The organism is Terrimesophilobacter mesophilus (assembly GCF_014200375.1).
GTDB lineage: Bacteria > Actinomycetota > Actinomycetes > Actinomycetales > Microbacteriaceae > Terrimesophilobacter > Terrimesophilobacter mesophilus.
Genome location: NZ_JACHBP010000001.1, coordinates 1190038 through 1416949 on the forward strand (window position 1 = coordinate 1190038; position 226912 = coordinate 1416949).

236 protein-coding genes, 6 tRNA genes and 2 pseudogenes (2 of these 244 running past the window's edge) are annotated in these 226912 nt (G+C 65.5%); 105 read left to right on the forward strand and 139 right to left on the reverse strand.

The annotated features are described in order from the left end of the window. The 20 genes from fusA to BKA04_RS05980 form a co-directional block, all read right to left on the reverse strand. A protein-coding gene (gene fusA, locus BKA04_RS05885) for an elongation factor G (protein ID WP_104095574.1) crosses the window boundary here: on the reverse strand, positions 1-87 show its 5' end (the start). The gene continues 2028 nt to the left of window position 1, outside the view; only the first 87 of its 2115 coding nucleotides appear in the window; it begins with the start codon at positions 85-87; its stop codon lies off the left edge, out of view. A 116-nt stretch (positions 88-203) separates the two neighbouring features. Then, on the reverse strand, positions 204-674 hold the full coding sequence (gene rpsG, locus BKA04_RS05890; RefSeq protein ID WP_104095575.1) for a 30S ribosomal protein S7: 471 nt from the start codon (positions 672-674) through the stop codon (positions 204-206). Next, a complete protein-coding gene (rpsL, locus tag BKA04_RS05895) occupies positions 674-1048 on the reverse strand; it encodes a 30S ribosomal protein S12 (protein WP_104095576.1) in 375 nt (124 codons plus the stop codon). Before rpsL ends, rpsG begins: the two co-directional genes overlap by 1 nt. 296 nt (positions 1049-1344) lie before the next feature. Next, positions 1345-1824, reverse strand: a complete 480-nt coding sequence (locus tag BKA04_RS05900; RefSeq protein ID WP_104095577.1) for a DUF6121 family protein — start codon at positions 1822-1824, stop codon at positions 1345-1347. Continuing rightward, the gene (locus BKA04_RS05905) at positions 1802-2578 is read right to left on the reverse strand and encodes a hypothetical protein (RefSeq protein WP_104095578.1); all 777 of its coding nucleotides are present in this window, start codon (positions 2576-2578) and stop codon (positions 1802-1804) included. Before BKA04_RS05905 ends, BKA04_RS05900 begins: the two co-directional genes overlap by 23 nt. An 81-nt stretch (positions 2579-2659) precedes the next feature. Beyond that, the gene (locus BKA04_RS05910) at positions 2660-3355 is read right to left on the reverse strand and encodes a type IV pilus inner membrane component PilO (RefSeq protein WP_104095579.1); all 696 of its coding nucleotides are present in this window, start codon (positions 3353-3355) and stop codon (positions 2660-2662) included. A gap of 2 nt (positions 3356-3357) precedes the next feature. Further along, the gene (locus tag BKA04_RS05915; protein WP_134542246.1) at positions 3358-4125 is read right to left on the reverse strand and encodes a hypothetical protein; all 768 of its coding nucleotides are present in this window, start codon (positions 4123-4125) and stop codon (positions 3358-3360) included. Further along, on the reverse strand, positions 4122-5168 hold the full coding sequence (pilM, locus tag BKA04_RS05920; protein ID WP_104095581.1) for a type IV pilus assembly protein PilM: 1047 nt from the start codon (positions 5166-5168) through the stop codon (positions 4122-4124). Before pilM ends, BKA04_RS05915 begins: the two co-directional genes overlap by 4 nt. Positions 5169-5176: 8 nt before the next feature. Beyond that, positions 5177-6016 carry a prepilin peptidase gene (locus BKA04_RS05925; protein ID WP_104095582.1) on the reverse strand — a complete coding sequence of 280 codons (840 nt, stop codon included), beginning with the start codon at positions 6014-6016 and terminating at the stop codon, positions 5177-5179. Then, positions 6006-7427 carry a hypothetical protein gene (locus tag BKA04_RS05930; RefSeq protein WP_104095583.1) on the reverse strand — a complete coding sequence of 474 codons (1422 nt, stop codon included), beginning with the start codon at positions 7425-7427 and terminating at the stop codon, positions 6006-6008. The genes BKA04_RS05925 and BKA04_RS05930 overlap by 11 nt, the downstream gene beginning before the upstream one ends. After that, positions 7418-8029, reverse strand: a complete 612-nt coding sequence (locus BKA04_RS05935; RefSeq protein WP_104095584.1) for a prepilin-type N-terminal cleavage/methylation domain-containing protein — start codon at positions 8027-8029, stop codon at positions 7418-7420. The genes BKA04_RS05930 and BKA04_RS05935 overlap by 10 nt, the downstream gene beginning before the upstream one ends. A gap of 1 nt (position 8030) precedes the next feature. Beyond that, a complete protein-coding gene (locus tag BKA04_RS05940; RefSeq protein WP_104095585.1) occupies positions 8031-8465 on the reverse strand; it encodes a type IV pilus modification PilV family protein in 435 nt (144 codons plus the stop codon). A 126-nt stretch (positions 8466-8591) separates the two neighbouring features. Then, positions 8592-9050, reverse strand: coding sequence for a type II secretion system protein (locus tag BKA04_RS05945; RefSeq protein ID WP_104095586.1), 459 nt, complete (start codon positions 9048-9050; stop codon positions 8592-8594). A 193-nt stretch (positions 9051-9243) separates the two neighbouring features. Beyond that, positions 9244-10476, reverse strand: a complete 1233-nt coding sequence (locus BKA04_RS05950; RefSeq protein ID WP_104095587.1) for a type II secretion system F family protein — start codon at positions 10474-10476, stop codon at positions 9244-9246. 1 nt (position 10477) lies between these two features. Then, a complete protein-coding gene (locus BKA04_RS05955; protein WP_269902553.1) occupies positions 10478-12163 on the reverse strand; it encodes a type IV pilus twitching motility protein PilT in 1686 nt (561 codons plus the stop codon). Positions 12164-12197: 34 nt separating this feature from the next. After that, on the reverse strand, positions 12198-13829 hold the full coding sequence (locus tag BKA04_RS05960) for a GspE/PulE family protein (protein ID WP_174719818.1): 1632 nt from the start codon (positions 13827-13829) through the stop codon (positions 12198-12200). A 334-nt stretch (positions 13830-14163) separates the two neighbouring features. After that, on the reverse strand, positions 14164-18042 hold the full coding sequence (locus BKA04_RS05965; RefSeq protein WP_104095589.1) for a DNA-directed RNA polymerase subunit beta': 3879 nt from the start codon (positions 18040-18042) through the stop codon (positions 14164-14166). 46 nt (positions 18043-18088) lie between these two features. After that, positions 18089-21595 carry a DNA-directed RNA polymerase subunit beta gene (gene rpoB, locus BKA04_RS05970; RefSeq protein WP_104095590.1) on the reverse strand — a complete coding sequence of 1169 codons (3507 nt, stop codon included), beginning with the start codon at positions 21593-21595 and terminating at the stop codon, positions 18089-18091. A gap of 235 nt (positions 21596-21830) precedes the next feature. Beyond that, positions 21831-22847, reverse strand: a complete 1017-nt coding sequence (gene speB, locus BKA04_RS05975) for an agmatinase (protein WP_104095591.1) — start codon at positions 22845-22847, stop codon at positions 21831-21833. Positions 22848-22880: 33 nt separating this feature from the next. Beyond that, positions 22881-23093: a hypothetical protein gene (locus BKA04_RS05980; RefSeq protein ID WP_104095592.1), complete on the reverse strand. Its 213-nt coding sequence runs from the start codon at positions 23091-23093 to the stop codon at positions 22881-22883. A gap of 134 nt (positions 23094-23227) precedes the next feature. Here BKA04_RS05980 and BKA04_RS05985 point away from each other — a divergent pair, with 134 nt between their 5' ends. From BKA04_RS05985 to BKA04_RS06010, 6 genes are all read left to right on the forward strand, one after another. Then, entirely contained in the window at positions 23228-24082 is an 855-nt protein-coding gene (locus BKA04_RS05985; protein ID WP_104095593.1) for a spermidine synthase, read from the forward strand. Between the two features lie 61 nt (positions 24083-24143). Next, complete coding sequence (locus BKA04_RS05990; protein ID WP_104095594.1) at positions 24144-25271, forward strand: PQQ-dependent sugar dehydrogenase; 1128 nt, start codon at positions 24144-24146, stop codon at positions 25269-25271. A 93-nt stretch (positions 25272-25364) separates the two neighbouring features. After that, complete coding sequence (locus BKA04_RS05995; RefSeq protein ID WP_104095595.1) at positions 25365-25853, forward strand: SprT-like domain-containing protein; 489 nt, start codon at positions 25365-25367, stop codon at positions 25851-25853. A gap of 147 nt (positions 25854-26000) precedes the next feature. Continuing rightward, positions 26001-26474, forward strand: a complete 474-nt coding sequence (locus BKA04_RS06000) for a fluoride efflux transporter FluC (protein WP_167309683.1) — start codon at positions 26001-26003, stop codon at positions 26472-26474. Then, complete coding sequence (locus BKA04_RS06005; RefSeq protein WP_104095597.1) at positions 26471-26845, forward strand: fluoride efflux transporter FluC; 375 nt, start codon at positions 26471-26473, stop codon at positions 26843-26845. Before BKA04_RS06000 ends, BKA04_RS06005 begins: the two co-directional genes overlap by 4 nt. Positions 26846-26923: 78 nt before the next feature. Beyond that, entirely contained in the window at positions 26924-27514 is a 591-nt protein-coding gene (locus tag BKA04_RS06010; RefSeq protein ID WP_104095598.1) for a CGNR zinc finger domain-containing protein, read from the forward strand. Positions 27515-27521: 7 nt separating this feature from the next. On the opposite strand, the gene BKA04_RS06015 is transcribed toward BKA04_RS06010, so the two are convergent. The 17 genes and pseudogenes from BKA04_RS06015 to BKA04_RS06095 form a co-directional block, all read right to left on the reverse strand. Next, positions 27522-27827 carry a hypothetical protein gene (locus BKA04_RS06015; protein WP_104095599.1) on the reverse strand — a complete coding sequence of 102 codons (306 nt, stop codon included), beginning with the start codon at positions 27825-27827 and terminating at the stop codon, positions 27522-27524. 1 nt (position 27828) lies between these two features. Further along, positions 27829-28689 (reverse strand): hypothetical protein, encoded by an 861-nt coding sequence (locus tag BKA04_RS06020; RefSeq protein ID WP_104095600.1) that lies wholly within the window; start codon positions 28687-28689, stop codon positions 27829-27831. A 64-nt stretch (positions 28690-28753) separates the two neighbouring features. Next, a complete protein-coding gene (locus tag BKA04_RS06025) occupies positions 28754-29056 on the reverse strand; it encodes a DUF427 domain-containing protein (RefSeq protein WP_104095601.1) in 303 nt (100 codons plus the stop codon). Between the two features lie 30 nt (positions 29057-29086). After that, on the reverse strand, positions 29087-29662 hold the full coding sequence (locus BKA04_RS06030) for a 2-phosphosulfolactate phosphatase (protein ID WP_104095602.1): 576 nt from the start codon (positions 29660-29662) through the stop codon (positions 29087-29089). A 39-nt stretch (positions 29663-29701) separates the two neighbouring features. Continuing rightward, positions 29702-31189 (reverse strand): aldehyde dehydrogenase (NADP(+)), encoded by a 1488-nt coding sequence (locus tag BKA04_RS06035; protein ID WP_104095603.1) that lies wholly within the window; start codon positions 31187-31189, stop codon positions 29702-29704. Between the two features lie 18 nt (positions 31190-31207). Continuing rightward, positions 31208-32209, reverse strand: coding sequence for a proline racemase family protein (locus tag BKA04_RS06040; protein WP_104095604.1), 1002 nt, complete (start codon positions 32207-32209; stop codon positions 31208-31210). A 2-nt stretch (positions 32210-32211) separates the two neighbouring features. Next, positions 32212-33135, reverse strand: a complete 924-nt coding sequence (locus BKA04_RS06045; protein WP_104095605.1) for a dihydrodipicolinate synthase family protein — start codon at positions 33133-33135, stop codon at positions 32212-32214. Further along, on the reverse strand, positions 33132-34559 hold the full coding sequence (locus BKA04_RS06050) for an NAD(P)/FAD-dependent oxidoreductase (RefSeq protein WP_104095606.1): 1428 nt from the start codon (positions 34557-34559) through the stop codon (positions 33132-33134). Before BKA04_RS06050 ends, BKA04_RS06045 begins: the two co-directional genes overlap by 4 nt. Next, positions 34556-34885: a (2Fe-2S)-binding protein gene (locus BKA04_RS06055; protein ID WP_232841983.1), complete on the reverse strand. Its 330-nt coding sequence runs from the start codon at positions 34883-34885 to the stop codon at positions 34556-34558. The genes BKA04_RS06050 and BKA04_RS06055 overlap by 4 nt, the downstream gene beginning before the upstream one ends. Next, entirely contained in the window at positions 34885-36069 is a 1185-nt protein-coding gene (locus BKA04_RS06060; protein WP_104095607.1) for an NAD(P)/FAD-dependent oxidoreductase, read from the reverse strand. Before BKA04_RS06060 ends, BKA04_RS06055 begins: the two co-directional genes overlap by 1 nt. Positions 36070-36146: 77 nt before the next feature. Then, positions 36147-36857, reverse strand: a complete 711-nt coding sequence (locus tag BKA04_RS06065; RefSeq protein WP_104095608.1) for an ABC transporter ATP-binding protein — start codon at positions 36855-36857, stop codon at positions 36147-36149. Then, positions 36844-37653 (reverse strand): ABC transporter ATP-binding protein, encoded by an 810-nt coding sequence (locus BKA04_RS06070; RefSeq protein ID WP_232841984.1) that lies wholly within the window; start codon positions 37651-37653, stop codon positions 36844-36846. Before BKA04_RS06070 ends, BKA04_RS06065 begins: the two co-directional genes overlap by 14 nt. Further along, a complete protein-coding gene (locus BKA04_RS06075; RefSeq protein ID WP_104095609.1) occupies positions 37650-38708 on the reverse strand; it encodes a branched-chain amino acid ABC transporter permease in 1059 nt (352 codons plus the stop codon). Before BKA04_RS06075 ends, BKA04_RS06070 begins: the two co-directional genes overlap by 4 nt. Positions 38709-38818: 110 nt before the next feature. Beyond that, a pseudogene (locus tag BKA04_RS06080) lies at positions 38819-39688 on the reverse strand (branched-chain amino acid ABC transporter permease); the annotation flags it as partial. A 12-nt stretch (positions 39689-39700) separates the two neighbouring features. Further along, positions 39701-40870: a branched-chain amino acid ABC transporter substrate-binding protein gene (locus BKA04_RS06085; RefSeq protein WP_232841985.1), complete on the reverse strand. Its 1170-nt coding sequence runs from the start codon at positions 40868-40870 to the stop codon at positions 39701-39703. 92 nt (positions 40871-40962) lie between these two features. Further along, on the reverse strand, positions 40963-41643 hold the full coding sequence (locus tag BKA04_RS06090) for a GntR family transcriptional regulator (protein ID WP_104095611.1): 681 nt from the start codon (positions 41641-41643) through the stop codon (positions 40963-40965). Positions 41644-41713: 70 nt separating this feature from the next. Beyond that, positions 41714-42835, reverse strand: coding sequence for a mandelate racemase/muconate lactonizing enzyme family protein (locus BKA04_RS06095; RefSeq protein WP_104095612.1), 1122 nt, complete (start codon positions 42833-42835; stop codon positions 41714-41716). Positions 42836-42893: 58 nt separating this feature from the next. On the opposite strand from BKA04_RS06095, the gene BKA04_RS06100 reads away from it, so the two are divergent. The 6 genes from BKA04_RS06100 (at position 42894) to BKA04_RS06125 (ending at position 47894) form a co-directional block, all read left to right on the forward strand. Further along, a complete protein-coding gene (locus BKA04_RS06100) occupies positions 42894-43907 on the forward strand; it encodes a proline racemase family protein (RefSeq protein WP_104095613.1) in 1014 nt (337 codons plus the stop codon). Continuing rightward, positions 43904-44830: an ornithine cyclodeaminase family protein gene (locus tag BKA04_RS06105; RefSeq protein WP_104095614.1), complete on the forward strand. Its 927-nt coding sequence runs from the start codon at positions 43904-43906 to the stop codon at positions 44828-44830. Before BKA04_RS06100 ends, BKA04_RS06105 begins: the two co-directional genes overlap by 4 nt. A gap of 153 nt (positions 44831-44983) precedes the next feature. Beyond that, on the forward strand, positions 44984-46540 hold the full coding sequence (locus tag BKA04_RS06110) for a DEAD/DEAH box helicase (protein WP_104095615.1): 1557 nt from the start codon (positions 44984-44986) through the stop codon (positions 46538-46540). Between the two features lie 79 nt (positions 46541-46619). Beyond that, positions 46620-47102 (forward strand): GNAT family N-acetyltransferase, encoded by a 483-nt coding sequence (locus BKA04_RS12150; RefSeq protein WP_167309684.1) that lies wholly within the window; start codon positions 46620-46622, stop codon positions 47100-47102. Positions 47103-47265: 163 nt separating this feature from the next. Further along, positions 47266-47508 (forward strand): AbrB/MazE/SpoVT family DNA-binding domain-containing protein, encoded by a 243-nt coding sequence (locus BKA04_RS06120; RefSeq protein ID WP_104095617.1) that lies wholly within the window; start codon positions 47266-47268, stop codon positions 47506-47508. Beyond that, on the forward strand, positions 47508-47894 hold the full coding sequence (locus BKA04_RS06125) for a PIN domain-containing protein (RefSeq protein ID WP_104095618.1): 387 nt from the start codon (positions 47508-47510) through the stop codon (positions 47892-47894). The genes BKA04_RS06120 and BKA04_RS06125 overlap by 1 nt, the downstream gene beginning before the upstream one ends. A 25-nt stretch (positions 47895-47919) precedes the next feature. Here BKA04_RS06125 and BKA04_RS06130 read toward each other — a convergent pair whose 3' ends face one another. Continuing rightward, on the reverse strand, positions 47920-48462 hold the full coding sequence (locus BKA04_RS06130) for an NUDIX hydrolase family protein (protein WP_104095619.1): 543 nt from the start codon (positions 48460-48462) through the stop codon (positions 47920-47922). Positions 48463-48522: 60 nt separating this feature from the next. Here BKA04_RS06130 and BKA04_RS06135 point away from each other — a divergent pair, with 60 nt between their 5' ends. After that, positions 48523-49143, forward strand: a complete 621-nt coding sequence (locus tag BKA04_RS06135; protein ID WP_104095620.1) for an alpha/beta hydrolase — start codon at positions 48523-48525, stop codon at positions 49141-49143. A gap of 6 nt (positions 49144-49149) precedes the next feature. Here the strand turns inward: BKA04_RS06135 and BKA04_RS06140 are convergent, their stop codons facing one another. Then, positions 49150-49650, reverse strand: coding sequence for a hypothetical protein (locus BKA04_RS06140; RefSeq protein WP_104095621.1), 501 nt, complete (start codon positions 49648-49650; stop codon positions 49150-49152). 60 nt (positions 49651-49710) lie between these two features. Here BKA04_RS06140 and BKA04_RS06145 point away from each other — a divergent pair, with 60 nt between their 5' ends. Together BKA04_RS06145 and BKA04_RS06150 are read left to right on the forward strand one after the other, a co-directional pair. After that, positions 49711-50268 (forward strand): thermonuclease family protein, encoded by a 558-nt coding sequence (locus tag BKA04_RS06145; protein WP_104095622.1) that lies wholly within the window; start codon positions 49711-49713, stop codon positions 50266-50268. A gap of 129 nt (positions 50269-50397) precedes the next feature. Then, complete coding sequence (locus tag BKA04_RS06150) at positions 50398-51147, forward strand: hypothetical protein (protein ID WP_104095623.1); 750 nt, start codon at positions 50398-50400, stop codon at positions 51145-51147. A 164-nt stretch (positions 51148-51311) separates the two neighbouring features. On the opposite strand, the gene BKA04_RS06155 is transcribed toward BKA04_RS06150, so the two are convergent. The 5 genes from BKA04_RS06155 to serS form a co-directional block, all read right to left on the reverse strand. Beyond that, a tRNA-Ser gene (locus tag BKA04_RS06155) sits at positions 51312-51403 on the reverse strand. A gap of 44 nt (positions 51404-51447) precedes the next feature. Then, positions 51448-52683, reverse strand: a complete 1236-nt coding sequence (locus BKA04_RS06160) for an LCP family protein (protein WP_104095624.1) — start codon at positions 52681-52683, stop codon at positions 51448-51450. Positions 52684-52719: 36 nt separating this feature from the next. After that, positions 52720-52804: transfer RNA gene (locus BKA04_RS06165), tRNA-Ser, on the reverse strand. Between the two features lie 25 nt (positions 52805-52829). Continuing rightward, positions 52830-53702 carry an HAD family hydrolase gene (locus tag BKA04_RS06170; RefSeq protein ID WP_232841986.1) on the reverse strand — a complete coding sequence of 291 codons (873 nt, stop codon included), beginning with the start codon at positions 53700-53702 and terminating at the stop codon, positions 52830-52832. Continuing rightward, a complete protein-coding gene (gene serS, locus BKA04_RS06175) occupies positions 53699-54964 on the reverse strand; it encodes a serine--tRNA ligase (protein WP_104095626.1) in 1266 nt (421 codons plus the stop codon). The genes BKA04_RS06170 and serS overlap by 4 nt, the downstream gene beginning before the upstream one ends. Positions 54965-55006: 42 nt before the next feature. Here serS and BKA04_RS12250 point away from each other — a divergent pair, with 42 nt between their 5' ends. After that, the gene (locus BKA04_RS12250) at positions 55007-56005 is read left to right on the forward strand and encodes a diacylglycerol/lipid kinase family protein (protein WP_104095627.1); all 999 of its coding nucleotides are present in this window, start codon (positions 55007-55009) and stop codon (positions 56003-56005) included. On the opposite strand, the gene BKA04_RS06185 is transcribed toward BKA04_RS12250, so the two are convergent. From BKA04_RS06185 to pheA, 3 genes are read right to left on the reverse strand one after another with little or no spacing between them, the layout of a single operon-like run. Next, entirely contained in the window at positions 56002-56256 is a 255-nt protein-coding gene (locus tag BKA04_RS06185) for a hypothetical protein (protein ID WP_104095628.1), read from the reverse strand. The two genes, BKA04_RS12250 and BKA04_RS06185, sit on opposite strands and share 4 nt — an antisense overlap. Continuing rightward, on the reverse strand, positions 56253-56759 hold the full coding sequence (locus BKA04_RS06190) for a hypothetical protein (protein ID WP_167309685.1): 507 nt from the start codon (positions 56757-56759) through the stop codon (positions 56253-56255). Before BKA04_RS06190 ends, BKA04_RS06185 begins: the two co-directional genes overlap by 4 nt. Then, complete coding sequence (gene pheA / locus BKA04_RS06195) at positions 56752-57708, reverse strand: prephenate dehydratase (protein WP_104095630.1); 957 nt, start codon at positions 57706-57708, stop codon at positions 56752-56754. The genes BKA04_RS06190 and pheA overlap by 8 nt, the downstream gene beginning before the upstream one ends. Before the next feature lie 34 nt (positions 57709-57742). Here pheA and pgm point away from each other — a divergent pair, with 34 nt between their 5' ends. Next, the gene (pgm, locus tag BKA04_RS06200) at positions 57743-59380 is read left to right on the forward strand and encodes a phosphoglucomutase (alpha-D-glucose-1,6-bisphosphate-dependent) (RefSeq protein WP_104095631.1); all 1638 of its coding nucleotides are present in this window, start codon (positions 57743-57745) and stop codon (positions 59378-59380) included. Between the two features lie 17 nt (positions 59381-59397). Here pgm and BKA04_RS06205 read toward each other — a convergent pair whose 3' ends face one another. Continuing rightward, positions 59398-60174: a M15 family metallopeptidase gene (locus tag BKA04_RS06205; protein WP_104095632.1), complete on the reverse strand. Its 777-nt coding sequence runs from the start codon at positions 60172-60174 to the stop codon at positions 59398-59400. Between the two features lie 185 nt (positions 60175-60359). On the opposite strand from BKA04_RS06205, the gene BKA04_RS06210 reads away from it, so the two are divergent. The 5 genes from BKA04_RS06210 (at position 60360) to BKA04_RS06230 (ending at position 66110) form a co-directional block, all read left to right on the forward strand. Next, the gene (locus BKA04_RS06210) at positions 60360-61676 is read left to right on the forward strand and encodes an ABC transporter substrate-binding protein (protein ID WP_104095633.1); all 1317 of its coding nucleotides are present in this window, start codon (positions 60360-60362) and stop codon (positions 61674-61676) included. A 92-nt stretch (positions 61677-61768) separates the two neighbouring features. Then, positions 61769-62770 (forward strand): carbohydrate ABC transporter permease, encoded by a 1002-nt coding sequence (locus BKA04_RS06215; protein ID WP_104095634.1) that lies wholly within the window; start codon positions 61769-61771, stop codon positions 62768-62770. Continuing rightward, entirely contained in the window at positions 62767-63618 is an 852-nt protein-coding gene (locus tag BKA04_RS06220; protein WP_104095635.1) for a carbohydrate ABC transporter permease, read from the forward strand. The genes BKA04_RS06215 and BKA04_RS06220 overlap by 4 nt, the downstream gene beginning before the upstream one ends. A gap of 8 nt (positions 63619-63626) precedes the next feature. Beyond that, positions 63627-65051 carry a GH1 family beta-glucosidase gene (locus BKA04_RS06225; RefSeq protein ID WP_104095636.1) on the forward strand — a complete coding sequence of 475 codons (1425 nt, stop codon included), beginning with the start codon at positions 63627-63629 and terminating at the stop codon, positions 65049-65051. A gap of 39 nt (positions 65052-65090) precedes the next feature. Next, entirely contained in the window at positions 65091-66110 is a 1020-nt protein-coding gene (locus BKA04_RS06230; protein WP_104095637.1) for a LacI family DNA-binding transcriptional regulator, read from the forward strand. On the opposite strand, the gene BKA04_RS06235 is transcribed toward BKA04_RS06230, so the two are convergent. The 4 genes from BKA04_RS06235 to BKA04_RS06250 all read right to left on the reverse strand — a co-directional run bounded on the left by BKA04_RS06235 (position 66107) and on the right by BKA04_RS06250 (position 69495). Continuing rightward, positions 66107-66982 carry a DNA-methyltransferase gene (locus BKA04_RS06235; protein ID WP_104095638.1) on the reverse strand — a complete coding sequence of 292 codons (876 nt, stop codon included), beginning with the start codon at positions 66980-66982 and terminating at the stop codon, positions 66107-66109. The genes BKA04_RS06230 and BKA04_RS06235 overlap by 4 nt on opposite strands. An 84-nt stretch (positions 66983-67066) precedes the next feature. After that, positions 67067-68116 (reverse strand): lipoate--protein ligase family protein, encoded by a 1050-nt coding sequence (locus BKA04_RS06240; RefSeq protein ID WP_104096665.1) that lies wholly within the window; start codon positions 68114-68116, stop codon positions 67067-67069. A 32-nt stretch (positions 68117-68148) separates the two neighbouring features. Further along, positions 68149-68580 carry an HIT family protein gene (locus BKA04_RS06245; protein WP_104095639.1) on the reverse strand — a complete coding sequence of 144 codons (432 nt, stop codon included), beginning with the start codon at positions 68578-68580 and terminating at the stop codon, positions 68149-68151. A 51-nt stretch (positions 68581-68631) separates the two neighbouring features. After that, the gene (locus BKA04_RS06250) at positions 68632-69495 is read right to left on the reverse strand and encodes an alpha/beta hydrolase (protein WP_104095640.1); all 864 of its coding nucleotides are present in this window, start codon (positions 69493-69495) and stop codon (positions 68632-68634) included. 133 nt (positions 69496-69628) lie between these two features. Between BKA04_RS06250 and BKA04_RS06255 the strand changes: the two genes are divergently transcribed. Both BKA04_RS06255 and BKA04_RS06260 read left to right on the forward strand, forming a co-directional pair. Next, positions 69629-70045, forward strand: a complete 417-nt coding sequence (locus BKA04_RS06255) for a MarR family winged helix-turn-helix transcriptional regulator (protein ID WP_104095641.1) — start codon at positions 69629-69631, stop codon at positions 70043-70045. Next, complete coding sequence (locus BKA04_RS06260) at positions 70042-71364, forward strand: MFS transporter (protein WP_104095642.1); 1323 nt, start codon at positions 70042-70044, stop codon at positions 71362-71364. Before BKA04_RS06255 ends, BKA04_RS06260 begins: the two co-directional genes overlap by 4 nt. A 22-nt stretch (positions 71365-71386) precedes the next feature. Here BKA04_RS06260 and BKA04_RS06265 read toward each other — a convergent pair whose 3' ends face one another. Genes BKA04_RS06265 through BKA04_RS06275 form a run of 3 tightly spaced genes read right to left on the reverse strand, consistent with a single transcriptional unit; the run spans position 71387 to position 74300 of the window. After that, complete coding sequence (locus tag BKA04_RS06265; RefSeq protein ID WP_221234331.1) at positions 71387-72712, reverse strand: MFS transporter; 1326 nt, start codon at positions 72710-72712, stop codon at positions 71387-71389. Next, positions 72709-73713, reverse strand: coding sequence for a Gfo/Idh/MocA family protein (locus tag BKA04_RS06270; RefSeq protein WP_104095644.1), 1005 nt, complete (start codon positions 73711-73713; stop codon positions 72709-72711). The genes BKA04_RS06265 and BKA04_RS06270 overlap by 4 nt, the downstream gene beginning before the upstream one ends. Continuing rightward, positions 73710-74300 carry a GNAT family N-acetyltransferase gene (locus BKA04_RS06275; protein ID WP_104095645.1) on the reverse strand — a complete coding sequence of 197 codons (591 nt, stop codon included), beginning with the start codon at positions 74298-74300 and terminating at the stop codon, positions 73710-73712. The genes BKA04_RS06270 and BKA04_RS06275 overlap by 4 nt, the downstream gene beginning before the upstream one ends. A gap of 211 nt (positions 74301-74511) precedes the next feature. Between BKA04_RS06275 and BKA04_RS06280 the strand changes: the two genes are divergently transcribed. The 8 genes from BKA04_RS06280 to BKA04_RS06315 all read left to right on the forward strand — a co-directional run bounded on the left by BKA04_RS06280 (position 74512) and on the right by BKA04_RS06315 (position 82753). Beyond that, positions 74512-75255 (forward strand): GntR family transcriptional regulator, encoded by a 744-nt coding sequence (locus BKA04_RS06280; RefSeq protein WP_232841987.1) that lies wholly within the window; start codon positions 74512-74514, stop codon positions 75253-75255. Then, complete coding sequence (locus tag BKA04_RS06285) at positions 75252-76181, forward strand: N-acetylglucosamine kinase (RefSeq protein ID WP_104095647.1); 930 nt, start codon at positions 75252-75254, stop codon at positions 76179-76181. Before BKA04_RS06280 ends, BKA04_RS06285 begins: the two co-directional genes overlap by 4 nt. Next, the gene (locus BKA04_RS06290; protein WP_104095648.1) at positions 76178-76918 is read left to right on the forward strand and encodes a sugar isomerase domain-containing protein; all 741 of its coding nucleotides are present in this window, start codon (positions 76178-76180) and stop codon (positions 76916-76918) included. The genes BKA04_RS06285 and BKA04_RS06290 overlap by 4 nt, the downstream gene beginning before the upstream one ends. Continuing rightward, complete coding sequence (locus BKA04_RS06295; protein WP_104095649.1) at positions 76915-78252, forward strand: protein O-GlcNAcase; 1338 nt, start codon at positions 76915-76917, stop codon at positions 78250-78252. The genes BKA04_RS06290 and BKA04_RS06295 overlap by 4 nt, the downstream gene beginning before the upstream one ends. Continuing rightward, entirely contained in the window at positions 78249-79535 is a 1287-nt protein-coding gene (locus tag BKA04_RS06300) for a hypothetical protein (RefSeq protein WP_104095650.1), read from the forward strand. The genes BKA04_RS06295 and BKA04_RS06300 overlap by 4 nt, the downstream gene beginning before the upstream one ends. A 41-nt stretch (positions 79536-79576) precedes the next feature. Then, entirely contained in the window at positions 79577-80911 is a 1335-nt protein-coding gene (locus BKA04_RS06305) for an ABC transporter substrate-binding protein (protein WP_134542247.1), read from the forward strand. Between the two features lie 112 nt (positions 80912-81023). Next, positions 81024-81914, forward strand: a complete 891-nt coding sequence (locus BKA04_RS06310; protein WP_104095652.1) for a carbohydrate ABC transporter permease — start codon at positions 81024-81026, stop codon at positions 81912-81914. Beyond that, complete coding sequence (locus tag BKA04_RS06315; protein ID WP_104095653.1) at positions 81911-82753, forward strand: carbohydrate ABC transporter permease; 843 nt, start codon at positions 81911-81913, stop codon at positions 82751-82753. The genes BKA04_RS06310 and BKA04_RS06315 overlap by 4 nt, the downstream gene beginning before the upstream one ends. 47 nt (positions 82754-82800) lie before the next feature. On the opposite strand, the gene BKA04_RS06320 is transcribed toward BKA04_RS06315, so the two are convergent. The 5 genes from BKA04_RS06320 to ddaH all read right to left on the reverse strand — a co-directional run bounded on the left by BKA04_RS06320 (position 82801) and on the right by ddaH (position 86536). Continuing rightward, positions 82801-83187 (reverse strand): nitroreductase/quinone reductase family protein, encoded by a 387-nt coding sequence (locus BKA04_RS06320; RefSeq protein ID WP_104095654.1) that lies wholly within the window; start codon positions 83185-83187, stop codon positions 82801-82803. A 64-nt stretch (positions 83188-83251) separates the two neighbouring features. Then, a complete protein-coding gene (locus tag BKA04_RS06325; protein WP_104095655.1) occupies positions 83252-83668 on the reverse strand; it encodes a type II toxin-antitoxin system VapC family toxin in 417 nt (138 codons plus the stop codon). After that, positions 83669-83944: a ribbon-helix-helix domain-containing protein gene (locus BKA04_RS06330; protein ID WP_134542248.1), complete on the reverse strand. Its 276-nt coding sequence runs from the start codon at positions 83942-83944 to the stop codon at positions 83669-83671. A 62-nt stretch (positions 83945-84006) separates the two neighbouring features. Then, positions 84007-85611, reverse strand: coding sequence for an acyl-CoA dehydrogenase family protein (locus BKA04_RS06335; protein WP_104095657.1), 1605 nt, complete (start codon positions 85609-85611; stop codon positions 84007-84009). 61 nt (positions 85612-85672) lie between these two features. Further along, positions 85673-86536, reverse strand: a complete 864-nt coding sequence (gene ddaH / locus BKA04_RS06340; protein WP_104096666.1) for a dimethylargininase — start codon at positions 86534-86536, stop codon at positions 85673-85675. Between the two features lie 162 nt (positions 86537-86698). Between ddaH and BKA04_RS06345 the strand changes: the two genes are divergently transcribed. Next, the gene (locus BKA04_RS06345) at positions 86699-87136 is read left to right on the forward strand and encodes an Lrp/AsnC family transcriptional regulator (RefSeq protein ID WP_104095658.1); all 438 of its coding nucleotides are present in this window, start codon (positions 86699-86701) and stop codon (positions 87134-87136) included. Between the two features lie 3 nt (positions 87137-87139). Here the strand turns inward: BKA04_RS06345 and BKA04_RS06350 are convergent, their stop codons facing one another. Then, positions 87140-87721 carry an NADPH-dependent FMN reductase gene (locus tag BKA04_RS06350; RefSeq protein WP_104095659.1) on the reverse strand — a complete coding sequence of 194 codons (582 nt, stop codon included), beginning with the start codon at positions 87719-87721 and terminating at the stop codon, positions 87140-87142. 103 nt (positions 87722-87824) lie between these two features. On the opposite strand from BKA04_RS06350, the gene BKA04_RS06355 reads away from it, so the two are divergent. Further along, positions 87825-88301: a MarR family winged helix-turn-helix transcriptional regulator gene (locus BKA04_RS06355; protein WP_104095660.1), complete on the forward strand. Its 477-nt coding sequence runs from the start codon at positions 87825-87827 to the stop codon at positions 88299-88301. Positions 88302-88311: 10 nt separating this feature from the next. Here the strand turns inward: BKA04_RS06355 and aceB are convergent, their stop codons facing one another. Together aceB and aceA are read right to left on the reverse strand one after the other, a co-directional pair. Further along, positions 88312-89928, reverse strand: coding sequence for a malate synthase A (gene aceB, locus BKA04_RS06360; RefSeq protein WP_104095661.1), 1617 nt, complete (start codon positions 89926-89928; stop codon positions 88312-88314). 20 nt (positions 89929-89948) lie between these two features. After that, on the reverse strand, positions 89949-91265 hold the full coding sequence (gene aceA / locus BKA04_RS06365) for an isocitrate lyase (RefSeq protein ID WP_104095662.1): 1317 nt from the start codon (positions 91263-91265) through the stop codon (positions 89949-89951). Positions 91266-91417: 152 nt separating this feature from the next. Here aceA and BKA04_RS06370 point away from each other — a divergent pair, with 152 nt between their 5' ends. After that, a complete protein-coding gene (locus BKA04_RS06370) occupies positions 91418-92881 on the forward strand; it encodes a helix-turn-helix transcriptional regulator (protein WP_104095663.1) in 1464 nt (487 codons plus the stop codon). A gap of 22 nt (positions 92882-92903) precedes the next feature. On the opposite strand, the gene BKA04_RS06375 is transcribed toward BKA04_RS06370, so the two are convergent. After that, positions 92904-93449, reverse strand: a complete 546-nt coding sequence (locus BKA04_RS06375; protein WP_232841988.1) for an acyl-CoA thioesterase — start codon at positions 93447-93449, stop codon at positions 92904-92906. A gap of 199 nt (positions 93450-93648) precedes the next feature. Between BKA04_RS06375 and BKA04_RS06380 the strand changes: the two genes are divergently transcribed. From BKA04_RS06380 to BKA04_RS06400, 5 genes are read left to right on the forward strand one after another with little or no spacing between them, the layout of a single operon-like run. Further along, complete coding sequence (locus tag BKA04_RS06380; RefSeq protein ID WP_104096667.1) at positions 93649-94830, forward strand: ABC transporter ATP-binding protein; 1182 nt, start codon at positions 93649-93651, stop codon at positions 94828-94830. Then, a complete protein-coding gene (locus BKA04_RS06385; RefSeq protein ID WP_174719820.1) occupies positions 94827-96011 on the forward strand; it encodes a polyamine ABC transporter substrate-binding protein in 1185 nt (394 codons plus the stop codon). Before BKA04_RS06380 ends, BKA04_RS06385 begins: the two co-directional genes overlap by 4 nt. Beyond that, the gene (locus BKA04_RS06390) at positions 96004-96897 is read left to right on the forward strand and encodes an ABC transporter permease (RefSeq protein ID WP_104095666.1); all 894 of its coding nucleotides are present in this window, start codon (positions 96004-96006) and stop codon (positions 96895-96897) included. The genes BKA04_RS06385 and BKA04_RS06390 overlap by 8 nt, the downstream gene beginning before the upstream one ends. Beyond that, on the forward strand, positions 96894-97811 hold the full coding sequence (locus BKA04_RS06395; protein ID WP_325052429.1) for an ABC transporter permease: 918 nt from the start codon (positions 96894-96896) through the stop codon (positions 97809-97811). The genes BKA04_RS06390 and BKA04_RS06395 overlap by 4 nt, the downstream gene beginning before the upstream one ends. Before the next feature lie 27 nt (positions 97812-97838). Then, positions 97839-99482 carry an amidohydrolase gene (locus BKA04_RS06400; protein ID WP_104095667.1) on the forward strand — a complete coding sequence of 548 codons (1644 nt, stop codon included), beginning with the start codon at positions 97839-97841 and terminating at the stop codon, positions 99480-99482. Between the two features lie 18 nt (positions 99483-99500). On the opposite strand, the gene BKA04_RS06405 is transcribed toward BKA04_RS06400, so the two are convergent. Next, positions 99501-99929 carry a hypothetical protein gene (locus BKA04_RS06405; protein WP_104095668.1) on the reverse strand — a complete coding sequence of 143 codons (429 nt, stop codon included), beginning with the start codon at positions 99927-99929 and terminating at the stop codon, positions 99501-99503. A gap of 202 nt (positions 99930-100131) precedes the next feature. Between BKA04_RS06405 and BKA04_RS06410 the strand changes: the two genes are divergently transcribed. Then, positions 100132-100500, forward strand: a complete 369-nt coding sequence (locus tag BKA04_RS06410; protein WP_104095669.1) for a GntR family transcriptional regulator — start codon at positions 100132-100134, stop codon at positions 100498-100500. Here BKA04_RS06410 and BKA04_RS06415 read toward each other — a convergent pair. Both BKA04_RS06415 and pyrE read right to left on the reverse strand, forming a co-directional pair. Continuing rightward, complete coding sequence (locus tag BKA04_RS06415; protein ID WP_104095670.1) at positions 100497-101531, reverse strand: hypothetical protein; 1035 nt, start codon at positions 101529-101531, stop codon at positions 100497-100499. The two genes, BKA04_RS06410 and BKA04_RS06415, sit on opposite strands and share 4 nt — an antisense overlap. Beyond that, the gene (gene pyrE / locus BKA04_RS06420) at positions 101528-102109 is read right to left on the reverse strand and encodes an orotate phosphoribosyltransferase (RefSeq protein ID WP_198413299.1); all 582 of its coding nucleotides are present in this window, start codon (positions 102107-102109) and stop codon (positions 101528-101530) included. The genes BKA04_RS06415 and pyrE overlap by 4 nt, the downstream gene beginning before the upstream one ends. Positions 102110-102168: 59 nt before the next feature. Between pyrE and BKA04_RS06425 the strand changes: the two genes are divergently transcribed. The 7 genes from BKA04_RS06425 to BKA04_RS06455 all read left to right on the forward strand — a co-directional run bounded on the left by BKA04_RS06425 (position 102169) and on the right by BKA04_RS06455 (position 109150). After that, on the forward strand, positions 102169-103008 hold the full coding sequence (locus tag BKA04_RS06425) for an exodeoxyribonuclease III (protein WP_104095672.1): 840 nt from the start codon (positions 102169-102171) through the stop codon (positions 103006-103008). Between the two features lie 33 nt (positions 103009-103041). Beyond that, positions 103042-103722, forward strand: coding sequence for a GntR family transcriptional regulator (locus BKA04_RS06430; protein WP_104095673.1), 681 nt, complete (start codon positions 103042-103044; stop codon positions 103720-103722). 9 nt (positions 103723-103731) lie between these two features. Beyond that, positions 103732-104547: an alpha/beta fold hydrolase gene (locus tag BKA04_RS06435; protein WP_104095674.1), complete on the forward strand. Its 816-nt coding sequence runs from the start codon at positions 103732-103734 to the stop codon at positions 104545-104547. 113 nt (positions 104548-104660) lie between these two features. After that, on the forward strand, positions 104661-106049 hold the full coding sequence (locus BKA04_RS06440; protein WP_104095675.1) for a DUF6421 family protein: 1389 nt from the start codon (positions 104661-104663) through the stop codon (positions 106047-106049). Positions 106050-106090: 41 nt separating this feature from the next. Beyond that, a complete protein-coding gene (locus tag BKA04_RS06445; protein WP_104095676.1) occupies positions 106091-106972 on the forward strand; it encodes an ABC transporter ATP-binding protein in 882 nt (293 codons plus the stop codon). A 62-nt stretch (positions 106973-107034) separates the two neighbouring features. Then, on the forward strand, positions 107035-108060 hold the full coding sequence (locus BKA04_RS06450; RefSeq protein ID WP_104096669.1) for an ABC transporter permease: 1026 nt from the start codon (positions 107035-107037) through the stop codon (positions 108058-108060). A gap of 22 nt (positions 108061-108082) precedes the next feature. Continuing rightward, positions 108083-109150: a threonine aldolase family protein gene (locus tag BKA04_RS06455; RefSeq protein WP_104095677.1), complete on the forward strand. Its 1068-nt coding sequence runs from the start codon at positions 108083-108085 to the stop codon at positions 109148-109150. A gap of 123 nt (positions 109151-109273) precedes the next feature. Here the strand turns inward: BKA04_RS06455 and BKA04_RS06460 are convergent, their stop codons facing one another. The 6 genes from BKA04_RS06460 to dnaK are packed head-to-tail and all read right to left on the reverse strand — an operon-like array spanning position 109274 to position 117419. Then, positions 109274-111322: an acyltransferase family protein gene (locus tag BKA04_RS06460; protein ID WP_104095678.1), complete on the reverse strand. Its 2049-nt coding sequence runs from the start codon at positions 111320-111322 to the stop codon at positions 109274-109276. Positions 111323-111336: 14 nt separating this feature from the next. Then, complete coding sequence (locus tag BKA04_RS06465) at positions 111337-113484, reverse strand: ATP-dependent Clp protease ATP-binding subunit (protein WP_104095679.1); 2148 nt, start codon at positions 113482-113484, stop codon at positions 111337-111339. Between the two features lie 59 nt (positions 113485-113543). Further along, the gene (locus BKA04_RS06470) at positions 113544-113957 is read right to left on the reverse strand and encodes a heat shock protein transcriptional repressor HspR (protein ID WP_104096670.1); all 414 of its coding nucleotides are present in this window, start codon (positions 113955-113957) and stop codon (positions 113544-113546) included. Continuing rightward, the gene (locus BKA04_RS06475) at positions 113957-114931 is read right to left on the reverse strand and encodes a DnaJ C-terminal domain-containing protein (RefSeq protein ID WP_104095680.1); all 975 of its coding nucleotides are present in this window, start codon (positions 114929-114931) and stop codon (positions 113957-113959) included. Before BKA04_RS06475 ends, BKA04_RS06470 begins: the two co-directional genes overlap by 1 nt. Before the next feature lie 2 nt (positions 114932-114933). Then, positions 114934-115551, reverse strand: coding sequence for a nucleotide exchange factor GrpE (locus BKA04_RS06480; RefSeq protein WP_104095681.1), 618 nt, complete (start codon positions 115549-115551; stop codon positions 114934-114936). Positions 115552-115553: 2 nt separating this feature from the next. Next, positions 115554-117419 (reverse strand): molecular chaperone DnaK, encoded by a 1866-nt coding sequence (gene dnaK / locus BKA04_RS06485; RefSeq protein ID WP_104095682.1) that lies wholly within the window; start codon positions 117417-117419, stop codon positions 115554-115556. 167 nt (positions 117420-117586) lie between these two features. Here dnaK and BKA04_RS06490 point away from each other — a divergent pair, with 167 nt between their 5' ends. From BKA04_RS06490 to idi, 3 genes are read left to right on the forward strand one after another with little or no spacing between them, the layout of a single operon-like run. After that, positions 117587-118996 carry an MFS transporter gene (locus BKA04_RS06490; RefSeq protein WP_104095683.1) on the forward strand — a complete coding sequence of 470 codons (1410 nt, stop codon included), beginning with the start codon at positions 117587-117589 and terminating at the stop codon, positions 118994-118996. Continuing rightward, entirely contained in the window at positions 118993-119781 is a 789-nt protein-coding gene (locus BKA04_RS06495) for an isocitrate lyase/PEP mutase family protein (RefSeq protein ID WP_104095684.1), read from the forward strand. Before BKA04_RS06490 ends, BKA04_RS06495 begins: the two co-directional genes overlap by 4 nt. Positions 119782-119800: 19 nt before the next feature. Beyond that, a complete protein-coding gene (gene idi, locus BKA04_RS06500; protein WP_104095685.1) occupies positions 119801-120322 on the forward strand; it encodes an isopentenyl-diphosphate Delta-isomerase in 522 nt (173 codons plus the stop codon). A gap of 3 nt (positions 120323-120325) precedes the next feature. On the opposite strand, the gene BKA04_RS06505 is transcribed toward idi, so the two are convergent. Next, positions 120326-120967 carry a TetR/AcrR family transcriptional regulator gene (locus BKA04_RS06505; protein WP_104095686.1) on the reverse strand — a complete coding sequence of 214 codons (642 nt, stop codon included), beginning with the start codon at positions 120965-120967 and terminating at the stop codon, positions 120326-120328. 62 nt (positions 120968-121029) lie between these two features. Here BKA04_RS06505 and BKA04_RS06510 point away from each other — a divergent pair, with 62 nt between their 5' ends. Then, positions 121030-121899, forward strand: coding sequence for an alpha/beta fold hydrolase (locus BKA04_RS06510; protein ID WP_104095687.1), 870 nt, complete (start codon positions 121030-121032; stop codon positions 121897-121899). 8 nt (positions 121900-121907) lie between these two features. On the opposite strand, the gene dcd is transcribed toward BKA04_RS06510, so the two are convergent. Next, a complete protein-coding gene (gene dcd / locus BKA04_RS06515; protein ID WP_104095688.1) occupies positions 121908-122492 on the reverse strand; it encodes a dCTP deaminase in 585 nt (194 codons plus the stop codon). Between the two features lie 69 nt (positions 122493-122561). Further along, on the reverse strand, positions 122562-124055 hold the full coding sequence (locus BKA04_RS06520; protein ID WP_104095689.1) for an APC family permease: 1494 nt from the start codon (positions 124053-124055) through the stop codon (positions 122562-122564). A gap of 220 nt (positions 124056-124275) precedes the next feature. Between BKA04_RS06520 and BKA04_RS06525 the strand changes: the two genes are divergently transcribed. After that, positions 124276-124349: transfer RNA gene (locus BKA04_RS06525), tRNA-Gly, on the forward strand. 127 nt (positions 124350-124476) lie between these two features. Here BKA04_RS06525 and BKA04_RS06530 read toward each other — a convergent pair. Together BKA04_RS06530 and BKA04_RS06535 are read right to left on the reverse strand one after the other, a co-directional pair. After that, complete coding sequence (locus tag BKA04_RS06530; RefSeq protein WP_104095690.1) at positions 124477-125001, reverse strand: MarR family winged helix-turn-helix transcriptional regulator; 525 nt, start codon at positions 124999-125001, stop codon at positions 124477-124479. Positions 125002-125068: 67 nt separating this feature from the next. Then, positions 125069-126349: a D-alanyl-D-alanine carboxypeptidase family protein gene (locus BKA04_RS06535; protein ID WP_167309686.1), complete on the reverse strand. Its 1281-nt coding sequence runs from the start codon at positions 126347-126349 to the stop codon at positions 125069-125071. Positions 126350-126410: 61 nt separating this feature from the next. On the opposite strand from BKA04_RS06535, the gene BKA04_RS06540 reads away from it, so the two are divergent. Beyond that, on the forward strand, positions 126411-127406 hold the full coding sequence (locus tag BKA04_RS06540) for an isopenicillin N synthase family dioxygenase (protein WP_104095692.1): 996 nt from the start codon (positions 126411-126413) through the stop codon (positions 127404-127406). Positions 127407-127413: 7 nt separating this feature from the next. Here BKA04_RS06540 and BKA04_RS06545 read toward each other — a convergent pair whose 3' ends face one another. Next, on the reverse strand, positions 127414-127704 hold the full coding sequence (locus tag BKA04_RS06545; protein WP_183320695.1) for a hypothetical protein: 291 nt from the start codon (positions 127702-127704) through the stop codon (positions 127414-127416). Between the two features lie 95 nt (positions 127705-127799). On the opposite strand from BKA04_RS06545, the gene BKA04_RS06550 reads away from it, so the two are divergent. From BKA04_RS06550 to BKA04_RS06560, 3 genes are all read left to right on the forward strand, one after another. After that, complete coding sequence (locus BKA04_RS06550; RefSeq protein WP_104095694.1) at positions 127800-128555, forward strand: maleylpyruvate isomerase family mycothiol-dependent enzyme; 756 nt, start codon at positions 127800-127802, stop codon at positions 128553-128555. A gap of 18 nt (positions 128556-128573) precedes the next feature. After that, entirely contained in the window at positions 128574-128870 is a 297-nt protein-coding gene (locus BKA04_RS06555) for a DUF2470 domain-containing protein (protein WP_104096671.1), read from the forward strand. 98 nt (positions 128871-128968) lie between these two features. Next, positions 128969-129613, forward strand: coding sequence for a biliverdin-producing heme oxygenase (locus BKA04_RS06560; protein WP_104096672.1), 645 nt, complete (start codon positions 128969-128971; stop codon positions 129611-129613). Between the two features lie 21 nt (positions 129614-129634). Here BKA04_RS06560 and BKA04_RS06565 read toward each other — a convergent pair whose 3' ends face one another. Next, complete coding sequence (locus BKA04_RS06565; RefSeq protein ID WP_104095695.1) at positions 129635-130924, reverse strand: ATP-dependent DNA helicase; 1290 nt, start codon at positions 130922-130924, stop codon at positions 129635-129637. A gap of 116 nt (positions 130925-131040) precedes the next feature. On the opposite strand from BKA04_RS06565, the gene BKA04_RS06570 reads away from it, so the two are divergent. Then, entirely contained in the window at positions 131041-132039 is a 999-nt protein-coding gene (locus BKA04_RS06570) for a hypothetical protein (protein ID WP_104095696.1), read from the forward strand. A 321-nt stretch (positions 132040-132360) separates the two neighbouring features. On the opposite strand, the gene BKA04_RS06575 is transcribed toward BKA04_RS06570, so the two are convergent. From BKA04_RS06575 to rpmB, 10 genes and pseudogenes are all read right to left on the reverse strand, one after another. Beyond that, positions 132361-132912, reverse strand: a complete 552-nt coding sequence (locus BKA04_RS06575) for a HEAT repeat domain-containing protein (protein WP_167309687.1) — start codon at positions 132910-132912, stop codon at positions 132361-132363. Between the two features lie 127 nt (positions 132913-133039). Then, positions 133040-133126, reverse strand: a pseudogene (locus BKA04_RS12340) (putative toxin); the annotation flags it as partial. A gap of 437 nt (positions 133127-133563) precedes the next feature. Further along, the gene (locus BKA04_RS06580; RefSeq protein ID WP_104095698.1) at positions 133564-133839 is read right to left on the reverse strand and encodes a hypothetical protein; all 276 of its coding nucleotides are present in this window, start codon (positions 133837-133839) and stop codon (positions 133564-133566) included. A gap of 171 nt (positions 133840-134010) precedes the next feature. Beyond that, on the reverse strand, positions 134011-134241 hold the full coding sequence (locus BKA04_RS06585; protein WP_198413300.1) for a hypothetical protein: 231 nt from the start codon (positions 134239-134241) through the stop codon (positions 134011-134013). Beyond that, a complete protein-coding gene (locus BKA04_RS06590) occupies positions 134234-135724 on the reverse strand; it encodes a colicin D domain-containing protein (protein ID WP_104095700.1) in 1491 nt (496 codons plus the stop codon). Before BKA04_RS06590 ends, BKA04_RS06585 begins: the two co-directional genes overlap by 8 nt. 75 nt (positions 135725-135799) lie before the next feature. Next, entirely contained in the window at positions 135800-137764 is a 1965-nt protein-coding gene (locus tag BKA04_RS06595; protein WP_198413301.1) for a bifunctional copper resistance protein CopD/cytochrome c oxidase assembly protein, read from the reverse strand. A gap of 88 nt (positions 137765-137852) precedes the next feature. Next, positions 137853-138143 (reverse strand): HU family DNA-binding protein, encoded by a 291-nt coding sequence (locus BKA04_RS06600; protein ID WP_104095701.1) that lies wholly within the window; start codon positions 138141-138143, stop codon positions 137853-137855. A 42-nt stretch (positions 138144-138185) separates the two neighbouring features. Next, positions 138186-138491, reverse strand: coding sequence for a 30S ribosomal protein S14 (rpsN, locus tag BKA04_RS06605; protein WP_104095702.1), 306 nt, complete (start codon positions 138489-138491; stop codon positions 138186-138188). Between the two features lie 3 nt (positions 138492-138494). After that, positions 138495-138662, reverse strand: a complete 168-nt coding sequence (rpmG, locus tag BKA04_RS06610) for a 50S ribosomal protein L33 (RefSeq protein ID WP_104095703.1) — start codon at positions 138660-138662, stop codon at positions 138495-138497. Further along, positions 138662-138898, reverse strand: coding sequence for a 50S ribosomal protein L28 (rpmB, locus tag BKA04_RS06615; protein ID WP_018188988.1), 237 nt, complete (start codon positions 138896-138898; stop codon positions 138662-138664). Before rpmB ends, rpmG begins: the two co-directional genes overlap by 1 nt. Before the next feature lie 182 nt (positions 138899-139080). Here rpmB and BKA04_RS06620 point away from each other — a divergent pair, with 182 nt between their 5' ends. Next, positions 139081-140193, forward strand: coding sequence for an LLM class F420-dependent oxidoreductase (locus BKA04_RS06620; protein WP_104095704.1), 1113 nt, complete (start codon positions 139081-139083; stop codon positions 140191-140193). 39 nt (positions 140194-140232) lie between these two features. On the opposite strand, the gene BKA04_RS06625 is transcribed toward BKA04_RS06620, so the two are convergent. From BKA04_RS06625 to BKA04_RS06645, 5 genes are all read right to left on the reverse strand, one after another. Beyond that, positions 140233-140625 (reverse strand): Fur family transcriptional regulator, encoded by a 393-nt coding sequence (locus BKA04_RS06625; RefSeq protein WP_104095705.1) that lies wholly within the window; start codon positions 140623-140625, stop codon positions 140233-140235. A 9-nt stretch (positions 140626-140634) separates the two neighbouring features. Then, on the reverse strand, positions 140635-141516 hold the full coding sequence (locus BKA04_RS06630; protein ID WP_174719821.1) for a metal ABC transporter permease: 882 nt from the start codon (positions 141514-141516) through the stop codon (positions 140635-140637). Next, positions 141516-142355, reverse strand: a complete 840-nt coding sequence (locus BKA04_RS06635; protein WP_104095707.1) for a metal ABC transporter ATP-binding protein — start codon at positions 142353-142355, stop codon at positions 141516-141518. Before BKA04_RS06635 ends, BKA04_RS06630 begins: the two co-directional genes overlap by 1 nt. Then, positions 142352-143281, reverse strand: a complete 930-nt coding sequence (locus BKA04_RS06640) for a metal ABC transporter solute-binding protein, Zn/Mn family (RefSeq protein ID WP_198413302.1) — start codon at positions 143279-143281, stop codon at positions 142352-142354. Before BKA04_RS06640 ends, BKA04_RS06635 begins: the two co-directional genes overlap by 4 nt. A gap of 149 nt (positions 143282-143430) precedes the next feature. Continuing rightward, a complete protein-coding gene (locus tag BKA04_RS06645) occupies positions 143431-144525 on the reverse strand; it encodes a histidinol-phosphate transaminase (protein ID WP_104095708.1) in 1095 nt (364 codons plus the stop codon). Between the two features lie 81 nt (positions 144526-144606). On the opposite strand from BKA04_RS06645, the gene BKA04_RS06650 reads away from it, so the two are divergent. Next, positions 144607-145005, forward strand: coding sequence for a phage holin family protein (locus BKA04_RS06650; protein WP_104095709.1), 399 nt, complete (start codon positions 144607-144609; stop codon positions 145003-145005). A gap of 7 nt (positions 145006-145012) precedes the next feature. Here the strand turns inward: BKA04_RS06650 and BKA04_RS06655 are convergent, their stop codons facing one another. Further along, positions 145013-146437 carry a hypothetical protein gene (locus BKA04_RS06655; RefSeq protein ID WP_104095710.1) on the reverse strand — a complete coding sequence of 475 codons (1425 nt, stop codon included), beginning with the start codon at positions 146435-146437 and terminating at the stop codon, positions 145013-145015. Beyond that, positions 146427-146702, reverse strand: coding sequence for a hypothetical protein (locus BKA04_RS06660; protein WP_104095711.1), 276 nt, complete (start codon positions 146700-146702; stop codon positions 146427-146429). Before BKA04_RS06660 ends, BKA04_RS06655 begins: the two co-directional genes overlap by 11 nt. 167 nt (positions 146703-146869) lie before the next feature. On the opposite strand from BKA04_RS06660, the gene BKA04_RS06665 reads away from it, so the two are divergent. Then, complete coding sequence (locus tag BKA04_RS06665; RefSeq protein WP_104095712.1) at positions 146870-147394, forward strand: low molecular weight protein-tyrosine-phosphatase; 525 nt, start codon at positions 146870-146872, stop codon at positions 147392-147394. Next, positions 147391-148773 carry an adenylosuccinate lyase gene (gene purB, locus BKA04_RS06670; protein WP_104095713.1) on the forward strand — a complete coding sequence of 461 codons (1383 nt, stop codon included), beginning with the start codon at positions 147391-147393 and terminating at the stop codon, positions 148771-148773. The genes BKA04_RS06665 and purB overlap by 4 nt, the downstream gene beginning before the upstream one ends. A 10-nt stretch (positions 148774-148783) precedes the next feature. Here the strand turns inward: purB and BKA04_RS06675 are convergent, their stop codons facing one another. From BKA04_RS06675 to rpsF, 9 genes are all read right to left on the reverse strand, one after another. Further along, a complete protein-coding gene (locus tag BKA04_RS06675; protein WP_104095714.1) occupies positions 148784-149026 on the reverse strand; it encodes a hypothetical protein in 243 nt (80 codons plus the stop codon). A gap of 2 nt (positions 149027-149028) precedes the next feature. Then, positions 149029-149661, reverse strand: coding sequence for a hypothetical protein (locus BKA04_RS06680; protein WP_104095715.1), 633 nt, complete (start codon positions 149659-149661; stop codon positions 149029-149031). A 33-nt stretch (positions 149662-149694) separates the two neighbouring features. Beyond that, on the reverse strand, positions 149695-150312 hold the full coding sequence (locus tag BKA04_RS06685) for a TetR/AcrR family transcriptional regulator (protein WP_104095716.1): 618 nt from the start codon (positions 150310-150312) through the stop codon (positions 149695-149697). Between the two features lie 4 nt (positions 150313-150316). Then, positions 150317-151501: an FAD-binding domain gene (locus tag BKA04_RS06690; RefSeq protein WP_104095717.1), complete on the reverse strand. Its 1185-nt coding sequence runs from the start codon at positions 151499-151501 to the stop codon at positions 150317-150319. A gap of 63 nt (positions 151502-151564) precedes the next feature. Continuing rightward, on the reverse strand, positions 151565-152941 hold the full coding sequence (gene dnaB, locus BKA04_RS06695; RefSeq protein WP_104095718.1) for a replicative DNA helicase: 1377 nt from the start codon (positions 152939-152941) through the stop codon (positions 151565-151567). A gap of 508 nt (positions 152942-153449) precedes the next feature. Then, the gene (rplI, locus tag BKA04_RS06700; RefSeq protein ID WP_104095719.1) at positions 153450-153902 is read right to left on the reverse strand and encodes a 50S ribosomal protein L9; all 453 of its coding nucleotides are present in this window, start codon (positions 153900-153902) and stop codon (positions 153450-153452) included. Positions 153903-153913: 11 nt separating this feature from the next. After that, positions 153914-154177, reverse strand: a complete 264-nt coding sequence (gene rpsR, locus BKA04_RS06705) for a 30S ribosomal protein S18 (protein ID WP_104095720.1) — start codon at positions 154175-154177, stop codon at positions 153914-153916. Between the two features lie 33 nt (positions 154178-154210). After that, entirely contained in the window at positions 154211-154708 is a 498-nt protein-coding gene (locus BKA04_RS06710) for a single-stranded DNA-binding protein (RefSeq protein WP_104095721.1), read from the reverse strand. A 3-nt stretch (positions 154709-154711) separates the two neighbouring features. Continuing rightward, entirely contained in the window at positions 154712-155146 is a 435-nt protein-coding gene (rpsF, locus tag BKA04_RS06715; protein ID WP_104095722.1) for a 30S ribosomal protein S6, read from the reverse strand. Positions 155147-155291: 145 nt separating this feature from the next. On the opposite strand from rpsF, the gene BKA04_RS06720 reads away from it, so the two are divergent. Next, positions 155292-156362 (forward strand): inositol-3-phosphate synthase, encoded by a 1071-nt coding sequence (locus BKA04_RS06720; RefSeq protein ID WP_104095723.1) that lies wholly within the window; start codon positions 155292-155294, stop codon positions 156360-156362. On the opposite strand, the gene BKA04_RS06725 is transcribed toward BKA04_RS06720, so the two are convergent. Further along, a complete protein-coding gene (locus tag BKA04_RS06725; protein WP_104095724.1) occupies positions 156359-157783 on the reverse strand; it encodes a CCA tRNA nucleotidyltransferase in 1425 nt (474 codons plus the stop codon). The genes BKA04_RS06720 and BKA04_RS06725 overlap by 4 nt on opposite strands. Before the next feature lie 78 nt (positions 157784-157861). Here BKA04_RS06725 and BKA04_RS06730 point away from each other — a divergent pair, with 78 nt between their 5' ends. The 5 genes from BKA04_RS06730 to BKA04_RS06750 are packed head-to-tail and all read left to right on the forward strand — an operon-like array spanning position 157862 to position 164261. After that, the gene (locus BKA04_RS06730; RefSeq protein ID WP_104095725.1) at positions 157862-159919 is read left to right on the forward strand and encodes a DUF6049 family protein; all 2058 of its coding nucleotides are present in this window, start codon (positions 157862-157864) and stop codon (positions 159917-159919) included. Continuing rightward, a complete protein-coding gene (gene murJ / locus BKA04_RS06735) occupies positions 159916-161580 on the forward strand; it encodes a murein biosynthesis integral membrane protein MurJ (protein ID WP_104095726.1) in 1665 nt (554 codons plus the stop codon). The genes BKA04_RS06730 and murJ overlap by 4 nt, the downstream gene beginning before the upstream one ends. A gap of 53 nt (positions 161581-161633) precedes the next feature. Continuing rightward, positions 161634-162602 carry a thioredoxin-disulfide reductase gene (gene trxB / locus BKA04_RS06740; protein ID WP_104095727.1) on the forward strand — a complete coding sequence of 323 codons (969 nt, stop codon included), beginning with the start codon at positions 161634-161636 and terminating at the stop codon, positions 162600-162602. 33 nt (positions 162603-162635) lie between these two features. Then, a complete protein-coding gene (trxA, locus tag BKA04_RS06745; protein ID WP_104095728.1) occupies positions 162636-162962 on the forward strand; it encodes a thioredoxin in 327 nt (108 codons plus the stop codon). Positions 162963-163019: 57 nt separating this feature from the next. Next, positions 163020-164261, forward strand: a complete 1242-nt coding sequence (locus BKA04_RS06750; RefSeq protein WP_104095729.1) for an aminotransferase-like domain-containing protein — start codon at positions 163020-163022, stop codon at positions 164259-164261. A gap of 6 nt (positions 164262-164267) precedes the next feature. On the opposite strand, the gene BKA04_RS06755 is transcribed toward BKA04_RS06750, so the two are convergent. The 8 genes from BKA04_RS06755 to rpmH all read right to left on the reverse strand — a co-directional run bounded on the left by BKA04_RS06755 (position 164268) and on the right by rpmH (position 169332). Further along, a complete protein-coding gene (locus BKA04_RS06755; protein ID WP_104095730.1) occupies positions 164268-165224 on the reverse strand; it encodes a ParB/RepB/Spo0J family partition protein in 957 nt (318 codons plus the stop codon). After that, positions 165224-166144, reverse strand: a complete 921-nt coding sequence (locus tag BKA04_RS06760; RefSeq protein WP_104095731.1) for a ParA family protein — start codon at positions 166142-166144, stop codon at positions 165224-165226. The genes BKA04_RS06755 and BKA04_RS06760 overlap by 1 nt, the downstream gene beginning before the upstream one ends. Positions 166145-166219: 75 nt before the next feature. Continuing rightward, a complete protein-coding gene (gene rsmG, locus BKA04_RS06765; RefSeq protein ID WP_104095732.1) occupies positions 166220-166852 on the reverse strand; it encodes a 16S rRNA (guanine(527)-N(7))-methyltransferase RsmG in 633 nt (210 codons plus the stop codon). A gap of 121 nt (positions 166853-166973) precedes the next feature. Continuing rightward, positions 166974-167429, reverse strand: coding sequence for a Jag family protein (locus BKA04_RS06770; RefSeq protein ID WP_232842067.1), 456 nt, complete (start codon positions 167427-167429; stop codon positions 166974-166976). A 153-nt stretch (positions 167430-167582) separates the two neighbouring features. Next, complete coding sequence (gene yidC / locus BKA04_RS06775; protein WP_104095733.1) at positions 167583-168536, reverse strand: membrane protein insertase YidC; 954 nt, start codon at positions 168534-168536, stop codon at positions 167583-167585. Between the two features lie 7 nt (positions 168537-168543). Further along, positions 168544-168852, reverse strand: coding sequence for a membrane protein insertion efficiency factor YidD (yidD, locus tag BKA04_RS06780; RefSeq protein ID WP_104095734.1), 309 nt, complete (start codon positions 168850-168852; stop codon positions 168544-168546). Beyond that, positions 168849-169187: a ribonuclease P protein component gene (gene rnpA / locus BKA04_RS06785; protein ID WP_104095735.1), complete on the reverse strand. Its 339-nt coding sequence runs from the start codon at positions 169185-169187 to the stop codon at positions 168849-168851. Before rnpA ends, yidD begins: the two co-directional genes overlap by 4 nt. 7 nt (positions 169188-169194) lie before the next feature. Continuing rightward, the gene (gene rpmH, locus BKA04_RS06790; protein ID WP_098483823.1) at positions 169195-169332 is read right to left on the reverse strand and encodes a 50S ribosomal protein L34; all 138 of its coding nucleotides are present in this window, start codon (positions 169330-169332) and stop codon (positions 169195-169197) included. A 271-nt stretch (positions 169333-169603) separates the two neighbouring features. Here rpmH and dnaA point away from each other — a divergent pair, with 271 nt between their 5' ends. The 10 genes from dnaA (at position 169604) to BKA04_RS06840 (ending at position 180562) form a co-directional block, all read left to right on the forward strand. Then, entirely contained in the window at positions 169604-171013 is a 1410-nt protein-coding gene (gene dnaA / locus BKA04_RS06795; protein ID WP_104095736.1) for a chromosomal replication initiator protein DnaA, read from the forward strand. Positions 171014-171337: 324 nt separating this feature from the next. After that, complete coding sequence (gene dnaN / locus BKA04_RS06800) at positions 171338-172486, forward strand: DNA polymerase III subunit beta (protein ID WP_104096676.1); 1149 nt, start codon at positions 171338-171340, stop codon at positions 172484-172486. A gap of 39 nt (positions 172487-172525) precedes the next feature. Then, complete coding sequence (gnd, locus tag BKA04_RS06805; protein WP_104095737.1) at positions 172526-173416, forward strand: phosphogluconate dehydrogenase (NAD(+)-dependent, decarboxylating); 891 nt, start codon at positions 172526-172528, stop codon at positions 173414-173416. 30 nt (positions 173417-173446) lie between these two features. Next, the gene (gene recF / locus BKA04_RS06810) at positions 173447-174664 is read left to right on the forward strand and encodes a DNA replication/repair protein RecF (protein WP_104095738.1); all 1218 of its coding nucleotides are present in this window, start codon (positions 173447-173449) and stop codon (positions 174662-174664) included. After that, entirely contained in the window at positions 174651-175151 is a 501-nt protein-coding gene (locus tag BKA04_RS06815; RefSeq protein WP_104095739.1) for a DciA family protein, read from the forward strand. The genes recF and BKA04_RS06815 overlap by 14 nt, the downstream gene beginning before the upstream one ends. A gap of 157 nt (positions 175152-175308) precedes the next feature. After that, entirely contained in the window at positions 175309-177282 is a 1974-nt protein-coding gene (gyrB, locus tag BKA04_RS06820; protein ID WP_104095740.1) for a DNA topoisomerase (ATP-hydrolyzing) subunit B, read from the forward strand. A 67-nt stretch (positions 177283-177349) separates the two neighbouring features. Then, the gene (gene gyrA, locus BKA04_RS06825) at positions 177350-179953 is read left to right on the forward strand and encodes a DNA gyrase subunit A (RefSeq protein WP_104095741.1); all 2604 of its coding nucleotides are present in this window, start codon (positions 177350-177352) and stop codon (positions 179951-179953) included. Next, complete coding sequence (locus tag BKA04_RS06830) at positions 179946-180353, forward strand: DUF3566 domain-containing protein (RefSeq protein WP_104095742.1); 408 nt, start codon at positions 179946-179948, stop codon at positions 180351-180353. The genes gyrA and BKA04_RS06830 overlap by 8 nt, the downstream gene beginning before the upstream one ends. 51 nt (positions 180354-180404) lie before the next feature. Next, a tRNA-Ile gene (locus tag BKA04_RS06835) sits at positions 180405-180478 on the forward strand. 11 nt (positions 180479-180489) lie between these two features. Beyond that, positions 180490-180562 (forward strand) — tRNA-Ala (locus BKA04_RS06840). 223 nt (positions 180563-180785) lie between these two features. Here BKA04_RS06840 and BKA04_RS06845 read toward each other — a convergent pair. Both BKA04_RS06845 and BKA04_RS06850 read right to left on the reverse strand, forming a co-directional pair. Beyond that, positions 180786-182618: a hypothetical protein gene (locus BKA04_RS06845; RefSeq protein ID WP_104095743.1), complete on the reverse strand. Its 1833-nt coding sequence runs from the start codon at positions 182616-182618 to the stop codon at positions 180786-180788. After that, entirely contained in the window at positions 182615-183481 is an 867-nt protein-coding gene (locus BKA04_RS06850; protein ID WP_167309689.1) for a tyrosine-type recombinase/integrase, read from the reverse strand. Before BKA04_RS06850 ends, BKA04_RS06845 begins: the two co-directional genes overlap by 4 nt. A gap of 137 nt (positions 183482-183618) precedes the next feature. On the opposite strand from BKA04_RS06850, the gene BKA04_RS06855 reads away from it, so the two are divergent. Further along, positions 183619-183897, forward strand: a complete 279-nt coding sequence (locus BKA04_RS06855) for a helix-turn-helix domain-containing protein (protein ID WP_104095745.1) — start codon at positions 183619-183621, stop codon at positions 183895-183897. A 97-nt stretch (positions 183898-183994) separates the two neighbouring features. Next, entirely contained in the window at positions 183995-184342 is a 348-nt protein-coding gene (locus BKA04_RS06860; RefSeq protein WP_104095746.1) for a hypothetical protein, read from the forward strand. Here BKA04_RS06860 and BKA04_RS06865 read toward each other — a convergent pair. Continuing rightward, complete coding sequence (locus BKA04_RS06865; protein WP_134542249.1) at positions 184339-185286, reverse strand: site-specific integrase; 948 nt, start codon at positions 185284-185286, stop codon at positions 184339-184341. The two genes, BKA04_RS06860 and BKA04_RS06865, sit on opposite strands and share 4 nt — an antisense overlap. Here BKA04_RS06865 and BKA04_RS06870 point away from each other — a divergent pair. Genes BKA04_RS06870 through BKA04_RS06880 form a run of 3 tightly spaced genes read left to right on the forward strand, consistent with a single transcriptional unit; the run spans position 185270 to position 187081 of the window. After that, complete coding sequence (locus BKA04_RS06870) at positions 185270-185617, forward strand: hypothetical protein (RefSeq protein WP_167309690.1); 348 nt, start codon at positions 185270-185272, stop codon at positions 185615-185617. The genes BKA04_RS06865 and BKA04_RS06870 overlap by 17 nt on opposite strands. Continuing rightward, complete coding sequence (locus BKA04_RS06875; RefSeq protein ID WP_104095749.1) at positions 185614-186765, forward strand: metallophosphoesterase; 1152 nt, start codon at positions 185614-185616, stop codon at positions 186763-186765. Before BKA04_RS06870 ends, BKA04_RS06875 begins: the two co-directional genes overlap by 4 nt. Beyond that, positions 186758-187081 carry a hypothetical protein gene (locus BKA04_RS06880; protein WP_134542251.1) on the forward strand — a complete coding sequence of 108 codons (324 nt, stop codon included), beginning with the start codon at positions 186758-186760 and terminating at the stop codon, positions 187079-187081. The genes BKA04_RS06875 and BKA04_RS06880 overlap by 8 nt, the downstream gene beginning before the upstream one ends. A 354-nt stretch (positions 187082-187435) precedes the next feature. On the opposite strand, the gene BKA04_RS06885 is transcribed toward BKA04_RS06880, so the two are convergent. Continuing rightward, positions 187436-187984, reverse strand: coding sequence for a hypothetical protein (locus BKA04_RS06885; protein ID WP_134542252.1), 549 nt, complete (start codon positions 187982-187984; stop codon positions 187436-187438). 1133 nt (positions 187985-189117) lie between these two features. On the opposite strand from BKA04_RS06885, the gene BKA04_RS06890 reads away from it, so the two are divergent. The 4 genes from BKA04_RS06890 to BKA04_RS06905 are packed head-to-tail and all read left to right on the forward strand — an operon-like array spanning position 189118 to position 192452. Then, positions 189118-189672: a hypothetical protein gene (locus BKA04_RS06890; RefSeq protein WP_104095752.1), complete on the forward strand. Its 555-nt coding sequence runs from the start codon at positions 189118-189120 to the stop codon at positions 189670-189672. Positions 189673-189698: 26 nt separating this feature from the next. Beyond that, positions 189699-190718: a peptidoglycan-binding domain-containing protein gene (locus BKA04_RS06895; RefSeq protein ID WP_134542253.1), complete on the forward strand. Its 1020-nt coding sequence runs from the start codon at positions 189699-189701 to the stop codon at positions 190716-190718. Then, positions 190715-191365, forward strand: coding sequence for an ABC transporter ATP-binding protein (locus BKA04_RS06900; protein ID WP_232841989.1), 651 nt, complete (start codon positions 190715-190717; stop codon positions 191363-191365). The genes BKA04_RS06895 and BKA04_RS06900 overlap by 4 nt, the downstream gene beginning before the upstream one ends. Beyond that, positions 191301-192452: an FtsX-like permease family protein gene (locus BKA04_RS06905; RefSeq protein WP_104095755.1), complete on the forward strand. Its 1152-nt coding sequence runs from the start codon at positions 191301-191303 to the stop codon at positions 192450-192452. The genes BKA04_RS06900 and BKA04_RS06905 overlap by 65 nt, the downstream gene beginning before the upstream one ends. A 244-nt stretch (positions 192453-192696) precedes the next feature. Here BKA04_RS06905 and BKA04_RS06910 read toward each other — a convergent pair whose 3' ends face one another. The 4 genes from BKA04_RS06910 to BKA04_RS06925 form a co-directional block, all read right to left on the reverse strand. Next, positions 192697-192924: a hypothetical protein gene (locus BKA04_RS06910; protein WP_104095756.1), complete on the reverse strand. Its 228-nt coding sequence runs from the start codon at positions 192922-192924 to the stop codon at positions 192697-192699. A gap of 296 nt (positions 192925-193220) precedes the next feature. Further along, complete coding sequence (locus tag BKA04_RS06915; RefSeq protein WP_134542254.1) at positions 193221-193685, reverse strand: hypothetical protein; 465 nt, start codon at positions 193683-193685, stop codon at positions 193221-193223. A 445-nt stretch (positions 193686-194130) separates the two neighbouring features. Beyond that, positions 194131-195261: an ImmA/IrrE family metallo-endopeptidase gene (locus BKA04_RS12255; protein WP_104095758.1), complete on the reverse strand. Its 1131-nt coding sequence runs from the start codon at positions 195259-195261 to the stop codon at positions 194131-194133. Beyond that, positions 195258-195635, reverse strand: coding sequence for a hypothetical protein (locus BKA04_RS06925; protein WP_104095759.1), 378 nt, complete (start codon positions 195633-195635; stop codon positions 195258-195260). Before BKA04_RS06925 ends, BKA04_RS12255 begins: the two co-directional genes overlap by 4 nt. Positions 195636-195746: 111 nt before the next feature. On the opposite strand from BKA04_RS06925, the gene BKA04_RS06930 reads away from it, so the two are divergent. Further along, positions 195747-196010 carry a hypothetical protein gene (locus tag BKA04_RS06930; protein ID WP_104095760.1) on the forward strand — a complete coding sequence of 88 codons (264 nt, stop codon included), beginning with the start codon at positions 195747-195749 and terminating at the stop codon, positions 196008-196010. 391 nt (positions 196011-196401) lie between these two features. After that, positions 196402-197859, forward strand: a complete 1458-nt coding sequence (locus tag BKA04_RS06935; protein ID WP_167309691.1) for a ThiF family adenylyltransferase — start codon at positions 196402-196404, stop codon at positions 197857-197859. A gap of 675 nt (positions 197860-198534) precedes the next feature. Here BKA04_RS06935 and BKA04_RS06940 read toward each other — a convergent pair. The 5 genes from BKA04_RS06940 to BKA04_RS12345 all read right to left on the reverse strand — a co-directional run bounded on the left by BKA04_RS06940 (position 198535) and on the right by BKA04_RS12345 (position 203412). After that, positions 198535-199023: a helix-turn-helix domain-containing protein gene (locus tag BKA04_RS06940; protein ID WP_104095762.1), complete on the reverse strand. Its 489-nt coding sequence runs from the start codon at positions 199021-199023 to the stop codon at positions 198535-198537. A gap of 178 nt (positions 199024-199201) precedes the next feature. Further along, positions 199202-201130, reverse strand: a complete 1929-nt coding sequence (locus BKA04_RS06945) for an ABC transporter ATP-binding protein/permease (protein ID WP_104095763.1) — start codon at positions 201128-201130, stop codon at positions 199202-199204. Then, positions 201127-202167: an efflux RND transporter periplasmic adaptor subunit gene (locus BKA04_RS06950; RefSeq protein WP_134542256.1), complete on the reverse strand. Its 1041-nt coding sequence runs from the start codon at positions 202165-202167 to the stop codon at positions 201127-201129. Before BKA04_RS06950 ends, BKA04_RS06945 begins: the two co-directional genes overlap by 4 nt. A 61-nt stretch (positions 202168-202228) precedes the next feature. After that, positions 202229-203038, reverse strand: coding sequence for a hypothetical protein (locus BKA04_RS06955; protein WP_167309692.1), 810 nt, complete (start codon positions 203036-203038; stop codon positions 202229-202231). A 23-nt stretch (positions 203039-203061) separates the two neighbouring features. Then, entirely contained in the window at positions 203062-203412 is a 351-nt protein-coding gene (locus BKA04_RS12345) for a peptidase inhibitor family I36 protein (RefSeq protein WP_104095765.1), read from the reverse strand. A 386-nt stretch (positions 203413-203798) separates the two neighbouring features. Here BKA04_RS12345 and BKA04_RS06965 point away from each other — a divergent pair, with 386 nt between their 5' ends. Beyond that, entirely contained in the window at positions 203799-204404 is a 606-nt protein-coding gene (locus BKA04_RS06965) for a TetR/AcrR family transcriptional regulator (RefSeq protein ID WP_104095766.1), read from the forward strand. Then, positions 204401-205498, forward strand: coding sequence for a glycosyltransferase (locus tag BKA04_RS06970; protein ID WP_104095767.1), 1098 nt, complete (start codon positions 204401-204403; stop codon positions 205496-205498). Before BKA04_RS06965 ends, BKA04_RS06970 begins: the two co-directional genes overlap by 4 nt. A gap of 33 nt (positions 205499-205531) precedes the next feature. Here BKA04_RS06970 and BKA04_RS06975 read toward each other — a convergent pair whose 3' ends face one another. Beyond that, complete coding sequence (locus BKA04_RS06975; RefSeq protein ID WP_104095768.1) at positions 205532-205828, reverse strand: hypothetical protein; 297 nt, start codon at positions 205826-205828, stop codon at positions 205532-205534. Positions 205829-205901: 73 nt separating this feature from the next. Here BKA04_RS06975 and BKA04_RS06980 point away from each other — a divergent pair, with 73 nt between their 5' ends. Then, entirely contained in the window at positions 205902-206363 is a 462-nt protein-coding gene (locus BKA04_RS06980; protein ID WP_104095769.1) for a hypothetical protein, read from the forward strand. 10 nt (positions 206364-206373) lie between these two features. Here BKA04_RS06980 and BKA04_RS06985 read toward each other — a convergent pair whose 3' ends face one another. After that, positions 206374-206910 (reverse strand): hypothetical protein, encoded by a 537-nt coding sequence (locus BKA04_RS06985; RefSeq protein WP_104095770.1) that lies wholly within the window; start codon positions 206908-206910, stop codon positions 206374-206376. 123 nt (positions 206911-207033) lie between these two features. Here BKA04_RS06985 and BKA04_RS06990 point away from each other — a divergent pair, with 123 nt between their 5' ends. Next, complete coding sequence (locus BKA04_RS06990; protein WP_104095771.1) at positions 207034-207573, forward strand: peptidylprolyl isomerase; 540 nt, start codon at positions 207034-207036, stop codon at positions 207571-207573. Between the two features lie 2 nt (positions 207574-207575). Continuing rightward, positions 207576-208421, forward strand: coding sequence for a rhomboid family intramembrane serine protease (locus BKA04_RS06995; RefSeq protein WP_104095772.1), 846 nt, complete (start codon positions 207576-207578; stop codon positions 208419-208421). Between the two features lie 113 nt (positions 208422-208534). Here BKA04_RS06995 and BKA04_RS07000 read toward each other — a convergent pair whose 3' ends face one another. After that, complete coding sequence (locus tag BKA04_RS07000) at positions 208535-208777, reverse strand: cell division protein CrgA (protein WP_104095773.1); 243 nt, start codon at positions 208775-208777, stop codon at positions 208535-208537. 81 nt (positions 208778-208858) lie between these two features. On the opposite strand from BKA04_RS07000, the gene BKA04_RS07005 reads away from it, so the two are divergent. From BKA04_RS07005 to BKA04_RS07015, 3 genes are read left to right on the forward strand one after another with little or no spacing between them, the layout of a single operon-like run. After that, positions 208859-209641, forward strand: coding sequence for a class E sortase (locus BKA04_RS07005; RefSeq protein ID WP_104095774.1), 783 nt, complete (start codon positions 208859-208861; stop codon positions 209639-209641). A gap of 3 nt (positions 209642-209644) precedes the next feature. Further along, entirely contained in the window at positions 209645-209803 is a 159-nt protein-coding gene (locus tag BKA04_RS07010; protein ID WP_167309693.1) for a hypothetical protein, read from the forward strand. Continuing rightward, positions 209800-210438: an anthranilate synthase component II gene (locus tag BKA04_RS07015; RefSeq protein ID WP_104095775.1), complete on the forward strand. Its 639-nt coding sequence runs from the start codon at positions 209800-209802 to the stop codon at positions 210436-210438. The genes BKA04_RS07010 and BKA04_RS07015 overlap by 4 nt, the downstream gene beginning before the upstream one ends. Here the strand turns inward: BKA04_RS07015 and pknB are convergent. From pknB to BKA04_RS07050, 7 genes are read right to left on the reverse strand one after another with little or no spacing between them, the layout of a single operon-like run. Further along, complete coding sequence (pknB, locus tag BKA04_RS07020; protein ID WP_104095776.1) at positions 210425-212131, reverse strand: Stk1 family PASTA domain-containing Ser/Thr kinase; 1707 nt, start codon at positions 212129-212131, stop codon at positions 210425-210427. The genes BKA04_RS07015 and pknB overlap by 14 nt on opposite strands. 60 nt (positions 212132-212191) lie before the next feature. Continuing rightward, entirely contained in the window at positions 212192-213820 is a 1629-nt protein-coding gene (locus BKA04_RS07025; protein WP_104095777.1) for a protein kinase domain-containing protein, read from the reverse strand. Then, complete coding sequence (locus BKA04_RS07030) at positions 213817-215256, reverse strand: peptidoglycan D,D-transpeptidase FtsI family protein (RefSeq protein WP_104095778.1); 1440 nt, start codon at positions 215254-215256, stop codon at positions 213817-213819. Before BKA04_RS07030 ends, BKA04_RS07025 begins: the two co-directional genes overlap by 4 nt. Next, complete coding sequence (locus tag BKA04_RS07035; protein ID WP_104095779.1) at positions 215253-216674, reverse strand: FtsW/RodA/SpoVE family cell cycle protein; 1422 nt, start codon at positions 216672-216674, stop codon at positions 215253-215255. Before BKA04_RS07035 ends, BKA04_RS07030 begins: the two co-directional genes overlap by 4 nt. Continuing rightward, a complete protein-coding gene (locus tag BKA04_RS07040; RefSeq protein WP_104095780.1) occupies positions 216667-217911 on the reverse strand; it encodes a PP2C family protein-serine/threonine phosphatase in 1245 nt (414 codons plus the stop codon). The genes BKA04_RS07035 and BKA04_RS07040 overlap by 8 nt, the downstream gene beginning before the upstream one ends. 4 nt (positions 217912-217915) lie before the next feature. Further along, a complete protein-coding gene (locus tag BKA04_RS07045; RefSeq protein WP_104095781.1) occupies positions 217916-218419 on the reverse strand; it encodes an FHA domain-containing protein FhaB/FipA in 504 nt (167 codons plus the stop codon). Next, positions 218416-219144, reverse strand: coding sequence for an FhaA domain-containing protein (locus tag BKA04_RS07050; protein WP_104095782.1), 729 nt, complete (start codon positions 219142-219144; stop codon positions 218416-218418). The genes BKA04_RS07045 and BKA04_RS07050 overlap by 4 nt, the downstream gene beginning before the upstream one ends. A 132-nt stretch (positions 219145-219276) precedes the next feature. Here BKA04_RS07050 and BKA04_RS07055 point away from each other — a divergent pair. The 8 genes from BKA04_RS07055 (at position 219277) to BKA04_RS07090 (ending at position 226879) form a co-directional block, all read left to right on the forward strand. Next, a tRNA-Leu gene (locus tag BKA04_RS07055) sits at positions 219277-219360 on the forward strand. A gap of 66 nt (positions 219361-219426) precedes the next feature. Continuing rightward, positions 219427-220347 carry an ABC transporter ATP-binding protein gene (locus tag BKA04_RS07060; protein ID WP_104095783.1) on the forward strand — a complete coding sequence of 307 codons (921 nt, stop codon included), beginning with the start codon at positions 219427-219429 and terminating at the stop codon, positions 220345-220347. 113 nt (positions 220348-220460) lie between these two features. After that, complete coding sequence (locus BKA04_RS07065) at positions 220461-222047, forward strand: hypothetical protein (RefSeq protein ID WP_134542258.1); 1587 nt, start codon at positions 220461-220463, stop codon at positions 222045-222047. Between the two features lie 82 nt (positions 222048-222129). Then, positions 222130-222915: an ABC transporter ATP-binding protein gene (locus BKA04_RS07070; RefSeq protein ID WP_104095785.1), complete on the forward strand. Its 786-nt coding sequence runs from the start codon at positions 222130-222132 to the stop codon at positions 222913-222915. Then, the gene (locus BKA04_RS07075; RefSeq protein WP_104095786.1) at positions 222908-223666 is read left to right on the forward strand and encodes an ABC transporter permease; all 759 of its coding nucleotides are present in this window, start codon (positions 222908-222910) and stop codon (positions 223664-223666) included. The genes BKA04_RS07070 and BKA04_RS07075 overlap by 8 nt, the downstream gene beginning before the upstream one ends. 19 nt (positions 223667-223685) lie before the next feature. Next, positions 223686-224258 (forward strand): NADPH-dependent FMN reductase, encoded by a 573-nt coding sequence (locus BKA04_RS07080; protein WP_104095787.1) that lies wholly within the window; start codon positions 223686-223688, stop codon positions 224256-224258. A 114-nt stretch (positions 224259-224372) separates the two neighbouring features. Next, positions 224373-224597, forward strand: a complete 225-nt coding sequence (locus tag BKA04_RS07085; RefSeq protein WP_104095788.1) for a heavy-metal-associated domain-containing protein — start codon at positions 224373-224375, stop codon at positions 224595-224597. A gap of 80 nt (positions 224598-224677) precedes the next feature. Next, positions 224678-226879, forward strand: coding sequence for a heavy metal translocating P-type ATPase (locus BKA04_RS07090; RefSeq protein WP_104096677.1), 2202 nt, complete (start codon positions 224678-224680; stop codon positions 226877-226879). On the opposite strand, the gene BKA04_RS07095 is transcribed toward BKA04_RS07090, so the two are convergent. Then, a protein-coding gene (locus BKA04_RS07095; RefSeq protein ID WP_104095789.1) for an RNA-binding S4 domain-containing protein crosses the window boundary here: on the reverse strand, positions 226876-226912 show its final stretch. The gene runs 353 nt beyond the window's last position; only the last 37 of its 390 coding nucleotides appear in the window; its start codon lies off the right edge, out of view; the stop codon is at positions 226876-226878. The two genes, BKA04_RS07090 and BKA04_RS07095, sit on opposite strands and share 4 nt — an antisense overlap.

Consider the following 226912-nt stretch of genomic DNA (forward strand, 5'->3'; position numbering starts at 1 on the left):
GGTCGTCGTCGTCTTACCGGCATCGATGTGCGCCATGATGCCGATGTTCCGGACCTTGTTCAGGTCGGTGAGCACTTCCTGTGCCACTTGGTTTCCTATCTATTCGAAGTCATGAGTGTTGACCGAGGCCCGAGACGGACCTCGGCGCCGGCGTCGCGGCGCGAGCGCGAAAGCGCTCTCGCTCTCAGCTACAGCGCGCCGCGCTACCACCGATAGTGCGCGAAGGCGCGGTTCGACTCGGCCATCTTGTGAGTGTCCTCGCGACGCTTCACCGCGGCGCCGAGACCGTTGGATGCATCCAGGATCTCGTTGGTGAGACGCTCGGTCATGGTCTTCTCGCGGCGAGCCTTCGCGTAAGTCGTGAGCCAGCGCAGCGCGAGAGTGTTCGCACGGTGCGGCTTGACCTCGACGGGCACCTGGTACGTCGATCCACCGACGCGGCGGCTCTTGACCTCGATCGTGGGACGGACGTTGTCGAGCGCCTTCTTGAGCGTGACGACGGCATCCGCACCGTTCTTCGAGGAGACGCCGGCGAGGGCGTCGTAGACGATGCGCTCGGCGAGAGCCTTCTTGCCGTCAAGAAGAATCTTGTTGACGAGCTGGCTGACGATCGGGGCGCCGTAGACGGGGTCGTTGACCACGGGGCGCTTGGGTGCTGGTCCTTTGCGAGGCATTACTTCTTGTCCATCTTCGCTCCATAGCGGCTGCGAGCCTGCTTGCGGTTCTTCACGGCCTGGGTGTCCAGTGCGCCGCGGACGATCTTGTACCGAACGCCGGGGAGGTCCTTGACACGACCACCGCGCACGAGCACCATCGAGTGCTCCTGCAGGTTGTGGCCCTCGCCCGGGATGTAGGCGGTGACCTCCGTGCCGTTGGAAAGCTTGACGCGGGCGACCTTGCGCAGAGCCGAGTTCGGCTTCTTCGGTGTGGTCGTGTAGACGCGGGTGCACACACCGCGCTGCTGGGGGTTGGCCTTGAGCGCGGGCGTCTTGGTCTTGGCGACCTTCGGCGTCCGGCCCTTACGGACCAACTGCTGAATGGTTGGCACTGATGTAACTCCTTGAATTGACTGCACGGTGACAGTTGGTGCTTTTTCTGTCATCCAGCACGTTGAAATCCGCTGTGCCGAGTGACGTGACCCACCGCGGAACATCAGTTCCTGGCGTGGTTGGTGGGTATGCCGTGGGGGCGCTGGGCGAGTGATGAAACCCGTCCGTCGAGCCCAATTCTTTATGGTGACTCAGTGCTCGTCCCCCTGGTGTTTTGGGCACAGGACGACGCGCGGCAAAGCGCACACCTCAGAAATAGTAGTCGCTCGGCACTTCCCCGGTCAAATGAGTTCGCTCAGCGCGCACGCGACCTGGCGAGGGAGATCGCAGGCAGCAGCAATACCGTCACGAGCGCAAGCACCGCGGCGCCGATCACGAACGGACTCGTCAGGCAGCTCCCGTAGAAGACGGCCGCCGTCGCCGCATTGCCCCTGCCGAGCACGAACACGATCGCGCCGGCGAGGGGGCTCAGTGCGTAGACGAGGATGGCAGCCGTGAGCGCACGTCCGACGGGGACGCGGGGCGGTCCGGATGTCGGACGGAGCCCGCCGAGCACGGCCATGAACACGATCGCGAGCGCCGCGACGGCCATGACCGGTCCGACGAGCGGCCCGGCATCCGCTTCGGAGATGACGTCCCGGTCCGCGAGCAGGCTCACGAAGCCGTCGACGGCCAGCAGGATCGCGCCGTACAGGACCGCCACCATGACGGCGACGAGCAGTGCTCGCGAGAACGAGCCGCGAGCGGCAGGATCAGGCGGCCGCGACTCCGCCAAGGTCTGCTCTCTTCTGCGCCTCGTCGCGTTCGAACTGCTGCCACGCCTCGTAGTTGCGTTCGCGAACCCTGCGGCCCCGCTTGGCGATGGCCGCCCCGAACCAGATGGCGCACTCGCGCGCGACGAGTGCTGCGGCGATCAGAGCCGGGTTGATGGCGGATGCCACGAAGGCGGCGGCCGCCTCGCTCCCGGTGAGACCGAATCCACCCTGCAGGAGAATCCAGATCCCAATGGACACGAAGTAGGTCAGTACGGCGATCACGAACGAACCGATCACCCAGGACCACCAGCTGGCGCGGTTGGCGAGGAGCGCCCAGAGGACCATGAGCACCAGGAACACCAGCGCCGGGACGTAGAACTGCGGGCCGGAGATGAACTGCCCGATCGCGCCCGAGAACTGGTCGGGGCTCATGATCAGGATGAGCGCGGCCACCACCCCGGCATAGACAGCGGCGAACACGATCGCCGCGACCACGGCGAGCATGGTCCCCATGCCCCGGTTGCCTTTCGGCCTCGGAGGAGTCGGTGCCGTGACATACACCGTCTGCACCGGAGCCGCTGCGACTTCGCCGGTCGACGATCGGTCTCCGGACATGTCTGCCGTCGCCTCAGTGGCGGGAGTCACCTCGCCCGTTCCGGCGGGCTCGACGGCGTCGGCGGGCGTCTCGACGACGTCCACGGTTTCGGGAGTCTCCTCCGGGCTCGCCGCATCCTCCCGCGCGTTCTCGTCGGGTGTTGCTACCTGGGCGTTCATCCGTACCTCCACATGCCCGAACCGTGTGGTCCGGTCAGGGTCACTCTAGCAACGGATGCCGTGGTCGCGACAGGTGAATGCCTACGGTGCCGGGCTCGGGCTCGGAGTTGTATTGAGGGAGCCGACGGGCGTCGGAGTGGGCGGCGGAGCCGATGGATCCACGAGCACGTACACGAATCCGGAGATGTTTCCCTCATACACACTCTTATCCGGCGTGGTGGCCGAGCCGGGGTCTGTCGTCCCGGGGTCGGTGGCGACCGCCTTCTTCGACTCCGCCACCGAGAGCTTGATGACCAGGAAGAGCCGCTTGCCGTACTGCAGGTCGCTGAGGAAATCGATGACCTGGGGGCGCGTGCCCTGCACGGCCAGGTTGATCGGAATCGCGATGAAGTTGTCCGCCGTGATGAGCGGATCCGTGGTCTCCCCAGGCGCCGCGACATAGTTCATGCCGTCTCCGGCGCTGAAACTCGTGAGCACCACCCCGCTCGACCCTTCCAGGGCGTGGAGCTCCCCCAGGAAGGTCGAAAGGTCGTCTCCCGGTGGCAGCGACGCCTGAGCCCCCACCAGTTGCTCCTTGAGCGTGTCGAGTTGCGCGAACTCCGCCTTGAGGGAGTCCAGCTTCTTCTGGTGCAGGACGTTCTGGGCGTCGACGGAGGCCTTTTGTTCGTTCGACGCACTCATCTCGTCGAGTTTCGGCGAGATGCCGAGGAACCAGCCAAGGGCGAGAACGGCGATACCGGCGATACCGGCGATGACCATCCACAGTTTGTTGTTCATCGTCACTTGCCCCCATCCGTGCTCGAGTCGGAGTCTCCTGAGTCGGCGTCGGCCGCATCCTGTGCCGCCTGCGCCTTGTCCGCCAGCGCCTTGTCACGCTCGGCGGCCGCAGCCTCGTCGAAACGAAGCAGGAGTGCGTACTTGTTCACGTGCATGGTGATGGTGACCTCGTAGGTCTTGGCCTTGTCGTTGAGCGTGACGGAGCCCGGAGACGCATCGACGAATCCGTCGAGGGTTGCGAGCGCGTCCAGCCACTTCTGAACATTGGGAAGCGAGGTGCTCGTCGCCGTGAAGCGGAGCTCGCCGATGCGGTCCCCCTGAAGCGGGACGGATGGCGGCGCGAACGCGGTGACGGGCGTCGCCGTCTCCGCGACGACGTTCGTGACGAGCGTACCGGTCGGAAGGCTCTTCTGGATGGCCGTGAGATAGGCCTTCCAGTCGATCTCGGTCGACGTTCCGACCCGCTGGGCGACCGTCGCCTTCTCGAGCATCGAGGTGACCTGCTTGACTTCGGAGTACTTGCCCTGCTCGGTGAGCAGCTCGTGGGTTTTGGCATTCGAGGCGTCGAGTTGTGCCTGAGCCCCCGCTGCCAGGAACGACACGCCAGCGTAGGCCGCCACGACGATGAGAATCGCGAGCACGATGAGCGCGACCGCGTTGCGACGCAGAACCCGGCCTCTCGCGGCGATGCCCACCTCGGGTGGGAGGAGGTTGGCTTTCGGTGGGCCCCCGAGGATGAGGCTCCCACCTTCCCTGCTGGTGGTTTTCATGCTGCAGCTCCCCCTAATGCCAGCCCGAGCGCCACGTTCAGGCCGAGTTGGCTCTGGCCGCCCTTGGATGCGTCTTTTGCGACGTCGATGCTCCCGAACGTGTCACCCATGACGACCGGAATCCTGGTCATCTCCGAGAGCGCGTCGGCGAGACCGAGCAGTTGGGCGCCGCCTCCGGTGAGCACGATGCCAGAGTACGGCTCGTTCTGCCGCGTGTTCGCGAAGTAGCTGAGGGTGTTCCGCAGGCTGGCCAGCAGGGTGCCGGTGACCTCCCGCACGATGGCGACCGTCGGCGCCTCCTCGGCGGTCACGTTGACTCCGCCCAGCCCGATCGATCGTTTCAGGTTCTCCGCCTCGATGCCGGAGATGTCGAGCCGGTCGGCGAGGGCAGAGGTGAGATCCTGTCCACCATTCGCGAGGATGCGCACGAAGTGCGGAACCCCGGCGATCGTGACGATGACGTTGGTGGTCCGTGCGCCGATGTCGATGTGGGCGACGTTGCCCATCATCCTGGCCGGGGAGGTGAGCCTCGTGAGGGCGAACGGGATGAGATCGACACCGACGGGAGTGAGCCCCGCCAGTTGCACAGCCCTGACGTTCGTCAGCACAGCATCCTTGATCGCCGCGACGAGGAGACCGCTGACCACCGGCCCGGTCTCCGATGCTGCTTCGGCCACCGGGTAGAAGTCGAGGAGCGCGTCGACCACGGGGACCGGAAGCATCTCCTGCACGTGCGTCGGCAGCGACTCCCGGATCTCCCGATGGCTCAACTTGGGCACCGTGAGATCGCGCACGAGCACTTTCGCGTTGCCGACGCCCAGCACGACCTCTTTGGAGCTGAACTTCGCTGCAGCCCACAACTGCCGCAATGCGGCGGCAACGGTGTTCACCTCGAGGACTTCGCCGTTCTTCACGGCGCCTTCCGGCAACGGCATGGAGAAGAATCGCACGACCGACGGCCGTTTCGTTCCCACCCCGGTCACCTCTACCGCTCGAATGGTGCCGGACCCGATATCGACTCCGACGATCTGCGTGCTGGCCATCACATCCCCTAACTGATTCCGAACAGGCCGAGATACGTGCTCATGATGTCATTTCCGAACAGGATTCCGAGCCAGGCGCCCAGAAGCATCCACGGTCCGAATGGCACGGCGGTCTTGCGCGACGCCCGTCGTAACGCCACGAGCACGAGCGAGAAGACCCCGCCGAGCAGGAACGCGCCGAAGGCTCCGACGACGATCGATTGCCAGCCCACGAACCCGAGGAACAGGCCGAGCACGCCGGCGAGTTTGACGTCCCCCATCCCCATGCCCCGAGGGTAGGCGATGACGAGCAGGAAGTAGAACAGGAACAGTGCCGCTGCGCCGATGGCGGCGGTCGCCAACGCGGCGAAGTCTCCCGCGAGGAGACCCGACACTCCGAGAAGCACCGCGCCGACCAGGTACGCGGGGAGCACGATCCGGTTGGGAAGTGTGTGGGTGTCGATGTCGATGAGGGCGAGTGCGATGGAGATCGCCGCGAGGTAGAGATAGGCGACGAGCGCCAGAGCAGAGGCGGCGGTGTCGGAGGCGCTTGGCGACGACCCGCCGGGGAGCTGGGTGAGGAAGAACCACAGTGCGACCCCGGCGAAGGCCACGCCCGTTCCGAACTCGACGAGCGGATACCGGATGGAGATCGGGGCCTTGCAATCGCGGCACTTCCCCCTCAAGACGATCCAGGACACCACCGGGATGTTATCGCCGGGACGGATCGGCGCGCCGCAGTGCGGACACGCGCTGGGAGGCGACACGATCGACCGCTTCGCCGGGACCCGGTAGACCACGACATTGAGAAAGGATCCGATAAGCAGTCCGAATACACCGACCAGCGGAACGACGACGCTAGCCAGCATTCCGGTCTCTCATGGAGAGCAGGCTGCCCGGCTGCGGCTTGGAGATGACCGGGGTCACAATGGCGTTGTCGAAGTCCACGCCTGCCGCACCGACGGGCACGAACGAGAAGCTCGGGTTGTTCTTCGCGTAACTCTCGCCTCCGGCATAGATCTGCCCGTTCCAGGCGAACCCGTTCTTACCGTCGAACGAGCATGGCGTATAGAGCAGGGACGAGATGGGCTCCTGGATCGCAAAGCTGTTATTGACGCTGAAGGAGCCCTGGTTCGCCGCACAGGTCGGCGCCTTGTCGTCGGCGGGGCCATTGTCCGGCGTGATGAACCACAGTCGATGCGCAGCAGTCGTCGAGGACTTGAATGTCAGAGAGTTGGTCGCGGCGAAGTTGAACATGTTGCCGAAGACGACCACGTCACTCGTGAGGCTCACGGTCGTGTTGTTGTTCGCGGTGATCCCGCTCGGGCACGTACTCAGCGCATTCAGGATAAGCGGGAAGCCCGCGACGGTCCCGCCGAGATTGCCCGAGCTGAACTTGCAGGACACGGGGAAGGTCTGCACTTCGAAGGGGGTGCCGTCGCTCGTCACCCAGTCACTCGGCTTGTAGGTCAGATTCGTCCAGTCCGGTGCAGAGGGAACGACGGAGCTCTGCGTGTAGGTACCACCGACGTGTACCCCGGGTGGATTCGGGTCGACCGAACCCGCGATGAGGTCCCCGTCGACTCGACCGGATGACATGGTGGCAAGGTCCTCCACCTGCGCGCTCCCGCTCACGGTGCACTTGTTGGCGAATGTCATGTTGCCCAGGACCACGATGCTGCCGTTGATGACCGTGTTGTTCTTGGAGCACAGCAGGTCGCCATTCTTGACGATGAGCCCCGTCGAACCGCCCTCAGACAGATCCAGCGCAGAGTTCGCTTCGATCTCGAGCCCGTCGTAGACGTAGAGTGCGACGCCGGTCGGGTTGATACCGGGTACGAGGAACTGGAACACAGCCTCGACCGTGCTCGTGTCGCCCGCCGAGATCCCGGCGACCGCCGGCGACTCCGCCGTGCCCAACGAGGTGATGCGCACCTGTGAGGTGGACGCGGTGGGGCATCCGGCCACCCAGCCGGCTCCGTCGTTGTGTTCGACGACGGCGCGGTACTGGGGCGATCCGGCGGAGACGTACACTCCCGACGTGGGCTGACTCGTGCAATTGCCCGGCTGATAGAGACCGGCTCGTGCCGCGACGATGCCGGCATCAGCAGCGGCGTGCGATTGGACCGAGGCCCGAGAGTAGGTGCTCCAGCCCAATCCGTGGACCACTGCGGCGGCGATGAGCGTGGTCAGAATGATGCCGATGGCGAACACTCCGATAACGGCGACCAGTGCGGAGCCGCGGTCCGACGGTGTGGGAACGAGCTTCTTCAGAAACATGTCAGACTCCCTGATGCTCCCGCCCGGCTGGTTGCCGAGGTCGTGATGTCTGTCGGTGGATGCAGGCCGTCCAGGCCGTGAATGGAGAGAGACAGCCGCTCATTGAGCGCGCTGAAGATTCCCGTCCCCGAGACCGGCGTGACGCCGGTGGCAAGCAGTGTCCAGGTGGAGAGCTCCGCGGGCGTCGGTGCCGTGATCGGCAAGGCCGAGGACTTGAACCGAATCGATCCGCCGTCGGCATCCGTGTAGTACCACGCCGTGCAGATCCAGCTCAGGGTTGCTCCGGAACTCGCCCTTCTGGCGACGAGGAGCTGGTCGTTGCCCACCGGATTGGACAGCCTGAAGTCCGAGGAGTTCCGGATGCCGGTCACCACGGACTTGGCCACGAGCTGGGCCGAGGTGGAAGTCTCGGTCGTGTTGACGACGGACCTTGCCGCCGTGACGGAGCTGAAGATCATGCCCCCGACGATCATGATGACGAGCGAGAGGAGCAGAGAGTAGACGAGCAGTTCGATGAGGGTGAAGCCGCGTTCGGACGCCTGCGGCCTGCCCGAGCCGAGATGGGCCGCATCCGTACTGCGCTCGATCATGGAGTCGATCATGTCACGACCCCGTGATGAAGAGGTAGGTCGTGGTCGACGTGACGGTGACGCCGGTGTCGTGCCGTGTCACGGTGACCGTGATCGGGACCGAGGCCGGGTTCTCCGGAGTGGCGGTGCACGAGCTCACCGTGGTGGCGACCGTGAGCACGACCCCTCTGGCGTCCGTGACGTTGACGGTCGCCGGAGTCAGTTCGCTGCACGTGGTCCAGGTTCGCACGTGCTCGAGCTCGTCGTTCGCGAGCTGGGTCGCCGTGGCCAGGGTGGCGTTCGACGCCGCCTGCTTGAGGCCCTGCACCAGGACGGGGACGAGGGCGGTGGCGAGAATCGCCAGGAGCATCATGGAGATCACGATCTCGATCAGCCCGACACCCGCCTCGTTGCGGGTCGGGTTCGACTCGGACGATCGAGCGGCGAGCCGCCTGCGATTGGTGTTCACGTTCCCTCCCCCCAAGGTTTCGTGATGGAGTGTTCGCTACGACACCGTCGGGTGGTCGGTATCGGAGTTAACTGCTGACGATGGGGCGCCACCCGCATGGCAGCGCCCCATCATCACTGGTTCTTCTTAGCAGCCACCGTCCTGGACGCCATCGGCGTCAGTGACGTGGAAGCTCGTTCCCGGGTCGCTCACCTTCGGCGCCTGGATGCAGAAGGCCGGCCAGGTAGCCGTAGTTCCGTACGTCAGTGTGGTTGCGCCACCGTTGTCGGTGAACTCGCTCTGGGTGAAGCCGTAGTTCGTTCCCGCCGCAGTGCCACCGAGCGTCGCCTTGTCGAGCGTCGGCGCGGTCGCGCTTGCCGGGTTGTCCGTGGCCCAGGCGATGACGGCGATCTTCGCGTTCGCGAGGTCGGTCTTCACCGCACTGTCCTTGGAGCTGTTCTGAACCCCGATGTAGATCGGGATCGCGATCGCGGCGAGAATGCCGATGATGATGACGACGACGAGCAGCTCGATGAGGGTGAAGCCCTCTTCGCGCTTGATACCTTTGCGCCGGTCGTTCAGCGCCTTGTTAGCTTTGAGCAACATTTTTTCATTTCCTGTCTTGTTTAAGGAACATGGACAGGGCCCCCAAATGACCCCCACCACTCATGCTGGCCCCGGTTCCCGCCGCATGTAATCCCACAAAGGGGGGACATCCGGCATTTCCACACCCCCAGTGGTGGGGGCAACGAGGCCCGGTATTCAGTTGTATTCTCGGGAACCGCCCCGCTCGACGGCGTTATTTGTTGAGCAGGGTGAAGATGTTGAAGATCGGCAGGTAGAGCGCCACGATCATGCCACCGACGACGACGCCGAGGAACGCGATCATGAGCGGCTCGATGCTCGCCGTGAGCGACTCCGTCGCCGACTGCACCTCTTCGTCGTAGAAGTCGGCGACTTTCGCGAGCATCTGCTCGAGGGCGCCGGCATCCTCACCGACCGAGATCATCTGCGTGACCATGGGCGGGAACACCTTCTCCTGGCTGAGCGGCTCCGCCACGGTCTTGCCCTGGCGCACAGACTCCGCGACCTTGCGCAGGGCCTCCTCCATGACCCAGTTCCCCGACGTCTCGCCCACGATGTTGAGCACCTGCAGGATCGGGACGCCGGCCGCCATCATGGCCGAGAAGTTGCGACTGAAGCGCGCGATCGCGATCTTCTTGAACAGGTTGCCGAAGACCGGAAGCTTCAGCTTGATCGGATCGACGACCTTGCGCACCGCGATGGTGTTCTTGTTCTTCTGCCACCAGACCGAGAACACGAGAATGGCGACGATGAGCAGCGGCAGGAACCACCACATGATGCTCGACAGCCAGACGAGAATCTGCGTGGGGAGCGGAAGCTGACCGCCGAACCCCTCGAACAGGTTCTTGAACACCGGCACGATGAACACGAGCATCGCGATCACCGCGAGGATCGCCATGAAGAACACGATCACCGGGTAGGTCATGGCCGACTTGATCGTGCCGCGCAGCTTGACCTCGGACTCGAAGTTCTTCGCCACCGAGAGCAGCGCGTTGTCGAGGAACCCGCCGGTCTCACCCGCGCGGATGAGGCTGATCATGATCGGCGGGAACACCCGGCTGTGGCGTGCGGTCGCATCGGAGAGAGACGAACCCGACTCGACCTCGCGGGTGATCGAGGTCAGGATCTTCTTGAGTTCCTTGTTCTCCGTCTGATCGGTGATGATCGTGAGCGTACGCAGGAGCGAGAGACCCGAGGTGATCATGGTCGCCATCTGACGGCTCATGACGGCGAGATCCTTGAGCTTGACCTTCGCGCCGAAGGACCCCAGGTTGATCTCCATCTGGAGACCGCTTCCTCCCGAGGCCTCCTGGATCGACAGTGGTGAGATGCCCATGGTGCGCAGGCGGTTCGCCACCGCGCCCTCGGTCGCGGCATCGATGCGGCCCTTCACCATCTTGCCCTCGGTGTCGCGGCCCTTATAGGCGAAGGTGGCTACGGAGGCCATGTCAGTTGGCCTTCCGCGCGAATCCGTCGCCGAAGTTGGACGCCGCCGAGGCCATCTGCTGCGCGATGTCCCCGCCGCCAGGGTCAGCGCGGTGGATGAGCGCCTTCAGCCCTTCGATGTCGTGCGCCTTCTCGATCGCGGCGGCGTGCGTGATCTTTCCCTTGTCGACGAGCTCGGCGAGGTGCTGGTCCATCGTGAACATGCCCAGTTCGCGACCGGCTTGCAGTGCGGTCTGGATCTGGTACGTCTTGCCCTCGCGGATGAGGTTCGCGATGGCCGGAGTGATGACCATGACCTCGGTGGCGACGACGCGTCCCTTGCCGCTCGCGACCTTGACCAGGGTCTGGCAGACGACACCCTGGAGCGTCGCGGCGAGCTGCGCACGCACCTGCTCCTGGGCGTGAGGTGGGAACACGTCGATGACGCGGTCGATCGTCTGCGCGGCATCCTGCGTGTGCAGCGTCGCGAAGACGAGGTGCCCGGTCTCCGCCGCCGTGAGCGCGACGGAAATCGTCTCGAGGTCTCGAAGCTCACCGATGAGGATGACGTCGGGGTCCTGGCGCAGAACGTGCTTGAGCGCCTGGGCGAAGCTGTGGGTGTCACTGCCCACCTCGCGCTGGTTGATGAGCGAACGCTTGTTGCCGTGCATGAACTCGATCGGGTCCTCGACCGTCACGATGTGGTCCGTGCGGGTGCGGTTCACCAGGTCGATGAGCGCGGCGAGCGTCGTCGACTTACCAGAACCGGTAGGGCCGGTCACGAGCACGAGGCCGCGAGCGAGCTCGGCGAACCGCGCCACCGTATCCGGAACACCCAACTGCTCCAGCGGCTTGATCTCCGTCGGGATGAGACGGAACGCCCCGCCGACGGAATCCCGCTGCTGGTAGAAGTTGACCCGGAACCGAGCGTTCTCCGATACCGCGAACGCGAAGTCGAGTTCCAGCTCCTGCTCGAACGTCTCCCTCTGGGCCTTGGTCAGGATGCTGTGGAGCGCATCGGTCACGCGCTCGCGACCCCATACGTCCGCCCCCTCGACCGGGGTCAGCGAACCATCGACGCGGAGCATGGGTGGCGCGTTGGATGTGACGTGAAGGTCGGATGCCGTGAGCCGGACGACCTCCTGAAGTGCCGCGATGAGGTCCGGGTCGGCACCGGGGTGCGGACTGAAGCCGGTCTCGACGCGCCCAAGAGGATCGATGTCCTCGAGCAGCGTGTCCATGACCGGAGGAGCCAGGGCCGAAACGGATGCGGGTACCGGTGCCGCGGGCGGCGCGGACTGGGCGGCGGGTGCCGGCACAGCGGCCTGGCCTGCGGGTACCGGCACAGGGGCCTGGCCCGCCGGCGGCTGCTGCTGCGCCATGACTGGCGCGGCAGGCGGAACGACCGGCGGAGCCAAGGTGACGGGAAGTGCTGCGGACTGCGGTACGACCTGCGGCGGAGCCATGGGAGGCAACGGCGCCGACACCGGTGGAGGCATGATCGGCGGACCCGCCTGCTGCGGTGCCGCCGGCTGAACCACCTGCGGGCTCGGCATACCCGGCATCGCCGGAGGCGGCGCCGTCTGGTACGGACTCGGCGCAACCGGTGGAGTGACGGCGGGCACGGAGTTCGGCTGCGCCGCGTGGGTGCGCGGGCGCAGCCCGTCGTTATCGTCGTAAACCGGAATCTCGTGAATCTGCTTGCTCATCAGGTACCCCCCTAAGGTCCTTTTACGCCCGAACTCAGGCGACGACTCTCAAAATCTCTTCGACCGAGGTGAGACCCATCTGGGCCTTCATCCAGCCATCCATCCGCAGCGGGATCATCCCCTGCGACCGCGCGGTGCGTGCAATGTCGGCGGCGGAGGCGCGGTCGACGGCGAGACGTTCGATCTCCTCCGTCACCAGCATGACCTCGTGCACGGCGATGCGGCCACGATAACCGGTCCCGGAGCACGTCTGGCATCCGACCGGACGGAACAGCGTGGGAAGCGGCTGGGTCGGCTCGAACCCAACCCGCAGGTTCACCAACTCGTTCGGATTCGGCTGGTAGGCCTCCTTGCACCTGTCGCACAGGCGGCGCGCAAGACGCTGGGCCACGACGCAGTCGAGTGCGGAGCCGACGAGGAACGGTTCGATCTCCATCTCCGTGAGCCTCGTCACGGCGCTCGGGGCGTCGTTGGTGTGCAGCGTGGAGAGCACGAGGTGGCCGGTGAGGGCTGCCTCGATGGCGATCTGGGCGGTCTCGTGGTCGCGGATCTCACCGAGGAGCACGACATCCGGGTCGGAACGCAGGATGCTGCGCAGCGCGCTCGCGAACGTCAGCCCCGCCTTCGGGTTCACCTGCACCTGGTTGATGCCGGGCATCCGGTACTCCACCGGGTCCTCGACGGTGATGACGTTGATCTCCGGACGAGCCACCGCATGCAGCGTCGTGTACAGGGTCGTCGACTTACCGGAACCGGTCGGGCCGGTCACCAGGATCATGCCGTACGGCTTCGTGAACGATGACCGGTAGGCCGTCATGTTCTCGTCGAGCATCGCCAGGTCGTTGAGCGACATCGTCGACTCTGCGTTGTCGAGAATACGCATGACGACCTTCTCACCCCACACGGTCGGCAGGGTTGCGACGCGGAGGTCGATCTTGCGGCCGCCATGGCTGACCGACATGCGGCCGTCCTGCGGCTTGCGGCGCTCCGCGATGTCGATGTCGCTCATGATCTTCAGACGGGAGATGACACCGTTCTGGATGGACTTCGGAGCCTGCTGCATCTCATGCAGCACGCCGTCGATGCGGTAGCGGACGTTCAGTTGGCGCTCGGCGGGTTCGATGTGGATGTCGGACGCACGGTCCTGGATGGCCTGGCTGATGAGCAGGTTCACGAAGCGCACGATCGGCGCGTCGTCCTGCTGGGCCTCCTGTTGGCCGGCGAGCGCAAGATCAGTGCCGGCGCTCTCCTCCTCGAGCTCGGTCGTCAGATCGCTGAGCTCACCGTCGGCACGATGGAAACGGTCGATCGCACTGATCAGGTCGTTGCGTTCCGCGACGACAAGATGGATCTGAAGCCGAGTCGCCGCGCGCACGTCATCAATGGCGAAGACATTCCCGGGGTCTACCATGGCGAGAGTTAGGGAGTCCTCACTCATGGCGATCGGCAACACTTCGTGACGACGGCACAGCGAAGCTGCGACGAGAGATACTGCAGTGCGATCGACCGGGTATTCCAGCAGCTCCACGAAAGGCAGGCCCGCCTGGGCCGCACGCGCGGAAGCCACCTGGGCTTCAGTGAGCACACCCTGTTCGACGAGGGCGCGAACGGAAAGTTCTTCCTCGCCCCAACCGCCAGGAATGCTGTCGAGACTCTCAATCGGCATAACGCCACGAAGAATCAGAATCTCAGTCAACGAAGCCACGGAACTCTCCCCTAAAATTGTTCCCCCGAAGACGAGGACCTCGCATCGGGTGGTGCGAAGATACCTCGTCGAATAGCAAATCTAACTCGACCGTGTCGTTGCACGCCATACCCGCTATCGGGGGGTATACGCGGCTGCGCAGCATTGCGGGTGTCAATTCGTGGTGTCGCGTCGCGGATGGGATAGTCGATCCTCCGCTCAAACAGTGAAGGCCTGGTCCAACCCTTTCCGGGTCAGGCCAGGCCTTCACAACTCGCTCGCAGATCGACTATCCCATCCGCGCCACTCCAGTGATCTAGGAGTAAGTGCCGGGCGTGAAGTCGTCGCTGCTGAACGTGTCGAAGTCGACGAACGACAGGTCGGACTCGGTGAACGATGACTCGTCGGAGTAGATCCGGTTCGGATACCGCTCCGCCTTCGCCTCCTCCGTCGCGTCCACGGAGATGTTCCGGTACACCGGCAGTCCTGTCCCCGCGGGGATGAGCTTTCCGATGATGACGTTCTCCTTGAGTCCCATGAGCGGATCCGACTTGCCCTCCATGGCGGCCTGCGTGAGAACACGCGTGGTCTCCTGGAACGACGCTGCGGACAGCCACGACTCCGTCGCGAGGCTCGCCTTGGTGATGCCCATGACCTCCTGGCGGGCGGATGCCGTCTTCTTGCCCTCGGTGAGCGCGGCACGGTTCAACTCGTTGTACCGCGAACGGTCGACGAGCTCGCCGGGCAGAAGGCCAGTGTCGCCGTGGTCGACGACCGTGACCTTGCGGAGCATCTGGCGGACGATGACCTCGATGTGCTTGTCGTGGATCGGAACACCCTGCGACCGGTAGACGCCCTGGACGCCACCGACGAGGTGCTCCTGCACCGCACGCACACCGCGAACCCGCAGAACCTCCTTGGGGTCGACCGCGCCGACGTGCAGCTGCTGGCCGAGCTCGACGTGCTCGCCGTCCTCGACGAGGAGCGTCGCGCGCTTGAGCACGGGGTACGCGATCTCCTCGTCGCCGTTGTCCGGCGTGAGGATCAGCTTGCGGCTGCGGTCGGTGTCCTCGATCGTGATACGACCGGCGGCCTCCGCGATCGGGCTCGCGCCCTTCGGGGTGCGGGCCTCGAACAGCTCGGTCACACGGGGAAGACCCTGCGTGATGTCATCCGCCGACGCAACACCACCGGTGTGGAAGGTACGCATCGTGAGCTGCGTTCCGGGCTCACCGATCGACTGGGCGGCGATGATGCCCACCGCTTCGCCGATGTCGACGAGCTTGCCGGTGGCGAGCGACCGTCCGTAGCACGCGGCGCACACACCGACAGCCGACTCGCAGGTCAGCACGGAGCGGACCTTCGCGTGGGTGATCCCCGCTGCGATGAGCTTGGCGATGAGCACGTCGCCGACGTCGTCTCCGGCCTCGGCCACCACGTTGCCCTTGGCATCCGTCGCATCCTCGGCGAGGCTGCGCGCGTAGAGCGAGTTCTCGATGTTCGGGTCTGCGACGAGCACACCCTCCGAGTTCACCGATGCGACGAGCAGGTCGAGACCCTTCGTCGTGCCGCAGTCGTCCTCGCGGATGATGACATCCTGGGAGACGTCGACGAGACGACGCGTGAGGTAGCCCGAGTCGGCCGTGCGCAGCGCCGTGTCCGCCAGTCCCTTGCGGGCACCGTGCGTGGCGATGAAGTACTCGGCGACCGAGAGGCCCTCACGGTAGCTCGAGATGATCGGACGCGGGATGATCTCACCCTTCGGGTTCGACACGAGACCGCGCATACCGGCGATCTGGCGGACCTGCATCCAGTTACCACGAGCACCGGAGGTGACCATCCGGTTGATGGTGTTGTCATCCGGCATGTTGTCTTCCATCGCCTTCGCGACTTCAGCGGTTGCCTTGTTCCAGATCTCGATGAGTTCCTGGCGACGCTCGGCGTCGGTCGTGAGACCCTTCTCGAACTGGGACTGGACCTTCGAGGCCTGCTTCTCGTAGCCCTCGATGATCTGCCGCTTGTTCGGCGGCGTGAGGATGTCGGACAGCGCGACGGTGACGCCCGAGCGGGTCGCCCAGTGGAATCCGGCATCCTTCACACGGTCGAGAGTCGCGGCGACCTCCACCTTGGGGTAGCGCTCCGCGAGATCGTTGACGATCCCGGAGAGTGCGCCCTTGTCGGCGACGGCTTCGACGTACGGGTAGTCCGCGGGAAGCGTCTCATTGAAGAGCGCGCGACCGAGGGTCGTCTCCTTGAGCACCGGCCCGCCCGTGTAGCCCTCGGGGGTCTGCCCGGCGGGGAACACGACATCCGTGAGGCGGATGCGGACCTTCGCGTTGAGGTCGAGCGTGCCCTGGTCCATCGCGAGCACGGCCTCCGCGACGCTCGAGAATGCGCGGCCTTCGCCGACGACACCCTCCTTGAGCGTTGTCAGGTGGTGCAGGCCGATGATCATGTCCTGCGTGGGCAGGGTCACTGGACGGCCATCCGACGGCTTCAGGATGTTGCTCGACGCGAGCATCAGGATGCGCGCCTCGGCCTGAGCCTCGACCGACAGCGGCAGATGAACCGCCATCTGGTCGCCGTCGAAGTCGGCGTTGAACGCGGCGCACACGAGCGGGTGGAGCTGAATGGCCTTGCCCTCCACGAGCTGCGGCTCGAACGCCTGGATACCCAGACGGTGAAGGGTCGGTGCGCGGTTCAGCAGCACGGGGCGCTCGCGGATGATCTCCTCGAGCACGTCCCACACCTGCGGGCGGCTCCGCTCGACCATGCGCTTCGCGCTCTTGATGTTCTGCGCGTGGCTCAGGTCGATGAGGCGCTTGATGACGAACGGCTTGAACAGCTCGAGCGCCATCTGCTTCGGAAGACCGCACTGGTGAAGCTTGAGCTGCGGGCCGACGACGATGACCGAACGACCGGAGTAGTCGACGCGCTTGCCGAGCAGGTTCTGGCGGAACCGGCCCTGCTTGCCCTTGAGCATGTCGCTCAGGGACTTGAGCGCACGGTTGCCGGTGCCCGTGACCGGGCGGCCACGGCGGCCGTTGTCGAACAGGGCGTCGACGGCCTCCTGCAGCATCCGCTTTTCGTTGTTCACGATGATCTCCGGTGCGCCGAGGTCGAGCAGGCGGCGGAGGCGGTTGTTGCGGTTGATCACACGGCGGTACAGGTCGTTGAGGTCGGAGGTCGCGAAACGGCCACCGTCGAGCTGCACCATGGGGCGGAGCTCCGGCGGGATGACCGGGACGACCTCGAGCACCATGGCGGCCGGCGAGTTGCCGGTCTGCAGGAACGAGTTGACGACGCGCAGACGCTTGATCGCGCGGATCTTCTTCTGGCCCTTGCCGTTGGCGATCTCGTCGTGGAGGTTGTCGGACTCGGCCCGGAGGTCGAACGCCTGCAGGCGCTTCTGGATGGCCTCGGCGCCCATGAACGCCTCGAAGTAGATGCCGAACCGATCCTGGAGTTCGTGGAAGACGGAATCCTCCGGCTTCAGGTCGCCGACCTTCAGGTTGCGGAAGTCCTCCCACACGCGCTCGAGCTGGTTGATCTGCTCGTCGAAGGACTTACGGGTCTGGCCCATCTCCTTCTCGGCAGCATCCTTCGTGCGGCGCTTCTGGTCGGCCTTGGCGCCCTCTTCCTCCAGGGCGGCGAGGTCGGTCTCCAGGCGCTGGAGGCGATCGGCGACGCGGGCGTCGCGCTGGTTCTCCAGCTCCTTCATCTCGAGGCGGATCTCGTTCTCGAGACCGGGCAGGTCGGCGTGACGGCCTTCCTCATCCACCGAGATGACCATGTATGCGGCGAAGTAGATGACCTTCTCGAGGTCCTTCGGCGCCATGTCGAGCAGGTAACCGAGACGGCTCGGGACGCCCTTGAAGTACCAGATGTGGGTGACCGGTGCTGCGAGCTCGATGTGGCCCATGCGCTCGCGGCGCACGCTGGACTTGGTGACCTCCACCCCACAGCGCTCGCACACGATGCCCTTGAAGCGCACGCGCTTGTACTTGCCGCACGAGCACTCCCAGTCGCGGCTCGGACCGAAGATCTGCTCGCCGAACAGGCCGTCCTTCTCCGGCTTGAGCGTGCGGTAGTTGATCGTTTCCGGCTTCTTCACCTCGCCGTGGGACCACTTGCGGATGTCCTCCGCCGTAGCGAGTCCGATACGAAGCTCATCAAACGTAGTGACGTCGAGCAATGTTTCTCCTAATGCCTAATTCGTTGAGAAGTTGATGGGCCGCGGGCTAGATCTCGTCGATCGACGAGTTCTCGAACCGGGCGGAGATGTTGATGCCGAGCTCCTCAGCAGCACGGAAGACCTCGTCATCCGTGTCCTTGAGGCTCACCGCCGTGCCGTCCGCCGAAAGCACTTCGACGTTGAGGCACAGCGACTGCATCTCCTTGATGAGCACCTTGAAGCTCTCGGGGATACCCGGCTCCTGGATGTTCTCGCCCTTGACGATCGCCTCGTACACCTTGACGCGGCCGAGGATGTCGTCGGACTTGATCGTGAGCAGCTCCTGCAGCGCATATGCGGCGCCGTAGGCCTCGAGCGCCCACACCTCCATCTCGCCGAAGCGCTGGCCGCCGAACTGGGCCTTACCGCCGAGCGGCTGCTGGGTGATCATCGAGTACGGACCCGTCGAGCGTGCGTGGATCTTGTCGTCGACAAGGTGGTGCAGCTTCAGGATGTACATGTATCCGACCGACACCGGCTCCGGGAACGGCTCGCCGCTACGACCATCGAACAACCGGGTCTTACCGGTCGAGTCGATGAGGCGGTCTCCGTCGCGCGTCTTCGTCGTGGAGTCGAGCAGACCCTCGATCTCGGACTCGAGCGCACCGTCGAACACCGGCGTCGCGACCTTGGTGCCCGGCGCAGCCTTGTACGCGGACTCCGGGATCTTCGCGGCCCACTTCGGCTTGCCCTCGATCTCCCAGCCCTGCTTCGCCACCCATCCGAGGTGGGTCTCGAGCACCTGGCCGAAGTTCATCCGGCCGGGGATGCCGAGCGGGTTCAGGATGATGTCCACCGGGGTTCCGTCGGCGAGGAACGGCATGTCCTCCACCGGCAGGATCTTCGAGATGACGCCCTTGTTGCCGTGGCGGCCGGCGAGCTTGTCGCCCTCGGTGATCTTGCGCTTCTGGGCGATGAACACGACCACGCGCTGGTTGACGCCGGAGCCGAGCTCGTCATCGCCATCCGTCGCGTCGAAGACCTTGACGCCGATGATCGTTCCCTCCTCACCGTGCGGAACCTTGAGGCTCGTGTCACGGACCTCGCGGCTCTTCTCGTTGAAGATCGCGCGCAGCAGGCGCTCCTCCGCGGAGAGCTCGGTCTCGCCCTTCGGCGTGACCTTTCCGACGAGGATGTCGCCCGGGCGGACCTCGGCGCCGATGCGGATGATGCCGCGCTCGTCGAGATCGGCCAGCAGCTCCGGGCTGACATTGGGGAGGTCACGGGTGATCTCCTCCTTGCCGAGCTTCGTGTCGCGGGCGTCGACCTCGTACTCCTCGATGTGGATCGAGGAGAGCACGTCGTCCTTCACGAGGTTCTGGCTGAGGATGATGGCGTCCTCGAAGTTGTGGCCCTCCCACGGCATGAACGCGACGAGGAGGTTCTTGCCGAGCGCGAGCTCGCCCTTCTCGGTCGCGGGGCCGTCGGCGATGACCTCGCCGGCCTCGACGCGGTCGCCCGCGTTCACGATCACACGGTGGTTGTAGCTCGTGCCCTGGTTGGAGCGGTCGAACTTGCGCAGGTAGTAGTCCTGCGTTCCGCCCGCGTCCAGCTGCACCGTCACGACATCCGCGGAGACCTCGGCGACGACACCGGCGGCATCCGCCGTGAGAACGTCTCCGGCGTCGATGGCCGCATAGCCCTCCATGCCGGTACCGACGAGGGGGCTCTCACTCATGAGGAGCGGAACGGCCTGGCGCTGCATGTTCGCGCCCATGAGGGCGCGGTTCGCATCGTCGTGCTCGAGGAACGGGATGAGGGAGGTCGCGACCGACACCATCTGGCGCGGGGAGACATCCATGTAGCCGATCTCCTCCACCGGGAAGAGGTCGACCTCTCCGCCCTTCGAGCGGGCGAGGACGCGGTCCTCGGCGAAGCGCGAGTCGCTCGTGAGCGGCGCGTTGGCCTGAGCGACGACGAACTCGTCTTCCTCACTCGCGGTGAGATAGTCGATCGTCTCGGTGACCTTGCCCTTGACCACGCGGCGGTACGGGGTCTCGATGAACCCGAACGAGTTGATCCGGGCGAACGATGCGAGAGATCCGATCAGGCCGATGTTCGGGCCTTCGGGAGTCTCGATCGGGCACATGCGGCCGTAGTGGGACGGGTGGACGTCACGGACCTCGACGCCGGCGCGCTCACGGGAGAGGCCGCCGGGGCCGAGCGCGGACAGGCGGCGCTTGTGGGTCAGGCCCGCGAGCGGGTTGTTCTGGTCCATGAACTGCGAGAGCTGGGACGTTCCGAAGAACTCCTTGATCGCGGCGACGACAGGGCGCACGTTGATCAGGGTCTGCGGGGTGATCGCCTCGATGTCCTGCGTCGTCATCCGCTCGCGCACGACGCGCTCCATGCGGGACAGACCCGTGCGCACCTGGTTCTGAATGAGCTCGCCGACCGCGCGGATGCGGCGGTTGCCGAAGTGGTCGATGTCGTCCACGTCGAGGCGGATGTCCACCTTCTTGCCCTCGCGCGTGCCGGGGATCGTCTTCTGCTCTTCGTGCAGCGCGACAAGATACTTGATCGTCGCGATGATGTCTTCCTGGCTCAGCACCGAGTTGGACAGCGGAGCCTCGAGGCCCAGCTTGCGGTTGATCTTGTAGCGGCCGACCTTCGCGAGGTCGTAGCGCTTCGAGTTGAAGTAGAAGTTGTCGAGGAGTGCGCGAGCGGCCTCCGCGGCCACCTGCTCGCCCGGGCGCAGCTTGCGGTAGATGTCCTTGAGCGCCTCCTCCTTCGTGAGGATGGTGTCCTTCTCGAGTGTCGCCTCGATCGACGCGTATCCCTTGAAGGCTTCGAGGATCTCCTCGCTCGTCATGCCGAGCGCCTTGAGGAAGACCGTCACGGACTGCTTGCGCTTGCGGTCGATGCGCACGCCGACCTGGTCGCGCTTGTCGATCTCGAACTCGAGCCATGCGCCACGGCTCGGGATGATGCGGGCGGAGTAGATGTCCTTGTCCGACGTCTTCTCCTGCACTCGGTCGAAGTAGACGCCGGGCGACCGGACCAGCTGGGAGACGACGACGCGCTCCGTGCCGTTGATGACGAAGGTGCCCTTCGGGGTCATGAGCGGGAAGTCGCCCATGAAGACCGTCTGCGTCTTGATCTCACCGGTGAGGTGGTTCATGAACTCGGCCTCGACGTAGAGCGGAGCGGAGTAGGTCTTGCCCTTCTCCTTGCACTCGTCGATCGTGTACTTCTTCTCCTCGAGGAACGGGTTCGTGAAGGAGAGCTGCATCGTCTCACCGAGGTCCTCGATGGGCGAGATCTCTTCGAAGATCTCCTCGAGCCCGGTGAGCGACGGGAGGTCCTGGCGACCGGCGGCCTTCGCCGCGGCAGCGCGTTCCTTCCACAGGTCGTTGCCCACGAGCCAATCGAAGCTCTCGGTCTGCAGAGCCAGAAGGTCGGGGACCGTCAGGGTGTCAGTGATCTTCGCGAACGAGAGACGCTCTGCAGAGCGACCGTTCTTGAGGGACTTCTTGGATGAATTCGAGGTGGATGCGTTGCGCGCAGCAGCCAAGGAAATAACCTCCGGTGGCCTTCATGGGCCGGTTACAGTCGGTGATGTGTGGGCTTCACGACTCGCCAGATCCCATTGGCCGGAGCCCATGGGAATATGCCGCTGGGCTGAACTGTCCGGGCATGCGCGGCCGACCGCAATATGAAGGCAGAGATTATCTGGGAGCGCAAGGAACAACTATAGGCCGGATTTTCCGGCGTGTCCAGTTAAATCTTGACCGGCTCTGAAATCTGCGCTATAAGGCGCCCTTGTTCTTGTATGCCATGGCGGCGAGGGCCTCCCAGATGAGTCCGTGCGCGTTGTTGATCGTGATGTCGGCGTGGTCGTAGGCGGGGGCGACCTCCATGACATCCATCGCCACGACGTTCGTGTCGAGCACGATCTGACGCACGATGCGCAGCAGGTCGATGGGCGCGAAGCCGCCGGGCGCCGGCGTGCCGGTCGCGGGTGCGAAGCCGGGGTCGAGGACATCGATGTCGATCGAGAGGTAGATCGCGTCGGTTCCGTCGAGCGCCTCGGCGATGACATCCTTCATGACGTCCTTCGCTCCGCGCTCCCAGACCTCCTGCATGGGGTGGTGCCGCAGGCCGTTGTCGCGCATCCACTTCTGGTCCTCTTCGCCCGGCCAGTACCCGCGCAGGCCGACCTGGATGAAGTTGTGCCCGGGGATCGCGCCGGACTCGATGAGCCGGCGCATGGGAGAGCCGTGGCTCGCCAGGTTTCCGTCGATGTGCTCAGCGGTGTCGGCGTGTGCATCGAAGTGGATCATGCCCACGTTGCCGAACCCGTGATGCTCCGCGACGGCGGTGGCTGCGGGCCAGGTGATCGAATGGTCGCCGCCGAGAATGATGGGGATGATGCCGCGACTGGCGATCTCCCCGACCCGCTGGTGGATGGCCTCCTTCGACGGCTCCCACATGCCGTGGCTCATGATGGCGTCGCCGTAGTCGATGACCTCGAGGTGGTCGAACATCTCGACCTGCAGGTCGAGGTGGTAGGTGCCGGGGTCGTAGGCGTTCGCGCGCATGGCCCTCGGTCCGAAACGGGCACCGGGCCGGTTCGTGGTGTTGTCGTCCCACGGCGCGCCGACGATCGCGACATCCGGTTGCCACTCATCGAGCTGCTCCGGCTCGGTGAGCAGCGGGCGCATGCCGAAGGTCGCCGGCCCCTGGAACGAGGACGCGTCGAGCTGGGTGCGCATCCCCGGCGGCAGGACGCGCTTCGGTTCGGGCTTCTGTGCTGCGAGGCTCATGGCCTCGACACTAGCGCCCTTCGCAGGCTTCGATCACTCGCGATCAATGCCGAACTCCCGGCGCATGAGCAGTTGGACGTCGCGACCGATGCCGTCGATCTTGCCCCCGAGTTCACCACGCAAGCCACTGACCTCGCTGCGCACGACCCGCACGAAGAGCGTCGAGACCGTTGTGAGCATGCCGAACATGAGGGCCGTGAAGACGCCGATCATCGTCCACACCTGCGGTTCGGTCAACGGGATCACTCTCCTATTCTCGCCTTGCCTTCCCGAGAATGCCAGCGGTTGCCGGGGTACCCCTCACGCCGGCGGCAACGGCGAGCAACTCCGGCATCCGGATCCTGCGAGGGAGAGGTCCCGCCGTGTGCGAAGGTGAAGGAGTGAAGGCGAATCCGTCGGTGGTCCTGCAGCTGAGCGGATTCCGCGCGGTCATCGAGCCCGACCGCTGGGTGCCGGGCTCGTACACGCTCGTCGTCGACGGGACGCCCCAATCGCACGTGAACATCGAGGACCCGTCGCAGCTCTTCTTCGAGTACATCCAGCGGATGGGCCACGTCATCGATCTGCTGAAACTGCCGGGAGCGCCCATCACCGCGGTGCACCTCGGGGCCGGCGCGCTCACACTGCCTCGCTACATCGAGGCGACCCGCCCCGGATCGCGCCAGCAGGTCATCGAGCTCGAGCCGGACCTCGTCGACCTTGTCCGGCGGGTGATTCCGTGGTCGAAGCAGGCATCCATCAGGGTGCGCTACGGCGATGCGCGCGAGGTCATCGGTCGGTTGCCGGAGGGACTTCGCGGCCAGGTCGATCTGCTCATCGTGGATGTGTTCGGCGGGGCCCGCACGCCGGCCCACGTGACGAGCGCGGAGTTCTACCGTGACGCGGTGAGCCTGCTCGCGCCGGACGGAATCGTGCTCGTGAACGTGGCGGATGGGCCCGGGCTCGCCTTCGCGCGCGGGCAGGCCGCCACGCTGTCGTCGACGATCGGGCACGTTGCGGCACTCGCCGAGCCGCAGATCCTCAAGGGACGCCGGTTCGGCAACGTCGTGCTCGCCGGCTCGGCTCGGCCGCTCCCCCTCGAGTGGATGCCGCGCCTGCTCGCCGGCGGACCGCATCCCGCGAAGGTCGTCACCGGCCGCGAACTCACCGACTGGATCGCCGGGGCGCTCGTCGTGACGGATACGACGGCGATCGCCTCCCCGCTGCCCTCGGCGAGCATCTTCCGCCAGCGCTGACGCGCGCACGGTTGGATAACGTTCTCCCCACCGGTTCCGTCGACTCCTGAATGATGGAAGCATGCGCAGGAGGATATTGAACGGAGTGGTCGCAGGGGCCATCGCCCTGCTGCTGGTGGGTTGTACGCCGCCGACATCCGAGTCGCCGAGTCCGCGTGCACCGTCGGTGTCGCCGGGGCCCTCGGGGTCACGCGGCCCGGGGGTGTCACCGGCGGGCACGCCCACCGTGCTCGCGACCGGGCTGTCCGCCCCCTGGTCGATCGTTCGGCTCTCGAGCGGGTCCGCGCTCATCAGCGAGCGCGACTCCGGAAGGGTGCTCGAGTACACCGCAGACGGCACGGTTCGCACCGTCGGAACGGTCGCCGGTGTGGACCATGGCGGTGAAGGCGGCCTGCTGGGTCTCGCCGCGCTCACCATCGACGGGACGTTCAATCTCTATGCCTATTACACGAGCGCAACCGACAACCGGATCGTGCGGATGCCTCTTCTCGGCGCGGCGGGCGCATACGCGCTGGGTGACCAGCAGCCGATTCTGACCGGCCTCGCGAAGGCGGGCAACCACAACGGCGGACGCATCGCGATCGGACCGGATGGCCTGCTCTACGCGACAGTCGGCGACGCGGGGCAGCCCGGTCGCGCACAGGATGAGAACTCGCTCAACGGCAAGATCCTGCGCATGAACCTCGACGGAAGCGTGCCCGGCGACAACCCGTTCCCCGGCTCTCTCGTGTACTCGATGGGGCACCGCAACCCGCAGGGTCTCGCGTGGGATGCGAGCGGACAGCTGTGGTCATCCGAGTTCGGGCAGAACACCTGGGATGAGTTCAACCGGATCGAACCGGGGAAGAACTACGGCTGGCCGATCGTGGAGGGCAAGGGCGGCAGGGCCGGCTTCGTCGACCCGGTACTCCAGTGGCCGACCTCCGATGCGAGCCCGAGCGGCCTGGCCTTCGTCGACAACACGTTCTTCATGGCGTCGTTGCGCGGCCAGCGGCTGTGGGCGGTCTACCCGCTCGTACCGGACGCGACGGCGTGGTTCACCGGCGAATACGGACGGCTGCGGGATGTCGTGCCCGGTCCGGACGGGTCGCTGTGGATCCTCACCAACAACACGGACGGTCGCGGATCACCCCGGTCCGGGGACGACAAGCTCCTCCAGGTGCGGCTCGTGCCGCTCACGGAAGGGTGACCGGCTCCCCTCCACAGGCCACCGCAGTGAGGAGTTCCGGACAGGCTCGATCGCGGTCCGCGTTTCGACGGACGTTCGGGTTATCGTCGAACCGTGGCGGATCTGGTGCGGGTAAGGCGATGGGCGGATGCCCTCATCGCCCTGCACCTCGACCCCGCGGAGTGGTCGTTCGGCTTCGACTCCGCCAAGACGCGGGCCGGCCTGTGCGATTACCGGGCGAAGCGGATCACGGTGTCCCGCTATCTCGCCACGCGCTTCGACGACGACGAGATCCACCAGGTGCTGCTGCACGAGACGGCCCACGCGCTGGCCGGCAAGCACGCCGGCCATGGGCCCCTCTGGCGATCGACCGCCCGGGAACTCGGCTATGTCGGCAAGCGCACGCACGATGGGACGGTCGCCGACGAACTCGCACCCTGGCGCGGCATCTGCCCTGCCGGTCATGAACTGTACCGCTACCGACGCCCGACTCGGCCCATGTCGTGCGGGAGGTGCTCGAAGCGGTTCGACGAGCGCAACCTCATCTCCTGGTCGCACCGGATCGTGACGGCGGCGGCCAGGCGGCGGGCCGCCGCGGGTTAGAGCGCGGGCCTCGCTGGTGCGCGGCACTGCATGTGCGGCGAACGGGGCGATAATCGACCGGTGGGCGAACCTGAGAAATCGGCATCCGAACCATCGGGCTGGCGCCGCATGAATCGGCTGTGGCGCCGCTCCCGCAACAGGCTCCCGATGAACAGCGACATCGAGGTTGCGCGCACGATCGTCGGCGTACCGATCGCCGTGCGCATCCGACCGGGCTATCTCGGCATGGCCCTGCTCGGCGGAGCGTTCGGGACGCTCGTCCGCTTCGGACTGACCCTCGTGGCACCGACCTGGGCGACATTGAACACGGGAACGATGCTCGTGAACCTCCTCGGGCCGTTCCTGCTGGGGGCGCTCCTGCAGTCGCTGTCGGTCGGTACGGAGACGAGCCGCAGGCGTGCGCTCCGGATCGTGGTCGGGGTCGGGTTCCTCGGTGCGCTCACGAGTTACGCGGAGCTCGCTCTGGACATCGTGAACGTCGCCGAGCGCGGCGAGGTGGTTCTGGCTGTGACATACGGGGTGGCCACGATCGCGCTCGGAGCGCTCGCGACGTGGCTGGGCATCTTCGCCGCCGCGCGCTGGCAGCGCCACGCGGAACGTCATCCCGAGGTGCCGGAATGACCCTGTTCCCGCTCCTGGTCGCCGCGGCCGGCGGGATCGGCGCTGCGCTCCGACTCGCGCTCAACGGGGTCATTCACCGGCGGGTGAGACCCGAGTACCCGATCGCCATGACGATCATCAACGTCAGCGGATCTTTTGCGCTCGGATTCCTCACCGGCCTCCTCGAAGGGCGGATGCTGCCCCAGCCGTGGGCGATCGCCCTCGGCGCGGGACTCGTGGGCGGGTTCACCGCCTTCAGCACGACGAGCTTTCACACGCTCCGACTCGTGCAGGAGAAGCGCTGGTGGGCCGCTGTAGCGAACTCGTTCGGGATGCTCGCCCTCGCGGTCATCGTCGCCGGGCTCGGACTCTGGCTCGGATGGATGCTGTGACGGGGTTCGGCGCGCTCGGCCCGTGAGGCGCGCGGCCGGCCTCCCCGCGCGATGGCGGTAACTGTCGATACTGGTTACATGGAGACCGCGACCGGCCAGTGGCTCGAGCCGGTGGACGGCGTGCGCTGGTGGTTCGATGCCGGAGCGCTCGCGCTCGACTTCGCCTGGACGGGCGCCGTCAACGGCGAGCATCGCGAAACCCTGTACGCCCCAGCCGACCTCGGCGCCTGGCTGCTCGAGCGGTTTCCGCGCGCCGACTCGTCCATCGGCGAGCGCGAACTGAGCGACGCCCTCATGCTGCGCGCGGCGATCGTCGGGCTCGCGTCCGGAGCGATCGCCGGCGAACAGGCCGCGGCATCCGACGTCGACATCGTCAACCTGTTCGCGGCGACGCCCGACATCCCGCCCGTGCTGGCTCGCGGTTCACGCCAGGCCGGTGCCGGTGCCGTGCGGGCGACCCAGGCGCTGTCGGCGATCGCGCGCGACGCCGTGCGGATCTTCGCAGCGGAAGCCGGCGGGCGCATCCGGGAGTGCGCCGCCGAGGACTGCCGCTACCTCTATCTCGACACCTCGCGCAGCGGCAACCGCCGGTGGTGCTCGATGCAGCGCTGCGGCAACCGGGCGAAGGTGCGCGCGCACCGGTCCAGGACCGCTACGCGCACCGCCTGAACGGCTGTCAGCGGTTGCGGTCACTCTCTGCGCGCTGGCGCCACAGGTCGACGGTTCCCTGCTCGATCGCGAGTTTCGCCGCGTCGACCTCTGCCGGGGTGACCAGCCCGTCGGCGACCGCTGCATCGATATCCGACGTCCTCAGAAGTATCGCCGCCAACACGACGTTCTGAGCCGAGACGTCCGCCGGCAATGGACCGCTGAGGATGGCCGATTCTGATGCCGGGACCGGGGTGCACCCGGTCACTCCGACCCCGATCAGAACACCGGAGAGCAGCGCGAGAGCGACCGCGACCGCCGGCCCGCGCCTCACGTCACTTGCCAGAGTTGCCGCGCTGCGAGTTGCCGCGGTCGGACTTGTTGTGTCCCTTGTTGCCGCGCTGGTCGTCCGACTTGGGACCGTGGGTCTTGTCCCCGGTCTGCCTCTCCAGCAGGGCAGCCGCCTTCTCGAGTCGCTGTGCGGCCCTCTCACCCTGAGCCTCGAAGATGGCCATCGCCTTCTCACGTTGCCCGTCAGGCAACGCGGCGATCCTGGCGAGCTTGGCGTCATGCCGTGCCTGCCACGCTTCGAGGTGATTGAGTTGCATCGCGTAGCGGAACTCGTGTGCGCACTCGGATACGCCGTGCGTCACCGTGCTGTCGTCGGTCGTGTCACCCTCGGTCGTGTCACCCTCGGTGGTGTCACCCTCGGTGGTGTCACCCTCGGTGGTGTCACCCTCAGTCGTGTCACCCTCGGTGGCGCCGTCCTTCGTCGCTGCGCGGCACTCCGCGAAGTCGGCCTTGATCTCATCGAAGGCCGTGTGCCAGGCGAGGGCGATGTCCTGCCAGACACCCGTCTGCTCCTCGAGTTCGCCGTCGAGAGTGCCATCGACGTCCTCGTCACTGACCGAGTCAGGGTCCTCGACGGCCTGCTCCGCAAGATCCTCGACCGTGGTCGTGATCAGCCCGGAGTCGACGGCGGACTGCACGGCGCCTCGAAGAGCTTCGGAGAGCGCAGGGTCCGCCACGGTGACACCGAGCCGATCCAGCGTGGCATCCGTGATCCACGACGCGACGTCGTCGACGCCGGCGGCCTGCGCCGATGCTGCGCCGATGCCCACCGTGCCGACTGCCGTCACAACGGCAACCGTCGCCGCGAGGGCAAGCCTCTGAAGTTTCCCCGTGATCTTCATCATTCCCCCCGGAAGTTATTGATCACTTCACTTTATACACGCGGAAACGGGCACTCCGCAACGGGCATCAGTCGACGACCTGGACCTCTTTCCAGAACGCGACGTAGTTGCTGTAGTCCTGACCGACTCGCTCGAAGGAACTCGGCATCGGGTTCGGGTAGCTCCAGGCGCGATCCTGCAGGGACACCGTGCCATCGGAGACGGTGAAGTACTGGCACACGCCCTTCCATGGACAGGTGTAGGGGGTCGGGCTCTCAGTGAGGTGCCCCGGCTTCACGCTCGACGGTGGGAAATACCAGTTGCCCTCGATGGAGACGAGGTCGTCCTTCGACGCCTCAGCGATCACTGTGCCGTTCAATACTGCCTTCATGGTGACTCCTCAGGTTCACCTGAAGCAACGTCATCCACCGAAGGCGTATTCCTTCAGTACCGGCACCGCCGTCGAGGAATCGACCTCCGAGGCGCGTTCGATGTCTACCGCGAACCCCTGCTCGATCAACTCTTTGCCGCTCGCCGAAGCGCTCACGAGGTGACCGATCGCGCCGCGCAGACCGGTGAAGGCCGCGCACGCGGCCGCCGCCTCTGGGGAGCAGTAGTCGATCCCCACTGCGGCAAGCGCGTCGATGATCGCGCCGGCGGCGAGCTGGTCTTCGACGGCGAAACGGACGCTGCCATCCGCGCGCGCCTCACCGGATGCGATGATCGCCACCGCAAACCGGTCTCCCTTCTCCGACTGCCGCGCGAGCACCCATTCGGCCACCGCCGTGCGGTTCCGCAGCGACCCGGCGACGATGGCGGCGCCCGGTGCCGCCGGCTTCTGAGCCGGCCGTGACCCGAGTGCCACGCCGGAGCCCGACGGGGACGACAGCACGTCGACCACGACGATCACGTCCACACCCGCGGCGACCGTCTCAGCGCCGGCCAAGCCCCAGTCGAAACGGACCTGGTACTGGCTCTGGTCGTGCGGATGGTTCATGCTGCAATGCTATGGCGACGCGGGGCGCCGGCCCCGGGATTACGCCAGATCTCCCCACGCCGACGATTCGCCGGCCGGGGCGCGGTGCTGCGGCACGCCCCACGGATTGTCGTCGCGGAGCGGCTCGGGCAGCATCGCCTGCGGTGCGTTCTGGAAGGCGACCGGGCGGGTGAATCGCGCGATCGCGGCGGTTCCCACCGAGGTGCTCGAGTCGTTCGTCGTCGCAGGCCACGGGCCACCGTGCTGCATGGCAGGGGTGACGGCGACGCCGGTCGGCCATCCGCCGAAGAGGACGCGCCCGGTGCTGCGGGTGAGCCAGGCGACCAGGGCGTGGAGGGCCGGCGTGTCCTCGCCCTTCGCCGCGTGCACCGTACCGGTGAGGTTCCCCTCGAACAGGTCTTCCGCGATCGAGGCGAGCTCGTCGACGCTGTCGTACTCTGCGATGACCGAGAGCGGCCCGAAGGACTCCTCGAGAAGCTCCGCCCGGTTGCCCTCGAGCACGCTCACCGGGGCGGAGACGATCGTCGGTGTCGCCCATCCCTGGCCGTCCTCGTCGATCCGAAGGCTGCCCTCTGCGAGAACCCTCACACCCGGCGTGCCGAGGACGGCGTCGCGCCGAGCCCGGTATCCGGCCGTGATGGCGGGGTTCAGGAGTCGATGCTCTGGGATCCCCGCGGTGCGCGAGGCGATCCCCTCGCCGATCGTGTTCCCCGCAGGAGCGAACAGGAACCCGGGCTTCGTGCACAGTTGACCGGCCGATCCGGACACACTCGTGATGAAACCGTCGAGGATGCCGTCGGCGTTCTCCGCGAGCGCGGCGCCCGTGACGAACACCGGGTTCACGCTCCCGAGTTCCCCATAGAAGGGGATGGGAGTCGGCCGGGCCGCCGCGATGTCGGCGAGCATCCGCCCCACCCGGATCGAACCGGTGAAGCTGCCCGCCTTGATGCGCGGATCCTTGAGCATGTCGACGCCGGCCTGCTGGCCGGAGATCAACTGGAACACGCCCGTCGGAGCGCCCTCGGACTTGAGCGCAGCGGACACGATCTCCGCTGTCTGCACGGAGAGCCTCGGATGCCCGGAGTGGGCCTTGACGATGACCGGGCACCCCGCCGCCAGAGCAGCCGCGGAGTCGCCACCGGCGACGGAGAACGCGAACGGGAAGTTGCTCGCGGCGAAGTTGAGCACCGGCCCGACCGCAACACGGTACCGGCGCACGTCAGGCCGCACCCCGAGCACGAAGTCGGGATCCGCATCGTCGATGCGCACGTCGAGATAGCCGCCGTCGACGACGACATCCGCAAAGAGTTTGAGCTGCACCGCCGTGCGCTTCAGTTCTCCGGATAGCCGGGCCTCGGAGAGCCCGGTCTCCTCCATCGCCGTCGCGACGAGTTCGGCCTGCGCGGCGAGCAGGGCATCGGCCGCCGCCACGAGCGCCTTCGCGCGCTGTCGCGGAGGGGTGGCGGCCCACAGCGGTGCGGCTTCGGCCGCCCGCGCGGCGATGGCGTCGAGATCCTGCGTGGTCATGGTCGTGTGTCTCCTGGGTCAGAACTGGAAGCCGGTGGGGAACGGATCGCTCGGGTCGAGAAGGTACTGCCCGATGCCGGTGACCCATGCCCGGCCGGTGATCGTCGGGATGACAGCCGGCATCCCCGCGACGGTGGTCTCCGAGATGAGTCGGCCGGTGAAGCAGGAGCCGATGAACGACTCGTTGAGGAAGTCCTGGTTCAATCCGAGCTGACCCCGCGAGTACAACTCGGCCATGCGGGCCGACGTTCCGGTGCCGCAAGGGGAGCGATCGAACCACCCGGGGTAGATCGCCATCGCGTGCCGCGAGTGCTTCGCATCCGAACCCGGCGCGATGAACTCCACGTGGTGGCAGTGATCGACTCCCTCGATCTCCGGATGGCTCGGCGGGTCGGTCTCGTTGATCGCGGTCATGATCGCGAGGCCGGCCGCCATGATCTCCTCCTGGTCGGCGCGATCGAACTCGAGTCCGACCGCATCGAGGTCGACCATGGCGTAGAAGTTGCCGCCGAAGGCGAGGCTGTACGGCACTGTCCCGTATCCGGGAACCTCCACCGTGGCATCCAGCCGCACGGTGTAGGAGGGAACGTTCTCGATCGTCACGGAATCCGCGTGCCCGTCGCTCACATCCACCCTCGCGATGACGAGTCCGGCGGGGGTGTCGAGCCGGATGGTCGTCACGGGCTCCGTGACCTCCACCATGCCCGTCTCCACGAGCACCGTCGCGACGCCGATCGTGCCATGGCCGCACATGGGCAGGCATCCGGAGACCTCGATGTAGACGACGCCCCAGTCGGCGTCCGGCCGGGTCGGGGCCTGGAGGATCGCACCGCTCATCGCCGAATGCCCGCGCGGCTCGTTCATGAGGAGCAGCCGGATGTCGTCCAGGTGCTCCATGAAATACAGCCGCTTCTCGTTCATGGTCGAGCCGGGGATGACGCCCACACCGCCGGTGACCACCCTCGTGGGCATCCCCTCGGTGTGGGAGTCGACCGCCGTGAACATCCGCTTCGAACGCATACTCAGACCTTACGGCTCGCGATGAAGTCGAGTGCCTTCTTGGTGTCCGCTGTGACCTTCGCATGCTGCTCCGCGGACAGCGGGCCACGCGGAGGACGGCACGGGCCGCCGTAGGTCTCGCCGTGGATGTCCATGGAGAGCTTGATGGCCTGCACGAACTCGATCGTCGTGTCCCACCGGAACACCGTCACGAGCTGCTCATAGATCTTCAACGCGCTGGGGATGTCGCCCGCCTTGACGAGGTCGTAGATCTCCACCGCCTCCTTGGGGAACGCGTTCGGATAGCCGGCGAACCAGCCATCCGCCCCGACGACGAGGGACTCGAACAGCAGGTCGTCCGTGCCGCAGATGATGTCGATGTCGCACAGTTCCCTGATCGCCAGGATGCGCCGGATGTCGCCGGAGAACTCCTTGACCGCCACGACCTCGGGGATCTCCGCGAGCCTGGCGACGAGCCCCGGCATGAGGTCGATCTTCGTGGAGAACGGGTTGTTGTACGCCATGATCGGCAGGCCGACCTCGGCCACCCTCGTGAAGTGCTCCACGACCTCGTCGTCCGTCGCCTTGTAGATCGTCGGCGGCAGGAGCAGGAGGCCGTCCGCGCCGTCTTCCTTCGCGTACTCCGCCCACTTCTTCGCCGTGTGCCATCCGGTGCCGTGGACGCCCGCGATCACGATGCCGCGTCCGTCTACCGCCTCGACGGCGACCTGGATGACCCTGCGACGCTCCTCGTCCGTGAGGGCCTCGTATTCGCCGAGCGAGCCGTTCGGGCCGACGCCGCGGCACCCGTTGTTCATGAGGAAGTCGCAGTGCTCGGCGAACCGGTCCCAGTCGACGGCGAGACCGGCCGGGGCCGACGAATCCTCCTTGAAGGGCAGCGTGGTCGCGACGACGACGCCTCCGAGATCAAAGTTCTGGCTGCTCACTGTGTTCCTTTCGATGTTTCGTGTTCGAGCTGACGTGTTGGATCGGCGAGTTCGCCGAGCCGGAGTGGGAAGGCAATGGGTCTGCGGTGGGGGCTCGCATCGTCCTGGAGGGAACCCTCGGTCGACGCCGCGCCCAGGAGGTCCTCGACGGTTCTGCCGCACATCCGCCCCTGGCAGATGCCGAGGCCCGCGCGCGTCGTCAGTTTCAGAGACCTCAGCGACTCGGATCGGGTGGTGCGCGCGGCCTGGCGGATGGCGCCGCAGGTGACCTCCTCGCAGCGGCAGACGATGGTCGGCTCGGTGAGCCAGCCCGTCCAGCCCGGTTTGATGCCGTGCGCCGCTTCGATGCGTTTCGCGAAGCCCGTGAAGACCCGGCGACGACGACGGGCGGATGCCGCACCCCCGAGCGCCCCGCCCGCATGACGGCCCGCGATCTCCCCCTCGGCGATGGCGAGGTCGACCCCGCCGATCCCGGTGATCTCGCCCGCAGCGTACACGCCCGGCGTGCTCGTGAGCTGGTCGTCGTCGACGACGACGAACCCCTCGCCCGACAGGTCGCATCCCGCAGCCACGGCGAGCTCGAGCCTGGGCGTGAAACCGTGGCTCACGCACACCGCGTCGACCTCGACCCGCTGTTCGGACCCTGGGATGGGCGACCAGTCCGCGTTGAGGGCGGCGACCGTGACCGACTCGACTCGGTCCGTCCCGTGGGCGGCGACGACCGCGCGCCCGGTGCGGTACGGAATGCGATGTCTCAGTTGCCCGGCGGCGTAGCCGACGAGTTCCATGCCCTTGCCCGAGGCGGGGATCAGTTCCCAGGGCCGGCGGGACCATCCCCGGATGATGCTCCCCGCGCTGTTCGCCTCGAGCACGGCGAGCACGGTGGAACCCGTCGACGCGAGCGACTGCGCGACGGGCAGCAGGAACGGGCCCGCTCCGGCCACGATCACTCGCTGCCCCACCGCGATGCGTTCGCCCTTGGCGAGTGCCTGCGCTGCGCCGCCCGTGAAGACCCCTGGCAGGTCCCACCCCGGGAACGGAAGGGTGCGGTCGTGGGCACCCGTCGCCAGTACGAGGGCATCCGGGGCGAACACCTCGCGGTCGCGCAGGGCTCCGTCGGATTCGCCGACGACGACGTGCACGGCGACACCGGCGAAGGTCTCGATGGCCCACACCTGTCCACCGCGGACGATGCGCACCCTCGGGTCCGCCTCGAGGGAATCGCGGAGTTCGCGGAATCGATCCCACCCGTGGTGGAGGCGCTTCTCGTGCTGTGAGGGCCGCGACTCCGGAAGATGGCGCCAGAACTGCCCACCGAGGGCATCCGACGAGTCGAGGAGGACAACGTCGGCGCCGGCACCGCGCGCAGCTCTTGCCGCGGCGAGCCCGGCCGGCCCTGCCCCCACGATGACGACCTGCCTCACGAGACTGCTCCGCTTCGTCGCGCGCCGTCACCGGTGGTGATGACCGTGTCTCCGTCGTGAGCCCTGCGCTGGCACGCGCGGACGTCGTGCACGCCATTGACCTCCACGATGCAGTCGAAGCACACACCGATTCCGCAGAACACCCCGCGCGGCCGGTCGCCGCGTGCCGTTCTCCTCAACTCCAGGCGGTCGGACGCCATGAGCACTCCAGCGATGCTCTGACCATCGATTCCACTGACCTCCAGGCCGTCGACGCGGATGGTGACGGTACCCGCCGCGTCGGGCCGGATGGGGTCCTCACCGGCCGGCACCGCTCGCGCGCCCACTAGGCGACCGCCTCGAGGTAGGGGGCGAGACTCGGCCGGGACGGTGCATACGGCGCGGGATCGAACAGCGGTTCCGTGCCGGTGATCATGGCGGCCAGCAGGTCTCCCGTCACCGGGGCAAGGCCGATCCCCGCACCCTCGTGTCCCGTGGCATGCCACAGGCCGGCGAGCCGGTGATCCGGTCCGACCAGGGGGAGATGGTCTGGCATGTACGGCCGGAAGCCGCCATAGGTGCGGATGACGGGCTGCTCGGACAGGAACGGGAAGAGGCGAAGCGCCTTGGTGGCGATCGCCGAGATCGTGTCCACACGCAGCCGGTCGTCGAACCCGAGCTGCTGGCGGGAGGAGCCGATGAGCACGTTTCCGGACTCGGTGGCCTCCACGACGCTCGAGGTCTGCAGGGACGCGTCGTCGGATCCGACAGCGCCCACGTAGTCCGCGTCGTAGACCTTGTGGAAGATTCGTCTCGGCATCCTGGAGGTCACGAGGACCATGCCCCGACGAGGCCGAACGGGAACCGAGACGCCGAGGGTCCTCGCCACCTCACCCGACCATGGGCCGGCCGCGACGACCACGGCGTCTGCCCTCAGCTCCCCGCGATCGGTGCGCACACCGACGAGTTCTCCCGAACCCCCGAGAATCGGGCCGACGATGCCGGTCGTGGCCATGACCGTCGCACCGTGCCGCCGCGCGGAGGCCAGCAGCGCCTCGGAGACGGCGACGGGCTGCACCTGCGAGTCCTGCGGATAGTGGACAGCCGCGGTGATGGCGGGATTGAGGTCCGGCTCGAGGCGCAGCGCATCCTCCACCGTGATCTCCCGAGCGTCGACCCCTGCCGCACGCTGCCGCGATGCGAACGCCAGCAACGGCCCTGCGCCCTGCTCGGTCGTCGCGACGACGAGCCCGCCCTTCGCCTCGAATTCGAGCGGGGGGAACTCCTCGCCGAGTTCGTCCTCCAGCTCGCGCACGAGGCCCGGCCAGGCCGCGGCGGCCGCGAGCGCCATGACGAGCTCGGGTCCCGGCGCCTTGTCCGACACCAGGAGGTTCCCCTCACCGTGGGCGGTGGTGCCGGATGCCGGGGCGGACCTGTCGACGACGACGACATCCAGGCCGGCCTTGGCAAGGCTGCGCGCGGCGGCGGAACCGACGATGCCGGCGCCGATCACCACAGCTCGTTGCCTCATATTCCCGGCCCTTCCGCGCGCATAATATGTTACATACTACTAAGAACCGCCCCGTGGTCGCCAGACCCTCGAGCGCGTCAGGCGCCGAGATAGGCGTCGATGATCCTCGGATCGGCGATCATGTCCTTCGCCCTGCCTTCGAGCGTCGTCGCGCCCTCTTCGATGACGTACGCGCGGTCGGTGACCTTCAGGGCGGCGCGCGCATTCTGCTCCACCAGGAGAACAGTCGTCCCCTGGTCGCGGATGTCGCTGATCACCTGCATGACCTGCGCCACGATGAGCGGTGCCAGCCCCATCGACGGCTCATCGAGCATGAGCATCTTCGGTCCCGCGATGAGCGCGCGGCCGATCGCGAGCATCTGCTGCTCCCCGCCCGACAGGGTGCCGCCCTGTTGGGACCGACGCTGCTCCAGGAGCGGCAATAACTCGTAGACATGCTTCAGCCGGGAGGCGACGAGTGCGCGGTTCTTCACGAGATACCCGCCGAGTAGCAGGTTCTCGTGCACGGAGAGGGTGCTGAAGATCCGACGGCCCTCCGGGACGTGGATGAGCCCTGCCCCCACGACATCCCACGGCTTGCCCTTCGAGATGTCCGTCCCATTGAACTGCACGCTGCCGGAACTCGGATTCATGAGCGCCGACGCGGTCGAGAGCGTCGTCGTCTTGCCCGCTCCGTTGTTCCCGAGCAGCGCGACGATCTCACCCTCCTCGACCTGCAGGCTGAGCCCGCGCAGGGCCTGCACCTTGCCGTAGAAGACATCGACGTCGTCGAACTCAAGCATCGCCATGAGCCGCCACCTCCTGGTCCTGGTCGTCGGCGTCGTCATCCCTGCCGAGATACGCCTCGATGACGGCCGGATTCGCCTTGACCTCCGCCGGCGTCCCGTCGGCGATCTCCCTGCCGAAGTTCATGACCACGATCCGCTCCGACACCTCCATGACGAGCCCCATATCGTGCTCGATCAGCACGACGGCTGTGCCCAGGTCCCGGATGCGGCGAACCAGTTCGAGAAGCGACTGCTTCTCGGAGTGGTTGAGGCCGGCGGCTGGCTCGTCGAGCAGGAGCAGATCGGACTTGCGGGCGAGCGCCCTCGAGATCTCCACCTGCTTCTGCTGCCCGTAGGAGAGGTTGCGGATCGGCACGCCCCTGCGTCCCCGATAGCCGACGAAGTCGAGCCAGTAGTGGGCTTCCTCGGTGTAGTGCGCCTCACTGTGCTTGAACCGGGGCGTGTGGAAGATCGCGTCGAAGAAGTTCTGGCCGCCGTAGAGGTGCATTCCCGCCCGAACATTGTCGAGCACGGTCATGTCGTGGAAGAGCCTCAGGTTCTGGAAGGTCCTCGAAACGCCGGCGTGCGCGATGTCGGCCGGCCGCTGGCCCGTGACATCGGCGCCATTGAGCTTCACGGATCCGCCGGTCGGCTTGTAGAACCCGGTGATGCAGTTGAACGCCGAGGTCTTGCCGGCCCCGTTGGGCCCGATGACCGCGATGATCTCCTTCGCGTTCGCGCTGAAGCTCAGGCCGTCCACCGCCTTGACACCTCCGAACGAGATCTCGAGGTCCTTGACCTCCAGCACCGCGCTCACTTCTTCAATCCGTTCGCGAAGGCTGCGGCTTCCCGCTGGGCTTTGGTCCGTTCGGCCTCTGCCCCCCGCGGTGGCCACAGGCCCTGCGGCCGGAACACCATGACGACGACGAGCAGCAGGCCGAAGAGCAGGTACCGGTACGCGGCGAAGTCCCGCAGGAGCTCGGGCAGAAGGCTGATGGCGAGCGCGCCGAGCACGACACCCTTCATGTTCCCCATTCCGCCGAGCACCACGGCCATGAGGACCAGCGCGGACTGCAGGAACACGAAGCTCATGGGTGAGATCGCGGTCAGGTGGGAGGCGAACAGCATGCCGCCGAATCCGCCCCAGACCGCGCCGAAGATGTACGCGAGCAGCTTGACCTTGTAGGTGTGGATGCCCATCGCCTCCGCGGCGTCCTCGTCCTCCTTCACGAACTTCCAGGCGCGCCCGAGCCGGGACTTCCCGAGCCTCGCGGCCGCGAGCACGAGCCCGGCGACGATGAGCACCGTGAGGTAGTAGAAGATGATCGGGTTCTGGAAGTCGATTCCCCCGATGGAGAGGAAACCGGGGATGTTGTAGATGCCCGACGGTCCACCCGTGATCGTGAGGTTGTTCGCGGTGATCCTCGTGATCTCACCGAACCCGAGCGTCACGATCGCGAGATAGTCGCTGCGCAGCCGCAGAGTGGGCGCACCGATGATGAGCCCCGCGAGGATGCACATGATGACCACGGCCGGAAGCGTGAACAGGACGGGCAGCTCGAACGCCTTCGCGATGATCCCCGCCGTGTACGCGCCCACCGCGAGGAACGCGATGTAGCCGAGGTCGAGAAGTCCGCAGTAGCCGACGACGATGTTCAGGCCGGCTGCGAGCACCACGAAGATGGCCGCCGTGGTCATGATGTTGATCGCGTACGGCGTGGCGATGAGGAAGGGCATGAGCAGCGCGATGGCGAGCGCCACCAGCCCGATGTACTTGTTCTCGAAGACGCTGCTGATCCAGGCAGCGGCGCCTCGCTTCTTGCCGCCGCCCTCCACCGTGTGGATGCTCTCGGTGCTGTTGTCGATGGTCATCACACACGCTCCGTGACACGCTCGCCGAGGATGCCCGTCGGCCTCAGGGTAAGGAAGAGGATGAGGACGGCGAACGCGAACGCGTCGCGCCACTGCCCTCCCACGAGTTCGGAACCGAAGGACTCGACGAGGCCGAGGACCAGCCCGCCGAGCATGGCCCCGCGAATGTTTCCGATCCCACCGATGACCGCGGCCGTGAACGCCTTGAGACCGATGATGAACCCCATGAGGAAGTCGATCTTGCCGTAATACGCGCCGGCCATGACGCCGGCAGCCCCCGCGAGCGCGGAACCGATGAAGAACGTCCGGCTGATCACGGCGTTCACCTTGACCCCCATGAGCAGGGAGCCCTTCATGTCGAGCGAGATCGCTCGCATCGCCCGGCCGGTCGACGTACGCCGGATATAGGTGTCGAGGGCGATCATGAGCGCGCCGGCGATGAGCATGAGGATGATCTGGGGGATCGTGACGCGCGCACCGAGGACGAGCACGAAGTCGCCGTCCAGACGGACCGGGAACCCGCGAGGGTTCGGGCTGGCGATGGCGGCGACCCCGTACTCCAGGGCGAAGGATGCGCCGACGGCCGTGATGAGCACGGCGAGTCGCGGTGCGCCCCGGAGGGGCTGGTAGGCCAGCTTCTCGACCACGACGCCGATGACGCCCGTGATGAGCATGCTGATCATCATGACGATGATGAGCGCGAACAGGCCCAGCATGTGGAACGTGCCGCCGATGGCCGTGAGGATCGTGTAGCCGATGAACGCGCCGACCATGTAGATGTCGCCGTGCGCGAAGTTCAGAAGTTTGATGATGCCGTAGACCATGCTGTACCCCAGCGCGATCAGGGCATAGAAGGAACCGACGAACAACCCGTCCCAGAAGACCTGCGGAATATCAGAGATGAACTGTGCCATGTGAACCTGCTCCGTTGCAGTTGAGGCGACGGATGCCGTGACCGGCGCTCTTGCCGACCACGGCATCCGCCGTTCGTTTTACTGGAGGTTGTCGAACAGCTGGAAGTCGCCGTCCTTCATGACCAGGATCACGAAGCCACCGTTGGCCAGGGTGTGCTCCGGAGTGAACGAGAGCGGACCGGAGAAGGCGTCGAAGTCCTTGATGCCCTCGAGCGCCTTGATCACGTCGTCCGTCTTCGTGTTGCCCGCGGCCGTGAACGCGGCGGCGGCAAGGCGAACGGCGTCGTAGGACTGCGTCGAGTACGGCTTCGGGTCGTCACCGAACGCCGCCTTGTAGTCGGCGATCCAGCCCTCTGCACCCTTGATGGTGTTGGGGGTCGGCGTCATCGTCGCGTACACGCCTTCAGCGGCCGGGCCCGCGATGGTCGCGAGCGTCGGGTCTGCACTGCCGTCGGCGACCATGATGTCTCCCGTGTAACCGGCCTTGCGGAGCTGGTCGATGATGAGTCCACCCTCCTGGTAGTACCCGGTCCAGTAGAGCAGGTCGGCGCCGGAGCCCATGATGTCGCGCACGGCGGAGGAGTAGTCGCTCTCTCCGGCGTTCACCGAGGTCTTGAGCACGACCTTCGACGTGCCATCCGCCTCGATCTGCTTCTTGGTCTCCGTCGTGATGTCCACCGAGTAGCTGGTGTTGTCATCGACGAGCGCAACCGCCTTGTAGCCCTGCTTCTTGATGAAGGTGAGCGCCGCGGTGGACTGCTGGAGGCCGGTTCCGTTGATGAGGAACACGCTCTTCAGTCCCTCTTTCACGAGGTCCTGCGAGTTGGCGGCCGGGATGATCATCGGGATGCCGGCCTTGTCGAAGATCGGGAGGGTCGGGAGGGTCGCGCCGGAGCAGTAGCCTCCCACGGAGATGACGACACCGCTCGAGACGAGCTTGTTCGCACTCGCGACGGCCTGCTGTGCGTCGCACGCTCCGTCGGCGATCTGCAGTTCGAGCTTGCGACCGTCGAGGATTCCGCCGGCCTTGTTGATCTCGTCGACGGCCATCTTCGCGCCGTTCGCCATGCTCGCGCCGGTCGGGGCACTGCTGCCCGATGTGGGGACGATCATGCCGATGATGATGGGGCCGGAGTCGGTCTTGTCACCGCCACCGCCGCCAAGAAGTCCTCCGCTACACGCGGATGTCGCCAGCAGGACCGCTGTGGCAACGCCCAGCATGCCTAGGGTGCGCTTTCGGGAATTCATTCTCTGCCTCTCCTTTGATGGTGAAAATGTGCCGACGTGCAGTCAGGACGTACTCGATCGAGTGCACTTCGCTTCGAGTACAATATGACATGTTACAGAGACGGGTCAACCTCCGCGGCCGGCCCGGGCCCCCACCAGGCGAGAACGTGGGCGAAATGCGTTGCCATGAGGCTGCGCAGCGCGTCGCTCTCACCGCGCTCGATGAGGTCGAGCATCTCGTGGTGCTCGCGGCCGGACTTGCTGAGCTCGGGCGTGTTCGTCATCTTCGCGAGGCCGACCATCCTGGTCTGCGATCGAAGCTCCTTGACCATCTCGACGAGTCGCCGGTTCCCGTGGAGGCCGATGAGGCCGAGGTGGAACTCGCGATCCGTCTCCAGGAACTCGGTGAGATTCCCGGCATCCGCGTGCTCGCTGATGAGGTCGGCGAGATGACGCCACCTGGGCATCTCGTCCGCCGTGATCGTCTGCGAGAGGTCGGCCATGATCGGAGCTTCGAGCATCGTGCGGATCTCGATGATCTCCTGCAGGTCGCGCTGGCTCACCTGGGTGACGCGGAACCCCTTGTTGGCGACCGACTGGACGAAACCGCGCTGCTCGAGGTCGAGCATCGCCTCGCGCACCGGAGTCGCCGACACCTCGAATTCCGCTGCGAGAAGGGGGACCGTGACCATTGCTCCCGGCGCCAGTTCACCGGAGATGATCGCGGCTGCGAGCGACTCGCGGATGCGCTCGCGAAGGCTCGCGACCTTGTCCACTTTGCCAATACTCGCCATGGTCCTGCCTTCCCGTTTCGGATCGTAGTTGCACTATCGTAAGCGGTTCATTCCGCCCGATCGTCCGCCGTCATGGTCGATGCGGATCGCTCGTGTCGACGCTGAAAACCTGCTCGAGACCGTCCGCGGACACCTCGATTCCGAGCCCCGGGCCGGATGGTGCGCTGCCCCGGCCGTTCACGGATCTCGGTGCGTATCCGGCGACATGGCCGTCGGTCCAGTCGTTCATGAAGGATGCGTTCTGGAAGTTCTCCGGACGCGTGCTGGCGGCGATGTGGCTGACCGCGGCCGTGACGATGTCGCCGCCCCAGGTGTCCTCGACGGAGACCATGAGGTCGAGATCCTGCATGAGGTCCCGCATCCTGGCCGCCTGCGTGAGCCCGCCGACCCGGCTGATCTTGATGTTGATCGACACGGCTCCCGCCACATTCTTCGCCTCGAACACGTCGCGCTGCGTCAGGATCGACTCGTCGAGCACGAGCGGAAGGTCGGAGTGCCTCATGACGAACGCGCAGTCGTCGGTCTCGCGGCAGGGCTGTTCGATGAACACCGGCAACCCGGCCATCTCCCCCAGCGCGACCTGCGCCGCCCGGAGGTTCCAGCCTCCGTTCGAGTCCGCGACGATGATGCTGTCCCTGTCCGCGACCTCCACGACCGCCCGCGTCCTGGCCGCATCGTCGTGCGGATCGTTGCCGACCTTCAGCTGGAAGCGGTGGATGCCGGCATCCTGCCGCTCGACGACGAAGTCGGCCATCTCCTCCGGGCTTCGCAGCGGTACTGCTTCATAGAGCGGGAAGTCCGCCTGGAGCACGCCGCCGAGGAGTGCGGCTATCGGCAGGTCGGCGGCCTTGCCGAGGATGTCCCAGCACGCGACATCGAGCGCGGCCTTGGCGTATCCGCCGCCGAGGAGCGCGTGGTCCATCGTCCGTCTGATGGCGGACAGGTTCGTGGGATCGCTTCCGATCAGCTCCGGCGCGAGCGTGCGCAGCGCCGCCCGTACCTCCGCCCAGTGCGTGGGGAGATAGCGGTTGCCGAGCGGTGTGACCTCTCCCCACCCCTCGAGGCCTTCGTCGGTTCGGATGCGCACGAGCGTTCCGACCTCGGTCGTCGCAGCGCGGCTCCCGGACATGACGTACTCGCCATGGGCGTAACGGAGGTCATAGCCGAAGCAGTCGATGGCCGTGATCTTCATCGATCGTCCTTTCGCCGGCGGCCTCGCCGCCCGATGAGTGGTCGGATACCATTCCAATATGTGGCATATTACAACGCCGGTGCAGGCGACCGACTACCACACCGGCGGGGAACCGTTCCGGATCGTCACCGACGGAATTCCTCCGCTCGCCGGCCGGACGGTCGCAGAACGCCGCATCGCAGCAGCCCGCTCGGATGACGCCGAGCAGTTGCGCAGCCTGCTGTGCCATGAGCCGCGCGGGCACGCCGACATGTACGGCGGCTTCATCGTGCCGCCGGATGACGACGGCGCCGACTTCGGCGTGCTGTTCTGGCACAAGGACGGCTACTCGACCGCGTGCGGCCACGGCACGATCGCGCTCGGCGTGTGGGCAGTGCAATCGGGACGGGTGCAGCAGGCCAGAGACGGCGTGACCACCGTCACGATCGACGTTCCCTCCGGCCGGGTCACGGCGCGCGTGCACAGCACGGCCGGCGACATCACGAACGTGGTGTTCGAGAACGTCGAGAGCCACGTCGTCGGCACCGCGATCACGGTTGACACCGCTCGCGGCCCGGTGAGCGTCGACCTCAGCTACAGCGGAGCGATCTACGCGTCGGTCCCTGCCGCATCCGTCGGACTTCGCGTGCGGCCGGAGGACTATGCAGAGCTCATCGCGATCGGGCGGGAGATCAAGTGGGCGCTGAACGCGCATCCGCTCGCACGGCATGCCGCAGACGATCGACTGAGCGGCGTGTACGGGACCATCCTGTTCGACGACCTCGGTGACACCCCGGATGGCGTGCACCAGCGCAATGTGACGGTGTTCGCCGACGGCGAGGTCGACCGCTCCCCGTGCGGTTCGGGAACGGGGGCCAGATTGGCCATTCTCGCCGAATCCGGGCGGCTCGCAGCAGGGCAGACCCTCATCCACGACTCGATCGTCGACACCCGGTTCCTCGGGCGCTACCGTGCAGGTTCGACCCCTGGCACCATCCTGCCGGAGGTGGAGGGCATGGCCTTCGCCACGGGCACCCACTCCTTCACCCTCGATCAGACCGACCCGGTCGGAACAGGATTCGTGCTCCGATGACCAGCCCCACCATCCCCTGGATCTCCGCCGACGAGGTGTATCGCCGCGTGAGCTTCGGCGACGCCGTCGCGGCGTACCACCGCGACCTTCGTGCCGGGGTCGACCCCGCTCACGACCTTCCGAAGCACATCGACGACCTGCGCAACGGTCAGGTGCTGCAGATGCCGACGCAGAGCGAGGAGTTCCTCGGCGTGAAGGTCGTCACGGTCGCACCGGGCAATCCGCACAGGGGCCTCGAGCGCATCCAGGGCCACTACCTGCTGTTCGACACACCGACGCTCACCCCGCTGGCGATCATGGATGGCGTCGCGCTCACGACGCTGCGCACGCCCGCCGTGTCCGCCGCCGCGGCCGACCTGCTCGCCCCGGACGAGTGCGAGCACCTGCTCATCTTCGGATACGGTCCGCAGGCGTGGGGGCACGTCGAGGCGCTGCGGAGCATCCGGAACATCACTCGGGTGACTCTCGTGGCGCGCAACCGCGACAGCGCACAGGTCCTCGCGGACCAGGTCACCGCATCCGGGATCGACGCCCGCGTCGGGACCTCGGCCGACGTGGCGGATGCGCAGCTCATCGTCTGCGCCACGACGGCGCGCGAGCCCGTCTTCGACGGATCGCTCGCACCGATCGACTCGTGCGTGATCGCGGTCGGCAGCCATGAACTCGATGCCCGCGAACTCGACACCGGCCTGATCAAGCGCTCGCAGGTGTTCGTCGAGGACCTGGGGCATGTCCAGCTCGAGGGCGGCGACATCATGATCCCGGTGGGCGAGGGCGCCATCACGCTCGATCACGTCTCGACGCTGCGCGACCTCGTGACGGGCGCAGTCGACGTCGACCCCTCGCGCACCCGCGTCTTCAAGAGCTCCGGGATGCCGTGGGAGGACCTTGTCGTGGCCGCGGAGGTCTATCGGAGGGGTTGAGCCGGCGCTCCTGCTACACTGAGAGCACTTGCGAGCACAATTCGCGTGCTCCCTGCGTCGTAGAACGCATCACCGCCCATCATCGGGCTGATCTTTTGCTGCGGCGAACAAATCTGGCCATCGCCACGTTTGCCACCTAGTACAGAAACAACCATGACTGAATCAACTTTCGGCGCGCTCGGCGTGCCCACTCCCCTCGTCGCCGTCCTCACGAAGGCCGGCATCGAGAGCCCCTTCCCGATCCAGGAGGACACCCTCCCCGACACGCTCCGCGGACGCGACGTGCTCGGACGCGGCAAGACCGGCAGCGGCAAGACGCTCGCCTTCTCCCTTCCGATGGTCGCGAGGCTCAAGGATGGCGGTCGCCCGCAGTCCGGACGCCCGCGCGGCCTCATCCTCGCGCCCACCCGCGAGCTCGCCACGCAGATCACCGCGACACTCGCACCTCTCGCCTCGGCGTACGGCATGTCCGTCACCACGATCTTCGGCGGCGTCTCCCAGCAACGCCAGGTCGCAGCCCTCAAGGCGGGCGTCGACATCGTCGTCGCCTGCCCCGGCCGCCTCGAGGATCTCATGCAGCAGAAGTTCGTGACCCTCGATGCGATCGAGATCACCGTGCTCGACGAGGCCGACCACATGGCCGACCTCGGATTCCTGCCGGTCGTGACACGCATCCTCAACAAGACGCCGGACGGCGGCCAGCGGATGCTCTTCTCCGCCACCCTGGACAACGGCGTCGACAAGCTCGTGAACCGTTACCTGCACAACGAGATCCTGCATTCGGTGGACGACGCGACGAGCCACGTCGAGGCCATGACGCACCACGTCTTCGAGGTGGACGGCGTCGACGCGAAGAAGGACCTCGTGCAGGCGCTCGCCTCCGGAACCGGCCGCCGCATCCTGTTCATGCGCACCAAGCACCACGCGAAGAAACTCGCGAAGCACCTGACGGAGGCCGGCATCCCGAGCGTCGACCTGCACGGCAACCTCTCCCAGCCGCAGCGAGACCGCAACCTCGCGACGTTCGCGTCCGGTGAGGCCCGCGTTCTCGTCGCGACGGATGTCGCCGCGCGCGGCATCGACATCGGCGAGGTCGAACTCGTCGTGCACGTCGACCCGCCTGCGGAGCACAAGGCGTACCTGCACCGCAGCGGCCGCACCGCGCGCGCGGGCAGCTCGGGCGATGTGGTCACCGTCGTGCTTCCGGCCCAGAGGGCGGATGTCGCGGCGCTGCTGCGCAAGGCGGCCATCGCGGTTGCACCCCAGCGGGTCACCTCGACCTCCCCTGCCGTCACCGAGCTCATCGGCGAGGTCGCGGTCTACGTCAAGCCCGCGCCGCGAGAGGCGAAGCCGCTGCGCCACAAGGGACAGGGCGGGCAGCCGCAGGGCGGCCGTTCCCAGGGCGCGAACGCTCAGCGCAAGCGCGCGAACCGCGAGCTCGGCAATGGACACAGTGGTGGGCGTGTCGCCGACGGTCGCAGCGCCGGCTCTCAGGTTTCGGACGCACCGCGCCGGGACCGCTCCGGCCGACCCGCCGCATCCGGTTCCGGACAGGGCGCCCGCGCCGGCCAGGCACGCGCCGGCCAGGCACGGTCGGGCCAGGCCCGCACCGGCCGCAACCCCGGTGGTTCGCAGCGCAGCTTCACGAGCTATAGCACCTCGACGCCTACCGGCGGCGCACGCCGCACCGGCCGCCGCGCCCAGGGCTGACCGCGTCAAAGGGGTCCCATAGTGATCCTCCCCATCACAAGGAAGGGAACTGTGGGGCCCTTTTAGGTACTCTCGGACCGTGACGACGAAGATTCGCCGAGCGGTACTCGCCGATGCAGAACACATCGGCCCCGTGCACGCCCAGGTGTGGCGGGAAACTTATCGCGGCATTCTCTCCGACCAATGGATCGCCAATGTGTCAGAAGAGGAGCGCGTCACGCGGTGGCGGCTCATCTTGGGCGAGCTGAACCCAGCCCGCCAATGGGTCGCAGAAGTCGACGGGATGATCGTCGGCTTCGCCGCATCCGGGCCGCCGCGGGATGCCGAACCGATTCGACCCCTGGAGCTCTGGTCGATTCACCTCCTGCGAGAGAACAGTCGCGCCGGGATCGGCACCGCGCTCGTCCAGGCGGCACTCGGTGATGCGCCGGCATCCGTGTGGGTAGTAGCGGCGAACCGGCCCGCGCAGCACTTCTATCGCGCCCTGGGTTTTTTCGCCGATGGTGCGCGCGACGTCCTCGCCTTCTGGGAGAACATCCCCGAGTTGCGCATGACCCGCTGAGTAGTAGAGCCGGCCCTAAGCAGTCGAGCCAGCCCTAAGCAGTAGAACCAGCGCTGAGCAGTAGAGTCGGCGCTCGCGAGCCGTTGTCCACAGATTCACCTGAGCCCCTCATCGCCTGATCCACCGTAGTTATACTTCGGGTATGACAGTTATACTTGAGGGTATGACTCACACGATTGGCGCCAAGGGACAGGTCGTCATCCCGAAGCAACTCCGTGACGACCTGAAGATCCAGCCCGGCCAGGAGGTCGTCTTCGAGCGGCGCGGCGACGATGTTCTCCTGCGCAAGGCTCCGACGGCGACGCCGACCACGCCCCTCAAGGGGCGCTTTCGTGGCAGCGCGCTCACCGAAGCGCTGCTCGATGCCCGCCGTGAGGACCGTTTGGCCGAGGGTACCGACAACTGATGTCAGTCGTACTCGACTCCTGGGCCATCATGCGACTACTCGAAGGGGCTGAGCCCGCCGCGAGCCGCGTGCAGGAGCAACTCGACTCCGGGACGGCGACCATGAGCTGGATCAACCTCGGCGAGGTCTTGTACGTACTCATCCGTTCCGTCGGGTCCGACGCGGCGAACGCCACCGTCAACGACCTTGAGAAACAGCTCGACGCAACACTCCCGGATCGTGCCACGATCCTGGAGGCCGCCGCCATCAAGGCAAGGTACCGGATGTCGTACGCCGACGCCTTCGCCGCGGCTACCGCCGTGCGTCTCGAGTTTCCGCTGTGGACAGGCGACCCCGAGCTGACGCTCGCCGAGGTGCCCTGGACCACCGTGAACCCGAGCAGCTGACCTGGTCGGACGAGACGCACGATCCTTACGGCAGACACCCCACCGAGGCGAGAGCAGCCCGGATGAGAACGCCGCGGCCACCCTCCATCTCGCGCGCGATCCCGTCGCTCGCGGCCTCATCCGGTGCGAGCCAGGTGACCTCGAGCGCGTCCTGCCGAGGCTCGCACGTTCCGGTCACCGGTACGACATAGGCGAGAGAGACCGCGTGCTGGCGATCGTCGGTGAACGCGCTGAGCCCCGGCATCGGGAAGTACTCCGCCACGGAGAACGGCACCGGGCTCGGCGGCAGCTGCGGGAAGGCCATCGGTCCGAGGTCCTTCTCAAGATGGCGGAACAGCGCCTCGCGCAGGGTCTCGCCGTACATGACGCGCCCGGAGACGAGCGTGCGGGTCATCTCCCCCGTGTGCGATGCCCGCAGCAGCACCCCTACCTCGACGACCCGGCCGAGCCCGTCGATGCGCACGGGAACGGCTTCGACGTAGAGCAGCGGAAGGCGCATCCGGATGCTCGTGAGCTCGTCGTCCGACAGCCATCCGGAATTGGGGTCTGGCGTGCCGACGGAGCTCATGCTCCATTGTCGCCCATGCGCGACCCGGTGCGAGGATTGGGGAAACGAACGGGGGCCTCCATGCGAATCGACTCGGATGCCGTCATGTGGTCCGCACCGGAGCGTGAGCGCGCCGGCCGCCCGCTTCTCGTTCTGCTTCACGGTTTCGGTGCGACGGAGGGCGACATGTTCGCGTTCTCCCGGCACCTGCCCCTCGCCCCGGTCATCGCGTCGGTGCGCGCACCCCTGTCGGCCGGCAGCGGCTACACATGGTTCCCTTCGGACGATGCCAGTTCGGAAGAGCGGCTGGACTCCATCGCGGACGTCACCGCCGCGCTTCTGGACTGGGTCGACTCGACGACCTCGACGGGTGTCGGCATCATCGGATTGTCGCAGGGCGGCACGATGGCACTCGAGATGCTGCGCACCAGTCCCGATCGGTTCGCCTGTGTCGTGAATCTGAGCGGGTTCGTCCTGCCGTCGGACAACGCGGGCGATGCCCTGCTCGCGGAACGCAGGCCCCCGGTGTTCTGGGGCAGGGGAACCAGCGACGAGACGATTCCGACCTCGCTCATCGACCACACCGGCGACTGGCTGCAGCGGCACTCGGCCCTCACCGGCAGGATCTACGAAGGGCTCGGGCACGCGGTGTCGGATGCGGAACTCGGCGAGGTGAGCGCCTTCATCCGCGAGCACCTCTAGCCGGTTTCAGCGCCTCCAGCGGAACGCGAGGATGACGACCGTCGAGGTCAGCGTCGCGAGGCCGAGCACGACGAGCATCGGGGAGCCGAAGAACGTCAGCTGGGCCAGGAGCGACACGAGGTAGCCGTCGACACCGCCGAAACCGGAGGTGCGCTGCCATTCCGCCACGAGGAAGAGGAAGCCGATTCCCGCTGCGATGAAGACGACGCCGAGTGCCCAGAGCACGATGATCCACGGGTTCAGGCGCTGCCACCAGGCGCGGGCGTGCGTTTCGCCCTCCGCGACGGCGGGGGCGACGGATGCAGGGCCCGTGACCGGTTCGACCTCCGGTTCCGGAACGGCGAAGTCCGGGACTCCGGGAGCGATGCCCGTGCTCGGGATCGCCGACTCCTCCCGCAGGGGTCCGCGCGGAGGCTCCTCGCGGTGCACTCGCGGGTCGTAGCCCGGCTGGAATGCCGGACTGAACCGCGGGTCGAATTGCTTGCTCACCCCGCCAGAATCCGTCATGTCGCCCTCCTCGCGTCGAGTCTATCGATGGGGTGCGGCGCCCCTCGATACAGTGTCGCTATGAAGAGGATGTCGACGACCATTCTCCTGATCCTCGTACTCGTTATCGTGATCGCCGTCGTCGTGGCGAACCTTCCGGAGCAGACGACCGGTGGGCCGCCCACCGGAGGCGACCCGGCCGCCGTCGAGATCGCCCGGCCGGCGGGGGCGACGCTGTCCCACATCGCCTACGTGCACGACGGGGACACCCTCTACCTGCAGCCGGACGGGACCACCTCCCGGGCGGATGAGATCACGGTGCGTTTGATCGGGATCGACACCCCGGAACTGCGCCCCGAGGTGCAGTGCTACGCCGTCAAGGCTCGCGACTACCTCCGCCAGCAACTGCCGGAGGGCACTGAGGTGTGGGTCGAATCCGACCGTGAGAGGCTCGACCGGTACGGACGCACCCTGCTCTACCTCTGGAAGCAGGATGGAACATCCGTGAATCTCGACCTCGTGGAGAAGGGTTACGCGAGTGCCCTCACGATCCCGCCGAACGACTCCTACCACGGCGAGTTCGAGGCGGCGGAGCGTGCGGCACGCGCTGCCGACCGCGGCCAGTGGGGCTCGTGTTGACCGCACTTCACGGGTGGCCGGGACGCTCATTTCGCGCCCGCCCCCACCCGCGTTGCCCTCTCCTCGCCCTGTTACTGTTGGCTGAGGTGAGCCGGTGAGAACGCGTCGGCTCGGAAGGAAAGGGCTCGGATGAGCTACATCAAGTCGTCACTCCTGGACGAGAAGGGATTCGTCGTCCTCGATCGCTACGATCAGACGGCCGACCCGCAGGAGTGGCTGGATCTTGACTACGTCGAGTGGAAGTCATCCGGCGACACCCGCTTCGCGCCCCTCGCGAGCGCCCGCGGTGAGATCGAGGTCAACGGCTTCTGGAACCATCAGCCCCCGCGTACCGACAAGGACGGCGTCTGGATCGAATCGCAGGTCGCGAAGGCGCCGATCCTGGCCAGGCGGGCGAAGGAGCCGGGTGCGAACGTCGGCCGCTGCCGCGTGATCGAGCTGCAGCCCACGACCTATGTCGACGCCTTGTACAACCTGCACCAGGACGACAACAACCGACTCAACCCCGACGAGACGGGGTGGATCGTGCGCGCGTTCTTCAACCTCACGGACGACCCGGACTCCTACCTCGTCCTTCGGGAGGAGCGCTACGACCCGACGACCGAGATCCGGCTTCCGCTCGCCGCCGGCACGCAGGTCATCGTGGACACGCAGCGCTTCTGGCACGCGACCTGGCACAACAGCGAGAGCCCGCGCTACAACCTCATCACCTCGTGGGAGTCAGGGCCGGCACTCGATGCGTACATCGAGAAATACCACGGACACAATGACCATCTGAATGCGCCCCTGGACGAGGCGGTCATCGACGAGGCGCAGGATGCGGTCCAGCGCCGCCTGGCGGAGCGTGCCGCCGCACTCGCGGAGAAGCGCCGGGGCTGAGGCCCCACCGCGTCCGAGAATGCCGGTGTGCAGGTCTCCGGCGTTGGTGGATCTTCCCTCGGGGTTCGAGGGCGTGCGATGCCCTGGCGGTGACGGCCCGCAGCGGACGACCCGGAACACTCGACAGTGCGAGGGCGGCTGAAATGACCCCTGATCAGGGATTCTGGCGGAGACGGAGGGATTTGAACCCTCGGTTCCCTTACGGGAACTCCACCTTAGCAGGGTGGTGCACTAGGCCGGACTATGCGACGTCTCCAGTTGCTCGCACAATCATAACGGCTTTCCGCCGGCCGGATGTCGTCAGCCGAACGCCTTCGAGCAGGTGTAGTCGGCCGCGCTCTGGCCCTTGATGCCCGGCAGCAGCGACGCGGGTGGCAGCGAGGGCGCCGGGGTCTCGGATGCCGTCGGATCCGGCGACGCGCTCGGCTTGTCCGGGTTCTCCACCGAGCCGAGCCCGGTGTTGCCCGCCTCGAGCGTGAAGGGTTTGTCCGCTTTGATCTTCGCGAACAGAGCCTCCGCGAGTGCTGTCACCGGGGCGACCTTCCCCGCGTAGACACCCGGCTGGCCGGTGACGCCGGGGTACTGCACGAACATCACCCGCTCGAGCGGAAGGTTCTTGAGCACCTGCGCCATCGACACCATGGTGTTGAGGTTCTTGAGGCTGTTCGAGAGGGTCATGGACTGGCTCGCGACCGTCGCGATGTTGTAGAGCTTCCCGAAATCGTTGAGCACGCCGTCCGACTTGACGGTCCGCACGAGCGACGAGAGGAACACCTGCTGGGAGCTGATGCGGCCGAGGTCGCTCCCGTCACCCACACCGTGGCGCGTGCGCAGGAAGGCAAGGGCCTTCGTTCCGGACAGCGTGTATTCGCCGGCCTTCGGAAGATACAGGCCGGAGTAGTGGTCGATCACCGGCCCGTTGATGCAGACGGGAACGCCACCGATCGCAGAGGACAGGCGGGCGACACCGGAGAACGACACTTCGGCAGCGAATTGGACCTTGAGGCCCGTGAGCGCCTCGACCGTCAACACGGTGCACGGCAGGCCACCATAGAACAGGGTGACGTTGATCGGCTGCGCGGACATCCCCGAATAGCTGCCGCCCTTCGGGTTGGGGCACGACGGGATGGGCACGACGAGGTCGCGCGGGAAGCTCACCGCGACCGCATTCGTCTGGTCGTGCGACACGTGCAGGAGCATCGTCACGTCGTTGAGGTTGGTCGAACGGTCCTTGCAGCCCTTGGGGTCCTCACACCGGTCGCTGCCCACGATGAGGACGTTGAATCCCCCTTCGAGCGCACCGAGTTCCGGCGGCGGCCCGACCGTCTCTCCGACGAGAGTCACCGTCTTGATGGAATCCTGAAGCTTCCACAACGCGTAACCGCCCACACAGGCCGCACTCACCAGAACGACGGCCATGGCCGCTGCGGTCCACCTCAGGACGAGGAGCCACGGGTTTGTCCGACGCAGACGCCCGTGACGCGCCACCGGTGATGGGCCGGCAACGCGATGTCCGCGCGGTCGCAGGTCACTCATCAGGCACTCTCCCGGTATCGATCGGTTCACTCTGGGCGGAGGGCGTGGGATTCGAACCCACGAGACATTTCTGCCCACCAGTTTTCAAGACTGGCTCCATCGGCCACTCGGACAGCCCTCCTGGGCGTTCTCACGCCGCTGAGATTCTAACCGACGGATGTCGCCCCGATGCTGTGTACGAACCCGGGAAGAGATTCCAGGGCGGTCACGAGGCCGTCCTCCAGCACGGTGCCCGTCACCTCGGTGGCAACGGCCTTGAGGTCATCCGCGGCCTGTCCCATGGCGATTGCGCGTCCTCCGTCACCGGCCCACTGGAACATCTCGATGTCGTTGCTCCCGTCGCCCGCGACGAACACGCGTTGCTTCGGAACGCCGAGAATACCGCGAACGCGCTCGAGTGCCGTGCCCTTGTTGACTCCGTCGGGAGCGATGTCGAGCCAGGCCGTCCACCCGATCGCGTAGCTGACCTGGTGCAGACCGAGCGAATCGATGAGGGAGAGGAACTGCTCCGGCTCCTGCCCCGGCGACACGACGACGACGCGTGTGACCGGCCGATCGGCCAGGCGGTCGAACTCCACCTGGGTTGCGGTGTCGAGGTTCCACTCCTGCATGCCCTCGGTGAAGTAGCGGTGACCGGTCGCATCCTCGACGAGGAAACGACCGCCGGGGAGCCCATCGCGGATCCGCCCGAGAACCGGCCCCGGGTCGAAGGTCTCGACGAGTTCCCGGCGATACCCGGTCTCCACCTCGGAGTCCCGCTTCAGGGTGATCGCGCCGTTCGCGCACACGACATATTCCGGCGTCAGTTCCAGCACGTCGAGAATCGGCTTCGTCATCTCCCAGGATCGTCCCGTCGCGAGCGTCACAATGTGCCCCGCGTCGCGGGCGCTCCGCACCGCCTGCGTGACGACGTCGGTGAGCGTCTCGTCCTCGTGGATGACGGTGCCGTCGATGTCGAGCGCGACCAGCCAGGGCTCGAATTCGGCGGAGTCCTGCACAACGGGTGACGAGCTGCTCACAGCACGGGCTCCATGATCTCGAGTCCGCCGAGGTAGGGCCGAAGGGCATCCGGGATAAGCACTGAACCGTCTTTCTGTTGGTGTGTTTCGAGAATGGCGACGAGCCATCGCGTCGTCGCCAGCGTTCCGTTGAGCGTTGCGACCGGCGCGGTCTTCCCCGACTCCGTGCGATACCGGATGTCGAGACGCCTGGCCTGGTACGTCGTGCAATTGCTCGTGCTCGTCAGTTCGCGGTACGTGCCCTGGGTCGGCACCCAGGCCTCGATGTCGAACTTGCGGGCGGCACTGGAGCCGAGGTCGCCTGCCGCGACGTCGATGACGCGGTATCCGAGCTCACAGGCCTGCAGCATCCGCTCCTGCAGTGCGACGAGACGGTCATGCTCGGCTTCCGCCTCCTCTGGCAGCACGTAGCTGAACATCTCGAGCTTGTTGAACTGGTGCACGCGCAGGATTCCGCGGTTGTCCTTGCCCGCCGATCCCGCCTCCCGGCGATAGCAGGTCGACCATCCGGCATAGCGGAGCGGTCCATCCGTCAGATCGAGGATCTCGTCGGCATGGAATCCGGCGAGCGCCACCTCGCTCGTCCCGGTGAGGTAGAGGTCGTCTGCGGGCAGGTAGTACACCTCGTCCGCGTGCTCACCGAGGAACCCGGTGCCCTTCATGATCTCCGGGCGCACGAGCGTCGGCGTGATGAGGGGGGTGAATCCTTCGGCGAGCGCCGTGTCGAGCGCCATCGACATGAGCGCGATCTCCAGCCGCGCCCCCATGCCGGAGAGGAAGTAGAAGCGGCTGCCGGAAACCTTCGCACCGCGCGTCACGTCGATGGCCTTCAGGAGCTCGCCCAGCTCGACGTGGTCACGGGGTTCGAAGTCGAACGCCGCCTTCCCGCCCACCTCGCGCAGCGTCGTGAAGTTCTCCTCGCCGCCGGACGGAACACCATCGATGATCGGGTTGGCGATGGATCCGACGATCCGGTCGAACGCGGTCTCCGCCTCCGTCACAGCCTGGCCCGCGGCCTTCACCCGAGCGGCGAGGTCCTGCGCCTCGGCGACGAGTGCCGGCTTGGCGTCCTTCGAGGCGGTCGCGACGGTCTTGCCGAACGCGTTCTGCTCCGCGCGCAGGGACTCGAAGTCGCTGATGGCCGAGCGGCGCTGCCGGTCGGCGTCGAGCGCGGCATCGACGAGGTCGACGGAGTCGCCGCGCGCGCGCTGGGATTGCCGCACGACATCCGGATTCTCGCGCAGCAATTGGGGATCGATCACCCGACCAGTCTATTGAACGGTGAAGTGACGTACGGTTGACGGGTGGTCGGGGACGGATCCAGGTCGGGGCGCGCATCGACTCGCTCGCGTCACGCGGCCGTCGTCTACAACCCCACCAAGGTCGATCTGCGCAAGCTGCGCAAGGCGGTGGAGAAGGCGGAGGCCGACGCGGGCTGGGGCCGCACACGCTGGCTGGCGACGAGCGAAACGGATGCCGGCCAGGCGGTGACGAGGGAGGCCGTCGAGAAGGGCGCCGCCGTGGTCATCGCGGCGGGCGGCGACGGCACCGTGCGCGCCGTCGCCCAGGGACTTCGCGATACTTCCGTGCCCATCACCCTGCTTCCGGCGGGAACCGGGAATCTTCTCGCCCGCAACCTCGACATCGACCTGGCGAATCTCGACGCCTGCATCGCCGCCGCCTTCACCGGCGACGAACGAACCGTCGACGTCGGTATTGCGGAGATCACCCGCGAAGACCACTCCGCCGAGGAGCACGTGTTCCTGGTCATGGCCGGTCTCGGCCTCGACGCGAAGATGATCGCGAAGACCAACCCGAAGCTCAAGAAGGCCGTCGGCTGGCTCGCCTACGTCGACGCGGGGATGCGGGCGATCCCGGAGCTCAGTCCGGTCCGCCTTCGCTACCGGCTCGATGACGGGGGCGAACGGCCGCTCACCGCCCACACGCTCATCGTGGGCAATTGCGGATCGCTGCCCGGGGGCATCCTGCTCCTCCCCGATGCGAAACCGGATGACGGCATCCTCGATATCGCGGCCCTCAAGCCGCGTGGGCGCTTCGGCTGGGTCCGCGTGTGGAACAAGATCGCCTGGGAGAACGGCGTGCTGCGCAAGAGCGCTGCAGGGCGCCGGATCATCGACCTCACGGCCGACGTGCGCGACGTCGCCTACTTCCGCGGGCGACGACTGAGGGCCACTCTCGAAAGCCCCCAGGAGTTCCAGCTCGACGGCGACGAGTTCGGCACGGTCACGGCCATCGACTGCACGACGGACGCCGGCGGACTCAGAGTGAAGATCCCGGCCTAGGACTTCCTGCGCGCACGGTTCCGCGCATGCAGGAACAGGAGCCCGCCGATCGTTCCGAATCCGACATAGAGGGCCGGCGAGACGAGAGCATCCGCGATCTGCTGCAGGAATCTCACGACCGGGCCTGGGCTCACATCAGTGGCGGACGGATACCAAAACGAGGCCTGCCAGACCTGCGCAGCGAACGCACCGAGGACGAGCACGACGGCGCAGAACCACAGTGCTCCGATCCACGGGTTGCGTTTCCTCATTCCGGCGGCTTCCAGGCGATGGCTCTGCGGAACATGACGCCCACGCCGATCGCGAGGCCGACCGTCACCATAGGCGCAGTAAGCGACCACGCAGCCGCCAGCAGGAGCTGCTGCCATGACAATCCGTTGCCGAACGAGTTGTACTGGTAATTCACGCTGTTCGCCCAGAACGCTATCGCGATGCCACCGAAGACCAGGACGGCCCCGGCGACGAGCAGAGTACGCTCAAGCGGATTCGGCTCTGGCGGATCCGGCTCTGGCGGATTCGGCTCTGGCGGATCCGACTCGAGCGGGGTGTCTCGTTGTTCCGGCGCGGTTTCGACCGCGGAGGCGTCGCCGCGGACCTCGTCGGGAGGTGCAGCCTCGGCTTCGCGATGCTGAGGAACGCTGCCGGGTGGAGCCGCGGCATCCGGTGTCGACTCTTTCGGTCCGGGCGTGTAACCCGGCTGGAACCGCGGGTCGAACCGGGGATCGAATCTCCCTCCGGTGGCGCTGTCAGCCATGGTCCGGTTCGCCTCCGATGAGACCCCGAAGCCAGTCTCGCGCGTCGACGAACACCGCGTTGTCGTAACGGCCGCCGACCTTCGTCGTCACGCGATCGGCTCGCGGGTACGAGCCGAGGAAGATCACGTTCGGGCTGAATCGCTTGAGGCCCAGAAGCGCGTCCGCAACCCGTTCGTCGCGGATGTGGCCGTCGAGGTCGATGACGAACCGATAGCGGCCGAGGGTGTCGCCGATCGGTCGGGATTCGATGAGGCTCAGGTTGACCCCCCGGGTGGCGAACTGTTCGAGCATGTCGAGCAGGGAGCCGGGCTCATCCGACGAGAGCTCGACGATGATGCTCGTCTTGTCCGCTCCCGTGGCCGGCGGCGTCGCCGCGGTGCGGCCCACGAGCACGAAACGGGTCACGGCGTTCGGGTTGTCGCCGATCCCGGATGCGAGGATGTCGAGGTCGTGGTGCGCTGTGATCCCCGGTGGCGCGATCGCGGCATCCGCATAGCCCGCACTGTCATCGAGAAGGTTCGCCGCGGCAGTGACGTTGGAGGTCGCGGGGATGTGCCCGTGATGCGGCAGGTTGCGCTCGAGCCACCGGTGGCACTGTGCATAGGCGACGGGATGCGCGTTGACGACCGTGACATCCGCGAGGGTCGTGCCCCGCCGTCCGACGAGAACGAAGTTCACCGGGACGAGGTACTCGCCGATGATCCTCAGCCCCTGGATGTTCGCGAGTGCATCCTGCGTTGCGCTGACCCCACCCTCGACGGAGTTCTCGATCGCGATCATGGCGGCGAAGCTGCGCCCTGACACGACGTCGTCGAGCGCCTCCCCGACGTTGTTCACGGCGCGCCACGGCTTCCCGGCGGCCTCGGCCACCTGCTCGAGTGCCGCTTCTGTGAACGTTCCGGCCGGCCCCAGATAGCTGTACGTCTCGTCGGAATTCTCACCAGGCATGGAAGTGAGTCTATTGATGCGGGAGAGTAAGCAGATGAACGATCGCGCGGGAACCGGCGCCCAGGAGTCCGATCTCATCGACGTCGCAGAGTTGATCGACGCCTACCATCACCGTCATCCGGATGTCTCCATCGCATCCCAGAGGGTGGTATTCGGCACGAGCGGTCATCGCGGGTCGTCGCTCGACATGGCCTTCAATGACGACCACATCGCGGCCATCACGCAGGCGATCGTCGAATACCGAACGCAACAGGGCATCGACGGCCCGCTGTTCATCGGGTCCGACACGCACGCGCTCAGCGCGCCGGCACAGACGACTGCGCTCGAGGTGCTCGTCGGCAATCGGGTCGACGTGCTCGTCGACGAATTCGGCGACTGGGTTCCGACGCCCGCCCTGTCGCACGCGATCATCGCGCACAACACCTCCCTCGCCCGAGCCGGCAGCACGGGCGACGGCATCGTCATCACACCGAGCCACAACCCGCCTCGCGACGGCGGCTTCAAGTACAACCCTCCTCATGGCGGTCCGGCCGACAGCGACGCGACGGGTTGGATCGCCGCCCGCGCGAACGCCCTCCTCACGGACGGAAACCGCGGCGTGCTCAGGGCAGAACCCTCGGCGGTCGGCACGTACGACTTCCGCGGGCACTACGTCGACGACCTGCCGAACGTCATCGACATCGAGGCGATCCGCCGCGCAGGGCTGCGGATCGGCGCGGACCCGCTCGGCGGTGCGAGCGTCAACTACTGGGCCGCGATCGCGGAGCGTCACCGCCTTCCGATCACCGTCGTGAACCCCCTGGTCGACCCGCGCTGGGCATTCATGACGCTCGACTGGGACGGGAAGATCCGCATGGACCCGTCCTCGCCGTCGGCCATGGCATCCGTGCTCGAGCATCGTGGCGATTTCGACATCCTGACCGGCAATGACGCGGATGCCGACCGCCACGGGATCGTCACACCGGATGGCGGGCTCATGAGCCCGAACCACTACCTCGCCGTCGCGATCCGCTACCTGTTCACGCACCGGCCGGGCTGGCGGGCGGATGCCGCGATCGGCAAGACGCTCGTCTCCAGTTCGATGATCGACCGGGTGGCGACCTCGCTCGGGCGAAGGCTCTGGGAGGTCCCGGTCGGGTTCAAGTGGTTCGTGCCCGGCCTCGTCGACGGATCGGTCGCCTTCGGGGGTGAGGAGAGCGCCGGAGCGAGCTTCCTCAGGATGAACGGGTCGGCCTGGACGACCGACAAGGATGGCATCCTGCTCGCTCTTCTCGCGAGCGAGATCCGCGCCGTCACCGGGAGATCCCCGAGCGAGCTCTATTCGGAACTCGCAGAGGAGTTCGGCGACCCCGCCTTCGAGCGGATCGACGCGAGGGCGACGCCGGCCCAGAAGGCAGCTCTCGCGAGGCTCGCCCCGAGCGACGTGACCGCGTCGACGCTCGCCGGCGATGCGATCACGGGCATCCTGAGCGACGCCCCCGGCAATGGTGCACCGCTCGGCGGGGTGAAGGTGTCGACCGCCTCCTCGTGGTTCGCCGCTCGCCCGAGCGGTACGGAGGACGTCTACAAGATCTATGCGGAATCGTTCCAGGGCCGCGAGCACCTGCGGACGGTGCAAGCCGACGCGCAGCACATCGTGGATGCGGCGCTCAGCGGGGAGCCCGAGGCCTGAGTTCCGAAGCCTGAGACTCAGTCGACGTAGTCGGGCGCCGGAGGCAGGTCGAAGAACTCCTCCAGGGTCTGGATCCCGGTGTTGTGCAACTCCGTCGACAGGTATACGCCGACGTAGCGGATGTGCCAGGGCTCGTAGATGTACCCCGTCACCGCCTGCTTGCCCTCCGGGTAGCGGATGACGAAACCGAACCGCCAGGCGTTCTTCGCGAGCCACACGCCCTGCGGCGTCTTGCCGAAGCACTGCTGGATGGCGCACACGGCCGGGCGGCCCACGACATCCGCCGACAATCCCGCCTGGTGTTCGCTGTACCCCGGGCGCGCGCTCTGCGCCTGGGCCTTCTCCTTGCCCAGCTGGGCGACGAGACGATTGTGGATGCTCGTCTGCACCGCGAACGACCGGTAGGCGTTCTGGATCTGGAGCTCTCCTGCGCCTTCGGCCGCCGAAGCGGCGAACAGCTGTTTGATCGCGGCAGCGGCTTCCTTGCGCATGAGCGGGCTCGAGATGTAGTGGACGTCCGGCGTCACGAGGTCCGGCGGAATGTAGTCGAGCGGGTCGAACGGGCGGATCTTGTCGTTGACGGCCCAGATGCTCAGCGGGTCGTCGATCGAGTATCGGTTCTTGTCGAAGAACGACTTCACCTTCTCGACCGGGGCGGGCAGTGACGCGGGGGCGCTCGCGGACGGCGTCGTGCTCGGTTCCACGGCTCGTTCCGGTGCACACGCCGCGAGGCCCATGGCCACGGATGCCGCGAGCGTCCACGCGAGAATCCTGCGGGAGAAGGCGGCGGGCATGACCTCGATCCTAGCCGCCGGTCCCGAGCATCCTCTGTCATCGAGAACACGAGTTTCCCGAAACTGTTGACAGCGACGGCCGGCACTGCATATGGTGGTCGCGATTACGTGAGAGCGCTCCCACGACTCGAAATGAGAGCGCTCCCACAGATCGACACCCTATCCACGCACACAAAGGAGTGACCGTGAAACTTTCACGACGCACCAAAGCCGGAGCCGCAGTCGCTGCGGCCGCGGCGCTTGCACTGGTCGCAACGGGATGCTCGCAATCCCCCGCGGCAGACGACGACGGGCCCATCACACTCACCGTGACGACGTTCGGCACCATGGGACTCGACGGGCTCTACGCCCAGTACGAGAAGGATCACCCGAACATCACCATCAAGGCGACCAACATCGACACCGGCGGCAACGCGCTCACCGACTGGAAGACCAAGCAGGCGGCAGGCAATGGGCTGCCGGACATCCAGGCCGTCGAAGAGGGCTGGCTCGGCCAGGTCATGGGCGTCTCCGACTCGTTCGTCGACCTGCGCGACTTCGGAGCGAACGACATCAAGGACCGCTGGGTTCCGTGGAAGCTCGGACAGGCCACGGACCCGAAGGGCCGCATCATCGGCTACGGAACCGACATCGGCCCTGAAGGCCTCTGCTACAACAGCAAGCTCTTCGAAGCAGCGGGCCTCCCGGGAGACCGCGCAGCGGTCGCTGAGCTTCTCGGTGGCTCCGGCGCGACCTGGGAGAAGTTCTTCGAGGTGGGCAAGCAGTACCACGCCGCCACGGGCAAGGCATGGTACGACCAGAGTGGATTCGTCTGGAACGCCATGGTGAACCAGCAGACCGAGGGCTACTACACGAAGTCCGGCGAACTGAACGTCAAGGACAACGCAACGCTCCAGGGCCTCTGGGCCCAGCTCGCGGATGGTGCGAAGTCCGGCCTGTCGTCGAACCAGTCGCAGTGGGACTGGGGCGGGGGCAAGGCCTTCACCGATGGCTCCTTCGCCACGTTCATGTGCCCGGGCTGGATGCTCGGTGTCGTCAAGGGTCAGGTCGAAGCGGCCGGTGGAGACGGCTCCTCGGGGTGGGACTTCGCTGACGTCTTCCCCGGCGGCGCGGCAAACTGGGGCGGTTCGTTCCTGACCGTTCCGACGACATCGAAGCACCAGAAGGCGGCAGCGGAGCTCGCCGCCTGGCTCACCGACGTCCCGCAGGAGGTCGCGGCCTTCCAGGCGGCAGGTACGTTCCCGAGCGTCGTCAAGGCGCAGTCGGATGCCGGAGTGACCGGGTCGAGCGACCTGACGAAGTTCTTCAACGATGCGCCCGTCGGCCAGATCCTCGGATCCCGTGCCACCGGGGTCGTCGCCCAGTTCAAGGGCCCGGACGACTCGATCATCCAGGAGCAGGTGTTCGGTCCCTCGGTCAAGGAGATCGATTCCGGCACCGACGGGACGACCGCCTGGAACGACGCGATGAAGCTGCTCGACCAGCTCGTCGTCAACAAGTAATCCCAGCGAAACGGGGCCCTTCGGACCGGTTCCGAGGGGCCCCCACCCTGACACCACCCCCACACCGCACCATCCCGACCAGGAGATCGACAATGTCCACGATGACCGGCCGCGCCGTCGCACCGGGTGGCACCCGGCTCACGCTGCGCCAGAAGCTGGGTCGCTGGGATGTGCGTTACTCCCCGTACCTCTACGTCGCGCCGTTCTTCATCCTGTTCGGCCTCGTCGGTCTCTTCCCCCTCGCATACACGTTCGTCGTCTCGCTCAACAAGTGGGACCTCCTCCGGGGCCCCGGCGAGTGGATCGGCTTCGACAACTTCGCTGCGGAGCTCGCAGACCCGCTCCTGTGGAACTCGATCGCGAACACGTTCAGCATCTTCCTGCTGTCAGCCGTCCCGCAGCTCATCGTCGCGCTCATCATCGCCGCCGTCCTCGACCAGAATCTTCGGGCCAAGACGTTCTGGCGGATGAGCGTCATCCTGCCGTACGTCGTGACCCCTGTCGCGGTCGCACTCATCTTCAGCAACCTGTTCGGCGAGAAGTACGGGCTCATCAACAACATGCTCCAGGGGATCGGGCTCGACCCCGTCCTCTGGAAGACGGAGACCATCCCCGGCCACCTCGCGATCGCGACCATGGTGAACTGGCGCTGGACCGGGTACAACGCCCTCATCCTCCTCGCCGCCATGCAGGCCGTGCCGCGCGACATCTACGAGTCCGCCGCGATCGACGGCGCGGGGGCGATGCGCCGCTTCTTCTCGATAACGGTGCCGAGCATCCGGCCGACTTTCATCTTCGTCATCATCACCGCGACGATCGGAGGACTGCAGATCTTCACGGAGCCGAAGCTCTTCGACGCGTCGAGTTCGATCCCCGGCGGCGTCTTCCGCCAGTACCAGACCACCGTGCTCTACCTGTGGGACATGGCGTTCAACCGCGGCAACTTCGGCAAAGCCGCTGCCATCGCCTGGATCCTGTTCCTCATCATCGTCCTCATCGGCGTCGTCAACTTCGTGCTGTCGAGGCGCATCGCCTCCTCGGAGAGCACCAGGCCAGCCCGCCGCGCACTGCGGTCGTCGAGGGGGCAGCGATGAGCTCGCGCGCGCCTCACGGTCGAACCACTCCGTTCTCCCGCCGACCGGGATTCCTCACCTACGGGCTGCTCACCGCGTTCTTCGTCGCGGGCGCATACCCGCTGTGGTGGTCGTTCGTCGTCGGCAGCAGCGACACGACGGCGCTCACGAGCACCTGGCCGCCCCTGCTTCCCGGCGGCCGGTTCTGGATCAACGTCGGCGAGGTCCTCAACACGGTCCCGTTCTGGCTGGCACTCGGCAACAGCATCATCGTGTCCTCCGTCATCACGGTCTCCGTGATCACGTTCTCCACGCTCGCCGGATACGCGTTCGCCAAGTTGCGCTTCCGGGGCCGCGAGGGGCTCATGGTCTTCGTCGTCGCGACGCTCGCCGTCCCGACCCAGCTCGGAATCATCCCGCTGTTCATCCTCATGAAGCAGTTCGGTTGGACGGGGACGCTCGGCGCGGTCATCATCCCCACGCTCGTCACGGCCTTCGGTGTGTTCTTCATGCGGCAGTATCTCGTCGACGTGATCCCGGATGAGCTCATCGAGGCGGCTCGCGTCGACGGTGCGAGCATGATCGGCACGTTCTGGCACGTGGCGGTGCCCGCCGCGAGACCGGCGATGGCCATTCTCGGCCTCTTCACGTTCATGACGGCGTGGACGGACTACCTCTGGCCACTGCTGGTCGTTCCACAGAACCCGACGCTCCAGGTCGCATTGAGCCAGCTGCAGTCCGCGCGATACGTCGACTACACGATCGTGCTCGCCGGCGCCGTGCTCGCGACCATTCCGCTCTTGATACTCTTCGTTGCAGCGGGCAAACAGCTCATCGCGGGCATCATGCAGGGAGCGGTCAAGGGGTGAATGACACGATGAACCGGCCGAAAGCAGCGGGAGTTCCACGCGAATTCCCCTCCGATTTCCTCTTCGGAGTAGCGACTGCCGCCTACCAGATCGAGGGCGCGGCGCACGAGGACGGCAGGACCGATTCCATCTGGGATGTATTCTGCCGCGAACCCGGCGCCGTCGTCGGCGGCGACAACGGCGACGTCGCGTGCGACCACTACCACCGCTACACGACGGATGTGGCCCTCATGGCCGACCTCGGCATCCAGACCTACCGGTTCTCCACCTCCTGGGCGCGCGTCTGCCCGGACGGCGGAGCACTCAACCCGAAGGGCATCGACTTCTATTCGCGGCTCGTCGACGAATTGCTCGCGAAGAACATCCGGCCGTGGCTCACGCTCTACCACTGGGATCTTCCTCAGACGCTCGAGGACAAGGGCGGCTGGGCGAACCGCGACACCGCTCACCGCTTCGCCGATTACGCGGGAGTCGTGCACGACGCGCTCGGGGACAGGGTCACCGCCTGGACCTCGCTCAACGAACCGTGGTGTGCGTCCTTCCTGAGCTACATCGGCGGGGAGCACGCACCGGGGCGGCACGATGTCGCGGCCGGCCTGGCCGCGGGCCACCACCTACTCCTCGCCCACGGCCTCGCCACGCGGGAGCTTCGATCCCGGGACGAGTCCCTCCAGCTGGGAATCACCCTCAACCTCACGGTCGCCGATCCGGTCGACCCCACAGACTCCGGCGATCTCGATGCTGCTCGCCGCATCGACGGCCAGTTCAACCGCTTCTTCCTCGACCCGATCTTCCGCGGTGAGTACCCGGATGACATCCTGCGCGATCTCGGCGGTCTCGGCCTGGATGCGGTCATCCAGCCTGGGGACCTCGAGGTCATCTCGGCACCCATCGACGCGCTGGGGATCAACTACTACCACGGCGACTTCGTCAGCGCCCGGCCGACCGACGTGCAAACGACCACTGCTGCCCCCTCCGAGCGGCCGAAGCGCTCGCCTTTCCCCGCAGCGGATGGCGTGTACTGGCATCCGCGCGGACTCCCGGAGACGGGAATGGGCTGGGAGGTGCAACCCGAGGGGCTCACCCGACTACTGCGGAGAATCCACGACGAGTACACCGCGCCGGCCGGCGTCTCCATCGCCGTCACGGAGAACGGCGCGGCCTACGACGACGTCGTCGAGTCCGACGGGGGAGTCAACGACGTGGACCGCGCGGAGTTCCTCCGTCTGCACCTCGACGCCATCCTCGACGCGATTGCTGATGGCGTGCCGGTCGCCGGCTATTTCTACTGGTCGCTTCTGGACAATTTCGAATGGGCCTGGGGTTACGACAAGCGCTTCGGGCTCGTCCGTGTGGACTACAAGACGCAGTTCCGCTCTCCGAAGACGAGCGCGATCGAGTACCGCAGCATCATCGCCGACCGGGCGCTCTGACCGGGCTGCACGCGGTGGTTGACTAGAATTCGGCTGGACATGACTTCACTTCTGCCGACATCCGGATCGGCCCCGACACTCGAGATGGTCGCCGCGCTCGCCGGCGTCTCACGCTCGACCGTCTCCCGCGTGGTCAACGCATCGCCCAAGGTCACCCCTGAGGTCGTCGAGATCGTCAACGCGGCGATCGTCACTCTCGGCTATGTTCCCAATCGTGCCGCCAGGACCCTCGCGAGCCGCAAGACCGATTCGATCGCCCTCGTCATCCCGGAGAACACCGCCAAGTTCTTCGCAGACCCCTTCTTCGCCTCTGTCATCCAGGGTGCGGCGATGTTCCTGTCCAAGACGGACTACACGCTCACCCTCCTCATCGCGTCGGAGACGGATGCCCAGAAGACCCAGCGCTACCTGCGCGGCGGGAATGTGGACGGTGCACTCGTGCTCTCCCACCACAGCGACGACCGCTCCTACGTCGAGCTCGGGCAGAACTTCCCCATCGTGTTCGGCGGCCGTCCGATGTCGCAGGGCGGCAGGAACTTCGTCGTCGACGTCGACAACGTCGCGGCCGCGGCGACGGCCGTGCAGTGCCTCATCGACCACGGCAAGACGAACATCGCGACGATCGCCGGCCCGCAGGACATGGCGGCCGGGCTGGACCGGCTCGAAGGCTGGCGCACGACGCTCGAGACCGCCGGGCTCCCTGCGACCCTGTTCGAAGCGGCCGACTTCACGCCCGCGGGCGGCGCGTCCGCCATGAAGCGGCTCCTCGACCGCGGCGAGCGCTTCGACGGGCTCTTCGCGGCGAGCGCGCAGATGGCCTCCGGCGCGCTGGGGGTCCTGCGGGAACACGGTCTGGCCGTCCCCGGTGATGTCGGGGTGACCACGATCGACAACGACTACTACGCGAAGAACGCGAACCCTCCGCTCACGACCGTCGACCAACCGTCGATGCAGCAGGGCGCGAAGATGGCGGAGGTTCTCGTGCGGATGATCGACGGCGAGGACGTCGACACCCTCACGATCATGCCAACGCACCTCATCGAGCGCGCGAGCGTCTAGGCCCGATCCCGAGAGTCGGGCGCTCGGAATTCGGTGGGCACGCGGGCCGCGGCGAGCCGCTCCCGGATGACGGCCACGGCATCCGCGCTCTCATCGACGAGCACGAAGCGTCGGCCGAGGGAGGCGGCGACCGCCCCCGTCGTGCCGCTCCCGGCGAAGAGGTCGAGCACCCAGTCCCCCTCGCGGCTGGACGCCTGGACGATGCGCCGCAGGATGCCCTCCGGTTTCTGCGTCGGGTAGCCCGTCTTCTCCTTACCGGTCGGCGAGACGATCGTGTGCCACCAGACGTCCGTCGGGAGCTTGCCGCGGGCGGCCTTCTCCGGCGTGACGAGGCCGGGCGCCATGTACGGCTCGCGGTCGACGGAATCCGAGTCGAAGAAGTAGCCGCCCGGATCCTTCACGTAGACGAGGATCGTGTCGTGCTTCGTCGGCCAGCGTCGGCGCGACTTGCCCCCGTAGTCGTAGGCCCAGATGATCTCGTTGAGAAAGCAGTCCCGCCCGAACAGGGCATCCAGGAGCACCTTCGCGTAGTGCGCCTCGCGGTAGTCGAGGTGCAGGTAGAGCGTGCCGTCGTCGGCGAGAAGGCGCCACGCCTCGGCGAGCCGCGGCTCGAGGAACGACCAGTAGTCCTCGAACTCGTCGTCGTACGCCATGAGGTCGCCACGGATGCGCTCGTACCGCTGCCCCTTGAATCCGACGACCGAGCCGGATGCGCTTCGCACGCTCGTCGTCGACTGGCGCGTCTGCGAGCGCCCGGTGTTGAACGGCGGGTCGAGGTACACGAGGGTGAACACGCCATCCGGGAGGGCGCTGGCGGCGGCGAGGTTATCGCCATGGATGACGAGATTCGCACCATCCGGTGCCCAGGTCATTCCTCCGCGCCCCGCGGGCCGGGAACGGAGATGACGATTCGATCGCCGGAGATCCCCCTGCCCCCGTGGCGCTTGCGCGCCCACTCAAGGAACACGATAGAGCCACTCGTGGGTGGAGAACTTCTCGGCGACGAGCTGCTCTGCGCGAGCGAGTTCCTCCTCCGTGACGTCGCTCTCGCTGAGCCCGTACAAGCCGCGGAATGTCGCCTCCATCTTCGCGATGATCTCAGCACGGGAGAGTCCGGTCTGGCTGCGCAGCGGGTCGACGCGCTTGGCGGCGCTCTTCGTGCCCTTGTCGCTCAGCTTCTCCCGGCCGATGCGCAGCACCTCGACCATGCGCTCGCCGTCCATGTCGTAGCTCATCGTGACGTGGTGCAGCACTGCCCCGGTACCAAGGCGTTTCTGGGCAGCGCCGCCGATCTTGCCCTTCGCGCTCGTGATGTCGTTGAGCGGCTGGTAGAACGCGTCGATTCCGAGTCCCTTGAGCGCCGTGATGACCCACTCATCGAGGAACGCGTAGGAGTCGGCGAACGACATCCCCTGCACGAGGTCGCTCGGTGCGTAGATGGAATAGGTGATGACCGAACCGGCCTCCATGAACATCGCCCCCCCGCCGCTCACGCGCCGGACGACCTGCATGCCGTACTTCTCGGCGTTCTCGAGGTCGACCTCGTTCTTCACCGACTGGAAACTGCCGATGACGACGCCGGGCTCGTTCCACTCCCAGATGCGCAGAGTCGGCTTGCGACGCCCGGCTCCGACCTCTTCGGCGAGCACCTGGTCGAGCGCCATCTGCAGCACGGGCGGGTATGCGGTGCCGTGGATCAACTGCCAGTCGTAGTCGGTCCAGCTGCTCGCGCGGGACAGCGAGCGCCGGATGGCCACGGCGACCGCCTCGGGGGTGAATCCGAGCAGGAGCGCATCATCCGGAAGCGCACCCCTGACCGCTGCGGCGATCCAGGCGGAGTCGCTGTCCGCCGGCAGGCCGTTGACCGCGTCGTTGATGTCCTCGAGCGCACCGTCCGGCTCGAGGAAGAAATCGCCGGCGAGTCGGAAGTTCTCGATCCGGTCGTCGACGATGTCGAGATCGACGACGACGAGCTTGCCGCCGGGGACCTTGTATTCGCCGTGCATGTTCGCCATCCCGTCTCCTCGGTACCCCCAGCTTAATCGTCGGCAGGAACGAACTCGCCGTACCCGTTAGTGCGCAGGCGGGCGCGGAGACGGATGGCGGCGGCATCCAGGTCTGCGGGCTCGGCCGAGCGGTCGATACCCGATGGATGGAACTCGCGCGGCGACCAGGACGGCCAGACGTGGATGTGCAGGTGCGGAACCATGTAGCCCTCGATCATGAGGCCCGCGCGGTCGGAGTCCCACTCCTCGCGCTGGGCGGAACCGATCCGGTGGGCGACGACCATGAGTTCGGCGATGAGGGTGTCGGGCGCGTCGAGCCACCGGTCCACCTCGAGTCGCGGAACGACGAGCACGTGCCCCGGCTGGCGCGGTTCGATCGTCAGGAAGGCGACGCACCTGTCGTCCTTCCAGACGAATCGCGCAGGCTCCTCACCGCGGATGATCTTCGTGAAGAGCGTGGTCATGGCCGGAGGACCCCGACGGGCTCGACGCGGGAGATGCGGGCTGCCGGGGGACTATCCAATGCGATCGGCCAGCCAGGCGAGCGTGTCGGCGACGACCTCGTCCTTGTTCGTCTCATTGAAGACCTCGTGACGGGCATCCGTGTAGACGATGAGCTCGACATCCGTGAGCCCGCCGCGGTTGAGGTAGCTCTCGGCGAGGAGCTCGGCGCTCTTCGTCCCGCCGAAGGAGTCGTCGCTTCCGGCCAGGATGAGCAGCGGCAGGTCGTGCTCGATCCCCTTCGCGGGTTTGCCCAGCAGCCGGAGACTGTCGGCGAGACCGAAGAGCTTGAGCGCCTTCGCGCTGAACATGAGCGGATCGGCGGCCGCGGTGGCGACCACCTGCTGGTCACGGCTCAGCCATTCGTAGCCGGTCGTGCCCAGGTGTTTGTGCTTCGCGTTGAGGTCGCCGCCGTTCATGTGACGGAGGGTGCGGAACGCGGCACCGCTCAGGATGACGGCATCAAAGTCGGCGGAGTGCTCGTTGACGAGGATCTGCGCGATGATGTTGCCCCAGCTGTGCCCGAGCAGCACGACCTCGAGCCCGGGGTTCTCTTCGCGGATCATCCCGGTGAGCCTGCGAACGGCCTCCACCGTGGCGGGCATCCCGCCCGGGCCGAGCCGGCCGAGCTTCGCGTGGTCTCCGCCGTACTGGCCGAGTCCGGTCCGGCCGTGGCCGCGGTGATCGTCGGCGTACACCGTGTACCCGGCCGCGACGAGTTCGCCCGCGAGCCATTCGTAGCGGGCCGCGTACTCGCCGAGTCCGTGTGCCAGTTGGATGATCGCCCGCGGCTCGTCCGCCGCCCAGACGTAGTAGTGGATGGTCACGCCCTGGGCGTCGACGTAGGTGCGGTCCTGCCGGACCGATGACGTGGTCATGGTGCCTCCTGAGCCCCAGTGTATGGCCGCTCGAACCGGCAGGTCACGCCCCTCGGGACTCCGCCGACCGGATCCCACTGCGCCCCGACCGAGACAATTAGTTAGCGACACTAATTTGCTATGCTAAGTAGTTATGGAGAATGACGGCAACCAGCAACTGAGGCTCGCCATCCAACGACTGGCGAGACGCATCCGGTCGAATGCGGCAGACGATGACATCCCCGAGAGCCAGCGCTCGGTGTTGTTCACGCTGCACAATCACGGTCCGCAGTCGCTCGGCTCCCTGAGCGACCACGAGCGCGTGACGCCGCCCAGCATGAATCGCACGGTCAACGCGCTCGTCGAGTCCGGGCTCGTCACCCGCGTGACCGCCCAGGACGATGCCCGGAGGATCGAGATCGACCTCTCACCGACCGGCCACACCTACGTCGACGAGACGAGGCGTCGGCGCGACGCGTGGTTCTCGATGCGGCTCGACGCGCTCACCGAGTCGCAGCGCCGCATCCTGGACAAGGCGACCCCCGTTCTCAAGGTGCTCGCAGAGCAGTGAACTCCACCTTCCGTTCGCTCCGCGTCCACAACTACCTGCTCTGGTTCCTGGGCGCCCTGACGTCCAATATCGGCACCTGGATGCAGCGCACGGCCCAGGACTGGATCGTGCTCACCGAGCTCAGCGATCACGACGCCGCCGCGGTGGGAATCACGATGGCGCTGCAGCTCGGTCCCGTGCTCGTCCTCATGCCGTGGGCGGGTCTCATCGCCGATCGCGTCAACGTTCGCCGGATGCTCATGGTCACGCAGGCCGCGATGGGCTGTCTCGCGCTCGGGCTTGGCGTCATCGTGGTAACCGGGGTCGCCCAGTTGTGGCACGTCTATCTCTTCGCCCTGCTCCTCGGAGTCGTCTCGGCCATCGATTCGCCGATCCGCCAGACCTTCGTCGCCGAGCTCGTGGAGGTGAAGGACCTCACGAACGCCGTGTCGCTCAACTCGGTGTCGTTCAATGCAGCACGCCTCCTCGGCCCCGCCGTCGCCGGCGTGCTGACCGCCGTCGTCGGAGCCGGTTGGGTCTTCGTGATCAACGCCACGACCTTTGCGGCCACGATCATCGCGCTCGTTGCGATCCGCGTGGGCGAGCTTCGCGCCCAGCCTCGCGCTCCTCGCGCCCGCGGCCAGATCATCGCTGGATTCCGCTACGTGCGGAAGAAGCCGGCCATCATCGTGATTCTCATCATGGTCGGCATCGTCGGGACCTTCGGCATGAACTTCGCGATCTACACGTCCACGATGGCCACGATCGCCTTCCACAAGGGAGCGGCGGAGTTCGGCATGCTCAGTTCCGTCACGGCCATCGGATCGATCACGGGCGCGCTCATCTCCGCCCGCCAGGAACGGCCACGGATGCGCACGATCTTCATGGCATCCGCCCTGTTCGGCGTCGCGAGCGCGATCTCGGCCATCATGCCCACCTTCGAGTCCTTTGCCGTGTCACTCACCCTCATCGGATTTGCCGCGCTCATGTTCATGACGACGGCGAACTCGATGGTGCAGACGACGGTGAAACCGAGCATGCGCGGCCGGGTGATGGCGCTCTACATGGCGATCTTCGTGGGCGGCACGCCCATCGGTGCACCGTTCGTCGGCTGGATCGTGAACCAGTTCGGTCCACGTTGGGGGCTCGGCGTCGCGGCGATCTCGGGCATTCTCGCCGCCGCGGTGTGCCTCTACTGGCTCATGCGATACAAGCAGGTGCGAGTGCGCTATTCACGGTCGTGGCCGCAATTGAGTCTCGGCTATGCAGCCAACCCGAACGTCCATGCGCTCGCCACCCAGGAGATCGCCATCATCGAGGCGGAGGCGCAGAAGGGCTGAGGGCGGGAGTCGACGGCCGCCGCTACGGGGTCGGCTCGAGCGCGTCGTAGTGGCGGAAGGTCGGCTGGAACCGCAGGAGCACCGCGGCGAGCGCGATGATCAGGAGTCCGCCGAGAACGGGCGGGAACCACAGCACCGCGCCCAGCGCAGCGAGCCCGATGTAGAGGTCGCCGACCCGCGGTCCGCCGGAGACGACGACGGTGAAGATGCCCTGCATCCGCCCTCGCATGTTGTCGGGCACCGCGACGAGCAGCATGGTGTTCCGGTAGATCATCGAGACGTTGTCTGCGGCCCCGGCTCCGAGGAGCGCGAGGGTCGCACCCCCGATCGCGAGCCAGTTCGCACCCGACAGTTCCGCCGTCACCGGCTGCCCGAGCGAGACGACGAGCACGATCCCGAACGCGAGGATAGAGGCGCCGTACGTGATGACCGCGTATCCGATTGCGAGCCCATGACGGCGCACCGCTCCAATGCTGCCGGAGAACAGGCTGCTGATCATGGTCCCCACGGCGACCGCAGCGGTCAGGATGCCGACCGTGATCGCGCCGCCGCCGAGCAGTACGGCCGCCACCGCGGGAAAAAGAGAATGCGGTCGACCGAAAGTCATCGCGATGATGTCGATCAGATACGAGGCGCGGATGTTGGGGGCGCGGCGGAGGAACGAGAGTCCGGAGATGAGCGACCGCAACCCGGGTCGGTGCGTCTCCCCCTCCGGCCGGATGGCGGGCAGGGTCGCGATGCCGAGAAAGGCAGCCGTGAACAGGATGACGTCGACGGTGTATGTCCACGGGATGCCGACGAACGCCACGAGCACGCCGGCGAGCGCCGGCCCCACCGTCACCATGATCCCGACGCTCATCCCGCTCAGGGCACCCGCCGCCGGCAGGAGCCGCGCAGGAAGCAGCCGCGGCAGGATCGCCTGACGGGAGGTTCCGATGATGGTCGAGGCGATCGTGTTGATGCAGGTGAGCACGTAGAGCGGCCAGAGCAGGTCGATGCCGAACCAGGCGACGGCGGCGATCCCCGCGATCGAGCCCCACGCGATGAGCGCAGACACCATCGCGACGAGGCGACGGTCGAAGGCATCCGCGAGCATCCCGCCGTACAGTCCGGCGATGATCATCGGCACGAGTGCCACCCCACCGACCATCGCGACCGCGAATGTCGACCCGGTGAGTTCGTAGATATGCAGGCCGACCGCGACGACCGTCATCTGGTTGCCGACCCCGGCGATCGCGTTCCCGGCCCAGAGGCGCGCGAAGGCTGGGCTCTCGCGCAGCGGCGACAGATCGATGAGATGACGGCGTGCGCCGGATGCTGCGGAGATCGTGGCGCCTTTCGCGGTCAGATCCGCTCGCGGAGCGTGTCGAGAATCCCCATGATAGCGATCGAATCGTCAAGGGAGTGGACGGGTGAATCCGTCAATCCTTCGGTGACATGACGAGCGATGGCGGTGGCCTGCCAACACAGTCCCTCTCGAAGGCGCAGGCCGGAATCATCCGTCCAGGTGCTGCGCTCGCTGGCTCTCACGAAGTCGAAGCCATCAGGCATGAGGAACGGGCTGCGCACCTCGGCACGGGCGAGGGTTCCGCTGATCGTCGCCTCGACGGCAGTCTCGGCGAGCATCGTGGTCCCGAGGATCGCCTGCGCGCCATCGGCCGTCTCCAGGATCATCGCCACCTGCGCGTCGACGCCGGTCTCCAGCCAGGAACCTCGCGCAGTGATTGCCACGGGGTCCCCGAGAACGAACCGAGCGAACCAGACGGGGTAGATGCCGATGTCGCGAAGGGAGCCCCCGCCGAGTTCCGGGCGGAACACCGGTGCGGCGTGGTCGGTCCCGAAGTCAGCGCCGAAGTCGGCGGTCACGACCTTGACGTCGCCGAACTCCCCCGCGTCGAGAAGCTGGCGGAGCACATCAGTCTGGGGAAGGTAGCGGCTCCACATCGCCTCCGTCGCGAAAACCCCGACGGCACGCGCAGCGCTCGCGATCGCGCGGGCGTCCTCCGCGTCCACGCCGATCGGCTTCTCGATGAGCACGTGCTTGCCGGCGGCGATCGCGAGCTCGGCGAGAGCGCGATGCTCACTGTTGACCGAGGACACGTAGACGATGTCTACCCCTGGGTCGGCGACCAGTTGCCGATAGTCGCCATAGCTTCGCGGCACCCCGTTGGCCGCAGCAAAGCGTTCTGCTCGCTCGAGCGATCTCGATGCGACCGCGTGAACCCGCTGATCGGTGTTCGCGTGGAGAGTCGCCGTGAAGTCGCCGGCGATCTCTCCCGGGCCGAGGATGCCCCACCGCAGAATCGGGCCGCCTCTCAACGGCGTGACCCTGGGGTCGGGAAACCTCACAGCTTCATTCCCATGAAACGGACCCCGGGCCGCTCGTCCAACACCTGGAATCCGATGTGCCGGTAGAACTGCGTCGCGTTCTCGTTCTCCTCCGCCACGCCGAGATGCACGCCGCGCGCGCCCTGCTCACGCAGGCTCCCGAGGACGGCTTCGATGAGCCCCCGGCCGAGCCCGTGGCCCTGGATGCGAGGAAGGAGGTCGATATGAAGGTGGGACGCATACTCGGCGACCACATCATCCGGTGCCGTCTCCGGGAAGTGAAGGAGACGGATGGCGTCGTCGTCGGGTGTGGAGCCCTCCGTAATCGGGTACTGCTCGCGCAGCGCGGGCCACCATTCGGCCTCCTCCCACGCCTCGAAGGCGCGCGTGTCCGCGGCGGCGAAGCTGTATCCGGCAATCCCCTGCGAGTCCGCCGCGGCGAAGGAGTGCGCCGGCTGCCCGACGAGGTACGGTCCGACGTAGACGTGCCCCAGCAGGTCGGGGTTCCGAAACAGCTCGCTGGCATCATTGCCCGAGTCTCCGGTCTGCAGGCAGACACGATACACGCCCGGCAGATCCTGGAGAGTCGCTCGTCGAATCACGGTCACGCAGCCAAGATTACTGCCCCGATCAAGTGGTCTACCGAAGTTTGGAAGCCCGTCCTTCGAGTGGTCTACCCACCGAGCCGGATGTCGCCCGGATCGCCTGATTCATGGGGGAAAAGTTCACAGCAAGCGGTCTCGCTCGCGGATGCAGTCAGCTGAAAAGTGGTCTCATAGTTCCCTTGCGCACTGCGAACATCCGCGCTCTAATTGCCGGGTGCCCATCGTGGAAGCCTCTACGCGACATTCCGTCCGCGCCCGACTGCGTGAACTCGTCGCCGCCGCGAACGTCGGAGATCGACTGCCGAGCGAACGCGACCTCAGCGTGCGCTGGGGAGTCGCCCGGATGACGCTGCGGCGAGCCGTCGACACGCTCGTCGCCGAAGGGATCGTCGAACGCCGACACGGTTCCGGCACCTACGTGACCCCGCAGCCTTTCGTCCGCATGCTCGGGCTCACCTCCTTCTCCCAGGACATGCGCGACCGCGGTCTCATTCCGTCCAGCCGCCTGCTCGCGTTCCGCGTCATTCCGGCCGACGGGACCCTCGCCGGCCAGCTCAGGATCCCGATCGGCGACCCCGTCCTGAGCTTCACCCGGCTTCGCACGGCAAGCGGCGACGCCATGGCGGTCGAGTCCGTGTGGATCCCGCAGAAGTTCGTCCCCGGCCTCGGCGGAAGCGACCTGGGCGGATCCCTCTACGAACTCCTTGCCGAGCGCTATCGGATCACCACCGGCGCGGCGAAGGTGTCGATCGAACCGGTCCTGCCGGAGCCCCGCGTACGAGAGCTGCTCACGCTTGACGAGGACCAGGCCTGCCTGCGCATTCGCATGGTGGACTCGGACACCCGCGGGCAGGTCATCATGATCGCCAACTGCGTGTATCGCGGCGACCGCTACCAACTGTCGGCCGACATCACAGGGGCGGCGTTCCTGTCGGCGGCGGTCCGGCGGGCAGGATGAGCGGGGTTCTCGCCGTGGACGGCGGCCAGTCGGGCATCCGGCTCAGGCACAGTCAGAGTCGGGAGGTGGTCGAACTCGAGGGCGTCAGCCGTCTCGAAGGCGATCCGGTGGAACGAGTGGGGTCCCTCATCATCGACGCCGTCGGAGCCGCAGGATTCCCCACGGCGGACATCGCCGTACTCGGGCTGACCACCGCTCCCTCGGATTCGCGGGACAGGGCTCGGCTTTCCGGCGCTCTCGCCGAGAGCCGGGTGGCGAGCGAGGTCTGGATCGCGGATGACGCGGTGACCTCCCACGTCGGGGCGCTGTCGGGCGAACCCGGCGTGTCCCTCGTCGTCGGCACGGGAGTCGCATGCCTCTCTCGGTCGGCGGACGGCAAGCCGCGCATCTTCGATGGTTACGGATACCTGCTGGGCGACGACGGCGGTGCGTGGTGGATCGGCAGGGCCGGGGTGCGGGCCGCGCTCGACGCACACGCCGGTCGAGGTGATGCCACCTCTCTGGTGGAAGCGACGATCGAGCGATTCGGCGCGATTCAGGACCTGCACGTGAGGCTTCACGATTCCGCCAGGCCGGTCAACGACATCGCCCAGTTCGCCCGGGAGGTCCTGCGCCTTGCCGCGGGAGACGACGCGGTCGCCCGCGAGATAGTGAACGACGCGGCCGACCTCCTGTTCGACACCACTGTCGCCGCCGCTCGCTGGTCCGGATCACGCGCCGTCGCCGTAGCCCTCGGCGGCCGGATGTTGCAGCCGGGAACTCCGCTCCGCGCCAGGCTCGATGAGCTGCTGGCTTCGGAGCCGGAGTGGCTGCTCGCACGCAGTGCAGACGGGACAGCACTCGACGGCGCCATGGCGCTCGGCCTGTCCGGTGCAGGACCCTTCAGCGATCTCGTGGATATAAGGAAAGAAGGAGTACACGAATGAGTCGTGACGCCAGGAGTTCCGGGCGCGAGTTTCTCGCCATCGCCCGGCAGCTGATCGAGCGGCTGGAGTTGGAGGAGTGGGAGAACATCAGCGCTGCAGCCGTCTGCGTCGCCGACGCCCTGGAGGGCGGCCACTCCATCCACGCGTTCGGCACCGGGCACTCGCACATGCTCGCCGAGGAACTCTTCTATCGGGCCGGAGGGCTCGTCCAGGTGAAGCCGATCCTGTTCGAGGGACTCATGCTGCACGCCAGCGCCCCGCTGAGCACATCGCTCGAGCGCCTTGACGGGCTCGCCGCGGCACTCCTGAAGGACCACCCGATCGCTCTCGGCGACGTGTTGATCGTCGCATCCAACTCCGGGAGCAATGCCGTGACCTCCGAACTCGTGCAACTCGTCAAGGAGCTGGGCGTGACATCGATCGCACTCACGAGCCTGCACCACGCGATGTCCACGTCTGCTCGATCGACGAAGCTCCCTCGGCTTCACGAACTCGCTGACATCGTGATCGACAACGGCGGTGCCGTCGGCGATGCGGCCATCGCCGTCGACGGTTTCGACAAGCGGATCGCACCGACCTCCACGATCGTCGGGGCGGCGATCCTCAACACCATCGTCGCGGAAGCAGTGCAGCTCCTCATCGAGCGCGGCGTCCGGCCCGAGGTCTACAGCAGCAGCAACCTCGACGGCGGCGACAAGGCCAACGCCAACTACGTGGCGAAGGGGTTGGCCAGATGACCGCCTCGAAGTCGCCGTTCGCCGTGCGAGGGATCATCGAGGGCCACTACGGAAAGCCGTGGTCGCATGACCAGCGGCTGGACATCGTTTCGTTCATCGCGGACAGGGGAATGAACACCTTCGTGTACTCGCCGAAGGACGATCCGCTCGTCCGGCGCGACTGGCGTGTGGCCTACAGCGGCGCAGCTCTCGAGCGGCTCGCGGAGCTCGTCGACGCGTGCGCCGGCCGCCACATCCGATTCATCTACTGCCTCTCGCCCGGCCTGTCGATCGAGTATTCGAATCCATCCGATCTCGACTCGCTCTCTGCGAAGTTCGACAGTGTCGCCTCCATCGGCGTCACAGACTTCGGTCTGCTGCTCGACGACATCCCGCCGCAGCTCCAACACGAGGCCGATCGTGTTCAGTATGTCGACCTCGTCGACGCCCACATCGATCTCGTGTCGAGGCTGTACGACTCGTTGCCTGCCGGCGACTCTCTCGTGGTGTGCCCCACCGTCTACTGCGGGTACGGGGACGAGGAGTACGTCACCCGCTTGGGTCGCGCGATCGACCCGCGGATCGACCTGTTCTGGACCGGTCGTGCGATCTGCTCCGCCACCATCGACCTCGCCGATGCTGCGACATTCGCGCGGTCCACCTCTCGCCCAGCGACCTACTGGGACAACTACCCCGTCAATGATGTGGCGATGACGCACGAGCTGCACGTCGGTCCGTACCAGGGTCGCGATCGTCACCTGTTCCGATTCGCCACCGGGGTCATCGCAAACGGAATGGAGCTCTTCGAGTCCTCCAAGATCGCGTTTGCGACCATCGCCGACTACCTGGCGGATCCGCAGTCCTACGACCCGCAGGAGAGCTGGGTTCGAGCGATCGACCTGGTCGTCGGCGAGGCCGACAGCAGCGCCTTCACCCTGTTCGCGGACAACGTACGTACCTCCTGCCTGTCGGAGGAAGAGGCTCCGATGGTGTCCGCAGCGCTCGCCCGATTCGCGTTCCGGTTGCAGCAGGGCGAAGCGGTTGCCGCGGGTGAAGAACTGCGAGAGTTCGCCGAGCGTCTGTCCGGCGCCGCACGGCACCTTCTTGAGGGCGGGGTTCGGAACCGCGCTCTCCTCGCCGAGGCGCGACCATGGGTCGAGAAGTTCTCGCTGGGAGCCGACATCATGCTCGACCTCGCGAGTCTCGCGGTCGAGGGCACCCTGGCCTCGCTCGGGCGCGAGCGAATGGAGGCGAGCCTCGCCAGGCTTCGTGAACTGCGGCCGAGCGTGTTCGGAGCCGCGCTCGAGATGACCCTCACCGATCTCCTCGCGACAGTGAAGGAGGATACGCGATGACCGCCGTCCACGCCGGTGCCGCCTCGCGGGTACTGCACCTCGATGCGGGCCTGCCGCTGTCGGGTTACGTGGTCGAGCATCGCAATGCCGAAGATCCTAACGAAATCCTGGATGTGCGTGCCCTCGTCATCGAGAGCGGTGGAGGCACCACGGTGATCGTCAGCTACGACCTGCTGTACGGCAGCGAAAGCCTGACGACGCAACTGCGCGAACTCATCCGGGTCGCTCATGGAATCGACGGGACCGGGGTGCTGGTCAACGGCACACACACCCACTGCTCGCCACGGGACACCACCGCTCGCGTCAATCCCGAACTGGTGTCCAGTCTGGCGGCGAGCGGGCTCGAGGCGGTCACGGCCGCTCTCGCATCGCTCGCGCCGGTCCGAGTGGTGTCCGGTGCCGCACACGGCATCGGGATCGGACAGAACCGCCGCGAGCCAGACGGCGCGGTCGACGACTCGGCACAGCTGGTCGTGTTGCAGCGCCTCGACGGATCGGTTGCGGCGACGGTGGTCAACCTCGCCTGCCACCCCGTCGTGCTGGATGACGAGACGACCGTCTATCACCCCGACTTCGTGGGCACTCTCCGCTCGCTCGTCGAACAGGCATACGGTGGCACCTGCCTGTTCCTGCAGGGCTTCGCCGGCGACACGAACCCGATCGTGACCGAGCACACGATCCGCGAAACCCGGCGCGTCGGTGCCCGCGCCGCAGCTCCGATCCTGGCCGGCTTCGCCGAATTGCTGGCGACTGATCGGAACCCGACGGTCTACAACCTCAGCCTCGGCAGAGAGGTGGCCGTCGCCCAGCCTTCGGGGACGATCCACACCGGTCCCATCAGGTGTTCGAGTGTGCTCGTGACGGCAGCCCAGCGCTCCCTCGACAGACCGGAGCGACCTGAGGCCGCCGACGAGGCCAGGCGCATCGAGGAGTGGATCACCGCGCTCTACCGGGTGCAGGATCCGATCTTCAACTCGATGGACATGCTTGCCGAATATCGCGGTGACCTGCAGCTGGAGGTCCAGTCGATTGCGCTGGGGGACGAGCTGCTCATCATCGCCTTCCCCGGAGAGCCGCTGGGCGAGGTCCGTCGCCAGATCATTGCCGGCCTGCCCGGAAGACAGGTGCTCACGGTCGGCTATTCCAACGGCTCCCCCGGCTACATCCCCTACCGGGCCGCCTATGCCCACTCGGGCTACGAAGTCGGATGCTCCACCGTCGCACCGGGAACCGCGGAACGGCTGGTGGCCGCTTGTCTCGAAGCGCAGAGTCCGACCCGATGACTTCTGCCTGTGTCTAACAAACGAACTGAAAGGTAAAGGAAGTGAAAACTCGAACGAACAACATGCTCAAGGCCTCCATCGCAGCGACCGCTGTCATGGTCGTCTTGGCCGGATGCTCGACCGCATCCGATTCTGGTCCCCAGCCGGAGAAGGACGCCCCGAAGGATCTCTCCGGAAACATCTCCGTGTGGTGGAGCCAGAGCGACCGGGAAGCAGACGAAGCCCGAACGGCGCTCGAAGGCTTCAAAGCGCTCTACCCGAACGTCAAGGTCACCTATCACGACGGCCAGTCGGACGAGCAGATAGCGAAGGCCATCGCGACCAACGCCGACATCGACATCGCGATCTCGAGTGGGCCGGACAGCCTGGGGACGTTCTGCACATCCGGCGCGTTCGTCGATCTCGCTCCGTACATGAAGCGCGACAAGGTGGACATGTCAGTGTTCTCCGGCGCGGCCAAGGAGTACACGCAGCTCAACGGTGAACAGTGCAGCCTTCCGTGGCTGAACAATGCCTACGGCCTGTATTACAACACTGATCTGCTGGCGTCGGCAGGGGTCACTGAGCCCCCGAAGACCTTCAGCGAACTCGAGGATCTCGCGCTCAAGCTCACCACGTACAACGCCGACGGGTCGATCAAGACCCTCGGATTCAACCCGCTCATGGGGTTCTACGAGAGCCTGCCGCCGCAGTGGATGGGCACCGTCAACGCATCGTGGATGCCCAAGGGCGAAGCATCGTTCTCCACGGATCCCGCATGGGCCAAGCTCATGACCTGGCAGAAGGACTTCATCGACAAGATCGGTTACGACAAGCTCCAGGCCTTCACGGCTGGCCTGGGCGATGAGTGGTCTGCCGATCAGGCCTTCGAAACCGGACAGATCGCGATGGTCCTCGACGGGGAATGGCGGGTGGCCTTCATCCAGGACCAGGCTCCGGGCATCGCTTTCAAGACCGCGCCGATGCCGACTGCCGATGACAACGCCGACGCCTATGGCGCCGGCTACGTCTCCGGGAGTACCGCAGGCCTCACTCGGGCTTCCAGGAACCCCGAGGCCGCCTGGGCGTTCCTGAAGTACGCGACCATGGACACGCAGGCGCTCGTCACGGCAGCCAACCTGCTGAAGAACATGCCCAGCACGGAAGCCTCACGTACTTCACCCGATCTGACGCTTCCTGAAGCATCGGACACGTTCCTTCACATTGTGAGCAATCCGTATTCTGTGACGGTGACGCCGGCATTGTCCGGGAGCGCAGTCGGTGAGAGTGTGCTCAAGTTCATGCAGCAGTTCCAGGCGGGTGATGTCTCCAATCTGCAGGAGGGGCTCACGAAGTTGGACTCCGACATCATGAACGCGATCGAGCTCAGCAAGTAGGGGATCGATCTTGACCGGCACGATCGTTGAGGGCCGAGCGCTTCACGGTGCTCGGCCCGCACGCCGAAGAGTCTCCCGATATCGCCGAAATCGGCACCTGGTCATTTGGGCCATGCTCACTCCGGCGATCCTCGGGCTACTCGTGTTCTTCGTCTACCCCCTGGTCGCGAACCTGTACTACTCGTTCACCAGCTACGACCTGCTGTCGCCTCCCCGATGGATCGGCCTGCGCAATTACACCTACCTGTTCACGCAGGATCCGAGAGTGGCAGCTGCCGCGCTCAACACCCTCTGGCTCGTCCTCATCATGGTCCCGATAAAGATCCTGGCGTCGCTGGGAGTCGCGGGCCTCCTGATGAAGGCCAGGCGAGTGTCCGGATTCTGGCGCACCGTGTTCTACCTTCCGGCGCTGGTCCCGCCGGTTGCGTCCGTGGTCGCTTTCGTCTTTCTCTTCAACCCCGGCAGTGGACCCGTCAACGCGGCTTTGCGCTCGGTGGGCATCGCCGGGCCGCTCTGGTTCAACGACCCCCAATGGTCGAAGCCGACACTGGTCGTGCTCGCCATCTGGGTCATGGGCGACGTCATGATCATCTTTCTTGCTTCGCTTCTCAATGTGCCCCGGGAGCAGCACGAGGCCGCCGCTCTGGACGGTGCCAATGCCGCACAAAGAATCGTCTACGTGACGCTGCCGGCCATCGCTCCCGTGATCCTGTTTGCGGCCGTGACGGGCGCGATAGCAGCGTTGCAGTACTTCACGGAGGCGGCAGTCGCATCCGGGGTGGCCAGTGGAAAGTCCGGCGTGTACACCAAGCTCTCGGATGTCATGGGCTATCCCGCCGACTCCCTGCTGACGTACACGGAATGGCTGTACGCACGTGGATTCGGGAGCTTCCAGCTGGGTTACGCTGCCGCGCTCGCCGTGGTCCTCTTCGTCGTGACCGCTGTCTTCATGGGATTGCTGTTGCGGAGATTCGACGCATTCAACCCGGATGGAAGATCATGAACCACAACACCCAGAGCCGTCACAGGGTTCTCAACTTCATTGCCGACAACACGATCCTGGCTGTCCTCGGGGCCCTGTTCATCGCCCCCATCGTCCTCGTCCTGCTGACGTCGTTCATGTCCGGTCGACAAACGCTGACGGCCTCATGGTGGCCCGATCCCTGGGAGTGGGACAACTACGTCAAAGCCTTCACCGAGGTGCCGCTCGCCAGTTGGTTCGCCAATTCGACGATGTACGCCGTCTTGAGCACGGTGTTCATGATCGTCTCGTCGGTGCCGGCGGCCTACGTGCTTGCCAAGATCAAGTTCCGCTTCTCCAACGTCATCTTTCTCGCCATCATCGTCGCGATGCTCCTGCCGCCGCAGGTCACGATCGTGCCCATCTATGTCATGTGGGCGAAGATCGGACTCACCGGCACGTTGTGGCCACTCATTCTGCCCAATCTCCTGGGAAGCGCCTTCTCGATCTTCCTGCTCCGACAGTTCTTTCTCACGATTCCGAGCGCATACGCTGACGCAGCTCGAGTGGACGGAGCGGGAGAGGTGGGCGTTCTCCTCAAGGTGATGGTCCCGATGACCCGATCCGGCATCGCGGCCGCCGCAATCTTCCAGTTCTTCTATTCCTGGAACGACTTCTTCGGCCCGCTGCTCTACACGTCGGAGAACCAGCAGGCCTGGCCCGTCGCCTACGGGCTCGCAACCTTCCACGGCTCACACGGCACCGACTGGGGCATGACCATGGCCGTGACGATGCTGGTCACCCTCCCCGTCGTCATTGTCTTCTTCTTCGCCCAAAGGGTGTTCGTGGAGGGAATCAACCTCACCGGTGTCACGGGTTGATGCCTGGCTCACCCGGAATCGATTCCGAGACGTGCGCCTCGACCGGGTCAGGCATCGCTGAAGTTCACCTCCACGAGTGGGCTACCGGAGAGCCAGTCCTCGAGAGTTCCCTCAACTGCCTCCCCGCCGTCGCGAAGTCTCGTCACGATCGCTGAGAGGACCATCTGTCGTTCGACGTCGTCGACAATCGGCCGAGCGACGGCGGCCAGGTCAGCGACGGTCGAACCCTTCATGTGGAAGACGAAGTTCGGCGAGCTCTGAAGATTCGCGTACCAGCTACGCCTCCCAGGGGTGCCGGTCAGGTAGATCTTCCCCGCCACCGTGAAGAACCAGATCTCGATCCGTCGTGGCTCGCCCGAGATCCGACCCGTTGTCGTGATGTCGATCGTTCGGTCGGTGTCGAGCGCCCGACGTATGTCCCTATTCGTGTTCATCGTCTGGTGCCATAGTGGCGACGGTAGCCGATGGAGGAGACTGTCGCGAACACCGGCTCGAGGATCAGAGGATCCCTGGGGAGACCGTGCGGAACCCGAGCTCACTTGCGGACAGGAGCAGCCGCTGGTCGTAGGCGCAGACGAGGTCGGCGTTCACGAGGGTTGCCGTCGCGAGATGGATGGCGTCCAGGCTGCGGAGGGAGAAGGGCCCGAGCCGGGTGGCGATACTGGCGACCTGGTCGGTGATGGGGTACTCGATGACGCCGGACAACGCGGTCCCGATGAGATCCACGACTGTGAAGGGATCCATCTCGTCGAGACGCTGGCGGATGATCCGCGTCGTCTCGATCGTTCCGAGCGCCGAAGAGAACAACCTCGCCCCCAACTCGACGTGCTTCGCCAGCGTGTCGACGAGTGGCTCAGACTCCACCTCCTGCAATGCGCGCTTCACCAGCGCACTGCTGTCGACGTAGATGAGCACTCAGAACCTGTCTTCTCGGTCGAGCAGATCCGCTGTGGTGACACCCTCTGGCAACCGGAGTAGTCGCGGCGCCCGGCGGAACGGCTCACGCGGCGGTTTCACGATGCCTGCGGCGATGAGCTCTTCCAGGGTTCGGCCGGTCGGCTTGTTCGGCGAAAGGCCGAGGAAACTCTCGAGCGCCTCCCGGATGAGTGCCTGCTGCGAGCGGCCCGTGCGCTCGGCCTCCTCACGCAGGGCGACCGCCACCTCAGGGCGCAGTCTCAGATTCATGGCCATTTCATCACGGTACCATTCGGTACCACTGCAGTACCGGCCATGCTGCTCACGGAATGTTCGAGTCAGTGCCGGTCGAGTATCGCCTTGAGATCGACGCCCCGCGGGAGCACACCGTAGAGTCGGCCGCGATCCTCGCCCAACCGCGACTGCACGAATGCGTGGGCAGCCGCCGCTGGTGCGAAGCGCAGCATGAGCGATGCCTGCAGGGTCAATGCCAGGCGCTCGGTGATGCGACGGGCCTGCGACGGTTCCGGAGCCACAGCGAGCTCCCGGCGGGTGTCAGCCAGGTAGGTGTCGAACAGGGGGTGGATGCCGTCGGCGAGGGAGACCTCGGCGAGGAACGCATCCACGGTGCCCGGCTCGCGGGCCATCGCCCGCAGCACATCGAGTGCGATGACGTTGCCGGATCCCTCCCAGATCGCCATGACCGGCTGCTCCCGATACCGTCGAGCAAGCGGGAAGTCCTCGATGTAGCCGTTGCCGCCGAGGCACTCCATCGACTCGTAGGCGTGCTCCGGCCCGCGCTTGCAGATCCAGTACTTCGCCACGGCGGTCGCCAGGCGGCGGAATGCCTGCTCCTGATCGTCCGCATCGTCGTCGTGCGCGCGGGCGAGACGCAGGCCCGTCACGGTCGCCGCCTCGGATTCGAGCGCCAGGTCGGCGACCACCGCGGTCATCGCCGGCTGGTCGACGAGCTTCGCCCCGAACGCCGACCGGTGCCGCACCAGCCACAGGGCCTCGGCGACCGATTGGCGCATCCCTGCCGCCGTTCCCAGCACGCAGTCGAGGCGGGTGCGCGCGACCATCTCGATGATCGTGGCGACGCCGCGGCCCTCCTCGCCCAGAAGGTGGGCGACCGTGCCGTCGAACTCGACCTCGCACGAGGCGTTCGAACGGTTGCCGAGCTTGTTCTTCAGGCGTTGGATGGCGAAGGCATTCCGGGTGCCGTCCTCGAGCATCCGGGGGAGCAGGAAGCAACTGAGTCCAGCCGGTGCCTGCGCGAGGACGAGGAACGCATCCGACATGGGTGCGCTGCAGAACCACTTGTGCCCGGTGAGGCGATGGCTTCCGTCGCCGGCATCCACGGCGACCGTCGTGTTCGCCCGCACGTCGGAGCCACCCTGCTTCTCGGTCATCGCCATGCCGAACAGCGCTGACGGTTTGCCCGAGGAGAGGGTTCCGTCGTAGTCGCGGCTCAGGAGCCGCGGAAGCCAGCGTGCGGTCAACGCTTCGGATGCCGCGAGCGCGGGCACCGCGGCGTGCGTCATCGAGACCGGGCAGGCGTGACCCGGCTCGACCTGCGCGAAGAGCATGAACGTCGCCGCTCGCGCGACATTCGCCCCCGGTCGCGGATCCGCCCACGCACTCGTGTGGGCCCCATGCGCGACAGCGGCCGTCAGGATGCGGTGGTACGACTCGTCGTAATCGACCTCGTCGATCCGGTTCCCGTAACGGTCATGGGTACGCAGTACCGGAACCTGAGTGTTGGCGACTTCGGCATCGTGCTGAAAGGCGGCACTCCCGACGAGCTTCCCCACCTCGCGCAGCTCACCGAGCGCCCACTCGGCGCCGAACCGGGCCACCGCATCCACGAGCGGTCGGTTGGCACCGAACTCGTCCACGTCGACACGCGGTGGTGCCTGGTTCTCTCCGTCGTGGATGGACATGCCACCACGCTAATCCCGAACGCGGGAATCCGTACCTGCGGCCAGCCCGCCGTGTCGAGCGCTAGCGCCGGAGCTCCAGGGTGCAGCACTTGACGCCACCGCCACCGAGCAGCAGCTCGGAGAGGTCGACGCCGATCGGGTTGTAGCCGTGCTCCCGCAGCTGCCGTTCGAAGTCCTTCGCCCGTGAGGCGATCACCACGTTGTACCCGTCGGAGTACGAATTGAGCCCGAGCACGGAGGCGTCCTCCTCCGTGACGATGATCGCATCCGGGTATCTCTCGCGCAGGACGGAGAGACCGGCATCATTGAACGCCGACGGCAGGTAGGCGATGTTCGCCGCTTCGCCGGGGGCCGGGGCAGGATCGAGGACCGCGATGGCCGTGTCGACGTGGTAGAAGCTCGGGTTCACGAGCTCGAGCGAGATGACGTCACGGCCGAAGATCTCGGCCACTTCGCGATGGCTGGCACGATCAGTGCGGAACCCGGTTCCGGCCAGGATCGTGTCGCCGACGAGCAGGAAGTCCCCCTCGCCCTCGTTGACCTCCTTCGGCACGCGCACGTCGTATCCGTTCGCGCGGAACCAATCCATGTATGCGGGGCCCTCAGGCTGCCGCTCGGGGTAGGTGAAGTTCGCACCGTATGCGATGTTGTCGAGGACGAAACCTCCGTTGGCCGCGTACACCATGTCGGGAAGCCCGTCGATCGGGTCGACGAGCTGAACGTCGAATCCGAGCTCGAGATAGGTGCGGTAGAGCTCATTCCACTGCGTCACCGCGAGCGACGTGTCGGTCGGGTTCTCCGGATGCATCCACGGGTTGATCTGATAGCTCACGGTGAAATAATCGGGTCGGCACATGAGCACCGACCTCTTCGACACCGTGCGTTCAGGGGTCTCGGCTCGATTCCGGGCGAGAGTCTCGGTCATGGCCTGCTCCATTCCTTCGGCGGACTACGTCACTCCCTCGAGCCCCGTCCCGGGACGCCGGTTCAAGTCTGTCACGGCGGTATCTGACGCTTCACGCCGAAGGGCGCATTGATCCTGCGTGGTGACTCCCCTCGGCACAACGATTCACCATAGGATCTGCACATGGACAGCCTCGATTACGGCATCATCGACCTTCTCCGCCAGAACGCTCGTGCCGGGTACGGCGACATCGGGGAGGTGATCGGGCTGTCGGCATCCGCCGTCAAGCGCCGCGTGGACCGACTCGTCGCCGACAAGGTGATTCGTGGGTTCACGATCCAGGTCGACCCGAACGTCGACGGCCTGGCGACTGAGGCCTACGTCGAACTGTTCTGCCGCGGCACGGTCGCCCCTGAGGACCTCCGCCGCATCCTCGCCGCCGTGCCCGAGGTCGTCGACGCGGGGACGGTCACGGGCAGCGCGGATGCGATCGTCCACATGCGTTCGCGAGACATCGCGAGTCTCGAGGTCGCCCTCGAGCGGGTCAGGCTTGCGCCCAACGTCGATCACACGCGATCAGCGATCGTCCTGTCCAAGCTCATCCACCGAACCCAGGAGTGACGATCAGGCGGCGAGCGACTCGTCCTCGGCGCGCAGCGGCTTGAGCGCTCCGGCCCACGCGGCGATCTGGTCGACCTGCTTCTGCAACTCCTCTAGGTGCAGGTCGGCCGGCGCGAACTCCGAGAAGTTCTTCCAGTCGGTGAAGATCGAGAGCATGACGTTCTGGCGCACGTCGGCGATCTCGAGTTCGGCGAGGATCTGGCGGAGGTGCTCGTTCGCGCGCACACCGCCCATGCTGCCGTAGCTCACGATGCCCGCGGCCTTGTTGTGCCACTCGGCGGCGACGAAGTCGAGCGCATTCTTGAGCGAGCCGGGCAGCGAGTGGTTGTACTCGGGCGTGACGAAGATGTATCCGTCGAACTCGTCGATCCGGTTCGCCCACGCCCTGGTGTGCGCGTGCTGGTACTGGCCCATGCCGGCAGGAAGCGCCTCGTCGAGAATCGGCAGCGCGTAGTCGGCGAGGTCGACCAGTTCGAACTCGACGCCATCGGCCTTCGCGTTCGCCTTGACCCATTCGCCCACGGCGAGGCCCTTGCGGCCCGGACGGGTACTGCCGACGATGATTCCGATCCTGAGGTGTGACACTGGTGCCCTTTCGCTGCATTTCCGACGCCGCCAAAACTTGGTGACACATCACCATAATTCACCACTGGTTGATGTGTCAACTATCTAGTAGGATGTTCACAGGATGTCCGAAGTCTCCGAGGTCAGCGAAGCGGAATGGGCCGTCTGGCGCACCTTCTACGCCATGCGACGGCAGCTCGACCGCGCCCTCGAAGACCAGCTTCAACGGGACGCCGGAATCTCCGGCCCCGACTACGAGATCCTGCTCTCCCTGTTCGAGTCTCCTCAGAGACGGATGCGCAGTCGCGACCTCTCCGCGCGCATCGGCTGGGAGAAGAGCCGCATCTCGCACCAGGTCACCCGCATGGAGAACCGGGGCCTCGTCGAGCGCAGCGAGTGCGAGGACGACCTGCGCGGCACCTGGATCGGCCTGACCACCGAGGGCCGCCGTGCCGTGCTCGGGGCGATGCGCGAGCACACCACGGCCATCCGGAACCTGTTCTTCGACGTCCTCACGCCCGACGAGCTCGCATCACTGCGGGCCGTCTCCGATCGCGTGCTCGGTGCGATCAACCCGCCCCTGTGCGACGAGGCCTCCTGAGCGTTTGCCGTCAGGCGACGACGGCCTCCGGCTGCTCGACGAGGTAGCGCGAGTAGGCGCACAGCGTGAGGAAGGTCGGGTACTCCTCCCGCAGCGCGACCTCGCGGAAGACCTCTGCCGCGTCGTCGAAACGGTCGTCCGTCGTGCGCGGCAGCCGGAGAAGCAGGTCGTCCAGGAGCCCCTCGACGAACTCGCGCGTGACCTGCGTGCCCTCCTGCGTCACGACGTCCTGGTGGATCCACTGCCACACCTGCGACCGGCTGATCTCGGCGGTCGCGGCGTCCTCCATGAGATCGTCGATGGCCGCCGCGCCGACGCCCCGCAACCACGACTCGATGTAGCGCACCGCCACCGAGACGTTCCCGCACACTCCTGCGTAAGTGATGGCGCCGTTGACCGAGCGGATGTCCAACAGCTGGTCCGCCGTGACGCGCACGTCGTCGCGGAGTCGGCCGAGCTGGTTCGGCCCGCCGCCCAGCACCGCGTCGAACTCGGCGCGGGCCGTGTCGATGAGATCCGGATGCGCGACCCAGGTGCCATCGAATCCATCGGCGGCCTCCCGGCGTTTGTCCGCGGTCACCTTCTCGATCGCCCTCGTCGTCACTCCCGGGTTTCGGCGGTTCGGGATGAACGCGCTCATGCCGCCGATCGCGTGGGCGCCGCGGCGGTGGCAGGTGCTCACGAGCAGGTCCGTGTATGCGCGCATGAACGGCACCGTCATCGTGATCTCGTTGCGGTCGGGCAGAACGAAGCTCTGCCCGCGACCGCGGTAGTTCTTGATGATGCTGAAGATGTAGTCCCAGCGACCGGCGTTGAGCCCCGCGCAGTGGTCACGCAGTTCGTAGAGGATCTCCTCCATCTCGAAGGCCGCGCCGATCGTCTCGATGAGCACCGTCGTGCGGATCGTGCCGTGCGGGAGGCCGAGCCGTTCCTCGGAGAAGGAGAACACGTCGTCCCAGAGTCTCGCCTCGCCGTGGCTCTCGATCTTCGGCAGGTAGAAGTACGGGCCGCGACCCTGCGCGATGAGCTCGGCGGCGTTGTGGAAGACGTACAGGCCGAAATCCACGAGCGAACCGGATGCCGGCATGCTGCGGCCGGCCCGATCGATGTGGCTCAGGTGCTTCTCGACGAGGTGCCAGCCGCGGGGGCGCAGCACGATCGTCGGCGTCTCGCCGGTGACGCGGTACTCGCGGCCGTCCTCGCTCGTGTACTCGAGCCGTCCGCGGATCGCGTCGAACAGTGTGAGCTGCCCCTCGATGACGTTCGCCCAGGTGGGGCTCGTCGCGTCCTCCTGGTCGGCGAGCCACACGTTCGCCCCGGAGTTGAGCGCGTTGATCGCCATCTTGCGGTCGGTCGGACCGGTGATCTCGACCCTGCGGTCGGCCAGGCCGGGGCCCGCTCCCGCGACGCGCCAGTCCGGGTCGGCCCGGACATCCGCGGTCTCCGGCAGAAAACGCAGGTTGCGGCCGTTGCCGAGGTCGTAGCGCACGCGCATGCGCGCCGCGAGTGCGTCGTGGCGTCGACCGGCGAAGCGGTCGTGCAGCTCGGTGAGAAAGGCGAGCGCCTCGAGCGTGAGGATGTCGTCGTAGCGGTCCCGGATCGGGCCGTCGATGCGGATGCCGGTCATGATGGTCTTCTCTCCTGACTTCAGAACTGGGCGGTCTCGGTGGAGCCGACGAGGGCGAGCGTCTGGCTGCCGGGGTTGAGTACCGTCGCCACGCGATCGAAGTAGCCGGTACCGACCTCGCGCTGGTGGCGGGTGGCGGTGTATCCGTTCGCCTCGGAGGCGAACTCGGCCTCCTGGAGTTCGACGTAGGCGCTCATCTGGCGGTCCTGGTAGCCGCGTGCGAGCTCGAACATCGAGTGGTTGAGCGCGTGGAATCCGGCGAGGGTGATGAACTGGAACGCGTAGCCCATGGCGGCGAGCTCACGCTGGAACCTGGCGATCGTGTCGTCGTCGAGGTGGCTCTTCCAGTTGAAGGACGGCGAGCAGTTGTAGGCGAGCTTCTTGCCGGGGAACTCGCGGTGGATGCTCTCGGCGAAGGTGCGCGCGAGCGCGAGGTCCGGCTCGGACGACTCCACCCAGAGCAGGTCCGCGTACGGAGCGTAGGCGTGGCCGCGGGCGAGCACCGTCTCGATGCCGGGCGCGGTCTGGTAGAAGCCCTCCGCCGTGCGCTCGCCGTCGATGAACGGGCGGTCGCGCTCGTCGATGTCGCTCGTGATGAGGGTCGCGGCGAGCGCGTCGGTCCGGGCGATGACGATCGTCGGCACGCCGGCGACGTCGGCCGCGAGACGGGCGGCATTGAGGGTGCGGATGTGCTGGCCGGTCGGCACGAGCACCTTGCCTCCCATGTGCCCGCACTTCTTCTCGGAAGCCAGCTGGTCCTCCCAGTGCACACCCGCGGCTCCGGCCTCGATCATCGAGTGCATGAGTTCGTAGGCGTTGAGCGGGCCGCCGAAGCCGGCCTCGGCATCCGCGACGATGGGGGCGAGCCAGTCGATGCCTTCGGTTTCAGGGAGCGGTGTACCCTCGACCTGGCTCGCGCGCAGGAGCGCGTTGTTGATGCGGCGCACGACGGCCGGGACCGAGTTCGCCGGATACAGGCTCTGGTCGGGGTAGGTCTGGCCGGCCAGGTTCGCGTCGGCGGCGACCTGCCAGCCGGACAGGTAGATGGCCTTCAGCCCCGCCCGAACCTGCTGCACCGCCTGGTTGCCGGTGAGCGCGCCGAGGGCTCGCACCCACTCGCCGTCCTCGTTGATGAGCCGCCACAGGTTCTCGGCACCGCGGCGGGCCAGTGTGCGCTCCTCGCGCACCGAGCCACGAAGTTCGATGACGTCCTCGGCTGAGTAGTCGCGGGCGATGCCGCTCCACCGCGCGTTCGTCTTCCACTCGGTCTCGAGCTGCGCCGCGGTCTGGCTCTGGTCGCCGGGTCGCCGTTCGTCGCTGTCGGTGTGGGTGCTCATGGATGCCTCCTGTGTTTCTGCACTGTGCGCCCGCACTGTGCCTCTGTGGATCCCACTCTCGGGCAACATCAACCCGTCTTCCGCAGATGGAAGCACAGAAGTTTTGCCGTTCTTCTCTTTCGCAGAAGAACCACTTCTGCGAGGCTGGTCGGATGACACTGCAGCACCCGCCGATCCCCCACGATGAGGAGATGCTCGACGCACTCACGATCGGCAGGCGCATCCGGAGCCTGCGCAACCAGCGCGGGATGACCCTCGACGACCTCGGTGCCGCGATCGGCCGCGCGGCATCCCAGGTGAGCGTGCTCGAGAACGGCAAGCGCGAGCCCAGGGTGAGCGACCTGCAGACCGTGGCGAAGGCGCTCTCCGTGCCCCTTGCCGAGCTCCTGAGCGCCGAGCCGCCCTCTCCGCGGGCAGCGCGCGAGATCGCACTCACGCGCGCACAGTCCGGCCCGCTGTTCTCCGCGCTCGACATCGCTCCGGTGCCGGTGCGCAAGAGTCTCGGCGACGAGGCGATCGACGTCATCCTCGCGTTGCACTCCGAGCTCGAGCGCCTGCACCGCGAGCGCGCGGCGACGCCGGAGGACGCCCGTCGCGCGAACACCGAACTACGCAGGCGGATGCGGCGACAGAACAACTACTTCCCCGAGCTCGAGGCCGAAGCGCGCAGGCTGCTGGCTGCGGTCGGGCACGCCGGGGGGCCGCTCTCCCAGCGCACCGCATCCGATCTCGCCGCCCACCTCGGTTTCACGCTGCACTATGTTCCCGACCTGCCCGATTCGACCAGATCGGTGAGCGATCTCGCCCACCACCGCATCTACCTGCCGGTGAGCCGCGGCGGCGACCCGCGTGGCGCACTCCTGCGCGCGCTCGCCGGCCAGGTGCTCGGAGCGAAGGAGCCGGCGGACTACGACCAGTTCCTGCTGCAGCGTGTCGAGACGAACTACCTCGCCGCCGCGCTCATGATCCCCGAGGACGACGCGGTCCCGTTCCTTCTCCAGGCGCGCGACCGACGTGAGCTCTCGGTCGAAGACCTGCGGGACGCCTACGCCGTCACCTACGAGACGGCCGGCCACCGCTTCACGAATCTCGCGACGCAGCACCTCGGCATCCCGGTGCACTTCCTCAAGACACACGAGACCGGCACGATCCTCAAGGCCTACGAGAACGACGATGCTCAGTTCCCAACGGATGTGCTCGGCGCCGTCGAGGGACAGCTCGTCTGCCGGCAGTGGAGCGCACGACAGGTGTTCGACATCGCCGACCGGTTCAGCCCGTACAACCAGTACACCGACAAGCCGAACGGCACCTACTGGTGCTCGTCGAGCATCCAGTCGACCTCGCGCGGCGACTACTCGGTGAGCGTCGGAACCCCGTTCGCCCATGTCAAGTGGTTCCGCGGTCGCGATACGGCGCACCGTAAGACATCCGGATGCCCGGATCCCGCGTGCTGCCGCCGCCCGCCGCAGGGCCTCGCCGACCGCTGGGCCGGGCAGACATTCCCGAGCCCGCGGCTGCAGTCCTCACTGCTCGCCGCGGTACCATCCGAGTCGTTCACCGGAGTGGACCGCACCGAGGTCTACGCGTTCCTCGAGCAGCACGCACCGGAAGAGTGACCCCGGCCCGAGCGGGGGACCGTCAATCCCACACGCTCGGCGCGGGCGACTTCGACGACGGCAGAGCGGAATCCGCTCCCCACTGGAGCAACCACGCTGGAAGCGCATTCGGCAGAGGAGCGTCGCCGAGCAGTGCCACGAGCCCATCCATGGGGGCGTGGCCGCCCGACTTCGCCAGAAAGCGTCCGCGAACGTACAATCGCGCGGCGATCTCACCCTTCGCGACGAATCGTTGTTCCAGATAGACGTCGCGGCCGTCCACGCCCAGGAAGCGACTCTCGAGTGTGAACCTCTGCCACGGCTGCAGCGACGTCCGATAGGAGATGGTGGAACTCGCGACCACCGGATACCACCCTCGTTTGCGGAGCTCCGGCCAGAGGCCGCTCCGCTGCAGCAGGTCGAATCGACCGATGTCGGAGATGGAGAGATACCGGCCGTTGTTCATGTGGCCGTAGAAATCCAGATCGGTCGGAAGGACCCGGAAACGCGTCGAGATGACGTCGAAGGGCCTTGCATCCTTCCGTACGGGAGTCAGGAAGCTCAGCAGGGTCCGCCACCACAGGTTCACCACGGCAGACTACCGCCGGCACCTCGGAATTCGTGAACCGCTGTCCACAGCGAAATGAATGGTGAAATCCTCTATCGACCGCTGATTCCGTATCGAATTGGTCCCGTTCTCGGCGAATATCGTTGCGATCAGGACGAATATCCGATTGACTGCCAAGGACTCGTACTTCGGGGAGTTGAGCCGAAAGGGACACTACGACGTGACCACTGTGACCGATGACCGGACCGGATCGAACTCTGCGGCGAGCACGCGAGACCGGGATGAGCCAAAGGGAACGGTCGTCCTCGAGTCCGTCACCAAGCGCTTCGGCACGGCGATCGCGGTCGACTCCATCGACCTCCGGGTCGAACCGGGAGAGTTCCTCTCCCTGCTGGGTCCGTCCGGCTGCGGCAAGACGACGACCCTGAGGATGCTCGCCGGTTTCGAACAACCGGATGCCGGCTCCATCCGCATCTCCGGCCAGGACGTCCTCGGCATTCCGCCGTACAAGCGCAACGTGAACACCGTCTTCCAGGCCTACGCGCTGTTCCCGCACCTCACGATCGCCGAAAACGTCGCATACGGCCTGCAGCAGACGAAGACGCCCAAGTCGGAGATTCGCACGCGGGTCGCCGACGCACTCGACATGGTGCGGATGCGCAGCTTCGCCGACCGCAAGCCGCAGCAGCTCTCGGGAGGGCAACAGCAGCGCATCGCGCTCGCGCGAGCGCTCGTGAACCGGCCGTCAGTGCTTCTGCTCGACGAGCCGCTCGGCGCGCTCGACCGACAGCTGCGCGAGGAGATGCAGCTCGAGCTCAAGCTGCTCCAGTCCCGCGTCGGCATCTCGTTCATCTTCGTCACCCACGACCAGCACGAAGCACTCTCGATGAGCGACCGGATCGCGATCATGCGCGACGGCCGCATCGAACAGCTCGCGGATGCCGACACCATCTACGGCGCCCCCGTGAACTCCTACGTCGCCGGCTTCATCGGCCAGCAGAACTTCATCCACGCGACCGCAGCGACCGCGGCGACCGCTGACGCGGCGATCGGGACGGTGTCGACATCGAGCACGAACCCGGCTGTCTCCCGCGGTGACGCGATCGTCGCCGCAGTGCGGCCGGAGTTCGTCGAGCTCACGGCGGCGGAAACGACATCAGCGAGGACCGCGAATCGTTTCGACGGGACGGTGCTCAGCACCTCCCACCTCGGGGAGACCGTGCAGTTCCTGGTCGACCTGGGGAACGACATCTCCATCCAGTCCCGGCTGCCGACGCCGAGTGCACCGCGACTGTTCGAAGGCGACCGGGCGACCGTGTCGTTCTCGCCGGACAGCGTCCAGTTCTTTCCCGCCGATTCGACCGCACCAGAGCACAGCCAACCAGAAGGAGTGACATCATGACTGACGAGCCGATCCGGATCCTTGCACCGAGGCAGGCGATCCCCACCATCAAGCGGGAGCTCTCCCGCAGGAACTTCCTCGCCTTCTCCGCCGCAGCAGCATCCGTCGCCACCCTCGCCGCCTGCACCCCCGGCGGCGGCGCCCAGCCCGGTGCCGGCCTCGTCGCATCGGGTGGACCGCTCGAAGCCAACCTGAACATCTACTCGTGGGGCGACTACGACGACCCGGGCGTCGTGGAGAGCTTCACGGACACCCTCGGCCCGAAGGTCACCTTCGGTTCGTACGGCTCCAACGAGGAGATGATCTCCAAGCTCATCGCCGCGAAGGGCACGAGCGGGTATGACATCGTCGTCCCGACCGGCGTGTTCGTGCCGCAGCTGGCGAAGAACGGCCTCGTCGTCGAGCTCAATCACGACCTGCTGCCGAACCTCAAGTACATGGACCCCGCCTTCCTCAAGCAGGAGTGGGACCCGGAGAACAAGTACTCGGTCTGCAAGGCGTGGGGAACGACCGGCTTCGTCTACGACAAGAACATCATCACGCGGGACCTGACGACCTGGAACGACTTCCTGGATGCAGCCCAGAACGAGGCGAGCGGCAAGACCTCCGTGCTCGACGACCCTGCGGAACTCACCGGCATGTACTTCTGGGCGAACGGCATCGACTGGAACACCACGAAGAAGGAAGACCTGGACGCGGCGGAGGACTACCTCGTCAACACGCTGTCCCCGCACATCGCCGCGTTCGACTCCTACCCGGGCGGTACCGCGATCCCCGAAGGCACCCAGGTGCTCATGCAGGTGTGGAATGGGGACGCGCGCCTCGGAATCATGAACGGCGGAGAGCCGGATCGTTGGGCCTGGCGTCTGGGCGCACCGGCAACCGAGCTCTGGATGGACAACTGGTCGATCGCGATGGGCGCCAAGAACCCTGAGGCGGCCCACGCGTTCATCAACTACACGATGGTGCCGGAGACCCAGCTCGTCCAGCTCGACTACATCGGCTACCACACGGGTGCCGCCGGAATCGAGAAGGCCGCGGAGGCCGAGGGTCTCGAGATGCTCGACATGGTGTTCTTCACCCCCGACCAGCTCGCGACCATGAAGAACGGCGAGCTGAACGAGAACCAGGACCGTGTCGTCGAGATCTGGAACAAGATGAAGGCCGCTGCGGGTGCCTAGACTGCGTCTGCCGAAAGCCACACTCGCGCTCCCTGCGTGGGTGTGGCTTTTGGCATTCTTCGCGGCACCCGTCGCGCTCATCATCTGGTACAGCTTCGGATACAAACCGGGGATCTTCGGCACGCACGCCAACGACATCCTCTCGCTCGACCGCTACGCGGAGGCCCTCTCCCCGACGTTCTTCACGACCTTCGCGAACACGCTGTGGGTGGGTGTCGCCGGCACGGTGCTGTGCCTCATCATCGGGATGCCGGTCGCATATTGGATGGCCGTCAAGGTTCCGGTGGCGCGGCGCGGCCTCCTCATCGCCGCGATCATGATCCCGTTCTGGACGAACTTCCTCGTCCGCACGATCGGCTGGCAGATCATCCTGTCGCCGCAGGGATGGCTGTCGCAGGGCCTCCAGGGGCTGGGGCTCATCGACGGACCGCTCGAGATCCTCTATTCCCGCACGGCCGTCCTCATCGGCGTGGTCTACAACTACCTGCCGCTCATGATCCTGCCGCTGTTCGTGGCGTTCGACCGCGTCGGCGAGCCGCTGCGCGAAGCGTCCAAGGATCTCGGGGCCGGACGCCTGCAGACCTTCCTCAGGGTGACGATCCCGCTCGCGAGGCCCGGCATCATCGCTGGGCTGCTCCTCGTCTACATCCCACTCATGGGCGACTACATCACCGCGACCGTGCTGGGCGGTGCGAAGGGCAACATGGCGGGACAGATGGTGGCCGCGCAGTTCCAGACCGCGCAGAACTGGGCGCTTGGATCCGCCATGGCCGTCGTTCTCATCCTCACGATTCTGCTCAGCGCCGCGATCCTCGGACTCGTGATCTGGCTCGCGTCGCTGCCGTTCCGATCCCACTACCGACTGAGACTGGGGGCCGACGCGTGAGCGACACCGAAACGCGGCGCATCGCGCTCGAGAGGACGGCTCAGGACCCGTCGTCCCCCGCGGTGCCGGCAAAGGCGCGACGCTCGGTCTCCGACCGACTGTTCATGATCTGGGGCATCGCTGTCCTTCTGTTCCTGTTCGCGCCGATCCTCGTCATCCTCGTGTACTCGTTCAACACCGGGCGCCTCCTCATCGCGTTCGACGGATTCGGCCTCGACCCGTTCCTCACCATCCTGAACAAGCCCGCCATCCAGAACGCCGTCTCGGTGTCGATCCGTTCCGGCGTGCTCTCGGCGCTCTTCGCCACGGCGATCGGAACGCTCGCCGGTGTGGCCATGGCACGGCGGCCGGGGAAGTGGGTCGGCTGGTTCCTCGCCGTGCTCGTGCTCGTCACGGTCACCCCCGAGATCGTGGATGCCGTGTCCCTCCTGCCCTGGGTGGTGTTCCTCGGACAGGACCTCGGGTTGACGATCTTCAACGACGGGATCTTCCGCCTCATCGTCGGCAACTCGCTCTTCTCGATCGCCGTCGTCAGTTACATCGTGCGGGCCAGGCTCGTGGGGATCAGCGAGAGCCTCGAGGAGGCATCCGCGGACCTCTACGCGCCGCCTCTGCGGACGTTCTGGCGCATCACTCTTCCGCTCGCGATGCCGGCCGTGCTCGCCGGCGGACTGCTCTCGTTCACGCTCAGTCTCGACAACACGATCATCTCGTCGTTCGTGTCCGTGTCGGGCACGACGCCGTGGCCCGTCTATGTCCTGAGCGCTGTGCGCAGCGGGCTGAGACCGGAGATCGCCTCCGTGTCGACGCTCATGCTCATCCTCACGCTTCTCGCGCTCGTGCTTGTCGCGTGGGTGCTGAAGCGTTCGGGAGACTCCGCGACCCAGATCGCCAGAACCATGGCCGGGTCCTGACCGGGACCATCACACAAGGGATGAAACATGACATACGCTGACACGGTCCTCGCCGGCGGAACAGTGTTCACGTCGGATGCCGTCCGATCGACCGCGACCGCCGTCGCCGTGAGCGGGGAACGGATCGTCGCGGTCGGACACGACGAGGTCCGCGAGCTCATCGGGCCGAAGACGGAGGTCGTCGACCTGGGCGGGCGGATGCTCGTCCCCGGCTTCCAGGACGTCCACGTTCATCCGGTCTGGGGCGGGCTCGACATGTTGCGCTGCGACCTCGGCAGTCTGCTCACGCGCACGGACTACCTGGCCCGCATCGGCGAGTACGCTGCCGCGCATCCGGAACTCGAGTGGGTTCTCGGCGGCGGCTGGTCGATGAGCGGGTTCCCCGGGGGCACTCCGCTCGCGCGCGACCTCGACACCGTCGTACCCGATCGTCCGGCCTTCCTGCCGAACCGGGATGGGCATGGCGCCTGGGTGAACTCGCGTGCGCTCGAGCTCGCCGGTGTCACGAAGGACACGCCGGATCCGGCCGATGGCCGCATCGAGAGGGACGCCGACGGCAACCCGTCCGGGACACTTCACGAAGGCGCGATGGCGCTCGTCAACCACCTCCTTCCGCGCACGGAGGACGCCACGCTCGTCGAGGCGCTGCAGGTGGGCCAGTCCTACCTCCACTCGTTCGGCATCACCGGGTGGCAGGATGCCATCATCGGTTTCTACGGGGACGCCGGAGACGCCGGCCCCGCCTACCGCACCGCGAGCGAACAGGGGCTGCTCACCGGCCGCGTGGTCGGCGCGATCTGGTGGGATCGCGCTCGCGGGGTCGAACAGATCCCCGAGCTCGTCGCCAAGCGCGAGGCGTACAGCCACGGCGGTTTCGCGGCGACGAGCATCAAGATCATGCAGGACGGCGTAGCCGAGAACTTCACGGCCGCCATGATCGATCCGTATCTCGACGGGCACGGGCATCCGACGATCAACGACGGCATCTCCTTCGTGCCACCGGAAGTGCTGGCCGAAGCTGCGCCCGCACTCGACGCGCTCGGATTCCAGCTGCACTTCCACGCGATCGGGGACCGTGCCGTGCGGGAGAGCCTGGATGCGGTCCAGGCCGCGATCGCCGCGAACGGCCGCAACGACCACCGCCACCACATCGCCCACATCCAGGTCGTTCACCCGGAGGACATCCACCGGTTCCGCGAACTGGGTGTCACGGCGAACATGCAGTCGCTGTGGGCAGCCCTCGAACCGCAGATGGTGGAACTCACGCTCCCGTTCCTGGGCGAACCGCGCAGCTCGTGGCAGTACCCGTTCGGCGACCTGTTGCGCAGCGGCGCCACTCTCGCGGCCGGAAGCGACTGGTCGGTGAGCACCCCCGATCCGCTCGCCGCCATCCACGTGGCCGTCAATCGGAAGTCGGCTCCGGCATACTCCGAGGGCGAATACGAGGAGTTCCTTCCCGAGCAGGCGATCGACCTGGGGACATCCATCGCCGCGTACACGGCCGGCTCGGCCTACGTCAACCATCTCGACGAGTGCGGGACGATCGCGGTCGGCAGACTGGCGGATCTCGCCGTGCTCGATCGCGATCCGTTCGTGCATCCGGTGGACGAGATCGGTGAGACGCGCGTACTCCAGACGTTCGTCGGCGGCCGGCGGGTGTACTCCGACTAACGCGCGCTCGGTTCTGTCCTAGCAGTCGGACTTGGAGAACTCGAGGTGGTAGCTGTCGTCGAACCCGTCGAAGTCGTAGGAGTACTTCATCTGGATGTCGCGGTCGAGGATCCGCCTGGTCTCCTCCGTGGAGCACAGCTGGAGCAGAACGGAGTCCTTGAGCGCCTGCTCCGACACATCCGCGGGGTCGGTATCGGTGATCGTGTAGTGGTAGTGGACTGCTGACGGTTCGGCGGTCACGTCATCGAGTCTCGTGATCTCGTCGATCTGCGCGGGGAACTGGTTCGTGTCCTTCATCTCCTGCACCGTCTTCGCGATGAGGTCGTCCGTCGAGTTGTTGGGGAGGAAGGCGCCGAGCGCAAGATAGACGCCGAATGCGGTCGCGAGGGCGACCGCTGCGGAAATGACTCCGATGAGGATGCGCTTGCGCGTTGTCGATGCGGCCATGTCTCTCCCTGGGGTCGACTGGTTCCCCTGGGAAGCAGTGTGGTGTGATCTCGGACCACCCTAGGGGAAATCAGCGTGGCCGTGGGCACCGGCGAGCTGCCCATCCGGATGTCGGACACCGTGTTGATCGACCCGGCTTGTATTGCTACAATGGTGACATGTTCGAGTTCTCGAACCAGCCCATCGCTCCCGGCACATCACCATGAACATCTCCATCGATCTGAATTCGGCCGTCCCCCTGTTCGAGCAGCTGCGCGGCCAGCTCCGCTCACTCGTCTCGAGTGGCGAGCTCGCACCGGGCACCCGTCTTCCGACGGTCCGTCGCCTCGCCGAGGAACTGAGCCTCGCACCGAACACTGTCGCCCGCGCATACCGTGAACTCGAGGCCGGCGGCGTCATCGAAACCCGGGGACGCCACGGATCGTTCGTCTCGAGCCACGGAGACCCGACCCGGCGGCAGGCTCAGGAGGCGGCGGCGGAATACGCCGCGCGTATCGGGGAGCTCGGAATGCCGATGCCGGAGGCGATCGAGTTCGCAGCGTCCGCGCTGAGGAGTCTTCCGTCTCGCTAGGGACTCGGGGACGGCGCAGGGGTCGAAGCGGGCGGCGGCACCGCAAGGGACCCCTCGATGTCTCCACCCGTCGAGCGGGAGATGAAGCAGTAGTAGTCGCGGTTGCCGGTGTTCCACTCTTCGGCCGAAACCGCATAGCTCGCATCGAACTGGATGTCGGTGTACTTGCCCGCCGCCTTGTAGTCGACCACCTTGGGCGACGTGCACAGGAGGTTGACCTGTGACTGGAGCGCGTCCATCCCGGGGTAGGCCAGCACGACGCCGTCCTCTGTGTCGAAAGTCCCTCGAGTGACGAGTTGCGCCGGATGCGGAGCCTCGCAGTCGACGACCGTGTACTCGTTCTCCCACGGTCCGACGTAGGGGCTCAGGCATTCGCCGCCCAGGAGCTCGTTCCATCGGTGCACTCCGACGGCCACCGGGCCGACCGGCGTGGCGGTCGCGGTCGGTGTCGGCGTCGTCGATGGCGTCTCGACGACGGCCGGCGCCGGTCCGAGCAGGTCGGGCAGTTTCGTCCCGACCAGGAAGAGCGCGAGCAGTGCGAGCACCGCCACGAGCGAACCCGCGATCCAGATCAGGACTTTCTGGGACTTCGGTATCCCGTCGGCGCTCGATGCGACGTCGACATCCGCCGCAACGGTTGTCCGTGCCCGCAGGAACGGATTCTCGGAGTTCCCCGGCTCCTCCTCGTAATCGATGAACCGGTTCTCGCCGAACAGCGAATCGATGCCGGATGTGCCGGCGTCCGCTGCGAACGCCTCGGTCGGGGGAGGCGGGAACTCCGGTGCCGGCGGCATTCCGCCGAGCTCCTCCGCCATCGGCGGAAACACCGGTCCGTCAGGGATCGCGTGGCCGGGGACATAGGGCACGGTCGGTTCCGGCACGGTCGGTTCCGGCACGGTCGGTTCCGGCGGCAGCGGGGTGGTCGGCGGTGGGGGCGCAGGCGGCTCCTCCCGCCTGGGCGGAAAGTTCGCGGCGAGCCAGGCATCCAGCCCGTCGTCGTCGGTACCAGGGTTGTCGCGCTCGTCGGTCATGATCCTGCGCTCCGGTCAGCGCTGCTCGCATCGGCCAGACCGAGGTCGGCCAGGCCCAAAGCCGCCAGGTACGGGTATCCGGCAGCCTCGATCTTCTCCTTCGCCCCCGTGTCTCGATCCACCACGACGGCGACGGCGGCGATCTCGGCACCGACCTTCTCGAGGGCGGCGATCGCGGAAAGCGGTGACCCTCCTGTCGTGGACGTGTCCTCCACGACGATGACGCGCCTGCCCGCGACATCCGGACCCTCGACCTGGCGGCCCCTGCCGTGATCTTTCGGCTCCTTGCGCACGACGAACGCGTCGTACGCACGCCCTCTGGCAGCGCCCTGGTGCAGGATGGCGGCGGCGATCGGATCCGCGCCCATCGTCATGCCGCCGACGGCCGACACGTCGCCGACGGGAGCGATGAGGTCGAGCATGACGGAGCCGATGAGGGGGGCGACGCGGTGATCCAGGCTCACCCTCCGCAGGTCGACATAGAAGTTCGCCTTGAGGCCGCTCGCGAGTGTGAAGTCGCCCCGAAACACGGCATCCGACACGATGAAGTCGATGAGCTGGCGGCGGGCGTCGTTCACGCAGTCAACTCTATTCATCATTCCGAAGGTGGTGTGACCGGAACGGGTAGCGTTTGAGTATGCGCCTCGCGACCTGGAATGTGAACTCGATTCGGGCGCGGGCCGGCCGCGTCGTCGACTGGCTCGTGCGCGAGGACGTCGACGTGCTCGGCATGCAGGAGATCAAGTGCAAGCCGGAACAGTTTCCTCTCGACGAGTTCGAGGCGGCCGGGTACGACGTCATCGCACACGGCCTGAACCAGTGGAACGGCGTCGCGTTCGCGAGTCGCCTCCCCATGACGGATGTCGAAACCGCCTTTGCGGGGCAACCCGGCTTCCTGAAAGGTGCTGAGGGGCCGGACCAGCCGCTCGAAGCGCGCGCGCTCGGCATCACCGTGGACGGCATCCGGATGTGGAGCCTCTACGTGCCGAACGGCCGTGGGCTCGACGACCCCCACCTCGCCTACAAACTGGACTGGCTCGCTCGCCTGCGAGAGGAGACCACGCGATGGATGGCGGCGAACCCGGGATCCCCTCTGGCCCTCATGGGCGACTGGAACGTCGCGCCGACCGACGAGGACATGGGCGATCCGAGCTTCGTGCCCGGCCTCTCCACCCACATCTCGCCGCCCGAGCGCGCCGCGTTCTCCGCGTTCCTCGACGCCGGACTGATCGACGTCGTGCGCCCGCTCGTCCCCACCGGATACACGTTCTGGGACTACAAGCAGCTGCGATTCCCGCGGAATGAGGGCATGCGGATCGACTTCATCCTCGGCAGCCCGACGTTCGCCGATTCCGTCACGGCCGCGCACATCCACCGCGACGAGCGCAAGGGCGACGCACCGAGCGACCACGTGCCGGTCAGCGTCGACCTCGCCGCGGGAGACGACGACGATCTCGACAGACCGATGATCTTCTGAGATTCCGACCCTTCGTTCCGTACAATGGCTGGGATGCCAGAGCCCGACCGTCCGATTCGTCCCATCCACGCCAGGTTCGACGCCGGGATCGCGACGAGCAAAGTCGTCACCACCGTCTTCGAACGCATCCTGGACTCCATCCACCAGGGTCGGCTGCTGCCGGGAGAGCGCATCAGCGACACGTCCCTCGCTGAGGAGTTCGGCGTCTCCCGCACGCCGGTACGGGAGGCGCTCCAGCGGCTGAGGGAAATCGGAGTCGTCGAGGCATCGGCGAGTCGGTTCACACGGGTTGCCGTCGTGAGCCCCCGCGAGACCGCGGAGGCGATGGTCGTGTGGGGCGCGCTGTTCGGTGCCCTTCTCGATGAGGCGATACCGCTCGTCACGCCGGATGTCGTCGACGCGATGACGAAGGACCATGAGGACTTCCAGGAGGCGGTCGCGAAACTGCGCATGCAGGACATCGCGACGACGAACTTCACATTCTTCAGCCGGCTCACGGCACTCACGAGCAATGATGCGCTTCGCCGCGCCATCACCTCCGTCGTTCACATCGTTCGCCTCGGCAGCCTGCACCTGCCGGAATCCATCGACTTCGAGGCGCTCAGTCGGGCCCAGTCCACACTCCTCAACGCGGCACGCACGCGGGACACCGCCCTCGCGCACGATGCCATGCAGGCGATTCGAAGCATCCGGATTCCCCTCGACCACGAGTAGCTTGGGGTCATGCCGCATCTCGAGGTCTCCGGCGCACGGCTCTACTACGAGACCGACGGCCACATCTCCTCCCCGGCGGTGCTCCTCATCCACGCGGGGATAGCCAACCTCCGGATGTGGGACCCGCAGGTGCCGGCGCTCGCCTCACGACACCTCGTGATCCGCTTCGACACGCGCGGTTACGGTGAGACCGAGACCGAGGACGTCCCCTTCTCGAACCGTGAGGACGCCATCGCGCTGCTCGACCATCTCGGAGTCGCCCGGGCGACGGTGATCGGGTGCTCGCGCGGCGGGTCCATCGGGATCGATCTCGCGATCGAGCATCCGGATCGCGTCGCCGGGATCGTGACGATCGGGTCCGGCCCGAGCGGTTTCCCCGAAGTCGAGCTCACCGAGCGCGAAGACGAATTGTTCGACGAGCTCGACGCCCTGTTCGAAGCGAAGGACTGGGAACAGCTCGCTCGTCGCGAGGCCGAGCTCTGGGATTTCGGCCCCCTGCGGTCGGCGCAGGACCTCGACCCGAGCTTCGTGGCCACCGCGTACGAGCTGAATGCCGCCAATGTGCGGCACACGACCGAGAAACCGACCACGATCCCGCTCGAGCCGCCAGCGTACGATCGCGTCGTCGACATCGCGGTCCCCGCGCTCGTGATGGTGGGCGACCACGACCTGTCACCGACGCTCGCCCAGTACGAGTACCTGCTGTCCACGATCCCGGGCGCCGACGGATGCCGGTTCCCCGACTCCGCGCACCTCCCGAGCGTCGAGCAGCCGGCCGAGTTCGAGCGGGTGCTCCTGGCGTGGCTCGACGAGCACAATCTCTGAACAGCCGGCTGGCGCGCAACTTTCCGCAGGATCTCACAACCAAACCTCACGATCCCTCCGTTAACCTTGAGGTGCCGCATCATCCGACCACGACGACGACAGGAGGTTGAACCATGTCACAGATCACGAACGAGAAGTCCATCATTGGGGAGCCCGAGGTCGTCGAAGACGTGGCGGACGTCGCCACGAGCGCAACCTGGCTCGCCCTCAAGGCGGCGGCCACCGACATCCGCCCGCTGCAGGTTCAGGATGGCAGCATCCCGAAGGCCGCCGACCATGCGAAGGCTCGCAGACTCGTCGCCGCGATCACGTCGGCCATCGCCGAGCTCGCTCCGCTGTTCCCGCACGACGACGAGTACCTCGTGGCGCTCGTGGCCGACTTCGACCGCTGGGCGAGCGAGGGCTTCGGCGTACCGGACTTCTACGACTCGCTCGTCGCATTCCACCCCGAGCGCAGCCGCGTCAACGGGCTCCGGCACCTCGTCGTCTTCCCGATGTACACGCAGAACGGCAGCAACGACCGGCTCGTCGAGGCCGTGCTCATCGAGGTCGTCTGGCCCGAGTTCGTCGCGGAGCTCGAAGCGGGGGAGTACTCGAACAAGCTCTTCGTCCCGATCCGCTTCCTCGACTTCACGGCCGGCTACGACACGAACGCCGCAGTGCTCTTCCCGGAGACGGTTGCGGTGCGCGAAACACCCAAGTTCACCTGGGGTGCGATCTTCGCCGACCGGGAGGCCGCGCGCTTCCGCCGGGTCGTGAAGGCCGCATCCGAGATCACCGGGCTCGACCTGCCCGCCGATGCCGCAGAGCTCCTCGAGGACCAGCACCTCGCGGAGGAGACCTTCGTGATGTGGGACCTCATCCACGACCGAACCCACATGCGTGGCGACCTGCCTTTCGATCCGTTCATGATCAAACAGCGGATGCCGTACTTCCTCTACTCGCTCGAGGAGCTGCGCTGCGACCTGACCGCGTTCCGCGAATCGGTGAAGCTCGTGCGCTCCGACGACACAGATGCCGTGACCCGCAAGCACGCGCAGCTCGTGCAGTACACGGTCATTTTCGACCGCATCTTCCGGTTCGCCCTCACCGGCAGCCGGGTGCGCAACTACGACGGGCTCGGCGGGCAGCTGCTCTTCGCGTGGATGCACCAGCACCACGTGCTGCACTGGACCGACACGACCCTCAGCATCGACTGGGACGAGGTTCCGGATGTCGTCAACGCTCTCGGCGACGCGATCGGCGACCTGTACTGGCGCTCGATCGACCGGCCGAAAGTCGCGCACTGGCTTGCAGCATACGACCTCGTCTCCGCGACGCTCGCACCGCATCCGGCGTCGAAGTGGGCGAGGCGCGACCTGCCGCTCGACGGGCTCCCGAAGGACCTCACGAACGCGGTCATGGACGACGAGTTCCCGCTCTCGATGTTCTACGAGGCGCTCTCCCGCAAGATGACCGCGGTCATCGAGTCGACGGCAGGCATCACGGGCACCTCCGTCTGACCGGCCCAACCTCCGTCAACGCGGTGGCTTAGGGTTGACGGGTGCTTGAGGTAGAACAGGTCAACCGGTCCTTCGGGGCGAAGAGGGTGCTTCGCGACGTCAGTTTCACCGTCGATGGGGGCCGGATGACCGGCTTCGTCGGCGCGAACGGAGCGGGCAAGACCACGACCATGCGGATCATCCTCGGGGTGCTCTCCGCGGATTCCGGTCGTGTCGCACTCAACGGCTCCGACCTCGGCGACGCCGACCGCCGACGGTTCGGATACATGCCGGAGGAGCGCGGGCTGTACCCCAAGATGAAGGTCGCAGAGCAGATCATCTACCTCGCCCGTCTTCACGGGCTCGCGCCCGCCGCTGCGCAGAAGAACACCATGCAGCTGCTCGAACGACTCGGCCTGGAGGAGCGCGCCGACACCGCGGTCGAGGCGCTCTCGCTCGGCAACCAGCAGCGCGCGCAGATCGCGGCGGCCCTCGTGCACGATCCGGAGATCCTCGTCCTCGATGAGCCGTTCTCCGGCCTCGATCCCATCGCGGTCGAAACCGTCCAGGGCGTTCTCAAGGAGCGTGCGGCTGCCGGTGTCCCCGTGCTGTTCTCCTCGCACCAGCTCGACATCGTGGAACGGCTGTGCGACGACCTCATCGTCATCGCCGACGGCGACATCCGGGCATCCGGTTCCCGCGAGAGGCTCCGAGCCGAGTTCGGCGGATCGCGGTACGAGCTCCACGTGTCGGGCTCCGCGGAGTGGGTTCGCGGCGCGGCAGCCGTCGAGGTCGTGAGCATCGACGGCGGCCGGACCGTCTTCAGCGCCGCGCCGGATGCCGCCCAGGCGGTTCTGCGCGCCGCTCTCGATCGCGGTCCGGTCGTCCGGTTCGCACCGCAGGAACCCTCGCTCGCCCAGATCTTCCGGGAGGTCATCCAGTGAACGGCTACAACAATCCCGGTTTCGCTGCGAGCGCCTGGCTCGTCGCGGAGCGTGAGATCAGGATGAAGCTGCGCAGCAAGGCGTTCCTCATCTCGACCGGCATCCTCATGCTCGCCGTGCTGGGCTCTGTCCTTGCCGGTGGAATCTTCAGCAGCGCCTCGCCGAAGATGAACGTGGCGGCCACGGGCGCGGCGATCTCCGTCGCCCAGCAGCTTCCCGATCTCAAGATCACGAAGGTCGACTCCGTCGACGCTGCGAAGAAGCTGGTGAATGACGGAACGGTCGAAGCGGCACTCGTACCCTCCGACGATGCGCCGACTGGCGTCGAGATCCTCGCCCTGGACTCTGTGCCGCAGGAGCTCGTAGTCGCGTTGAGCTCACCCCCGACCGTACATCTTCTCGACCCGAACGCGATGAATCCGCTCCTCGCCTATTTCGCGGCGATCGCATTCGGGATCGTGTTCTTCATGTCCGCCATGACCTTCGGAACGACCATCGCCCAGAGCGTCGTCGAGGAGAAGCAGACGCGCATCGTCGAAATTCTCATGTCGACGATCTCGGTGCGCGCGCTCATGGCAGGCAAAGTGCTCGGAAACAGCCTGCTCGCCTTCGCACAGATCGCCGCGATCGCCGCCCTTGCCGCGCTCGGCCTCAGCGTGACCGGCCAGGGAGAGCTGCTCGCGAGCTTCGGTCCGTCGATCGCCTGGTTCGTGGTGTTCTTCGTGTTCGGTTTCGTGATGATCGCGGCGCTCTATGCGGCGACGGCCTCGCTCGTCTCCCGCCAGGAGGATGTCGGCAGCGTCACGTCGCCGGTCATGATGCTCGTCATGCTCCCGTACATCCTCGTGATCGCCTTCAACGACAACCCCGTTGTGCTGTCGATCATGTCCTACGTGCCGTTCTCCGCCCCGGTCGGCATGCCGATGCGCATCTTCCTCGGCGCGGCCGCATGGTGGGAGCCGCTCCTCTCCCTCGTCATCCTGCTTGCGTCAACGGCCATCGTCATCGCGATCGGTGCGCGCATCTACTCGAATGCTCTGTTGCGCACCGGCGCCCGCGTGAAGCTCTCCGAGGCGCTCGCCCGCTGACTCTCGGTGCAAGAATGGGTCAGTGACTCGACTTCATGATCCCGAGCTCCGCGGATTCGCGAGCGACAATTACGCCGGCGCGCACCCAGAGGTCCTCGCGGCGATCGCCGAGGCGAACGATGGGCACCAGATCTCGTACGGTGAAGACGTCTACACCGAGCGGCTGCACGAGCGCATCCGTGAGCTCTTCGGTGAGCGTTCAGAGGTGTTCCCGGTCTTCAACGGCACGGGGGCGAATGTCACCGCACTGACCGCGATGCTGCCGCGTTGGGGTGCAGTCGTCTCGTCGAAGACGGCGCACATCCACTCGGATGAAGGCGGTGCGCCAGAGCGGGTGAGCGGGCTGAAACTACTCACCGTCGAGACACCAGACGGCAAGCTCACGCCAGAGCTCATCGACCGGGAGGCCTGGGGGTGGGGAGACGAGCACCGGGCCCAACCGCTCGCGGTGAGCATCACGCAGACGACCGAACTCGGAACGCTCTACTCGATCGACGAACTCAAGGCCATCACCGCTCACGCACACGGCAAGGGCATGACCGTGCACATGGATGGCGCTCGCATCGCCAACGCCGCCGCCGCGCTCGGCGCAGACCTGCGGGAGTTCACGACGGATGCCGGCATCGACGTCGTGAGCTTCGGCGGCACGAAGAACGGCATGCTCTACGGCGAGGCGATCGTCGTGCTGAACCCGGATGCCGTGGATGGCCTGATCTACCTCCGCAAGTTCAACATGCAGCTGGCCTCCAAGATGCGGTTCATCTCCGCCCAGTTCCTCGCTCTGCTCGAGGACGACCTGTGGCTGCGCTCCGCGAGCCACTCCAATGCGATGGCCGCGCACCTGCGCCGCTCCCTCGAGGACCGCATCGCCGATGGCTCGGTCACCGGACTGTCTTTCTCCCAGGCCACGGAGTCGAACGCGGTGTTCGCCGTGCTGCCGCCGGGCGCTGCGGACCGACTGCGGGAGTCGTTCCGGTTCTACGACTGGAGCGCGGCAACGGGCGAGGTGCGCTGGATGTGCTCCTTCGACACGACAGAGGCCGACATCGACGCATTCGTCGACGCCATCGGCCGCGAACTCGCCGCCTGATCGACCTGGCGGCGCCCCACGACCGTGCGCCACTCTCGTTGACTCGGGTCATTTCGTGGGTGCGGACGCCGCCCAACCAGCAGAATGACCCGAGTCAACGGAGGCAAGGGGCGGGGCGGCGGGTCAGGGCAGCTGCGACTCGATCGCATCGCCGATCGCGGAGCCGAGGGTCAGGGCGAAGGTGCGGGTCAGGTGGTCCTGGTCGCGGTAGACGTTCGCCCCGCCGATGACGCTGAAGCACACCGTCTCGTCACAGTACTTGTCGGTGAAGTCGAGCACCGTCGCCCCGCCCTCCGCGCCGGCGAGCGCGAGCGGGTCGACGGCATCCAGCACGCTCGCCCTCGGCTCCGTGCACGAGGATGCCGGCGCGTTGCGCAGGCACTTGTTCGGATCCTCCTCGAAGTCCGGATTGTCGACGATCGTCACGATCGCGGCACCGGCGGCCTGCTTCCAGGCGTCGACGAACCCGTCCCGCAGTGCGGCGTCGCGGTTCGCTGCGCTCACCGTGTACGGCGTGTGCGCGAGCGCAGCCGTGAACACGACGTCGTATCCGGGCACGGACGCGAGCTCGTCGGCAAGGTTGGCCCGCCACGCCGTGCAGGATGCCGTGAAGGCAGGGCTCGGACCGCTCACCGGCGCCGTCGTCCACGGGCATGCACCCTTGAGGTAGGTGGTGAGCGACCACCCGCGCTGGTCCGCCAGCGCGATGAGCGTCTCGATGTACTGGTACGCGTGGCTGTCGCCGATAAGGGCGATGCGCGGCGCATCCGGCGACGACGACCCGAAGTGGCAGGACTTCACGGCCGATTCATTGAGCTGGACGAAGCACTCGGTATGGCCGGGGGAGTCCGCGTTCCCGAAGCCGGGGCTCGGGATGATGGCGCCCGCGAGCTCGGGATTCTGACAGTCCGGGCCCGCCAGCGCACCGAAGCACTCCGGAGGGTTCTCCCGGATCTGCTGAAGCTCCGCAGCAGCAGCCTCGTACCGCGGATGGTTGACGACCCAGGCCGCCCCGATGACGAGACTCGACACCGCCATGAGCCCGATGACCCCGGCATAGGTGATCCGCGGTTTCCGCACGGTGAAGAACTTCCAGGTCCGCACCGGGTCCTCGATGTACTTCTTCGTGAGCCAGGCGAGCAGGAAGCACACGACGATGAGGGCGACGCGGTTGAGACCGGAGAGTCCCCAGCCGGGAATGTACGGCGCGATGATGATGAGCGGCCAGTGCCACAGGTACAGCGAGTACGAGATGTCGCCGACGAAACGCTGGGGCGGCCCTCCGAGGACGCTGCCGACATCCCACCAGTGTTTCGCGCGATCGGTCGTGATGACCATGGCGGTCCCGATGACGGGAAGCAGCGCGGTGTAGCCGGGGAACGGCGTGTCCCGGTTGAAGAACCAGCCCGCGCCGAGGATCATCGCGAGGCCCGCATAGCCGATGAGGTTCGGCCACCATGCTCCCCTGGGCCTCAGTTTCGGAAGCAGGGCCAGGATCGCTCCGGCACCGAACTCCCAGAACCTCGTCCAGGTGACGAAGTACGCCTCAGCGGGGTTGGAGGCCGTGTAGAGGATGGATGCGGCGAGCGACGCCACGCTCACCGCGACGACGACACCCACCATCGGCAGCCACCGCTTCGCCGCGAAGAACCTGACCCCGAGCCAGGTCGCCCCCAGCAGGAGCAGCGGCCACACGATGTAGAACTGCTCCTCGAGCGACAGCGACCAGTAGTGCTGCACCGTCGTCGCATCGTGGGAGGCCAGGTAGTCGACCGAGCTGAAGGCGAGCTGCCAGTTCTCGACGTAGAACGTGCTCGCGAGAATCTCTCTCGCCTCGGAGACGAGACTCGACAGCGGCAGGAGGAAGAGCACGGCGAGCGAGCAGAACACGAGGACCGTGATCGCAGCAGGCAGGAGCCGCCGCGCGCGCTTCGCCCAGAAGGATGGCAGCGCAATCCGGCCGGTACGGTCGAGTTCGCGCGCAAGCTGGCCGGTGATCAGGAACCCGGAGATGACGAAGAAGATGTCGACGCCGATGTAGCCGCCGGAGAGACGGCCGGGCCAGACGTGGTAGAGCACGACCAGCATGACCGCGATGGCGCGGAGCCCCTGCACATGGGGCAGGAAGTGGGTCGCCTTCGGGGGGCGCTGTCGAAGGCGGTTACCGGTCATCGCCGTTCAGGCTATCAACTACTCCGCACTGTCAATTCATCCGCGCCAGCATCCAGGTCGACGAGTACCGTGTCCCCGTCCCGGATCGTGCCGGCCAGGAGGGCGTTCGCCAGCCGGTCGTCGATCTCGTGCTGCATGAGTCGCCGAAGCGGGCGGGCGCCGTAGATCGGGTCATATCCCCGCTCCGCCAGCCATGCCCTGGCATTCGGCGTCACCGCGAGGCCGAGCCTGCGCTCCGCCAGCCGCTTCTCCAGCCGGTCGACGTACAGTTCCACGATCTGGCTGAGGTCGTCGACGGAGAGCGGCGAGAAGATCACGATGTCGTCGAGCCGATTCACGAACTCCGGCTTGAACGCCTGGCGGACCATGCCGCGCACGGCCTCCTCCTTCTGCTCCCAGTCCAGCTCGGGGTCCACGAGGAACTGGCTGCCGAGGTTCGAGGTGAGGATGAGGATGACGTTCCGGAAGTCCACGGTGCGGCCCTGGCCGTCCGTGAGCCTGCCGTCGTCGAGAACCTGCAGGAGCACGTCGAAGACATCCGGATGCGCCTTCTCGACCTCGTCCATGAGCACGACAGAGTATGGGCGCCGTCGAACGGCCTCGGTGAGTTGCCCTCCCTGCTCGAAACCGATGTAGCCGGGGGGAGCTCCGAGCAGTCTCGCGACGGAGTGGCGTTCTCCGTACTCGCTCATGTCGATGCGGATCATGGCCTTCTCGTCGTCGAACAGGAACTCGGCGAGCGCCTTCGCGAGTTCCGTCTTGCCCACGCCGGTCGGCCCGAGGAACAGGAACGACCCTGTCGGCCGCGCAGGATCCGCGATGCCGGCACGACTGCGGCGGACGGCATCCGCCACGGCACGCACGGCCGGCTTCTGCCCGACGAGGCGTTTCGCGAGTTCCGACTCGAGGTGGAGCAGCTTCTCGGTCTCGCCCTGCAGCAGCCTTCCCACCGGGATGCCGGTCCAGGCGGCGATGACCGCGGCGATATCCTCCGCGCTCACCTGGTCATTGACCATGAGGGGGGTCTCCTCCTCGGACTTCTCAGCGTCCGCGAGCTCCCGCTCGATGACCGGGATCTCGCCGTAGAGGAGCCGGGAGGCGAGTTCGAGGTTGCCTTCGCGCTGGGCCCGGTCGGCCTGCATGCGCAGCGTGTCGAGTTTCTCCTTCAGCTCACCGACGCGGTTGAGGGATGCGCGCTCGTGCTCCCAGCGATTCTGCAGGTCGGCGAGGGACGCGCTCTTCTCCTTGAGGTCGTCGCGCAGCTTCTGCAGCCGTGCCTTGCTCGCGTCATCCTTCTCCTTCTTGAGAGCGAGCTCTTCGAGTTTCAGGCGGTCGACGCTCCTCCGGAGTTCATCGATCTCCACGGGCGCGGAGTCGATCTCCATGCGCAACCGGCTCGCGGCCTCGTCGATGAGGTCGATGGCCTTGTCCGGGAGTTGCCGACCGGAGATGTAGCGGTTGCTGAGCGCGGCGGCCGCGACGAGCGCCGTGTCGGCGATGGCCACCTTGTGATGCGCCTCGTACCGTTCCTTGAGGCCGCGCAGGATGGCGATCGTGTCCTCGACGCTCGGCTCGCCGACGTAGACCTGCTGGAACCGACGCTCGAGCGCGGCATCCTTTTCGATGAATTCGCGGTACTCGTCGAGCGTCGTCGCGCCGATGAGGCGCAGTTCCCCACGGGCGAGCATGGGCTTGAGCATGTTCGCGGCGGCCACAGAGCCTTCCCCTCCGCCGGCGCCCATGAGCGTGTGCAGCTCGTCGACGAACGTGATGATCTGGCCATCCGCGTCGTTGATCTCCTTGAGCACGGCCTTGAGCCGCTCCTCGAACTCGCCGCGATACTTCGCGCCTGCGACGAGGGCCGCCAGGTCGAGGGAGACGAGCCGCTTGCCCTTGAGCGAGTCTGCGACATCCCCGGCGACGATGCGCTGGGCGAGGCCCTCGACGACAGCGGTCTTCCCGACGCCCGGCTCTCCGATGAGGACCGGATTGTTCTTCGTCCGGCGGGTCAGCACCTGGCTCACGCGCCGGATCTCCGCGTCACGTCCGATGACGGGGTCGAGTTTTCCCGTGCCCGCGATCGCCGTGAGGTCCACCCCGTACTGTTCGAGCGCGGTCTTCTGCTCCTCGCCGCTCGCCGGCGCTCCCTGCATGTTTGCCATCGTCCTACCCCTGCACTTCCTGCGAGTGTCCGTATTTCCCGTTCGCCGTCGCTACGGGATCAGTTCTTGAACGGTCGCCACACGACGACCTGGTTGTTGCGCTGGGCGCGCGTTCCCGCGCGAAGCGAGACGACATCGCCGGATTCCCCTGCCGCGAACACGCGTCTCCCCGGGCGGGTCAGCAGTTCGTCGGCGAGCGCGGTCTCGAGTTCCCGAACCCTCAGTTCGAGTTCGGCGATGCGATTCTCCAGCTCGAGGACGCGTCGGATCCCCTCCAGGCTCACACCCTCTGCGCCGAGGCGGGCGATCTCACGCAACTGAGCGACATCCCGCATCGAGTAGCGACGGGACTGGCCGACCGTCCGCGTCGGACGCACGAGGCCGAGCCGGTCGTACTGCCGTAGCGTCTGCGGGTGGAGGCCCGTGAGTTCGGCCGCCATCGCGATGGCGAACAGTGGCGAGTTCTCGTCCATCATCCCCTCGCTCTGGCGATCAGGTCGGCGCGGGGATTCTCCGCCGGCATGGCCTTGTCGAACTTCTCCAGGTGCTCCTTCGCCTCCGCGGTGAGGTGTGCAGGCACGGCGACGACGACTTCGGCCAGGAGGTCACCGGATGCCTTCGCCGTCGTGACGCCCCTCCCTTTGACGCGCAGCACGCGGCCGCTCGGAGTGCCGGGGGCGATGCGCAGTTTCACCGGGTCGCCGTCGAGCGTCGGGACCTCGATCGTCGCGCCCAGGGTCGCCTCGGCGAACGTCACGGGAACGTCCACTCGGAGGTTCAATCCGTCGCGCTCGAACACCGGATGCTTCCGCACGGTCACCGTGAGGGTGAGATCGCCGGGTGCGCCGCCGTCCAGACTCGGTTCGCCCTTGCCCTTGAGCCTGATCTTCTGGCCGTCCGCCACTCCGGCCGGGATGCGCACGCTGATCGGCTTGCCGCCGGAGGACTGGAGCCGAGCGGTGTCCCCCTTGATCGCGGTGGTGAAATCCAGGGTCGTGGATGCCGTGATGTCCCTGCCCTTCGTCGGCCCGCCCGATCCGCGAAAACCGCCGGAGGACTGGCCGAAGCCACCACCGCCGAACATGCTCCCGAAAATGTCCTCGAAGCCGCTCGACTGGTAGCTGGTCCGCTGGTTGCCGGCGCCGAACATCCCGCCGAAGACGTCCTCGAAGCCGCCACTCTGGCCGCCGGCCGCGAACCTCGGCATCCCGGAGCCCATCGCCCGCATCTGGTCGTACTCTTTGCGCTGCTCCGGGTCGGAGAGAACGGCGTTCGCCTCGCTGATCTCCTTGAATTTCGCCTCCGCCTTCGCGTCGCCGGGGTTGGAGTCGGGATGGTACTTGCGCGCAAGCTTCCGATAGGTCTTCTTCAAATCGGCCTGGGAGACATCCTTGGAGACTCCGAGGACCTTGTAGAAGTCCTTGTCGAACCAGTCCTGACTCGCCACCGTCAGGCCTCAGGAACAGCGACGGCGACCTTGGCCGGCCGCAGAAGGCGCTCGCCGAGCTGGTAGCCCGGCTGGACGACATCCGCGATCGTATCGACCGTGACATCCTTGCTCGGCAGCTGAGCGATGGCCTCATGCAGCTTCGGATCGAACGGTTCGCCGACCGCTCCCAGCTTGACGAGCCCGTAGCGCTCGAAGCCCGCGCGGAGCTTCTGCCCGACGATCTCGAGGGGGCTGCCCTCGAGGTCGCCGTGCGCGTGCGCGAGGTCGAGGTCGTCGAGCACGGGAAGCAGTCCCGTCATGAGCTCGGCGATGGCAAGCTCTCGCGCGACATACCGGTCCCGGTCGACCCGTTTGCGGTAGTTGGCGTATTCGGCCTGCACGCGCTTCAGGTCGTTGAGGTGTTCTGACGAACTGTCGTCGGCCGGGGGCTCCTCGAGAAGCTTCGCGAGGTCCTCATCGGTCAGCGTCTCCTCGCCCTGGTCGACGTCGTCACGACGCTCTCCGGTCTTCGGATCGATCCGCCGCTTGTCCCTCACGACCGGCTCCGGAGTGTCCTCTGAGCCGGATCCGTCTGTCGCGTCGCGGCGCTTCTTGTCCTTGTCCTTATCGGCGGCCATTGCTACTTACTGCCACCCTCTGGCTCGTCCTCGACCACTTCGGCATCCACGATGTCCTCGTCGTCGGAGGATGCGGCTTCGCCCGTCTCGGACTCCGCAGCGGTCGCCTCGGCCGTCTGGCTCTGCTGGTACAGCGCCTCGCCGATCTTCTGCTGGCTCTCGTTGAGCTTGTCGAACGCGGCGCTCACCGCGTCGTCGTCCTCGCCGGCGAGAGCCGTCTTCAGTGCGTCGACATCGGACTGGATGTCGGACTTGACGTCCTCCGGCAGCTTGTCGTCGTTGTCCTTCAGCAGAGCCTCCGTGGAGAAGACGAGCTGCTCTGCGGTGTTGCGCATCTCCGCGGTCTCGCGGCGCGCCTTGTCCTCCGCGGCGTGCTCCTCCGCTTCGCGGATCATCCGGTCGATGTCCTCCTTGGCGAGCGAAGAGCCGCCGGTGATGGTCATCGACTGCTCCTTGCCGGTGCCCTTGTCCTTGGCGGACACGTGCACGATGCCGTTCGCGTCGATGTCGAAGGTGACCTCGACCTGCGGCACTCCGCGCGGGGCCGGAGCGATTCCGGTGAGCTCGAAGGTGCCGAGCGGCTTGTTGTCCTTGGTGAACTCCCGCTCGCCCTGGAACACCTGGATCGCCACGGACGGCTGGTTGTCGTCTGCCGTCGTGAACGTCTCGCTGCGCTTAGTCGGGATGGCGGTGTTGCGCTCGATGAGCTTCGTCATGATGCCGCCCTTGGTCTCGATTCCGAGGCTCAGCGGGGTCACGTCGATGAGGAGGACATCCTTGCGCTCGCCCTTGAGGACGCCGGCCTGGAGGGCGGCGCCCACGGCGACCACCTCATCCGGGTTCACGCCCTTGTTGGGCTCCTTGCCGCCGGTCTCCTTCTTGATGAGCTCGACGACGGCGGGCATGCGGGTCGAACCACCGACGAGGACGACGTGCGCCACGTCGCCGACCTTGATACCGGCCTCCTTGATGACGTCCGCGAACGGCTTCTTCGTGCGGTCGAGCAGGTCGGAGGTCATCTTCTCGAACTGCGCGCGGGTGAGCGTCTCGTCGAGGTTCGCCGGGCCGCTCTCCGTGAGGGAGAGGTATGGCAGCTGGATGCTCGTGCTCATTGAAGAGCTGAGCTCCTTCTTGGCCTGCTCCGCCGCCTCCTTGAGGCGCTGCTTGGCGATCTTGTCGTTGGACACATCCACACCGGTCGTCGCCTTGAACTGCTTGATGAGGTGGTCGACGATGCGCTGGTCCCAGTCGTCGCCGCCGAGGCGGTTGTCGCCGGAGGTGGAACGGACCTGGATGGTCGAAAAGTCGTCGTCCTTGCCCACCTCGAGGAGGGAGACGTCGAACGTGCCACCACCGAGGTCGAAGACGAGAATGAGCTCGTCCTCCTTGCCCTTGTCGAGGCCGTAGGCGAGCGCGGCGGCCGTCGGCTCGTTGATGATGCGCAACACGTTGAGGCCTGCGATCTCGCCTGCCTCCTTCGTGGCCTGGCGCTCTGCGTCGTTGAAGTACGCGGGAACCGTGATGACGGCATCCGTGACCGGCTCGCCGAGGTACTGCTCCGCGTCGCGCTTGAGCTTGCCGAGGATGCGGGCGGAGATCTCCTGCGGCGTGTACTTCTTGCCGTCGATCTCCGTCTTCCAGTCGGTGCCCATGTGGCGCTTGACGCTCGCGATGGTGCGGTCGACGTTCGTGACGGCCTGCCGCTTGGCGGTCTCTCCGACGAGTACCTCGCCGTCCTTGGTGAAGGCGACGACGGACGGTGTCGTCCGGAAGCCCTCAGCGTTCGCGATGACGGTGGGTTCTCCACCCTCCAGGACCGAGACGACTGAGTTGGTCGTTCCGAGGTCGATTCCTACTGCTCGAGCCATGCGCTCTTTTCCCCTTTTTCCGAAAGTCAGAATCCTGGACTTGAGTCAGGACTACTCAAGTTTTGTGCCTGTGGATAACTTTGTCAAGCCCGGAGCCTGAAAGTTGAGTGTGAGTGACTCAAGTATTGCCGATGCGCGCAGGCCCGGATGCCCAGTAGCCTGACTGCATGACGAATGAGACACCCGACAACGACGTCGCAGTCACCACCTCCAAGAAGATTCCGGTCGCCGCGAACACGGGGGCCGTGGCCGCCGTCGGCCTGGACCTCCAGGAGGGCAAGGTCATCCCGCGCAAGCAGGTGTTCTCCTGGGCGCTGTGGGACTGGGCGACCCAGCCGTTCAACTCGGTCATCATCACGTTCGTCTTCTCGGTCTATCTGACCAGTTCACTCTTCCTGCCCGCCGGGGTGACGCCGGATGAGAGCGGCGAGAACGCCATCCTCACGTCCGGGCTCGGCTGGGCGGTCGGCGCCGCCGGCATCCTCATCGCCGTACTCGCACCCGTCATGGGCCAGCGCGCGGATGCCGCCGGCCGTCGCAAACTCTGGCTCGGCCTCGCGACCGGAGCCCTCGTCATCACGACGGCGCTCATGTTCTTCGTCGAGGCCGACTACTCGTTCTTCTGGTTCGGTGCGGCGCTCATCGCCATCGGCAGCGTGTTCAGCGAGCTCGCCGGCGTCAACTACAACGCGATGCTCGTGCAGGTCTCGACGCCGAAGACGGTGGGACGCATCAGCGGACTCGGCTGGGGTTTCGGCTACCTCGGCGGGATCGTCGCCCTCGCGATCGTCATCGTCATGCAGCAGAACGGATGGTTCGGCATCCCCACCGAGAGCGGGCTCAACATCCGCGTCGTCGCTCTCGGCTGCGCGGTCTGGACGATCATCTTCGCCATCCCCATCTTCCTCAACGTGCCGGAGGCGCCCCCGGGTGCCGGCCGCGCGCGCGTGGGCTTCTTCGCGAGTTACGGCGAGCTCGGCAAGGACATCGCCCGGCTGTTCCGCGAATCGCGTCCGACATTCTGGTTCCTGCTCGCGAGCGCCGTGTTCCGCGACGGCCTCGCCGGCGTCTTCACGTTCGGGGCGATCATCGCGGCGACCGTCTTCGGGTTCAGCCCCATGCAGGTCATCATCTTCGGGATCGCTGCGAATCTCGTCGCCGGCGTGAGCACCATCCTGGCCGGCCGGCTGGACGACCGGCTGGGCGCGCGCGCCGTCATCCTGTGGGCCCTTGGCGGCCTCGTCGTGGCCGGGCTCGTGGTGTTCTTCGCCCGCGACCTCGGTACGACCGTGTTCTGGATCTTCGGACTCATCCTCTGCCTCTTCGTCGGTCCGGCGCAGGCGGCCAGCCGTTCCTTCCTCGCCCGCGTCACACCGGCCGGACGCGAAGGAGAGATCTTCGGCCTCTACGCGACGACGGGTCGCGCGGCGAGCTTCCTCTCGCCGCTCGCCTGGGCGGCGGGCATCGCGATCTTCCACTCGACGGCGTGGGGCATCCTCGGCATCGTGCTCATCCTCGCCGTCGGCTTCGTGCTCATGTACTTCGTGAAGGATGGCGGACGGACGGTGCGCTCATGACAACGACCGCCGACAAGGCCGAAGCGCTCCGCTCTCTCCACGTGCCGGGCGATCCGCTCATCGTCGTCAACGTGTGGGATGCCATCACGGCGCGCACTGTCGCAGCGGTTCCCGGCGTGCGGGCGCTCGCGACCGCGAGCCATTCGATCAGCTTCGCGCACGGCGTTCCCGACGGCGAAGGGCTCTCCGTCGACGAGGCGCTCGCGGCCGCGAAGGTCGTCATCGATGCGGTCGACCTGCCGGTCTCGGTCGACTTCGAACGCGGCTACTCGCCGGATGCCGCAGGCGTCGGCGTCAACGTCGGCCGCCTCATCGAGGTGGGGGCTGCAGGCATGAACCTCGAGGACAGCTACGGCACCGGTGCCGGCGAGCTGTTCGACATCGATGACGCGGCGGAGCGGGTCGCAGCGGCCCGCACGGCCGCCGACACCGCCGGCGTCCCGATCGTCATCAATGCCCGCGTGGACGCGCTCGCCCGCGGCGGCGAATTCGACGACGCGATCCTCCGCGGGAACCGCTACCTCGCCGCAGGCGCCGACGTGATCTTCATGCTCGGGCTCGCCACGGAAGAACTCGTCCAGGGTGCGATCGACGCGCTCGACGGGAGGCTCTCGGTCATCTCCGGGCCGACATCCGTTCCCCTCAAGCGCCTCGCAGAACTCGGTGTGAGCCGGGTGAGTTTCGGCCCCCGGCCGCTGGGACTGGTCCTGTCCCACCTGCAGGATGCGGCCGCGGTGCTGACCTCCCGCGGCGACTACCCGCCGGAGCTCGGCTTCTCGTACTAACGACGGGTAGGGTTCAAGCATGACCACCGAACCGGAACTCGTGGTCCTCGTCGACGAGGACGGTGTTCCCACCGGATCGGTGGAGAAGTTCGCGGTCCACACGACCGACACCCCGCTGCACCTCGCCTTCTCCTGCCACGTCTACAACGAAGCCGGCCAGGTTCTCGCCACGCGACGCGCGCTCGGAAAACTCACCTGGCCCGGCGTCTGGACGAACTCCTTCTGCGGGCATCCGGCTCCCGGAGAGTCGATGGATGACGCCCTGTCCAGGCGCGCAAGGCTCGAGCTCGGCATCTCGATCTCGCAGATCACACCGCTCCTGCCCGACTTCCGTTACCGCGCGGTCGATGCGAGCGGCATCGTCGAGAACGAGATCTGCCCGGTGTTCCGCGCCGTGACGACGGATGCCGTGGCCGCCAACCCCGGGGAGGTGGCCGAGTGGGCGTGGGTCGACCCCGCATCCCTGATCGCGGCCGTCGCTGCCGCCCCCTACGCATTCAGCCCGTGGATCGTGTTGCAGCTGGCCGAGCTCGGCCGCTGACGTTCAGGGCTCGACCGCGCTCAGCGCATCCGGATCGGCGCCCGCCGCGAGGAGCCGGCCGCGCATGGCCGCTTCCGCCAGCTCGTATGCGCGATCGGTTCCGTGCAGCAGCGATCCGCTGTTGGCGGCATCCATGAGGGCGATCAATTCGAAGGCAAGAAGCCTCGGGTCGCGCAGCGCGGGCAGGTCGTCCGCCGCGAGCATGACGCACCGTTCCACGAAGGCTATCCATTCCTCATCCACGGCGACGAGCGCGTCGTGCACCGGCCCGCTCTTGGAATCCGCCTCCGCCGCGGCGGCCCGGAAGAAGCATCCGCCCTCGAAAGTCCGGCCTCGTGAGTACTCGAGCCAGGTGAGGCACAGGTTCCACAGGCGCGCGATCCCTCTCGGCGCGCGGAGCGTCGGTTCGATGATGCTCGCGATGTAGATCTCGCGGGCAGCACGGATGGTCGCCAGCTGCAGGTCGAGTTTGCTCCCGAAGAGCGCGGCGACGCCACTCTTGCTCGTTCCGGTGCGCTCGGCGAGGGTGCCGATCGACACGCCGTCCAGCCCCTCGACCGAGGCGAGATTGACGGCCTCGCCCAGGACCGCGCGGCGCGAGCGCTCGCCGCGCCGTCGGCGTCCATCCGTCAGAACCGCAGCCATTGTCACCTCACAGAATTAATTGTACGATCGTCCGTATTGTTTTTCAACCCTGGAGAAACGACATGCCGGCTCGGCTCAAGTCCCTTCACGTTCTGGACCAGGTCGCGCCCCGACTGGCCGCCGAGATCGTCTGGCGACTGTGGCGCACGCCCCGAAAGCCGCGACCGCTCACCGCGGAAGCCACTCCTGTCATGGATCTGGCCGTCCACGCGATGGCGTCCATCGCCGGGAGGCGTATTGCGACCTACCGGTGGGGCTCCGGCTCCCGAGTCATCCTGCTGGTGCACGGCTGGGAGGGGCGCGCCGCCGATTTCGCACCGATCGTGCGAGAACTGCGCTCGCGGGAACGAACCATTCTCGCGATCGATGCGCCCGGGCACGGCGACTCGTCCGGCAGACGGACCACGGTCATCGACTACGCCGAGATTCTCGCAGAGGTGGCACGCCGGCACGGTCGGCTCGAAGCCGTCGTCTCACACTCGCTGGGGACGCCCTCCGTCGCCGCGGCTACCCGCCACGGGTTGCAGGCCGACCGCTTCGTCTCGCTCGGCGGGGTCGCGGATCTGGGCAGGCTCGTGCCGACGTTCTGCCAGGCCCTCGGGGTGCGCCCATCCACTGTCGAGCGGGTTCGGACCCTGATCGAGAACCGCGTCTTCAGCGGGGACAGGGAGGTGTGGACCCGGTACTCGGCCGCCGCGAGCCCCCTCCCCGCCTCGGATCCGCTTCTCGTGATCCATGATCGAGCCGACCGCGTGGTCCCCTTCGCCGATGCGTCACTGCTCGCCGACACCCACGGCCCGCTCACTCGGTCGGTCGTGACCGAGGGGCTGGGGCACTACCGGATCCTCAGCGCGGATGCCGTGCTCGATGAGGTCTCATCGTTTCTCGGTACGCCCTCCGCGGTGGAAGGCAGCGTGCCGGCGATCGCCTGATCCGACCGCTAGTCCCGCTGCGTGCTCGTGCGGTGGAAGTTCTGGAACGACCGGCTCGCGGTCGGCCCGCGCTGCCCCTGGTAGCGGGAGCTGTACTCGCTCGACCCGTACGGCCTCTCGGCCGGTGACGACAGCCGGAAGAAGCACAGCTGCCCGATCTTCATGCCGGGCCAGAGTTTGATCGGCAGGGTTGCGACGTTGCTCAGTTCGAGGGTGACGTGCCCCGTGAAACCCGGGTCGATGAATCCGGCGGTCGAATGGGTGAGAAGGCCGAGCCGACCGAGAGAGCTCTTGCCCTCGAGGCGGGCGGCCACATCATCCGGAAGCGTCACGAATTCGAAGGTGGAGCCGAGCACGAACTCGCCGGGATGCAGGATGAACGGCGCATCGTCCTGAGACTCGACGAGGTGCGTGAGCTCCGGCTGGTCCTCCGCCGGGTCGATGAACGGGTACTTGTGGTTGTCGAAGAGGCGGAAGAAGCGATCGAGGCGCACGTCGATGCTGGACGGCTGGATCATCGACAGGTCGAGCGGGTCGAGGCCGACCCTGCCCGCCGCGAGTTCCGCCTTGATGTCGCGGTCGGAGAGCAGCATGGAACGAGACTAGCCGAGCCCGACCGCCGCTGGAGAACGACGGCCGGGCTCGGTTCACTTCGCGACGATTCAGCCCTTCCGGAGCAGGGCGGCGATCTCCACCGCGTCTCCCTCAGGTACTGTCGAATTGCGTCCAGGTCGGGCGATCATCATGTAGATGACTCCGGTGACGAGCACGAGGAACAGTCCGATGAGCACGATCCAGTCGGTGAGGAACACACCGCTCGATCCCGGCCACGCCAGCAGCAACATCGCGAGCACGCCATAGACGAGCGCGACGATGTTCACGATGAGACCCCACGCACCGAGACTGAACGGACCAGCCGGCTTCCACCCCTTGAACCGCGCAAGCAGTGAAGCGAAGACGACCGACTGGAACGCGATGTAGATCCCGAGAACCGCGAAGGCCGTGATCTGGTTGATCAACCCTTCCTGTCCGACGTAGACCAGGACGCAGATCAGGATCGGCACGACGCAGGCGACGATGAGCGCATTCCGTGGAACCTTCTTCCCGGACAGCTTCGACAGCCACCTGTGGCCCGGCATCATCCCGTCACGCCCGAAGGAGTACAGGAGCCGACTTCCCGCTGCCTGCAGGCTGAGCACGCAGGAGAGGAACGCGGTGAGTGCGACGACGAGGAAGATCTTCGACCCCACCGTGCCGAGCGACGATTCCAGGATGCCGGCGATCGGGTCGGCATCCTTTCCGCTCACAATGTCCGCCAGATCCGGGGCGGCGAGCACGTACCCGAGGAACGCGATGATGCCCGAAACACCACCAACGAGGATGGTCATGATCATCGCTCGTGGGATGGCCCTCGCCGGGTCGGAGACCTCTTCGGCGACCTCACCGCATGCCTCGAATCCGTAGAACAGGAACAGCCCGGTCAGCGCGGCCCCGATGAAGACCGCGAAGTAGCTGCCATCGCCCTGTGTTCCGAACGAGTCGAAGAGGACCGAGAAGTCGTTCTTCCGCTCGAAGATCATGAGGAAGAGTCCGACGCCGATGACGCCGATGAGCTCAGCGGCAAGCCCGATCTTGGCGACCCGTGCAAGATTCTTGGTACCACTCAGGTTCACCACCAGGGCGACGACGAGGAACGCGACGGCGAGGATGAGCGTGAGCTCCTTCGTGGGCGCAAGATCGAACAGGCTCGCGAGGAAGCTGGTCCCGTACTCGGCAACCGAGGTGACGGTGACGATGACGGCCCAGATGTAGACCCAGGCGGCCATCCAGGCGAACCGTGCGCTCGACAGCCGGCGGACCCATGGATAGATGCCTCCGGAGATCGGGTACTGGGAGACCACCTCACCGAAGACGAGAGCGACGAGGAGCTGGCCGGCACCGACGATCACGAGCCACCAGATCGATGGAGGCCCGCCCGCCGCGATTCCGAAAGCAAAGAGCGAGTAGACGCCGACGAGGGGGGAGAGGTAGGTGAATCCGAGGGCGAAGGTACCCCACACCGACAGCGAGCGGTCGAAGTGGCCGTCGTATCCGAGCTTCTTCAGATGAGCATCGTCTTCCAGCGATGACGTACGCGGCGAAGATTCTGTAGCCATGACAACCTTTCAGGGTAGGCACTCCGGGTAATGGGTCGGCTGCAGCGCCCTGACAAGCAGGTGGTTGCACCCCGCCCTTGGAGTGCGATAGCCAACTGTATTGAGCGGGAAGCATCCGTGTCACTAGTTCGAGCAGAACTCTTTCGGCGCGGTCTCGGGATACCTCGGTCTTGCTAGGATTGCCGATACCGACTGAGACGTTCATCGCCTCACCGAATGCGCGAGTGTAGTTCAATGGCAGAACTCCAGCTTCCCAAGCTGGTAGCGCGGGTTCGATTCCCGTCACTCGCTCCACGCCTGTTCCGTTCCCGTCACTCGCTCCACGCCTGTCCCGTCGATTGTGCCGGATTCGGACGGGTGTGCCCGTCTGGGCGCCATCACTCGTCCGTTTGACGCACAATCATCGGCGGCGCTGCTTCACCTAGCGGCCGGCAGGCTCGGCGAAGTCACCGGCACCGAGGCGGAACCGCGCGAGGATGTCCACGAGGGCGGTGCGGTCATCCGCTTCCAGGCCGACATCGCCGAAGAATTCGCGGTTGATGACCTCGGTCGCCGCGTCGACGACCGCGCGACCGGCCGGCGTGATCCGGATGAGCGTCGCCCTGCCATCCGTCGGATGCGCGGTTCGAAGGAGCAGGCCGGCCGCCTCCAGCCGATCGGTCGTGTTCGTCACACTCGTCGGATGCACCTGCAGGCGCGCGCTCGCTGACGCCATCGGCAGGGCGCCATCCCGCGTGAAGCTCAGCAGCCGCAGCATCTCATAGCGCGCGAACGTCAGCTTGAACGGCTTCAGCAGTGCCTCCACCCGCGCGAGCATGAGCTGCTGCGCCCGCATGATCGACGTCACGACCGCCATGCCATCGGCCTCCGCACCCCACCCGTGCTGGGTCCACTGGCGATGCGCCTCGGCGATCGGATCCCACGGCAGCGGCTTCTTCTGCACCATGCGCTCTCCGTTTCGCGCTCGACCAGTCATCCCACAGTACTCGGGCCGCACAGCATCCTCCCGCGGATCAACCCCCGAAGAGTTCGGCGGGATGTGTGATCCGCCACCACGCGTCCGGCTCCTCGAGCGTGCCCGCCAACACGAGGAGCACGGTCTGGGTGCCGCCTTCGCCGGTGAACGTCGCACTGCCGACCGACATTCGAGCCTTGCCCGGACCGACAACCTTGGCGTGGGACGTCACGGTGATGGGCGAATCGGACCAGGTGAGGAGACTCGCGCTCCGCTCGGCGACGATGTCCGCCCTCTCGCCCCACACCGTTGTGTAGTGGCCGAGCACGTCATCCGCCTTCACGAGCGTCACAGCGTGAAATCCTTCCCGGATGTCGTTGATGACGGTCGCCGCGTCGGCAGCCACCGCCGAATGATGGAGGCCGCCGAGGATGATCCCCGTCACGGTGATGGGCTGTGTCGCACCCACGCCGAAGGTTGCGGAGTAGAGCAGGCATGAGCCTGCCTCGTCGAGGGTCCCGGTCTTGATTCCGTCGACGTCGGACGAGCCGAGCAGCGTGTTGGTGTTCGGCATCCCGGAGAACCCCGGCACATCGGTCGTCTGGAGCCCCACGAGTGAGGCGACCAGCGGGTTCGCCATCGCCAGCCGGCCGAGCGTCAGAAGATCCGTCGGGGTGCTCGTGTTGCGCGGGTCGATGCCCGACGGGTCGACGAACGTCGTGCCCTTCATGCCGTTCTTCGCAAGCCAACTGTGGGCCGCAGCGAGGAAGTTCGCCTGGGAACCGAACGCCCACGTGGAGACCGCCTCGGCGTAGTTGCTCGCCGAAACGACGAGCATGAGTTCGAGTGCATCGTGCAGCGACATCGTGGACCCGGTGTCCATCGGCTGGATGGTCGCCCCGCGCACGTAGTAGCTGTCGTACAGCTTGTGGTCGGCCTTCGTGAACGTGATGATCGGTCCGGGTTCGTCGGCTGCGAGGGGCTTCCGGTCGAGAATGACGAGCGTCGTGATGACTTTGCTGATGCTCGCGATCGGCCTCGCCGCGTTCCCGCCGCTGGAAGCGAGGACTCCGTCCTTGCCCTTCGTGCCGGCGAACTCGTCGGCTCCGCTCACGCTCACCGCGCTCGCGCCGGTCTCAGGAAGCGTGATGGCGACGGGAGGCGTCGCCGGGGGAACGATGGGGACCATGACCGCTGCGGCCTTCGGCAGTGGAGCGTTGAGCACCACCCCGATGTATGACCCGAGAGCGACGGCGATGACGAGCGCGATGGCCCCCACCGCGATCCACGCACGCCTGCGTCGTCGTCGACGCTGCTCATCCGAATCGTCGCGCTCCACGGTTCCACGATATGCCGAGGAAGGCTCCGCCATCGCCACCATCGCGCGCACCTAGGCTGGGATGACATCAGCACCAGAACAGGACACCACCATGACGACACCCCTCACCGTTCCCACCATCAGCATCGATCGCGATCCGGCGGTCGTCGGCCGCGAGTTCGATGAGGTCCTGCGCAACGTCGGATTCTTCCAGATCATCGACCACGGGGTTCCGGATGACGTGGCCGACCGCTGCTGGAACGTCTCGCACTCCTTCTTCGACCTGCCCCTGGAGGCGAAGCTCAGCGTCGAACGACCACAGGGTGGACTGTACGGGTACTTCCCCATGCTCGCGGAATCCCTCGCGCAGTCCCGAGACGGCATGGCCCCCGGCGACCTCAAGGAGTCCTTCAACATGGGGCCGGGAGTCGTCACCGGCCACACGCCCGTCGACGAGACGGAGGCCGGCCTGTTCTCACCCAACCGCTGGCCGGCCGCCATGCCGGAACTCAAGCCGTCCTGGGAGGACTACTACCGGGAGATGTCGGCCCTCGCGAACCGACTCATGGCGATGTTCGCACACGGTCTCGACCTTCCCGGCGACTTCTTCGCGGACAAGATCGACCGCAGCCCGAGCGCCCTGCGCGCCATCAACTACCCGGAGCAGGATGCGCCACCGGCCGACGGGCAGCTGCGCGCCGGCGCCCACACCGACTACGGCACGCTCACGATCCTGCGCCAGGAGCTGGGCCGAGCCGGGCTGCAGGTGCGCGACGACCACTCGGATTCCTGGGTCGACATCCCGCCGACCGCCGGCGCCTTCGTCATCAACATCGGCGACCTCATGGCCCGCTGGACGAACGACCGCTGGACGTCGACGCTTCACCGCGTCGTGAACCCGGATGCCGGTTCGGCCGTATCCACCCGTCGCCAGAGCATGCCGTTCTTCCACAACGCGAACTATTCGACGCTCGTCGAATGCCTGCCGTCGGCCCTCGCCGCGGGCGAGACCCCGAGGTACGAACCCGTGCTCGCCGGACCCCACCTCGCAGGCAAGTCGCACAAAGCGGTCGGGTAGCGTCGCGCTAGAACCACCGATTCTGCGGAGGCACCACGAGCTTGCGTACGCGAACCTTGCCGCGCGGCACGTCCGCACACGCGGCGAGCGCAGGGTCGAGTTCCCACCATTCGCCGATGAGCAACCACCGCCCGTCCGGGTATTTCAGCCGGCGGGCACGGTAGCGGGTCTCCCCGGCGACCTTGATCTCGTCGACGTAGCCGGCAACCTCGCCGTCCACCTTCACTTGCCAGAACCGCTGGTCCAGCGCGGTGACATCCACCCGTTCCTCCTCGGTGCAACCAGAATTCGCGATCACAGCCGGCCCTGTCTGCCGAGTCTAGGCAACCGCTACCGACAACGCGGCCCGGCGCGCGCAGCCGGCGTGAGCCACAATGGAGGTTTGGAGGAACCATGAAACCGGATGCGTACCTGACCCGCGACCCGGAGATCCGCACGGCGATCGAGCTGGAGCGGGAGGGTGCCGCCTACTACGACAGGACTCTCGACGCGCTGCGCGATGACGAACTGGATGCTCCGTCGATCCTCCCCGGCTGGAGCCGCCGACACGTGGTCTCGCACGTCGCCTTCAACGCTCAGGCCCTCCGCAGGCTCGTGAACTGGGCTGCCACCGGTATCGAGTCGCGCATGTACGAATCCACCGAAGCTCGTGACGCGCAGATCGAAGACGGTGCCCGGCTGCCGGCGAGTGAGTTGAGAGCCCTTCACCGCCGATCGGCTGCAGAGCTGGACGCGTCCTGGCGGGACTTGGCGGACCCGGCGTGGCACGCCCAGGTCCGGATGACCGATGGCCCGCTCATCCCTGCGACATCCACGATCTGGCTGCGCACGCGCGAGGTCTGGCTGCACGCCGTCGATCTCGACAGCGGCGCGAGTTACGACGACTTCCCCGCCGGCCTCGTCGACCACCTGCTGGCGAACGTGCTGTCGTCCTGGCGCGGCCGCCGCGAGGCGGAGAACATCCCGAACTTCATCCTGTCTCCCACCGACCGGGGCATCCCGAGGGGCGTCGGTGCCGCCGACGACGCGGATGCCGTCGTCCTGCACGGTTCTGCCGTCGATCTGACCAGGTGGGCCACCGGCCGCGGCTTCCTCGGAGTCCTGTCCGAGTCCGGGGAGCCGGTCCCCGTCGCCCCCCGCTGGATCTGACGCGCTACCGTGGATGCCGTGCCGACCTTCTCCTCCGATGTCATCGCCGCCGTGCTCCGTCACATGAACGATGACCACGCCGCCGACAACCAGCTCATCGCCCGCGCGTTCGGGCATCCGGATGCGGTGGACGCCGTCATGACCGGTCTCGACGACACGGCAGGCTTCTGGAACTACACGCTCGACGGTGTGGTCAGGCGGCTCGACGTGCCATGGTCGGTGAGGATCAGCGAGCGCGCGGAGATCCGCAGAGAGGTCGTCGTCGTGTACGACGCCGCGTGCGCTCGACTCGGCGTGGAGCCGCGCCCGCACTGACCACGGGCGCAGCATGCGCGGGCTCACGCAGCCCTCGCGCCCGAGGGCCCCGTGCTGTAAAGTTAGGTAATCCTTACCTGACTTCTGAGATGAGCCTGATGACCGTCGTCCCGTTCTCCGATGCTCTGCGCGAGCGCACCCGGTCGATTCACGGCCGGGCCGAGGGCGCAACGTTCATGCACGACCTCATGAGCGGCAAGGGCTCCCGTGACGATTACATCGCGCTCGTCGCGCAGCACTTCTACATCTACGAGGCACTTGAGGCGGTCGAGGCGACCATGGCCGGCGACCCTGTGGCCCGCCCGTTCATCACGCCTCAGCTCACCCGGCTGCCTGCCTTGCGCGCCGACCTCGAATTCCTGATCGGCCCCGACTGGGAGGCCGAGTCATCCCCCCTGCCATCCACCATCCGCTACGTCGACCGGATCACGGCAGTCTCCGGCTGGGCCGGTGGCTTCATCGCTCACCACTACACGCGATACCTCGGCGACCTGTCGGGGGGACAGCACATCTACAAGGTCATGCAGAAGCGGTTCGGGTTCGACACGAACGGAATCGGCTTCTACCTCTTCGATCAGATCGCCGACCCGAAGGACTTCAAGAACGTCTACCGCGACCAACTCGATGCCACCGGGTGGGATGAAGTGGAACGCGAGCGCGTCATCGACGAGGTCATGATCGCCTACCGCCTCAACACCGAGGTCTTCGAGGATCTCAGCGAAGCGAAGCTCGCCGTCGCGTAGTCCGTGGCAATACTCCTCGGATCAGGACGCCTGAATACCCGGGATCGGCGCCACGTTCGCCATGAAGCGGCGCACGTTCTCGTCGACGATGATGTCGGATGGCCGCAGCGGCCTCGTGAGGTAGAGCCCCTCGAGTTCGGTGATGCGGCTGAGCGCGACATAGGTCTGCCCAGGGGCGAACGAACGCTGCCCGAGGTCGACGATCGCACGGTCGTAGGTCTTCCCCTGAGATTTGTGGATCGTCACCGCCCAGGCGAGCCGCAACGGGAATTGGGTGAACTCGGCGACTATGTCCCGGCGCAACTGCTTCGTCGCCGCTGAGTAGGAGTACTTGTACTTCTCCCACACCGCGGGCTCCACCTCGTGCGTCTCGCCGTCGACGTCCACGAACACGGTCGAGGTGATCTTGCGCACCGTGCCGACCGTTCCATTGACCCAGCGCTGGTCGCTGTCGTTGCGCAGGAACATGACCCGCGCTCCGACCTTGAGTTCGAGGGATTCGTCTGCCGGATACGCCCGTCCGCCGAAATCGCCGGTGATCTCCGCTCGGGCGGTGAGCGCGCGGCCGGGGAGCTTCGCCAACTCCGCAGCGTTGATGCGGTTCACGGTGTCGTTTCGCGTGGCGAGGGTGATCGCATCCGACCCCGGCGCCGGACGCGCTCCGACTCCGTTCAGCCTCTCAGCGATCTCCGCCGTCACCGTCCCGTGGCGAACGGCGTTCAGCATCGCCTTGAACTCCTCCTCGTGTTGACGGTGGATCGTGTTGAGCTCGAAGATGCGCAGATCCGTGTCGTTCCACACCTTCGCGTCGAAGAACCACATCGAACGGTACTGGTCGTCGAAGTATGCGCGCTCGTCCGCATCTCCCGGCACCGGCGCGAGTTGGTACGGATCGCCGAACAAGACGACCTGGACGCCCCCGAACGCCTCGTCCTTCCGCTGCCTCGCCTGGCGCAGGCTGCGGTCCACGGCATCCAGCAGGTCGGCGTTGACCATCGACACCTCATCGATCACGAGCGTGTCGATCGTGTTCAGGAGCTTGCGCAGTTCGGCGTTCTGCTCGATGTCGTGGTCGGCGATCACGCCGATCGGCAGGCGGAACAGGGAGTGGATCGTCTGCCCGCCCACGTTGAGCGCGGCGACCCCGGTCGGGGCGGCGATCACGAGCTGCTTCGAGGTGTTCCAGGAGAGGTGATTGAGGAGCGTCGACTTGCCGGTGCCCGCGCGGCCGGTCACAAAGATGTTCTCGCGCGTGCCCTCGATCGTCGCGTAGACGGCGGCCTGTTCGGCGGAGAGCTCGTGCGCAGTCACGAAGATCCTTTGCGTATCGGATGCCGGCCCAGGCGTGTCGATGGAATGTCCAATCTATCGCCTCCCGCCCGTCGCTTCGGCGCGTTGTGGCAGGACCTCGAGCCTAGGATTGTGGCATGGTGCCGAGCGACGATGACCCCTCTTCGACCGCTGTCCGGCACACTGTCGTCATCTGGGTCGTCCTGCTCGGCCTGATCATCGGCGCCTTCGCGACGACCGTCATCGCCCTCAACTCGAGCGTCTACAGTGCCGGCGGCTTCGTCAACTCGTACCTCGTCGCACTGCAACGACACGACCTGGCGGGCGCGCTCGCGACGCCCGGCGTTCTCGGCACGACGACCGCGAGCAGCGAACTGCTGACGCCGGCGGCGCTCGGGGAGATCGACGACGTGAGCATCACATCCGATGTCGATCAGGGCGGTGGGCTCCACTACGTCAGCTACACGGCAACCCTCGACGGTTCACCGGGCGGCGGCACGTTCCAGGTGCAGCAGGGGGCCAACCGGTTCGGTGTCTTCTCCACCTGGTCGTTCATCCAGAGCCCGATGAGCGTCCTGCGCATCACGCCGCTGCACGATGCGAACTTCGCGGCCAACGGTGTCGAGGTCACGGCGAAGAGCGGCCCCAGCATTGCCGCGGCGTACCAGGTGCTGACACCCGGAGTCTTCACCCTCACGCACGACTCGGGCTACCTCACGGCGACGCCGACGACGGCGGTCGTGACCGCACCCGGCAGCACGGTTGCGGCGTCGCTGGACATCCAGGCTTCGCCCCGCTTCGTGTCCGAAGTGCAGAAGGAGGTGGATGCCTTCCTCGACGACTGCACGAAGCAGCAGGTCCTGTTCCCGACCGGATGCCCGTTCGGGCAGGAGCTCTCCAACCGGGTCGAGAGCGTGCCCGCCTGGTCGATGTCCCGATATCCGGAGGTCACGATCGAGCCCGGCAGCGATCTCGGAACGTGGGTCGTGCCGAAGGCACAGGGCGCGGCGCACCTCAAGGTCGATGTGCGTTCCCTGTTCGACGGAACTCTCTCCACCTTCGACGAGGACGTCCAGTTCGCTCTCACCTGGGTGATGACTCTGAGCGGCGATCGTATCGACATCCAGGCCCAGTAGTTGGGACCCCACGGGGTTGCAACTGGACACTGCTGATGACGTCGGCTGCCGCGGTGCTCGGTAGACCAGAACCTTTTCCATCGACTTCTGCCCCAGGTCAAGCTTGGGGGCGCCGATCTACCCCTGGCGTCATGGCTCTAGAAAGGCCGGCGTGATTCACCGGCTCGCTCCTTCAACTCACTCGGATACTGCTTTGTCATGACTCTCATCGCAGGTCGCGCTCTCAGTAATGTTGCCCTACCGACGTCGGCGGCTCGGCCGCGCAATCGACTACGGCGACCTCCAGGCCGGCGAAGCAGCCGCCTTCATCTGGCCGACTGACTAACCCAGCGCCGTCAACGCTCGCTGTGCCTCCTTGCGCACCCAAGCCCGGTCATCGTCGAGCATCCGCTCCAGCCCCTTTCGTGCCCGTGGGTCCTTGAGCTTTCGCAACGCCTTGACGGCGTGGCCGCTCACCACGGGGTCGTCGAGCAGTTCAATGGCCACGCTGCCAGCTTCCGGCTTCTTCGAGCGCCCTAGACCAAGCACGACCATCTCGCGCGCCTTGCCGAACGACTCATCGAGAACCAGCGCCACCAGCTCCTCGAACCTCGCGTCATCCCACAAGACCTCGAGGGCGTTCCCGACCGTCCAGCGCAGCCCCATGCCGGTCTCGTCCTCAACCTGTTTGAACTCCTCGATGAGCGGTCCCGTGGCTGCTGGCTTGGCCCACGGAACACTCAACGCCCTCACGATCTCGCCTTTGACCTTCGGGTCCTGTGTGCGCTGCAGGCCCGAGAGCAGCGCCGGGATGGCGTCTCGATACCTGACGCCCGAAGTTCGCAGATCGGCCACGGACTCGACCTCGTATCCCACCTCGGCGAGCTCCCGCATGATCTCGCTCTCGCCGGGCGCCGGAGCTGCACCCATCATGGCCCCACCCTGATCGATTCGAGGACGATCCGCCCGGCGTTGATCTCAACCTGCAGGGTGCTGGAGAACGTCGTCGAGCCCCGGTGTACAGCGTGAAAGTCAAACCCTCCTGGCGAGCGCAAGCCGCGAAATCGCGCAATTGGCTCGTGTAGTTCAGGTGGCTGACGTTCTTCACTCATTGTCAGCCTCCTAAAGTCGGGCTGCCGTGGAGAGGAATGCGCTCAACTTTGCCATCACGAACGATCTTGACATATGGACCAGCGTGAAGAGGATCAACCTGCCCTGGCCACCCACCCTCGATAGAAATAGATTCGCCAGGCCGCTCGGGACTAAAGAAAGGCGTGGTTGGCCTTCTTCGCGCCGCCGAATCCTAGGACCCCACAAAACCCGGGACACGTCACTCCACTAAACCCGGGGCGATTCATCGCGTACTTCCGTGCGTTATAGCCGTCCCAACCGGCGATCGCACTCACGGCCTCGTAAGCACTATCCACCAACACCTGTGACGTCTGCGTCAGTTGCTACATACTGAATGTCGACAGCATCGCGAAAGCGAGCATGGCGATCCTCGATCGACGCACTGCCTTGGCCCCGATCTAACGGCCACCACTACTATTCGCTACAGTCCAACGCGAACTGCCACCCGGCGAAATCGAACGCACGCCGAAGCCGATCTAGGACCTCCGCATGCGGCCGCTCGGGAGTGTCGGGCAACGAGCGAAGGTAGACGACTACTTCGTTCCAGGGCGACGACATGGCTTCAGCATCGATCCGAATATGGCCGTGTTCATCGCGATAATCGACACCCGTGCGCCCGAGCATCCGCTCCGCATAGCCGTCGGAAGATTTAACCCACCCGCGCCACGACTTGGTAAATGTCTCACTCATGGCGCGTCCAAAAAGTGCTGGACGATTGGGTTGCCTTGGCGATATAAGATTGGCCCCTCAATTCGCGCAAAGACCGAGCCAGGGCGAGGAGCACCGGGCCCGAAGAAAACGTTAGCTTCTCCCTTTGACGTTATGAGACCACTTGCCCCAACCTTCAGCGGCTCGCCGGTATCAGTCAACGTCTCGGATTCGCGCTCTGGCGGCCGCCACGAGCTGGCGATAATCCTCACGCAGAGGCTCGGTCAACACCGACTCCAGAGCCGACTCCAAGTTCCACAGCACCCGCTGCTCAGCCTGATCCTCGAACACCGCCGGCTGCTCACCAGCGCCCGTCCGCGCCAACCACTCGAACAACACCAAAGCCTGCTCGCGCGATAACCCGATCGAAATCTCGTCAACCACCGCCAAGGCTCCCGTTCCTGAGCACGTTGGCGAGTTGATCAGGACTCAACTTCCAGCCGCTGACGAACTCACCATTGCGTAAGATGACGTTGAGTCTAGTCGACGAGTCCAGATAGTGCGTGACCGACTGGCCTCGATAGGTGCCTTGGATCGCGCGCGTCCCAGCAGAGTTGATGTGCTGATTGAGCGCAGCGCTAAACTCAGCCGCATTCGCCTTGCTGTAGTTCCCCGCGACACCGAAGTCGCTCGCATGCTTGAACTTCGACTGCAACTGTCTCGGCGAGGTCATAATTATCCGACTGAAGTCGCCTCCAGCGTTTGCGGCGACGGTGACTGCTTCTTCGGCGGCCTTCACCCCGCGGACACCTTTCAACACCCCACCACCGGGGATCGCGAAAGTTCCTACCGTGACCAGAGTGCCACCGAGGGCATGACCAGGATTATTTGCCCAGTCATCAACAATTGGTTTCGTGATCGCATCCCACACCGCCCCCGGACCAGCGGCAAACAACGCCTGCTGCGCCTGAGCCTCCGCCATCTTCCTCGCCGTGAAGCCGTCCCAGTCGGTGAACATGTCGAAGTTCTCCACCGTCGACTGCACCGTCGTGCACAGCACACACGTCATCCACAGAAGCGCCCCGATACCCTCAGCGATACCACCAAACATTTGAACCTGGAAACCCACCAACCACGACGCCCGACACGACACGTCCGGGCACTGCTGCAACGCTGCCGGAGATGTCGACGCCGGCACGGTGGTACCCGTCTTCTTCTTCACCCCAGAACTTGACGAAGCCGCTGGCGCATCACTCCGCCACTGCCCGCCCTGCCACAATGTCCCCGACGGATCCGACCACGTCGCCGGGTTGTTACCCGAATACACGTACGCATTGAATTGGGCCGGCAACCCCGGATCCAACACCGGATCCACTGAAATGAACCGACCCACCGATTCGTCATAGTAGCGAGCACCCAACAAGGTCAGGCCAGAACTGGTATCACGCACCGCACCCAGGAACTGGTGACCACCAGACCCGGTCGCATCCGAACCCTCACGCACCGCCCCAAACGGATCCGAGAACACCCGCTTCACACTACCCGCAGTCCACACCGTGTTCGGCACCGACGCGACCACCGACCCGTGCGCGTCACACACCAGAGAAGACACCCCGCCCATCCCCGGGCCAGTGCGCACCGCAACACTGGTGCCCCCGAACGAGTAATACCGCATCGCCGACACCGACGTGCCCACAATCAGAATCTCCTGACCACCCGGCAGAAACACCCTCGTCCCGGCCGCGTCCGTGCGAACCAGACGCTGGCCGGACGCATCATAAACGTACTCACCGTTCTGGTCCGGGTCCCCCGTCACCGCGGACAACAAACCCTCGGCATCCCACGAATAATCTGCTATCGCGCCCGCCGCGCTCTTGGATGCGCGGTTGCCCGCGGTGTCGTAGGTGTAACTACTTGCCGTCGTCACAGTCCTCAGGGTAACGCGACTACCGGGCCTGACGCGGTGGGCAACGCGGCCGCTACCCAGGATGCGACTGGCTTGTCAGGGCTGCTTCTGCAACTTCGCGAGCATGTCGTTGTAGTCGCTCAGTTCGGCGTCGCCGTCCCGGTCGGCCTTGCGATCGAGCCGCTTCGCCAGGGCCGTGTCGCTCCTCGCCCACATCACGACGACGGCGAGCGCAAGGACCAGCGTCGGGATCTCACCGATGCTCCACGCGATGCCGCCGCCGGTCTGCTGGTCGACGATGGCGCTCGGTCCCCAGGTCCGCCCCATCGCGCCGTACCAGTCCGCGGCCAGGAGTCCGGTTCCCATCATGAGCGAAACGCCGAAGAACGCGTGGAAGGCCATCGTGGCGAGGAGCGCCAGGAGCCGCATCGGGTACGGCGAGCGATACGGCATCGGGTCGACCCCGATGAGCGTCTGGACCAGCAGGTATCCGGTGATCAGGAAGTGCACGATCATGAGGGTGTGCCCGATGTGGTCCTCGACGGCGAACCGGAACAGCGGGGTGTAGTAGAAGATCCACAGCGAACCGACGAAGACGACCGCTGCCACGACCGGTCTCGCGAAGACCGACGCGATCCGGGAGTGGACGGCGAGGAGAATCCACTCTCGCGCTCCACGGCTGCCATCCGTTCTCTTGCGGATCGCCCTCATGGCGAGCGTCACAGGGGCGCCTGGCACGAGGAGAACGGGAATCGCCATCCCGAGGGTCATGTGCGCGAGCATGTGCACGCTGAACAGGTACTTGTGGTACTCGTTCACCCCACCGTTCGTGATGTAGAAGAGGCCGAGGAGCCCCGCCAGGAACGAGATCGTGCGAAGAATCGGCCAGCGGTCACCGCGCCGATGCAGCCGCCACACTCCGGCAAGATAGAAGAACGCCGCGAATCCGATGATGACGATCCAGAGGATGTCGAACTTCCACTCGGTGATGAACCGGATGGGGGTGAGCTCGGGCGGGAGCGATTCGCCGGTGAGGATGTACGCCGGTGTCGTCGTGACGCGTTCCTGCGGGATCGGGGTCCTCGTGCGGGCGAGCGCGGCGGCGACCCCGGACGCGATCCCCATGAAGGCGAGTTCCGCGGAGACGAACCACCAGAAGAACCCGGATCCGGCGTTCTCCTTCTGTTGCATCCGCCGAATCAGGAATCGGCGTTGCACGGCACCGAACGTGCCGAGTGCGCCGAGCGCCAGCACCTTGACGACCACGAGGATGCCGTACGGCGTCGTGACGAGGTTCTCCAGCGTTCCCACCCGCAGCGCGGCATTCACGATCCCCGACGCTGCGACGATGACGAAGCACATGATCGCGAGCGAGGAGTAACGGCTCAGCACGGGCCCGACCCGACCGCCCTCGAGTGTGCGACGAGTGGCGACGATCGTGAGAAGACCCCCGAGCCAGATCGCCGCGAACACGATGTGGAGGCCGAAACTGCTCACCGCCTCGTCGTGACCCGATGTCCCCGCCGCGTGACCCTCGAGCGCCATCGGGACGAGCCCGACGGCGGCGAAGATCGTGACGAACACGAGGGCGGTGCGGTTGCGCACCGCGAAGCACAGCACCGTCGTGATCGCGGGAATGAGTGTGGAGACGAGCGCAGCCTGACCGATCGGGATGTTGGTCAGGTAGCTTCCGAACAGCTGGCCGAAGTTGTCGTCGAACGTCACCGGCTGCAGGTAGACGCTCATGAACGTCAGGAACCCGGTGGCTGCAGCGCAGATCGTCCAGAACGCTGCTGCCCCGGCCGCGAAGTCCAGGCTCGCGTTGAACTCGGGCCGGCCGGCATCCATGGCGAAGCACACGAGAACGAGCGCGCCGATCGTGCCCGCCGCCCCGATGTTGAAGAGCAACTGTGCGATCGGGAGCCCGAAGCGCACGACGGTGCCCGGGTCGGCGAGCTGAGGGGCATCCGCTCCGCCGCCGAAGCTCAAGGCCGCCAGCAGAGAGAGCAGTGCGACGACCAGCAGGAGGGCTGGCCCGGCGATCCTCACGAGCCTCGGCACCCCTCCAGCCTATGCTCCGGCGAGCGGCCATGGGACGACGAAGGGTGCAGTGCCGAAGCACCGCACCCTTGGTCGACTACCGGTTGGTTCAGCCCTTGGCGGCAGCCTTGAGCTTGCTGCCCGCGCTCACCTTGACGCCGTAGCCCGCAGCGATCTGGATCGCAGCACCCGTGGAGGGGTTGCGGCCCATGCGTGCTGCCCGGTGCGTGCGCTCGACGGAGAGCCAGCCCGGGATCGAAACCTTGGTGCCATTGCCCACCGACGTGGCGAGCGTGTCGAACATCGCCTCGAGCACACCGTTGACAGTTGCCTGGGTCTGCCCGGAGTGCGCGGCAATGGCCGCGACGAGTTCGGTACGGTTTAGTGACTTGTCAGCCATTGGGGGTCCTCCTCGGACATCGTTCTTGCAATAACGCCGAATTTACCAGCTTGACTTGGTGATTCCGGGCAATTCGCCTCGGTGCGCCATATCCCGGAATCGAACGCGCGAAACGCCGAACTGCTTCAGGAAACCACGGGGACGGCCGTCGATCGCGTCGCGTCCGCGCACGCGCACCGGCGAAGCATCGCGCGGAAGCTTCTGCAGGCCCAGCCGGGCGGCTTCGCGCTGCTCGTCGGTCGACGCAGGGTCGACGAGCGCCTTCTTCAGCTCGAGGCGCTTCGCCGCGTAGCGCTCGACGATGACCTTCCGCTGCTCGTTCTTGGCAATCTTGCTCTTCTTGGCCATGCTTTAGCGCTCCTCGCGGAATTCGACGTGCTTGCGTACGACCGGGTCGTACTTCTTCAGCACGAGGCGGTCAGGATTGTTGCGGCGGTTCTTGCGGGTCACGTAGGTGTACCCGGTGCCGGCCGTTGAACGGAGTTTGATGATCGGACGAACGTCCTGCTGCTTTGCCATCAGATCTTCTCCCCACGGGCCAGGAGATCCTTGACCACGGATTCGATGCCGCGGGCGTCGATGACCTTGATGCCCTTGGCGCTCAGGGTGAGCGTGACGTTACGGCGCAGGGACGGCACGTAGTACGTCTTCTTCTGGATGTTCGGATCGAACCGCCGCTTCGTGCGACGGTGCGAGTGTGAGATGTTGTGTCCGAAGCCTGGAACGGCTCCGGTCACCTGGCACACTGCGGCCATGGTTCTTCCTCCAATACCGTAGGGACGTCGCCCTACCCAAGGTCACTTGTCGGCGCGCACGCATCCACCGAAAGTTCTGGTGGTGGAGGTGCGCACATGCGGAGCGGAAATGCTCAACCGGTCAAGTGTACGTGGAGTTACCGAGTGCGGCAAGCCGGCCGCGGGCTGACTACGCTCGGTGCATGCGCATCGGATACGCGACCGGGTACTGGAAGCAGGGTCCGCCGCCAGGCGCCCTGAAGGCGATCCGGGCGGCGGAGCGTCTCGGTTACGAATCGGTGTGGACGGCGGAGGCCTACGGTTCGGATGCCTTCACTCCGCTGGCCTGGTGGGGATCCCGCACCAAGCGCGTCAAGCTCGGCACCGGTATCGCCCAGCTCTCCGCCCGCACCCCGACCGCCACAGCGATGGCGGCGCTCACGCTCGACCACCTCTCGGGCGGCCGGGCCATTCTCGGGCTCGGAGCATCCGGACCCCAGGTTGTCGAGGGCTGGTACGGGCAGCCGTTCCCGAAGCCGCTCGCCCGCACGCGCGAATACGTCGACATCGTACGGAAGGTGCTCGCGCGGGACGAACCGGTCACCGCGACCGGCCCGCACTATCCGCTGCCGTATGCGCCGCCGGCGAGTGGCGGTCCGGCTGCCACCGGGCTCGGCAAGCCGCTGCGCTCGACAGTGCATCCGCTGCGCCCCGACCTGCCGATCTACCTCGCGGCGGAGGGCCCGAAGAATGTCGCGCTCGCCGCCGAGATCGCCGACGGATGGCTGCCGTTCCTGTTCTCGCCGAGCGCGAACGCCGAGTTCGCCGGCTACCTCGCCGAGGGCTTCGCCCTGCGCGACCCTTCCCTGCGGCCGCGGGAGGAGTTCGAGGTGGCCGTGCAACTGGCCGTCATCCCGCATCCGGATGTCGAGGCCGCAGCAGACCTCGTCCGCCCGACGATCGCGCTGTACGTGGGCGGAATGGGCGCGAAGAGCGCGAACTTCCACCGCAATGTGATCGACCGTCTCGGATACTTGGATGCCTGCGACCGTATCCAGGAGCTCTACCTCGCCGGCCACAAGAAGGAGGCCATCGCCGCGGTGCCGACCGCACTGGTCGAAGAAGTCGCACTCATCGGCCCGCCCGAGAAGATCCGCGACGAGCTCACAGCATGGGAGGAGTCGGTCGTGACGACGATGCTCGTGCAGGGGCCGGCGTTCGCCCTGCGCGCCATCCGGGATGTCGTCACGGGCACGGGCTCGCTCGCCTACGCGCGAATGGCGGCGCGGATGTTCGCTCGCTCGACCCGTAGCTGACCGCGAGGCCACCTTCGAGACACCACCGTTGGCGGTTCCTCAGGGAGCGGGCTTCGAGCAGTCTGCGCACAGCCCGAAGACGTCGACGACGTGCTCCGGCTGGGTGAAGCCATTCTCGGCGGCCACCTTCCGCGCCCACTGCTCCACGGCATCCGCCTCGATCTCGACCGTGAGACCGCAATTGCGGCAGATGAGGTGATGGTGGTGCTGGCCGGGCGTGCACGCGCGGTAGAGCGCCTCGCCCTCGGTCGACTGAAGCGAGTCGGCCTGGCCGCTCTCCGCGAGATCGGCGAGCGCACGATACACGGTCGCGAGGCCGATGCCGGTGCCGTCGTCGCGGAGTGCGGAGTGCAACTGCTGGGCGCTCACGAACGCATCCTGCGTGTCGAGCGCGGACTTGACCGCTTCGCGCTGCCAGGTGTTCCGCTTCATGCCAGCATCCTAAGCCGCCGCTTTCGAGAGGCGGGCCCGAGGACCGGGGCCGGACTTCTCCCTGCGCCATCCGACAAGCCGGCAGACGAGATAGATGAGGAAGGAGATCGTCGTGACGTACGGGCTGATCGGCAGCCCGCCGCCGAGCGCGAGCAGGATGCCGCCGACAACCGACACGACGGCGAAGACGACACTCAGGACCGGCGTCAGTAGGGGTGAGGAGGTGACCCGCATCGCTGCCGCCGCCGGTGTGACGAGGAGTGCGAGCACGAGCAGCGCCCCCACGATCTGGATCGAGACCGCCGTCGCGAGGCCGAGAAGCACCATGAAGACGAGCGAAAGCGTGCGCACGGGAACACCCCTGGCGGTAGCGACATCCTCGTCGACGCTCGCGAAGGTGAGCGGTCTCCAGATGACGAGGAGCCCGGCGATCACCACGATGGACACCACCACGAGCCACAACAGCTGCGGGTTGTCGACCGACACGATCTGGCCGGTCAGCAGACCGAACTTGTTCACGCTGCGCCCACCGTAGAGCGAGAGGAACAGGATGCCGAGGCCGAGTCCGAACGGCATGAGCACGGCGATGATCGAGTTGCGCTCTCGCGCCTTCGCTCCGAGGATGCCGATGAGGATCGCCGCCGCCAGCGACCCCGCGATGGACCCAGCGACGACATTGACGCCGAACAGCAACGCTGCCGATGCCCCGGCGAACGAGAGCTCACTCACTCCGTGCACCGCGAAGGCGAGGTCCCGGGTCATGACGAATGGTCCGATGAGACCGCCGACCACCCCGAGCAGCGCCCCCGCCAGGATCGAGTTCTTCACGAGCCACAACAACTCGCCGTAGTCGGCGAACCCGAAGATCTGGGACCAGAAGTCGCCGCCCATCAGCCCAGCACCCCCGAAGGCCGTTCGTGGTGTTCGAGATGATCGTGGACGCCGTAGCCCTCCGGCGCGCCGAGCACCGCGACCCGTCCGCGCGACCGGATGACCTCGACCGGCGTGTCGTACATGTAGGAGAGCACCTCGGAGCGCAGCACCTCGTCGGGCGTTCCCACCCTGAAGCGGCCGCCCGCCAGATACAGCACGCGATCGACGAAGGGGAGGATCGGATTCACGTCGTGCGTCACGAACACGACCGCCGTGCCGAGTGCCGTCCGCTGCTCGTCGATGAGCTCGCTCACACTGCGTTGGTGGTGCAGGTCGAGGGAGAGCAGCGGCTCATCGCACAACAGCAGTCTCGGCCTGGCTGCGATCGACTGGCCCACCCGGATGCGCTGCTGCTCTCCGCCGGACAGCATCGCGACCGGCACGTTCCCGTAGTCGGTGGCACCCACCGATTCGAGCACCTCATCCACCCTCGCCTTCACCGCGCGGGAGGACACCGGCAGCCCCCACCGGTGGCCGTCGACACCGAGAGCGACGACATCGCGCGCGCGCAACGGTGTACTCCGGTCGAGCAGCTTCTGCTGCGGAATGTAACCGATCTGCCTGCTCCCCCGCGCCACAGGTCTTCCGAGGAACTCGACGGTCCCCCCGGTCAGCTGCTGTTGCCCGAGGATCGCCTTGATGAGGCTGGTCTTCCCCGTGCCGTTCGGCCCGAGGACGGCCAGGAACTCGCCCGGCTGCACCTCGAGGTTGAGGTTGTGCCACAGCTGGCGCTCCCCGAACGACAGCGACGCCGCGCTGAGGCTGAGGACCGGGGTCGAGTTCCGGCCACCGGTCACGAGAGCGCCTGCCCGATCGCGCGGATGACGGATCCCATCCACTCCACGTAGCCCTGCCCGTCGGTGATGGTCTCGGTGACTCCGACGGTCGGCACTCCGGCCAGTTTCGCCGCCGCACGAAGCTGCGTCGTCTCGGGGCCCGCTGTCTGCTCGTTGTAGACGAAGAGGGAGACGGAATGATCCTCGAGGAGGGCGAGGGCGCGTTCGAGGACCGCGGGAGGCACGCCGTTTCCGTTCTCGACCGCTGTGCTCAGTTCGTCCGGGGTTGCATTCACGAACCCGGCGGATTCGAGCAGGTAAAGAGGAACGGGTTCCGTCACCATGACGGACTCGCCCGCGTGGTCATCGGCGATCGTCGAGACCTCGCCCTGCAAGCGGGTGATCGACGCGTCGAACCGCTCGAGATTGCTGCGGTAGTCGCTCGCGTGAGGCGGATCCAGACGCTCGAGCGCGTCGGCGAGCGAGGATGCCACGCGGCGTACGACATCCAGGTCGTACCAGACGTGTTCATTCGCGGCGACCTGGTCGGGGGCGAGGCCCGATACGTCCACGGCGGAGATGACCACGGCGCCGTCATTGCCCGTTCCGGTGAGCAACCGGCCCATGAAGTCGTCGTATCCGCCGCCGTTGTCGACCACGACATCCGCGCGGGAGAGTTCGAGTTGCACGCGGGCGCTGGCCTCGAAGGAGTGGGGGTCCTGCTCCGGGCTCTCGATGATGCTCGTCACGTCGGCATGATCCCCGGCGACCTCCGCGGCGATGCTCCCATAGACGTTCGTCGAGGCGACGATGCTCAGGCGGTCGGGGTTCTCCGTCGTCGTCGAGCACGCTGCGAGAGCCAGAGAGGCGACGACGAGTACGAGGCCGAGGCGGAACCCGGCCTTGGGCCGAAGGCTCCGGCGGGGACGGGGAGCGCGAGACGTCACGAAACCAACCTGACTGTGATTGACGAGCGACCCACGACGGGCCCGGCGCACGCGGTGTCGCGCGCGATCGCCCCACACTAATCCTTATTGATAATGATTGTCAACATCATCACTCGGTAGCGAGGATGCGCACCGCTACCGCCGCGAAGTCAGGAGGCCCTGAGCGACGGGAACCGCTCCGCGAGCTCCTCCGTCGCGGCGAGGAGCCCCGCCACCGACTCCGCCTCGCCGATCGAGACGCGGATGCCATCCGGAAGCAGGGCGCGCGCCACGATTCCGTGGGCGAGCAGGATGTCGTTCGCCTCGCTCGTGTCGGCGCCCGTCGCGAGCCACAGGAAGTTCGCCTGGGACCGCGGGACCGCGAGGCCCTGCGCGAGGACGGCGCCGAGGACCTCGTCTCGACGCCGGGTTATCACCGCGACCCTCTGCAGGAGCGCCTCTTCATGATCCAGCGCCGCAATCGCCGCCCGCTGTGCCGGCTCCGTGACCGACAGCGGGATCGCGGTGGCCCTTGCGGCGTCGAGGATGCGCTCCGGACCGACCGCGTATCCGACGCGCAACCCTGCGAGGCCGAACGCCTTCGAGAACGTGCGCAGCACCACGAGATTCGGGTAGCGGCCGATCAGGTCGCGTCCGTCGACCGCGGCCGGGTCGGTCACGAACTCGACGTACGCCTCGTCGAGCAGGACGAGCAGGTCGCTCGGGACCGCGGCCATGAACGCGGCGAACTCCTCCGCCGTCACGATCGTGCCGGTGGGGTTGTTCGGCGTGCAGACGATCGCCACGCGAGTCCGGTCGGTGACGGCGGCAGCCATGGCGGGGAGATCATGCCGCTGGTCCGGCAGGTTCGGCACGGCGACACTCGACGCCCCCGCGACTGTCACGAGACCCGGGTATGCCTCGAAGGAGCGCCACGAGTAGAGCGCCTCGTCGCCGGGGCCGGCTGCCGCCTGGATCAGCTGGGCGAGGATCGACACGGACCCCGACCCGACGTGCACGTTGCCTCGCTCAACGCCGAACCGCGTGGCGAGACGCTCGCTGAGTGCTGTCGCGGCGGCATCCGGATACCGGTTCACGGCAGCTGCCGCGATCGCGTCGACGATCTCCGGCAGGGGGTCGAACGGGTTCTCGTTCGAGGAGAGCTTGAACGACTCCGCGGGTGCAGGTCGACCCTGCCGATAGGGCGCCGTCGCCAGGATCTCGGGGCGGAGTCGGACGGAGGGGGCTTCTGCGGAATCTGTCACGGATTCCAACCTAGTGCGCCGACGCCCGCACCACCGAGGTGTTCATTGCGCACGACCCCTGACGGCGGGCATAGTGGTGGAATGTCACGACTCCTGATCCGCCTCATCATCAATGCTCTCGCGCTCTGGCTGACGACCCTCATCGTTCCGGGTGTCACCGTCACGGCGTTCCCGCCCGGTGACACGCTCGCGGTGGTCCTGACCTACCTCCTCGTGGCTCTCATCTTCGGTGTCGTGAACGGCGTGATCGGCAACTTCATCCGCATTGTGGCGTTCCCGATCTACATCCTGACCCTCGGCCTCATCGCACTCGTCGTGAACGCGCTCCTCCTGCTTCTCGTGAGCTGGATCTCCGGTCTCCTCGGCTTCGGGCTCCACGTCGACAACTTCCTGTGGGCCGGCGTGCTCGGTGCGCTCGTGCTGGCGCTCCTCAGCTGGCTCATCGGCATCATCCTGCGACCGTTCGTCAAGAGCCGCTGAGTCGCCATCAGCGGTCCAGCCGCTGCGCGAGGTAGATCGTCGAGGAGACGCTGCCGGCATGGGGTTGCCCGAGGCGTGCGAGCAGGTCGGCGATCCTGAGGTTGGTCGACCGATCCACGATGCCCGCGGTCTCGATGTAGTTCGAGAGCTGGTGGGCCGGCAGCATGACGCTCGTCTCCGGAGGCGGCCCGTCGAACAGTTGCCGCCGGACCACGAGTGGTTCGGATGACGCGAACGTCCCGCCGAGCGCCGGGACGAGGTCGTTCGTGTGCTCGATCGCGAGGTACGGGATGTCGTGCGGCACCTCCACCTGCCCGGCCGGCGCACCGACCGTCACGAGCCCCTCGATCGAATACTGCCCGGATGCCGCCAGCTGCGCGGCGATGAGCCCACCCTGCGAATACCCGGTCAGGGTCACGGGCGACGTGGAATCGATCCCCGCGCTCGCCATGGCAGCGACGACGGCCCGGTATGAGCCCGCCCCGCTCCCGTCTGATCCGCCCGCCATCGCGGCGAGGTTGCTCGTCATGTCCCAGGGGTTCGCGTCGCCGTCGAGGGCGAGCTCCGCCGTCCCGGCCACGTACACCTCGAAGCGATCGGCCTGCCCGGGCGTCGAATACCGGTCGATGCGGATCTGCTCCGGCTCCGCGGGAATCCGCTCGATCCGGTCCCGGATGCCGTCGGCGCCGCGCACCTCCTGCGTCGCGGACGGGCGGACCGCCACCGCGCTCTCGCGCGCGAGGCCGAGCCCGGCGAGACCTCCCGCCACGACGGCGGCGGACGTGTCGACGCCGAGAATACCGAGCCCCTCATCGCCCAGAAGCTGGGCGACCTGCGGAGGAAGGTGCAGCATCCCGGCCCCTGCGTCGTCCGCGCTCATGACGCCGTATCGGACCGCCGTCACGAATGCCGGATCGGACAGCGCGGAGCTGTTGCTGCGCAGCCATCCGCCGGCCATCCCGAAGACGGCGTCGCGGGATCCCTGCGGCAGGGTCGCGAGGAACGCGGCGACCCCCGCGCCGGCGATGACCGCTCCCGGAAGGAACACGGCCGCGAGAAGCGGGGCAATGGATCCCACGAAGTAGCCGAGTGTGGCCGCGAGTTGCTGGCCGAGGCCGTCGACGACCCGGTCGGCGAGCTCGTAGCCCCCCGCTGCGCCGCGAAGCCCCATGGCGAGGCGATCGGCGTCCTCTCGCGCCGCGGCCAGTGCCCTCACGGCGTCATCGATCGCCTCCTCCGCCTGGAGGGCGCTGAGCGGAGCATCGGCGGCACCGAGGATGCCGTTCCCGATGATCCGGTCGAGCCAGACCAGTCCACTGCGGCACGCGTCGAGCTCGATCCCCAGCAGCGCGACATAGCCGGCTTCGTCGCGAAGCTCTGTCGTGAGCACCGAGGTGGTCCCCGGCCCGCCGACGGCGAGGTCATCCGACACGACCGGCCAGTGTCGCTGCTGCCCGCGCGCTGCAGTGCTCGGCCAGTTCGAGAGCGTCGCGGGCGCCGGTCAACGCCTGCTGCATCCGCTCTGCGAGCGCGTCGTGGGCATCGCGCGCGCGGCCGGACCACGACACCGGCGCGGTCTCACGCCGGGACCGGTGGCGTGCACCATCCAGCCGCGCGGCAATCCGCCGGAGCCCGGCGCCCTGCTGCTCGAGAAGCTGCCGCAGGCATTCGGTCGTGAGGGGATCGTTCGCCTCCACGCCAGTGCTCCCTTCCACCACGGGTTCCCGTGCTGACCGTCCCATGCTCCCTCCGGTTCGCTTCATGCGGTGCCCGGACGAGGATTTCGGCGAGATCGAACCCTCCGGATGCGGTTGTGGAGGACAGGCACCGCCCGGCTTCGGCGAATCTGCGGGAGAATGGAGCCATGAGCTTCGATCGCACCCTCGACGAATCCGCTCTCTTCCGCATCTGCTTCGTCTGCACCGGCAACATCTGCCGGTCCCCGATGGCTGAGGCGGTCTTCCAGCAACTCATCAGGCGGTCGGGCTTCTCCGGCTCGATCGTCGTGCTCTCGGCGGGCACCGGCGACTGGCACGTGGGGGAGAATTCCGACACGAGGACCCTCGCCGCTCTCGCCGCCCGGGGATACAACGGCGCAGGTCACCGCGCCAAGCAGTTCGACCCCGAGTGGTTCGACCATCTCGACCTCGTCGTCGTCTTCGACCGCAGTCAGGAGCGCATCCTCAAGTCCTGGGCGACGACCGACCAGGACCGCGGAAAGGTTCAGCTCCTCCTGGGCTTCGATCCGGACCCGTCGGGGTCCCTGGAGGTTCCGGACCCGTACTATTCGGATGCGGCGATGTTCGACTCCGTCCTCGGAATGATCGAGCACGCCTGCACCGCACTCTTCCACCAGATCGAACCGGGAATCCGACGGAGCGCCTCATGACCACCCTGTCGAACCAGCCCCTGAGCCCCCTCGACGGGCGCTACCGGGAAGCCGTCGCCGAACTCGGCGAGCACCTCTCCGAGGCCGCGCTGAACCGTGCGCGCGTCAACGTCGAGATCGAGTGGCTCCTCTTCCTCACCGATCGGCGGATGTTCGGAACGACCCCGCTCACGGATGTCCGGAAGACCGAGCTTCGCCGCATCGTCGGCGAATTCGGAGACGCGGACATCCGCGAACTCGCCGAACTCGAGGCGACGACACGCCACGATGTCAAGGCGGTCGAATACCTCCTCCGTCGGCGCCTGGACTCACTCGGGATCAGGGGCGTGTCCGAGCTCGTGCACTTCGCCGCCACGAGCGAGGACATCAACAACATCGCCTACGCGCTGTGCATCGATTCGGCGCTGCGCTCGGTGTGGCTGCCGAAGTTCCGCGGCGTCATCCGGACGCTCCGTACCCTCGCGCTCGAGAACCGGTCGCTGCCGATGCTCGCCCACACCCACGGCCAGCCGGCGACTCCGACGACCGTGGGGAAGGAATTCGCGGTGTTCGTGCACCGTCTCGACCGGCTCGCGCGCCAGATCGACGCGACGGAGTCGCTTGCGAAATTCAGCGGTGCGACGGGCACGTACGCCGCCCACCTCGCCGCGGCACCGGATGCCGACTGGCCGGCAATGTCCCGCTCCTTCGTGGAGTCGCTCGGCCTCGCATGGAACCCGCTGACGACCCAGATCGAGTCCCACGACTGGCAGGCGGAGCTGTACTCGAGGATGAGCCACGCGAACCGCGTCCTGCACAACCTCTGCACCGACATCTGGGCGTACATCTCGATGGGGTACATCACCCAGGTCCCGGTCGCCGGCGCCACCGGGTCGTCGACCATGCCCCACAAGGTCAACCCGATCCGCTTCGAGAACGCGGAGGCCAATCTCGAGCTGTCGAGCGCCGTTCTCGACTCGCTTGTGGCCACGCTCGTCACCTCGCGGCTGCAGCGCGACCTGACCGACTCCAGCGCCCAGCGCAATATCGGAGTCGGGTTCGGACATTCTGTGCTCGCCCTCGACAACATCCAGCGCGGGCTGGGGGAGATCGCCCTCAATCCGCAGCGTCTGGCGCAGGATCTCGACGCGAACTGGGAGGTTCTGGCCGAGGCCATCCAGACCGTCATCCGGGCAGAGATCACCGCGGGCAGGAGTTCGATCTCCGACCCCTACGCGCTCCTCAAAGAACTCACCCGGGGCCGCAGGGTCGGGCCCGATGAGCTCGCAGAATTCATCGGGACTCTCGACATCGGTGCCGACGCGAAGGTGCGGCTGAGCGAACTCGTACCGTCGACCTACATCGGCATCGCGGATCGACTGGTCGACTACCTGGATTGAGGCCGCGGCCTCAGTGGGTGGTGCGGTTCTGCTCGTCGAGATCTTCGCGCTCGTCGGCGTTCGGTTTTGCCGACAGGGCGAGCAGCGCGATCATCATGACGGCGAGGATGAACGCGACCCCGAAGCCGATGCCGGCGAGCCACCACTCCCGCGTCGTGTAGAGGATCACGAGCCCCGTGAACCCGCCGATCACCGCGGAGATCGTCAGGAGTTCGAGCGGCCGCAGCCGGTCGCGAAGGCTTGGGGTTTCCATGGTCACTGTCCTGTCGCTGGAGTTGGTGTGGCTGCGTCTTCCCGCGCAGCCCACCGTGTGGAGAGTCCGCCGATGACGAGGTAGACGCCGAGGAGGATGGCGTAGGCCCCGAAGACGCCCACGACGATGATCTGCGCGGTGAGGGTGCCGCTCGCGGTCACGCCCTTGTCGTCCACGGCCCACGGCACCGCGTAGTCCGCGGGAACCAGGAGCACGGCGAGAGCGAGCAGGGCGGTGAGCACACCGACTGTCACCCAGTCCCTGGACAGCGCGAGCCTGCCTCGTGACCGCAGGCCGAGGTACAGCTCCAGAAGGCCGGTGACGGCCGCGAAGGTGATGAGGAGCAGGAAGAGCGCGCCTGCGCCGGTCGAGTTGAGCACGACGGCGGCGATTCCGGATGCCACGGCGACGACCGCCTGCACGAGGGTCAGAATGCGCGGTGTCCGGCCGTCGAGCCGGAGTGAGCCCCACGCGAGTACGGCCCCGCTGACGATGGCGAACGCCCCGAACACCAGAAGGCCGAAGGTCGAGGAGTGGTCAGCGGAGAAGGTGATGACGAGTCCGACGATGAGTGCGGGCACCGCTCGTGCGAGCTGCACCGGCCAGTAGCCGGTCCGCGCGGGTACTGCGGGCACGCGACCTCTTTCCTCCGGAAGAACCACTCCAGCTTACGCGCTGACCGCACCCCGGATCATGCTGACGAGAGAACCGACCACGGTGGGCAGGCCCTCATCGTCCGGATCCTGCGACAGCATCCACAGGTCCATCGCCTCGCCCATGCCCAGCACGACGGCGATCAGGAGCGAGGCCGGCAGGTCCTTGCGCACCGCATCCACCCTCTGGCCCGCTGCGACGGCCTGTTCGATCCAGGGAACGGATGCCTGCTCGAGTTCTCCCTGAGCGCGCTGGAAGGCGGGGTCCTTCGACGCCGTCGCCCACCCGCGAAACAGCGCGGCACGCTGCGGAGATGCGAGGAGGGCCTTCATGAGGCGCAGGTAGTAGTCCTCGATCACGCTCCAGAATCTGTCGGCATCTCCGGTATCCAGTTGTGGGGGCGGTCCGACCTGCGCGAACAGCTCGCCGATCTGCGTGCTCGCCACGTGCGCGTAGAGCTCCGCCTTGCCGTCGAAGTAGTAGTACATCGACCCCTTGGAGATCCCGGCGGTCTCGATCACCCGGTTGAGCGATGCGTCGTGGAACCCGTGCCGCGCGAACTCGTCCAGAGCCGCCTGCAGGATCGCCTGCTGCTGGGCGGGAGGCAGCTTCGCGAAGCGGGGTCGAACCATGCGATCAGCGTACAGAGGGACTTTCCGGGAACGGCGGTAACTCCACCGCATCGTGGAAACTGCGGCCCATGACGAGGTCGGCGACCCCGGGCAGCGCCATCATGCGCATGGCGGTGTTCCGGATGAAGAGCTCCCAGCCGTTCTTCGGGGCGAAGGCCAGCCCGAGACCGACCGCGGCATCCTGCTTCGACCGGATGAGCGGTGCGAGTCGTTCCTCGTAGCGCGCGAACGCCTCGGTGTGGTCGCCGGTGCGCGCGAGCTCGGCGCCGAGCGTGTACGCGCCCACCATCGCGAGGGCAGAGCCCTGCCCGGCCAGGAACGAGGGAGCAGCCCCTGCGTCGCCGACAAGCACCACCCGTCCTCTCGACCACGACGGCATCCGGATCTGGCTCACCGCGTCGAAGAAGAACTCCTTCGCCTTCGGCAGCAGTTCGAGGATGGCCGGGACCTCCCAGCCGGCCTCCTTGAGCACCGTGCGCAGAAGTCGCTCCTGCGCCGGGCGTTCTTCTGGGACGGCCCCCTCGTGCCGGGCGGAGACGAGGAAGAGCGCGTTGTCGTCGTCGAGGGAGAGTCGAAGGACCTGGAAGCCGATCTCGGCGTACATCATCGCGACGAGTTCATCGCGCGGTCGATACCCTCGTGACTCGAATGCCGCGAAGACGATACCCAGGTATCTCTCGAACTGTTCGTCCGGGCCGAACGCGAGCCTGCGGACACCGGAGTGAAGACCGTCCGCGCCCACGACGAGGTCGAACTCCCTGACCGGGCCGCTCTCGAAGCCCACGCGAACCACGGTGCCGTCATCCTCGAGGGAGTCGACCGAGTCGTCGAGGATCAGTTCGGCTCCGCCCTGGAGAGACTCGTAGATCACCGCGGAGAGCTCCGAGCGCACGATGCTGAGGTAGTTCTCACCCGACTTCATGATCGTGGCGGGTTTGATGGAGGCGATGCGTCTGCCGCCCCGATCGATTGCCATGGCGTCGGTGAACACGTAGCCCCGACGGCGCAGCTCCGGCACGATGCCCATGCGCTCGGCCACCTCGAAGCCGGCTCCCCAGAAGTCGACGAGATAGCCGCCGCTGCGCAGCGCAGGTGCGCGCTCGACGATGGTCACCTCGTGGCCGGACCTGAGCAGCCAGTACGCGAGCGTCGGTCCGGCGATGCCCGCACCGGAAATGAGCACTCTCATCGGATGTCCTTCCTGACGTGATTCGACCACCAGTCTAGACCGGTGGTCGAATTCGTCAAGAGGCTAGGCCGATGCCATGTCCTTGAACCGCGAGAAGTGGCCCTGGAACGCGACCGTGATCGTGCGGGTCGGGCCGTTCCTGTGCTTCGCGACGATGAAGTCCGCCTCGCCTGCACGCGGATTGTCCTTTTCGTATGCGCTCTCGCGGTGCAGGAGGATGACGACGTCGGCATCCTGCTCAAGGGAGCCTGACTCCCGCAGGTCGGAGAGAGCAGGCATCTTGTCCGAGCGCTGCTCCGGTCCACGGTTCAGCTGCGACAGGGCGATCACCGGGACCTGGAGTTCCTTCGCGAGGAGTTTGAGCGCCCGGGAGAACTCGCTCACCTCCTGTTGCCGCGACTCGACGCGCTTGCCGCTCGTCATGAGCTGGAGATAGTCGATCACGACGAGCTTGAGGCCCACCCGCTGCTTGAGCCTTCTGCACTTCGCCCGGATCTCGACGAGCGTCATGTTCGGACTGTCGTCGATGTACAGCGGAGCGTCATTGATGCGCCCTCGTGTCTGTGCGATCGTGATCCAGTCGCGGCTGTCGACCGTGCCCTTGCGCATGTTCTGCAGTGGGACAGATGCCTCCGCCGACAGCAACCGCATGGCGATCTCGCTTCGACCCATCTCGAGGGAGAACACGATCGACGGCAGGTCGTGCTTGATGGATGCCGCGCGGGCGAAGTCGAGTGCCAGCGTCGACTTGCCGAGGGCGGGGCGCGCCGCGACGATGATGAGCTGGCCGGGGTGAAGGCCGTTCGTGAGATCGTCGAGCTCCTCGAAGCCCGTCGGGATACCCGTCATGACACCGTCGCGGCCCTTCGCGGCCTCGATCTCGTCCATCGCGGACTCGACGGCGGTCGTGAGCGGGACGAAGTCCTCGGAGTCCACTCCGCCGGTGACGTTGTAGATCTCCGCCTGCGCGTTGTTGACGAGGTCCACGACCTCGCCCTCGCTCGCGTACCCCATCTGGACGATACGGGTCCCGGCCTCGACCAGCCGGCGCAGCACCGCCTTCTCGGCGACGATGCTCGCGTAGTATCCCGCATTCGCCGCGGTCGGAACGAGCCCCGTGAGGGTGTGAAGGTACTCCGCACCGCCCGCACGGCCGATCTCACCGGACTTCGTGAGCTCGTCGGTGACGGCGATGACATCCGTCGGCTCCCCGTGGGAGTACAGGGTCAGGATCGCGTCGAAGATGATCTCGTGCTTCGGGATGTAGAAGTCGAGCGCGCGGACGGTCTCGATGACGTCGGCGACGGCATCCTTGCTCAGAAGCATCCCGCCGATCGCGCTCTGCTCCGCCAGGAGGTCGTGGGGCGGCGTGCGATCGTTCTGTCTCGAGTCGGTCGCGGCGTGCTGGTCACCGGCGAGTCCGAGATGGGCTATCGACATTCACGAACCCCTTCGGTTGACGAGCGCGCACGCGCGTGATCCAGCTGTTGCGCCGGGCGCGCCGATTACTGAATCAGTGGCGCGAATTCGACGAGCCGCCTGATCTCAGGTGTACTGCACACCGACGACAATCGGGCGAACCCTGGCCCGGAATGTCCTGTCCGTGTCGGTGAGCCTCAACACTAGGAAGATCGGGACGAAGCCTCAACCCACCCTGTGGATAAAACTGTGGACTATGTGCGGGAAACGCCGCGCGGTTTGTTGGCAAGCTGTGGAGAAGCCTGTGCAATGCGAACTATTTTTGAAGTGAATAGTGGCTCTGACCTGCTATTTCGATGAACGGCGTCGGTGTGTAGAAACATGTTTATAGTCGTGGTTGAGAGTTGCGGTGCCGCCTCGACGACTGTGTACAACATGCCTCCCTTCGCCACCCCCCAAACGAGGGTCGCGAGCACGAGAAAGCGGCAAGAGCGGATCCGGATCCGCTCTTGCCGCTGTCGTGAAACACCTACTTGGCTGCGACCACCTTGATGGTGATCGTCGCGACGAGGTCGTCCCTCAGCCGCACGGTCGCTTCATGCTCTCCGGTCGCCTTGATGGGCGCGGACAGCTCGATCTTCCGCTTGTCGACGGTGCCCAGTCCGGCGGCCGCCACGGCATCCGCGACGTCGGATGTCTTCACAGAACCGAACAGGCGTCCGCCGCCGCCCGCCTTGACGGTGAGGGTGACCGGAGTCGCCTGCAGCCTGGCCTTCAGGTCCTGTGCTTCTTCGACCGTCGCGTGCTCGCGGGCGGCGCGGGCGGCCTTGATCTGATCGATCTGCTTCTCGCCGCCGCGTGTCCACATCACCGCCCAGCCCTGGGGAATGAGGTAGTTGCGGGCGAACCCGTTCTTGACCTCGACGACATCGCCTGGCGCACCGAGGCCGGTGACCTCGTGCGTGAGAATGAGCTTTGACATTTCAGGTGCTCCTAACGGCCTGAGCCCGCGTACGGCAGCAGAGCCATCTCGCGCGCGTTCTTGACTGCACGGGCGATGAGGCGCTGCTCCTGCACGGAGACACCGGTGATTCGGCGAGCGCGGATCTTGCCCCGCTCGGAGATGAACTTGCGAAGGGTTGCGACATCCTTGTAGTCGATGACGCCGACCCTGATCGCCTTCGCGGGGGCGAGGTTCTTACCGCCCTTGGCTCCGCGCAGTGGCTTGCGGCGGTCGCCGCTGGACTTTCCTGCCATGATTTCCTGCTTTCTGAAGTAGTGGGGGAGCCGTTAGAACGGCGTCTCGTCGTTGAAGTTGCCCGGGGAGTTCCAGACATCGCCGGATGCGGAGTCCGAAGCCGGTGCAGAAGCCCACGGCTCGTCGCCACCCTGGCCGCCGCCCTGGCCGCCACGGGGGCCGCTGGACGTGGCACGGGTGACCTGCGCGGTCGCATAGCGGAGACTCGGGCCGATCTCATCGACCTCGATCTCGAAGCTCGTGCGCTTCTCGCCCTCTTTCGTCTCGTAGCTGCGCTGCTTCAGGCGACCGGTCGCGATGACCCGGGATCCCTTGCTGAGCGAGCCTGCGACGTGCTCGGCGAACTCGCGCCAGACGGATGCGCGCAGGAACAGTGCCTCGCCATCCTTCCAGTCGTTCGTCGCACGGTCGAAGTTGCGCGGCGTCGAGGCGATCGTGAAGTTGGCTACCGCGAGCCCGTTCTGCGTGTAGCGCAGCTCGGGGTCTGCCGTGAGGTTCCCCACCACGGTGATGACTGTTTCACCGGCCATGACCTACTCCGCATCCTTCTCGGCGGAGGCATCCTCTGTGGCCTTCTCCGCAGCCTTGGCGGGGGCCTTCACCGACGACTTCGGCGCGGCAGCGGCCTTGCGGGCCGCCTTCTCCGCCGAGAGCTTCGCGGCCTCTGCGACCTGCGCGATGGCCTCCTCGGCCCGCAGGACCTTGGTGCGCATGACGGCCTCGCTGAGCTTCAACTGGCGGTCGAGCTCGATCGTCGACGCTGGCGTCGCGGTCATGTCGACGACGGCATAGATGCCTTCGGTCTTCTTGTTGATCTCGTAGGCGAGGCGACGCTTGCCCCAGATGTCGACCTTGTCGATCGTGCCGCCATCCGCGCGGATGACGCCCAGGAACTTGTCGAGACTCGGAGCGACGGTGCGCTCGTCGATCTCGGGATCCAGGATCACCATGAGTTCGTACTGATGCATAACTAACCCACCTCCTTTGGACTAGAACGGTTACAGACGGTCTGTAACAGGAGGGTTGTGGCATCGTGCCACCCGGTCAGCAGACCGAGGGCAACCTGCCTAGTGTAGTCATTGTCCCCGTTCACATTCAAGGAGCTGCTTATCCATGCCCATTCGGGTTGCCATTGCCGGTGTCGGAAACTGCGCGAACGCGCTCATTCAGGGGATCACGTTCTACCGTGACGCCGTGGAGCACGAGGTCATCCCCGGCCTCATGCACAACCGCCTCGGAGGCTTCGCGGTGAGCGACCTCGAGCTCGTCGCAGCGTTCGACGTCGACGCGCTCAAAGTCGGAATCGAACTCTCCGAGGCCATCTGGGCGAGCCAGAACGACACGCTACGTTTCGCCGAGGTCGCGCCGACCGGTGTCGTCGTCCAGCGGGGTCCGACGCTCGATGGCCTGGGGGAGTACTACCGCGACACCATCGAGGAGTCGGATGCGCCCGCCGTCGACGTCGCTCAGGCGCTGCGCGACGCGAAGGTCGATGTGTTCGTGTGCTACCTCCCGGTGGGCTCCGACGCGGCCGTCAAGTTCTATGCCCAGGCGGCTATCGACTCGAAGGTCGCCTTCGTCAACGCGCTCCCCGTGTTCGTCGCGAGCGATCCGGAGTGGGCGGCGCGGTTCACCGACGCCGGCGTGCCGATCGTCGGAGACGACGTCAAGAGCCAGCTCGGAGCGACGATCACCCACCGGGTCCTCGCGCGGCTCTTCGAGCAGCGCGGCCTCGTGCTCGACCGCACATACCAGTTGAACGTCGGCGGCAACATGGACTTCAAGAACATGCTCGAACGCTCACGTCTCGAGTCGAAGAAGATCTCCAAGACCCAGGCCGTCACCAGCAACATCAGCGCCCACCTGGACCCGAAGAACGTGCACGTCGGCCCGAGCGACCACGTGCCGTGGCTCATCGACCGCAAGTTCGCGTTCGTGCGCCTCGAGGGCCACGGGTTCGGCAACGCGCCGACGAGCCTCGAGTACAAGCTCGAGGTGTGGGACTCTCCGAACTCCGCCGGCGTCGTGATCGACGCCATCCGCGTCGCGAAGCTCGCCCTGGATGCCGGTGTCGGCGGGCCGCTCGTTGCGGCATCCGCCTACCTCATGAAGTCGCCGCCGGTCCAGCACCCGGACGAGGAGGCCCGCAGCCTGCTCGAGGAGTTCATCCGCAATCCCGACTAGCGGGCTGCCCACCAGGCCCGGAGCCTGCGCTCTGCCTCCTCCTCGCCGAGCGGGCCATCCGACAGGCGCAGTTCGAGCAGGAACCGGTACGCCTCACCCACCTCCCGGCCGGGCGAGAGCCCGAGAATCGCCATGATCTGCTCCCCGTCCAGGTCCGGGCGGATGGAGGCGAGCTCCTCTTCCTCGCCGAGCGCGGCGATGCGGTCCTCGAGATCGTCGTACGCGAAGGACAACCGGTCGGATTTCCGGCGATTCCGCGTCGTGACGTCGGCACGGGTCAGGATGTGCAGCCGCTCCAGCAGTGGCCCGGCGTCGCGCACGTAGCGGCGCACGGCGGAGTCTGTCCACGCGCCCTCCGTGTATCCGAAGAATCTCAGGTGCAGTTCGATGAGTCTCGCCACGCCGGCCGTGCGATCCTTGTCGAACCGCAGTTCGCGCATCCGCTTCGCGGCGAGCTTCGCGCCCACGACGTCATGGTGGTGGAACGTGACCACCCCGCCCGGCTCCATGCGCTTAGTGGCCGGCTTGCCGATGTCGTGCAGGAGGGCGGCGATGCGCAGCGTGAGGTCCGGCGGCTCGCCCGGATGCCGCTCCCGTTCGAGCTGGATGGCCTGCTCGAGCACGGTGAGGCTGTGCTCGTAGACATCCTTGTGGTGGTGGTGCTCATCCACCTGGAGGCGCAGGGCCGGCAGCTCGGGCAGCACGATCTGGGCGATCCCCGAATCGACCATCAACTGCAGGCCGGCGCGAGGGGCCGGGGTGCACAGGAGTTTCGAGAACTCGTCTCTCACCCGCTCGCCCGACACGATCGAGAGGCGGTCGGCGAGGCCCTGCATCGCGTCGACGACCCGGTCGGTGACCTCGAATCCGAGTTGCGAGGTGAATCGCGCTGCCCGCATCATCCGCAGCGGGTCGTCGCCGAACGAGGTCTCCGGCGCGCCGGGGGTGTCGAGCCTGCGCGCCAGGATGTCCTCGATTCCGCCCGAGGGGTCGACGAGCACGAGCTCGGGGATCCGCAGTGCCATGGCGTTGACCGTGAAATCCCGGCGCACCAGGTCGCCTTCGAGTGTGTCGCCGAACTCGACCATCGGTTTGCGGGTCGCGCCGTCGTAGGCGTCGGTGCGATACGTCGTGATCTCGACCGTGTGCCCCTCGATGACCGCACCGATGGTTCCGAAGGCGCGACCGACATCCCAGTGCGCTTCGGCGAGCGGGCTGACGATGGCGAGGATGCGGTCGGGGTCGGCGGTCGTGGTGAAGTCAAGGTCGTTGAGGGGCGCACCGAGGAATGCGTCGCGAACCGACCCGCCGACGAGCGCCAGTTCCTCGCCCGCCGCAGCGAACGCGTCCGCCATCCGGCTCACGTGGGATGAGGCTGCCAGCGACCCGAGCTGGGCGAGGGCCGCGGCGGCGCTTTCCATGGCTTCAAGACTACTCAGCCGGTGGCCAATAGAATCGCTTCAAGCCGTCCGGGGAAACGCCAGGGCCGGCGTCCACCTATGAGACTCATTCCATTCCTGCTTGCGCTCGGCCTCGCCGTCGGTGGGGCCGCCGTGCCCGCCGCACCGGCGCCGATCGATGATGGTGGCGTGACGATCGTGGCGGCGGCGAGCGACCCCACCGGCGTGCACCGGGGACAAGCGCTCCGGGTGTCCGGCACAATCACGAATTCCAGCAAGCAGGCCATGGATGCCGGCACGGCGACCGTGTACCTGTCCACCATTCCGCTCACGACAAGAGCGAGCGTCGAGCACTGGCTCGCCTCCGACGACTCAGACGCCGACCAGTCGCTCGGAGCCGCCGTCGCCACGCTCGCGATCGGGGAGCTCGCTCCCGGCCAGGTCAGGTCGTTCACGCTGAGCGTTCCCCCGTCATCCGTCAAACTCCCCGGGGGAGGAATCGGGGTGTTTCCCGCCGCCGTGCGCCTCTCGACCGGTTCGGTCGTCCTCGACACGTCCAGGAGTGTGGTCGTCGGCGTCCCCACCGACACCGAGGCGCAGGTGAAGCTCGCGATCGCGACGTCGATCGTCGCGCCGTCGACCCCGACAGGACTTCTGGATGCTGCAACGCTCGAGACGCTGACCGCACCGGGTGGGATGCTCTACCGCGAGCTCGACGTCGCTCTGGAACATCCGGTGGCGATCGGAGTCGACCCGATGATCGTCGCGTCGATCAGGCTCCTCGGCGACACGGCATCCGAGTCTGCGCGCGACTGGCTGCTGAGACTCGAGTCGGCATCGAATGACCTGTTCCTGCTGCCGTACGCCGACGCGGACCCCGTGCTCGAGCGACAGGCCGGAGCCCGTACGCCGCTCGTCCCCCTGTCGTTCCCCATCGACGGGTCGCGATTCCCCGAACCGCCCTCCGGCACCGCGCAACCGACCGACCCTGCCGCGCCACCGGCCACAGGCATCCCCACCGCCCAGGATCTCGTCGCGCTGCCGTCCGCGATCGACGGGATCGCGTGGCCGGCCGGGACGGTGACGGAGAAGGACCTCGATTTCCTCGCCGCGGGAGGCTATTCCCGGACCATCGTCCCCTCATCGAATCTGACCGCGTTGCCCGTCTCGTCTCCCAACGTGACGATCGGCTCCCACGCGCTCACCGTCTCGGATGCCGAGGTGTCAGAACTGCTGGGCGACGCCGCCGGAGCCACGAACGAGGGCGAGTGGGCTCATGCCGCATCCTCGCTCGCGGGAGTCCTCGCGGTCACGGCGGCGCACAGCCCCGGCGCCACCGTGTTCGCCGCCCTCGATCGGTACCCGGCGTCATCCGCCACCAGGCTCGGTGCGAGCCTCAGTGCCATCGAGTCGCTTCCCTGGGTCGCATCGACGGCGCTCGGCGAAGCGCTGGCCCTCCCTGCAGCCAAGGCGAAGCTCGCGAGTGTCGACCCGGGTACCGACCGAGTCGCTCTTTCCGCCCGCATGCTCGAATCCGAACAGGACACGACGAGTTTCTCGTCCGTCGCCAACGACCCGGCTCTCATCACCGGACCGCAACGTCTGGCCCTGCTCTCGCTGTTCTCGTCCTCCACGGTCGCCGACCCCGCATCCTGGGAGTCCGCAGCGGACGCGTTCCTGCAGCAGAACGATGCGCTGCGGTCCTCGGTGCACATCCCCGAGAGCAGCACCATAAATTTCCCCCAGGAAAAGGGCAACCTTCCGATCGCCGTCCGTAATGAGCTGGATGTGCCGGTGACGGTCTACGTCACCGTCCAGCCCGAGCGGGCGATCCTCGATGTCCTGAACACGCGCGTCAAACTGACGATCGAAGCCAACTCTCAGGCGAAGGCATCCGTGCCTGTGCAGTCGATCGCCAACGGGGAGGTGCTCACGAGGGTGAGCCTGTCGAGCGGGACCGGCGCGCAGATCTCGATGCCGACGTACGTGGTGTTGAATGTCCAGGCCGGTTGGGAAGCCGTCCTGACCGTCATTCTCGCCGTCATCGTCGTCATCCTGTTCGCCGCCGGCATCTGGCGCACTGTGCTTCGCCGACGCAGGGCGCGCGCGCAACGACTCGAATCGAGCCTGCCTGAAACCGAGGGGGGCACGGCGTGACGGAGCCGGGCGATGAGATCCGACCCTCACGGCTCGGAGCGGCGAGCGTCGTGCTCGCCTCCGGAACCATCGTGTCCCGGATCCTCGGGTTCGTCCGCGTCGTCGTCCTCGCGGCCGCCATCGGGCAGGTGGCGAGTGCCAGCGCAGATGCGTTCGCGATCGCGAACCAACTCCCGAACAGCATCTACGCGCTCACCGTCGGTGGACTGCTGAGCGCCGTTCTCGTGCCGCAGATCGTGCGCGCGGGCAAGAATCCGGATGGCGGGGCCGCCTACATCAACAAGGTCATCACCCTCGGTATCCTCGTCTTCGCCACGGTCACCATCATCGCCGTCATCGCGGCGCCGGCGCTCGTCGAGCTGTACTCGCATTCCTCCGACAGCGGCCGGGGATTCAGTCCGGAGACGCTCGCGCTCGCCACGACGTTCGCGTACCTGTGCCTCCCTCAGGTCTTCTTCTATGCCCTGTACAGCCTGCTGAGCGAGACGCTCAATGCGCGGAACGTCTTCGGACCGTTCGCCTGGGCACCCGTCATCAACAACGTCGTCTCGATTGCGGGCATCGTCGTGTTCATGATCCTGTTCGGTGATGCGCAGCAGAACCGCATGGTCGACGTCTGGTCGGGTGACCGCATCCTGCTGCTCGCCGGCACCGCGACACTCGGCGTGGCCGCGCAGGCCATAGTGGTCGTCGGATTCTGGAAGCGGGCCGGCCTGCGGTATCGCCCGGATTTCCGGTGGCGCGGAGTCGGGCTTGCGACGACGGGAAAGGCCACCGGCTGGCTGTTCGGGATGATCATCGTCACGCAGCTCGCCGCGATCGTGCAGAGCCAGGTGGCGACGCTCGCCTCCGGCACGGCGGCATCGATCGCCGCGCTGCAGTACTCGTGGTTGATCTTCATGCTGCCGCACTCCGTCGTGGCCGTCTCCATCGCGACCGCCTACTTCACGAGGATGAGCGGGCACGCAGCGCGGAGCGACCTGCTGTCGCTGCGGAGCGACCTCTCCGCGTCACTGCGCGGAATCGGGTTGATCATGGTGTTCTCCACGGTCGCGCTCGCCGTCGTCGCCTACCCGTTCGCCCGTTTCTTCGAATCGCGTTTCGACAATGTTCAGGCGATGGGCAACGTCATCCTCGGATTCCTGCCCGGTCTCGTGCTGTTCAGCGCGCTGTTCGTGGTGCAGAGGGTGTTCTACTCCCTCGGGGATACGAGGACGCCGTTCTTCCTGCAGCTCCTGCAGTCGGTCATCTTCGCGGGCGGCTCGCTCGCCTGCATCCTCCTCCCCAGCGAATGGATCGCGGTGGGTATCGCCGTCGCCACGAGCGTCGCCGGCGGTTCCCAGGCGATCGTCGCGCTCGTGCTCGTGCGCAGGAGGCTCGGCGGCCATGGCGGCCTTCGGGTCGTCAGACGCCACGTCCAGTACCTCGGCCTGGCGGTCGTCGCCGCGGCCGCCGGCCTTGTCGTCCTGCTGTTGCTCGGCGGGCTGAACGCCGGCGGCTTCGCACAGTCGGGGCAGCTCGCGGCGTTCCTGTCGATCATGGCGATCGGCGCCGTCATGGCCGCCGTGTACGGGGGTCTCCTGCTCCTGTTCCGCAACCCGGAACTCTCCGTCGTGCAGCGGGCGCTCGTGCGGCGGTTCGCGCGGAGGGCTGAGGAATAGGCGCCGAATAGGATGTGTTGTAGCCAGTGGCAACAGCAAAGGGGACACCAACAGTGCGCCAACTCATCATCGTCGGGTCGGGTCCGGCCGGATACACGGCCGCGATCTATGCGGCCCGTGCCAACCTCTCGCCCCTGCTCATCGCGAGTTCTGTCACGGCGGGCGGTGAGCTCATGAACACGACGGATGTCGAAAACTACCCCGGATTCCCCGACGGAGTCCAGGGGCCGGAACTCATGGACCTGTTCCAGAAGCAGGCCGAGCGGTTCGGCACCGAGGTCGTGCTGGACGATGTCGTGAAGTTCGAGCTCGAGGGGGACGTCAAGCGGGTCACCCTCGGCTCCGGCGCCGTCGAGGAGGCACTCGCCGTCATCTACGCGACCGGTTCCGCCTACCGCAAGCTCGGCATCGAGGGTGAGGATCGACTGAGCGGTCACGGTGTCTCCTGGTGTGCGACCTGTGACGGGTTCTTCTTCCGCGAGAAGGTCATCGCCGTCGTCGGAGGTGGCGATTCCGCCATGGAGGAGGCCACCTTCCTCACAAAGTTCGCCTCGAAGGTGTACGTGATCCACCGGAGCGACAGTTTCCGCGCATCCGAGATCATGCTCGATCGTGCGAAGGAGAATCCGAAGATCGAATTCCTCACCAACAAGGTCGTCGAGAGGATCGACGGGGACGAACTGGTCTCCCACATCGTCCTGCGCGACACGGTCGACGGGACCGAGTCCACGCTCGATCTCAACGGGCTGTTCATCGCCGTCGGGAGCGACCCGCGCGTGCACCTCGTCCATGGGCAGCTCGCCCTGACCGAGCACGGGACGATCGCGGTCGACGGACGCACATCCCGCACGAACATCCCCGGCGTCTTCGCCGCGGGGGACGTGCTCGACCCGACCTACCGCCAGGCGGTCACCGCCGCAGGATCCGGTACGGTCGCCGCACTCGACGCGGAGCACTACCTCGCGTCGCTTCCTCGTGAGGTCGTGGCGAAGGCGGCGGAATCCGCTTCCGTTCCGGCCTGAACCACCATCAGAACAACAAGGAGAGAACCACTCATGTCAACAGCCACCGATGTCACCGATGCCACCTTCGACGAGGAGGTGCTCCAGTCGACGACCCCCGTCCTCGTGGACTTCTGGGCGGACTGGTGCGGCCCGTGTCGCGCGGTGTCTCCCATCCTCGACCAGATCGCGGCCGAGAACCCGGACAAGATCCGACTCGTCAAGGTCGACGTCGACGCGAACCCGCAGGTCGCGATGAAGTACCAGATCACGTCCATCCCGGCCATGAAGGTGTACCAGGGCGGCGAGGTCGTCAAGACCGTCATCGGTGCGATGCCGAAGCCGGCTCTCGAGGCGCAGCTCGCCGACTTCCTCAAGTAGGTCGCGGCCTCGTCGATGCGGCGAGAGGGCACGGCCGATGCCCTTTATCCTTGAGGGATGGCTGGACGCCCGATCGGAGACAGCGACCCCGACCCCTGGAAGGGTCGCTATGCGGCGCGCACGGCCGGCCTGAGCGCCTCCGAGGTGCGCGCCCTGTTCGCCGTCGCCTCCAGGCCCGAGGTCGTTTCTCTCGCCGGCGGTATGCCCTTCGTCTCCGCACTCCCGACCGAACTCGTGACGGGTTCGGTCGACCGGGTCCTGCGCGAGCGCGGACCGGTGGCGCTCCAGTACGGGTCCGGCCAGGGTGACCCGACCCTTCGGGAACAGATCCTCGAGGTCATGGCGCTCGAGGGCATCCGGGGACGCGCAGCGGATGTCGTGGTCACGACGGGGTCGCAGCACGCCCTCGAACTGCTCGCGAAGCTGTTCCTCGACCCCGGAGACGTCGTGCTCGCCGAGGGGCCGAGCTATGTCACGGCGCTCGTCGTGTTCCGTTCGTTCCAGGCCGACGTGAGCCACGTGCTCATGGATGAGCACGGGCTGGTTCCCGACGCCCTCCGCGAGCGCATCGCTGCCCTGGCGGCGGCTGGACGCGTTCCGAAGCTCCTGTACACCGTCCCGACCTTCAACAACCCGGCCGGCGTGACGCTCTCTGCGGATCGGCGCCGCGAGATCCTTCAGATCGCACGGGAGAACGGCATCCTCGTGATCGAGGACAACCCGTATGGCCTTCTCTACTTTGGTTCGCCGCCCCCGGACGCGCTGCGCTCGATCGACGATGGCATCGTCTACCTCGGGACCTTCTCGAAGACCCTCGCTCCCGGACTTCGGGTCGGCTGGGCTCTCGCTCCCTCCGATATCAGAGATAAACTCATCTTAGCGAACGAGGCGGCCGTCCTGTCGCCGAGCTCGTTCACCCAGCTCGTCGTCTCGGAGTACCTGGACACCGCCGACTGGCGCGCCCAGATCGCGACTTTCCGCGGCGTGTACGAGGCGAGAAGGGATGCGCTCCTCGCCGCCCTCGCCGAGTTCCTCCCCGACCTTCACTGGACGATTCCAGATGGCGGTTTCTACGTATGGCTGACGCTCCCGGAGGCGTTGGATGCCAGCGCGATGCTCCCTCGTGCCGTGGCCGACCTCGTCGCCTACACTCCTGGATCCGCGTTCTTCGCCGACGGGAACGGCCGCAACAACATCCGGCTTTCCTTCTCCTACCCGACGCCCGAGTTCATCCGCGAAGGCATCCGCAGGCTTGCCTCGGTCATCGACGCCGAGAAGGCCGCGTTCGCCAGGGGGTGAAGCCGCTCAGGAGTAGCCGTGCTCTCCGAGTTCCCCGAGAACCCGGTTGAGATCGGAAATGCTCGCGAAATCGATCGCGATGGTCCCCTTGCTCGCCCCGAGCGAGATCCTGACGCGCGTGTTCAGCCGATCCCCGAGGCGTTCCGCGATCTCGTCGAGCTGTGCCTGGCGCTTGCCCCTGGTCGGGCGCGCGGGTCGCGCCGGCTTCACCGAAACGAGCCCCGCCGCCGCCTCCGCACCCCGGACGGTGAGATCCTCGTTGACGATCTTGTCGGCGAGCTTCTCCATCGCGGCGTCATCGCCTGCAGCAAGGACGGCGCGCGCGTGACCGGCGCTCAGCACGCCTGACGCCACCCGCTTCTGGACAGACGCCGGCAGCTTCAGCAGGCGAATGGTGTTGGTGATCTGCGGACGGGACCGCCCGATCCTGGTGGCGAGCTGTTCCTGGGTGATGCCGAAGTCTGCCAGAAGCTGCTGGTAGGCCGACGCCTCCTCGAGAGGGTTGAGGTCGGCTCGGTGCAGGTTCTCCAGGAGCGCATCACGCAGCATCGCGTCGTCGGCGGTGTTCTTGATGACGGCAGGGATCGAGGAGAGCCCGAGCTCCTTCGTCGCCCGCAGGCGGCGCTCGCCCATGATGAGTTCGAACTTCGCCGCACCGGCTCCGACCGCGCCGGCCTCCCCGGCGATCGGACGGACCACGATCGGCTGCAGTACTCCGACCTCGCGGATCGAGGCGACGAGCTCATCGAGCTTCTCCCGGGAGAAGTCGGTCCTCGGCTGCACAGCGTTCGGCACGATGTCGTCCGGCGAGAGGTTGACCAGTCTCGCGCCCGGGACCGCGAGCAGCCCGGTGCTGCCCTCGGCCGGGAAGAACACGTCGACCGGTCGCTGAGGGGACCTTTCATCCGTCGGGATCAGCGCGCCGATCCCTCGCCCGAGTCCGGTTCTCTTCGCTGCAGCCATCAGTGCTGGACTCCTCTGTGTGCGATCTCTGCGGCCGCCTCTCGATATGAGAGCGCCCCGGTCGAATTCATGTCGTAGCTGATGACGCTCTGCCCGTAACTCGGCGCCTCGGAGATGCGCACGGAACGCGGAATGAGAGCGTCGAGGACCTCCCTCGGGAAGTGCTCCCTGACATCCGCAACGACCTGGTTGGCGAGATTCGTGCGCGAGTCGTACATCGTCATGAGGATCGTCGAGACGGCGAGGTTCGGATTCAGGTGGCGTTCGATGAGGCTGATGTTGGACAGCAGCTGGCTGAGACCCTCGAGCGCGTAGTACTCGCACTGGATCGGGATGAGGACTTCCGTCGCGGCGACGAACGCGTTGATCGTGAGCAGTCCGAGCGATGGCGGACAGTCGATGAAGACGTAGTGGAACGGCTCGGCGGACTCCTCGAGGTATTTCTCGAGCGCCGTGTGCAGCCGCTGCTCCCTCGCCACGAGGGAAACGAGCTCGATCTCCGCTCCGGCGAGGTGAATAGTCGCCGGTGCGCAGTACAGCGTCTCGAACTCCGGGCTCCTCTGGACGACTCCCGCCATCGGCTCATCGTTGATGATGACGTCGTAGACGCTCGGCGTCTCGGCTCGGTGTTCTACCCCGAGCGCCGTGGATGCGTTGCCCTGCGGGTCGAGGTCGATCACGAGGACCCGCGCGCCGGAGGCCGCGAGCGCAGCGGCCAGGTTCACGGTCGTCGTCGTCTTGCCGACTCCGCCCTTCTGGTTGGCCACGGTGAAGACCCGCGTCGTCGGAGGGAGCGGAAGCACCTGCGCCGAGAGCGCGCGGCGGCGGCGAGTGAGGTCGGCGATCTCGCGCGCGAGTGGTGCGGAGTCATCCGAGAGCGCGGGGTCGACCACGTCGGTCGCCTCGTCAGGATGTTTCACGTGAAACCTCGCTCAATGGGATGCGGGTGGTGCGTCGCGTTCGGCGCCGATGGCCAATGTCGTCAACAAAAACGATCAGTCCACTGTAGCCCGAAACACCCGGGTCTCTTCCGTGCCGAACTCGGCGCCGAGCGTGACCACTTCGACGTTCGACAGCCTGGCCTTCCGGACCGCCTTTTCGGCGGCGTCGATCTCTCGACCCACCCCTTCCCCCTTCATCAGGAGGAGCTCTCCGCCCGACCGAGCCAGCGCTGCGGTGATCGGAATGAGCCTGGACAGCGCGCTGACTGCGCGCGCCGTGACCTGGTCGAATGCCGGAAGCACCGTGGCATCCTCGGCTCTCGAACGCACGACCTCCACATTCATGAGACCGAGCTCGTGAACCTCTGACTCCAGCCACTCGACCCGGCGCTCCATCGGCTCGATGAGCACGAACTCGACGTCCGGCCTGGCGATCGCGAGGACGAGTCCCGGCAGTCCAGCGCCACTCCCGACATCCGCCACCCGACCTGGGGACAGAAGAGGGGCCACCAGAACGCAATTGATGATGTGTCTGGTCCACAGCCGGGGAAGCTCGATGGGGCCGATGAGTCCCAGCTCGACACCCCTCCGCGCGAGCGCACTGGTGTAGGCCCGCGCAGGCTCGATACGATCTCCGAAGAGCGTCGCCGCGAGGGCGGGTTCGGGTTCTCTCGTCGAATCGATCATCAGTACGTGGCCTTAATGTTTCACGTGAAACGTCGATCGAGACGGCCGGCGGCGCCGGCCTCGCCCGGAAGGGCAGAGGCGGCCTTCCCTCCACGCTCGCGCGCGTTCAGGTGAGCCATCTCTACCGCGTGATGACCGTGTGACGGTCCCTGCCCTCGCCCTCGGACTCCGAGACCAGTCCCTTCGCGGCGACCAGGTCGTGGACCAGCTTGCGCTCGTACGACGACATCGGCGGCAGATCCACCGAGGCGGCGCCGCCTTCGATCCGCTCCGCTGCCCGCTCGACGAGCTTGGCGAGCTCTCCCTCGCGCGCCTCCCTGGACCCTCCGACGTCCAGGATCAGGCGCGAGAAGTTCCCCGTCTTCGTCTGCACCGCGATGCGCGCCAGCTCCTGCAGGGCCGTCACCGTGTCGGGCCGCGACAGTAGTCGAAGGTTCGAATCGCTGCTCGAGTTCACGGACACGTACGCCCGTCCGTCACGAGCGTCGATGTCGATGTCCCCGTCGAGATCGGTGATGTCGAGCAGCTCTTCGATGTAGTCGGCCGCGATGTCGCCCTCGGCCTCCAGTTGCTCGATCGAGCGCTGGACGTCGCGCCCGGACTCGTGCTCGGAAGCGTGGGAATCGTCCGCGTCGGGTATCGACACGTCGAGGACCGGGCTCGCGTCGACATCGCCCGCGAGGGCATCGTCATCGGGAGTGTTCGTGATGGGGGAGGGCTCGGACAACTGCTACCTCTTCTTTTTCTTCTTGCGATTCTTCGGATTGACCGGCTGCGCTCGCTGCGTGGTCTTGGGTTCTTCCGGCTCTGCCTCGGGCGCCTCATCCTCGATGATGGTGATTCCCCGCCGCTGGTTCTTCTTGGCCACGCGCGCTTCCCGTGCCAGCGCCGCTTCGCTGCCGGGAGTCGGCATGTTCCGGATGACGATGAACTGCTGCGCCATCGTCCAGATGTTGGAGACGAGCCAGTAGAACATGACGCCGAGCGGGAACGTGAAGCCGGAGAACAGGAACACGAAGGGGAGCACGTAGAGCAGCATCCGCTGCTGCTTGTACATCGGGCTCGCCTTCATCTCGGGCGACTGGTTCTTCGACATGATCTGCAGCTGCGTGATGAACTGCGACGCGGTCATGAGCACGACCATGACGGAGGCGATCACGATGACGGAGACGTTGCCATCCGCCGTGCTGATCGCGAGCTTCAGCGGTGCTCCGAAGAAGACCGACTCGCCGAAGGAGTGCGACAGCCCCTTGCTGAGGAGGCCGACCCCGATTCCCTCGTGCTGGGCATTCTGCAGCACGGAGAAGAGCCCGAAGAAGATCGGCATCTGCAGCAGGAGCGGAAGGCAAGAGCTCAGCGGATTCGTACCCGTCTTCTTATACATCTCCATGGTCTCGCGTGACATCGCCTCACGGGAGAACTGGTCCTTCTTGCCCTTGTACTTGTCCTGGATCTTCTTGAGCTGCGGTGCGACCTCGAGCATCCGACGCTGGCTCTTGATCTGCCGCACGAAGATCGGGATGAGCGCGGCGCGAACGACGAGCACGAGCCCGACGATCGAGAGCACCCAGGTGGTGCCGGCATCCTTATCCATGCCGATGCTCGTGAAGACCCCGTGGAACGCGACGAGAATCGCCTCGATGATCCACTTGATGGGCCAGAGGATTGTGCCGATGAAGTCCATTCGGGCGTCAGGCCTTTCCCTGTGACGGGACCACGAAACCAGCTCGCGTGACACCGTACGTTGTTCGGATATTGCGGGGAACGTCGTCGACACCGCCGGCGGCCCAGGGGTGGCACCGCGCAATGCGTCGCGACCCGAGCCAGATGCCCTTCATGACACCGTGCTGCTGGATGGCGTGCAGGGCATAGTGCGAGCAGGACGGGTAGTACCGGCAGACATCCCCGTAGAGGGGAGAGATCACGACGCGGTACACGCGCAGGATGGCGATGCAGACGTTGCGCGGAAGAAGGAAGAGCACGGTCGCCACTGCCTTCATCGCCCGTCACTTCCTTCCACAACCGATCTCAGTTCATCACGAAGAGCAGCCCAGCCGGCATCGACCGACGCTGGCAGCGGGCGCACAACGACATCGATACCGCGGACTCCGCCATCCACCAGCTCGCGGGCGACGGCCTTCAGCCGCCGTCGTACGAGGTTGCGGATCACAGCGTTTCCCACTTTCTTGGTGACGACGAATCCGAACCGCGCAGGATCACCGGGTGACGAGGGCGCCACACTGACGACCATGGTCTCGCGTGAATCCCGTCGGCCACGTCGAAGAGTGGTGCGGAAGTCCGCTGGCGTGACCAGGCGATTCGCTCTCGCCAGCACACGCGACTCAGGCGGAGAGTTCGGAACGGCCCTTGCGACGGCGTGCGCTCAGGATGGCGCGCCCAGCGCGGGTGCGCATCCGAAGTCGGAATCCGTGAACCTTGGCCCGGCGGCGGTTGTTCGGCTGGAACGTTCTCTTGCTCATCGCTTTTTCTCCACAGTGTCGTGAACTCCACTGGGCAATCAGCAATACAAGCGCTGGGCCCCGGGAAGCAGGTGCCTAATCGGCAGAAGTCAACTGATTAAAGGTACGGGCTTAACGGCGCAGGGTCAAACTGTACGCATCAGTCCGACACCGGTTCTCCCCAGTCTGAAACAGGGGTTGTCCACACACGTCCTCGACAAACTAAGGTGGTCTCACTGCACAGTCGGTGGATAACCCTGTGAATAACCGGTTGGCCGAATCAAAGGGAACCATGGACGAGAGCGTTGATCCCACTCGGGAACTCTGGCATTCGGTGCTCGAAGCCCTCCGTTCGGACGATCGCATCACGCCACAGCTCGAGGGATTCCTCTCTCTCGTCGAACCCAAGGGTGTCATGGCGGGAACCCTCTACCTCGAGGTTCCGAACGACCTGACCCGCGGCATGCTCGAGCAACGCATCCGCCTCCCGCTTCTGAACGCGATCGCCGCCCTGAGCGAAGACCAGTCGGTCTCCACCTTCGCGATCGTCGTCAATCCCGACATCGTCCACGACTACCTGGAACCGCCGGAGCAGACCGACCAGCCGTACATCGAGCAGCAGCTGAACCCCACCCCGGTGGACTCCGGCAAGCGATCGGACTCCCGCCTGAACCCGAAGTACAGCTTCGACAACTTCGTCATCGGCGGCTCGAATCGTTTCGCGCACGCCGCGGCCGTCGCCGTCGCGGAAGCCCCGGCCAAGGCCTACAACCCGCTCTTCATCTACGGGGAGTCCGGGCTCGGCAAGACCCACCTGCTCCACGCGATCGGCCACTACGCGGAGAGTCTCTACCCCGGCATCCGCATCCGGTATGTGAGCTCCGAGGAGTTCACCAACGACTTCATCAACTCGATCGCCAACAACCGCGCCTCGGTGTTCCAGTCCCGCTATCGCGAGATCGACATCCTGCTCATCGACGACATCCAGTTCCTCCAGGGCAAGGATTCGACGCAGGAGGCCTTCTTCCACACCTTCAACACCCTTCACGACCACAACAAGCAGGTCGTCATCACGAGCGACCTGCCGCCGAAACACCTCACCGGGTTCGAAGACCGGATGCGGTCGCGCTTCGAGTGGGGCCTCATCACGGATGTCCAGGCCCCTGACCTGGAGACCCGCATCGCCATCCTGCGCAAGAAGGCGCAGAGCGAGCGTCTCCAGGTCCCCGACGACATCCTCGAATACATGGCCTCGAAGGTGTCCTCGAACATCCGTGAACTCGAGGGGACGCTCATCCGCGTCACCGCCTTCTCCAGCCTCAACAAAACGCCGGTCGACCTTTCACTCGTGCAGACGGTTCTGAAAGACCTCATCACGCTCGACGAGGACAATGTGATCGCTCCGGTCGACATCATCAATCACACGGCCGACTACTTCAAGCTCACGATCGACGACCTGTATGGTTCATCGCGATCCCAGGCTGTTGCGACCGCCCGCCAGATCGCCATGTACCTGTGCCGGGAACTCACGAACCTCTCGCTGCCGAAGATCGGTCAGCTCTTCGGCAATCGGGATCACACGACAGTCATGTACGCGAACAAGAAGATCAGCGAACTCATGAAGGAGCGTCGCTCGATCTACAACCAGGTGACAGAACTCACGAGCCGGATCAAACAGAACCATCGCTACAACAAGAACTGACAGGCCAACTACCCACATGTGGATAACTTGTGGATAATCGCCCCGATCCTTGTGGGCAAGTACGGGAGCCTTGTGAGTTCACTTCCCTCGGAGAGCACGACCCCAGCTCCTCCACGCCATCCCACCCACATCATCTGCACATCTCACACCGGTGTAGTTTCCCCACGATGTCGAGGATTCGATGACCTGTCCACAGTTCACACAGCGGTTAATGTCATTAGTTCTTTAAAGAATCATGATGGGGGAGGATAACCCTAGAGGCCGGCTCTTGCGCCGTGTGCCAGTATTAAGACCCGGACCGCACTCGGATCGACAGAGGTGACCATGAAGTTCCAAGTCAATCGTGACGTCTTCAGCGAGGCCGTGTCCTTCGCGGTGAAGCTCCTGCCTCAACGCACGACACTCCCGATCCTGAGCGGAGTTCTCGTGGACGCCACCGCTGACGGCCTGACCCTGTCGTCCTTCGACTACGAGGTGTCGACGCAGACCACGATCACGGCCGACATCGAGGAGACCGGCCGTGTCCTGGTCTCCGGCCGACTGCTCGCCGATATCGCCAGCAGGCTTCCTGCTGCTCCGGTCCATGTCTCCACGGAGGGATCGAAGATCATCGTGAAGTGCGGTACGGCGAACTTCACACTCCTCAGCATGCCGGTGGAGGAATACCCGACGCTCCCCGTCATCGCGGAACAGTCCGGACTGCTTCCGGCCGAGGCGTTCTCCACGGCGGTATCCCAGGTGGCCGTGGCCGCGAGCCGCGACGATGTCACCCCGGTCATCACCGGCGTCCAGCTCGAAGTGAGTGAGAACAGCCTGAGCCTCGTGGCGACCGACCGCTACCGGGTGGCCATTCGCGAAGTGGACTGGGAGTCTTCCGGCAAGGCGTCCGCCGACGCGGTCACCGCCCTGGTCCCGGCGCGCACGCTCATGGAGATCGGGAAGACGTTCGGCCACAGCGGAACGATCTCCGTGTCGATCACGAACAGTGACGAGCGCGAGCTCATCGCCTTCAGCGCGGACAAGAAGACCGTGACGTCGCTGCTCATCAAGGGGAATTTCCCTCCCGTGCGTCGCCTCTTCCCGGATGTTGCGGAGAACTACGCGGTCGTGAACACCGCAGATCTCATGGAGGCCGTCCGTCGCGTCTCACTCGTCCTGGAGCGAGAGGCCGCCCTGCGCTTCACCTTCACGATCGACGGCGTCACCCTCGAAGCGATCGGATCCGAGCAGGCCCAGGCATCCGAAACCATCGATGGACACCTCAACGGCGACGACACCATCGTGTCCCTCAAACCGCAGTTCCTGCTCGATGGACTCGGCGCAGTCCACTCCGAGTTTGTGCGGATATCCTTCACGAAGACGGACAATCCGAACAAGCCCGGCCCGGTTCTCATCACGAGCCAGTCATCGAAGGATCAGCCCGGCGCAGACAACTACAAGTACTTGCTGCAGCCGAATCTTCTGTTGCGTTGATGCCTTGACGCACTGCAGGGAGTAGGAAGAAGGATTTCGATGCACATCGGGTTGGTCGGTCTCGGCAGGATGGGCAGCAACATGCGGACCAGGCTGAGGGATCATCACATCACCGTGACCGGCTTCGACAAGAATCCGGATGTCACCGACGTGGCTACCCTCAAGGATCTCGTGAAGGCGATTCCCGCGCCCCGCATCGTGTGGGTCATGGTCCCAGCCGGCGACATCACGCACTCGGTGGTCACGGAACTGGCTGGTCTGCTCGACAAGGGGGATCTCATCATCGACGGTGGGAACTCACGATTCACGGAGGATGCGCGGCACGGCGTTCTCGCCGACAAGCACGGAGTCGGCTTCATGGATGCCGGGGTCTCCGGAGGAGTGTGGGGCCTCGCCAACGGTTACGGCCTCATGGTCGGAGGATCGGACGAGCACGTGGAGCGGGCCATGCCGATCTTCGATGCGCTGCGTCCGGAGGGCCCGCGCGAGGAGGGTTTCGTCCACGTCGGACCCGTGGGCGCCGGCCACTACGCCAAGATGGTGCACAACGGGATCGAATACGGCATCATGCAGTCGTTCGCCGAGGGCTACGAACTCCTCGACACGCGAGAAGATCTCATCAAAGATGTGACGGGAACCTTCAAAGCGTGGCAGCGGGGCACCGTCGTGCGGTCCTGGCTCCTCGAACTGCTCGTTCGCGCCCTCGAGCAGGATCCGGAATTCGAGGAGATCGAAGGATACGTCGACGATTCGGGAGAGGGCCGGTGGACTCTTGAAGAGGCCATCGACCACGCCGTACCGATGCCGGTGATCTCGGCCTCCATCTTCGCGCGCTTCGTGTCGCGCCAGGGCGATGAGTCACCGGCCATGAAGGCGGTTGCCGCACTTCGGCACCAGTTCGGCGGGCACGCCGTCAAGAAGTCGGATTGATCGGATGAGCGCCAGACCTCCCCTGCGGCCGTGATCGTCACCCGCCTGAGCCTCACAGACTTTCGGAACTACCGATCCGTCGACCTCGACTTGGCACCGGGACCCAATCTCTTCGTCGGCAGGAATGGGCAGGGCAAGACCAATCTCGTCGAATCGCTCGGATATCTGGGAACCCTGGGTAGTCACCGCGTGTCGAGCGAGCAGGCAATGATCCGACAGGGCGCCGACGCGGCCATCATTCGTGCGCGGGTGTCGCACGAGGACAAGGAGCTGCTCCTCGAGGTCCAGTTGAACCGAACCGGCGCGAACCGAGCGCAGGTGAACAGACACCAGGTCAAGGTACGGGAACTGCCTGGCTACTTCTCCACCGTGCTCTTCGCCCCGGAGGATCTCGCACTCGTCCGCGGAGAGCCTTCTCTTCGTCGTCGGTTCCTCGACGAGTTGCTCGTCCTGCGCAATCCACGTCTCTCCGCAGTGCTCTCTGACTACGACCGGGTCCTGCGGCAGCGGAACACGCTCCTCAAATCGGCTCGGGCGGCGGGGGTGCGCGGAAACGACCTCTCGACCCTCGACGTATGGGACGAACGGTTGATCACGCTCGGCTCAGAACTCATCGAGGCACGGGGACGACTCGTCGCCGAGCTGCAACCGCGCGTGGCCGAGGCATACGTCTCGGTCGCGGGCGACGACCACCATGCGATGCTCGCGAGCCGGCTGAGCGTGCTCGCCGGCGACCCGGATGCCGAATCAGATGAGCAGGACATCCGTACGGTCATGGCGGCGGAGGAGGTCATGGCGCGATTTCGCGAGTCTCTCGACCGGCTTCGCCGGAGCGAACTGGACCGCGGCATGACGCTCGTCGGACCGCACCGGGATGATCTCGTGCTCGAACTCAATGGCATGCCGGCCAGGGGCTACGCGAGTCACGGAGAGTCATGGTCGTTCGCCTTAGCGCTCAAACTCGCATCCGCCGGGGTGCTGCGGGCAGAGTCCAGGGTGGGAGATCCCGTGCTCGTTCTCGACGACGTGTTCGCGGAACTCGACGAGTCGCGGCGGGGGCGACTGGGAGCAGCGGTCGACGACTTCGAGCAGGTCCTCATCACGGCCGCGGTCTTCGGGGATGTTCCCCCTGCGCTGGCGAGGAATACGGTGCAGATCGAGCGCGGCACGATCGTCGACGCGAGAAATCCGACCGGCGACACCGAACCCACGCCTGTGGAGGAGAGGATGTCGGATGTCGCCGACTGACCCGGGTTCCTCCGAACACATCGCGGTGTTCCAGAGGTTCCGCGAGATCTTCGGCAACCGGGCCGCGACGTCATCCGACGCTCGCAAACGCGCGAAGCGGGAACCGGGAGCGACAACGCCGTTCGGTGCCGGCAGGGAACCTCACGGTCTCGGCGATGTCGTCGACGCGCTGACTGCCAGGCTGGGCTGGAACTCCTCGCTCGCCAGGTCGGAGCTCATCGACTCCTGGGCCGAACTCGTGGGAGAGGAGACGGCAGGGCACTCGACGCCGGTCGGCATCGAAGGAGGCCTCCTGACGGTGTCGTGCGACTCGACGGCGTGGGCCACCCAGCTGCGGCTGATGCGGTCGCAGATCCTGACCAGGATCGCCCAGCGGTACCCGGATGCCGGCATCGAGACACTCCGCTTCGACGGGCCAGGTGTTCCCTCGTGGAAAAAGGGCCCCAGATCAGTTCCAGGGCGTGGTCCGCGCGATACTTACGGCTGAATAGGCAAAAGAGGTGCCCGGAACGAAATAAAGTCCCCAGAAGGCCGAATCCGGGTTTTCGGGCGGCGTCCTTTGATAGAATCGAAGTGTCGTCGAGGCAGCTACTGGCACAGGAGCGGAGCCCGAAGAAACCACCAGGCAGGAGCTCGATCCATACATGTCGCAAAAGCCGAAGACCTCCGAGCCTGATGACACATACGGCGCAGACCAGATCCAGGTTCTCGAGGGTCTCGAGGCGGTGCGCAAACGCCCTGGCATGTACATCGGCTCCACCGGACCCCGCGGGCTCCACCACCTCGTCTACGAAGTCGTCGACAACTCGGTCGACGAGGCGCTCGCCGGGCACTGCGACCAGATCGACGTCATCATGCGGAAGGATGGCGGCATCCGGGTGACCGACAACGGCCGCGGCATCCCGGTGGCGATGAACAAGCAGGAGAAGAAGTCCAGCGTCGAGGTCGTCATGACGATCCTCCACGCGGGCGGCAAGTTCGGCGGCGGCGGATACTCGGTCTCCGGCGGTCTTCACGGCGTCGGCGTCTCGGTCGTCAACGCGCTGTCGAGCCGGCTGGATGTCGAGGTCCACCGCATGGGGCACGCCTGGCGCCAGGAGTACCGGCACGGCGTGCCGCAGGCTCCTCTCGCGCAGGAGGAAGCGGTCGAGGGCACCGGCACGATCATCACGTTCTGGCCGAGCCAGGACACCTTCGAGACGATCGAGTTCGACTTCGAGACGCTGCGGGCGCGGTTCCAGCAGGTCGCGTTCCTGAACAAGGGCCTGTCGATCGCGCTGCGCGACGAGCGGGACCTCGAGGGCGATGGCGAGGTGGTCGAGGTCACCTACCTGTACGAGAAGGGCCTCGTCGACTATGTGGAGTACCTGAACTCGGCGAAGAAGGTGGAGCCCATCCACGAGGAGATCATCTCCTTCGAGTCGGAGGACACCGAGCGCAAGATCTCGGTCGAGATCGCGATGCAGTGGACGAACGCCTACCAGGAGAGCGTGCACACCTACGCGAACACGATCAACACGCACGAGGGCGGGACGCACGAAGAGGGCTTCCGTGCAGCACTCACGACACTCGTCAACAAGTACGCGCGCGACAAGGCCATCCTCAAGGAGAAGGACGAGAACCTCACCGGCGACGACATCCGTGAGGGGCTCACGGCTGTCATCTCCGTCAAGCTCGCCGAGCCGCAGTTCGAGGGCCAGACGAAGACCAAGCTGGGCAACACCGAGGCGAAGAGCTTCGTCCAGCGCATCACCGGCGACCAGTTGAACGACTGGTTCGACCGCAATCCGGCCCAGGCGCGCGACATCATCCGCAAGTCGATCCAGGCGGCGGCGGCGCGGATGGCGGCCCGCAAGGCGCGCGAGCAGACGAGGCGAAAGGGGCTCCTCGAGTCCGGCGGGATGCCGGGCAAGCTGCGCGACTGCTCGAGCAAGGACCCGAGCCTGTCGGAGATCTTCATCGTCGAGGGGGACTCGGCCGGCGGCTCGGCCGTCCAGGGCCGGAATCCGGAGACCCAGGCGATCCTGCCGCTGCGGGGCAAGATCCTCAATGTGGAGAAGGCTCGGCTCGACCGCGCGCTCGCGAACAACGAGGTGCAGGCGATGATCACCGCGTTTGGCGCGGGGATCGGAGAGGACTTCGCCCCCGAGAAGGCCAGGTACCACAAGATCGTGCTCATGGCGGATGCGGATGTCGACGGCCAGCACATCACGACGCTCCTGTTGACGCTGCTGTTCCGGTACATGCGCCCGCTCATCGATCTCGGCTACGTGTACCTCGCGCAGCCGCCGCTGTATCGCCTCAAGTGGACGAACTCGCCGCACGAATACGTGTACAGCGACCGCGAGCGCGACGCGCTGCTGGAGGACGGCCTCGCTGCGGGGAAGCGCATCCCGAAGGACAACGGCATCCAGCGCTACAAGGGCCTCGGCGAGATGGACTACCAGGAGCTGTGGGAGACCACGATGAACCCGGAGACCAGGACGCTCATGCAGGTGACCCTCGACGATGCCCTCGCCGCGGACGAGATCTTTTCGACGCTCATGGGAGACGACGTCGAATCGCGACGCAGCTTCATTCAGAAGAACGCCAAGGACGTTCGCTTCCTCGACATTTGATGACTCCGCCGGTCGAGTAGCGCGAGACACGCGCATCGAGACCGGCACACCACGGGACTAGGGACACATGGCAGACGAACCAGACACCACCGAGCCGATCGAGGACCAGATCCCCGGCCGCGAGGTCGACCTGACCCACGACAAGATCGACCAGGTCGACCTGCAGATCGAGATGCAGCGCAGCTATCTCGACTACGCGATGAGCGTCATCGTCGGGCGCGCACTGCCCGAGGTGCGTGATGGCCTGAAGCCCGTCCACCGCCGGGTCATCTACGCGATGTACGACGGCGGATACCGGCCGGACAAGGCGTTCTCGAAGAGCACGCGTGTCGTGGGCGAGGTCATGGGGCAGTTCCATCCGCACGGCGACGCCTCGATCTACGACACCCTTGTCCGCCTCGTGCAGCCGTGGAGTCTCCGCTACCCGCTCGCGCTCGGGCAGGGCAACTTCGGCTCCCCCGGGAACGACGGCGCCGCCGCCCCCCGGTACACCGAGACCAAGATGGCTCCGCTCGCGCTGGAGATGGTGCGGGACATCGAGGAAGAGACCGTCGACTTCCAGCCGAACTACGACGGCCGCACGCAGGAGCCGTTCGTGCTCCCGTCGCGATTCCCGAACCTGCTCGTCAACGGTTCGGTCGGAATCGCCGTCGGCATGGCCACCAACATCCCGCCGCACAACCTGCGCGAGGTGGGCGCCGCGGCGCTCTGGCACCTCGCGAACCCGGATGCCGGCCAGGAGGAGCTCGTCGCGGCACTCCTCGAGCGCATCAAGGGACCCGATTTCCCGACCGGTGCGCAGATCCTCGGCATGAAGGGCATCCAGGATGCCTATCGCACCGGGCGCGGGTCGATCACGATGCGCGCGGTCATCAGCGTCGAGGAGCTCCAGGGCCGGCAGTGCCTCGTCGTGACGGAGCTTCCGTACCAGGTCAACCCCGACAATCTCGCTCTCAAGATCGCCGAGCTCGTCAAGGAGGGCAGGATCTCGGGGATCGCCGACATCCGGGATGAGACCTCGGGGCGCACCGGCCAGCGGCTCGTGATCGTGCTGAAGCGCGACGCGGTCGCGAAGGTCGTACTCAACAACTTGTACAAGCACACCCAGCTGCAGGAGAACTTCGGCGCGAACATGCTCGCGATCGTCGACGGCATCCCGCGCACGCTCCCGCTCGACAGTTTCATCACCCTCTGGGTCGAGCATCAGATCGACGTCATCGTCCGGCGCACGACATTCAGGCTCGCGAAGGCCGAAGCGGATGCCCACATCCTGCGCGGGTACCTCAAGGCGCTCGATGCGTTGGACGAGGTCATCGCGCTCATCCGTCGTTCGCCCACGGTGGAGGAGGCGCGCGACGGCCTCGTGAAGCTGCTCACGGTGGACGAGCTGCAGGCCAGCGCGATCCTCAACCTGCAGTTGCGCAGGCTTGCAGCGCTCGAGCGGCAGAAGATCCAGGACCAGGCCGCCGAGCTCGAGCGACTCATCGCCGAGTACCAGGACATCCTGAAGAAACCGGAACGCCAGCGGCAGATCGTGAGCGACGAGCTCACCGAGATCATCGACCGGTTCGGGGACGACCGCCGGACGGAGATCATGTTCGGCTTCGACGGCGACATGAACGTCGAGGATCTCATCCCCGAGGAGGAGATGGTCGTCACAGTGACGCGAGACGGTTACGTCAAGCGCACGCGCAGCGACCACTACCGCAGCCAGCACCGGGGAGGCAAGGGCGTCAAGGGCGCCCAGCTGCGCGCGGACGATGTCGTCGAGCACTTCTTCGTCACGACGACCCATCACTGGCTGCTGTTCTTCACGAACAAGGGACGCGTCTACCGGGCGAAGACGTATGAACTGCAGGAGGCCGGGCGCGATGCGAAGGGCCAGCACGTCGCGAACCTGCTCGCGCTCCAGCCGGACGAGGAGATCGCGCAGATCCTCGACATCACCGACTACGCCGCAGCGACCTACCTCGTGCTCGCGACCCGCGGCGGGCTCATCAAGAAGACCCTGCTCACCGAGTACGACACGAACCGCTCCGGTGGCATCATCGCGATCAACCTGCGCGACGACGATGAAGTGGTGTCGGCGATGCTCGTGGAGGAGACATCCGATCTCCTCCTCGTCTCGCGCAAGGGCATGTCGATCCGCTTCCGTGCGGATGACGCCGCGCTGCGTCCCATGGGACGGGCCACGAGCGGTGTCATCGGTATGCACTTCCGCGAGGGCGATCAGTTGCTGTCGGCATCCGTCGCGGCGGAGACCGGATACGTCTTCGTGGTGACGGAGGGCGGGTTCGCCAAGCGCACGGATGTCGAGCAGTACCGCATCCAGAACCGCGGTGGACTCGGTATCAAGGTGGCGAAACTCCAGGAGGCGAGGGGTGACCTCGCGGGGGCGCTCATCGTCGAGGAGGACGACGAGGTCCTTGTGGTTCTTGCCAGCGGCAAGGTGGTACGCTCTGCCGTGGCCGAAGTACCGGCCAAGGGTCGTGACACCATGGGTGTCGTGTTCGCCAGGTTCGCGGACGACGACAAGATTATCGCTATCGCGAAGAACAGTGAACGTAATCTGGCCGGCCAGCTCGAGGACGATGACAGCGCAGAGTCGCTGCCCGTCGAGCCGGGGGCGGATGCCGACCAGAGCGGGAAGGACCAGGCAGTAGATGAGTAGCGTAGCGGAGAAGCTCCAGCGCAAGTCGCAGCGGGCGACGGCAACCAAGCAGGTCAGGCTCAAGCTCGTGTACGTGGACTTCTGGTCCGCGGTCAAGCTGTCCTTCCTCATTTCGCTCTGCGTGGGAATCGTGCAGATCGTCGCGACGTTCCTCCTGTGGATCGTGTTGAACTCGACGGGAATCTTCAACCAGTTGACGAGCGTGCTCGTCGATATCCTGGGGGACCCGAGCTTCAGCGTTCTCGACAGCTTCTCGCTCGTGAAGGTCATGTTGTTCACCGCTGTCGTCGCTCTCCTGAGCGTCGTGGTGGGAACGGCACTGGGCGCGATCGCAGCGGTGATCTACAACATGAGCGTTCGTCTGACCGGTGGGCTGCTGGTCGGATTCACGAACAACTAGCTGATTACGTGATCGCAGGGCCGGTGCGATACTCTCGTATCTGCCTCACTCGGGGATATAGCTCAGGCGGTTAGAGCGCTTCGCTGATAACGAAGAGGTCCCAGGTTCAAGTCCTGGTATCCCCACCCCTTACTACGGGGCCTTAGCTCAATTGGTAGAGCGCCTGCTTTGCAAGCAGGAGGTCAGGAGTTCGATTCTCCTAGGCTCCACTTCACGGGTTGTTCTCACTCGAACCCGATTTTGTTCTAACTTGAAATCAGCAAGCGACTGCCGGCGGGATTTCGGCCGGTTTTGTCGGTCCGGAAGTGATCGGCGAGGCCGGATCTCCTTGCTGAAATGCAAAAAGCACGCCCTAGGCGGTGATCGTTCCGTTTTCGGGAACGACAAACCGTCTTGGACGTGCTGAGGTGGTTCGGGTGTTGGAGTGCCTGGTTATGTTTGGGGCGGCGGGTCGACTCCGGGTGCAGCGGCTGGCAGTTCCTTCAGTGGCCACTTCGCACGGTAGGGGTTCTTGCCGTCGCGGTCGCGGCGGCGAACGGGTGCCTGTCGGGGCGCGGGCTTCCGCCGGGGCGTTGTGGAGGCATTGCGAACTTTCTCCTCGTGGAGGAAGGCGGCAATCTTCCGGATGTTCGCCGAGACGACGAGCACCGTCGTGACAACCTGCTGGGCGGTGAGCCCGTGAACCCGACGGCGGGAGGCGTCGTTGATGGCTTCGTAACCGGGTTCCTTGAGAAACGCGTTGAACGCCTCCGTGGTGTTCCGGTCGCGTCGATAGGTCATCGTGTGAATTTCTGTGCCGTAGGGGAGGTCTTGAGTCATCGCGGCATTGTCGGTTTCCGTGAACGTCACCGAGGTCTGGGTGCAAATCTTGTCGGGGACGAAGTCCCCGGGAAGCACCGTGTGAGGGCGGTCTTTGCCTTTGGGTGCTCGCGAGTGGAGCTCACGCAGTTCGCATTCGACGGTAGCGCTGGGACCAAGTGCGGGACACATCTTGGGGATACTCCCGTTCGCGTCGGGGCGTTCCTTGTCGCGGAGCTGGAAGTGCAGCCTTTCATCGATGCGCTTGATGTAGGTGGCTTCGTCGATGCGATGAGCTTTCGCGTCGATGGTCGCATCGGCAAGGCTCTTCGGGACGCCGGGGCAGAGGAAGAGCCCTTCGTTGTACAGCGCGCCCTTCTTCCCGCCTTTCGTGCCAATGTCCGGTTCCCTATAGGTGGTCAGTGGCATGAAGCCGAGCCGCTTCATGGGGAGGCCCAGTGACTTGACCTTCAGGAGGGCGAAGTAGCCCATGTCGGTCGTGCAGCGGCCAGGCTGGTGCCCGCGGTCCCTGATGAGTCGGTGGATTCGCACGGTATCCACACCCAAGTGCTTGGCACCAGGCTGGCTAAGGGAGAAGCCCATGGCGATGAGGGGAACGTCGGCCGGCCCGCTGGCGTCATGCACTACGCGGACGGAAGTGTTGGCTGCCCACCCCCATACCCAGTCCATCTGTGGCTTCCCCGTGTTGTCGAAGTGGGTCATCGACTTCGTCGGGTACCAGTCGGCGTCCGGTTCAAGGGTTTCCTTGTCTTCCAACTCCCGATGCGTGTGCTTGTCGCGCGCCGAGCGGCCCCGGCGGCTCGGGGCGGGTAGCGGAGTCTGGTCAGCGCCGACGTCGATGACCTTCTGCCGGTCCCGAATGTGTTGGGGCTGCATCTGGAAGGTCATCTCAAGCCACATGCTCGTGTACTGGTCGAGTCGCTCGCGCATCTCTCGCTGACGTTCCGGGTCCCGTGAGGCGACGATTGCCTCGCGCTCGTCGCGGCCCATCAGGCGTCGCCTGTTCGGTACCGGATACGGGTCCATGAGGTCGACCATGCGGTGAAAGGCCGTCCAGGTGTTGTTGAGCCACCGCTTCGCTTGCACTGCGTGGTCTTCGCCGAAGGCACGTGAGGCATCTGGCAGGTCGAGATACTGGCGGGCGTCATCGGTGAGCCGCCGCCAAAGAATGTCCCGCATGCTCGTAATCCAGACTGGCGAATGCTCTGTGGCGAGCAGGTAGAGCGCGACCAGAACGTGGCGGTCGTTGATGGCGACGGTGTGACCACCGGCTGCTCGTGGGTCGCGGTCTGCCGCGCGCCACTCGGCGAGCTTGTCAAGAAGGCCCGTCGCAGTAACGCGCGCATCGGCCAGTTTCACGGCGTGAAGCCCGATGGAGGTGGAGCGGGCTCCGGCGCCGCGGGTTTCATCGTCGGTGAGCTCGATGCCCTGCAGGTCGTTGGTCATGGACGCACCACCCGACCGGTAATGGTGTCTCGGTAGTCGCCGGGCGATGTCGGGGGGAGGGCCTTGATGTAGGGGCTGAGCGAAACCGCCTCCGCGAGGCCAGCCAGATTCAATACGACATTGATTGGCGCGCCCGTCTGGAGCAGCTGCACAAGCCAGGTCGCCCGCAGCCTCGTGGGTTGTGGGGTCGATTCGGTGCGGTCGTCAAGGTGGAACTGGTGGATGACTCGTGCCGGGTATTGGGGAATCCGGTACCCGGCGAAGGCCCAATCGTCCTCGGTGCGGTCGTTGAGCCCGAGACGCAGAGTCTCCTGCCACTCGAGTCTGACGGGAACCAGTCGAGGATGCCTGCCGCGGACGTTCACCTGGAGGTCGCGCGCTTCAGCGCGCACGTCGCCAACCTTGGCGAGCGCGATTTCCGCCGCGCTCAAGCCAGCACCGGCGCCAAGGCCCAGCAACACGCGTGCGTTCCCTCGGCGGGCGGCGTTGCTGCGGCGCACAGCTGAGCTGCGAAACTCGAGGAGCTCCTCCTGCGAGTACGGGTGTGCGGCACGAGAGTCGGGTCCATCCAGTTGCGATGTCTTCCTTCCAGTCAGGTGGGTGACAAGTCGATTCAGTCGTTGTGCGGTGTGGTACTGGTACCAGTCACTTTTCGAGCTCATGACCTGATTCACGAACCGGGCGACGTTGTGGTGGGTGAAGACGCCGGCGTCGATGTCGAGGCCTGCCGTCTGCCAGGTCCAGTGCACGAACGTCGATGCCGCTGCCAGGTATGCTCGGGCGACACTCACGGTCTTCGGGTTGAAGGAGCGCACTGCCTCCTTCACGAAACCGCCGATAGCAGCCCAATGGTCCGACGACATGACGGGCGTGTACCTCTCAATCGCACGGGCCACGAGACCATGGTGGTTATTAGAATAACCAGTGTCAAGCTCACCACTGACATTGGGCTCGAGGCGGCTCATGCCTGAGCCCCAGTGCGCTCGTCTACGCTTGGCTCATGGCCCGTTCGGAGCGTGCACGACCCGCGGCGCTCAGCGATGCCTGGCCCGGCACCCCATCTCCGAGTCCTATCGGTGAGGTAGCGAGGCTGTTCGTCGTCAATCTGCGTCGGGCGATTGGCGACCGCAGCATCCGGGCAGCCGCCGAGGAGTGCGGCCTGCATCACGCGACCCTGCTCGGAATCCTGGAAGGCCGCACCTGGCCGGACCTGGAGACCATTGCCAAGCTGGAACGGGGACTGACCGCCGACCTGTGGCCTGGGCGAACCAGTCACTAATCTACTTATTTGCTTCATGCCAGAGAGACATGCGCAAAAGAACGGATCTTCAAGATCAGTTGACCCTTTAGATCAACTCTTCGGCTAGGGTGCTGTTGTGACTACTGCCCGCTTTCGCCCTCGCGATTGTGCCAGGACCCCGGCCGCCTTCGGATACTCGAGGGAGATCAGGTGGGCAGACGAGTCAGGTGCCAGCGACGACCGTCTCGATCAGATCGGCACAGCGAAGCTCCAGCACGAGTTCGCCTACCGGATCCGGGATGCTCTCGCCGCCCGCGACCTCACCGTGAAAGATTTCGCAGAGATGGAGGGACAGGACTACTTTCGCTGGCGCCGCCTGCTTCGCGGCGAGATCATCATGCGACTGGAGGACGTCACCCGGGTGGAGCGTTCCCTGGAGCTGCGGCTGGTCTCGGAGCACCGATATGGCAGCCGAGAGGACTAAAGGCCACAGCCACGAAGCGCTGCCCGGGCGTTGTCGGGATCGACTTCGGGCACGTACTTGACGTAACGGGCGAGCGCCTCCAGCGACTGCACCCCGGCCGCGCGCAGCAGGGGCACGACGTGTACCCCGCTGGTGAGGTGATGCACAATCCAGGTCGAACGCATCCTAGGCGTTTGTGGCGTCTCCTCAGTGGTACCCGACCAGTAAATGAAGTTGGTGATCACATTCTTGTAGACCTTGGTTCGCCCCGGCAGAAACGCCCAGTCGGTGCTGCGATGCTCTTTCACAAAGGTGATCAGAGCGGGCTCCCATTCATGCAACAGGGGGACTGCCCTCGGCCGGTCGCCCCTGATCTCCACCAAAACCCCGCGATCGTCGAGGCGGATGTCGCCAACCCGCAGATTCGTGATCTCCCGCGCGGCCAGGCCGGCGCCGAAGCCAAGGGACAGCAACACTTCGGCATTGACCCGGCGATCGTGTGGCGACTGGGTGGCCGCCCAACTCTTGAACGAGGCCAGCTGTTCATGCGTGTAAGGGGCGAGTGCTTCGGGTAGGCCAATCGGTCTCATCCGAGGAGGCATGACCTTCGGGCCGAGCAGGAATTCGGCCATCCTCAGCAACTGAGATCGTCTGGTGGTTCGCCCGGAGTTTGTGTAATGGGCGAGACCCTCGGCGACAAACCGCTCGATCGTGTGACGACGGAAGATGACATCTCGCTCCAACGGCAAACCTGCCGTCTGCCACGCCCAGAGGGTAAGCCCGGTCGCGGCACGCAAGAGTTCTCCCTGCCGGTACGGAATGGCGGGTCCGGCCTCCTCGACAGCAGTCGAAATGAAGTCGCCGATCTCGTTCCAATAGGGCGCCGCCACTTTTGGCGGTTCAAGATTTACGGCCACAATGTCCTCCGTGGTTATTATAATCACCACAATGAGATCGGCAACCACCGTTGGTTCGAACGAGAGGAAGAACGTGGAGACACTAATGGACAGTATTGGCGGGAGGTACGAGGTCACGACTGCGTCGTCCAGCTATTTGATCGACCTGGATCGACAGGTCATCAGGCGTTTGCCTCGTACTGGTAGCCCGGAAGGTTCGTTGCTGCGTCGCGACGACGAACTGATCACTCTGCTCGAGGTCATTGAGTGTTCCGTCGGTCGCCGCATGATCCTGTTGCTCGATCTGCACGTGTTCGGAGTCCCTTTCACGGCACGATTTGCCACCCAGGTGCTCTCTATTGATCCGGTTGCCTCACCCGGAGTGGAGGCCGCACAATGACGCCCCCCATCACACTTCCGACCTTGTCAACGGCGCGCCTGATCGGCCTCGTCGGTGACACCCACGGTGACATGGAGCACATGTTGATCGTCTCGGAGACGATGTGGAAGCGCGGAGTTTCAGTGCTGCTGGTGCTCGGCGATTTCGGATTCATCTGGCCACGCCACAACTGGGACAACGATCTCGACAAGCTCAGCAAGAGGCTCACACAGCGTGGGCAGATGCTCTACTGGCTCGACGGAAACCACGAAGACTTCGCTACTCTTTTCCGCAAGTTCCCGGTATCCGACGATGGCCTACGTCGGCTGCGGCCAAACATCATCCACCTGCCCCGCGGGTACCGCACTCCACTGACGTTCGGCCGGACTCTGGCCGTCTTGGGTGGCGCGAACTCGATCGACGCCCACCATCGAGAGCTCGACAGCACATGGTGGCTCGAGGAACAAATCTCCGATGACGATCTCGAGAAACTCGGCCACGAACACGCCGATGTGATGCTCGGCCATGACGCCCCCATACCCCTGCCGGGCCTGGACGCCTCGCTAGCGAAGGCCGACCATTACTGGCCGGCGGAGATGCTCGCCTACGCGGCTGCCGGACGCCAGAAGTTCACGGATGGCTTCCTGCAGGTCCGCCCGAGCCTTTACTTCGGTGGCCACTACCACCAATACATTGACGAGAACGTCACCTACGGAGAAGCCGAAGCTGCCTTCGAGACCCGGGTGATCCTGCTGGGAATGAACAGCTCGAACACCCTGAGCCAGGCCGTGCTCCACCTCCAGAACCTGGAGGTCGAAGCCTTTGCCCGCAACGACACGACCGTGACCCGACTCACCGGCGCCGAATCGGGCCTCTGGCAGGTGCGCACGCGCGATAGTACCCATCGGTTCGACCTTGATGCTCGGACTGTCGAGCGCCGACCCGGCCCCAACGCGCTACACCCCAACATTCAAGACGTGCGCCGGCTACGCTCCATCAGCGTCTGCGAGGTAGGTGAGCGGGGGTTTTGGACTTTCCCCCCGGATGACGTGTCGGTCGATTACCTCTGGACCAACAGCTCTGTCGTCGAACGCGTCGAACGACTCCAGCCCGAAGAACGGACCACTCCAACGAATGCAGGCCAGACGAAGGCGGGCGACGATGACTGAGCCGGAAGCATCCAGCCCCGACCAAGCTCCTACGACCGCCACACCCCTGACGGGCGAGGAGGGCGGACTGTGGCGTGTCCACACCATCGGAAGTCTTCATAGCTTCGACCTTGATGCGGGAACAGTGGAGCGCCTGCCTGGCGCTGGCGCAGCGGTCATCGACTTTCCGGGATCACATCCGCTTCTCGAAATCATCCACTGCACCGTTGGGGCCGGTGGCTACTGGGCAATCGAGTCCGATGATCCCAGATTCAGCTATCTCGCGCACACAAGCTCCACGATCAGCCACATTGAGCGCGTCGAAAGGGACTCATGAACCAGGTCGCGGGACTCAAAGGTGACGAAGGCGGGCGTTGGCGAATCCGGACCCAGCGCAGCTCGTAACTGGTGGATCTCGATGCCATGACGATCACGAGGATTCCGGGGCCGAATTCGTCGTCCTCGATCAACGACTGCGAAAGGCCACTCGGCAGTCTGGAAAAGTACAGGGTCGGAGCAACCGGGTACTGGACTATGCGCGCTGGTGCGGACTCCGACATGGTTGAGTACTTCTGGCAGTTCTCCACCGAAATACGGAGTATCGAACGGCTATCCGACGAGAACAGCTGACTTCGCCGGTTCACGCGACTCGGGAGGTGCATTGTCCTGGTGGTTTGTGACGCTGCTGGGCTCACCAGGTCTTTGTCGAAGGGGGGCAGACATCTGTCGGACCCATGAGCTTCCCGTCGCGCTCTGTCGTCGCGGCCCCCTCGGTCGGCTCCCATAGGATCCTTTCTCCGCTCCGCTTATAGTCGGAAACGAAGACGTCGAAGGACGGGGGGTAGCCGCTGACTAAGCCGTTCTCCGTAAGACAGTCATACTGCGAGATCCTCGCGTCGTAGCGCTTTCGGAGTTCAGACTCCGATAGGTCAGAGATTTTCGGCTCCCCGATCTGTTTGGTGCATTTATCGGTGGCTGCCTCCAGTTCCTCCCTCGTGGTTTCACGATTGTCGACGAGAAATCCTGCCTCGGGATCACCGGGAGGAAGATCCGCCGTTTTGATCCCTTCGTCCTCAAGGCAAGCGCGCTTCAGAACCATGTATTCCTCTGGAGTACCTTCGAAAACGCGGGTGCCCGAAGGTGAGGGCTCTATCGACTCGACCGGTGGCAGGGTCGCGCATCCAGCTAAAAGAACCAGTTCAACTGCAAGCGCGACCCCGCCGAGATACCGGCGTCTCATCCGTGGGTCAGGCAGGATGGCACCCCATGTGCGCTAGTCGCCCCGCTGGTCCACCAATTGCCGCCACCAATTTGGGGTCCCCCAGTAGTGTTCATTGCTACGCGAGATCGGGTCCCACCCGAGGCATACACATAGTTGTAGTACGTTCCTGGCGGAGAAATCACAGTCTGGCCCCCAGTTGTGGCAGTGAGCCATCCGAAGAGCTCACCGCAGCCACGGACCCCCGAGTTGGTTACCAGAGCCGAGGCAGATATTGGAAGTGCTAGTGCAAGCACCAGCGCACCGACACCGGCCGCGGCCGCGGCCGCACTCCTCATTCCCGAGTGCTTTGAGTTGCTTCTATTTCTCATGTCTGAATCCCTTTGATGAAGTATCGGCTTACATGGCGCGAACGTTACCACCACTATGGGGGTAGAACAACCATTTCCTTTTGCGACCGATATTGGTCCCAAACTTTGACCACTGCCAAAACCTCACAAGAAACAAAGTGTTGTAGTTTCACGTTTTGCGAGTTAGCGTCAAGCTATCGTCACAATCGTGGAGTCCTTGAATTGATGTTTAATTGGAGGGGGAAATGGCTAGAAAGGTTCGACACGGATTAATGGCGACCGCAGGTGCAATAGGGGCACTCGCGCTCGCACTGGCAATACCAACTGCAGCCTCGGCTGCAGTCCACACCGGCACTTTGGGTTGTGGAGCAAAGTTCGGCTGGGTTACGGCGACTACCACCGGTTCCACGCAGATAACGCCCCCAGGAAGCAGCTGGACGTATATCTATTCGACCGGAGGCACGCGGTCGGAGGTCGCCATGACCGCGAATCAAATGCCGAAGACCGGTGGCGGCTACTGGCAGGTCTACGCATCAATCAACGCCAGCGGTAGCCCCTACTGCTCAGCCTTTGGCTGATTCGCATCGCAAAGTGGGTGACGGCGGCCGTTTTTCGCTGTGACTTCAGCCACGGAGGCCGCCGCCCCCGATGCATGCGCCATCTTTGATGACGCCAGATGAGGGTGAAATTATCAGGGCTTCCTCATAGCTTTGGTGCGTAGCGTTTCTCACAGCCAAGGATCTTTGGGCGACCAAGGGTGGTGGATCTGGTCAACACGGGGACAAAATAAGGAGTATAGGCACGGTGAAGAACACAAGGCTTGGCTACTCCGTCGGTCTCGGCGTGCTGGTAATTTCAGTGCTCATGGCCCTTGTAGGTTGCACGAGCACTGCGCCGGCCCCTTCGCCGACGAATGAGGGGGCAAAGATCTTTCACGGCACCCCGGCGGAATGGAGCCTGCTATTTCGCTCCTGTCTTGAAGACAATGGCCTGACGACGGCGGATCTGCCCGACGGCGATGCAAGCGGCTTCATGCTGTCCAACGATGGTGTAACCGAGGAGCGGCGCACCGAGGTGACAACCAAGTGCCACAGCGAGATCGGTGAGCCCCAAATGGAAGGCTTGAGCGACGACGAATTGCATCGACGGTATGAGTCCCGGTTGGATCAGTTCCAGTGCCTGCTCAAGAATGATCTGATCAGCGGCTCTCCGATGAGCTTCGAGAAGTTTGTCGATGAATACAACCGCAGCGGCCAGAAGCAACTGTGGTCGCCAGACCAGGATGCTTCGACCGTAGAGCGGGACGGCATTCTGTATGGCCCCACAGATATTTGCCCCCGAGACACCAGCACATGGTGAGCACCGAGCACCACAATCGGTGGCGGGTGCACGCGGCATGGGCACTCGCACTGTTGCTTGCAGTTGGAGCGGCGTCGTGGGCGACATCAGTCCTGGTGAACCCGAGTGGAGACCAGACCAAGCCAGAGGCGGCAGCTCCCAAGTACACTGCCGAAGTTGGGGAGATCGGAGTAACAACTTCCGTTCAGGCGAACGTTGTGTTTCAGGCAGGGCCTTCCGGCACTGCGGGGTTGTCGGGAACGATCACGTCGATCAACATCGAACCAGCTAAGCCGATCAATGCCGGTGATGTTCTCTTCACGATTGACCTGCGGCCGGTAGTGGTTGCGAAGGGCGCAACCCCCGCATTCCGAGACCTCTCCTATGGAGTTAGAGGCCCCGACGTACGTCAACTGCGTCAGTTTCTCGGTCTCACGGATGCGGATGTCTTCGACGGAGCCACGTGGCGCGCCGTGGCAGCGTGGCAGAAGAAGCTCGGGGTCACTGCAGATGGCATCGTGCATCGCGGCGACATCCTCTTCCTCAGGTCGCTACCTACCCGTGGCTACCCTTTGGAGGGAATCGAGGTCGGGTCGCCCATCATGGCGGGACAGGCAGCGGTGGCGACTGTGCTTGAACGCCCCCTCGTAACGGTTGCCGCGGATGGGACAGGTGCGAAGTTGGCGGCCGGGATGGCGGCCAGCATGACCGTCGACGGTGTGGAGTACAAGGGCGTCCTGTCGGGGCCATCGCGCGGAACGGACGGGCTTCTCAGCTACAGCCTCACGGGTGAGGATGGATTGTCGGTCTGCACGGCGGAATGCGCCATCGGCTTCCCCGTTACGGGAGGACAGATCTCAGTCGAGGTTGATCTCGTCCCCCGTGTGAGCGGAGTCGTGATACCTGATTCGGCGATCGCAATATTGCCGGATTCATCTACGTCCGTACGAGTGGTGGGCGGGAAGCTCATCGCCGTGAAGGTTGTCGCGAGTGGTCAGGGCCTATCGGTAGTGGAGGGACTGGAGGCAGGTACCGTCATCGAATTGTTCGCGGACGACAAGTCGTGATCGAACTCACCGACCTCACCTTCGCATACTCGGTGGCGGACCCTATCTTCGCCGGCCTCGACCATCGGTTTGAGCCGGGTACTTCTACTGCCTTGGTAGGTCGGTCGGGATCGGGTAAGTCGACTCTTCTCTATCTCATCGGACTCATGCTCAGCCCGACCTCGGGCAACATCGCCATCGACGGCATCGCCGCAGACGCTCTCGCCGACTGGCAACGTGCGGAGATGCGGGCGCGACTCATGGGGTTCGTATTCCAAGATGCGCTGCTCGACCCCGCTCGAAGCATCATCGACAATGTCCTTGAGGGCGCCCTCTATAACGATGTCGCAGGCGGAGACACCCGCGAAGAGGCCTTGGCATTGCTGTCCCGATTCGGCGTCACAGTCGACTCTGAGCGGAGACCGGGCCAACTCTCCGGAGGACAAGCGCAACGCGTAGCCCTCTGCCGGGCACTACTTGGCGAGCCGGCAATCGTGCTGGCTGATGAGCCGACGGGCAATCTCGATGACATGAGCGCCGACATCGTATGGGATGCCCTTCTCGGCTATGCGGCAGCCGGTGCGACCGTTGTGATTGCCACCCATGATCGACAGCGAGCTGCACTGTGCACAAGCATCGTGGAAGTGGGCCATGCCGATCCGGCCTGAGCGTGCCATACGTGAGGCGGCCCGCAACGCCACGGCTCACCGCGCGACCACGATCATGCTCATCCTGGTGACGATGGCCATGACCACGGCAACGTTCATTACGGCTGGACGCGCAGCCGCAGCCGAGGAGGCAGTGCTTCACAGCGTCGACAATGCCGGGCCACGCCTCATCGAGGTCACTATCGCCGAGCCCTCTCCAGGTGTCGATGTCAGCACCCTGGACCGGTTCAAGCACATCGACGGTGTCGAGTGGGTGCTGGGTCTTGGCCCTGCTCGCGACGTACGCTCAAGTGTCACCGGTGCCCGCGTCAACGTCGCGGCACGGGATCTCCTCAGTCCACTACCACCCGAGGTCACAATCGATCCCGGCCGTTCGCCCCGCCCCGGCGAGGCAATCATCGGCGCCGACACTCAGCAGCGGCTCCAGCTCATCTACCCTTCCGGGGCCTTGTTGGATTCGGGTACGTCGCGTGCTGTCGTCGGAGCGTTCAGTGCATCCGGTGCGATTACGGACCTGGATCGGCTGGTTCTCATTCAACCGGGAGCAACTTCTGCACCCAGCCAGGCAACGCTGGTCTATTTACTCGCCGATCAGGCTGAGAATGTCGCTGGGATTGTCCGCGAAGTCCGCGCGCTGGCCGCAGTCAGCCCCGTCGACTCCCTCGTGGTTCGTACGGCACCAGAACTTGTGGAACTTGCGGCGGTTCTCTCCGGTGAGATCGGAGGACTCAGCCGGCAGCTCGCCCTCGGTGCGATTCTGGTCGGTGTCGTTCTTGTCGCCCTCACCATGACCCTTGCACTCAGCAGTCGTCGTAGGGACTTCGGTCGTCGTCGAGCCCTCGGCGCATCTCGAAGTGCGCTCATCGCTCTCACACTTTTGGAAGCGGCTTTCCCGGTTGCCATCGGCGTGATCGTCGGCACTATCGGTGGGCTTACCGCCGTCGTGCTCTGGATGGGCACGGCGCCCCCGATCGGCTTTATTGTCGCGGCGGATCTACTCATCGCGCTAACCGGCACCGCCGCCGCAATACCACCGGCAGCTCTCGCGGCAGCGCAGGATCCGGTCCGCATTCTGCGTGTGCCATGATTTCGATATGTCTGAGACTGAAGAGTTGGCGCCCAACCCACCATGCACTTGCAGCCACCGCGAGTCTATGCATACCGAACACGGCTGCACTGATTGGCCTGAATCTCATCTGCCCGGGACGATGTGCAAGTGCACGCATCGCGGCGACGGGACTGCGTAGGATCGCCTGGTTTCGTGTGTCCTAATGGGCGCGAGTAGATGATGTGAAGATTATCTCGGCGAATGAATTGTGAAGATCCTCTTGCTAGATGGGCTCAAGCATGATCTCGTCGAGGACGGCGTCGGAGGCATCGTTGAGCATCTCGATACCGCGTGCGTCCAGTTCTCCAGCCACTCGCTCAAGCCACTTCAGCCGGCGGGGCGATAGATCGGGCATGTCCTCAGCCAGCTTGCGCAAACCCTGCGGACTGTAATTCCCGAACTTGATGCGACAGAGTTCTCGATCTTCCGCACTCACAATGGCTGGACTCATGTCTATTCTCCGATTCGTCTTGTATAGAACGGCTAGTCAGACGTTCATTCCTTCTATGCGCGGCAACTTTGAATGAGTGACGACCAATAGCGACGAGGCCGACCGAGATCAGCTGAGCAACGAAAGAGATCCAGCAGCAGGACAGTGTCTGGGCTCGAGGGGCACCTGCGCTTTTGAATTCCGCACCGTAGGTAAATAGCTGGTTAGACCGCTCCTGACTTTGACCAGCATCCAAGCGCTGGAGGTAAGGCAATGCGGATCGCTCAGGCAGAGCCGACAAGCCGGATCACAATGTCTTAGTTCTTCTGTCGGAGCTGGTCCTTGATGGCGGCGGTGGAGTCCGCGATCCTCTTCAGGTGGCCTTTCACGCTGTCGCTATAACCTGGCGTTGGCAGCGCTTCATGCCAGAGTTCCGTTGATAGCGTGAAGTTCTCTTGAAACCGCTTCTGCCCGATGCCATACCAAGGCCGAAGGTCACTCTTGTAGGAGATCCGACCCGTGAATCGGATCGGAATCTTATCGAAGTCCTCTTCCGGGGGCGTTCCGGCGGACCAGCTGTAGATTGTTTCCGCTCTCTGGGTGGGTGCCCAGGTGGGGATGGGGTTCGGGAACATTTTGATCAGGTCTTGGAGGGATTTCGGCATGTCCGGTGACTGCCATTTGTCGGCGTCATCGAACACGAGCTCAACATCGAAGGCGGTGCTTGGTCCGTAGTTCTGGACGCAGAAGTTCAATCTCGTCGGCTCGAGGCGTAGTTCCACGGTGGGGACCAGGACTGGGCGTGCCTGTTTGTGGCTGAGGCTCTCCTGGCGAAGCAGGGCCCACACGGCAACGACGGCGGTGACATCGCGGCCAGTGCCGAGAGGGACGCCCAGTATTCAGAAGACGGGTTCATGATGCCGAGGCTATCGAATCGGAAAGGTGCTAAATCCAGTGGTGTTCAAGAGGCGTGTATTCATCGTGTAGCCGCGACCTGTTTGGCAACACCGGTTGAGCTGTATCGGTACCGGGCCATTTCCACGGTGGCCTTGCGCTGCTAGGCGATCTCGTCCAGGCCCGAGCGGCGACGTGCGGTTTGCAGGTGGGTCGAGACAGCATGAGAGTTCCACGATAGGTGGTGGCTTCATCTTCGACGACGCATCGCTCACCACTGTGTAGTCGTTCGCCTTGACCGCTCACCGGCTGATTTGAGACCCAAGTGCAGCCTCATTCAGCGAGGTCGACCGAGATCTCGCCGGAGACTCGCAACTTGCCAAATTTCTTCCAATCATTGGTGAGATGCGCATACTGACCCGCGACGACGCCGGTCGCAAGGCCCACGCGTTCAGCGAACGCAGTTAGATCCTCGGCCGTGTCGATCTCCGCTAGTTCGCGGCGATCACGCTCAGTCAGGAGAAGGCTTTCCGCGAACTGGTCAGCGGCGGTCTCCAAAGAGTCTTCGTCATCGTGCACTCCGCGTTTCTTCTCGACGTTGATGTAAGTCGCCCGCTTGGGGTGCAGGAGGATATGACCAGTTTCATGGAGAAGGGTGAACCAGAAGATGTCGTGAAACTTGTGTCTCCCCGATAGCGCGATAATCGGATGTCCTGTTCCCAGCCACCGTGATGCCCCGCATATGCGCGTTCCTTCGACTTCAGGGATGAAAACGAGCAGGACCCCAGCTTTCCGCAGTTCGTTCTGTGCGTGACGAAATCCTTTCTTCAAGGACTCGCGGGTGAGCATCGGAAGTGTCGGCGCTACGTCTCGCAGTTTGCCGACATTGAAGGTGGGGGTATCTCCAAGTGAGTGTTCCGCCTCCACCTCGGCAAGGCGAAGCCAGAGCGCGGTGGCGTACGGATTAATCTCGAATTTCTGACTTCGCTTGTAGCTAGCTTGTGGTTCGAGCCATACGCGATCGAAGGCTTCGGTGTCGGCAACTTGGAAGAAGCGCAGCAACTTCTCGACCTGAGTGCTCGCGGAAGTAGAAGAGTCGATGATTCCCCTTGAGCGGAGGACGGTTGATGGGAACTTGTGGACCCAACTGCCGATGGCGGCAAAGGATTTCTGTGCGGTCTCCCGCGCCTTGTGAGCCTGCCAGGACACGTCCATTCGTAGCCAGAGCTCAGCGGGCACGCCAAGCACTCTCTCAAGAGCTAGGCCGACCTCCGGAGACAGGGGAACATGCCCTTTGAGCACTTGGTTGAGGTGCTTCGTGCTCAGATTGGTCCTGGAGGCTACATCCGTTTGCGAGAATCCACCAGCGTCCAATTCTCGTTGAATTAGGCGGCCAGGAGATACGGCCCAGTCCGGTGTGAACTCTTGCAGCTGGTATCCAGTTGTGCCACTTGAGCCGGTCACGAGGCCACCGCGGGCGATAGCTCTTTGCCATGCGCAGCGAGCTTTTCGACCAGAAGGGCTGGCTGATGGCCAGCACTCTTCCAGAATTGGTCGGGGGACGCGAGCTTGACTTGCTCGCCTCTTTCGTTAAGCACTAATGCAGACATTTCGACCTCCTCGAGTTGAATGGATAGTTCAGCGAAGCGGGTGCCGCGCTCCTTCACTGGGCGAAGACGAAGGCTTCGCAGGTGGCGCAAGGTGCGCAGGTCGGGTGCCCCGGCAATGGTGAAGAGCAGGTCCTTCGCCGCAGCAGCGCTTTGCGGCCAGTGTCTCTCTAGACCGTCCGCAGCGGCGCACAGGTTATGCACGTCTGCAGAACGCCACGCTAGGAGCACCTTTACCTCCTAGGTAAAGATAATTAATGCTAAGCTGCTATTACCGATTAGGTAAATCCTAGCAGGTGCGAACTATTTGCCCTGTATCGACAACGAGAAAGTTGGACTGAGATGACGCATCAGGATCTCGCCGAGGCGAGCAAGAAGAAGTACCCGAAGATCAACATCACGATCGATTCGAAGACCTACACGGTTCGAGACGATGACTGGGAAGCGGGCGCGCTTCTCCGCCTTGCAGGTTTAGATCCGGTCGAGTACGACCTGGCCCAGATCAAGAAGAATGGCCAGCTTAAGCGTTTCAAGGACGGCCACGTCGTGAAGGTAGAGGACGGCGATGAGTTCGAGTCGGTCAAGCAGGATGGTCCGGTGGCCTAATGGCGGAGGGAGCGCGAGATGGAGTCGAGGGCTTCGTTGCAGATCTTGCCGACTGGGGTGTCTCGGCACAGGTTCACGATATCGCCGTGGTCTTTGACGTACGTGCAGTAGGCGGTGCCTTGGAGGGTCAGCTAGTCCAGAGTGGTGTGTCGATCAATGAGCTCGGATCGTGGCCGGCCATCCCACCACATTGGGTACATTTCCCAACCAGTGTCAGCCTGCCCCAGGTCCACCCCGATCAGAAAGACACGCTGCCAGGGTGGACTCGTCATTCGCGACAGATTGAGCGATGGGACCAGGTCACCGAGCCCGGTCGAGCCTGGCTTGGACACGTCCGCGCCGTCCTTGCGGGAGCAACCTGACCATGCCGACTCCGGAGTATTCCGTCGCTATGCCTTCAGACATTGACCGGGAGCTGAAGCAGCACCTGGTTCGCAAAGATGGTCAAGAGGATGTGTGCCTGGCGACCTACGCAATCTCCCGCGGACGGGATCGGACGACAGCACTTATCCGTCGAATCTTCCGGCCGGCACGAGGTGAGAGGCACGTGCATGGCAATGCAGCGTTTACGGGGGACTATGTCATCCGAGTCGCCCAGGAGGCCGCATCGCGCGGTGAAGGTCTGATCCTCCTGCACAGCCACCCTGGTGGTCGAACTTGGCAGGGCCTGAGTTCGACTGACCGAGAAACCGAATCCGGCTATTCGGGCGTCGCAGGCGCCGTCACGAAACTGCCGGTAGTAGGCATGACCCTCGCGGGCGAGAGTGGTGCATGGTCGGCTAGGTTCTGGATCTCCCGTTCCGAGAGTCTTGAAGCGGAAGCGGTCCGGGTCGTCGGTGACCAGTTTATGCAGTCCTTCAATCCGCGTCGCCGCGCCGCACCCCTTGCCACCGAGTCGCAACGACGGACAGTAAGCGCCTGGGGGGAGCTGGTCCAAGCTGACTTCGCCCGCACGCGGGTGCTTGTCGTGGGACTGGGAAGCGTAGGGCTCGACGTGGCCCAAAGGCTCGCAGCCTCCGGCGTCCAGTCGATTGGGCTTATGGATTTCGATGCGGTCGAAGTCCACAATCTCGACAGGATGATCGGGGCGACTCGCACCGACGCAAGAATCGGCCGCACAAAGGTGGAGGTTGCCCGACGTCTGTTGCTCGCGCAAGCCACGGCGAGTTCGCCGGACATCCGCAGTCACGAAACCTCAATCTGTGACCCCGATGGGCTGGCCGTAGCGCTTGACTATGACGTTGTGTTCTCCTGCGTCGACCGACCATGGGCGCGCGCGGTGCTAAACCAGATCGCCTACTCAGACCTGATTCCCGTCATCGATGGGGGAATCAATATCGAGGCCACCGAAGACGGCCGTATGCGCAGTGCAACAGCGCGTGCGCACACGCTCGTACCAGGCCAACCATGCATGGTTTGTACCCAGCAACTCAATCCGGCTCGCGTTGCACTTGACAGAGAAGGGCTGCTTGACGACGAGGAATACATTCGGGCGTCGGGGATTGACGCTGAGCGCGTCGGGCAGAATGTTGCCACTATGTCGGCGACGGCCAGCTCGATGCTTCTCGCGCAGTTCGTGAGTCTAATCGCGGCACCCGGGGGAAGAGGGATCCCAGGTCCGCTTTGCTTCCACTTCCGTCATCACATCCTCGAGCACATAGAAACGACGCAGAACCCGGTATGCCGCTGGGAGGCCGATCCCGGTGAAGGTGATCTGCGCCTTCCGGTCGCCACTGGCCATGCGCACGCTCAAGAGATATTGAGACAACGACAGCTCAACAGACGCGGCCTCGCGCCATGGTTTGCGAAGTTTCGGGAAGCGCTAGGCCGGCTCCTGTTGCCGGATTGAAATCCGCACATGTTTTCAACACCAATCGAATTATTCGTCCATGGAGAGGAGGTGAATCATGGGTAAGTCATCAAAGCCCTCGAAGTCCCAGTTGAGCAAAGCTGGATCGACGCTCGCCTCAAACTCGTCGTCGAAGGCGTCGAAGTCCCAGGCAGCATCAACACTCGGCAAAGGCTGAAAGCTGTTGTCCAAATGCCGGCCCGCGCGATTGGCCGGGCCGGCACTTGGCGTCTCTGACGAGCATCTGCATTACTCCGATACTTCAGGCTGGCCCTACATTGCCGCGACGGCGTAACGCTCGAACGTTCAGCGGCCTCACGATTTCAGTGAGATAGGCGACCAATCCGATCATGGTCTTTGAGGCCGATTTGGGGTTGCGGGACCGTACGCGGCCTAGGGAAGATGTGACAGTACGGGCGTTGACAAGTCGCGTGTTAGCGGTCGGATTGGGGCGCCACAGTGACGACCTTGCGTGCGCAGCCCGAGCCCATTCCCCAGATCAAGAGAACGCGCCGACCGCCCAAGACAAGGTAAGGAGACACGCCCTAGCTGGCCAAGGCGGTCGCGGTTGACGAGGTCAAATGGCAGAAGCCGCCGCATCCGCTCAGGGATCCCAGGCTAGAACGGATAGCGGGCAGTGGGCGGCTTCGTCCGACTATCGAGTGGGAACCCAGGCTACCCTCGCTTCTGCGCGCGCAATTGAGCCTTGCTGCGTGAGAGCGGGAGCATCTCGTCCAGGCGCGGATCCAGATAGAGCCTTCGGAGCGCCATGAAGATGAGCGATCCACCTCCCCAATAGCCGAGGAAGAGTACCCAACCGAACTGTCCTCTGGCAGCGAAGCTGATCAGGCTTACGGACACACCGATGCCGATGAAGAGCCACAGCCACGCGGTGGTGATTCTCCCTCGCCGTGCCTGCTGGTCCTTTACCCTGCTTTCAAGTGAGTCAACGCGGCCACTTAGTTCATCGCTCTCAATTGCCGTAAAGAGTTCACGAACAGTGACGTGCAAAGCTTCAGCCACGAGGGAGAGCGTCTCCAGGCTTGCGTCGTTGCCAGCTTCAAGCCGCTGGATAGTCCTGATCCCGACCCCGCTCTTGGTGGCGAGTTTATCCTGCGTCCAGCCTCGTTCCTGACGGAGTTCGACGATGCGTGATTCATTCATGACTTCAGGTTTGCACAAAGTGCGCCGCCCCCGCACCGTCAACGGCCCGCCAACCACTCGCCACTGGGTCGCCAATCTCCCGTCACGAATCTATGTTCGCTAGGGTCTGGGTCGCGGTCTGAGTGAGCAAGGAAGTGGGCTCCAAGTGCTGCGTTAGTGGTAACCAGTGCCGCTCGTCCTAGCGGATCGCTTCGGATGGATCGATTTTGGCGGCTCGCATAGCGGGTAGGAACGCTGCAACCGCCCCACATATTGCCCCTGCTAAGGGTGACAGTGCGATCGTCGCCCAGGGCGCCAAGGCAGTCCAACCGTGGGCGGCGGCGACACTGACCGAGATGGCCAGGCCTCCAGAGATCCCAGCTAAGGCACCTGCTAGTCCGATGACGACACCTTCCCAAAGAAACACCGCCGCGACACCGGCTTGTCCGAGGCCAAGCGCGCGACTCAGAGCTAGTTCTTGTGTTCGAGATTGGACTGAAAGGTACATAGCCGATGCTCCGCTGAGAACGGCTAGGGCAAGGAGCGCAGCTGCCAACGAACCGAGCAGGCCGTTGAGGTCAGTTTGGACGCCGATTCGCAGGTTGTGCAGTTCACTGGCGGTCTCCACCGAGATGCTTCCGGGTGCCGTGGGCGATAGCGCGAGGGGAATTGCTTTGGCGAGCGGGCCTGAATAACCTGCGGATGTTCGAACAACCAATTGCGACGACGTTGAACTGAATAGGTGCATCGGGACCACGACGCTTGTGAGGAGGTTCGGCTGGCGCGGTGATGCGGTAATCGTTCCCACTATCGAATACGGTTCGCCATTTACCCAAACCTCGGCGCCCAACCCATCTTGGGCAAGCCCGAGGCTTTCTACTACTGAGTGGCCGACCACTGCGACTCGCTGACCCCCACTGGCAGCGAACAAGCGGGCAGCATCACTCGGAGTTGTTTGCACTCGAAGGACGTTGAAGAGGTCAGGGTCTGCAGCCAGAGTACTTCCAGGAAATGGCGAATCGTTCAGACTCGGGAGGAGTGCGAAGCGGGCCGTCCTTGCCGTCCCGGCATCGAGTGTCGCGATTTCTCCCACACTCTCGACATGGTCCAGAGCTCGGATTCGAGTCATCCAGGCGATTCGCTGGTCCGTAGTTGTGCCCGAAGGCACATTGACTCGCACCTCATCGCGTGCCGCCGCCGTGAGGCGATCTGCGATTTGTTGAGATGCTGTCGATCCGATGCCAGCAGCACCAACGAGACCGGCAAAGGCGAGGGCAAACGCGGCGATTAACGCCACCGAGCGCAGCGGGCGGGAAGTGACGTTGTTGATTGCGCGAAAGACTCGCTCGACTGCGCGACGCAAACGCGCTGACCGCCCAGCTTGCGCGTTGACCGATGTGACCGACCTGAGAGTCGTCGAGTCACGGGTTTTGCGCCTGGGCGAGGTCCGGGTTTCAGAGAGGACGCCATCGTTCATTCTCATGACCCGATCCGCATACTTAGCGATCTCTGGGTCGTGGGTTACTACAACTAAGGAAGTGCCCGACCTATTCAGTTCAGAAAGTACCTCCATCACTTGATTTCCGGTCTCGCTGTCGAGATTACCGGTCGGTTCGTCCGCGACGATGACGGAAGGGTTCGTCGCGATGGCGCGAGCAATCGCAAGACGCTGTCGTTCGCCACCCGAGAGGGAGCGTGCAAGACTGCTTGATCTTCCCGTCAGACCGACAAGGTCGAGGGCCCGCGAAACGCTCTCGCCTTGTTCTCGCAGAGGGATACCTTGGATTGCCAGGCCGAGCGCTACATTGCGAGCAGTCGTCTCATATGGGTTCGCATACGACGACTGGAACACAAACCCGAACGTCTTGGCGCGGAGAAAGTCAAGGTCAGGCCCGCTAAGTTGTTTTGCGTTGACCCCGCCAATGTCGTATGTGCCTTCCCAATCCGAATCCAGCAGCGCGATCACGTTGAGTAGGGTTGACTTGCCAGATCCGGAGCGACCGATCACGGCGACGAACTCTCCCGGAGAGATCGTTAGGTTGACGTCACGAACCGCAGCCCATTGATGATGATCTCCATATCGGCGGCTGACCCCATGCAATGAGAGAAGTGGCGGTCCCGGATTCATTCGGATACCAAAACCTCATCGCCTGGCTTTAATTCCTCGGATCGGATTGCGCTCCATCCGTCGGCGTTTCGAATGACGGTCACCCCCACACGCATCGTGGGTCCTGCTCCCGCACGCTTCATGACGAAGTCACCGCTGGCGTCCGAGCGGATAGCGAGGGTCGGCACCGCCGTATCGGGCATCGCCTTGGTTCCAAACAACACGGAAACGCTTTCGCCGATCGAAAGGTCACTGCCCGCATCGAGGGTAATGCGGATGTCACGCCCCGGGGGCCGACCCGCATTGGTTGAGCTCTGCTGGAAACTGCCGACCTCAGTCACCACGCCGGTAGCGCTCTTGCCTCCGACACCGTCAATCGTCACCCGCTCTTTTGGCGTGATTTGCAGAGCCTCACCGACGCTTGCACGCACGGTCACATAAGGGGTACCAAACCCGAGTACTGCGAACGGGTGACTCTCACCTAGCTGCGAGCCTAACGGTGCGATTGACACGAGCGAGACATCACCGAGACCTTTGGGGAAAGTGTAAAACTCGTCAGTGCTGACATAAGTGCCAGAAAACCGCCCGCCCGGTGGGTCGGTTTTTGTAGCGGCATACACAGCGCGCACGGCAGCCAGCGTCGAACGATCCAAAGTTCCACTTAGCTCGACACCTAGTGCTTTCTGAAGACTTGATACGTCTGGGCCATTGTCGCCGTATGCCAAGTCGCGGAATAGAGGGATTTCAACGGAGAAAACGAAGATCGGCCTATCTGATACCTTTCCCAGCCACGCTCCATTACTCAACGGGCCTTCGTGCGCGGCAACCTCCGAGACGATTGACCGCTGGGCACCGGTAGGTGGCACCACATACACCGGTTCCTGCTGGGCACCGGCAACCTCGCCCTGAATCCGAATATCAGATGATACAGAACGGGACTCTACTGATGCGAACACAACTACGGTTTGGTCTCTAGCGTCAAGCACCACAGCATCTGGTGAACGGACCCACGTACCGAGCACGAAAGCGACTGCCGCGATAACCAACACGACGGTCACGAAAACCAGCGCACGCAATGGGTGGGCTAGGTGTGGTACACGCCCCTGGCTTGCCCGATCGCTACCCGGCAACGGTAGTGATCACTTTCTTCGCTTCTGCTAACACTTTGTCCACTGAGTCTCGGTAAGCCTTGAGTTCAGCCTCATGAGCATCAATGTAGTCGAGTTGGTTTCGGGTCTCCCAGTCCGCGAGGATTTGAACGGTGTTCAGCTTCTCCTTGCAAGCCACGTCCAGTGCTGCGACCTTGAGCTGCTCTTCTCCAGCAGGAGGAAACTGCGGGACCAGAACTCTGGCATCAGGGTTGAGCGCTAACCCGTCGGACTCGATACATGATGACCATTTCCCACGCTCAGCTTTGAACTCTGGACTGGCAAGAAGGGCTTCAAACGACTCATTGATTCCTCGATCCACGACCGTTTGGTTCGGCGAACTATTTACAGCCATCAAGGGAAGCTGGCGTTCGGTATTGAAGCACGAATGGAATGCTTGCCACCAGTCGTCGCCAAACGAGTTCTCTTGAGACTCAATCAACTTGGATTCTGCGGACTGCGGAAGTTCATAACCATTATTCTCAGCATCCATGCGAGACCACAGGCCATAGCGCCGCTCCGGGATCGGGGGGACCGAGGCCCAGTCCTGTCCTGCACGCGGGAAACTCAAACCCTTCTTTCCCATGCACTGTGAAGTGAGTGTGGCGTTCGCTTGATTTATTGTCTGGGCCTCCGACCAATTCATCGCAAACGCCTCAAGCGGCAATACGATTTGGCTCAACTGTGGGTTCAACTCCGCACGCGCGCCACTGTGGTCGTGCGAAACACCGTTGGCGCAGCTAGTCAGCCCAAGAACACTGACAAGAACCAACGTCGCCAAACTGGTCGCCCGAGTCCTCATCGTCAATAGAAATATAGCGAATCAAACGAGTTGTTGCGCGGATCTAGCCAATTGAAGTAGCCACCGCCCCCAGGCGGAACCTGAAAGACACTACCGCCATATCCCGGGTCGCTGAAAAAGCCAATGTAGGCTGTTCGGTTGTTACCCGTGGACGAGATGTTGTCGTGGAATCCTGGCAACGACGATTGATTACTTGTCCACGACCCGAAAGCACCAGAAAAATTAGCATCGATCCAAGCGCACGCTCGATTGCTCGTACACTGAGAAAAGGATGCTTGGGCCGGCACCCCAATCGCAAGCACTGACACAGTGGCCAAAGCGGCGGCGGCGATCACGCCCGCAATTGCCTTCATTTCTGTTCCTCCTCCAAAGGTCGAAGAATCATCTACATATGATTTGTTGAAGTATAGAACGCTCGGTCTACGAGCGATAGCCCCCAACTTGACACATCAAAAGCCCGGGAACGCGTGCGCGTGATTCCAGATAAGTGACCTGTTCTGACTTTCCCGCCCCGCAGGTCTCGCCGACTCGTGAGCCCATTTAGTTGCGGGGCAACGACGGCAAAAAGAGGATAATCGCGGAACCCGCAGAGGATAGTTGGAGGGAGGCCCGAAAAGTGCCCATACGCTGCCTGCTCAGATCCGAGTGAGAACAACCCACTTCACACAATTCGGGGTGGCGATCGCGTTTTGTGTCACAGGGGATTGACACGAATCACCTACCAGTTTATTGTCACTTCATGGTGACACGAAACTATACGATGCGTGCTCGTGCAGACGATGTATCGACGCGGCGCTCGGCGATCGTCCAGGCCCTGATCGACCTGGCGATGGTGAAGCTCACGATCGACATCACCCTCGATGATGTAGCGGAGCAGGCCGGGGTCAGTACTAGAACGATCTTGCGCCATTTCGGCGACCGGGAGGGTCTTCTGGATGCGGCAATCGGGGCTGGAATCGCACTCATCCAGGCCGAACGGGAGCCGGCAGTGGACGACCCGCGCGAATCGGTCCGGAAGCTCATCGATCACTACGAACTTCGCGGCGACTTTGTCCTCCGAATGCTCGCCCAGGAGGACGACCCTCGGATCCGCGCGCTCACGGCGAACGGGCGACTCCTCCACCGAGAATGGGTGACGACCGCATTCGGTCTCTGGCTACCGAACGGTCACGCTGAAGATGTGCGACTCACCGATCTGCTCGTCGTTGCGACCGACGTGTACACCTGGAAACTGCTGCGCCGTGACCGGGGCCTGGCCCGAGCGGATGCTGAGTCACGCATCCGCGATCTCGTCACCGCCGTGCTCGGCGCCGATCCATTCCTCCCAGACGGGCTACGGCGATGACCGACGCGCTCTTCGTCACCGTCGACGGCGGCGGGAACCTGCCGCCTGCTCTCGCGCTCGCCTACCGTATCGTCGAGCGTGGCGGTACCGCCCGATTCATCGGGAATGAGATCCAGCGTGCGCGGATCGAGACGGCAGGCTTTACCTTCCAACCCATCGACGGATGGTTCGGCTACGACGCCTCGGCCAGGCGCAGTACGTGGCAAGGCGTCACCACACAGGCGAAGTTGTTCGCCGACCGGATCTTTGCGCGCACTGCCATCGAATCGGCGGCGGCTCAGCCAACCGATGTGGTTGTCATCGACACACTGCTCTATGGCGCACTCGAGGGGGCCGTCAAAGCAGGGCTGCCAGTGGTGCAACTCGTCCACATGTTCTCCGGATTCGCACTGAGAAACGCGAAAGGCTCTTTTGGTCTGTTCGTCAGAATGAACGGGGTGGACCCGGTCCGCGCCCTCACCGCACCGAAGCTCACTCTCGTCGCCACCCGACCGGAGTTCGACCGCACCGCGATGCCTCACGCGCGGCACACCGGATTCTTCTGGCAGGGCAGTCCGGTCGAGGCGAAGCCACGCGAGACCCCGCGAATCCTCGTCTCCTACTCGACCACCGCATTCCCGGGTCAGCCCGAGGTGCTGCAGCGCACCGTCGACGGCCTCGGTTCGCTCGATGCCGAGGTCATCGTGACGACTGGCCCGTCCATCGACCCCGACTCAATCCGACCCGCCGCGAACACGACGATCCACAGCTTCCTCGACCATGGCAAACTCCTGCCGGAGACTTCGCTCGTCATCGGTCACGGCGGTCATTCAACCGCGTCACGAGCCCTCGCCTATGGCGTTCCCATGCTGGTCTTGCCGATGCATCCGCTCATGGATCAGCCACTCGTCGGGAAGGCAATCGCTGAGCAAGGTGTCGGGCTGACAATCCCCAAGCGGTCTACCGCGACAGCCATCCGCGAGGCCACAGTCAGGTTGCTGGGCGACGAGAGGATTCGTGCGACGGCCGGAGAGCTCGGTGCCTCGATCCGAGAACGTGATGGTGCGGCTGTCGCCGTTGATGCGCTGGAGACCTTCGTTGGCGCCCCGGGGTAGTGCCCATAGAGTTCACTCAGGTCCGCTCCCAACTCACACCGATGCCAGGAGCCGATCCAGAGGCCGCGGGGCGCGGTTCGGCCCGAGCGCGTCGACGAGTGCGCTCGCGTAACGTGCCTTCCTCTCGCCGATCGTCCCCATGAAGCGATGAAGCTGAAGCTCGACCGCCCTCGACCGCTGCGCGGGCTGGTTCTGGAAGATGCGGAATGACGCAGGCGCCCTCTGCTGCGAGGTCGCGATCGCGACGCCGGTGCGCTGCGAACCGGCCTGAGGATTGCTCTTGCGCACGAACCGGTGAGGAGTAATGTTCTGGTTGGCCCGCCGGGACATCCGACGAACCCGTGATGAAATCTTCGGGCCGGCCCCGTCACTGTCGACGAGCCGGCGCAAGGGAAGGAACACTGTGAGTTCTGCAACAACACCCTCCACAACCGCCAAACCCGTCGCCGGCTGGCGCGTCGTCTGCGACACCATCTTCAAGTGGGTCGCCCTGCTCGGCCTCCTGCTCAGCCTGCTTCAGGTGACGCTCGCCGCACTCGGCTTCTGGGGTGCAGAGGAGAAGCCGGGCGACCAGGCCTGGGGCATGGCCGCGTTCGAACCGCACGCCATCAACGGCATGATCCTCTACACAGTCGCCGCAGTTCTGTTCATCCTCGGCCTGCTGGCGATGTCCGGATGGAAGGGCTGGCTCATCCCGCTCATCCTGTTCGCTCTCCTGTTCTTCGTCCAGGGACTTCTGGTCGGCCTCGGCTTCGGGGTGAGCAAGTGGTTCGGCTTCCTGCATGCCCTCGACGGAGTGCTGATCATCGCCGGGTTCGCCTGGCTCTACTTCGACCGGATGCGGCATCCGCTCAAGAAGGGATGATTTCTGAGGGTCAGTCGGACGTGGGGGGCTCAGGCTCGTCACTGACCCACAGTTCGTCATCCGCACGCAGCGTCTGCCATGCGGCGTAGGCGACGCCGGCAGCGGCCACGAGTCCGACTCCGATGAGGATGTAGCGACCGGGGCCGCTGCTCGGCTTCGCCGGAGCGACGGTCTTCGACGTCGAGCGAGCGACACGGCTGAGCGCCTGCCGCACTTGCGGACTGCGCGCGACCTCCAGGGCGGCGAGTGCCGTTCCCAGCGCCGAGGAGACGGCGGGGAGCACATCGCGGGAGACCTTGTCGCGCGCTGCTCCTGCGACGTTGCGACCGACCTCCAGTCCCGTCTCCACCCCCGGGCGCACGCGAGACTCGTACAGGTCGCGCACGCGCGGGACGAACTCCTCCCGACTGACGTTCGAGAGTTGTCTGCGGGCTTCCTTCACGACCTTCGTCGCGTGGTCGAGAACATCCCTCTGGTCGTCCCACAGCTCCGACGCACCGCGCTTCAGTCGGTTCAGTTCGCGCTGGCGTTTACGTGACAGCCCCATGAATAACCTCCGTCGTGTGGTGGTCGGATATGGTTCCTATCCTCCCACGAGCCCAACTGGCAGCAAACACGGTCTCGCTGGGCGAACGCTGACACCGCCGCGACACTGTGAAAGAATTGTCCAATGCCTGCACACACTCACGTCGCCACCATCCACACCAACCTCGGTGACATCACCGTCAACCTCCTCGCCAACCATGCGCCAAAGACGGTCGCCAACTTCGTCGGCCTCGCCACGGGGCAGATCGAGTGGACGGATCCGAGCACGCAGGAGAAGACGAACCGTCCCCTCTACGACGGTGTGGTCTTCCACCGCATCATCGACGACTTCATGATCCAGGGAGGCGACCCGCTCGGACAGGGCATCGGCGGCCCCGGCTACCAGTTCGACGACGAGATCCACCCGGAGCTCAACTTCAACGAGCCCTACGTCCTCGCGATGGCGAATGCCGGCATCCAGATGGGCCGCGGAACGAACGGCTCGCAGTTCTTCATCACGACGGTGCCGACCCCGTGGCTGCAGGGCAAGCACACCATCTTCGGCATCGTCGATGGCGAGGACTCGAAGGACACGGTCAAGAAGATCGAGTCGGTCAAGAAGGACGGTCGCGACCGTCCGATCGAGCCCGTGGTGATCGAGAGCATCACGATCGACGAGCTCTGAGGGTGACGGACTCCTCCACCACCGCGTCGGATGTCTGCTATCGCCATCCGAATCGGCAGAGCTTCGTGCTCTGCCAGCGCTGTGGCCGCACGATCTGCGCGGACTGCCAGACGCCGGCCGCCGTGGGATTCCACTGCCCGGAGTGCATGAAGGAGGCCAGGCAGTCCGCGCCCCGGACCAGGCCGGCCGTCGTCACGGCATTCCGTGCGAACAGTTCGACGCCCGTCGTCACGTATTCGATCATCGCTCTCTGCGTCGTGATCTACATCGCGCAACTCCTCAGCAACGGCGCCGTGACCGCCGCGCTCTTCTACCACCCCTTCCTCACCGAGACGCAGCCGTGGCGGATGATCACCTCGCTCTTCCTGCACTCTCCCCAGACCTACCTCCACATCATCTTCAACATGTTCTCGCTCTTCGTGATCGGCCCTCCCCTGGAGCTCGCGCTCGGCCGGTGGCGATATCTCGCGCTCTACCTCCTGAGCGGACTCGGCGGATCCGTTGCGGTGCTGCTCCTGGCTCCGACGACGGGCGTGCTCGGAGCCTCCGGCGCGATCTTCGGCCTGCTCGGTGCGTTCTTCATCATCCAGCGTCGGCTCGGCGGGCGGAACATGCAGATCATCGTCGTGATCGGCATCAACCTGGTGATCGGCTTCGTCATCCCGAACATCGCCTGGCAGGCGCACGTGGGAGGCCTGGTCGTCGGCGGCCTCGTCGCGTTCGTGCTGTTGAGGACGCGTCCGACTCGCAAGCGGAACGAACAGCTGGTCCTGTTGTTCTCGGTGTTCGTCGGGCTCGTGGTCCTGACGGTCATCGGTGTCATGCTCCTGCACAACCGGTTGCTCTGAACCGCCACCGGATGCTGTGAACCGCGAGTGGACGTCCGGCCGGTTTCCACAGCCTTATCCACAGTGGGGATAATTACACGAATGTAATTGTGGGGTTCAGCTCATGGAGTTGGTCAGCTTCGCCAACGAGTCGTCATGAGGAAGCCCACGAAGAGGATTCCGAACCCGACCAGAATGTTCCAGTCCTTGAGCGAGGCGACCGGGAGCGTGCCCTGGCTCACGTAGAAGACGATGATCCAGGCGAGGCCGAGCAGCATGAGCCCGAACATGATGGGTTTGAACCAGACCGCATTGGGGGCGTCGTCTCCGGATCGCGACTCCTGCGGCTGTTCGGACTTCGAGGTGCTTCTTGCCATGCCGGAATTCTATCCTGAAAGCCTGTCGCGGCATCCGCGCTCAATGCGACGGCCATCGGCGGAGAGCCTAGAATCGAACTCATGACCGTTGACCCGCCGGCCACGACTCGCAAGGCCGCGACGAGAACGCGCCGCCGTGCCCGCCGCCGGGTGACGATCGTCGGCGTCTTCGGGGAGCTTCTCATCACCGCTGGAGCGCTGGTGTTCCTGTTCCTGGGTTGGCAGTTGTGGCTGAACGACATCATCGTCGGAAATCAGGACAACCACACGGCGGCGAGCCTCGCCGACTCCTGGGATTCCGGCAACATCTCGCTCAACCATGAGGAGCCGGTCGCCCCCGACTATGGCGACCCGGTGGTGCCGGCGAAGCCGAGCACAGACCAGACCTTCGCCGTCATCTACGTTCCACGATTCGGAAAAGACTGGGTGCGTGAGATCGCGGAGGGCATCGGAGTCGCCGATGTGCTCAACACGGGGCGCATCGGGCATTACCCCACAACGCAGCTTCCCGGCCAGGTCGGCAACTTCGCACTGGCCGCGCACCGACTCACTCACGGGGCACCGTTCCGCGACATCGACCAGCTGCGCATCGGGGACAAGCTGTATGTCAAGACCAAGGACGGATACTTCACCTACATCTTCCGGAATCTCGAATACGTGAGCCCGCAGGGGGTCGGCGTCCTCGACCCTGTGCCGCAGCAGTCTGACGTCGACGGCACCACCCAGGTGCTCACGATCATGAGCTGCAACCCGAAGTGGTCCACCGCGGAGCGGATCATCGCCTACGCCGTATTCGACTCGTGGCAGCCCATCTCCGTGGGGCCGCCAGCGGCCATCGCCTCGCTGGCGAACGCGAAGGGATAGCGCATGTACGGAACCCTGTGGCACATCCTTCCCGGTCCTGCGTGGGTTCGGGTGATCATCCTCCTCGCGCTCCTGGCGCTCGTGCTGTTCTGCCTCGTCGAGTGGGTGTTCCCCTGGGTGAATTCGATCATCCCCACCCAGGAGGTGACGGTCGACGGATGACGAAGGTTCTCGTCGTCGATAATTACGACAGCTTCGTGTACACGCTCAACGGATACCTCCTTCAGTTGGGCGCGACGACGACGGTCGTGCGCAACGATGACTTCGCTGTGGAGGATGCCGCGCGGGAGGCGAGCGCATACGACGCGGTCCTGTTGTCGCCTGGCCCCGGCGTTCCTGCGAACGCGGGAGTGTCCATCCCGCTGGTGAAGGCCGCGCTCGAGTCCGCCATCCCCCTGCTCGGAGTCTGTCTCGGCCACCAGGCGATCGCCGAAGCGCTCGGAGCGACCGTCGCCGTCGCCGAGGAGCTCATGCACGGTAAGACGTCACTCGTCAGTCACGACGGCAGCGAACTCTATGCGGATGTCCCCCAGCCGTTCACGGCCACCCGCTACCACTCCCTCGCGATCGTCAACGACACGGTTCCCGCAGACCTGGTCATCACATCCCGCACCCAGGGAGGAGTGATCATGGGCGTCCAGCATGTCTCGGCACCGATCTACGGCGTGCAGTTCCATCCGGAGTCGGTGCTCACCGAGGGCGGCTACCAGTTGCTCGCGAACTGGCTCACGATCTCCGGACTCGACACCGCGAAGACCGCGGCTGCAGGACTCACGCCCCTCGTCAACCTGAACTAGCGGTTCCGCTGCAGTAATTGAGGGTGATCGGCGACTTCTGAGGGTGTGTCCCCGGCGCCAGCGACTGGCTCGTCACAGTGCCACCCGTGCAGGTGTCATCGGCGACGGGAGTGATGTTCAACCCGAGCGCAGAGAGCTTGCGGTTGGCGTCCGCGATGGCGAGGCCGGTGACCTTCGGGACATCCACGAGGCCATCCGAGACCACGAGGTCGACCGTGGATCCCGTGCGAGCCGAGATGCCGCCGTCGGGACTCGTCCCCATCACGATGCCCTTCGCGATCGACGGTGAATGACTCTTCGTCGTCGTGCCGTAGACGAATCCTGCTTCCGTGAGGGCCTTGATGGCGGCCTTCTCGGTCATGTTCGTGACGAGGGGAATCGCGACGAAACTCAATCCCGTCGACACCCAGACCTTCACCGCGTAGTCCTTCGCCACCCGAGTGCCGGCCGGCGGGTCGATGCGGATGATCGCACCCTCCGGCACGGTCTCGCTCGGTTCGCTGAATCGTGTGGGGACCAGATGCAGATCGGAGAGCTTCTGCGCGCCGGATTCGTAGGTCTGGCCCGTGATGTCGGGGACGGCAACGGCGAGGTCGCCGCCGAACTTCGTCGGGGACAGGGTGAGAACCCAGATCATGACGGCGACGAGGATCACGGCCATGACGGTGACGCCCCCCCAGATCCACGCGACCGGGGGTCGGGACTGGGTGCGCACCACGCGATCGTCCGACGAATTCGCCAGCTGCCGCATCGTCGCATCCGAACCGGCCCTGGCGTTCGGATTGACGCCGAAGAGCGTGGCGTTGAAGTCGTCCTTGACGGCCTTCCGGACGGGCACCTCGCCGGCAGCGCCCGATTCGAGTGCGCTCCGGAACTCCGCGGCGGACTGGTATCGCGTGAACTTGTCCTTCTCGAGCGAGTGCAGCACGACGGCATCCATGGCGGGGGACACCTTCGGGTTGATGGAGCTCGGTCGAACCGGGGCCTCGCTGATGTGCTGGTAGGCAACGGCGACAGGCTGCTTTCCATGGAAGGGTGGCCGCCCGGTGAGCAGTTCGAACAACACGATGCCCGTCGAGTAGAGGTCGGTGCGGGCGTCGACGGTTTCACCGCGGGCCTGTTCCGGCGAGAAGTACTGGGCCGTGCCGAGAAGCGCACTCGTGTCCGCCACGGTGGCGGTGTTGTCGGAGACGGCGCGGGCGATGCCGAAGTCCATGACCTTGACCTGCCCGTTCTGGGTGATCATGATGTTGCCCGGCTTGATGTCGCGGTGCACGAGCAGCGCGCGGTGGCTGTACTCGAGCGCCGTGAGGACCTGGGCGACGATGCGCGCCGCCTCGGACTGCTCGATCGGGCCATCCGCGACGATGTCTTTGAGCAGGCGTCCGTCGACGAACTCCATGACGATGAACGGCAACTGGATCTCGATCCCGCTCGCATCGCGAACGGTCTCCTCACCTGCGTCGAAGACGCGCACAATCGTCGGATGCGCCATCCGCGCCGCCTTCTGCGCCTCTTCGCGGAAGAGCAGCCGGAACTTCGGGTCGTGGGCGAGGGAGGGCTTGAGGAGCTTGATCGCCACCTTGCGTCCGAGCCGCGTGTCGATGCCGGAGTGCACATCCGCCATCCCGCCGCGCCCGAGGAGCGCACCGACCTGGTACCGGCCGGCAAGCAGGCGAGTACCTTCAGTCACGTGTGCTTCTCCGGGGTGCAGGGGCGATTTCTAGCCAGTGTACCCGCTCGATGGTGGAGGTCACGGGACGGTGAGGGTGAGGACATCGGACAGCGGTGACGCCGTGCCGGAGCAGGATGCCGTGTACGAGACCTTCGTGTCGCCGGGGTCTGCGCGCAGCGTGATCGTGGCCGACGTCGTGCCGGGCGGTACGGGATTCGAGCTCGTCACCGTGCCGTTCTCGATCGCGACGGTGTACTTGTCCAGGTTCGAACCGGTGGGGCAGGTGTAGCCCGGCCACGTGATGGTGACGCTCTGGGATGCCGTGTACGGGCCTGCGGGGTTCGCGGTCAGGTCGGCCGGCTTCGACGGGGGCGGGATCGGTGCATAGATCTTGACGCTCATGGTGGTGCCCTTGGGGACCCACCCCTTCGGGCTGATGTCGTAGACGGTGAGCTCGTCGGCCTTGCTCGGGGCCTCATCGCCCTGCGTCACGTTGTAGGAGAGCTCGAGCTTGTCGAGTGCGGCCTCGACCTCGCTCTGCGTCATCCCCGCGAAGTCGGAGAGGCTGATGTTCACGAGGTCGGGACTCGGGCTCGGCGACGGCGAGGTGGACACGGGCGGAGTGCTCGGCGGCGTCGAGGGGGTCTTGTCGCGGTTCGGCTGGCCGAGAAGCGCGATGATGGCGCCGACGAGTACGACGAGAAGGATCGCGATGAGCGCGACGAGAGGCCAGGTCCACGGGTTGCGGCGCTTCGATTCGGCCGGCGGTAGCGGCCGGGTGGCGTCCTCGAGCGTGGGAAGGACCCGCGTCGCGGAGGTCTGGCCGAACGCGGTGCCGAGCGACGATTCGCCGAGAACGCCCGGAACTGCCGCGGCGGCAGCGCTGACATCCCCGCGCCTCAGCGCCTGCGCCGCACGAGCGAGGTGCGCAGCGGATGCCGGGCGGTCGGACGGGTTCTTCGCAATGCTCGAGTACACGAGGTTGCGCACGGGTTCGGAGACGGTCACCGGGAGGTCGGGCGGCGTCTCGTTGATCTGGGCCATGGCGATCGCCACCTGGGACTCGCCCGTGAAGGGGCGACGTCCGGCAAGGGCCTCGTACGCGACGATTCCGAGCGAGTAGATGTCGGTCGTCGGCGATGCCGGATGTCCGCTCGCCTGTTCCGGCGACAGGTACTGCACCGTGCCCATGACCTGTCCGGTCGCGGTGAGGGGGACCTGGTCGGCGATGCGGGCGATGCCGAAATCGGTGATCTTGACCCGGCCATCCGGGGTGATCAGGAGGTTCCCGGGCTTGATGTCACGGTGGACCAGCCCGGCGGCATGGGCCGCGTGCAGCGCGGAGGCCGTCTGGGCGACGATGTCGAGCACGCGATCGGTGGCGAGCACACGTTCGCGCTCGAGGATCGTGGAGAGCGCTTCACCGGGGACGAGCTCCATGACGAGGTAGGCACTGCCCTCTTCCTCGCCGTAGTCGAAGACGTTCGCGATGCCCTCGTGGTTGACGAGTGCCGCGTGGCGGGCCTCTGCGCGGAACCGCTCGAGGAATCCGGGATCGCCGAGGTACTCGTCCTTCAGGATCTTGATCGCGACGGTCCTGCCGATGACGAGGTCGGTGGCCTGCCAGACCTCGCCCATGCCGCCGATCGCGATGCGATTGGAGAGTTGGTACCGACCACCGAAAGTGAGGCCGCTCGTGGGTCTCATTTGTTCAGCACCGCCTCTATGACTTTCCTCGCGATTGGCGCTGCAACGGCGTTGCCGAAGCTCGTTCCGTTCTCGACAACAACTGCAACGGCGATCTGTGGGTCGTTTGCGGGGGCGAATCCGGTGAACCAGAGGGTATAGGGTCGCCCCTCCCCGTTCTGGGCCGTGCCCGTCTTGCCCGCCACATCGACTCCACTTATTCTGCCATTGCTCGCAGCCCCGTTGTTGACGTTGTTCACCATGAGTTGAGTGAGTGTCGCACTCGTCTGCGGGGAGATGGGATTGCTGAAGACCTCCGGCTGGAAGGGCTGAATGACGGTCAGGTCGGGCGCGGTGATCGTGCGGATGAGGGTCGGCTTCATGACGACGCCCCCGTTGCCGATGCCGGCGGAGACCATCGCCATCTGCAGTGGAGTCACCTGGACGTTCGCCTGCCCGAACGACGACAGCATGAGCTGCGGCACGTCGAGCGAGCCCGGGATGGAGCTGGGTGTGACATCCATGGGGATCGCGAGATCGGCCCCGAACCCGTAGAGCGTCGTGTACTTGCGCAGCGTCTCCTCGCCGAGGGCTTTGCCGAGTTCCGCGAACGGGATGTTGCAGCTCAGCCGAAGAGCGTTCGCGATGCTCACCTCTTTTCCGGCACCGCACTGGCCGTCGTTGGAGTTCGTGATCACCGAGTCGCTGAGGGGGAGCTTGAGTGTCGACGGGTTCGGGAACGTGCTGTCTGCGGTGAACTCTCCGCTGTCGATCGCGGCGGAGGCGACGATGAGCTTGAAGACACTTCCCGGGTGGTACAGGTCGCCGCTGATGGCACGGTTGAACAACGGATTCTTCGGGTCATCGAGGAGCTTGTTGTATGCGGAGATGACGTTGACGGTGGTGTGGGATGCCAACCGGTTGGGGTCGTACGAGGGCTTGGACACCATGGCGAGGATGGCGCCGGTCTTCGGGTCGATGGCGACGACGGCGCCCTGGTTGCTGCCGAGGGCATCCCAGGCCGCCTTCTGCACGGCGGGGTCGATCGTGAGCTCGACCGCCGCACCTTTCGGTGTCTGACCGGTGAGGATCGCATTGACCTTGGCGAGGAACTGGTCGTTGGCCGTGCCGCTCAGGTAATCGTTGAGCGCCCCCTCGACGCCGCTCGTCCCCTGGTTGAGCGTGAAGTATCCGGTGATCGCCGCGTACAGCTCCGGCTCGGTGTAGACGCGCTGGAACTTGTACTGGTCGTCGACGGGCTTGGATTCTGCGATGGGTTTGCCCGCCACGAGAATCGGGCCGCGCTCGGCCGAGTAGCTGTCGTAGAGGGTGCGGACATTTCGCGAGTCGGCCCGGAGGTTGTCCACCTGCAGGGCCGAGATCGTCGTCGTGGAGCACAGCAGGGCGACGAACATGATGAGGATGACGGCGCTCACGCGCTTGAGTTCGCGGTTCACGGTCCGATCACCAGCCTCGGTTGGTTCCGGATGGTGTCGGACAGGCGCAGGAGCAGGGCGACGATGATCCAGTTCGCCACGAGGGACGATCCGCCCGCCGCGAGGAACGGCGTCGTGAGCCCGGTGAGCGGGATGACCCTCGTGACGCCGCCGACGACGATGAAGACCTGCAGTGCGATGACGAATGACAGCCCGACCCCGAGAAGTCGCCCGAAGTCATCCTGCCCCGCGAAGCCGATGCGCATTCCGCGGGAGACGAGGATGAGGTAGAGCGCGAAGATCGCGAACAGGCCGGCGAGACCGAGCTCCTCGCCGAGGCTCGCCACGATGTAGTCGCTCTGGGCGAGGGGCACGATCTGCGGGCGACCTTCGCCGAGTCCGGTGCCGATGAGCCCGCCGTGGGCGAGACCGAAGAGCCCCTGGACGAGTTGGTAGCTTCCGCCGGCCGCGTTGTACACGTCCGGGTTGAACGCGTCGAGCCATCCATGGAATCGGGCCGCGACGTAGCTGAACAGCTGGCTGGCGATGAGGGCTCCGCCGACGAAGAGGAGCAGACCGAGAACGACCCAACTGAGGCGCGCGGTCGCGACGTAGATCATGACGAGGAACAGGCCGAAGTAGAGAAGGGAGGTTCCGAGGTCTCGCTGGACGATGAGGACGGCCATGGCCGCCGCCCAGATGACCAGGATGGGCCCGAGGTCGCGCGCGCGCGGGAACCTCACACCGAGGATCTTCTTTCCGACCATCGACAGGCTGTCCCTCGCCTCCACGAGGTATCCGGCGAAGAAGATGGCGAGGGCGATCTTCGCGAGTTCGCCGGGCTGGAACGAGAAGATTCCCAGGCGGACCCACAGTCGGGCACCGAACTGCTCGTAGCCGATCACCGGAAGCATGGGCAGGAGCAGCAGCAGGATCCCGGTGAACATGGCGATGTAGCGGTAGCGCTGCAGCACCCGGTGGTTCCGGATGGCCACGACGACGGCGAACGCGATGACCATCGCGATGGCGGTCCAGGCGATCTGGCGGATGCCGTCCGCGTTCCATCCGGTGGCGTGCGCGGCGATGTCGAGCCGGTAGATCTCGGCGATGCCGATTCCGTTGAGGAGGGTCGCAGCGGGAAGGATGAAGGGGTCCGCCTCCGGTGCGACGAAGCGCAGCGCGATGTGAAGTCCGATCGCGAGGACGGCGAGTACTCCGCCGAGCCAGATGATCTCCGGGCGGATCTCACCCAGCGCTCCGAGCTGGACGAGAACGACCGCGATGCCGTTGAGCACGCACGCGAAGATGAGCAGCAGAAGTTCGAGGTTCCGCAGCTTCGACGGAATGTGCAGGTGCAGGCGCAGGGCCGACGTGTGGCCGGTCGGGGCGTCGGCGGTCGCCGATGGGGTGGCCGCCACATCCGTCGTCACGTCAGCCATTGGTCGAGTCGGCCAATCGTTCGATGATGGCGCGGGCATCCTCGAGGTCGTTCGCGCTGATCGTGTCCTCGACGGTGGAGCGCGTGTAGGAGTTCAGGTCGGCGAGCTTGATGCTCGTCTGCTGGTAGACGCTGTGGAGCGAGATCGGGCCGAGATCCTGCTGCACCCCCTGGTAGATGGCGACGGTCTCGCCGTTCGCCCCCACGTAGTAGTGCATCTGAGTCCAGCGATACGCGAACAGCAGAGCAACGACGATTCCCGCGATGATGAGCGCGATGCCGACGAGCCAGGTGATCCGGCGCCGGATCGCGCGTCGCTTGTCCTCGAGGATGAGCTCGTCGAGGTACTCCTCCGACTCCGGTTCGAAGTGGCTGTCCTCGTGCTGTGCGGATTTCAACGGATGCAGCAGGAGTGTCGGCAGGCGCAGTGCGCGGCGAGCGCTGTCGGCTTCGTAGGTGAGCGGGAGCGCGGCGGAGCCGACCGTGAGCGGGGGGTTGGATGCCGACTCCGGACCGTCGCCGACATCCACGAGCACGACGGTGACGTTGTCGGGCGCACCCTGGTCGAGGCTTTCGCGCACGAGCCGGTTGCAGGCATCCTTCGTGCCGGTGAAGGTGCTGAGCGCCGTGGCGATCTTCTCGTCGGACACGTAGCTGCTCAGTCCGTCGGAGCAGATGAGCCAGCGATCGCCGGGCTGGGTGTCGAGAATGGCGGTGTCGATCTCGGGCGAGGAGTCGACATCGCCGAGGACCCGCATGAGCACTGAGCGACGGGGATGCACCGCCGCCTCTTCCTGGGTGATGCGACCGCTGTCCACGAGGCGCTGCACGAAGGTGTGGTCTGCGCTCACCTGTTCGAGGACGCCAGCCCGGTAGAGGTAGATCCGGGAGTCGCCGATGTGGGCGAGAGCCATGTGGTCGCCGACGCGCACGAGGGCGCTGACGGTCGTGCCCATCCCGGTGAGCTCTGCGTGGTCGAACACGGTTTCGGCGAGCATGGTGTTGGCGGCGAGGAGTGCGCTTTGCAGTGCGAACTCCGCATCGCTCGCAGAGGAGTACGGTACGTCGGCTTCGACGATCCGTTTGAGGGCGATCGCGGATGCCACGTCACCGCCGGCGTGGCCTCCCATGCCGTCGGCGACGAGGAACAGGTGTCGGCCTGCATATCCGGAGTCCTGGTTGTTCGCCCGGATCTTGCCGACGTGGGAGACCGCCGCACTCTTGCCTGTGATCGCCATCCGGCTACCGTCGCAGCTCGAAGCTCGTGGTGCCGATGCGCACCCTGGTGTTCAGCGGAACCGGAGTGGGGACGGTGACCCGCGCCTCGTCGAGGAAGGTGCCGTTCGTCGAGTCGAGATCCTGGATGGCCCACTCCTCGCCCCACAGGAGGAGTCGGGCGTGGTGGGTGGAGGTGTAGTCGTCGCGGATGACGAGACCGCTCTCCGCGGAACGTCCGATCGTGAGAGGTTCAGCGGTGAGCTCGATCTCGAGCCCTTCCTTCGCCCCGGAGGTGATGACGAGCCGCTTCGCGTTGCTGACGGTCGCGATCGTGGACTTGCCCGAGGGCTTCGCGGCGGGCGCGGTCGGCGCCTGGCCCGCGGGGAAGGGAGCCGCCACCGAGTCCGGCATCCGCTTGACCCTCTGGCCGAAGAGGTCGGATCGGAGGGCGTAGACGATCGCGAAGATGAAGACCCACAGGAGCAGGAGGAACCCGAAGCGCAGGACGAACAGTGTGAGTTCACTCACCGCGCAGCACCGTCCTGGGCGGTTCCGTCCACGCGGAGGTCGGAGAACTGGTCAATCGACGCTGATTGGGCAAGCACTCGGAACACGATACGGGTTCTGCCAATGGAAATCACGGAATCGGTGGGCAGGGCGGCCTTCGTCACGGGGGCGCCGTTGAGGAGCGAGCCGTTCGTGGATCCGAGATCGTTGACCTGGCCCCGCTTGCCGTCCCACAGGATCTCCACGTGTCGGCGGGAGATTCCGGAGTCGTCGACGGTGATGTCCGCTTCGGCTCCGCGGCCGATGACGGTGTGGGATTTCGTGATCGGGTAGCGTTTTCCGCCGATGTCGAGGATCGGTGTCCACGACACCTCTCCTTTGACGTTCGAGGATTCGATGCGCACCACTCCTTCTGCGAGTGTGCCGTCTTCGACGAGCCGGATGCTGATCCCGCCGGCGAACTGGTACCGCTGCGCGGTCGCATGGGTCTGGATCAGTTGCGTCAGCTCGTCGATGAGCGTCGGCCCGATCCCGGTCATCCGTGCATGGTCACCCGGTGCGAGGTGCACCGTGAACCTGTTGGGGACGAGGATTCGGTCCCGTGCGACGACGACCGCCTTGGTGTCGAGTTCGCGTCGAAGGGCTGCCGTGATCTCGACCGGTTGGAGCCCGCTCTTGAAGGTCCTGGCGAAGGCGCCGTTGACGACCCGCTCAAGTCCCTTTTCGAAGCTGTCCAAGAGGCCCAAGGATCTCCCTCCTTATTCTGACGATGTTAGCCGTTGGGTTTGGGGTGAGCCCGAACCCGGGGGAATCTACAACCCGAGAATGACGGCGGCGGCGCGCGGGCCGCCCGCCCGCTGTGATAATCTCACTACGCTGCGCGGGTGGCGGAATTGGTAGACGCGCTGGCTTCAGGTGCCAGTACTCGCAAGGGTGTGGGGGTTCAAGTCCCCCCTCGCGCACAACAGTCGTCAGCAGGCCAGGCGCCGTCTCGGCCGCTCACAATCGCCGAATGGTAGCGTTCCCCTGTGATCGAGGTCGAGCACCTGACGAAGAGGTTCGGTGATCGGCTCGCCCTCGATGATCTGTCGTTTCGGGTTGACGCCGGAAAGGTGACGGCGTTTCTTGGCCCCAATGGGGCTGGGAAGACGACGACCATGCGACTGATCCTCGGGCTTGATCGGCCGACATCCGGCCGTGCGCTCGTGGGTGGTCGAGCCTTTCGCGACTATGTTGACCCGATCTGCCAGGTGGGGGCGCTGCTGGATACGAAGTTCGCCCATCCGCGGCGGACCGCGTTCGACCATCTCCTCGTCATCGCGGCCACGCACCGAATTCCGCGGTCACGCGTGCACGAGGTGATCGAGGAGACCGGGCTTGAATCGGTTGCCGGTGAGCGGGTGCTCAAATTCTCGCTCGGGATGACGCAGCGCCTGGGTATCGCGTCAGCGTTGCTGGGCTCTCCGCGCATTCTCATTCTCGATGAGCCGGTGAATGGCCTCGACATCGACGGGGTGAGCTGGTTTCGAGAGTTGTGTCGACGGTACGCAGCGGACGGCGCAGCGGTTTTCCTCTCCTCTCATTTGATGTCCGAAGTCGAGCGGGTGGCGGATCAGGTGATCGTCCTCGGCCGTGGCCGGGTGCTCAAGGATGCCCCACTATTCGAGTTCCGGCAGGGAGCTGCGGTCGTCAGCGTAGTGACCGAGCACGCCACCGAGTTCGCAGCGCATCTTGAACGGTTGGGCGCATCCGTACTGATGTCGGGTGACCATTCGTTGTCCGTCACCGGTCTATCGGCAGCCGAAATCGGCTCTGCGGCATTGCGCCAAGGGATCGCCCTGGAGCGCCTCAACGAAGAATCACGATCCCTGGAGGACAGCTACCGGGTGCTCACCGACCAGGACATCGAGTTCCGGTCCATGACGAACTCGGGCGATGTCGCGGAATGACTGCGGTGGTTGTCGACGCGCGAGTTGAGCCCCGTCTGACTCTGTGGCGACTGACGAAGGCGCAGTTGCGTGCCCTCTTGGGAGGCTCTGCCGTGGGGTGGGGTATTGCCGCAGTGATGCTCCTCTCTGTGTTGAGCGGGGCGATCGCGGTGATATCCGTCTTGTCACCGCATCACCCCATCGACCCGCTGTCAGCGGTGCACACGGCGATCATGCTGGCTTCGGTCCTGGTGCAGCTGTTCGCGATCGTCGTGGGGGCTGAAGCATTCGCGGGCGAGTTCGGCTGGGGGACGATCGGCGCCACACTCGCGGTTTCCCCGCGGCGTGGGATGTTGTTCTCCGCGAAATCCATCGCAACCTGCGGAACGGTGGTGGTGCTCGGATTAGTCTCGGGGCTCCTCGCCGGCGGGACGGCGTTGACGGTGTTGGCACTCATGGGGAACGCGATCAATCCCATGGTGATGATGGCGGGGTTGGCATCCGCTACCGGTCTTGCGGTCGGAGTGGGAATTCTCTCCCTGCTCGCACTGGCACTCGGCGCGCTCACTCGTATGCGGGTTGTCGCCATCCTGGTGCCCATTGGCGTGCTCTACATACTCCCCCTGGCCGTCGGCCTGATTCCTCAGGGCGCGGTTCGAGAGTGGGCGAGCGCGGTTCTGCCCAGCACCGCGTTCACCGCGTTGACTACGGTCGACCCGGTTGGCGCACTACTCGTGCTGGCGGTGTGGTGCGCGGCAGTGGTGCCGGCTGCGGTGGTGCGGTTTGTCGCCAGCGATCTGAGTGCAGTCGCGGCCGGGCATCCTCGAGCTCTCCGCAGGAACCCTGGGCAGCAACATTCTGACGGTCATCCGTTCCGGTCGACGACCGGCGGGAGACTCCGATCGGAATTGCGCAAGAGCTGGAGTCTGCCGTCTGTCCGCTGGATTATTGCGATCGCCATCCTTCTCAATATGGCGTTCGGTATCGCTCGCGCATCGCTGAACTCGGTTGAGGGGGTCAGCGACAACATCCATGACGCCCTCTCCATCGAGTACAGCTTTTCCATCACAGATGGTATCGGTGGGATCGCACTCCTGCTGGCAGTGCTGTGCGCCATTCAGGTCGCGAGTGAATTCGAGACCGGTACTGCGGTAGCAACATTCGTTGCCGCGCCACGGCGCTGGCAGGTGACATGGATGAAGGCTCTTCTTGCGGCGATCTCGGGGGCGGCAATCGGGGTCTTCGCTGTGCTTCTCACCGCAGTGGTCATTGTCCCGATCTACGCGGCGCGTGGGTATATCGCAACCCCGGACGTTGTGGCGGACGGACTTGAGGCGGGAGGCAAAGCCGTGATCTTCCTCATTCTCATCTCCCTCATGAGCGCGGGCATCGCGGGAGCAACCCGACGGAGTGCCACGACGGTGATTGTCATGAGCGCGGCCCTGATCATCGGCCCGGCGTTGTTCAATACCATCCTCGGATTCTCCCGCGCCACAGACAGCCCATTGCTTGCAGTCGGGAACGTGGCCCGACTCTTCCCATGGGAGGGCGCCAGGTTCTTCTCACCGCCCGACGGCGTGACAGATTTCGCCACGATCGATGGGAGCGGAGTACTTCAGGTTTCCGCCCAGTTCGGGATCATGATGACCGCGATCTGGGCAGCCGTCGCGCTCATCGGGTGGTTCATCTCCGACACGCGTCGACCAATCAGTGTTCGCTGAACCCATTTGACCCATTGGATTAACTCAGCAATCCTCAGGGCAATCTGCAATCGGCAGGCCTATTCTGAATCAGTGAGTCACGATGAGTGATGTCGGTACGCCACCGATCCCGATGCTGGACGTCAAGGAACTCCGCGTCAGTTACGGTGCTCGGGTCGCCGTCGACGGGGTCAGCTTCCGCATCGAGCGCGGGGAGATCTTCGGACTTCTGGGGCCCAACGGCGCGGGGAAGACGAGCACGCTCAGCGCCATCGAAGGTCTGGTCAAGCCGCAATCCGGGCGGTCGCTGATCGACGGCATCGATACCGCGCAGCATCCGCTGGAGGCGAAGGCGCTGCTCGGCGTACAACTGCAGTCATCCAGCTTCCAGCCCGAGTTGTCGATCCAGCAGATCGCGTCCTTGTTCGCCGGCCTGTACGGCGTTCGGCTCACCACGGCGCAGCTCGCCGACCGGCTTCGTGACATCGGCCTGGAGGCGGAGGCAGGCCGGCGCTTCAAACAGCTCTCCGGCGGACAGCAGCAGAGGCTGGCCCTGTTCATCGCGAGCATCCATGACCCCCTGCTCCTGCTCCTCGACGAACCGACAGCCGGACTGGACCCTCAGTCGCGGCGAGCGCTGTGGCAGCGGATCGAGCAGGCCCGGGGTGCCGGCCGCAGCATCCTGCTCACGACGCACTCGATGGAGGAGGCGCAGGCGGTCTGCGATCGTGTCGCGATCGTGGACCACGGAACGCTGCTCACGACGGGAACACCCGCCGACCTGATCGCGAAACACCGGGACGATCCGAAGGTGAGGGCGGTGGCCCACGGCGAGGTCACCCTCGAGGATGTCTTCATCGGCCTGACGGGAAGTGAGATCCGTGACTGAACGCCCGGCGTTCGGCCTCGCGATGGGGGCGCTCCTCAAAGCCGACACCCTGTCCCTTCTCCGCAATCGGACCTCGGGGATCATCACGGTCCTCCTGCCGATCATCCTTGTCGTCGCGACGAGCTTCGGTGAGAAGAAGATCCGCCTACTCGGCGGCCCCGACCTGATCATCGGCCTCGCGCTGACGGTGGGACTGCTCGTCTCCAGCCTCCTCGGCTACGCCATCAGCCTGGCCCAGGATCGTCACGCGGGGGTTCTGCAGAGACTTCGCGTGACCCCGACACCGACCTGGATGATCATGGCCAGCAGGCTCATCGTGCAGCTCGTCGTCAACCTGGCGATGACCGTGATCGTCGTCGTGCTCGGTGTCGTCGTGCACGGGTTGTCCCTGAACCCGGCCCAATACGCGTTGGTCCTCGCGATCTCGATCTTCGGCGCGGCCGTGTTCCTGGCGATCGGCCAAGCACTCGTCGGCCTCGTCAACTCGCTCAGCGCGGTCAACGCGATCGGACGCATCCTGTTCGCGCTCCTCCTGCTCCTCGGCCTCGTCGGCGCGACCGGCATTCTCGGGGATGCCGTCAAGGCGATCGCCGACTGGTCGCCCGTCGGCGCGCTCATGACCCTGTTCTCCGACGCGCTCAACTGGTCACCGTGGAGCGACCAGGACACGTTCGCGTTACTCGTCGGCATCGGGTACATCGTGATCTTCTCGTTCGTCGGGATCCGCCTGTTCCGGTGGGACTCGAAATAACGGGGAAAGAGGAGATGCCATGCCGAAGCTGATGATCGTGGTGGGGAGCGTGCGGCCCGGCAGGATCGGGCTGCCGATCGCCAACTGGGTTCGGGCGACAGTTGCCGGCGACGCGCGGTTCGAGTGCGACTGGGCCGACCTGCAGGAAATGGGCCTGCCCTTCATGGACGAGCCGAATCATCCGAAGCTGCACCAGTACACGAAAGACCACACGTTCGCCTGGAGCGCCAGGGTCGACGCGGCCGACGCATTCATCTTCGTGTCGCCGGAATACAACTTCAGTTACGCGCCCGCACTGAAGAACGCGCTCGACTACCTCAATCGCGAGTGGTGGCGCAAACCACTGGGTCACGTGAGCTACGGGGGCATCTCGGCAGGCACGAGAGCGGTGACGGCGCTGCGACCGGTCGAGCTGTGCGTCGGGCTCGTTCCGACGGTCGCGAATGTGGAGATCCCGTGGGCCGCGAAGAACATCGACGACAACGGTGAATTCATTCCGCTCGAGTCGCAGGAGAGAGTTCTTACCGCCCAGCTCGACGAACTCGTTGACCTGGATGGCGTGCTGCGCCCACTTCGCGCGGCACGCGCCTGACGCCCTCCGCACGGGTGCGTAAGCGGTGGAACGCGCTTGCATTCTTCATCCGACCGACATACCCTAGGGGGGTATAAGCGATTGCGCTCCGAACACAGCTGAAGGAACCAGGAAATGACCAGTATCCAGTACGAAGTCACCGGAATGACCTGCGGCCACTGCGTCGCGAGCGTGACGGAGGAACTCGGCGAACTGGCCGGCGTGAACTCCGTCGCCGTCGATCTGAACGCCGGAGGAGTCTCGGTGGTGACCGTCGACAGCGCGGCAGCACTCGACCATGAACTCGTGCGCGCCGCCATCGACGAAGCGGGATACCAGCTGGTGACCACCACACCGTGACGAGCAACACCGTCGCTGGAGGGTCCTTCGTTTCGGTCGACGAACTCGAGCGCACCGAACTTCACCTGGGGATCGGCGGGATGACGTGCGCGTCGTGCGCGAACCGCGTCGAACGCAAGCTCAACAAAATCCCCGGGGTGAACGCATCCGTCAACTTCGCCACCGAGAAGGCGCTCGTGAGCGTCCCTGGCGGAACGGATGTCGCCACGCTCATCGCCGCGGTCGAGTCTGCAGGGTACACCGCCGCGGAACCCGCGCCGCCGGTAACCCTGGTCGACGATGAGGGCGATGGGCGCGCCGAGGACCCGGCCATCGCATCCCTGCGGCAGCGCCTGATCCTGTCGACGATCCTGGCCGTACCTGTCGTCGTGTTGTCGATGATCCCGGCGGTCCAGTTCACGAACTGGCAGTGGCTCGCGCTCACGCTCGCCGCACCGGTCGCCATCTGGGGTGCATGGCCGTTCCACCGCGCAGCATGGGTGAACCTCCGCCACGGTGGGACGACCATGGACTCGCTCGTCAGCGTCGGCGTTCTCGCCGCACTCGGCTGGTCGCTCTACGCGTTGTTCTTCGGCGAGGCCGGGATGCCCGGCATGACCATGTTGTTCCACTTCCTCGCCGAGCCGGGGTCTGGCGCGAACGAGATCTACCTGGAGGTCGCCGCAGCGGTCACCGTGTTCCTCCTCCTCGGACGTTACCTCGAAGCGCGTGCGAAGCGGGCATCCGGTGCAGCGCTCCGTGCTCTGCTGGAGCTCGGTGCGAAGGACGCCATCAGGCTGGAGAACGGACGGGAGACCCGCGTCCCGATCGGCGAGCTGAGGGTCGGGGACCGGTTCGTCGTGCGGCCGGGAGAGAAGATCGCGACCGACGGTCTCGTCGTCGAAGGGTTCTCCGCTGTCGACGCGAGCATGCTCACCGGCGAGTCGAACCCCGTGGATGTCTCCGTGGGCGAACGCGTCGTCGGCGCGACGGTGAACGTTGCCGGCCGACTCGTCGTGGAGGTCACGCGTGTCGGAGCGGACACCGAGCTCGCCAGGATGGGCAGGGTCGTGGAGGATGCCCAGACCGGCAAGGCCCGGGTGCAGCGGCTTGCCGACCGGGTGTCCTCGGTGTTCGTGCCCATCGTGTTCGGCCTTGCCGTGCTCACGCTTGTCGGGTGGCTCCTCTTCGGGGCGACCCTCGTCATGGCCTTCACGGCCGCGGTCGCGACCCTCATCATCGCGTGCCCGTGCGCGCTCGGCCTCGCAACCCCCACCGCCCTGCTCGTCGGCACGGGGCGCGGATCGCAGCTCGGCATCCTCATCGGCGGACCGCAGGTGCTCGAGCAGACCCGTCGCGTGGACACGATCGTGCTGGACAAGACCGGCACCGTCACGACCGGCGTCATGGCAGTGTCAGGGATCACCACCGCCGACGGCGAGGAGGATGACGAGATCCTCGCGATGGCGGCCGCTGTCGAACACGGCTCAGAGCATCCGACCGGGGCCGCGATCGTCTCCGCCGCGCTGGAGCGCGGGATCGGGCTCACGCCGGTCGAATCGTTCACCGCCGACGCCGGAAGCGGCGTACGTGGGATGGTCGACGATCGGCTCGTCCTCGTCGGCCGGATGGCGTGGCTCGAGAAGGAGTGGTCCTCGTCGGCGCCGGCGGCACTCGCGGATTCCGCGAAGGCTGCAGAGGGCGAAGGCGGCACCGTCGTCGCCATCGCGTGGGACGGCTCCGTGCGCGGGATCATCACCATCTCGGACACCGTGAAGCACTCGAGCGCGGAGGCGATCGGCCGGTTCCGTGCGCTGGGGCTCACCCCGATCCTCCTCACCGGCGACAACGAAGGCGCAGCAGCAGCCGTCGGTACGGCCGTCGGCATCGACGATGTGCGCGCCGGCGTGAGCCCGGCAGGCAAACTCGACGTCATCCGGGAACTGCAGGGTCATGACCGCACCGTGGCGATGGTCGGCGACGGAGTCAATGACGCCGCGGCACTCGCCGCAGCCGACCTCGGAATCGCGATGGGCTCCGGCACCGACGCGGCGATCGCGGCGAGCGACATCACGGTCGTCCGCGGCGACCTGAACGGAGTCGTCGATGCGATTCGACTGGCCAGAAGGACGCTCGGCGTCATCAAGGGGAACCTGTTCTGGGCATTCGCATACAACGTCGCAGCCATACCGCTCGCGATGGCCGGGCTGCTCAACCCGCTCATCGCCGGTGCCGCGATGGCGTTCTCTTCCGTGTTCGTGGTGACGAACAGCCTGCGGCTTCGGCGGTTCCGCGCGCTCTAGTCGCGGTCGTCGTCGCTCGTGAACCGGTTGCGC

Coding starts and splice junctions, on each gene's coding strand:
- BKA04_RS06220 (WP_104095635.1), top strand. CDS start 62,767: ATGAGCTCGCGCGCGCCTCACGGTCGAACCACTCCGTTCTCCCGCCGA.
- BKA04_RS06215 (WP_104095634.1), top strand. CDS start 61,769: ATGTCCACGATGACCGGCCGCGCCGTCGCACCGGGTGGCACCCGGCTC.
- BKA04_RS06310 (WP_104095652.1), top strand. CDS start 81,024: ATGCTCACTCCGGCGATCCTCGGGCTACTCGTGTTCTTCGTCTACCCC.
- BKA04_RS06505 (WP_104095686.1), bottom strand. CDS start 120,967: ATGGCTGCGGTTCTGACGGATGGACGCCGACGGCGCGGCGAGCGCTCG.
- BKA04_RS06570 (WP_104095696.1), top strand. CDS start 131,041: ATGGTGCCGAGCGACGATGACCCCTCTTCGACCGCTGTCCGGCACACT.
- BKA04_RS05935 (WP_104095584.1), bottom strand. CDS start 8,029: ATGATCGACTCCATGATCGAGCGCAGTACGGATGCGGCCCATCTCGGC.
- BKA04_RS05990 (WP_104095594.1), top strand. CDS start 24,144: ATGCGCAGGAGGATATTGAACGGAGTGGTCGCAGGGGCCATCGCCCTG.
- BKA04_RS06550 (WP_104095694.1), top strand. CDS start 127,800: ATGAAACCGGATGCGTACCTGACCCGCGACCCGGAGATCCGCACGGCG.
- BKA04_RS07035 (WP_104095779.1), bottom strand. CDS start 216,674: ATGGCTGACGTGACGACGGATGTGGCGGCCACCCCATCGGCGACCGCC.
- gyrA (WP_104095741.1), top strand. CDS start 177,350: ATGGCAGACGAACCAGACACCACCGAGCCGATCGAGGACCAGATCCCC.
- BKA04_RS06285 (WP_104095647.1), top strand. CDS start 75,252: ATGAGCGGGGTTCTCGCCGTGGACGGCGGCCAGTCGGGCATCCGGCTC.
- BKA04_RS06985 (WP_104095770.1), bottom strand. CDS start 206,910: ATGGGGCTGTCACGTAAACGCCAGCGCGAACTGAACCGACTGAAGCGC.
- BKA04_RS06095 (WP_104095612.1), bottom strand. CDS start 42,835: ATGAAGATCACGGCCATCGACTGCTTCGGCTATGACCTCCGTTACGCC.
- BKA04_RS06255 (WP_104095641.1), top strand. CDS start 69,629: ATGGAGAATGACGGCAACCAGCAACTGAGGCTCGCCATCCAACGACTG.
- BKA04_RS06935 (WP_167309691.1), top strand. CDS start 196,402: ATGCCTTCAGACATTGACCGGGAGCTGAAGCAGCACCTGGTTCGCAAA.
- BKA04_RS06125 (WP_104095618.1), top strand. CDS start 47,508: ATGTCAGTCGTACTCGACTCCTGGGCCATCATGCGACTACTCGAAGGG.
- aceA (WP_104095662.1), bottom strand. CDS start 91,265: ATGAGCACCCACACCGACAGCGACGAACGGCGACCCGGCGACCAGAGC.
- BKA04_RS06185 (WP_104095628.1), bottom strand. CDS start 56,256: ATGAGGAAACGCAACCCGTGGATCGGAGCACTGTGGTTCTGCGCCGTC.
- BKA04_RS06335 (WP_104095657.1), bottom strand. CDS start 85,611: ATGTCCATCCACGACGGAGAGAACCAGGCACCACCGCGTGTCGACGTG.
- BKA04_RS05955 (WP_269902553.1), bottom strand. CDS start 12,163: ATGAGCAAGCAGATTCACGAGATTCCGGTTTACGACGATAACGACGGG.
- BKA04_RS07070 (WP_104095785.1), top strand. CDS start 222,130: ATGAGTGATGTCGGTACGCCACCGATCCCGATGCTGGACGTCAAGGAA.
- BKA04_RS06100 (WP_104095613.1), top strand. CDS start 42,894: ATGTGGCATATTACAACGCCGGTGCAGGCGACCGACTACCACACCGGC.
- BKA04_RS06630 (WP_174719821.1), bottom strand. CDS start 141,516: ATGGGCGGCGACTTCTGGTCCCAGATCTTCGGGTTCGCCGACTACGGC.
- BKA04_RS06755 (WP_104095730.1), bottom strand. CDS start 165,224: ATGGCTGCAGCGAAGAGAACCGGACTCGGGCGAGGGATCGGCGCGCTG.
- BKA04_RS06830 (WP_104095742.1), top strand. CDS start 179,946: ATGAGTAGCGTAGCGGAGAAGCTCCAGCGCAAGTCGCAGCGGGCGACG.
- rpsR (WP_104095720.1), bottom strand. CDS start 154,177: ATGGCAGGAAAGTCCAGCGGCGACCGCCGCAAGCCACTGCGCGGAGCC.
- BKA04_RS06460 (WP_104095678.1), bottom strand. CDS start 111,322: ATGACCGGTAACCGCCTTCGACAGCGCCCCCCGAAGGCGACCCACTTC.
- purB (WP_104095713.1), top strand. CDS start 147,391: ATGACCACCCTGTCGAACCAGCCCCTGAGCCCCCTCGACGGGCGCTAC.
- BKA04_RS06875 (WP_104095749.1), top strand. CDS start 185,614: ATGACGCCCCCCATCACACTTCCGACCTTGTCAACGGCGCGCCTGATC.
- BKA04_RS06345 (WP_104095658.1), top strand. CDS start 86,699: ATGGACAGCCTCGATTACGGCATCATCGACCTTCTCCGCCAGAACGCT.
- BKA04_RS06400 (WP_104095667.1), top strand. CDS start 97,839: ATGACATACGCTGACACGGTCCTCGCCGGCGGAACAGTGTTCACGTCG.
- BKA04_RS06675 (WP_104095714.1), bottom strand. CDS start 149,026: ATGGAAACCCCAAGCCTTCGCGACCGGCTGCGGCCGCTCGAACTCCTG.
- BKA04_RS05915 (WP_134542246.1), bottom strand. CDS start 4,125: ATGAAAACCACCAGCAGGGAAGGTGGGAGCCTCATCCTCGGGGGCCCA.
- BKA04_RS06225 (WP_104095636.1), top strand. CDS start 63,627: ATGAACCGGCCGAAAGCAGCGGGAGTTCCACGCGAATTCCCCTCCGAT.
- BKA04_RS07080 (WP_104095787.1), top strand. CDS start 223,686: ATGCCGAAGCTGATGATCGTGGTGGGGAGCGTGCGGCCCGGCAGGATC.
- BKA04_RS06910 (WP_104095756.1), bottom strand. CDS start 192,924: ATGAGTCCAGCCATTGTGAGTGCGGAAGATCGAGAACTCTGTCGCATC.
- BKA04_RS06930 (WP_104095760.1), top strand. CDS start 195,747: ATGACGCATCAGGATCTCGCCGAGGCGAGCAAGAAGAAGTACCCGAAG.
- aceB (WP_104095661.1), bottom strand. CDS start 89,928: ATGACCGGCATCCGCATCGACGGCCCGATCCGGGACCGCTACGACGAC.
- BKA04_RS06000 (WP_167309683.1), top strand. CDS start 26,001: ATGAACAGCGACATCGAGGTTGCGCGCACGATCGTCGGCGTACCGATC.
- BKA04_RS06435 (WP_104095674.1), top strand. CDS start 103,732: ATGCCGCATCTCGAGGTCTCCGGCGCACGGCTCTACTACGAGACCGAC.
- BKA04_RS06430 (WP_104095673.1), top strand. CDS start 103,042: ATGCCAGAGCCCGACCGTCCGATTCGTCCCATCCACGCCAGGTTCGAC.
- BKA04_RS06425 (WP_104095672.1), top strand. CDS start 102,169: ATGCGCCTCGCGACCTGGAATGTGAACTCGATTCGGGCGCGGGCCGGC.
- BKA04_RS06720 (WP_104095723.1), top strand. CDS start 155,292: ATGCCCATTCGGGTTGCCATTGCCGGTGTCGGAAACTGCGCGAACGCG.
- BKA04_RS05910 (WP_104095579.1), bottom strand. CDS start 3,355: ATGAACAACAAACTGTGGATGGTCATCGCCGGTATCGCCGGTATCGCC.
- BKA04_RS06850 (WP_167309689.1), bottom strand. CDS start 183,481: ATGTCGTCGGACCATTGGGCTGCTATCGGCGGTTTCGTGAAGGAGGCA.
- BKA04_RS07040 (WP_104095780.1), bottom strand. CDS start 217,911: ATGGCGATCACAGGCAAGAGTGCGGCGGTCTCCCACGTCGGCAAGATC.
- BKA04_RS06620 (WP_104095704.1), top strand. CDS start 139,081: ATGCGCATCGGATACGCGACCGGGTACTGGAAGCAGGGTCCGCCGCCA.
- BKA04_RS06470 (WP_104096670.1), bottom strand. CDS start 113,957: ATGGACGAGAACTCGCCACTGTTCGCCATCGCGATGGCGGCCGAACTC.
- BKA04_RS06205 (WP_104095632.1), bottom strand. CDS start 60,174: ATGCCCGCCGCCTTCTCCCGCAGGATTCTCGCGTGGACGCTCGCGGCA.
- BKA04_RS07000 (WP_104095773.1), bottom strand. CDS start 208,777: ATGGCAAGAAGCACCTCGAAGTCCGAACAGCCGCAGGAGTCGCGATCC.
- BKA04_RS06240 (WP_104096665.1), bottom strand. CDS start 68,116: ATGCACGGCGAATACAAGGTCCCCGGCGGCAAGCTCGTCGTCGTCGAT.
- BKA04_RS06710 (WP_104095721.1), bottom strand. CDS start 154,708: ATGGCCGGTGAAACAGTCATCACCGTGGTGGGGAACCTCACGGCAGAC.
- yidD (WP_104095734.1), bottom strand. CDS start 168,852: ATGAAGGCAGTGGCGACCGTGCTCTTCCTTCTTCCGCGCAACGTCTGC.
- BKA04_RS06885 (WP_134542252.1), bottom strand. CDS start 187,984: ATGAGACGCCGGTATCTCGGCGGGGTCGCGCTTGCAGTTGAACTGGTT.
- BKA04_RS07005 (WP_104095774.1), top strand. CDS start 208,859: ATGACCGTTGACCCGCCGGCCACGACTCGCAAGGCCGCGACGAGAACG.
- BKA04_RS06965 (WP_104095766.1), top strand. CDS start 203,799: ATGGTGACACGAAACTATACGATGCGTGCTCGTGCAGACGATGTATCG.
- BKA04_RS06520 (WP_104095689.1), bottom strand. CDS start 124,055: ATGGCTACAGAATCTTCGCCGCGTACGTCATCGCTGGAAGACGATGCT.
- BKA04_RS05905 (WP_104095578.1), bottom strand. CDS start 2,578: ATGAACGCCCAGGTAGCAACACCCGACGAGAACGCGCGGGAGGATGCG.
- BKA04_RS06320 (WP_104095654.1), bottom strand. CDS start 83,187: ATGAACACGAATAGGGACATACGTCGGGCGCTCGACACCGACCGAACG.
- BKA04_RS06150 (WP_104095623.1), top strand. CDS start 50,398: ATGAGCTACATCAAGTCGTCACTCCTGGACGAGAAGGGATTCGTCGTC.
- BKA04_RS06945 (WP_104095763.1), bottom strand. CDS start 201,130: ATGAATCCGGGACCGCCACTTCTCTCATTGCATGGGGTCAGCCGCCGA.
- pgm (WP_104095631.1), top strand. CDS start 57,743: ATGAACGATCGCGCGGGAACCGGCGCCCAGGAGTCCGATCTCATCGAC.
- BKA04_RS05945 (WP_104095586.1), bottom strand. CDS start 9,050: ATGTTGCTCAAAGCTAACAAGGCGCTGAACGACCGGCGCAAAGGTATC.
- BKA04_RS06600 (WP_104095701.1), bottom strand. CDS start 138,143: ATGGCTGACAAGTCACTAAACCGTACCGAACTCGTCGCGGCCATTGCC.
- BKA04_RS06065 (WP_104095608.1), bottom strand. CDS start 36,857: ATGGCGATGCTTGAGTTCGACGACGTCGATGTCTTCTACGGCAAGGTG.
- BKA04_RS07085 (WP_104095788.1), top strand. CDS start 224,373: ATGACCAGTATCCAGTACGAAGTCACCGGAATGACCTGCGGCCACTGC.
- BKA04_RS06385 (WP_174719820.1), top strand. CDS start 94,827: ATGACTGACGAGCCGATCCGGATCCTTGCACCGAGGCAGGCGATCCCC.
- BKA04_RS06040 (WP_104095604.1), bottom strand. CDS start 32,209: ATGCGTTCGAAGCGGATGTTCACGGCGGTCGACTCCCACACCGAGGGG.
- dcd (WP_104095688.1), bottom strand. CDS start 122,492: ATGCTGCTCTCCGACCGCGACATCAAGGCGGAACTCGCGGCGGGCAGG.
- BKA04_RS07015 (WP_104095775.1), top strand. CDS start 209,800: ATGACGAAGGTTCTCGTCGTCGATAATTACGACAGCTTCGTGTACACG.
- BKA04_RS06105 (WP_104095614.1), top strand. CDS start 43,904: ATGACCAGCCCCACCATCCCCTGGATCTCCGCCGACGAGGTGTATCGC.
- BKA04_RS06415 (WP_104095670.1), bottom strand. CDS start 101,531: ATGACCGACGAGCGCGACAACCCTGGTACCGACGACGACGGGCTGGAT.
- yidC (WP_104095733.1), bottom strand. CDS start 168,536: ATGGACTTCATCGGCACAATCCTCTGGCCCATCAAGTGGATCATCGAG.
- BKA04_RS06290 (WP_104095648.1), top strand. CDS start 76,178: ATGAGTCGTGACGCCAGGAGTTCCGGGCGCGAGTTTCTCGCCATCGCC.
- gnd (WP_104095737.1), top strand. CDS start 172,526: ATGCACATCGGGTTGGTCGGTCTCGGCAGGATGGGCAGCAACATGCGG.
- BKA04_RS06540 (WP_104095692.1), top strand. CDS start 126,411: ATGACATCAGCACCAGAACAGGACACCACCATGACGACACCCCTCACC.
- BKA04_RS06725 (WP_104095724.1), bottom strand. CDS start 157,783: ATGGAAAGCGCCGCCGCGGCCCTCGCCCAGCTCGGGTCGCTGGCAGCC.
- BKA04_RS06030 (WP_104095602.1), bottom strand. CDS start 29,662: ATGAACCATCCGCACGACCAGAGCCAGTACCAGGTCCGTTTCGACTGG.
- BKA04_RS06005 (WP_104095597.1), top strand. CDS start 26,471: ATGACCCTGTTCCCGCTCCTGGTCGCCGCGGCCGGCGGGATCGGCGCT.
- rpsG (WP_104095575.1), bottom strand. CDS start 674: ATGCCTCGCAAAGGACCAGCACCCAAGCGCCCCGTGGTCAACGACCCC.
- BKA04_RS06160 (WP_104095624.1), bottom strand. CDS start 52,683: ATGAGTGACCTGCGACCGCGCGGACATCGCGTTGCCGGCCCATCACCG.
- BKA04_RS06625 (WP_104095705.1), bottom strand. CDS start 140,625: ATGAAGCGGAACACCTGGCAGCGCGAAGCGGTCAAGTCCGCGCTCGAC.
- BKA04_RS06410 (WP_104095669.1), top strand. CDS start 100,132: ATGAACATCTCCATCGATCTGAATTCGGCCGTCCCCCTGTTCGAGCAG.
- rpmH (WP_098483823.1), bottom strand. CDS start 169,332: ATGAGCAAGAGAACGTTCCAGCCGAACAACCGCCGCCGGGCCAAGGTT.
- BKA04_RS06120 (WP_104095617.1), top strand. CDS start 47,266: ATGACTCACACGATTGGCGCCAAGGGACAGGTCGTCATCCCGAAGCAA.
- BKA04_RS06490 (WP_104095683.1), top strand. CDS start 117,587: ATGACGAATGAGACACCCGACAACGACGTCGCAGTCACCACCTCCAAG.
- BKA04_RS05950 (WP_104095587.1), bottom strand. CDS start 10,476: ATGGCCTCCGTAGCCACCTTCGCCTATAAGGGCCGCGACACCGAGGGC.
- BKA04_RS06140 (WP_104095621.1), bottom strand. CDS start 49,650: ATGACGGATTCTGGCGGGGTGAGCAAGCAATTCGACCCGCGGTTCAGT.
- BKA04_RS06730 (WP_104095725.1), top strand. CDS start 157,862: ATGAGACTCATTCCATTCCTGCTTGCGCTCGGCCTCGCCGTCGGTGGG.
- BKA04_RS06940 (WP_104095762.1), bottom strand. CDS start 199,023: ATGAATGAATCACGCATCGTCGAACTCCGTCAGGAACGAGGCTGGACG.
- BKA04_RS06970 (WP_104095767.1), top strand. CDS start 204,401: ATGACCGACGCGCTCTTCGTCACCGTCGACGGCGGCGGGAACCTGCCG.
- BKA04_RS06690 (WP_104095717.1), bottom strand. CDS start 151,501: ATGAGAGTGCTCATTTCCGGTGCGGGCATCGCCGGACCGACGCTCGCG.
- BKA04_RS06560 (WP_104096672.1), top strand. CDS start 128,969: ATGACCGTCGTCCCGTTCTCCGATGCTCTGCGCGAGCGCACCCGGTCG.
- ddaH (WP_104096666.1), bottom strand. CDS start 86,536: ATGACCGAGACTCTCGCCCGGAATCGAGCCGAGACCCCTGAACGCACG.
- BKA04_RS06510 (WP_104095687.1), top strand. CDS start 121,030: ATGCCGGCTCGGCTCAAGTCCCTTCACGTTCTGGACCAGGTCGCGCCC.
- BKA04_RS06090 (WP_104095611.1), bottom strand. CDS start 41,643: ATGGCGAGTATTGGCAAAGTGGACAAGGTCGCGAGCCTTCGCGAGCGC.
- pilM (WP_104095581.1), bottom strand. CDS start 5,168: ATGGCCAGCACGCAGATCGTCGGAGTCGATATCGGGTCCGGCACCATT.
- BKA04_RS07090 (WP_104096677.1), top strand. CDS start 224,678: ATGACGTGCGCGTCGTGCGCGAACCGCGTCGAACGCAAGCTCAACAAA.
- BKA04_RS06480 (WP_104095681.1), bottom strand. CDS start 115,551: ATGGCCGCCGATAAGGACAAGGACAAGAAGCGCCGCGACGCGACAGAC.
- BKA04_RS06330 (WP_134542248.1), bottom strand. CDS start 83,944: ATGGCCATGAATCTGAGACTGCGCCCTGAGGTGGCGGTCGCCCTGCGT.
- BKA04_RS06440 (WP_104095675.1), top strand. CDS start 104,661: ATGTCACAGATCACGAACGAGAAGTCCATCATTGGGGAGCCCGAGGTC.
- BKA04_RS06010 (WP_104095598.1), top strand. CDS start 26,924: ATGGAGACCGCGACCGGCCAGTGGCTCGAGCCGGTGGACGGCGTGCGC.
- BKA04_RS06370 (WP_104095663.1), top strand. CDS start 91,418: ATGACACTGCAGCACCCGCCGATCCCCCACGATGAGGAGATGCTCGAC.
- trxA (WP_104095728.1), top strand. CDS start 162,636: ATGTCAACAGCCACCGATGTCACCGATGCCACCTTCGACGAGGAGGTG.
- BKA04_RS06075 (WP_104095609.1), bottom strand. CDS start 38,708: ATGACCATCGACAACAGCACCGAGAGCATCCACACGGTGGAGGGCGGC.
- pheA (WP_104095630.1), bottom strand. CDS start 57,708: ATGCCTGGTGAGAATTCCGACGAGACGTACAGCTATCTGGGGCCGGCC.
- BKA04_RS05930 (WP_104095583.1), bottom strand. CDS start 7,427: ATGTTTCTGAAGAAGCTCGTTCCCACACCGTCGGACCGCGGCTCCGCA.
- BKA04_RS06465 (WP_104095679.1), bottom strand. CDS start 113,484: ATGGCAAACATGCAGGGAGCGCCGGCGAGCGGCGAGGAGCAGAAGACC.
- BKA04_RS06495 (WP_104095684.1), top strand. CDS start 118,993: ATGACAACGACCGCCGACAAGGCCGAAGCGCTCCGCTCTCTCCACGTG.
- dnaK (WP_104095682.1), bottom strand. CDS start 117,419: ATGGCTCGAGCAGTAGGAATCGACCTCGGAACGACCAACTCAGTCGTC.
- BKA04_RS06580 (WP_104095698.1), bottom strand. CDS start 133,839: ATGAGTGAGACATTTACCAAGTCGTGGCGCGGGTGGGTTAAATCTTCC.
- BKA04_RS06025 (WP_104095601.1), bottom strand. CDS start 29,056: ATGAAGGCAGTATTGAACGGCACAGTGATCGCTGAGGCGTCGAAGGAC.
- BKA04_RS06190 (WP_167309685.1), bottom strand. CDS start 56,759: ATGGCTGACAGCGCCACCGGAGGGAGATTCGATCCCCGGTTCGACCCG.
- BKA04_RS06685 (WP_104095716.1), bottom strand. CDS start 150,312: ATGGTTCGACCCCGCTTCGCGAAGCTGCCTCCCGCCCAGCAGCAGGCG.
- BKA04_RS05925 (WP_104095582.1), bottom strand. CDS start 6,016: ATGCTGGCTAGCGTCGTCGTTCCGCTGGTCGGTGTATTCGGACTGCTT.
- BKA04_RS06245 (WP_104095639.1), bottom strand. CDS start 68,580: ATGACCACGCTCTTCACGAAGATCATCCGCGGTGAGGAGCCTGCGCGA.
- BKA04_RS06315 (WP_104095653.1), top strand. CDS start 81,911: ATGAACCACAACACCCAGAGCCGTCACAGGGTTCTCAACTTCATTGCC.
- BKA04_RS06575 (WP_167309687.1), bottom strand. CDS start 132,912: ATGCGGGAGCTCGCCGAGGTGGGATACGAGGTCGAGTCCGTGGCCGAT.
- BKA04_RS06035 (WP_104095603.1), bottom strand. CDS start 31,189: ATGACCACGCAGGATCTCGACGCCATCGCCGCGCGGGCGGCCGAAGCC.
- BKA04_RS06870 (WP_167309690.1), top strand. CDS start 185,270: ATGAGATCGGCAACCACCGTTGGTTCGAACGAGAGGAAGAACGTGGAG.
- dnaA (WP_104095736.1), top strand. CDS start 169,604: ATGGACGAGAGCGTTGATCCCACTCGGGAACTCTGGCATTCGGTGCTC.
- BKA04_RS06815 (WP_104095739.1), top strand. CDS start 174,651: ATGTCGCCGACTGACCCGGGTTCCTCCGAACACATCGCGGTGTTCCAG.
- BKA04_RS06355 (WP_104095660.1), top strand. CDS start 87,825: ATGTCCGAAGTCTCCGAGGTCAGCGAAGCGGAATGGGCCGTCTGGCGC.
- BKA04_RS06855 (WP_104095745.1), top strand. CDS start 183,619: ATGGCCCGTTCGGAGCGTGCACGACCCGCGGCGCTCAGCGATGCCTGG.
- BKA04_RS06300 (WP_104095650.1), top strand. CDS start 78,249: ATGACCGCCGTCCACGCCGGTGCCGCCTCGCGGGTACTGCACCTCGAT.
- BKA04_RS06135 (WP_104095620.1), top strand. CDS start 48,523: ATGCGAATCGACTCGGATGCCGTCATGTGGTCCGCACCGGAGCGTGAG.
- BKA04_RS06990 (WP_104095771.1), top strand. CDS start 207,034: ATGCCTGCACACACTCACGTCGCCACCATCCACACCAACCTCGGTGAC.
- BKA04_RS06085 (WP_232841985.1), bottom strand. CDS start 40,870: ATGAATTCCCGAAAGCGCACCCTAGGCATGCTGGGCGTTGCCACAGCG.
- BKA04_RS06880 (WP_134542251.1), top strand. CDS start 186,758: ATGACTGAGCCGGAAGCATCCAGCCCCGACCAAGCTCCTACGACCGCC.
- BKA04_RS06130 (WP_104095619.1), bottom strand. CDS start 48,462: ATGAGCTCCGTCGGCACGCCAGACCCCAATTCCGGATGGCTGTCGGAC.
- dnaB (WP_104095718.1), bottom strand. CDS start 152,941: ATGTCGATAGCCCATCTCGGACTCGCCGGTGACCAGCACGCCGCGACC.
- BKA04_RS06235 (WP_104095638.1), bottom strand. CDS start 66,982: ATGACCTGGGCACCGGATGGTGCGAATCTCGTCATCCATGGCGATAAC.
- BKA04_RS06845 (WP_104095743.1), bottom strand. CDS start 182,618: ATGACCAACGACCTGCAGGGCATCGAGCTCACCGACGATGAAACCCGC.
- rplI (WP_104095719.1), bottom strand. CDS start 153,902: ATGTCAAAGCTCATTCTCACGCACGAGGTCACCGGCCTCGGTGCGCCA.
- rsmG (WP_104095732.1), bottom strand. CDS start 166,852: ATGATCGATTCGACGAGAGAACCCGAACCCGCCCTCGCGGCGACGCTC.
- BKA04_RS06020 (WP_104095600.1), bottom strand. CDS start 28,689: ATGATGAAGATCACGGGGAAACTTCAGAGGCTTGCCCTCGCGGCGACG.
- BKA04_RS06405 (WP_104095668.1), bottom strand. CDS start 99,929: ATGGCCGCATCGACAACGCGCAAGCGCATCCTCATCGGAGTCATTTCC.
- idi (WP_104095685.1), top strand. CDS start 119,801: ATGACCACCGAACCGGAACTCGTGGTCCTCGTCGACGAGGACGGTGTT.
- rpsN (WP_104095702.1), bottom strand. CDS start 138,491: ATGGCCAAGAAGAGCAAGATTGCCAAGAACGAGCAGCGGAAGGTCATC.
- BKA04_RS06905 (WP_104095755.1), top strand. CDS start 191,301: ATGATCGACAGCGAGCTGCACTGTGCACAAGCATCGTGGAAGTGGGCC.
- speB (WP_104095591.1), bottom strand. CDS start 22,847: ATGAGCCTCGCAGCACAGAAGCCCGAACCGAAGCGCGTCCTGCCGCCG.
- BKA04_RS06975 (WP_104095768.1), bottom strand. CDS start 205,828: ATGTCCCGGCGGGCCAACCAGAACATTACTCCTCACCGGTTCGTGCGC.
- BKA04_RS06665 (WP_104095712.1), top strand. CDS start 146,870: ATGAGCTTCGATCGCACCCTCGACGAATCCGCTCTCTTCCGCATCTGC.
- BKA04_RS06250 (WP_104095640.1), bottom strand. CDS start 69,495: ATGACCACGTCATCGGTCCGGCAGGACCGCACCTACGTCGACGCCCAG.
- BKA04_RS06060 (WP_104095607.1), bottom strand. CDS start 36,069: ATGAGGCAACGAGCTGTGGTGATCGGCGCCGGCATCGTCGGTTCCGCC.
- rpsF (WP_104095722.1), bottom strand. CDS start 155,146: ATGCATCAGTACGAACTCATGGTGATCCTGGATCCCGAGATCGACGAG.
- gyrB (WP_104095740.1), top strand. CDS start 175,309: ATGTCGCAAAAGCCGAAGACCTCCGAGCCTGATGACACATACGGCGCA.
- BKA04_RS06145 (WP_104095622.1), top strand. CDS start 49,711: ATGAAGAGGATGTCGACGACCATTCTCCTGATCCTCGTACTCGTTATC.
- BKA04_RS12345 (WP_104095765.1), bottom strand. CDS start 203,412: ATGAAGGCAATTGCGGGCGTGATCGCCGCCGCCGCTTTGGCCACTGTG.
- BKA04_RS06295 (WP_104095649.1), top strand. CDS start 76,915: ATGACCGCCTCGAAGTCGCCGTTCGCCGTGCGAGGGATCATCGAGGGC.
- BKA04_RS05960 (WP_174719818.1), bottom strand. CDS start 13,829: ATGCCGATTGAGAGTCTCGACAGCATTCCTGGCGGTTGGGGCGAGGAA.
- BKA04_RS06530 (WP_104095690.1), bottom strand. CDS start 125,001: ATGGTGCAGAAGAAGCCGCTGCCGTGGGATCCGATCGCCGAGGCGCAT.
- rpmG (WP_104095703.1), bottom strand. CDS start 138,662: ATGGCAAAGCAGCAGGACGTTCGTCCGATCATCAAACTCCGTTCAACG.
- rpmB (WP_018188988.1), bottom strand. CDS start 138,898: ATGGCCGCAGTGTGCCAGGTGACCGGAGCCGTTCCAGGCTTCGGACAC.
- BKA04_RS07010 (WP_167309693.1), top strand. CDS start 209,645: ATGTACGGAACCCTGTGGCACATCCTTCCCGGTCCTGCGTGGGTTCGG.
- BKA04_RS06230 (WP_104095637.1), top strand. CDS start 65,091: ATGACTTCACTTCTGCCGACATCCGGATCGGCCCCGACACTCGAGATG.
- BKA04_RS07025 (WP_104095777.1), bottom strand. CDS start 213,820: ATGAGACCCACGAGCGGCCTCACTTTCGGTGGTCGGTACCAACTCTCC.
- BKA04_RS06750 (WP_104095729.1), top strand. CDS start 163,020: ATGGCTGGACGCCCGATCGGAGACAGCGACCCCGACCCCTGGAAGGGT.
- dnaN (WP_104096676.1), top strand. CDS start 171,338: ATGAAGTTCCAAGTCAATCGTGACGTCTTCAGCGAGGCCGTGTCCTTC.
- BKA04_RS06450 (WP_104096669.1), top strand. CDS start 107,035: ATGAAGCTGCGCAGCAAGGCGTTCCTCATCTCGACCGGCATCCTCATG.
- BKA04_RS06650 (WP_104095709.1), top strand. CDS start 144,607: ATGTCACGACTCCTGATCCGCCTCATCATCAATGCTCTCGCGCTCTGG.
- BKA04_RS06110 (WP_104095615.1), top strand. CDS start 44,984: ATGACTGAATCAACTTTCGGCGCGCTCGGCGTGCCCACTCCCCTCGTC.